General features: G+C 56.7%; 217 protein-coding genes, 6 tRNA genes, 1 rRNA gene, 2 other RNA genes and 1 pseudogene (1 of these 227 cut by a window edge). 103 read left to right on the top strand and 124 right to left on the bottom strand.

Annotated features, from left to right (window positions below):
* The 4 genes from tssK to ABU178_RS02225 form a co-directional block, all read right to left on the bottom strand.
* Nucleotides 1-1042, bottom strand: partial view of a type VI secretion system baseplate subunit TssK gene (gene tssK / locus ABU178_RS02240; RefSeq protein WP_397211547.1) — the 5' portion only. Its footprint begins 299 nt before the window's first position; only the first 1042 of its 1341 coding nucleotides appear in the window; its start codon is at nucleotides 1040-1042; its stop codon lies off the left edge, out of view.
* A 17-nt stretch (nucleotides 1043-1059) separates the two neighbouring features.
* Nucleotides 1060-2607: a type VI secretion system contractile sheath large subunit gene (gene tssC, locus ABU178_RS02235; RefSeq protein WP_397211545.1), complete on the bottom strand. Its 1548-nt coding sequence runs from the start codon at nucleotides 2605-2607 to the stop codon at nucleotides 1060-1062.
* Between the two features lie 32 nt (nucleotides 2608-2639).
* Nucleotides 2640-3137, bottom strand: a complete 498-nt coding sequence (tssB, locus tag ABU178_RS02230) for a type VI secretion system contractile sheath small subunit (protein ID WP_397211543.1) — start codon at nucleotides 3135-3137, stop codon at nucleotides 2640-2642.
* A 563-nt stretch (nucleotides 3138-3700) separates the two neighbouring features.
* Nucleotides 3701-4582, bottom strand: coding sequence for a helix-turn-helix domain-containing protein (locus tag ABU178_RS02225; protein ID WP_397211541.1), 882 nt, complete (start codon nucleotides 4580-4582; stop codon nucleotides 3701-3703).
* A gap of 179 nt (nucleotides 4583-4761) precedes the next feature.
* Between ABU178_RS02225 and ABU178_RS02220 the strand changes: the two genes are divergently transcribed.
* On the top strand, nucleotides 4762-5661 hold the full coding sequence (locus ABU178_RS02220) for a DMT family transporter (RefSeq protein ID WP_397211539.1): 900 nt from the start codon (nucleotides 4762-4764) through the stop codon (nucleotides 5659-5661).
* A gap of 39 nt (nucleotides 5662-5700) precedes the next feature.
* Here ABU178_RS02220 and ABU178_RS02215 read toward each other — a convergent pair whose 3' ends face one another.
* Nucleotides 5701-5940 (bottom strand): hypothetical protein, encoded by a 240-nt coding sequence (locus ABU178_RS02215; RefSeq protein WP_397211537.1) that lies wholly within the window; start codon nucleotides 5938-5940, stop codon nucleotides 5701-5703.
* Between the two features lie 268 nt (nucleotides 5941-6208).
* Here ABU178_RS02215 and ABU178_RS02210 point away from each other — a divergent pair, with 268 nt between their 5' ends.
* Nucleotides 6209-7429: an MFS transporter gene (locus ABU178_RS02210; RefSeq protein ID WP_397211535.1), complete on the top strand. Its 1221-nt coding sequence runs from the start codon at nucleotides 6209-6211 to the stop codon at nucleotides 7427-7429.
* A gap of 38 nt (nucleotides 7430-7467) precedes the next feature.
* Here the strand turns inward: ABU178_RS02210 and ABU178_RS02205 are convergent, their stop codons facing one another.
* Complete coding sequence (locus tag ABU178_RS02205; RefSeq protein ID WP_397211583.1) at nucleotides 7468-8349, bottom strand: SMP-30/gluconolactonase/LRE family protein; 882 nt, start codon at nucleotides 8347-8349, stop codon at nucleotides 7468-7470.
* Between the two features lie 267 nt (nucleotides 8350-8616).
* Here ABU178_RS02205 and ABU178_RS02200 point away from each other — a divergent pair, with 267 nt between their 5' ends.
* Nucleotides 8617-8763, top strand: coding sequence for a hypothetical protein (locus tag ABU178_RS02200; protein WP_397211533.1), 147 nt, complete (start codon nucleotides 8617-8619; stop codon nucleotides 8761-8763).
* 65 nt (nucleotides 8764-8828) lie between these two features.
* On the opposite strand, the gene ABU178_RS02195 is transcribed toward ABU178_RS02200, so the two are convergent.
* The 4 genes from ABU178_RS02195 to ABU178_RS02180 form a co-directional block, all read right to left on the bottom strand.
* A complete protein-coding gene (locus tag ABU178_RS02195; RefSeq protein WP_397211531.1) occupies nucleotides 8829-9110 on the bottom strand; it encodes a hypothetical protein in 282 nt (93 codons plus the stop codon).
* Between the two features lie 252 nt (nucleotides 9111-9362).
* Nucleotides 9363-10160: a hypothetical protein gene (locus ABU178_RS02190; RefSeq protein WP_397211529.1), complete on the bottom strand. Its 798-nt coding sequence runs from the start codon at nucleotides 10158-10160 to the stop codon at nucleotides 9363-9365.
* 10 nt (nucleotides 10161-10170) lie between these two features.
* The gene (locus tag ABU178_RS02185; protein ID WP_397211527.1) at nucleotides 10171-10623 is read right to left on the bottom strand and encodes a universal stress protein; all 453 of its coding nucleotides are present in this window, start codon (nucleotides 10621-10623) and stop codon (nucleotides 10171-10173) included.
* A gap of 6 nt (nucleotides 10624-10629) precedes the next feature.
* On the bottom strand, nucleotides 10630-11415 hold the full coding sequence (locus ABU178_RS02180) for an IclR family transcriptional regulator (RefSeq protein ID WP_397211525.1): 786 nt from the start codon (nucleotides 11413-11415) through the stop codon (nucleotides 10630-10632).
* A 151-nt stretch (nucleotides 11416-11566) separates the two neighbouring features.
* Between ABU178_RS02180 and ABU178_RS02175 the strand changes: the two genes are divergently transcribed.
* From ABU178_RS02175 to ypdK, 3 genes are all read left to right on the top strand, one after another.
* A complete protein-coding gene (locus ABU178_RS02175; RefSeq protein ID WP_397211523.1) occupies nucleotides 11567-13168 on the top strand; it encodes an MFS transporter in 1602 nt (533 codons plus the stop codon).
* Between the two features lie 7 nt (nucleotides 13169-13175).
* Complete coding sequence (locus ABU178_RS02170; protein ID WP_397211521.1) at nucleotides 13176-14204, top strand: HlyD family secretion protein; 1029 nt, start codon at nucleotides 13176-13178, stop codon at nucleotides 14202-14204.
* Between the two features lie 189 nt (nucleotides 14205-14393).
* Nucleotides 14394-14465: a membrane protein YpdK gene (gene ypdK / locus ABU178_RS02165; protein ID WP_397211581.1), complete on the top strand. Its 72-nt coding sequence runs from the start codon at nucleotides 14394-14396 to the stop codon at nucleotides 14463-14465.
* 35 nt (nucleotides 14466-14500) lie between these two features.
* Here the strand turns inward: ypdK and alaC are convergent, their stop codons facing one another.
* Both alaC and ABU178_RS02155 read right to left on the bottom strand, forming a co-directional pair.
* The gene (alaC, locus tag ABU178_RS02160) at nucleotides 14501-15736 is read right to left on the bottom strand and encodes an alanine transaminase (protein WP_397211519.1); all 1236 of its coding nucleotides are present in this window, start codon (nucleotides 15734-15736) and stop codon (nucleotides 14501-14503) included.
* A 118-nt stretch (nucleotides 15737-15854) separates the two neighbouring features.
* A complete protein-coding gene (locus ABU178_RS02155) occupies nucleotides 15855-16379 on the bottom strand; it encodes a GNAT family N-acetyltransferase (RefSeq protein ID WP_397211517.1) in 525 nt (174 codons plus the stop codon).
* A gap of 289 nt (nucleotides 16380-16668) precedes the next feature.
* On the opposite strand from ABU178_RS02155, the gene ABU178_RS02150 reads away from it, so the two are divergent.
* Complete coding sequence (locus ABU178_RS02150; protein ID WP_397211579.1) at nucleotides 16669-18351, top strand: ECF transporter S component; 1683 nt, start codon at nucleotides 16669-16671, stop codon at nucleotides 18349-18351.
* 14 nt (nucleotides 18352-18365) lie between these two features.
* Complete coding sequence (locus ABU178_RS02145) at nucleotides 18366-19094, top strand: LytR/AlgR family response regulator transcription factor (protein WP_397211515.1); 729 nt, start codon at nucleotides 18366-18368, stop codon at nucleotides 19092-19094.
* A gap of 36 nt (nucleotides 19095-19130) precedes the next feature.
* Here ABU178_RS02145 and glk read toward each other — a convergent pair whose 3' ends face one another.
* Both glk and ABU178_RS02135 read right to left on the bottom strand, forming a co-directional pair.
* The gene (gene glk / locus ABU178_RS02140; RefSeq protein WP_397211513.1) at nucleotides 19131-20096 is read right to left on the bottom strand and encodes a glucokinase; all 966 of its coding nucleotides are present in this window, start codon (nucleotides 20094-20096) and stop codon (nucleotides 19131-19133) included.
* Nucleotides 20097-20262: 166 nt separating this feature from the next.
* On the bottom strand, nucleotides 20263-21915 hold the full coding sequence (locus ABU178_RS02135) for a thiamine pyrophosphate-binding protein (RefSeq protein WP_397211511.1): 1653 nt from the start codon (nucleotides 21913-21915) through the stop codon (nucleotides 20263-20265).
* Between the two features lie 213 nt (nucleotides 21916-22128).
* On the opposite strand from ABU178_RS02135, the gene mgrA reads away from it, so the two are divergent.
* Complete coding sequence (gene mgrA / locus ABU178_RS02130) at nucleotides 22129-23118, top strand: L-glyceraldehyde 3-phosphate reductase (protein ID WP_397211509.1); 990 nt, start codon at nucleotides 22129-22131, stop codon at nucleotides 23116-23118.
* A 157-nt stretch (nucleotides 23119-23275) separates the two neighbouring features.
* Nucleotides 23276-23632: a DUF2502 domain-containing protein gene (locus ABU178_RS02125; protein WP_397211507.1), complete on the top strand. Its 357-nt coding sequence runs from the start codon at nucleotides 23276-23278 to the stop codon at nucleotides 23630-23632.
* Nucleotides 23633-23680: 48 nt separating this feature from the next.
* Here ABU178_RS02125 and ABU178_RS02120 read toward each other — a convergent pair whose 3' ends face one another.
* Complete coding sequence (locus ABU178_RS02120; RefSeq protein ID WP_397211505.1) at nucleotides 23681-24922, bottom strand: Nramp family divalent metal transporter; 1242 nt, start codon at nucleotides 24920-24922, stop codon at nucleotides 23681-23683.
* 370 nt (nucleotides 24923-25292) lie between these two features.
* On the opposite strand from ABU178_RS02120, the gene ABU178_RS02115 reads away from it, so the two are divergent.
* The 5 genes from ABU178_RS02115 (at nucleotide 25293) to ABU178_RS02095 (ending at nucleotide 30927) form a co-directional block, all read left to right on the top strand.
* The gene (locus tag ABU178_RS02115; protein WP_397211503.1) at nucleotides 25293-26480 is read left to right on the top strand and encodes a NupC/NupG family nucleoside CNT transporter; all 1188 of its coding nucleotides are present in this window, start codon (nucleotides 25293-25295) and stop codon (nucleotides 26478-26480) included.
* 194 nt (nucleotides 26481-26674) lie between these two features.
* Nucleotides 26675-27760 (top strand): LLM class flavin-dependent oxidoreductase, encoded by a 1086-nt coding sequence (locus tag ABU178_RS02110; protein WP_397211501.1) that lies wholly within the window; start codon nucleotides 26675-26677, stop codon nucleotides 27758-27760.
* A complete protein-coding gene (locus ABU178_RS02105) occupies nucleotides 27760-28740 on the top strand; it encodes an ABC transporter substrate-binding protein (RefSeq protein ID WP_397211500.1) in 981 nt (326 codons plus the stop codon). The genes ABU178_RS02110 and ABU178_RS02105 overlap by 1 nt, the downstream gene beginning before the upstream one ends.
* Nucleotides 28737-29327 (top strand): cysteine dioxygenase, encoded by a 591-nt coding sequence (locus ABU178_RS02100; protein WP_397211498.1) that lies wholly within the window; start codon nucleotides 28737-28739, stop codon nucleotides 29325-29327. The genes ABU178_RS02105 and ABU178_RS02100 overlap by 4 nt, the downstream gene beginning before the upstream one ends.
* Nucleotides 29320-30927: a rhodanese homology domain-containing protein gene (locus tag ABU178_RS02095; protein WP_397211496.1), complete on the top strand. Its 1608-nt coding sequence runs from the start codon at nucleotides 29320-29322 to the stop codon at nucleotides 30925-30927. Before ABU178_RS02100 ends, ABU178_RS02095 begins: the two co-directional genes overlap by 8 nt.
* A 54-nt stretch (nucleotides 30928-30981) precedes the next feature.
* Here the strand turns inward: ABU178_RS02095 and ABU178_RS02090 are convergent.
* Both ABU178_RS02090 and ABU178_RS02085 read right to left on the bottom strand, forming a co-directional pair.
* A tRNA-Ala gene (locus ABU178_RS02090) sits at nucleotides 30982-31057 on the bottom strand.
* A gap of 44 nt (nucleotides 31058-31101) precedes the next feature.
* Nucleotides 31102-31177: transfer RNA gene (locus ABU178_RS02085), tRNA-Ala, on the bottom strand.
* 398 nt (nucleotides 31178-31575) lie between these two features.
* On the opposite strand from ABU178_RS02085, the gene ABU178_RS02080 reads away from it, so the two are divergent.
* Nucleotides 31576-32364: a formate/nitrite transporter family protein gene (locus ABU178_RS02080; RefSeq protein WP_397211494.1), complete on the top strand. Its 789-nt coding sequence runs from the start codon at nucleotides 31576-31578 to the stop codon at nucleotides 32362-32364.
* 117 nt (nucleotides 32365-32481) lie between these two features.
* On the top strand, nucleotides 32482-32835 hold the full coding sequence (locus ABU178_RS02075) for a YfeC-like transcriptional regulator (RefSeq protein WP_397211577.1): 354 nt from the start codon (nucleotides 32482-32484) through the stop codon (nucleotides 32833-32835).
* Between the two features lie 39 nt (nucleotides 32836-32874).
* Here the strand turns inward: ABU178_RS02075 and gltX are convergent, their stop codons facing one another.
* Nucleotides 32875-34290, bottom strand: a complete 1416-nt coding sequence (gene gltX, locus ABU178_RS02070; protein WP_397211492.1) for a glutamate--tRNA ligase — start codon at nucleotides 34288-34290, stop codon at nucleotides 32875-32877.
* Between the two features lie 271 nt (nucleotides 34291-34561).
* Between gltX and ABU178_RS02065 the strand changes: the two genes are divergently transcribed.
* The 6 genes from ABU178_RS02065 to ABU178_RS02040 all read left to right on the top strand — a co-directional run bounded on the left by ABU178_RS02065 (nucleotide 34562) and on the right by ABU178_RS02040 (nucleotide 35601).
* Nucleotides 34562-34637 (top strand) — tRNA-Val (locus tag ABU178_RS02065).
* Nucleotides 34638-34674: 37 nt separating this feature from the next.
* Nucleotides 34675-34750: transfer RNA gene (locus tag ABU178_RS02060), tRNA-Val, on the top strand.
* A 30-nt stretch (nucleotides 34751-34780) separates the two neighbouring features.
* Nucleotides 34781-34856, top strand: a tRNA-Val gene (locus ABU178_RS02055).
* Between the two features lie 4 nt (nucleotides 34857-34860).
* A tRNA-Lys gene (locus tag ABU178_RS02050) sits at nucleotides 34861-34936 on the top strand.
* A 45-nt stretch (nucleotides 34937-34981) separates the two neighbouring features.
* Nucleotides 34982-35118, top strand: a non-coding RNA gene (locus ABU178_RS02045) — RtT sRNA.
* Between the two features lie 153 nt (nucleotides 35119-35271).
* Nucleotides 35272-35601 carry a FlxA-like family protein gene (locus tag ABU178_RS02040; protein WP_397211490.1) on the top strand — a complete coding sequence of 110 codons (330 nt, stop codon included), beginning with the start codon at nucleotides 35272-35274 and terminating at the stop codon, nucleotides 35599-35601.
* Here the strand turns inward: ABU178_RS02040 and ABU178_RS02035 are convergent.
* Nucleotides 35598-36518: a LysR family transcriptional regulator gene (locus tag ABU178_RS02035; RefSeq protein ID WP_397211488.1), complete on the bottom strand. Its 921-nt coding sequence runs from the start codon at nucleotides 36516-36518 to the stop codon at nucleotides 35598-35600. The two genes, ABU178_RS02040 and ABU178_RS02035, sit on opposite strands and share 4 nt — an antisense overlap.
* Before the next feature lie 95 nt (nucleotides 36519-36613).
* Here ABU178_RS02035 and ABU178_RS02030 point away from each other — a divergent pair, with 95 nt between their 5' ends.
* The gene (locus ABU178_RS02030; RefSeq protein WP_397211486.1) at nucleotides 36614-37636 is read left to right on the top strand and encodes a bile acid:sodium symporter family protein; all 1023 of its coding nucleotides are present in this window, start codon (nucleotides 36614-36616) and stop codon (nucleotides 37634-37636) included.
* 27 nt (nucleotides 37637-37663) lie between these two features.
* Here ABU178_RS02030 and ABU178_RS02025 read toward each other — a convergent pair whose 3' ends face one another.
* From ABU178_RS02025 to zipA, 3 genes are all read right to left on the bottom strand, one after another.
* Nucleotides 37664-37879 carry a DUF3820 family protein gene (locus tag ABU178_RS02025; protein ID WP_397211484.1) on the bottom strand — a complete coding sequence of 72 codons (216 nt, stop codon included), beginning with the start codon at nucleotides 37877-37879 and terminating at the stop codon, nucleotides 37664-37666.
* A 1-nt stretch (nucleotide 37880) separates the two neighbouring features.
* On the bottom strand, nucleotides 37881-39899 hold the full coding sequence (ligA, locus tag ABU178_RS02020; protein WP_397211482.1) for an NAD-dependent DNA ligase LigA: 2019 nt from the start codon (nucleotides 39897-39899) through the stop codon (nucleotides 37881-37883).
* A 76-nt stretch (nucleotides 39900-39975) separates the two neighbouring features.
* Entirely contained in the window at nucleotides 39976-40968 is a 993-nt protein-coding gene (gene zipA, locus ABU178_RS02015) for a cell division protein ZipA (protein ID WP_397211480.1), read from the bottom strand.
* A 218-nt stretch (nucleotides 40969-41186) separates the two neighbouring features.
* Between zipA and cysZ the strand changes: the two genes are divergently transcribed.
* The 5 genes from cysZ to crr all read left to right on the top strand — a co-directional run bounded on the left by cysZ (nucleotide 41187) and on the right by crr (nucleotide 46147).
* Nucleotides 41187-41945: a sulfate transporter CysZ gene (gene cysZ, locus ABU178_RS02010; protein ID WP_397211478.1), complete on the top strand. Its 759-nt coding sequence runs from the start codon at nucleotides 41187-41189 to the stop codon at nucleotides 41943-41945.
* 151 nt (nucleotides 41946-42096) lie between these two features.
* Entirely contained in the window at nucleotides 42097-43068 is a 972-nt protein-coding gene (gene cysK, locus ABU178_RS02005) for a cysteine synthase A (RefSeq protein ID WP_397211476.1), read from the top strand.
* Nucleotides 43069-43456: 388 nt separating this feature from the next.
* Nucleotides 43457-43714, top strand: coding sequence for a phosphocarrier protein Hpr (gene ptsH / locus ABU178_RS02000; protein WP_007889063.1), 258 nt, complete (start codon nucleotides 43457-43459; stop codon nucleotides 43712-43714).
* Between the two features lie 159 nt (nucleotides 43715-43873).
* Nucleotides 43874-45601 (top strand): phosphoenolpyruvate-protein phosphotransferase PtsI, encoded by a 1728-nt coding sequence (gene ptsI, locus ABU178_RS01995; RefSeq protein ID WP_397211472.1) that lies wholly within the window; start codon nucleotides 43874-43876, stop codon nucleotides 45599-45601.
* A 42-nt stretch (nucleotides 45602-45643) separates the two neighbouring features.
* The gene (gene crr, locus ABU178_RS01990) at nucleotides 45644-46147 is read left to right on the top strand and encodes a PTS glucose transporter subunit IIA (protein ID WP_397211470.1); all 504 of its coding nucleotides are present in this window, start codon (nucleotides 45644-45646) and stop codon (nucleotides 46145-46147) included.
* A 49-nt stretch (nucleotides 46148-46196) separates the two neighbouring features.
* Here the strand turns inward: crr and ABU178_RS01985 are convergent, their stop codons facing one another.
* The 10 genes from ABU178_RS01985 to ABU178_RS01940 form a co-directional block, all read right to left on the bottom strand.
* Nucleotides 46197-47555 (bottom strand): ATP-binding protein, encoded by a 1359-nt coding sequence (locus tag ABU178_RS01985; RefSeq protein WP_397211468.1) that lies wholly within the window; start codon nucleotides 47553-47555, stop codon nucleotides 46197-46199.
* Nucleotides 47552-48232, bottom strand: a complete 681-nt coding sequence (locus tag ABU178_RS01980; protein WP_397211466.1) for a response regulator transcription factor — start codon at nucleotides 48230-48232, stop codon at nucleotides 47552-47554. The genes ABU178_RS01985 and ABU178_RS01980 overlap by 4 nt, the downstream gene beginning before the upstream one ends.
* 175 nt (nucleotides 48233-48407) lie before the next feature.
* Nucleotides 48408-49289, bottom strand: coding sequence for a cysteine synthase CysM (gene cysM / locus ABU178_RS01975; protein ID WP_397211464.1), 882 nt, complete (start codon nucleotides 49287-49289; stop codon nucleotides 48408-48410).
* A gap of 86 nt (nucleotides 49290-49375) precedes the next feature.
* Nucleotides 49376-50464, bottom strand: coding sequence for a sulfate/thiosulfate ABC transporter ATP-binding protein CysA (cysA, locus tag ABU178_RS01970; protein ID WP_397211462.1), 1089 nt, complete (start codon nucleotides 50462-50464; stop codon nucleotides 49376-49378).
* Nucleotides 50454-51326 carry a sulfate/thiosulfate ABC transporter permease CysW gene (gene cysW / locus ABU178_RS01965; RefSeq protein ID WP_397211460.1) on the bottom strand — a complete coding sequence of 291 codons (873 nt, stop codon included), beginning with the start codon at nucleotides 51324-51326 and terminating at the stop codon, nucleotides 50454-50456. Before cysW ends, cysA begins: the two co-directional genes overlap by 11 nt.
* Nucleotides 51326-52159: a sulfate/thiosulfate ABC transporter permease CysT gene (gene cysT, locus ABU178_RS01960; RefSeq protein ID WP_397211458.1), complete on the bottom strand. Its 834-nt coding sequence runs from the start codon at nucleotides 52157-52159 to the stop codon at nucleotides 51326-51328. The genes cysW and cysT overlap by 1 nt, the downstream gene beginning before the upstream one ends.
* A complete protein-coding gene (locus ABU178_RS01955) occupies nucleotides 52159-53175 on the bottom strand; it encodes a sulfate ABC transporter substrate-binding protein (protein ID WP_397211456.1) in 1017 nt (338 codons plus the stop codon). The genes cysT and ABU178_RS01955 overlap by 1 nt, the downstream gene beginning before the upstream one ends.
* Before the next feature lie 285 nt (nucleotides 53176-53460).
* The gene (locus tag ABU178_RS01950) at nucleotides 53461-54075 is read right to left on the bottom strand and encodes an RpoE-regulated lipoprotein (RefSeq protein ID WP_397211454.1); all 615 of its coding nucleotides are present in this window, start codon (nucleotides 54073-54075) and stop codon (nucleotides 53461-53463) included.
* A 63-nt stretch (nucleotides 54076-54138) separates the two neighbouring features.
* Complete coding sequence (locus ABU178_RS01945; RefSeq protein WP_397211452.1) at nucleotides 54139-54594, bottom strand: DUF2919 family protein; 456 nt, start codon at nucleotides 54592-54594, stop codon at nucleotides 54139-54141.
* A 24-nt stretch (nucleotides 54595-54618) separates the two neighbouring features.
* Nucleotides 54619-55044 (bottom strand): GNAT family acetyltransferase, encoded by a 426-nt coding sequence (locus tag ABU178_RS01940; RefSeq protein WP_312242415.1) that lies wholly within the window; start codon nucleotides 55042-55044, stop codon nucleotides 54619-54621.
* A gap of 210 nt (nucleotides 55045-55254) precedes the next feature.
* Between ABU178_RS01940 and amiA the strand changes: the two genes are divergently transcribed.
* Both amiA and hemF read left to right on the top strand, forming a co-directional pair.
* Nucleotides 55255-56124, top strand: a complete 870-nt coding sequence (gene amiA / locus ABU178_RS01935) for an N-acetylmuramoyl-L-alanine amidase AmiA (RefSeq protein WP_397211450.1) — start codon at nucleotides 55255-55257, stop codon at nucleotides 56122-56124.
* 34 nt (nucleotides 56125-56158) lie between these two features.
* A complete protein-coding gene (hemF, locus tag ABU178_RS01930) occupies nucleotides 56159-57067 on the top strand; it encodes an oxygen-dependent coproporphyrinogen oxidase (RefSeq protein ID WP_397211448.1) in 909 nt (302 codons plus the stop codon).
* Nucleotides 57068-57079: 12 nt separating this feature from the next.
* On the opposite strand, the gene maeB is transcribed toward hemF, so the two are convergent.
* Nucleotides 57080-59359 (bottom strand): NADP-dependent oxaloacetate-decarboxylating malate dehydrogenase, encoded by a 2280-nt coding sequence (maeB, locus tag ABU178_RS01925; RefSeq protein WP_397211446.1) that lies wholly within the window; start codon nucleotides 59357-59359, stop codon nucleotides 57080-57082.
* Nucleotides 59360-59782: 423 nt separating this feature from the next.
* On the opposite strand from maeB, the gene tal reads away from it, so the two are divergent.
* From tal to ampH, 3 genes are all read left to right on the top strand, one after another.
* Complete coding sequence (tal, locus tag ABU178_RS01920; protein WP_397211444.1) at nucleotides 59783-60733, top strand: transaldolase; 951 nt, start codon at nucleotides 59783-59785, stop codon at nucleotides 60731-60733.
* A gap of 70 nt (nucleotides 60734-60803) precedes the next feature.
* On the top strand, nucleotides 60804-62804 hold the full coding sequence (gene tkt / locus ABU178_RS01915) for a transketolase (RefSeq protein ID WP_397211442.1): 2001 nt from the start codon (nucleotides 60804-60806) through the stop codon (nucleotides 62802-62804).
* A 146-nt stretch (nucleotides 62805-62950) separates the two neighbouring features.
* Nucleotides 62951-64129 (top strand): D-alanyl-D-alanine-carboxypeptidase/endopeptidase AmpH, encoded by a 1179-nt coding sequence (gene ampH / locus ABU178_RS01910; RefSeq protein WP_397211440.1) that lies wholly within the window; start codon nucleotides 62951-62953, stop codon nucleotides 64127-64129.
* Here the strand turns inward: ampH and ABU178_RS01905 are convergent.
* On the bottom strand, nucleotides 64126-65205 hold the full coding sequence (locus tag ABU178_RS01905; protein WP_397211438.1) for a DUF1176 domain-containing protein: 1080 nt from the start codon (nucleotides 65203-65205) through the stop codon (nucleotides 64126-64128). The two genes, ampH and ABU178_RS01905, sit on opposite strands and share 4 nt — an antisense overlap.
* 491 nt (nucleotides 65206-65696) lie before the next feature.
* Here ABU178_RS01905 and ABU178_RS01900 point away from each other — a divergent pair, with 491 nt between their 5' ends.
* The 8 genes from ABU178_RS01900 to ABU178_RS01865 are packed head-to-tail and all read left to right on the top strand — an operon-like array spanning nucleotide 65697 to nucleotide 73619.
* The gene (locus ABU178_RS01900) at nucleotides 65697-66527 is read left to right on the top strand and encodes a DeoR/GlpR family DNA-binding transcription regulator (protein ID WP_397211436.1); all 831 of its coding nucleotides are present in this window, start codon (nucleotides 65697-65699) and stop codon (nucleotides 66525-66527) included.
* Nucleotides 66528-66538: 11 nt separating this feature from the next.
* Nucleotides 66539-67522 (top strand): substrate-binding domain-containing protein, encoded by a 984-nt coding sequence (locus tag ABU178_RS01895; protein ID WP_397211434.1) that lies wholly within the window; start codon nucleotides 66539-66541, stop codon nucleotides 67520-67522.
* A 2-nt stretch (nucleotides 67523-67524) separates the two neighbouring features.
* Entirely contained in the window at nucleotides 67525-69030 is a 1506-nt protein-coding gene (locus ABU178_RS01890; protein ID WP_397211432.1) for a sugar ABC transporter ATP-binding protein, read from the top strand.
* The gene (locus ABU178_RS01885; protein WP_397211430.1) at nucleotides 69023-70012 is read left to right on the top strand and encodes an ABC transporter permease; all 990 of its coding nucleotides are present in this window, start codon (nucleotides 69023-69025) and stop codon (nucleotides 70010-70012) included. Before ABU178_RS01890 ends, ABU178_RS01885 begins: the two co-directional genes overlap by 8 nt.
* A gap of 16 nt (nucleotides 70013-70028) precedes the next feature.
* Nucleotides 70029-71078, top strand: a complete 1050-nt coding sequence (locus ABU178_RS01880) for an ABC transporter permease (RefSeq protein WP_397211428.1) — start codon at nucleotides 70029-70031, stop codon at nucleotides 71076-71078.
* Nucleotides 71078-71770, top strand: a complete 693-nt coding sequence (gene alsE / locus ABU178_RS01875) for a D-allulose 6-phosphate 3-epimerase (protein ID WP_397211426.1) — start codon at nucleotides 71078-71080, stop codon at nucleotides 71768-71770. Before ABU178_RS01880 ends, alsE begins: the two co-directional genes overlap by 1 nt.
* Nucleotides 71767-72663: an allose kinase gene (alsK, locus tag ABU178_RS01870; protein WP_397211424.1), complete on the top strand. Its 897-nt coding sequence runs from the start codon at nucleotides 71767-71769 to the stop codon at nucleotides 72661-72663. The genes alsE and alsK overlap by 4 nt, the downstream gene beginning before the upstream one ends.
* Entirely contained in the window at nucleotides 72660-73619 is a 960-nt protein-coding gene (locus ABU178_RS01865) for a ribokinase (protein ID WP_397211422.1), read from the top strand. The genes alsK and ABU178_RS01865 overlap by 4 nt, the downstream gene beginning before the upstream one ends.
* A 44-nt stretch (nucleotides 73620-73663) precedes the next feature.
* On the opposite strand, the gene nudK is transcribed toward ABU178_RS01865, so the two are convergent.
* The 3 genes from nudK to ABU178_RS01850 form a co-directional block, all read right to left on the bottom strand.
* Entirely contained in the window at nucleotides 73664-74242 is a 579-nt protein-coding gene (gene nudK, locus ABU178_RS01860; RefSeq protein ID WP_397211420.1) for a GDP-mannose pyrophosphatase NudK, read from the bottom strand.
* Nucleotides 74243-74356: 114 nt separating this feature from the next.
* Nucleotides 74357-75853, bottom strand: coding sequence for an L-asparagine permease (gene ansP / locus ABU178_RS01855; protein WP_397211418.1), 1497 nt, complete (start codon nucleotides 75851-75853; stop codon nucleotides 74357-74359).
* Nucleotides 75854-76117: 264 nt separating this feature from the next.
* Nucleotides 76118-76390 carry a YdgH/BhsA/McbA-like domain containing protein gene (locus tag ABU178_RS01850; protein WP_397211416.1) on the bottom strand — a complete coding sequence of 91 codons (273 nt, stop codon included), beginning with the start codon at nucleotides 76388-76390 and terminating at the stop codon, nucleotides 76118-76120.
* A gap of 245 nt (nucleotides 76391-76635) precedes the next feature.
* Between ABU178_RS01850 and narQ the strand changes: the two genes are divergently transcribed.
* The 3 genes from narQ (at nucleotide 76636) to acrD (ending at nucleotide 82344) form a co-directional block, all read left to right on the top strand.
* Nucleotides 76636-78327, top strand: a complete 1692-nt coding sequence (gene narQ, locus ABU178_RS01845) for a nitrate/nitrite two-component system sensor histidine kinase NarQ (RefSeq protein ID WP_397211414.1) — start codon at nucleotides 76636-76638, stop codon at nucleotides 78325-78327.
* A 72-nt stretch (nucleotides 78328-78399) separates the two neighbouring features.
* Nucleotides 78400-79032: a response regulator gene (locus tag ABU178_RS01840; RefSeq protein ID WP_397211412.1), complete on the top strand. Its 633-nt coding sequence runs from the start codon at nucleotides 78400-78402 to the stop codon at nucleotides 79030-79032.
* Nucleotides 79033-79230: 198 nt separating this feature from the next.
* On the top strand, nucleotides 79231-82344 hold the full coding sequence (acrD, locus tag ABU178_RS01835; protein WP_397211410.1) for a multidrug efflux RND transporter permease AcrD: 3114 nt from the start codon (nucleotides 79231-79233) through the stop codon (nucleotides 82342-82344).
* A gap of 108 nt (nucleotides 82345-82452) precedes the next feature.
* Here the strand turns inward: acrD and ypfM are convergent, their stop codons facing one another.
* Nucleotides 82453-82512 carry a protein YpfM gene (gene ypfM / locus ABU178_RS01830; RefSeq protein WP_397211574.1) on the bottom strand — a complete coding sequence of 20 codons (60 nt, stop codon included), beginning with the start codon at nucleotides 82510-82512 and terminating at the stop codon, nucleotides 82453-82455.
* A gap of 396 nt (nucleotides 82513-82908) precedes the next feature.
* Here ypfM and ABU178_RS01825 point away from each other — a divergent pair, with 396 nt between their 5' ends.
* Genes ABU178_RS01825 through ABU178_RS01815 form a run of 3 tightly spaced genes read left to right on the top strand, consistent with a single transcriptional unit; the run spans nucleotide 82909 to nucleotide 84618 of the window.
* On the top strand, nucleotides 82909-83277 hold the full coding sequence (locus ABU178_RS01825) for an ArsC family reductase (RefSeq protein ID WP_397211408.1): 369 nt from the start codon (nucleotides 82909-82911) through the stop codon (nucleotides 83275-83277).
* Nucleotide 83278: 1 nt separating this feature from the next.
* Entirely contained in the window at nucleotides 83279-84406 is a 1128-nt protein-coding gene (dapE, locus tag ABU178_RS01820) for a succinyl-diaminopimelate desuccinylase (RefSeq protein ID WP_397211406.1), read from the top strand.
* A gap of 23 nt (nucleotides 84407-84429) precedes the next feature.
* A complete protein-coding gene (locus tag ABU178_RS01815; RefSeq protein ID WP_397211404.1) occupies nucleotides 84430-84618 on the top strand; it encodes a YpfN family protein in 189 nt (62 codons plus the stop codon).
* A 42-nt stretch (nucleotides 84619-84660) separates the two neighbouring features.
* On the opposite strand, the gene ypfH is transcribed toward ABU178_RS01815, so the two are convergent.
* The 6 genes from ypfH to dapA form a co-directional block, all read right to left on the bottom strand.
* Nucleotides 84661-85356 (bottom strand): esterase, encoded by a 696-nt coding sequence (gene ypfH / locus ABU178_RS01810; protein ID WP_397211402.1) that lies wholly within the window; start codon nucleotides 85354-85356, stop codon nucleotides 84661-84663.
* 73 nt (nucleotides 85357-85429) lie between these two features.
* The gene (locus ABU178_RS01805; RefSeq protein WP_397211400.1) at nucleotides 85430-87421 is read right to left on the bottom strand and encodes a tRNA(Met) cytidine acetyltransferase TmcA; all 1992 of its coding nucleotides are present in this window, start codon (nucleotides 87419-87421) and stop codon (nucleotides 85430-85432) included.
* On the bottom strand, nucleotides 87421-88284 hold the full coding sequence (gene ypfJ, locus ABU178_RS01800; RefSeq protein ID WP_397211398.1) for a KPN_02809 family neutral zinc metallopeptidase: 864 nt from the start codon (nucleotides 88282-88284) through the stop codon (nucleotides 87421-87423). The genes ABU178_RS01805 and ypfJ overlap by 1 nt, the downstream gene beginning before the upstream one ends.
* Before the next feature lie 130 nt (nucleotides 88285-88414).
* A complete protein-coding gene (gene purC / locus ABU178_RS01795) occupies nucleotides 88415-89128 on the bottom strand; it encodes a phosphoribosylaminoimidazolesuccinocarboxamide synthase (RefSeq protein ID WP_397211396.1) in 714 nt (237 codons plus the stop codon).
* A gap of 146 nt (nucleotides 89129-89274) precedes the next feature.
* The gene (gene bamC, locus ABU178_RS01790) at nucleotides 89275-90306 is read right to left on the bottom strand and encodes an outer membrane protein assembly factor BamC (RefSeq protein ID WP_397211394.1); all 1032 of its coding nucleotides are present in this window, start codon (nucleotides 90304-90306) and stop codon (nucleotides 89275-89277) included.
* Between the two features lie 14 nt (nucleotides 90307-90320).
* The gene (gene dapA / locus ABU178_RS01785) at nucleotides 90321-91199 is read right to left on the bottom strand and encodes a 4-hydroxy-tetrahydrodipicolinate synthase (protein WP_397211392.1); all 879 of its coding nucleotides are present in this window, start codon (nucleotides 91197-91199) and stop codon (nucleotides 90321-90323) included.
* A gap of 143 nt (nucleotides 91200-91342) precedes the next feature.
* Here dapA and ABU178_RS01780 point away from each other — a divergent pair, with 143 nt between their 5' ends.
* Both ABU178_RS01780 and bcp read left to right on the top strand, forming a co-directional pair.
* Nucleotides 91343-91930, top strand: a complete 588-nt coding sequence (locus ABU178_RS01780; RefSeq protein ID WP_397211390.1) for a glycine cleavage system transcriptional repressor — start codon at nucleotides 91343-91345, stop codon at nucleotides 91928-91930.
* Between the two features lie 180 nt (nucleotides 91931-92110).
* Nucleotides 92111-92578 carry a thioredoxin-dependent thiol peroxidase gene (gene bcp / locus ABU178_RS01775; protein ID WP_397211388.1) on the top strand — a complete coding sequence of 156 codons (468 nt, stop codon included), beginning with the start codon at nucleotides 92111-92113 and terminating at the stop codon, nucleotides 92576-92578.
* A 48-nt stretch (nucleotides 92579-92626) separates the two neighbouring features.
* Here the strand turns inward: bcp and ABU178_RS01770 are convergent, their stop codons facing one another.
* The 10 genes from ABU178_RS01770 to ABU178_RS01725 form a co-directional block, all read right to left on the bottom strand.
* Nucleotides 92627-94213, bottom strand: coding sequence for a sensor domain-containing diguanylate cyclase (locus ABU178_RS01770; protein WP_397211386.1), 1587 nt, complete (start codon nucleotides 94211-94213; stop codon nucleotides 92627-92629).
* Between the two features lie 162 nt (nucleotides 94214-94375).
* A complete protein-coding gene (locus ABU178_RS01765) occupies nucleotides 94376-95248 on the bottom strand; it encodes a phosphodiesterase (protein ID WP_397211384.1) in 873 nt (290 codons plus the stop codon).
* Nucleotides 95217-96206 carry an ABC transporter ATP-binding protein gene (locus ABU178_RS01760; RefSeq protein ID WP_397211382.1) on the bottom strand — a complete coding sequence of 330 codons (990 nt, stop codon included), beginning with the start codon at nucleotides 96204-96206 and terminating at the stop codon, nucleotides 95217-95219. The genes ABU178_RS01765 and ABU178_RS01760 overlap by 32 nt, the downstream gene beginning before the upstream one ends.
* Entirely contained in the window at nucleotides 96206-97021 is an 816-nt protein-coding gene (locus tag ABU178_RS01755) for an ABC transporter permease (protein ID WP_397211380.1), read from the bottom strand. Before ABU178_RS01755 ends, ABU178_RS01760 begins: the two co-directional genes overlap by 1 nt.
* Entirely contained in the window at nucleotides 97018-97899 is an 882-nt protein-coding gene (locus ABU178_RS01750; protein WP_397211378.1) for an ABC transporter permease, read from the bottom strand. Before ABU178_RS01750 ends, ABU178_RS01755 begins: the two co-directional genes overlap by 4 nt.
* The gene (locus ABU178_RS01745) at nucleotides 97899-98921 is read right to left on the bottom strand and encodes an ABC transporter substrate-binding protein (protein ID WP_397211376.1); all 1023 of its coding nucleotides are present in this window, start codon (nucleotides 98919-98921) and stop codon (nucleotides 97899-97901) included. Before ABU178_RS01745 ends, ABU178_RS01750 begins: the two co-directional genes overlap by 1 nt.
* Nucleotides 98905-99942 carry a LacI family DNA-binding transcriptional regulator gene (locus tag ABU178_RS01740; protein ID WP_397211374.1) on the bottom strand — a complete coding sequence of 346 codons (1038 nt, stop codon included), beginning with the start codon at nucleotides 99940-99942 and terminating at the stop codon, nucleotides 98905-98907. The genes ABU178_RS01745 and ABU178_RS01740 overlap by 17 nt, the downstream gene beginning before the upstream one ends.
* Before the next feature lie 128 nt (nucleotides 99943-100070).
* On the bottom strand, nucleotides 100071-100679 hold the full coding sequence (locus ABU178_RS01735) for a DsrE family protein (protein WP_397211372.1): 609 nt from the start codon (nucleotides 100677-100679) through the stop codon (nucleotides 100071-100073).
* Nucleotides 100680-100719: 40 nt separating this feature from the next.
* Nucleotides 100720-101325: a DsrE family protein gene (locus ABU178_RS01730; RefSeq protein ID WP_397211370.1), complete on the bottom strand. Its 606-nt coding sequence runs from the start codon at nucleotides 101323-101325 to the stop codon at nucleotides 100720-100722.
* A gap of 385 nt (nucleotides 101326-101710) precedes the next feature.
* Nucleotides 101711-102073, bottom strand: a complete 363-nt coding sequence (locus ABU178_RS01725; RefSeq protein ID WP_397211368.1) for a hypothetical protein — start codon at nucleotides 102071-102073, stop codon at nucleotides 101711-101713.
* Between the two features lie 3 nt (nucleotides 102074-102076).
* On the opposite strand from ABU178_RS01725, the gene bepA reads away from it, so the two are divergent.
* On the top strand, nucleotides 102077-103540 hold the full coding sequence (gene bepA / locus ABU178_RS01720; protein ID WP_397211366.1) for a beta-barrel assembly-enhancing protease: 1464 nt from the start codon (nucleotides 102077-102079) through the stop codon (nucleotides 103538-103540).
* Between the two features lie 33 nt (nucleotides 103541-103573).
* Here the strand turns inward: bepA and hda are convergent, their stop codons facing one another.
* The 3 genes from hda to upp all read right to left on the bottom strand — a co-directional run bounded on the left by hda (nucleotide 103574) and on the right by upp (nucleotide 106332).
* Entirely contained in the window at nucleotides 103574-104275 is a 702-nt protein-coding gene (hda, locus tag ABU178_RS01715) for a DnaA inactivator Hda (protein WP_397211572.1), read from the bottom strand.
* An 84-nt stretch (nucleotides 104276-104359) separates the two neighbouring features.
* Nucleotides 104360-105643: a uracil permease gene (gene uraA, locus ABU178_RS01710; RefSeq protein WP_397211364.1), complete on the bottom strand. Its 1284-nt coding sequence runs from the start codon at nucleotides 105641-105643 to the stop codon at nucleotides 104360-104362.
* A 62-nt stretch (nucleotides 105644-105705) separates the two neighbouring features.
* A complete protein-coding gene (gene upp, locus ABU178_RS01705) occupies nucleotides 105706-106332 on the bottom strand; it encodes a uracil phosphoribosyltransferase (protein WP_397211362.1) in 627 nt (208 codons plus the stop codon).
* Nucleotides 106333-106572: 240 nt separating this feature from the next.
* Here upp and purM point away from each other — a divergent pair, with 240 nt between their 5' ends.
* The gene (gene purM / locus ABU178_RS01700) at nucleotides 106573-107613 is read left to right on the top strand and encodes a phosphoribosylformylglycinamidine cyclo-ligase (RefSeq protein WP_397211360.1); all 1041 of its coding nucleotides are present in this window, start codon (nucleotides 106573-106575) and stop codon (nucleotides 107611-107613) included.
* A complete protein-coding gene (gene purN / locus ABU178_RS01695; RefSeq protein WP_397211358.1) occupies nucleotides 107610-108248 on the top strand; it encodes a phosphoribosylglycinamide formyltransferase in 639 nt (212 codons plus the stop codon). Before purM ends, purN begins: the two co-directional genes overlap by 4 nt.
* A gap of 197 nt (nucleotides 108249-108445) precedes the next feature.
* On the opposite strand, the gene pstB is transcribed toward purN, so the two are convergent.
* The 3 genes from pstB to ABU178_RS01680 are packed head-to-tail and all read right to left on the bottom strand — an operon-like array spanning nucleotide 108446 to nucleotide 112951.
* Nucleotides 108446-109213 carry a phosphate ABC transporter ATP-binding protein PstB gene (gene pstB, locus ABU178_RS01690; protein WP_397211356.1) on the bottom strand — a complete coding sequence of 256 codons (768 nt, stop codon included), beginning with the start codon at nucleotides 109211-109213 and terminating at the stop codon, nucleotides 108446-108448.
* 10 nt (nucleotides 109214-109223) lie between these two features.
* On the bottom strand, nucleotides 109224-110858 hold the full coding sequence (pstA, locus tag ABU178_RS01685) for a phosphate ABC transporter permease PstA (protein WP_397211354.1): 1635 nt from the start codon (nucleotides 110856-110858) through the stop codon (nucleotides 109224-109226).
* Entirely contained in the window at nucleotides 110855-112951 is a 2097-nt protein-coding gene (locus ABU178_RS01680) for an ABC transporter permease subunit (RefSeq protein ID WP_397211352.1), read from the bottom strand. Before ABU178_RS01680 ends, pstA begins: the two co-directional genes overlap by 4 nt.
* A gap of 152 nt (nucleotides 112952-113103) precedes the next feature.
* On the opposite strand from ABU178_RS01680, the gene ppk1 reads away from it, so the two are divergent.
* The 6 genes from ppk1 to ABU178_RS01650 all read left to right on the top strand — a co-directional run bounded on the left by ppk1 (nucleotide 113104) and on the right by ABU178_RS01650 (nucleotide 119493).
* Complete coding sequence (ppk1, locus tag ABU178_RS01675) at nucleotides 113104-115164, top strand: polyphosphate kinase 1 (protein WP_397211349.1); 2061 nt, start codon at nucleotides 113104-113106, stop codon at nucleotides 115162-115164.
* A 5-nt stretch (nucleotides 115165-115169) separates the two neighbouring features.
* Nucleotides 115170-116696 (top strand): exopolyphosphatase, encoded by a 1527-nt coding sequence (gene ppx, locus ABU178_RS01670; RefSeq protein WP_397211347.1) that lies wholly within the window; start codon nucleotides 115170-115172, stop codon nucleotides 116694-116696.
* A gap of 39 nt (nucleotides 116697-116735) precedes the next feature.
* Nucleotides 116736-117335 carry a tellurite resistance methyltransferase TehB gene (gene tehB / locus ABU178_RS01665; RefSeq protein WP_397211570.1) on the top strand — a complete coding sequence of 200 codons (600 nt, stop codon included), beginning with the start codon at nucleotides 116736-116738 and terminating at the stop codon, nucleotides 117333-117335.
* 155 nt (nucleotides 117336-117490) lie between these two features.
* Complete coding sequence (locus ABU178_RS01660) at nucleotides 117491-117679, top strand: YfgG family protein (RefSeq protein WP_397211345.1); 189 nt, start codon at nucleotides 117491-117493, stop codon at nucleotides 117677-117679.
* 123 nt (nucleotides 117680-117802) lie between these two features.
* Nucleotides 117803-119242 (top strand): magnesium transporter, encoded by a 1440-nt coding sequence (gene mgtE, locus ABU178_RS01655; RefSeq protein ID WP_397211344.1) that lies wholly within the window; start codon nucleotides 117803-117805, stop codon nucleotides 119240-119242.
* A 71-nt stretch (nucleotides 119243-119313) separates the two neighbouring features.
* Complete coding sequence (locus ABU178_RS01650) at nucleotides 119314-119493, top strand: DUF2158 domain-containing protein (protein WP_397211342.1); 180 nt, start codon at nucleotides 119314-119316, stop codon at nucleotides 119491-119493.
* Nucleotides 119494-119539: 46 nt separating this feature from the next.
* On the opposite strand, the gene ABU178_RS01645 is transcribed toward ABU178_RS01650, so the two are convergent.
* The 4 genes from ABU178_RS01645 to guaB all read right to left on the bottom strand — a co-directional run bounded on the left by ABU178_RS01645 (nucleotide 119540) and on the right by guaB (nucleotide 123791).
* Nucleotides 119540-120331, bottom strand: a complete 792-nt coding sequence (locus ABU178_RS01645; protein WP_397211340.1) for a DUF3750 domain-containing protein — start codon at nucleotides 120329-120331, stop codon at nucleotides 119540-119542.
* A gap of 100 nt (nucleotides 120332-120431) precedes the next feature.
* Nucleotides 120432-120686: a hypothetical protein gene (locus tag ABU178_RS01640; protein WP_397211338.1), complete on the bottom strand. Its 255-nt coding sequence runs from the start codon at nucleotides 120684-120686 to the stop codon at nucleotides 120432-120434.
* Nucleotides 120673-122253: a glutamine-hydrolyzing GMP synthase gene (gene guaA, locus ABU178_RS01635; protein ID WP_397211336.1), complete on the bottom strand. Its 1581-nt coding sequence runs from the start codon at nucleotides 122251-122253 to the stop codon at nucleotides 120673-120675. The genes ABU178_RS01640 and guaA overlap by 14 nt, the downstream gene beginning before the upstream one ends.
* A gap of 71 nt (nucleotides 122254-122324) precedes the next feature.
* Entirely contained in the window at nucleotides 122325-123791 is a 1467-nt protein-coding gene (gene guaB / locus ABU178_RS01630) for an IMP dehydrogenase (protein ID WP_397211334.1), read from the bottom strand.
* A gap of 170 nt (nucleotides 123792-123961) precedes the next feature.
* On the opposite strand from guaB, the gene xseA reads away from it, so the two are divergent.
* Genes xseA through ABU178_RS01615 form a run of 3 tightly spaced genes read left to right on the top strand, consistent with a single transcriptional unit; the run spans nucleotide 123962 to nucleotide 126726 of the window.
* On the top strand, nucleotides 123962-125329 hold the full coding sequence (gene xseA, locus ABU178_RS01625) for an exodeoxyribonuclease VII large subunit (RefSeq protein ID WP_397211332.1): 1368 nt from the start codon (nucleotides 123962-123964) through the stop codon (nucleotides 125327-125329).
* Nucleotides 125330-125383: 54 nt separating this feature from the next.
* Complete coding sequence (locus ABU178_RS01620) at nucleotides 125384-126397, top strand: M4 family metallopeptidase (RefSeq protein ID WP_397211330.1); 1014 nt, start codon at nucleotides 125384-125386, stop codon at nucleotides 126395-126397.
* Nucleotides 126394-126726, top strand: a complete 333-nt coding sequence (locus ABU178_RS01615) for a protealysin inhibitor emfourin (RefSeq protein WP_397211328.1) — start codon at nucleotides 126394-126396, stop codon at nucleotides 126724-126726. The genes ABU178_RS01620 and ABU178_RS01615 overlap by 4 nt, the downstream gene beginning before the upstream one ends.
* Before the next feature lie 79 nt (nucleotides 126727-126805).
* Here the strand turns inward: ABU178_RS01615 and ABU178_RS01610 are convergent, their stop codons facing one another.
* From ABU178_RS01610 to ndk, 12 genes are all read right to left on the bottom strand, one after another.
* Entirely contained in the window at nucleotides 126806-129238 is a 2433-nt protein-coding gene (locus ABU178_RS01610) for a glucose/quinate/shikimate family membrane-bound PQQ-dependent dehydrogenase (RefSeq protein ID WP_397211326.1), read from the bottom strand.
* On the bottom strand, nucleotides 129231-129473 hold the full coding sequence (locus tag ABU178_RS01605; RefSeq protein ID WP_397211324.1) for a hypothetical protein: 243 nt from the start codon (nucleotides 129471-129473) through the stop codon (nucleotides 129231-129233). The genes ABU178_RS01610 and ABU178_RS01605 overlap by 8 nt, the downstream gene beginning before the upstream one ends.
* A gap of 142 nt (nucleotides 129474-129615) precedes the next feature.
* Nucleotides 129616-130572, bottom strand: a complete 957-nt coding sequence (locus ABU178_RS01600; protein ID WP_397211322.1) for an AEC family transporter — start codon at nucleotides 130570-130572, stop codon at nucleotides 129616-129618.
* Nucleotides 130573-130617: 45 nt separating this feature from the next.
* The gene (gene der, locus ABU178_RS01595) at nucleotides 130618-132111 is read right to left on the bottom strand and encodes a ribosome biogenesis GTPase Der (protein WP_397211320.1); all 1494 of its coding nucleotides are present in this window, start codon (nucleotides 132109-132111) and stop codon (nucleotides 130618-130620) included.
* A gap of 173 nt (nucleotides 132112-132284) precedes the next feature.
* The gene (gene bamB, locus ABU178_RS01590) at nucleotides 132285-133466 is read right to left on the bottom strand and encodes an outer membrane protein assembly factor BamB (protein WP_397211318.1); all 1182 of its coding nucleotides are present in this window, start codon (nucleotides 133464-133466) and stop codon (nucleotides 132285-132287) included.
* Between the two features lie 19 nt (nucleotides 133467-133485).
* Nucleotides 133486-134103, bottom strand: a complete 618-nt coding sequence (locus ABU178_RS01585; RefSeq protein WP_397211316.1) for a YfgM family protein — start codon at nucleotides 134101-134103, stop codon at nucleotides 133486-133488.
* Between the two features lie 39 nt (nucleotides 134104-134142).
* The gene (hisS, locus tag ABU178_RS01580; protein ID WP_397211314.1) at nucleotides 134143-135417 is read right to left on the bottom strand and encodes a histidine--tRNA ligase; all 1275 of its coding nucleotides are present in this window, start codon (nucleotides 135415-135417) and stop codon (nucleotides 134143-134145) included.
* Nucleotides 135418-135523: 106 nt separating this feature from the next.
* Nucleotides 135524-136645 carry a flavodoxin-dependent (E)-4-hydroxy-3-methylbut-2-enyl-diphosphate synthase gene (ispG, locus tag ABU178_RS01575; protein ID WP_397211312.1) on the bottom strand — a complete coding sequence of 374 codons (1122 nt, stop codon included), beginning with the start codon at nucleotides 136643-136645 and terminating at the stop codon, nucleotides 135524-135526.
* A 38-nt stretch (nucleotides 136646-136683) separates the two neighbouring features.
* A complete protein-coding gene (rodZ, locus tag ABU178_RS01570) occupies nucleotides 136684-137700 on the bottom strand; it encodes a cytoskeleton protein RodZ (protein ID WP_397211310.1) in 1017 nt (338 codons plus the stop codon).
* The gene (gene pilW, locus ABU178_RS01565; protein WP_397211308.1) at nucleotides 137690-138424 is read right to left on the bottom strand and encodes a type IV pilus biogenesis/stability protein PilW; all 735 of its coding nucleotides are present in this window, start codon (nucleotides 138422-138424) and stop codon (nucleotides 137690-137692) included. Before pilW ends, rodZ begins: the two co-directional genes overlap by 11 nt.
* 94 nt (nucleotides 138425-138518) lie before the next feature.
* Nucleotides 138519-139688 (bottom strand): bifunctional tRNA (adenosine(37)-C2)-methyltransferase TrmG/ribosomal RNA large subunit methyltransferase RlmN, encoded by a 1170-nt coding sequence (locus tag ABU178_RS01560; RefSeq protein WP_397211306.1) that lies wholly within the window; start codon nucleotides 139686-139688, stop codon nucleotides 138519-138521.
* A 187-nt stretch (nucleotides 139689-139875) separates the two neighbouring features.
* A complete protein-coding gene (ndk, locus tag ABU178_RS01555) occupies nucleotides 139876-140307 on the bottom strand; it encodes a nucleoside-diphosphate kinase (protein ID WP_397211304.1) in 432 nt (143 codons plus the stop codon).
* A gap of 71 nt (nucleotides 140308-140378) precedes the next feature.
* Here ndk and ABU178_RS01550 point away from each other — a divergent pair, with 71 nt between their 5' ends.
* The gene (locus tag ABU178_RS01550) at nucleotides 140379-140600 is read left to right on the top strand and encodes a hypothetical protein (RefSeq protein WP_397211302.1); all 222 of its coding nucleotides are present in this window, start codon (nucleotides 140379-140381) and stop codon (nucleotides 140598-140600) included.
* 54 nt (nucleotides 140601-140654) lie between these two features.
* Nucleotides 140655-141512 (top strand): 3-mercaptopyruvate sulfurtransferase, encoded by an 858-nt coding sequence (gene sseA, locus ABU178_RS01545; protein WP_397211300.1) that lies wholly within the window; start codon nucleotides 140655-140657, stop codon nucleotides 141510-141512.
* On the opposite strand, the gene sseB is transcribed toward sseA, so the two are convergent.
* The 5 genes from sseB to trmJ all read right to left on the bottom strand — a co-directional run bounded on the left by sseB (nucleotide 141513) and on the right by trmJ (nucleotide 146451).
* Complete coding sequence (gene sseB, locus ABU178_RS01540; RefSeq protein ID WP_397211298.1) at nucleotides 141513-142277, bottom strand: enhanced serine sensitivity protein SseB; 765 nt, start codon at nucleotides 142275-142277, stop codon at nucleotides 141513-141515.
* Nucleotides 142278-142335: 58 nt separating this feature from the next.
* A complete protein-coding gene (pepB, locus tag ABU178_RS01535) occupies nucleotides 142336-143622 on the bottom strand; it encodes an aminopeptidase PepB (protein WP_397211296.1) in 1287 nt (428 codons plus the stop codon).
* A 174-nt stretch (nucleotides 143623-143796) separates the two neighbouring features.
* The gene (locus tag ABU178_RS01530) at nucleotides 143797-144969 is read right to left on the bottom strand and encodes an IscS subfamily cysteine desulfurase (protein WP_397211294.1); all 1173 of its coding nucleotides are present in this window, start codon (nucleotides 144967-144969) and stop codon (nucleotides 143797-143799) included.
* 92 nt (nucleotides 144970-145061) lie between these two features.
* Nucleotides 145062-145559: a Fe-S cluster assembly transcriptional regulator IscR gene (gene iscR / locus ABU178_RS01525; RefSeq protein WP_397211292.1), complete on the bottom strand. Its 498-nt coding sequence runs from the start codon at nucleotides 145557-145559 to the stop codon at nucleotides 145062-145064.
* Between the two features lie 157 nt (nucleotides 145560-145716).
* Complete coding sequence (gene trmJ, locus ABU178_RS01520; RefSeq protein ID WP_397211290.1) at nucleotides 145717-146451, bottom strand: tRNA (cytosine(32)/uridine(32)-2'-O)-methyltransferase TrmJ; 735 nt, start codon at nucleotides 146449-146451, stop codon at nucleotides 145717-145719.
* Between the two features lie 121 nt (nucleotides 146452-146572).
* Here trmJ and suhB point away from each other — a divergent pair, with 121 nt between their 5' ends.
* The gene (gene suhB, locus ABU178_RS01515) at nucleotides 146573-147376 is read left to right on the top strand and encodes an inositol-1-monophosphatase (protein ID WP_397211288.1); all 804 of its coding nucleotides are present in this window, start codon (nucleotides 146573-146575) and stop codon (nucleotides 147374-147376) included.
* 57 nt (nucleotides 147377-147433) lie between these two features.
* Here the strand turns inward: suhB and ABU178_RS01510 are convergent, their stop codons facing one another.
* The 3 genes from ABU178_RS01510 to ABU178_RS01500 all read right to left on the bottom strand — a co-directional run bounded on the left by ABU178_RS01510 (nucleotide 147434) and on the right by ABU178_RS01500 (nucleotide 150271).
* A complete protein-coding gene (locus ABU178_RS01510; RefSeq protein ID WP_397211286.1) occupies nucleotides 147434-148450 on the bottom strand; it encodes a TIGR04086 family membrane protein in 1017 nt (338 codons plus the stop codon).
* 217 nt (nucleotides 148451-148667) lie between these two features.
* Nucleotides 148668-149651, bottom strand: a complete 984-nt coding sequence (locus ABU178_RS01505) for a nickel/cobalt transporter (RefSeq protein WP_397211284.1) — start codon at nucleotides 149649-149651, stop codon at nucleotides 148668-148670.
* Nucleotides 149642-150271: a DUF1007 family protein gene (locus tag ABU178_RS01500; protein ID WP_397211282.1), complete on the bottom strand. Its 630-nt coding sequence runs from the start codon at nucleotides 150269-150271 to the stop codon at nucleotides 149642-149644. The genes ABU178_RS01505 and ABU178_RS01500 overlap by 10 nt, the downstream gene beginning before the upstream one ends.
* A 157-nt stretch (nucleotides 150272-150428) precedes the next feature.
* Here ABU178_RS01500 and csiE point away from each other — a divergent pair, with 157 nt between their 5' ends.
* Nucleotides 150429-151697: a stationary phase inducible protein CsiE gene (gene csiE / locus ABU178_RS01495; protein WP_397211280.1), complete on the top strand. Its 1269-nt coding sequence runs from the start codon at nucleotides 150429-150431 to the stop codon at nucleotides 151695-151697.
* Here the strand turns inward: csiE and ABU178_RS01490 are convergent.
* Together ABU178_RS01490 and glyA are read right to left on the bottom strand one after the other, a co-directional pair.
* Entirely contained in the window at nucleotides 151694-152830 is a 1137-nt protein-coding gene (locus ABU178_RS01490; RefSeq protein WP_397211278.1) for a 3-phenylpropionate MFS transporter, read from the bottom strand. The two genes, csiE and ABU178_RS01490, sit on opposite strands and share 4 nt — an antisense overlap.
* A gap of 94 nt (nucleotides 152831-152924) precedes the next feature.
* Nucleotides 152925-154178 carry a serine hydroxymethyltransferase gene (gene glyA / locus ABU178_RS01485; protein ID WP_397211276.1) on the bottom strand — a complete coding sequence of 418 codons (1254 nt, stop codon included), beginning with the start codon at nucleotides 154176-154178 and terminating at the stop codon, nucleotides 152925-152927.
* 332 nt (nucleotides 154179-154510) lie between these two features.
* Here glyA and hmpA point away from each other — a divergent pair, with 332 nt between their 5' ends.
* The gene (hmpA, locus tag ABU178_RS01480) at nucleotides 154511-155695 is read left to right on the top strand and encodes an NO-inducible flavohemoprotein (protein WP_397211274.1); all 1185 of its coding nucleotides are present in this window, start codon (nucleotides 154511-154513) and stop codon (nucleotides 155693-155695) included.
* 64 nt (nucleotides 155696-155759) lie between these two features.
* Here hmpA and glnB read toward each other — a convergent pair whose 3' ends face one another.
* From glnB to purL, 9 genes and pseudogenes are all read right to left on the bottom strand, one after another.
* Nucleotides 155760-156098: a nitrogen regulatory protein P-II gene (gene glnB, locus ABU178_RS01475; RefSeq protein ID WP_397211272.1), complete on the bottom strand. Its 339-nt coding sequence runs from the start codon at nucleotides 156096-156098 to the stop codon at nucleotides 155760-155762.
* A 160-nt stretch (nucleotides 156099-156258) separates the two neighbouring features.
* Nucleotides 156259-157593: a two-component system response regulator GlrR gene (glrR, locus tag ABU178_RS01470; RefSeq protein ID WP_397211270.1), complete on the bottom strand. Its 1335-nt coding sequence runs from the start codon at nucleotides 157591-157593 to the stop codon at nucleotides 156259-156261.
* Nucleotides 157593-158291: a two-component system QseEF-associated lipoprotein QseG gene (gene qseG, locus ABU178_RS01465; RefSeq protein ID WP_397211269.1), complete on the bottom strand. Its 699-nt coding sequence runs from the start codon at nucleotides 158289-158291 to the stop codon at nucleotides 157593-157595. Before qseG ends, glrR begins: the two co-directional genes overlap by 1 nt.
* A 3-nt stretch (nucleotides 158292-158294) precedes the next feature.
* Nucleotides 158295-159722, bottom strand: a complete 1428-nt coding sequence (locus ABU178_RS01460) for a sensor histidine kinase (RefSeq protein WP_397211267.1) — start codon at nucleotides 159720-159722, stop codon at nucleotides 158295-158297.
* Nucleotides 159723-160335: 613 nt separating this feature from the next.
* A complete protein-coding gene (locus tag ABU178_RS01455; RefSeq protein ID WP_397211265.1) occupies nucleotides 160336-161046 on the bottom strand; it encodes a T6SS phospholipase effector Tle1-like catalytic domain-containing protein in 711 nt (236 codons plus the stop codon).
* A gap of 21 nt (nucleotides 161047-161067) precedes the next feature.
* Nucleotides 161068-161892: a T6SS phospholipase effector Tle1-like catalytic domain-containing protein gene (locus ABU178_RS01450; RefSeq protein WP_397211568.1), complete on the bottom strand. Its 825-nt coding sequence runs from the start codon at nucleotides 161890-161892 to the stop codon at nucleotides 161068-161070.
* A gap of 2 nt (nucleotides 161893-161894) precedes the next feature.
* Nucleotides 161895-162581: pseudogene (locus ABU178_RS01445) on the bottom strand (phospholipase effector Tle1 domain-containing protein); the annotation flags it as partial.
* Nucleotides 162566-163099 carry a DUF3304 domain-containing protein gene (locus tag ABU178_RS01440; protein ID WP_397211263.1) on the bottom strand — a complete coding sequence of 178 codons (534 nt, stop codon included), beginning with the start codon at nucleotides 163097-163099 and terminating at the stop codon, nucleotides 162566-162568. The gene ABU178_RS01440 and the pseudogene ABU178_RS01445, both read right to left, overlap by 16 nt.
* A gap of 318 nt (nucleotides 163100-163417) precedes the next feature.
* Nucleotides 163418-167308 (bottom strand): phosphoribosylformylglycinamidine synthase, encoded by a 3891-nt coding sequence (purL, locus tag ABU178_RS01435; RefSeq protein WP_397211261.1) that lies wholly within the window; start codon nucleotides 167306-167308, stop codon nucleotides 163418-163420.
* Nucleotides 167309-167575: 267 nt separating this feature from the next.
* Here purL and mltF point away from each other — a divergent pair, with 267 nt between their 5' ends.
* The gene (gene mltF / locus ABU178_RS01430) at nucleotides 167576-169033 is read left to right on the top strand and encodes a membrane-bound lytic murein transglycosylase MltF (RefSeq protein WP_397211259.1); all 1458 of its coding nucleotides are present in this window, start codon (nucleotides 167576-167578) and stop codon (nucleotides 169031-169033) included.
* On the opposite strand, the gene tadA is transcribed toward mltF, so the two are convergent.
* On the bottom strand, nucleotides 169030-169524 hold the full coding sequence (gene tadA / locus ABU178_RS01425) for a tRNA adenosine(34) deaminase TadA (RefSeq protein WP_397211257.1): 495 nt from the start codon (nucleotides 169522-169524) through the stop codon (nucleotides 169030-169032). The two genes, mltF and tadA, sit on opposite strands and share 4 nt — an antisense overlap.
* A 75-nt stretch (nucleotides 169525-169599) precedes the next feature.
* On the bottom strand, nucleotides 169600-170238 hold the full coding sequence (gene yfhb, locus ABU178_RS01420) for a phosphatidylglycerophosphatase C (protein WP_397211255.1): 639 nt from the start codon (nucleotides 170236-170238) through the stop codon (nucleotides 169600-169602).
* A gap of 213 nt (nucleotides 170239-170451) precedes the next feature.
* Between yfhb and ABU178_RS01415 the strand changes: the two genes are divergently transcribed.
* Nucleotides 170452-171291, top strand: coding sequence for a MurR/RpiR family transcriptional regulator (locus ABU178_RS01415; protein ID WP_397211253.1), 840 nt, complete (start codon nucleotides 170452-170454; stop codon nucleotides 171289-171291).
* A 55-nt stretch (nucleotides 171292-171346) separates the two neighbouring features.
* On the top strand, nucleotides 171347-171595 hold the full coding sequence (locus ABU178_RS01410) for a YfhL family 4Fe-4S dicluster ferredoxin (protein ID WP_397211251.1): 249 nt from the start codon (nucleotides 171347-171349) through the stop codon (nucleotides 171593-171595).
* A gap of 32 nt (nucleotides 171596-171627) precedes the next feature.
* Here ABU178_RS01410 and acpS read toward each other — a convergent pair whose 3' ends face one another.
* From acpS to rpoE, 11 genes are all read right to left on the bottom strand, one after another.
* Entirely contained in the window at nucleotides 171628-172008 is a 381-nt protein-coding gene (gene acpS / locus ABU178_RS01405; protein ID WP_397211250.1) for a holo-ACP synthase, read from the bottom strand.
* On the bottom strand, nucleotides 172008-172739 hold the full coding sequence (gene pdxJ / locus ABU178_RS01400) for a pyridoxine 5'-phosphate synthase (protein WP_397211248.1): 732 nt from the start codon (nucleotides 172737-172739) through the stop codon (nucleotides 172008-172010). The genes acpS and pdxJ overlap by 1 nt, the downstream gene beginning before the upstream one ends.
* 69 nt (nucleotides 172740-172808) lie before the next feature.
* Nucleotides 172809-173552: a DNA repair protein RecO gene (recO, locus tag ABU178_RS01395; RefSeq protein ID WP_397211246.1), complete on the bottom strand. Its 744-nt coding sequence runs from the start codon at nucleotides 173550-173552 to the stop codon at nucleotides 172809-172811.
* A 4-nt stretch (nucleotides 173553-173556) separates the two neighbouring features.
* On the bottom strand, nucleotides 173557-174462 hold the full coding sequence (era, locus tag ABU178_RS01390) for a GTPase Era (RefSeq protein ID WP_397211244.1): 906 nt from the start codon (nucleotides 174460-174462) through the stop codon (nucleotides 173557-173559).
* A gap of 46 nt (nucleotides 174463-174508) precedes the next feature.
* Nucleotides 174509-175189: a ribonuclease III gene (gene rnc / locus ABU178_RS01385; protein ID WP_397211242.1), complete on the bottom strand. Its 681-nt coding sequence runs from the start codon at nucleotides 175187-175189 to the stop codon at nucleotides 174509-174511.
* A gap of 129 nt (nucleotides 175190-175318) precedes the next feature.
* On the bottom strand, nucleotides 175319-176293 hold the full coding sequence (lepB, locus tag ABU178_RS01380) for a signal peptidase I (protein ID WP_397211240.1): 975 nt from the start codon (nucleotides 176291-176293) through the stop codon (nucleotides 175319-175321).
* A gap of 9 nt (nucleotides 176294-176302) precedes the next feature.
* Nucleotides 176303-178102 carry a translation elongation factor 4 gene (lepA, locus tag ABU178_RS01375; protein ID WP_397211238.1) on the bottom strand — a complete coding sequence of 600 codons (1800 nt, stop codon included), beginning with the start codon at nucleotides 178100-178102 and terminating at the stop codon, nucleotides 176303-176305.
* Nucleotides 178103-178320: 218 nt separating this feature from the next.
* Nucleotides 178321-178785 (bottom strand): SoxR-reducing system protein RseC, encoded by a 465-nt coding sequence (rseC, locus tag ABU178_RS01370; protein ID WP_397211236.1) that lies wholly within the window; start codon nucleotides 178783-178785, stop codon nucleotides 178321-178323.
* Entirely contained in the window at nucleotides 178782-179738 is a 957-nt protein-coding gene (gene rseB / locus ABU178_RS01365) for a sigma-E factor regulatory protein RseB (protein WP_397211234.1), read from the bottom strand. The genes rseC and rseB overlap by 4 nt, the downstream gene beginning before the upstream one ends.
* Entirely contained in the window at nucleotides 179738-180391 is a 654-nt protein-coding gene (gene rseA / locus ABU178_RS01360) for an anti-sigma-E factor RseA (RefSeq protein ID WP_397211232.1), read from the bottom strand. The genes rseB and rseA overlap by 1 nt, the downstream gene beginning before the upstream one ends.
* 27 nt (nucleotides 180392-180418) lie before the next feature.
* Nucleotides 180419-180997: an RNA polymerase sigma factor RpoE gene (gene rpoE, locus ABU178_RS01355; RefSeq protein WP_010617748.1), complete on the bottom strand. Its 579-nt coding sequence runs from the start codon at nucleotides 180995-180997 to the stop codon at nucleotides 180419-180421.
* 445 nt (nucleotides 180998-181442) lie between these two features.
* Between rpoE and nadB the strand changes: the two genes are divergently transcribed.
* Nucleotides 181443-183062 (top strand): L-aspartate oxidase, encoded by a 1620-nt coding sequence (gene nadB, locus ABU178_RS01350; protein ID WP_397211566.1) that lies wholly within the window; start codon nucleotides 181443-181445, stop codon nucleotides 183060-183062.
* Here the strand turns inward: nadB and trmN are convergent.
* Nucleotides 183047-183796, bottom strand: coding sequence for a tRNA(1)(Val) (adenine(37)-N(6))-methyltransferase TrmN (trmN, locus tag ABU178_RS01345; protein WP_397211229.1), 750 nt, complete (start codon nucleotides 183794-183796; stop codon nucleotides 183047-183049). The genes nadB and trmN overlap by 16 nt on opposite strands.
* Nucleotides 183797-183982: 186 nt before the next feature.
* On the opposite strand from trmN, the gene srmB reads away from it, so the two are divergent.
* The gene (gene srmB / locus ABU178_RS01340; protein ID WP_397211227.1) at nucleotides 183983-185311 is read left to right on the top strand and encodes an ATP-dependent RNA helicase SrmB; all 1329 of its coding nucleotides are present in this window, start codon (nucleotides 183983-183985) and stop codon (nucleotides 185309-185311) included.
* Between the two features lie 237 nt (nucleotides 185312-185548).
* Here srmB and grcA read toward each other — a convergent pair whose 3' ends face one another.
* Nucleotides 185549-185932, bottom strand: a complete 384-nt coding sequence (gene grcA / locus ABU178_RS01335; RefSeq protein ID WP_397211225.1) for an autonomous glycyl radical cofactor GrcA — start codon at nucleotides 185930-185932, stop codon at nucleotides 185549-185551.
* 266 nt (nucleotides 185933-186198) lie between these two features.
* Here grcA and ung point away from each other — a divergent pair, with 266 nt between their 5' ends.
* Entirely contained in the window at nucleotides 186199-186885 is a 687-nt protein-coding gene (gene ung / locus ABU178_RS01330; RefSeq protein ID WP_397211223.1) for a uracil-DNA glycosylase, read from the top strand.
* 66 nt (nucleotides 186886-186951) lie between these two features.
* Here the strand turns inward: ung and grpE are convergent, their stop codons facing one another.
* Nucleotides 186952-187533: a nucleotide exchange factor GrpE gene (grpE, locus tag ABU178_RS01325; RefSeq protein ID WP_397211221.1), complete on the bottom strand. Its 582-nt coding sequence runs from the start codon at nucleotides 187531-187533 to the stop codon at nucleotides 186952-186954.
* A 122-nt stretch (nucleotides 187534-187655) separates the two neighbouring features.
* Between grpE and nadK the strand changes: the two genes are divergently transcribed.
* From nadK to bamE, 3 genes are all read left to right on the top strand, one after another.
* Nucleotides 187656-188534 (top strand): NAD(+) kinase, encoded by an 879-nt coding sequence (gene nadK, locus ABU178_RS01320; RefSeq protein ID WP_397211219.1) that lies wholly within the window; start codon nucleotides 187656-187658, stop codon nucleotides 188532-188534.
* An 84-nt stretch (nucleotides 188535-188618) separates the two neighbouring features.
* Entirely contained in the window at nucleotides 188619-190280 is a 1662-nt protein-coding gene (recN, locus tag ABU178_RS01315) for a DNA repair protein RecN (RefSeq protein WP_397211218.1), read from the top strand.
* Between the two features lie 188 nt (nucleotides 190281-190468).
* The gene (gene bamE, locus ABU178_RS01310) at nucleotides 190469-190816 is read left to right on the top strand and encodes an outer membrane protein assembly factor BamE (protein WP_397211216.1); all 348 of its coding nucleotides are present in this window, start codon (nucleotides 190469-190471) and stop codon (nucleotides 190814-190816) included.
* Nucleotides 190817-190883: 67 nt separating this feature from the next.
* Here bamE and ABU178_RS01305 read toward each other — a convergent pair whose 3' ends face one another.
* Entirely contained in the window at nucleotides 190884-191174 is a 291-nt protein-coding gene (locus ABU178_RS01305) for an RnfH family protein (RefSeq protein ID WP_397211214.1), read from the bottom strand.
* Nucleotides 191167-191601 (bottom strand): type II toxin-antitoxin system RatA family toxin, encoded by a 435-nt coding sequence (locus tag ABU178_RS01300; protein WP_397211212.1) that lies wholly within the window; start codon nucleotides 191599-191601, stop codon nucleotides 191167-191169. The genes ABU178_RS01305 and ABU178_RS01300 overlap by 8 nt, the downstream gene beginning before the upstream one ends.
* 159 nt (nucleotides 191602-191760) lie before the next feature.
* Here ABU178_RS01300 and smpB point away from each other — a divergent pair, with 159 nt between their 5' ends.
* The 4 genes from smpB (at nucleotide 191761) to ABU178_RS01280 (ending at nucleotide 194455) form a co-directional block, all read left to right on the top strand.
* Complete coding sequence (gene smpB, locus ABU178_RS01295; RefSeq protein ID WP_397211210.1) at nucleotides 191761-192243, top strand: SsrA-binding protein SmpB; 483 nt, start codon at nucleotides 191761-191763, stop codon at nucleotides 192241-192243.
* A 44-nt stretch (nucleotides 192244-192287) separates the two neighbouring features.
* Nucleotides 192288-192652: a transfer-messenger RNA gene (gene ssrA, locus ABU178_RS01290) on the top strand.
* A 244-nt stretch (nucleotides 192653-192896) separates the two neighbouring features.
* Complete coding sequence (locus ABU178_RS01285; RefSeq protein WP_397211208.1) at nucleotides 192897-193253, top strand: hypothetical protein; 357 nt, start codon at nucleotides 192897-192899, stop codon at nucleotides 193251-193253.
* Between the two features lie 311 nt (nucleotides 193254-193564).
* Entirely contained in the window at nucleotides 193565-194455 is an 891-nt protein-coding gene (locus ABU178_RS01280; protein ID WP_397211206.1) for an ROK family protein, read from the top strand.
* A 248-nt stretch (nucleotides 194456-194703) separates the two neighbouring features.
* Here the strand turns inward: ABU178_RS01280 and ABU178_RS01275 are convergent, their stop codons facing one another.
* Together ABU178_RS01275 and ABU178_RS01270 are read right to left on the bottom strand one after the other, a co-directional pair.
* A complete protein-coding gene (locus ABU178_RS01275; RefSeq protein WP_397211204.1) occupies nucleotides 194704-195465 on the bottom strand; it encodes a hypothetical protein in 762 nt (253 codons plus the stop codon).
* 1 nt (nucleotide 195466) lies between these two features.
* Nucleotides 195467-195664, bottom strand: coding sequence for a hypothetical protein (locus ABU178_RS01270; protein WP_397211202.1), 198 nt, complete (start codon nucleotides 195662-195664; stop codon nucleotides 195467-195469).
* 312 nt (nucleotides 195665-195976) lie between these two features.
* Here ABU178_RS01270 and ABU178_RS01265 point away from each other — a divergent pair, with 312 nt between their 5' ends.
* The 6 genes from ABU178_RS01265 (at nucleotide 195977) to ABU178_RS01240 (ending at nucleotide 201558) form a co-directional block, all read left to right on the top strand.
* Nucleotides 195977-197545 carry an ABC transporter substrate-binding protein gene (locus ABU178_RS01265; RefSeq protein WP_397211200.1) on the top strand — a complete coding sequence of 523 codons (1569 nt, stop codon included), beginning with the start codon at nucleotides 195977-195979 and terminating at the stop codon, nucleotides 197543-197545.
* Nucleotides 197545-198597, top strand: coding sequence for an ABC transporter permease (locus ABU178_RS01260; protein WP_397211198.1), 1053 nt, complete (start codon nucleotides 197545-197547; stop codon nucleotides 198595-198597). The genes ABU178_RS01265 and ABU178_RS01260 overlap by 1 nt, the downstream gene beginning before the upstream one ends.
* The gene (locus ABU178_RS01255; RefSeq protein ID WP_397211196.1) at nucleotides 198594-199451 is read left to right on the top strand and encodes an ABC transporter permease; all 858 of its coding nucleotides are present in this window, start codon (nucleotides 198594-198596) and stop codon (nucleotides 199449-199451) included. The genes ABU178_RS01260 and ABU178_RS01255 overlap by 4 nt, the downstream gene beginning before the upstream one ends.
* Nucleotides 199441-200274, top strand: a complete 834-nt coding sequence (locus ABU178_RS01250; protein ID WP_397211194.1) for an ABC transporter ATP-binding protein — start codon at nucleotides 199441-199443, stop codon at nucleotides 200272-200274. The genes ABU178_RS01255 and ABU178_RS01250 overlap by 11 nt, the downstream gene beginning before the upstream one ends.
* Nucleotides 200267-200944, top strand: coding sequence for an ABC transporter ATP-binding protein (locus tag ABU178_RS01245; RefSeq protein ID WP_397211192.1), 678 nt, complete (start codon nucleotides 200267-200269; stop codon nucleotides 200942-200944). Before ABU178_RS01250 ends, ABU178_RS01245 begins: the two co-directional genes overlap by 8 nt.
* Nucleotides 200945-201057: 113 nt before the next feature.
* The gene (locus ABU178_RS01240; protein ID WP_397211190.1) at nucleotides 201058-201558 is read left to right on the top strand and encodes a GNAT family N-acetyltransferase; all 501 of its coding nucleotides are present in this window, start codon (nucleotides 201058-201060) and stop codon (nucleotides 201556-201558) included.
* On the opposite strand, the gene ABU178_RS01235 is transcribed toward ABU178_RS01240, so the two are convergent.
* Genes ABU178_RS01235 through ABU178_RS01225 form a run of 3 tightly spaced genes read right to left on the bottom strand, consistent with a single transcriptional unit; the run spans nucleotide 201512 to nucleotide 204122 of the window.
* Entirely contained in the window at nucleotides 201512-202297 is a 786-nt protein-coding gene (locus ABU178_RS01235; RefSeq protein ID WP_397211564.1) for an ABC transporter ATP-binding protein, read from the bottom strand. The genes ABU178_RS01240 and ABU178_RS01235 overlap by 47 nt on opposite strands.
* Nucleotides 202297-203142, bottom strand: a complete 846-nt coding sequence (locus ABU178_RS01230; RefSeq protein ID WP_397211562.1) for an ABC transporter permease — start codon at nucleotides 203140-203142, stop codon at nucleotides 202297-202299. The genes ABU178_RS01235 and ABU178_RS01230 overlap by 1 nt, the downstream gene beginning before the upstream one ends.
* A 17-nt stretch (nucleotides 203143-203159) precedes the next feature.
* The gene (locus ABU178_RS01225; protein WP_397211188.1) at nucleotides 203160-204122 is read right to left on the bottom strand and encodes an ABC transporter substrate-binding protein; all 963 of its coding nucleotides are present in this window, start codon (nucleotides 204120-204122) and stop codon (nucleotides 203160-203162) included.
* A 242-nt stretch (nucleotides 204123-204364) separates the two neighbouring features.
* Between ABU178_RS01225 and speG the strand changes: the two genes are divergently transcribed.
* Nucleotides 204365-204910, top strand: coding sequence for a spermidine N1-acetyltransferase (speG, locus tag ABU178_RS01220; RefSeq protein ID WP_397211186.1), 546 nt, complete (start codon nucleotides 204365-204367; stop codon nucleotides 204908-204910).
* A 24-nt stretch (nucleotides 204911-204934) separates the two neighbouring features.
* On the opposite strand, the gene ABU178_RS01215 is transcribed toward speG, so the two are convergent.
* From ABU178_RS01215 to ABU178_RS01205, 3 genes are all read right to left on the bottom strand, one after another.
* Entirely contained in the window at nucleotides 204935-205357 is a 423-nt protein-coding gene (locus ABU178_RS01215; protein ID WP_397211184.1) for a hypothetical protein, read from the bottom strand.
* A gap of 97 nt (nucleotides 205358-205454) precedes the next feature.
* Nucleotides 205455-206390, bottom strand: coding sequence for a homocysteine S-methyltransferase (gene mmuM / locus ABU178_RS01210; RefSeq protein WP_397211182.1), 936 nt, complete (start codon nucleotides 206388-206390; stop codon nucleotides 205455-205457).
* 69 nt (nucleotides 206391-206459) lie between these two features.
* The gene (locus ABU178_RS01205; RefSeq protein WP_397211180.1) at nucleotides 206460-206795 is read right to left on the bottom strand and encodes a DUF2002 family protein; all 336 of its coding nucleotides are present in this window, start codon (nucleotides 206793-206795) and stop codon (nucleotides 206460-206462) included.
* A gap of 153 nt (nucleotides 206796-206948) precedes the next feature.
* Here ABU178_RS01205 and ABU178_RS01200 point away from each other — a divergent pair, with 153 nt between their 5' ends.
* The 12 genes from ABU178_RS01200 to emrB all read left to right on the top strand — a co-directional run bounded on the left by ABU178_RS01200 (nucleotide 206949) and on the right by emrB (nucleotide 220205).
* On the top strand, nucleotides 206949-207260 hold the full coding sequence (locus ABU178_RS01200) for a DUF883 family protein (protein WP_397211178.1): 312 nt from the start codon (nucleotides 206949-206951) through the stop codon (nucleotides 207258-207260).
* Between the two features lie 310 nt (nucleotides 207261-207570).
* Complete coding sequence (locus tag ABU178_RS01195; protein WP_397211176.1) at nucleotides 207571-207813, top strand: redoxin NrdH; 243 nt, start codon at nucleotides 207571-207573, stop codon at nucleotides 207811-207813.
* Between the two features lie 3 nt (nucleotides 207814-207816).
* Entirely contained in the window at nucleotides 207817-208221 is a 405-nt protein-coding gene (gene nrdI, locus ABU178_RS01190; protein ID WP_397211175.1) for a class Ib ribonucleoside-diphosphate reductase assembly flavoprotein NrdI, read from the top strand.
* Nucleotides 208200-210338: a class 1b ribonucleoside-diphosphate reductase subunit alpha gene (gene nrdE / locus ABU178_RS01185; protein ID WP_397211173.1), complete on the top strand. Its 2139-nt coding sequence runs from the start codon at nucleotides 208200-208202 to the stop codon at nucleotides 210336-210338. Before nrdI ends, nrdE begins: the two co-directional genes overlap by 22 nt.
* A 16-nt stretch (nucleotides 210339-210354) precedes the next feature.
* Entirely contained in the window at nucleotides 210355-211317 is a 963-nt protein-coding gene (nrdF, locus tag ABU178_RS01180) for a class 1b ribonucleoside-diphosphate reductase subunit beta (protein ID WP_397211171.1), read from the top strand.
* Between the two features lie 394 nt (nucleotides 211318-211711).
* A complete protein-coding gene (gene proV, locus ABU178_RS01175) occupies nucleotides 211712-212911 on the top strand; it encodes a glycine betaine/L-proline ABC transporter ATP-binding protein ProV (protein ID WP_397211169.1) in 1200 nt (399 codons plus the stop codon).
* Nucleotides 212904-214061, top strand: coding sequence for a glycine betaine/L-proline ABC transporter permease ProW (proW, locus tag ABU178_RS01170; protein ID WP_397211167.1), 1158 nt, complete (start codon nucleotides 212904-212906; stop codon nucleotides 214059-214061). The genes proV and proW overlap by 8 nt, the downstream gene beginning before the upstream one ends.
* Nucleotides 214062-214121: 60 nt before the next feature.
* A complete protein-coding gene (gene proX, locus ABU178_RS01165) occupies nucleotides 214122-215117 on the top strand; it encodes a glycine betaine/L-proline ABC transporter substrate-binding protein ProX (RefSeq protein WP_397211166.1) in 996 nt (331 codons plus the stop codon).
* 171 nt (nucleotides 215118-215288) lie between these two features.
* Nucleotides 215289-216467 (top strand): MFS transporter, encoded by a 1179-nt coding sequence (locus ABU178_RS01160; protein ID WP_397211164.1) that lies wholly within the window; start codon nucleotides 215289-215291, stop codon nucleotides 216465-216467.
* A gap of 328 nt (nucleotides 216468-216795) precedes the next feature.
* The gene (gene mprA, locus ABU178_RS01155; protein WP_397211162.1) at nucleotides 216796-217326 is read left to right on the top strand and encodes a transcriptional repressor MprA; all 531 of its coding nucleotides are present in this window, start codon (nucleotides 216796-216798) and stop codon (nucleotides 217324-217326) included.
* A gap of 150 nt (nucleotides 217327-217476) precedes the next feature.
* Nucleotides 217477-218652, top strand: a complete 1176-nt coding sequence (gene emrA / locus ABU178_RS01150; protein ID WP_397211160.1) for a multidrug efflux MFS transporter periplasmic adaptor subunit EmrA — start codon at nucleotides 217477-217479, stop codon at nucleotides 218650-218652.
* 17 nt (nucleotides 218653-218669) lie between these two features.
* Complete coding sequence (emrB, locus tag ABU178_RS01145; protein ID WP_397211158.1) at nucleotides 218670-220205, top strand: multidrug efflux MFS transporter permease subunit EmrB; 1536 nt, start codon at nucleotides 218670-218672, stop codon at nucleotides 220203-220205.
* 68 nt (nucleotides 220206-220273) lie between these two features.
* Here the strand turns inward: emrB and ABU178_RS01140 are convergent, their stop codons facing one another.
* Nucleotides 220274-221302 carry a tRNA/rRNA methyltransferase gene (locus ABU178_RS01140; protein WP_397211156.1) on the bottom strand — a complete coding sequence of 343 codons (1029 nt, stop codon included), beginning with the start codon at nucleotides 221300-221302 and terminating at the stop codon, nucleotides 220274-220276.
* A 159-nt stretch (nucleotides 221303-221461) separates the two neighbouring features.
* Here ABU178_RS01140 and trxC point away from each other — a divergent pair, with 159 nt between their 5' ends.
* The 4 genes from trxC to pssA all read left to right on the top strand — a co-directional run bounded on the left by trxC (nucleotide 221462) and on the right by pssA (nucleotide 226831).
* Nucleotides 221462-221881, top strand: coding sequence for a thioredoxin TrxC (gene trxC, locus ABU178_RS01135; RefSeq protein WP_397211154.1), 420 nt, complete (start codon nucleotides 221462-221464; stop codon nucleotides 221879-221881).
* An 84-nt stretch (nucleotides 221882-221965) separates the two neighbouring features.
* The gene (locus tag ABU178_RS01130) at nucleotides 221966-222667 is read left to right on the top strand and encodes a tRNA-uridine aminocarboxypropyltransferase (protein WP_397211152.1); all 702 of its coding nucleotides are present in this window, start codon (nucleotides 221966-221968) and stop codon (nucleotides 222665-222667) included.
* A gap of 33 nt (nucleotides 222668-222700) precedes the next feature.
* Nucleotides 222701-225358 carry a bifunctional acetate--CoA ligase family protein/GNAT family N-acetyltransferase gene (locus ABU178_RS01125; RefSeq protein ID WP_397211151.1) on the top strand — a complete coding sequence of 886 codons (2658 nt, stop codon included), beginning with the start codon at nucleotides 222701-222703 and terminating at the stop codon, nucleotides 225356-225358.
* 117 nt (nucleotides 225359-225475) lie between these two features.
* Nucleotides 225476-226831 (top strand): CDP-diacylglycerol--serine O-phosphatidyltransferase, encoded by a 1356-nt coding sequence (gene pssA / locus ABU178_RS01120; RefSeq protein ID WP_397211560.1) that lies wholly within the window; start codon nucleotides 225476-225478, stop codon nucleotides 226829-226831.
* 38 nt (nucleotides 226832-226869) lie between these two features.
* Here pssA and ABU178_RS01115 read toward each other — a convergent pair whose 3' ends face one another.
* Both ABU178_RS01115 and rrf read right to left on the bottom strand, forming a co-directional pair.
* The gene (locus ABU178_RS01115) at nucleotides 226870-228177 is read right to left on the bottom strand and encodes an MFS family transporter (RefSeq protein WP_397211149.1); all 1308 of its coding nucleotides are present in this window, start codon (nucleotides 228175-228177) and stop codon (nucleotides 226870-226872) included.
* Nucleotides 228178-228416: 239 nt separating this feature from the next.
* Nucleotides 228417-228505, bottom strand: a 5S ribosomal RNA gene (gene rrf / locus ABU178_RS01110); the annotation flags it as partial.

Below are 228505 nucleotides of genomic sequence, written 5' to 3'. Positions count from 1 at the left end.
GATAGTAATCCGCCGCTTCGCGCAGACGAGGATCGTGCAGACGGGCCTGCCAGAAGTGAAGGCGCGGGTCATGCTCAAGCTCAATCGACACCACCCGTGATGGCAGGCTCGCTTCCAGCAGGTCGCCCAGTAAATCAAACAGAGGCGGGAACACGCTATTTAACTGCTCATGCTGCCAGGCCGGAATGGCACTGACCTGATGCTCCAGTGAGAACGTCAACAGGCTGCCAGCCAGACGGGCGAGTTCGGGATAGAGTCGTTCAGGTGGGCTTTGCAGGTTACGCTGAAACTGTCCGAGCACCGGCTCTGCGCTGTTCAGGGCATTCAGCAGCCAGAAGAGAGAAACGTCGGCGACGGCAAAATCCGCCATTCGCTCATTACTTTCACGGCGCATGGCCATCAGACGACTCAGACGGGCGCGCAGTTGGGTCATCAGTTGTTCCAGCTGGGTAACCAGCCAGCGGCTGCCCTGTAGCGCCAGTAATGGCGGCAGGAAGGTCTCATCCCGTGTCCAGGCGCCCTGCGAATCTTGCTGCAAACAGGCTACCGGGCAGGTGAGGTAATCACTGTTGTTCTGATGAGCAAAACGCAGGGTCAGCTCAGGCTGCATCACCGCAATCTGGCGGGTATCCTCGCCAAAGGTGTTACGCACATCCCGCCAGCGCTGGCGAAAGCGTACCGGACGTTCGGCGACTTCATCGGGCTTCAGGCAGTTGCCGCCATTAGCGCGCATCAGCGGCAAGGCCAGCAGCACCAACGCTTCATGCGATTCGCTCTCAAGTGAAAGGGCCGGCGGCAGCACATCGGCATTATTGGTATCTATCAGCGTGCCGTCCTGGAAGCGAACATGCAGATGACGGGCCTGTAAACGCCCCAGCTTTAGCGCATCCGGTTCAAACGAGGCCTCAATCACTCCCCAGGGGTGGTTGAGGCCCATCTGTGCAATACACTCAGCTGTCCAGGCCGCATACCCGGCCTGCTGTTGAAAATGCTGGGGGGAGACCATCTGGCCTCTTCCCCATAACGGTTGTTCCGTTTTCATTAGCTTCCTGCTTTATTTTATGATTTCGCCTTCGGCATCCGGGAAACCAGCGACAGGTTGACGTCCATGCCTTCCACCTGAAAATGCGGGACAGCGTAGAGCTTCACGCGGAAGAAGCCCGGGTTGTCTTCAATATCGTCCACCACCACTTTCGCATCGCGCAGCGGGTGTGACGCCTGCAACTCGTCGCCCGGATCGGTCATTTCCGTCACCAGGCCGCGAACCCAGGTATTCAGTTCCAGCTCCAGCAGGCGGCGGTCCTTGGTGGTGCCAATGTTTTCGCGCTGAATCAGCTTCAGGTAATGGGCGATACGGGAGAGCAGGAAGATATAGGGCAGACGCGCATTGATGCGGCTGTTGGCGGTGGCATCAGCCGTATCATACAGCGCCGGTTTCTGCGTGGAATTTGCCGAGAAAAAGCAGGCATAGTCGCGGTTTTTGTAGTACGACAGCGGAATAAAGCCGAGATTGGCGAACTCAAACTCGCGGGTTTCCGGGATCATTACCTCCGACGGAATTTTTACCTGATTACCGGTGCCGAGGTCATACAGATGAATCGGCAAATCCTGCACCGCCCCACCAGCCTGCGGTCCGCGGATTTGTACGCACCAGCCGTTGTTGATAAAGCTGCGTATCATGTTCGCAGCGAAAGCAAACGACGCATTGGTCCACAGATATTTCGCGTGGTCCGGGCCTCTTACTTCTTCAACATAGTTGAAACTGCGCACCGGCACGGTATCCGGGCCATAAGGCAAACGACCAAGCACGCGTGGCATCACCAGTCCGATATAGCGGCTATCATCCGTTTCGCGGAAACTCTTCCATTTGATGTACTCGGCGCGATCAAAGTAGGTGCCGATATCTTTAATGGCGGCAACCTCTTCCATCGACTCCTTGAGGAAAAACTTTTCCCCTGCAGAGCCGATAAACGGCATATGGGCGGCAGCGGAAACTTTGGAGATATTACGCAGCAATGCTACATCCTGCGCAGAGGCATCAAACTCGTAAGCAGAAATCAGCGCGGCAATCGGCTCTCCGCCCGGGCTGTCATACTCGGCTGTGTAGGTGTGTTGGTATAACCCGCTCTGAATAATTTCCGGCGCGTCTTCAAAATCATGACGCAAATCCTCTTTTGACAGGTCAAGCAGCTCGATTTTGACGTTCTGGCGGAAGTCGGTTTTATCGACCAACGACTTAACACCCCGCCATAACGCCTCAACCTGTTGAAATTTTTCATGATGCATCACCGCATCCAGCTGACGGCTAATCTGGTAATCAAGCTCCGCGATATGGTGATCAATCAGCGTCTTGTCCAGCTTTTCGACTTTCGAACCCGATTTTCGCAGGCACTCCAGAAAGACCTGCATACCGGCGGTCAAACGCTCATCAGCCGTGGCATCCGACATCGCCTGATTATCTTGCCAGATATCCAGCGCGCTCAGCTCAGTGACCGGGCTCAGGTTGATTTTCTCAAACAGAGAGGCATAGACGCTGCCCGCTTGCGCTCGTTCCAGTACGATACTTTCAGCGCCAGCGGCGTATTCATTTTTTACAGACATCAGCATTCCTTAATTAATCCGTTAAAATAACGCTGTTCTCAGGCCTGTTTCGCTGCCAGAGTAGCCAGCTCACTGCGCAGTTCTGCGCTGAGCGTTGGGTCAAGCAGGATTTTTTCCAGCTCTTTACGGAAGATACCGTTGTCCAACAGGTTCGCCTTCAGATCGCGAAGCAGATTACGCATGGCAAGCATGGCTTTCAGCTGAGGGATCTGGCGGGCTACCTGCTCCGGTTCGAAATCTTTTATTTCATGGAAGGAAAGGCTGACGTTCTCTTCGCTGCCGTCACCTGCCAGAGTGTTTGCAACGGAAAGATTTATGGAAGGAGAAAATGCGCGCAGCACGCTGTTGAAGTTGATTTTATTGATGCTGACAGGTTCACGCTCAGAGAGCGGACGATGCTCAGCGCCGTTACTGTAATCGCCCAATATCATCAGTTTGAGGGGCAATTCGATTTTTTTCTGCGCGCCGCCTGTATGCACACTTAATTGAATGTTTACGCGGGCTTTGGGGATCTCGGACTGATAGGAATTAGACATGACTGTCCCTTTTCTATGGAATAATAGAAATGGTCAATGCCAGTGAGAAATTAATTAAGAAAGGCTTCCCCTGCCAGAACAATTTTCCTGTTCACGTTATACGACGTAAATCAAAACACTGAGGTCACAAGCGAGCACATTCCATTCACCAGCAGGCTGACGCTGTATTTTAGGTATTTATCAAAAATTTAAAACTTCGGATTTCAACCTGTGGGCGGGAGTGTAAAAACAGCATCGATGTCATTGGAAATGAAAATTTGTAATAAATTATTACCAGAAAACCCTTAACAAAATCGGATCATAATATTGATTTATAAGAAATTTCCTTAGGAAGCCGTTGTACACCTTGTGAAATAAAGGTCTAAGCTAAGCGAGAATTCAATTGCGGCTTAAAATTGCACAAAGTATCACCAATTGTAAAAATATTGGGTTTAAATTATTTTTCTAAAAATGAGAGATGACGTATGTGAGAGAAAGTCATCGCTTTATTATGAACACCAAACAGAAGCAGTTATTTTATATAATTTTTTCATTATAAAAATAAATATAAATATTACAGGAAACTAACGCGAAGCCGCATACGCTTTACGATGTGCAGACGGCGCAATACCGTAAACCTGGCGAAATCGGTTACTGAAGTGGCTGGACGAATGGAAACCGCAGGCGAGCGCGATATCAGTCAGGGGTAGCGCCGAGTGATGCAACAACTGTTCCGCTCGCGCCATACGACGGCGCATCACATATTGATGCGGCGCTTCGCCGGTTGAATGGCGAAACATTCTCGCGAAGTGAAACTCGCTCAGCGCAGCCTCCGCCGCCAGCTGGGCCAGCGTCAGCGGCCGATCCAGATGCGCCTCGATATAATTTTTCAAACGACGCAGCACCGCTGGCGACAATCCGCCACGCACGCCCGGCGCGCGCCACCGCACTTCGCTGTAATGTTGCAGCAGATGCGTTATTAACAACGTCGAGGCGCTGCTCAGCGTCAGATGATTAGCCGGTTGCTGCCAGTCGCAGCTCAGCAAAAAAGCACGATAAAGCTGAGTGATACGATCGTCACCAGAAAAAATTTTTTCGTGCAGATTGAGCTGCGCCGGGCTGCGATCCCAGATCTGCTCCGCCAGCTGGCGCAGATGCGCCTCAGTGCAGTAAAGATGCGTAAAGGCCAGATCGGCGCGAATATCCCAGACGGATTCTTTTCCGGCTGGCATCAGGCAAAAGCGATCGGGTCCGCCGCCGTTGCGCCAGCCATGCGCCGTTTTGTGCCAGGTATCATAGCCCTCGGCGGTATAAAGGCTCAGCGTATGGTGATTGCTGAGATTGGTCACGCGATCGCCGCTGTTGAACCATGCCGCCAGCTGGATACCAGAGCTTAACCGTACGCTGTCGCACAGGCGGGCCTTATGGCGTTGCAGGATGGCGAAGGTTTCGTAAGTCGGCGTCATAAACATCAGCGGTTTAAAAAAGAGATCGCCAGTCTACGGCGCAACCGGGAGCGGCACCAGTGCGGCGAAGCGCGGGCATCAACAAAAGCGCAAGAATTTGCAACTATTGCGCAGGTTGCTGCAAGCGTCGCCGCACGCTCTGCCGCACACTTCACCCATTTCTGGCGTGGAGAACAATGATGAACCTGATGTTATATCTTGCGGTAGTGCTGATTTGGGGAACAACCTGGTTGGCGATTTTTATTCAGCAGCAGGCGGCAGTGACGGCAGTTACCGTTGCGGTATTCTGGCGCTTTCTGATCGCATCGCTGGTGATGCTGGCGGCGCTGCGCCTCTCCGGACGGCTGAAAACCCTGAACCGGAAAGACCATCTCTTTTGTATGCTGCAGGGTTGCTGCGTGTTTGGCTTTAACTTCGTCTGTTTTTATTATGCGGCGGCGTGGATCAGCAGCGGGCTGGAATCGGTCATCTTTTCGATGGCGGTGATTTATAACGCGCTCAATAGCTGGCTATTTTTCCGCCAGCGCCCCTCCCCACGTTTACTGCCCGCCGCCCTGCTCGGCCTCGGCGGCATCGTGGCGCTGTTCTGGCAGGATATCGCTGCCACGCGGCAGGCGCCGGAAATTCTGTGGGGCGTCGGCCTCAGCGCGCTCGGTACGCTCGGTTTTTCCTTTGGCAATATGATTGCCACAAGACATCAACGCCAGCAGTGCGATCTGTTGACCACTAACAGCTACGCCATGCTGTACGGCGCGCTGGTCATGGCGCTGCTGTCGCTGCTGGCGGGAGAAAAGCTTGCTCCGGCGTGGAATCTGACCTGGCTGGGCGCCGTCAGCTATCTGGCGCTGTTTGGCTCTGTGCTGGGCTTTGGCGCTTACTTTACGTTAGTGAGGCGGATTGGGGCCAGCCAGGCAGCTTACAGTACGCTGCTCTTTCCGTTGGTGGCGCTGACGCTCTCCACACTGTATGAAGGCTACGTATGGCACGCCAATGCGCTAATTGGTTTGATGATGATTCTGGCAGGAAATTTGGTGATGTTTGCGCGCCTGCCCGGCATCCGCCGGACGACCACGGCCTGATGAGGGTGGGCGAGCTTTCTGCCCGCCCGTTATCAGGACTTAACCCCAGCGCCGGGCGCTGTTATTCAGTTGATGCGGCTGATTGATCGCTTTCCTGGCGATCCAGTAAAGCAGTACACGTTCATCGTCGCGATCCCGATCGGCCATCGATAGCAGCTTGAGGGAGAGCGTCGATTTGTTCACGGGCTGATGCTCGTCGCTCAACTCAATAACAGCCTGACCGATGATGCAGCGGACCTCATCCTCGTTTGAAAGGGATTCATATGCTCGGTCTTTCATATTTCCTCCTGTTGTCTGGCTTTTAAGCCTGGCAAAAAATCTGTCAGGCTGCTCTCTCCTTTTGCCTGCGACATACTTATTTACCGAAGCTTTGCATTGTTCATCTATTTTCGTCCTTTGACACAGCTTCCGCCTGCAAACGCATTCATGCCTTTTTCAAGGCATTTCATGCCGCGCCGGATGCTGTTCATGCCGGAATTTTCTCCTGAAATAGTTGCCCGGTTTATCATCTCTCCAGTTTCCGGATTCCCACGCGGGAGAGAAAATCATGAACCAGTTAATGCAGCACTCTTATCAGCGTACGCGCTGGCTAACCCTCTTTGGCACCATCCTGACGCAGTTCGCATTGGGTTCGGTTTATACCTGGAGTTTGTTCAACGGCCAGCTTTCACACAAGCTGGATGCGCCAATTAGCCAGGTCGCCTTCTCATTTGGTTTGCTAAGTCTTGGCCTGGCGGTGGCGTCGTCGCTGGCGGGCAAATTGCAGGAGCGTTTTGGCGTGCGCAACGTCACCATTGGCGCGGGGATAATGATGGCGCTGGGCTTCTGGCTCACTTCTCATGCCGATAACCTGATGACGCTCTGGCTAAGCGCGGGCGTGCTGGTCGGGCTGGCCGACGGCGCGGGCTATTTGATGACTCTCTCCAACTGCGTCAAATGGTTTCCCGAACGCAAAGGGGTCATCTCCGCCTGCGCTATTGGCGCTTACGGTCTTGGCAGCCTCGGCTTTAAGTTCATCTGCGGCTGGCTGTTGTCGACGCAAGGTTTAGAAAATACCTTCATTATTTGGGGCGTGTTGGCGATGGCATTGATTATTGCCGGTGCGCTGCTGATGCGCGAAGCGCCGTTACAGAACGGCAGCGCAAGCAGTACGCTTCAGGCGCGTGATTATACGCTGGCGCAATCGATACGTATGCCGCAGTACTGGATGCTGGCGCTGATGTTTCTTACCGCCTGCATGAGCGGCCTTTATGTCATTGGCGTGGCAAAAGATATTGGCGAAGGGCTGGTGCATCTCAGCACGCAAACCGCTGCCAATGCCGTCACGGTGATTGCCATTGCAAACCTGAGCGGACGACTGGTGCTGGGCGTGCTCTCCGATAAAATGGCGCGTATCCGGGTTATCTCACTGGCGCAGATTGTTTCGCTGGCGGGGATGAGCATCCTGCTTTTCACCCGGATGAATGAAACCACCTTTTTCCTGTCGCTGGCCTGCGTTGCGTTCAGCTTCGGCGGCACCATCACCGTCTACCCTTCATTGGTCAGTGATTTCTTTGGCCTGAATAATCTGACAAAGAACTATGGCGTGCTCTATCTCGGCTTCGGCATCGGCAGCGTGCTGGGCTCGCTGGTGGCGTCGCTGTTTGGCGGTTTTACCGTGACCTTCAGCCTGATCATGACGCTGCTGGCCATCTCCCTGTTCCTGTCGCTGACGATTCGGTTGCCGCAGCGACGTGCTGAGCCGGAGCAGGTGCTACAAGGCAGTTAAACAAAACAAAGCCGTGTCATCACGACACGGCTTTAGCTTTATCCTCGCTCGATAAATCGCGGCTCCGGCACGCCAGCCACCTCAACCTCAACGGCGAAAATATCTCCCGACTGCGGATAACGCGCCAGCTCTTCTGCGCTGCGATCCTCACGCGAGCTGGTGATATAAAGCGTTTTCAGATCTTTACCGCCAAAGGCGACCATTGTCGGCCAGCGCACCGGTAATGCAATCTCGTCCACGATTTCCGCGCTGTGGGGATCGATGCGCACTACTCGTCCGCCGTCGAACTGGGCCGACCAGTAAAAACCTTCGCTGTCCACTGCCGCGCCGTCCGGCAATCCGCCTTTTGCATCGAAACGACGAAAAAGTTCGCGTTCGCCGGGTTCGCCAGCAGGGTTTAACGGATAACGCCAGAGCACCTTATTGGGCGTATCGCTGTGGTACATCCAGCGCCGATCGGGTGAAAAGGCCACGCCGTTGGAGATTTTGATATCGCGCGCCATGACCTTGATATTGAGATCGCTGTCGACGCGGCAAAGCAGAGCACCATCTTTATCCTGCGGCTCCCACAGGCTGCCGCACCAGAAATTGCCCCAGGGATCGACGCGACCGTCGTTGAAGCGGCTTTTGCTGGCGATGCCGGGGTTATCCGCGATCTTGCGTTCCGGCTTGCCCTGCGCATCCAGCAGCCAGACCCCGCCGCGCAGCGCGGCAATCACCCCCCCTTGCGCGCGCAGCCCGATACAGCCCACCTCTTCCGCTTGCGGAAAGGTCTGTAATTCGCCGCTCTGCGGATCAAAACGATGAATAGCAGGCGCCAGAATATCCACGCACCATAATACCTGCTCTTCCACTGACCAGAGCGGGCATTCCCCCAGCTCCGCCTGCAGCGATAAAACGTTTACTACTTTACGTGTCATCATGCTCTCTCCCTTTTTCACAGATGACATTAATGTAGCGGGTAATAGCGCCGTGACCAGCCTTTCTTTTTACTTGCTTTTCAGAGGATTCTCTCTACTATTTATTTGCTTTCAGCTCATTCCGATTGGTTTTGTTATATCTGCCTGTTGCCCTCGGGGTAAAAGAAATATTCTGTAATGCTTATATAAACAACTCTACATTCGCTGCATCTTCGCTTCACTTTTCCGGCGTAACGTTATACCCAACGGAAAAGAGGAGAGCTTTCTATGAAAAAGCTGATTAAAGTCGCATCGGTAGTTGCCATTATGAGCATGCTGAGCGGATGTATTATCGATCATGGTCACGGCGGGGGCTGGGGACATGGACACGGCTGGGGACATGGGCACGGCTACGGCCATCATCGCGGCGGATAACACCCGGGCAAAGATTACACACAGCAATTTATAAAAAAGAAAGGGCGGGATATTACCCGCCCTGTTTAACTTTTAATCGCATAATTACACTGGAACCAGGCCTTCTTTAAACCGGGAATATGGCTATCCTGCGCCGGTAAGGCTTCTACTTTATCAAATCCACGTTCACTGCAATATTGCGCTAAGTCTGTTAGCATCGCATCTTTATTTAAATTATGCGGATCGTAGCGGTATTGCACTGTATGTGAACTGGCATCTTCATCTACCCGTTCAAATCCACCCGGCTTGCTGGCGCTACAGCCTGCCAGCAGTAAAAGCGCCAACGCGCTGACTATCTTTTTATTCATCGTAATATCCTCATATCGCCGCGCAGTATATTCAGAGGCGTTCGCCCAGGCTATAGGAATGGGGCGCGATTTTAATTTCTAAAGTAAGATTTTGCCAATCGTATCAATTTATTTAAGCGGCTGGAGCTATCAGCCGAAAAGTGGGATGATCTTTCTATCAAGAACGACCCTGCACCACACCAGGTAATTGAGATAAAAAGAAGTAAATATAAAGACCTTTATGCCCGCGCTGAGCGGGCTTTTTTTCGTCTCTTAACCGGAAAGCGTCATCATTTTACGCAGCAGATTGGCGGCCTGTTTGTCAGGCAATGCAAGAATAGCGCTGTAGAGATCGATTGACATAGCGCACATGGCGTCGCGGTCCACCGCCGCATCGGCAGGCATATTAAGCTGCTTCAATTTATCGCCCCATTTAGCATAAAGCGGCGCGATCAGCTGCTGCAGGTTACGGCGTGCTTCCGTCATGTCGACCTTCCGCTCCGCGCCGCTACTGTCGAGCAGCAATTTTTCCATCGCGTCGGCATCCTGCTGATTCAGCTGCGGAGAAAGCGCTTCAGCCAGATTGACTCCCCCGCTTACATGAGGAAAAAGAAAGCGAAAACAACGTCGCGGATCCTGACGCTGCAGCGCCCGCATCTCTTGCACCGAGGTGGCGACATAATTAATGACGCTGGCGTCATCGGCGCGCGCCAGGCGCTGATTCACCACATCGGCAAGCAGGCCGCGCAGCTCGCCCAGCGCAACAGGCAGCTTTTTACCTTCCCGCAGTTTATGCGCCAGCTCCTGCTGAAGCAGCTGCCAGAGCGCGGGTTCCTGAGTTTTCAATACGCGATAGCCCGGCATTTCCGTCAGGCTTTTTTCCGCCTGCGCGGCGAAGGCAGCCCGTTGCTGTTTCGGCTGTAGCCAGCTAAACCAGAGCAGATTCGCCAGCAGCAGCGGCAACAGCAGCAAAATCACGCCTTGCCAGAGACGCAGACGCGTGGTGCGCACCAGCAGCATAATAATCAACGCCAGCAGCAAAAAGGCCACAAGCGTAAGCATCAGAATCATGACGGAACCATCACTCCTTGCGCACGTCAATCAGCACCGGACAGTGGGCGCGTTCAATCACTGCCGCGCTCACGGAGCCTTTCAGCAGACGATTAAAAGCGGAAAGATGACGTCGTCCCATGATGATCATGCTGGCGTTTAGCTGCTGCGACTGCGCCACGATAGTTTCCGCCGCATCGCCTGCCAGAATAATGCCGCGCGCATCAATACCGGCGCGCAGCAGCGGCGCCAGCGCATGACGCACCACCATTTCCGCCGTGTTCTGCTCATCCTGCGCCACGGTGAAATCCACCGGATCTTCTCCGGCATCAATCTCAATGGGCTGATTGCAGGAGGAGTAAGCGGGATCCACGCAGCAGAGCACCACCACGCTGGCTTTATGCGCCTGCGCTTCTTCGATGGTCAGAGCGATCACTTTTTCCGCGACCGGCGTATTATCCACGGCGATCAGTAGCGTTTTCATCACAGGTTATCCTTCTGGAGCGGCGATTTTGCCGATTTCGCGCGTCAGTGCCTCTTTACACTTCAGCATTTCCTCACGATAACGCGCTTCATTTTTGTGGAAACGTGCCGAAGGCACCAGCAGCGAGATGGAGAAACGGCCAAACAGCGTGTCGAGCGCTACTGCCATGGTCGATACCCCTTCCAGCGTTTCGCCCCGATCGTAAGAGATGCCGGTCTGGCGCACCTCGGCTATCAGATTCAGCAGTTCAGGCAGGGTTTTTACCGTGTTTTCCGTCAGCTCGCGATACGCCTCACCAACCATCACGCGTACATCCTCATCGCTCTCCAGCGCCAGTAAAGCCCGACCGCCGGAGGTGCTGTAGAGCGGTAAGTTAAGCCCGATACGGGGCACCACGCGCAGTTCACGCGAAGCGACAAGATAATGGATGATGGCGAGCTGTGTGCCGCTGGCGCGCGCCAGCGACACGGTTTCATTCGTGGCACTACAGAGCGCTTCCAGCCAGGGACGGGCAATCTCCACCACGTCGCTGTGTACGGCGGAGATCAGTTTCAGCAGAGCCGGTCCCAGGCGCAGCCCGCCAGCGCCAGCGCTGCGCACCAGCTGCGCGCTGTCCAGCGCCGCGATAATGCGCTGCACCGTAGAGCGGGGAAGATCCACCGTCTGTGCAATTTCGCCCAGGCTCATGCCGCCGGGATGTTCTCCCAACGCATTAAGTATTTTCGCCGCACGGGCAATCACCTGGATGCCACCCGTTTTTTCATCATCGCGGCAGGATGAGGATTCAGCCATAACGCATTCCTTTGTGTGCTGCCTTACTGTAGCGCGAAATGCGCCGCTTTCACAGTCTGTACCACATTGCAATACAGCATATCAGGATGTAAGATACGCTCCTGTATCACATTGCAATACACTGCATCATAAAATAATGAGAACTGCTGCTATGACCGTTCAGCCTGCCGCCGCGCCGGCGCCTCATCCTTTTACGCTTCGCCTGGCGCTGGGTTTGCTGGGCGTGCTGATCGCGGCGCTGACATCGGGATTAAACGATCGCGTTACTGACATTGCGCTGGCCGATATTCGCGCCGCGATTGGCGTCAGCTACGATCGGGGCAGCTGGATTATCTCCGCTTACCAGGCGGCGGAAGTTGCTGCCATGATGATTGCGCCCTGGTTCGCCGTGACCTTTTCTCTGCGTCGCTTTGCCATTGCGGTATCGCTCGGCTTTATGTTTTCCGGCATTCTGCTGCCGCTGCTGCATTCGCCAACCCTGTTTATTGCGCTGCGCGTATTGCAGGGCCTGTTTGGCGGCGCGCTGCCACCGCTGCTGATGACCGTTGCCCTGCGCTTTCTGCCGCCGCCGATCAAGCTGTTTGGCCTCAGCGCCTATGCCCTGACCGCCACCTTTGGGCCGAATATGGCGGCCTCGCTGGCCGCGTTCTGGACCGATGAGGTGAGCTGGCGCTTTGTGTTCTGGCAGGTGGTGCCACTGATGGCAATCGCCATGGCCCTGATTGGCTGGGGTCTGCCGCAGGATCCGCTGCGCCTCGAACGCTTTAAGCAGATCGATCTGTTTGGCATGCTGACCGGCTGTAGCGGCATTGCTTTGCTGATTCTGGCGCTGACACAGGGCGAACGTCTGGACTGGCTGGCCTCGCCGCTGTTCCTTGCCATGCTGCTGGCCGCGCTGGCGCTGCTGGTGGTTTTTCTGATTAACGAGTGGTTTCACCCGCTGCCGCTGTTCAAACTGCAAATGCTGGAGCGGCGCAATCTGACCCACGGCCTGCTGGCGCTGGCGGGGGTGCTGATCCTTTCTCTCTCCGGCTCCGCCCTGCCCTCGGCATATTTTGGTCAGGTCGAGGGGTTTCGCACTCTGCAATTCGCCCCGCTGGCGCTGGCGATCGGCCTGCCGCAGCTGCTGATAGCGCCGATGATAGCGGCGCTGCTGAATATTCGCCGAATCGACTGTCGCTGGATGCTGACCTGCGGCGTGGCGCTACTGGTTACCTCTTGCCTGCTCGGTTCACACATTACCAGCGACTGGGCGCGTGAGAATTTCTGGCTGATCCAGGCATTGCAGGCGTTTGGTCAGCCAATGGTGATTCTGCCGGTGTTGATGAGCGCCACCAGCGTCGTGGCGCCGCCAGAAGGCCCATTCGCCTCGGCGATGTTTAACACCGTGCGCGGCTTCTCCAGCGTGGCGGCCTCCACCCTGGTGGAGTGGTTCCTCAGCTATCGCGAACAGTTTCACTCCAACGTGCTGGTGAATAACGCCGCCAGCCGCCCGTGGCTGATGACTGCGCAGTCGGCCAGCGAGGCGAACAGCAGCCATCCGCTGCTGAGCGACGGCAGCGTCAGCGCCAGCGAAAACCTGAGCGGTTTCGCCACGCTGCTGAAACATCAGGCGACCGTGCTGAGCATCAGCGACACCTGGCTGATGCTGATCGGTTTCGCTGCCGTAATGTTGCTGTTAACCGCCTGGCTGCCGAAACGCGTCTGGCCGCCGCAAACCCTGATTCAATCTGTTACGCCCACTACGAGATAATAAGATTATGCGTGCTTTAATGATGAGAAAAACCGTGCTGCTGAGCGTTCTGCTGCTGGTTTTGCTGGCGATGGCTTTCTTCGTCTGGTCTGCGATGACCGGCAACGATCACCGTACGGACGATGCTTACGTTAATGCGGATTACACTTTGGTCGCCCCGAAAGTGTCGGGCTACGTGGCCAGCGTCAAGGTGGAGGATAACCAGCGTGTTAAGGCGGGCGACGTGCTGGCGACGCTGGACGATCGCGACTATCGCGTGGCGCTGGAGACTGCTGAGGCCAATTTACAGGTCAGCGAGGCGAAGCTGGTCAGCAGCCAGGCGCAGCTGGAGCAGCAGCAGTCGGTGATTGACGAGGCGAAAGCCACACTCGCGGCCAGCCAGGCCTCCGCGCAATATGCCGGTCAGAGCGCTGGCCGCTATGACCGTCTTTACAAGAGCGGCACGGTCGCCGCTGACGATCAGCAAAAAGCCAGCTCTACCCTGCGCTCTGCTGCCGCGCAGGTGCGTCAGAATCAGGCCGCCCTCGCCTCGTCGCAAAAAGAGATTGGGGTGTTACAAGCTGCGGTGCGTCAGGCGGAAGCGGATGTGGCGGCGGCCAAAGCCAGCGTCGATCAGGCGCGGCTCAATCTTTCCTACACGCATATTATCGCGCCGGTAGATGGCATGGTAGGTCAACGCTCGGTGCGTCTTGGCGCTTATGTCTCGGCGGGCACGCGTCTGCTGGCGGTAGTGCCGCTCCAGCAGACTTACATCACCGCGAACTATCTGGAAACCCAGTTGGCGGATGTGCGTCAGGGCCAGCGCGTCACGGTAAAAGTGGATGCCCTGCCCGGCAAGACTTTCACCGGCCATGTGGACAGCATCGCGCCAGCCACGGGTGCGACCTTTTCCGCTATTTCGCCTGATAACGCAACGGGCAACTACACCAAGGTGGTGCAGCGTTTGCCGGTAAAAATCATTCTGGATGCGCACCAGGCCGATCTGGCGCAGTTGCGTGTGGGTATGTCAGTAATCCCGGACATTGATGTGCAGTAAAATGAGAGAATGCACTAAGAGCAGACCTATTTATTTCACCCTCGATTACGCGTAAATTAGCACGCGATCCTGTTCTGAGTTCCTCAGAACGTCCTGAGCAGAAAGGGTGCGGCGCACCTTTTCTCTTATCTGTTCGCGTTGCGCTGGCCTGGGATCGCCATCGTCGTAACCGCTCAGAGGAGTTAACTGGTGAAATACGCCTTGATGGGAGTTTCTTTCTTCCTGTTGATCTGGCTCGGCACCTTTGTGCTGATGCTGTAATGCCGCAGGGGCGACGCCTGGTCGCCCCGTTAGTATCAGGCTTGCTCTTCCATATTTTTAACTGTTCCCGGCAGGATACCGTCGGCGCGGAACATCGCTTTAATGCCTCTTACCGCCTGTCGAATACGATCGCTGTTCTCAATCAGCGCGAAACGGACATGGGTGTCGCCATAGTCACCAAAGCCGATTCCCGGCGAAACGCAGACCTTCGCCTCCTGCAAAAGATGTTTAGCAAACTCCAGCGATCCCAGATGCGCGTAGTGGTCAGGAATTTTCGCCCAGACGTACATCGATGCCTTGGGCGTCTCCACCATCCAGCCCGCCTCATGCAGCCCTTTCACCAGCACATCGCGACGGCGTCTGTACTGCTCCGCGATATCGCGCACGCACTGCTGATCCCCTTCCAGCGCGGCGATGGCCGCCACCTGCAGCGGCGTAAAGGTGCCGTAATCGTGATAGCTTTTGATGCGCGCCAGCGCCGAGACCAGCTCTTTGTTGCCGACCATAAAACCGATGCGCCAGCCCGCCATGTTGTAGCTTTTCGACAGGGTGAAAAATTCCACCGCCACATCGCGCGCGCCCGGCACCTGCATAATTGATGGCGCTTTCCAGCCGTCATAGACGATATCGGCGTAGGCCAGATCGTGGATCACCAGCACGTTATACTGTTTCGCCAGCGCGATAACGCGCTCGAAAAAGTCCAGCTCCACGCACTGCGCCGTGGGGTTCGACGGGAAGCCGAGGATCATCATCTTCGGCTTGGGATAGCTTTCGCGAATCGCGCGCTCCAGCTCGTTAAAAAAGTCGACGCCCGCTACCAGCGGCACCGAGCGCACCTGGGCACCGGCAATCACCGCGCCGTAGATATGAATCGGATAGCTGGGATTCGGCACCAGCACGGTGTCGCCGTGATCCAGCGTGGCCAGCATCAGATGCGCCAGCCCCTCTTTCGAGCCGATAGTGACAATCGCTTCCGATTCCGCATCGATTTCCACCTGATAGCGATCGGCGTACCAGCGAGAAATCGCACGACGCAGGCGCGGGATCCCTTTTGAGGTGGAATAACCGTGCGTATCATCGCGCTGAGCGACCTGGCACAGCTTCTCAACAATGTGCGGCGGGGTAGCGCCGTCAGGATTCCCCATTGAAAAGTCGATGATATCTTCGCCGCGCCGACGCGCAGCCATCTTCAGTTCAGCGGTAATGTTAAAAACATAGGGGGGAAGGCGATCGATACGGGAAAAACGACGGGGTGTGCTGTTATCAGCCATAGCATCCTCTGGAGTACGTAAGCGCCCGGACCGTCCGAGCGACGTGGGTCACTGCTGTGACCGAAACATGAACATAACGTGGCGATAACAATCTTGTCGAGAGGCGGAGAAAATTTTTTTATTTTTTCGGATTCAGACGACCAAACATCCAATCGTTTACCCACTGACCGTTCAGCAGATAATTATCCCGCATGGTTCCTTCCAGCTGAAAACCATTTTTTTCCAGGATTCGCCGCGACGGCCAGTTACCCTCCACCACCAACGCCTTCAGCTTATGAAAATCGGCGTCGAGCAGAAATGCGCAGAGCGCCTCCAGCGCTTCGCTGCCGTAGCCCTGCCCGCAGTACTCATTCAGCAACATGTAACCCACTTCTGCCTGACGATAAGGCTGCCACTCGGCGGTACAGCCGAACAACCCTATCGCTTCGCCGCCGTCACGCAGACGCGCCACCAGACAGAGCATATGAAAACTGGTGACCTGCCAGGGCGCAAGGCGTCCGTTAAAGCGCTGGCGCAGATCTTCTTCATCCGGGATCTCGCTGACCCAGGTCATGCTGGTTCTGTCCTGATGCACGCGCTTAAACAACAGCCAGTCTTCCGGCTGAAGCTTGCTGATGATTAACCGCTCTGTTTTCAACTGCATATGACACCTCTGTCGGGCAGGAAGGCGGCCTGCAAGCGCTATACAGACCAAACCAGAACTCCGCAAAATAACAAACCCAATGCTGTGCAACCAGTGATATTGCGTGGGAAAGCGTGATCCCCTTTTTATAACCGGCATTTGCTATTTTCAGCGCCGGTGGGCGATAAAATTGATCTAAAGCCGCTTTCGTGTCTTCTGTGTGCCGCGCCGCTGGCGGATCGCGATCACATTTTTTATCATAGGCGTAACGCCTTCCCGACAAGAGAACTTTGTGCAATCCCATTTCAACATGCTGCTGGCGGTGTTTGACCGTGCCGCGCTGATGCTTATCTGCCTGTTCTTCCTGACCCGCACGCGTCCGTTTCGCCAGTTGCTGCAAAAAGATGAACATTCGGTGCAGGAGAAGCTGGTAGTGACCGCCATTTTTTCCCTGTTCGCCCTGTTCAGCACCTGGTCCGCAATCAACGTTGAGGGTTCTCTGCTCAACGTGCGCGTGATTGCCGTGATGGCGGGCGGTATTTTATTCGGCCCCTGGGTGGGCATTGCCACCGGCGTTATCGCCGGAGTGCACCGTTTTCTCATTGATATTCACGGCGTCACTTCGGTGCCCTGCCTGTTTACCAGCATCATTGCGGGCATGGTCGCCGGTGCGATTAATCGCCGCGTCAGTAAAGAGAAACGCTGGCGCGTCGGCATTGTGGGCGGCATGTTGTGCGAGTCGCTGACCATGCTGCTGATTGTGCTTTGGGCGCGACCGATGGCGCTTGGGCTGGAGATCGTTTCTGAGATCGCCCTGCCGATGATTCTCGGCGCCTCCAGCATCGGCCTGATTGTGCTGCTGGTGCAGAGCGTGGAGGGTGAAAAAGAGGCGATAGCGGCGCGCCAGGCCAAGCTGGCGCTGGAAATCGCCAACAAAACTCTGCCGCTGTTTCGTCAGGTAAACAGCGATTCGCTGCGTAAAGTGTGCGACATCATTCGCAGCGATATCCATGCCGATGCGGTGGCGATCACCAACAAAAATCAGATCCTCGCTTACGTGGGTTATGGCGAGCATAACTACCAGAACGGCGACGACGGCATCAGCCCCACCACCGCCCTGTCGATTTCAAGCGGAAAAATTATCATAAAAAATAACGACGAGGCGCACCGCACCCGGGATATCCACTCGATGATCGTGATTCCGCTGTGGGAGAAAGGAGAGGTGACCGGCACGCTGAAAATTTACTACCGGCGCGCCCATCGCATTACCGGATCGCTGAAGGAGATGGCGATCGGTCTGTCGCAGATCATCTCCACGCAGCTTGAAGTCTCGCGCGCAGAGCAGCTCAGGGAGATGGCGAACAAAGCGGAACTGCGGGCGCTGCAAAGCAAAATCAATCCTCATTTTCTGTTTAACGCGCTGAACGCCATCTCCTCCTCGATTCGTCTCAACCCCGATACTGCCCGCCAGCTGGTGATTAACCTGTCACGCTACCTGCGCTATAACCTGGAGCTGAACGATGACGAGCCTATCGACATCAAAAAAGAGCTGTGGCAGGTGAAAGATTACATCGCCATTGAGCAGGCGCGCTTTGGCGATAAGCTGTCAATGATCTATGACATCGACGAGGATTTGCACTTTACCCTCCCCAGCTTGCTGATCCAGCCACTGGTGGAGAATGCCATCGTACATGGCATTCAGCCCTGCCGGGGCAAAGGCGTGGTGACGTTAAGCGTGAAGGATCTTGGCGATCGGGTGCGTATTGCGGTGCGTGATACTGGCCAGGGGATCAGCGAGGATGTAATGGCGCGCGTGGCATGCAACGAAATGCCAGGCAATAAAATCGGCCTGCTGAATGTGCATCATCGGGTAAAACTGCTGTATGGTCACGGGCTGGAGATTACCCGCCATCAGCCCGGCACGGAAATCGCCTTTACCCTGACGAAAAACGGTCAGCGACTCACGGAGCAGCAGCGCTTACCAGCAATATAATCGGGGAACGCGTTTTGAAAGCCATTATCGTTGAAGATGAGTTTCTTGCTCAGCAGGAGCTGAGCTGGATGATTCAACAGCACAGCCAGATTCAGATCGAGGCGTGTTTTGATGACGGACTTGAGGTGCTGAAGTATCTGCAAAATCACCAGGTCGACGTGATATTTCTCGATATCAATATCCCCTCGCTGGATGGCATGTTGCTGGCACAGAACATCAGCAAGTTCGCCCATAAGCCCTTTATCGTGTTTATTACCGCCTGGAAAGAGCACGCGGTTGAGGCGTTTGAGCTGGAAGCGTTCGACTACATTCTCAAGCCTTACCATGAGGCGCGCATCGTCACCATGCTCAACAAGCTGGAAACGAGCTGGCAACAGCCGCAGCCGGGCAGCAGCATGCAGAGCCGCAGCGCGCCGCAGACCATTAATCTAACGAAAGATGAGCGCATCATTGTCACCGACATCAACGATATCTACTACATTGAAGCCCATGAAAAGCTGACGTTTGTTTATACGCGACGGGAAGCTTATGTGATGTCGATGGCGATTAGCGAATTTTGCAGCCGTTTACCGGAGGCGAACTTTTTTCGCTGCCACCGCTCTTACTGCGTCAATCTCAGCAAGATCCGCGAAATTGAGCCCTGGTTCAACAACACCTACATTCTTAAACTGCGCGATATGGATTTTCAGGTGCCGGTCAGCCGCAGCAAGGTTAAGGAGTTTCGTCAGCTGATGCGCCTGTGAAGCGAACGGCGCGCAGGCCGTTCGCAGAGGGGAAAATCAGAGAATACGGCCCAGCGTCTGACGCAGATGGGCACCAGCGCCCAGCAGGCCAGGCTGGTCATGGGTAATCATGTAGACCGGAATATCCACCAGATAATCGCGAAAGCGGCCTTTATCTTCAAAGGCGGCGCGGAAACCGGACGCCTTAAAGAAGTCCAGGAAGCGCGGCACGATACCGCCAGCAATATAGACGCCGCCAAAGGTGCCGAGATTCAGCGCCAGGTTGCCACCAAAACGACCCATAATGACGCAGAACAGCGACAGGGCGCGGCGGCAGTCGATGCAGCTGTCCGCCAACGCGCGCTCGGAAACATCTTTCGGCTTCAGGTTCTCCGGCACACGACTGTCCGATTTCACAATGGCGCGGTAGAGATTCACCAGACCAGCGCCGGAAAGCACGCGCTCGGCCGATACGTGACCCATCTCTGCGCGCAGCACTTCCAGAATCTGATCTTCCTCTTCGCTGTTCGGCGCGAAATCGACGTGCCCGCCTTCGCCCGGCAGGCTGACCCAGCGTTTATCCACATGCACCAGATGGCTGACGCCGAGGCCGGTACCGGCGCCATAAATCGCGATCGGCTTGTCTTTGATCGGCTCTTTGCCCCCAAACTGGATCATATCGCTCTCCGCCAGCATGGGGATCGCCATGGAAACGGCGGTGAAATCGTTGATGATTTCCAGATGCTCAAAGCCCAGATTGGCCTTTAACTGACGGGTGGAAAAGGCCCAGTCATGGTTGGTCATCTCAACCCAATCTTCGGTTATCGGACAGGCAATAGCGATACAGCCGTCCTTGATATCCTGTTTTGCTTCTTCCAGATAGCGGCGGATGACGGCTTCGAGGCCGTCGTATTCTGATGTTGAGAATGTTTTGGCCTGGGAGATGTTGCCGTTTTCCACCTCACACAGGGCGAGACGGGCATTGGTGCCGCCCACATCGCCGACCAAGGCATATTTTGTCATTCTTCTGCTGCTCCGCTTGGGGTCTTAAAGAGTTGGAGGACACTATAAAATCCTGCCAATAAAACAACAACGCTCACCGGTACGAAAGGTGAGCGTATCAGCTAAAATGCGAGGCATAACCTTAACCCTGATGCTGCCCTTCTGCCCAGCGGCAACTTTCCGAATCTCATCCGCCGTTACGCTGATGCAAGGCTGTAGCGACCTTTTCCAGCAGCGGCGGCAGATCTTCCTGCGGCATCACCACTTCAATAAGCGAAAGCCGACGGGTTTGGGCGACCACCTTCATCACTTCTTCCAGCTGTATCGTCTCGGTTACGCGCCAGCTCTGCGCTGGCGAGTGCAGGCTAAAGGCCTGCGGCAGCGCGGTCCAGTTCCACTGCGCGATATCATTGTAACGTTGTGTTGCGCCGTGAATGGCGCGCTCTACGCTATAACCCGCATTATTCAGAAGAAAAATGATTGGGTGCAAATCGTCGCGCATCATGGAACCCAGCTCCTGAATGGTCAGCTGGGCCGAGCCGTCGCCAATGATCAGGATAACGCGCCGCGTCGGATTGGCGGTTTGCGCACCAAAAGCTGCGGGAAGAGTATAGCCGATGGATCCCCACAGCGGCTGTACCAGAAGCTGCGCCTGCGCGGGCAGTCGCAGCGCCGCGGCACCAAAGGCTGCCGTGCCCTGATCGGCCAGAATCACATCGCCGGGCCGCAGAAAATCCTGCATCGCCTGCCAGAACGACTGTTGTGCGAGCGGCGCCGCTGCGTCGCTTTTGCGTTCCGCCCTGACCGGTGCGGCTTCCTGCCACTGCTCGCCATAACGCTGAAAAAGCAGGTCGAGAACCCCGAGGGCATCCGCCATGGTGAGCGGAGAAAACAGTTTGCCTGCGACCACAGCCCGATCGGGCTGAAGATCGATAAGCCGCTGGGCGTCAAACTGCTGGGTAAAACCCACGGTAATGGTATCGATGAAGCGCACGCCAACGCTTATCGTCGCCTCTGCCTGCTCAATCGCCGCGCGCGCCGCCTCTTCGCTGCCTTGACCGGCATAGGTACCCACATAGCCCGGCTGCTGCTCGTCCAGCACGCCCTTGCCCATCAGCAGAGTGGCACAGGGGATGGCGCGTCGCTGACGCAGCGCCTGTAGCGCAGGCTGCAATCGCCAGCGGTCAGCAAGAAAATCGGCCAGCAGCGATACGCGCCGGACATCCTGCAACAGCTTCTCTGCCGCCACTCTGAAGCCTTCCCGCGCCTGGTCAGATGAGCGTAACTCCCGCACCAGCGGCCGGGAAGGCGCCGGGATTCTCGCCTGCGCCACATCCACTGCCAGCAGCAGGTAGCCCGGTCGGCGCTGCTGCAACGCGCTTTCAATCACCCGATCAATCGCCTCCGCGCTGTTTTCCACCGTCAGCACCGCCTGCGCCACGCTTACCTCCTGCGAGATGCGCAGAAAATGTTGAAAATCGCCGTCGCCCAGCGAGTGATGCACACAGTCGCCCCGCTGCTGCGCTCGGGAATCGGGCGCGCCAACAATGTGAATCACCGGCACATATTCCGCATAGCTGCCGGCGATACCGTTCAACGCGCTCAGCTCGCCCACGCCAAAGGTGGTTAGCAGCGCCGCCGCGCCGCGACAGCGGCCATAGCCATCTGCGGCATAGGCGGCATTAAGTTCATTGGCGCAGCCCACCCACTGGATAGCGGGATGGCTGATAACGTTGTCGAGAAAGTGCAGATTGTAATCGCCGGGAACGCCGAACAGATGCTTCACGCCAATCTCGTCCAGACGCGCAAGCAGGTACTCACCAACCGTCAGGGTTTTCATCCGCCTCTCCTTTTTCGCAGGCATAGTTGCAGTATCGAAGATTCCGTCGCCTCGTCGACCTTTGCCGTGCCAGCGCAACCGCTGCCGCTGGCAAGCAATCGTTACGTGCCCGGAAAAATCCGCAAGTTGCGATCTGCCGCGCGTTGCCGCTGTGTGTAAACGTATACACTGCTATGATCTCGGCTTGCTTTCCCCTTTGAACAGGAACGCTGTATGACCTTTTTTCCGCATTCCGAACGTTACCAGCAGATGGAATATCGCCGCAGCGGACGCAGCGGCCTGAAGCTTCCCGCCATTTCGCTGGGGCTGTGGCATAACTTTGGCGACAGCACGCGCGTGGATAACAGCCGCGAACTGCTGCGTCACGCTTTTGATAAGGGCATCACCCATTTCGATTTGGCGAACAACTACGGACCGCCGCCCGGCTCGGCGGAGGAGAATTTTGGTCGCATTATGCGGGAGGATTTCCGTGGCTTGCGCGACGAGCTGATTATCTCCACTAAGGCGGGCTACACCATGTGGCAAGGCCCGTATGGCGACTGGGGCTCACGCAAATATTTGATTGCCAGCCTCGACCAGAGCCTGAAGCGCATGGGGCTGGAGTACGTGGATATTTTCTATCACCACCGCCCCGATCCCGATACGCCACTGGAAGAGACCATGCGCGCGCTGGATCAGGTGGTGCGCCAGGGGAAAGCGCTTTATGCCGCGATCTCTAACTACCCGGCCGAGCGGGCGGCAGAGGCGATAGCCATTCTGCGCGATCTCGGCACCCCCTGCCTGATCCATCAGCCGCGCTACTCGCTGTTTGAACGCACGCCGGAAATGGGGCTGCTGGACACGCTGGGAGAGAATGGCGTTGGCTGTATCGCCTTTTCGCCGCTGGCTGGCGGCGTGCTGACTGACCGTTATCTGCAGGGCATTCCGGAAGATTCCCGCGCCGCCAGCGGCAGCAAATTTTTGCAGCAGGAACAGTTGACCGACGAGAAGATGAATAAGGTGCGCAAACTCAACGCCATTGCGCAGCAGCGCGGGCAGAAGCTGGCACAAATGGCGCTCGCCTGGGTATTACGCGATCCGCGCGTTACCTCGGTGCTGATCGGCGCCAGTAAAACCGCGCAAATTAATGATGCGGTGCAGATGCTCACACAACGCGCCTTCTCCCCCGACGAGCTGGCCACCATTGAGGCTGCGTTGATGTAAACGCTTACCCGCCTTTACAAGAGGCGGGAACGTTAAGCAAAAAATGTCCGATTCAGATTTTCTTATCTTTTTCAGAGTGGTACTGAAGCTCGCGCATCCTGGCTGTGGCAGAATAGCGCCAGGGTAGCAGGTGATAAGCTACTGATAAGGAGAAAAGATGAAACGTGCGATTCTGTTTGCCGCCTTGCTGGCAACACTGGCGCCTTTGGCTATCAGCACAGCAGAAGCCTCAAGCGCAACCATTAACCTTGCACCCGGCGTTACGCTGCACCTGGGTGACCGCGATCGTCACGGCAACTACTGGGATGGTGGTCGCTGGCGTGCACCGCGCTGGTGGCACAGCCGCTATCAGTACAATAATCATCGCTGGTGGCGACATGAAGAGTGGCGTCGTCAGCAGGCCTGGGAACGCGAGCATCGCCGACATGAGATGCATCGTCGTCAGGAGTGGCGACACGACCGCCGCCACGAACAGCATCATGATCGTCATGGCCACGGTCACGATCGTCACTAATAAAAAGCCCCGGCCAACGCCGGGGCTTTTTTGTCAGCCCGGGCGCTGTTATAGCCCCAGCGCCTCGCCTACCAGCAGATAGAGATTCAGCGCCACAACCAGCAGCACAATCAGCCGCCCCGCATTTTGCATCAGCCTTGAGTTCACCATCTCATCGCCCATGAGTTCGCGATTGCCGGTAAACGACAGCAGCGGTATCAGCGCCAGCGCGATACCAAAGCTGAGCAGCACCTGGCTGAAAATCAGAATGCGCGTCGGATCCCAGCCTGCCCAGATCACAATAAATGAGGGCAGCATGGTTACGGTACGGCGCACCCAGAGCGGAATGTGAAAGCGGATAAAGCCCTGCATCACTACCTGACCGGCAAGCGTGCCGACCACGGTGGAAGATAAGCCCGCCGCCACCAGGCTCAGGCCAAACACCGTGGCCGCCGCGTGGCTAAGCAGCGGTTGCAGCGTCAGATAGGCCTGATCGAGATCCGCGATGCCGGTATGACCGCTGAAGTGAAACGCCGCCGCCGCAGTCGCCATCATCGCGAGGTTAACGAAACCGGCAATCGTCATGGCGATCGCCACATCCAACTTGGTGGAGGAGTAGCGTTCCGCCTGCGTGCCGTGCTTGCCCGCCTGGGTTAATGCCGAATGCAGATAGATCACATGCGGCATAATGGTGGCGCCAAGTACTCCGGCAGCAAGAAACACCGCATCAGCGCCAGGCAACGACGGCAAAGCCATGCCTTTAACCAGCTCGCTGACTTTCGGCTGCGAAAAGAAGAGTTCAACAATATAGGCGGCGGCAACAAACAGCAGCAGGCCGCCAATCACCAGCTCCAGCGGCTTCTGCCCGCGGCTTTGTAACATCAAAATCAGGAAGGTCGCGACGCCGGTCAGCACCGCACCCTGAAACAGCGATATGCCCAGCAGCAGCTTGAAACCGAGCGCCGCGCCGATAAACTCCGCCAGATCGGTGGCCATGGCGATAATCTCCGCCTGCACCCAATACAACCAGACGGTGGGACGCGGAAAGCGATCACGGATATGTTCGGCAAGATTTTTCCCGGTCGCGATGCCCAGTTTGGCGGACATCAGCTGGATCAGCATCGCCATGATGTTGGCCCAGACCACTACCCACAGCAGCTTGTAGCCGTAAGCGGCCCCTGCCTGAATATTGGTAGCGAAGTTGCCCGGATCGATATAACCAATCGCGGCAATAAAGGCGGGCCCCAGCAACGCGAGCTTGATTTTTCTGGCTCCGCGAGCGGCACGCTCGGCGGTGCGGCTTTCTAACATAGTGTCTTACCCTGTCTGAACGCTTGTTCGCCCTTAAAATTAGGGGGATACAGACGCGAGTGAAAGTCGGATGTTGTTATCAGTGTGATAGATAGTGCTATAAAGTATAGCCATTGCTATATATACCGGTACAGTAAACCATCACAAAAGTTCGGGCAATCGGTTTCACTCTACCCGCAGAGCAAATTATAGACAATCTCTTTGTGGTTATTGAATTTGTAATGCGATCGTGAAAGGGTTGTGATCGGTAAGAGTTTTCTGAGAAAAACACGATACTGAAAACTTATAATGTGCTTTAGATCTCGTTTTTAAGTAACGCGTTACATAGAATACGCAACAAAATACAACCCTCCTCAAATTTGGAGCACACATGTCCCATATTTTGCATTTTATTTTGGCATTGGTGGTGGTGGGCGTACTGGCCTTGCTGGTCAGTCACGATCGCAAAAGCATCCGCATCCGCTTTATCATACAGCTTCTGGTTATTGAAGTGCTGCTGGCCTGGTTCTTCCTTAACTCTGAAGCGGGTCTGGGCTTCGTAAAAGGTTTTGCCGGCCTGTTTGACTCGCTGCTGAAATATGCTGCTCAGGGAACCAATTTCGTGTTTGGCGGCATGAACGATAAAGGCCTCGCCTTCTTCTTCCTGAACGTGCTCTGCCCGATCGTCTTTATTTCCGCGCTGATCGGCATTCTGCAGCATTTCCGCATTCTGCCGTGGGTAATTCGCGGTATCGGAACCGTGCTGTCAAAAATCAACGGCATGGGCAAGCTGGAATCCTTTAACGCCGTAAGCTCTCTGATTCTGGGACAGTCAGAAAACTTCATCGCCTATAAGGATATTCTCGGCAAAATGTCGCAGCGCCGCATGTACACCATGGCCGCGACCGCGATGTCTACCGTGTCGATGTCCATCGTCGGCGCCTATATGACCATGCTGCAGCCTAAGTATGTGGTCGCCGCGCTGGTGCTTAACATGTTCAGCACCTTTATCGTGCTCTCGCTGGTGAACCCCTACCGCGTTGATAGCGAAGAAGATCTGCAATTGCAGGATATCCATAAAGGACAGAGCTTCTTTGAGATGCTGGGCGAATATATACTCGCCGGTTTCCGCGTAGCGATTATCGTGGCAGCGATGCTGATCGGATTTATCGCCCTGATTTCCGGCATTAACGCCCTGTTTGATTTCATCTTTGGCATCAGTTTCCAGGGCGTGCTGGGCTACGTCTTCTTCCCGTTTGCCTGGGTGATGGGCGTGCCATCGGGCGAAGCGCTGCAGGTCGGCAGTATTATGGCGACCAAGCTGGTGTCGAATGAGTTCGTGGCGATGATGGATCTGCAGAAAATTGCCGGTCAGCTTTCACCGCGCGCGGAAGGGATTCTCTCGGTGTTCCTGGTTTCTTTTGCCAACTTCTCCTCGATCGGTATCGTTGCCGGTGCGATTAAAGGTCTGCATGAAGAACAGGGCAATGTGGTTTCCCGTTTTGGTCTGAAATTGCTCTACGGCTCAACGCTGGTGAGCGTGCTCTCCGCCGCCATTGCCGGTCTGGTACTGGCCTGATAATCAAGGGCGAGCAATGATGCTCGCCCTTCTCTTCTATCTTATTTCCAATCCTTATATCTGTGTTTTCTGCCGCTTAAGCCCGCCTCGCCGTCTTTAGTCGCCTGTTGCAAATCCTCTGCACAATATGGCATTTCCTTTGTGCCGCCCTGCGCCCGTAGTTTTGATTCCTGACCTCACATCAGGAGAAAAGCATGAGCATTCAATTCCTCGGCATGATCGGCCATCGTCTGGCCTCGGAAATTATTCCCGCCAGCGGCCCGCTGTTTGATAAGCAGTATATCGCCAGTTTTGCCCGCGCCCACGAACAGGCCGGTTTTGACCGCATTCTGGTCGGCTACTGGTCCGATCAACCAGACGGCTTTCTGGTGACCGCGCACGCGGCGGCGCACACCTCAACGTTGAAATTCCTGCTGGCGCACCGCCCCGGATTTGTCTCGCCCACCCTCGCGGCCCGTAAGCTCGCTTCGCTCGATCACCTGACCGATGGCCGCCTGGCGGTGCATATTATCAGCGGCGGCAGCGACAGCGAGCAGCGCCGGGATGGCGACTATCTGGATAAGGCGCAGCGTTACGCGCGGACCGATGAGTTTCTCAGCGTTCTGAAGCGTAGCCTGGAGTCCGCCGCGCCTTACGATCATGAAGGCGATTTCTACCGCGCCGAACAGGCTTTCTCCGCGATTAAACCTCTTCAGAAAAAGCTGCCGGTCTATTTCGGCGGCTCGTCGCCGGAAGCGATTGATGTTGCCTCGCGTCATGCCGATGTGTTTGCACTGTGGGGCGAGCCGCTGGCAGGCGCGGCGGAAACCGTGCGTAACGTGCGCACGGCGGCGGCGAAGCAGGGACGCGATATCAAATTCAATATCTCTTTCCGGCCAATCCTGGGAAAAACGGAAAAAGAGGCGTGGGAGCGCGCAGAACATATCCGCGAGCTGGCCAGGCACCAGTTGAACGAGAGCGGTTATACCTTTGGCCTGCCAAAACCGCAAAGCGTGGGGGCGCAGCGTCTGCTGGAGGCCGCAAACCAGGGCGACCGGCTGGATAAGGTGCTGTGGACCGGCGTCGCCAAACTGGTACAGGGCGGCTATAACTCCACCGCGCTGGTCGGCACGCCAGATCAGGTTTCCGATGCGTTGCTGGAGTATTACCAGCTCGGCATCGACAGCGTGCTGATTCGCGGCTTCGACCCGCTCAATGATGCGGTGGAATATGGCGAGGAGCTTATCCCGCTGACGCGCGAGAAAGTCGCGGCGCTTAATGCTGGCAAAAGGAGCGCCTGATGCGTCTGGCTGCGCTATTTGCTGGTTTGACGCTGGCGCTCAGCCTGCATCCCGCGCTGGCAGCCGCAAAGGTAACGCTGCGTCTGGGCGATGTGAAAGGCGATCGTTTTGCCGCGCTGAAGGCGTCCGGCGAGCTGAAAGATTTGCCTTACGATCTCAGGCTGACCGCCTTTGACTCCGGCGCGCCGGTGCAGGAAGCGCTGAACGCCGGTGCGCTGGACGTGGGCTTTACCGGCGATCTGCCCTTCCTGTTTGTCTATGCCGCTGGCGCGCCGGTGAAAGCGGTAGGCGCGTGGCAGAACAACCCGGACAGCATCGCTCTGCTGACGCGGCCCGATGCCGGTATTCATTCGCTGCAGGATCTGAAGGGTAAACAGATTGCGGTGAATCGCGGCGGCTGGGGCCACTATCTGATCCTCGGACTGCTGGAGCGCGCCGGTCTGAAACCCACCGACGTGACGCTGCGTTTTCTTAACCCGGTGGATGGCCGCGCGGCGCTGACGTCGGGCGCGGTAGCCGCCTGGGCCCCCTGGGAACCCTATATCGCCACCTCAACCCAGGTTGACGGAACGGTACGGGTGCCGGATGGCGGCGGGCGCGATATTATGTCCGGCTACTCCTACGCGCTGGCGCGTAACGAGGCGTTGAAAGATCCCGCTAAGCGGCAGGCGATTGCCGATCTGCTGACGCGCCTCGCCAAAGCGCAGGTCTGGGCGCAGCAGCATCCACAGGAGTTTGCCCGCGTACTGGGTAAAACCCTGAATATGCCGACAACCATTACCGCCAGCTGGATCGACGACGCACGCATCCGCCCATTGGTTTTTAATGCCGATCTGATCCCGACCCTGCAACGGTCGGCGGACTTTTTCCATCGCTATCAGGTACTGCCGCAGAGTGTTGACGTCAGCAAGGCTTTTGACTTCAGCCTCGCCACCGGGGCGAACCAGATCGCACAGCAGCAGAAGGAGAACAAATCGTGAGTGAACTGCATCATCAACGACTGCGCGATTTTGTCGCCAGGCTGGCTGGCCTGCTCGACAGCCAGCCGCCGGAAAGCGACATTCTGGAAAAAGGCAGCGAATGGCTGCGCGCTCTGATTCAGCACGATGACTGGCTCGACGAGACCTTTGCCCAACCGCATCCTGAGCGCTACCAGCAATATTTGCTCTACGCCGATGCGCAACAGCGTTTCTCGGTGGTGAGCTTTGTCTGGGGACCTGGCCAGTCAACGCCCATTCACGACCATCGCGTATGGGGATTGATCGGCATGCTGCGCGGCGCGGAAATTTCCCAATCCTGGCGGCCCGGCGAGCGGGGCTTGCAGCCGGATGGCGCGCCCGTGCGGCTTGAGCCCGGCAGCGTGGAGGCGGTCTCGCCCACTGTCGGCGATATTCACCGCGTCAGCAATGCCTTCGACGACCGCGTTTCCCTGAGCATTCACGTTTACGGCGCGAATATCGGCGCGGTTAAGCGCGCGGTTTACCGCGAAGATGGCAGCGAAAAAACCTTTATCTCTGGCTACAGCAACCGCTATCTGCCAAATATTTGGGATCTCTCACATGGCTGAACTGAATTTTCCTCTGCGCCAGGCCGCAGATATTTTGCAGGCGCTACGCCAACAGCAGGAAGTGGCGCTGGTTGACGTGCGCGATGAAGCGCTTTACGCCAGCGGACATCCGCTGTTTGCCGTGAATATTCCGCTCTCCAGACTGGAGCTGGAGCTGCTGGATCGCATTCCGCGGCGCGCCACGCCGATCACGCTGTATGACAATGGCGAAGGGCTGGCGCAGAGTGCCGCCGCGCGTATTGTCGCGCTGGGTTATCAGGATGTCGCCTTGCTGGCAGGCGATCTCAACGGCTGGCAGGCAGCGGGCGGCGAGCTGTTTATTGACGTTAACTCGCCCGGCAAAGCCTTTGGCGAGCTGGTGGAGCATCATAATCGCACCCCGTCGCTGAGCGCCCGCGAGGTGGATGCGCTGATCCGCAGCGAGGCGGATGTGGTGGTGCTGGATGCGCGCCGCTTTGACGAATACCAGACGATGAGCATTCCGCGCGGCATCAGCGTGCCCGGTGCCGAGCTGGTGCTGCGGGTGCGCGACCTGGCGCCGTCGCCGGATACCACGGTGATCGTCAACTGCGCTGGCCGCACACGCAGCATTATCGGCACCCAGTCGCTGGTGAACGCCGGGATTCGCAATCCGGTTTATGCCTTGCGTAATGGCACTATCGGCTGGACGCTGGCCGGCCTGGCACTGGAGCAGGGGCAGTCGCGTCGCTACGGAGACACCAGCGAAACCGCGCGGCGTCACGCGGCTCAGCATGCGCGCCAGGTGGCCGATCGGGCCGGGGTGCAGCGTATCGACAAAAAGCAGCTGGCGCGCTGGCAGCAGGAAGCGCATACCACTTACCTGTTTGATGTGCGTGATGCGCAGGCGTTTGCGGCAGGCCATCTGCCCGCCAGTCGTCATGTGCCGGGCGGCCAGCTGGTGCAGGAAACCGATCACTATGCCAGCGTGCGCGGCGCGCGCATCGTGCTGGCGGATGATGATGGCGTTCGCGCCAACATGACGGCATCCTGGCTGGCGCAGATGGGCTGGCTGGTGGCGGTGCTGGATGGCCTGACGGAAGCGGATTTCAGCGAGCGCGGCGACTGGAGAGCGCAGACGCCGGAACTGCCTGCGCAGCAGACAGTTTCTCCGCAGCAGCTGGCGCAGTGGCTGCAGCAAGGCGGCACTCAGGTACTGGATTTCACTACGCGCGCCAACCATATCAAAAGCCATATCCCCGGCGCGGCCTGGCTGCTGCGATCGACGCTGCATCAACAGGGCAAGGCGCTGCTGCCCGAGGCTGAACGCTACGTAGTCACCTGCGGCAGCAGCCTGCTGGCGCGCTATGCGCTGGCGCAGGTGGCTGAGCTGAGCGGTAAGCCGGTGTTTGTGCTGGCGGGCGGCAATGCGGCCTGGCGCGAGGCAGGTCTGCCCGAGGAGTCGGGTGAACAGCAGTTACTGTCGCCGCCCATCGATCGTTACCGTCGTCCCTATGAAGGAACGGATATCGATCCGGCAACCATGCAGGCCTATCTGGAGTGGGAATATGGTCTGGTCGCGCAGCTGGATCGCGACGGCACGCACGGATTTAACGTATTGCGCGATAGCGTCACGGCATAAGGGTATCGGGCGAAGGGAGTCGCCTGAAAATCAATAAAAGGGAATCAGAGAATTTGGTGGAGATAAGCGGGATCGAACCGCTGACCTCTTGCATGCCATGCAAGCGCTCTCCCAGCTGAGCTATACCCCCACATCTGGAATCATTTTTCAGTGCCAAACTGTTGGGAAGCAGTTTGGTGGAGCTAAGCGGGATCGAACCGCTGACCTCTTGCATGCCATGCAAGCGCTCTCCCAGCTGAGCTATAGCCCCGAACTGAAAAACCGTCGTAACTAATCGACGGACGGCATAATATGAAACAGGCCTCAGGGTGTCAACGCCAATTTTGGATTCTGCGCTTAATCGCTGAAAAAGGCGGCAAACCGCCAACAGAGTGGATTTTTTTTCAGCAGCGCCGCAGCAGATTTCCCCCTTTCCCCTTCCTTTAGTACCCATCTCAATAAATTTGCCTTAAGGCTGCGGCAATGCCCGCAACCAGAATAAAAGCGCATAAACAGGTTAATCAGTCGTTAAGGATGTTATAGGAATTTTCTTGTTTTCGTTAAAGGTCCGTGCAAAACTTAGCGCGCTAATTAAGCAGACAACGCCGTGCTGTGCTGTTTGCTGGCGCTTTACTCCTCAACATTTCTACTGATAAAAACGAGATAATAATGTCGTTGCATACACCAAAAGAGATCGCACAACTGGCGATTCAGGCGGGCGTTGTTAAAAGTCAGGCCTCCATCTCAACACTGCTTATTCTCGGCTTTATGGCCGGGGCTTTTATCGCAACAGGGTTCCTGCTCGATCTGCATGTTATTAACCAGTTGCCGGCTGACTGGGGTTCATTCGGCGGCTTTCTGGGCGCGGCTGTTTTCCCGGTAGGTCTGATCCTGACCGTGCTGGCGGGCGGCGAGCTGCTGACCGGCAATATGATGACCATGCCTATCGCCTGGTTTGCGCGTCGCATCAGCGGTTACAGCCTGCTGCGCAACTGGTTCTGGGTCACCATCGCTAACTTTATCGGCAGCCTGGCCGTCGCCTGGTTCTTTGGTCATCTGCTCGGCATGACCGAAGGCGATTACCTGAAGAAAACCGTGGCGATCGCTACTGCGAAAGTTAACGCTGATTTCATGCACGCCTTTATTTCCGGCATCGGCTGTAACTGGCTGGTATGCCTCGCCGTCTGGCTGGCCTTCGCCAGTAAAGATGTGGTCGGCAAAATTTTCGGCATGTGGTTCCCGGTGATGGCATTCGTGGCAATCGGCTTCCAGCACGTCGTCGCCAATATGTTCATCGTTCCGGCTGCCATTTTTGCCGGTCAGCTGAGCTGGGCTGAATACCTGCCGAACTTTGTGGCCGTGTTCCTCGGCAACGGCGTCGGCGGCGCAGTGTTTGTTGGTCTCGCCTATTTCCTCGCCTTCCGCCCCGGCAACGAACGCGTCGGCACCGTTCAGTAATTGATAAGCCTTGCCTTTTGTCATCCGGCGAAAGGCAATTTCCCCCTTTCTCATTACTTTTTCCTGTTACGATTTGTTGTAAGATGTACAGCTAATGTATTCAACAGGGATAGCGACGTGAAAAAGGAATGGTTAACTCCCGAAGAGCTTGCTCAGGAAACCGGTTACAGCCGTCAGACCGTGAATAAATGGATTAAACGTGAGAACTGGACAACCGCGCCAAAACCGGGTGTACAGGGCGGCAAAGCGCGTTTGGTTCATATTGATGAACGCGTCAAAAGTTTTATTAAATCCACACGTCACGCCAGTGAGCCGGGCGCCAGCTATAACGTTCAGCAAAATACATTACCTGCCTTATTAATTAATTCTGTCCAGCAAATGACGTTCCACGAGCGGGAACAGTTGGCTGCGCTTTTGTTGCGGGAAGGGATAAAAGGCGTGCTGCAGCGACTGGGTATTCAGGAAGAGTAAAGCGAAAACCGGAAACGTCGCCGCCTCCGGTTTAAACGATTATGCCTGCGCTTCGCGCTCGCTGATAAAGGCCAGCGCTTTTTCAATGCGCGCCACGCTGCGGCTGCGGCCGATAGCCTGCACCGTAACATCCAGTGCCGGCGACTGCCCGGCGCCGGTTACCGCCACGCGCAGCGGCATGCCGACTTTACCCATTCCCAGCTCCAGCTCATCAGCAGTATTCTGAATCGCTTGATGCACGTTTTCTGCCGTCCAGTCGCTGATGGCCGCCAGCTTGTCGCGCACCACTTCCAGCGCCTGACGGGCGACCGGACGCAGATGTTTCTTCGCCGCATCGGCATCGAAAGCGTCAAAATCTTCATAGAAATAACGGCAGGATGCCGCAATTTCTTTCAGCGTTTTGCAGCGCTCGCCCAGCAGCTTAACCAGCTGCGCCAGTTCAGGGCCGGTGCGGGTATCAATATTCTGCTGCTCAATGTGCCATTGCAGGTGCGTCGCCACATACTCCGGCTCAAGGGTATTGATGTAATGATGATTCAGCCACAGCAGCTTTTCAGTATTAAAGGCGCTGGCGGATTTGCTGACGGCATCCAGCGTGAAGAGTTCAATCATCTCCGGCACGCTAAAGATCTCCTGGTCGCCGTGGGACCAGCCCAGACGCACCAGATAGTTGAGCAGCGCTTCCGGCAGATAACCATCATCACGATACTGCATCACCCCTACTGCGCCGTGACGTTTAGAGAGTTTTTTCCCGTCGTCGCCCAGAATCATCGAGACGTGCGCGTAGATCGGCACCTGCGCGCCAATCGCCTTCAGAATATTGATCTGACGCGGCGTGTTGTTGATATGGTCTTCACCACGAATCACATGGGTGATGCCCATATCCCAGTCGTCCACCACCACGCAGAAGTTGTAAGTCGGTGAACCGTCGGTACGGCGGATGATCAGATCGTCCAGCTCCTGGTTGCTGAATTCGATCGGGCCGCGAATCTGATCGTCAAAGATCACCGAACCTTCCTGCGGATTGCGAAAGCGCACCACGCAAGGCTCATCAGCGGCGTGATGCTCATGGCTGTCACGGCAGTGGCCGTCGTAACGCGGCTTTTCGCCGTTCGCCATCTGGGTTTCGCGCAGTTGCTCAAGGCGCTCTCTGGAGCAATAGCATTTATAGGCAGTGCCCGCTTCCAGCATCTCATCAATCACGGCGTTATAGCGATCAAAACGTTTAGTCTGGTAATACGGACCTTCATTCCAGTCGAGGCTCAGCCAGTTCATGCCATCCATAATGGCTTCAATGGCTTCCGGCGTGGAGCGTTCAAGATCGGTATCTTCGATACGCAGAACAAAGTCGCCCTGATTATGACGGGCATAAAGCCAGGAATAGAGCGCGGTACGAGCGCCGCCCACATGCAGATAGCCGGTGGGGCTTGGCGCGAAGCGAGTTTTCAGTTTCATTCAGCATTGCCTTAATGCGCGGGTTTTCTGTCCGGATGACAAAAAACGGGTTGGACGCGAAAAACAGTGCGCACATTCTAGCACCTGTCGATGAATCCTCAATGACCGGGACGGGGCAATGGAACAAGGATTTGCCGCGTTTCTGGTAATAAAACCAGCATATTGGCTAAATGCGAGCCATCCTGACTAAAATTACGGCGAACGCACATTTTAGTTTTAAAAAGCGTTGACTCACTTCCAACTATCCCTATAATGCGACTCCACACAGCGGGGGTGATTAGCTCAGTTGGTAGAGCATCTCCCTTACAAGGAGGGGGTCGGCGGTTCGAACCCGTCATCACCCACCACTCTTCAGGTGGCCCGCAGTGAACAAGAGATAAGATTGGGTGATTAGCTCAGTTGGTAGAGCACCTCCCTTACAAGGAGGGGGTCGGCGGTTCGAACCCGTCATCACCCACCATAATCTTCTCTTGTTAAGCAGTACCGGAATGGGTGATTAGCTCAGTTGGTAGAGCACCTCCCTTACAAGGAGGGGGTCGGCGGTTCGAACCCGTCATCACCCACCATTTCGGGTCGTTAGCTCAGTTGGTAGAGCAGTTGACTTTTAATCAATTGGTCGCAGGTTCGAATCCTGCACGACCCACCAGATTTCAAAAAAAAGCGCCCTCAGGGCGCTTTTTTCGTTTTGAGCGCCCGATGCCTGGCGTGCAGGATGAGAACCTGCGCAGGTTCGACTGAATCGCCGGGAGCGATTCAGGCTGATGCGCCAGCATCACCCGCAGGGCGAGGCCCAGGGATGGGCCGAGGCTTATCCTGCACGACCCACCAGATTTCAGAAAAAAGCGCCCTCAGGGCGCTTTTTTCGTTTTGAGCGCCCGATGCCTGGCGTGCCCATCTTTTCACAACCTTAACACTCCCTTCCCTCAAGCCAACAGCCGCCTTTTCCGATAACGATAGTGAACTATTGCAAGGGAGAAAATGATGTCCACCATTTCAGCTATCAGTAGTAACAGCGGCAGCAGCAGCGGCAGTACCGCTTCGCAGGTTGCCAGCATCAATAAACAGATTCAGAGCATCACCAAGCAGCTTGACGATCTGGCCAATAACGACGATCTCACCACCGAGGAGAAAAACGAACAGCAGCAGCTGCTGGAATCACAGATTCAGATGCTGGAAGCACAGCTGGCGCAAATTCAGCAGAAGCAGGCTGAAAAAAGCCAGCAAAATCAGGAAACCAGTCAGGTTAATGAGATAAAGGCCGACGGGATTAACCGCCCGACGGAGAGCAATCAGATAAACGTTTACGTCTAAAACGCCGGTTTGAGTAAACGCTGTTGCGTCAGCAGCTCCGCCTGCTGACGCACTTCCTGCCATATCGCCTCGGCCGCAGGCGTCAGCGACCGGTTTTTACGCTTGATCAGCATCAGGCTGCGGTTAATTTCCGGGCGCAGTCGCTGTACCGTCAAAGCGCGTCCGGCCGGTAAGGGCAGCGCCAGCGCCGGCAGGATACTGATGCCAATTCCCGCCTCAACCATGGGAAACAGCGTGGCGGGATGTCCAATTTCCTGCACGATATTGACCTTAATCCCCTGCTGGCGAAACGCAGCATCAATCAGCAGTCGGCTGCCCGAAGCGTAATCCTGTAGCACCATGGTGCGCCCGTTCAGCATCTGCCACTGCGGCGCCGCTTCACGGGCCAGCGGATCATCGTTACGGCACAGCAGTAAAAACGGCTCGTCGAGAATCGGCTGGTAATCAAAATCCGCATCGGCCAGGGGACCGATAACAATACCGAAATCCACCTCGCCGTTGCGCACGCTTTGCAGCACCCACTGCTGGACGCGATCGTGCAGGATAATCTTAATCTCAGGATAACTTTGCTGGCTGGCGGCCAGGCATTGCGGCATCAGATGAGCCGAGATGGTCTGGCTGGCGGCGACACGCACCGTACCGCTGCGCTGCTCGCCAAAACTGCGAATATCAAGCAGCGTGGTGTTCAGCTCTTCGAGCAATCTTTCCATGCGTGACGCCAGCTGTTGGCCCGCTTCGGTGAGTATCACTTCGCGCGTGGTGCGGTCCAGCAGGCGTACCCCCATCTCCGCTTCCAGCTCTTTGATACTGTGACTCACTGCCGACTGGCTCAGGCCGATTACCTGTCCCGCCTGGCTGAAACCGCCATGTTGCGCCACCGCCACAAAAATTTTCAGCTGCCGTAAGGTGTAATTCATCGATTGCGCTCATAGATTAATGCAATAAATCAATTTTATTTCTAAACCCATATCGCGCACAATCATCCGCATCTTTTTTTAACCGGATTGTAACAATGGGATTCTTACGACTCGATCCGATGATGATCAAGCTCATCATCACCGTACTGCTGGCGACCTTCCTGCCGGCACGAGGCGGCTTTGTAGATTTTTTTGAATGGCTGACCACGGCAGCGATTGCGCTGCTGTTTTTTATGCACGGCGCCAAACTGTCGCGTGAGAAGATCATTGCCGGCAGCAGCCACTGGCGTCTGCATCTGTGGATTATGTGCAGCACCTTTGTGGTGTTTCCGATTCTGGGCGTGCTGCTGGTCTGGTGGCATCCGGTGAACATCGGCACGGAAATCTATACCGGCTTTTTGTATCTCTGTATTTTGCCTGCGACTGTGCAGTCAGCTATCGCTTTTACCTCGATGGCGGGCGGCAACGTGGCGGCTGCGGTATGTAGCGCATCGGCCTCCAGCCTGCTCGGCGTCTTTATTTCTCCGCTGCTGGTCAATCTGGTGATGAATGTCCACAGCGATGCGCCGAGCAACGGCCTGGAGCAGATTGGTAAAATCATGCTGCAGCTGCTGGTGCCTTTCGTGCTTGGGCATATTTCCCGTCGCTGGATTGGCGGCTGGGTTGAAAAACATCGCAGCCTGATTGGTAAAACGGATCAGACCTCGATTCTGTTGGTGGTTTATTCTGCCTTCAGTGCGGCGGTAGTGAACGGCATCTGGCATCGCGTTGGGCTGGATACCCTGCTCTGGATCCTTGCCGGTACCCTGCTGCTGCTGTTTGTAGCGCTGGCGATTAACTTTGGCGCTGCCCGCCTGTTTGGTTTCAAACGCGCCGATGAGATCGTTGTGCTGTTCTGCGGCTCGAAAAAGAGCCTGGCGAACGGCGTGCCGATGGCGAACATTCTGTTCCCGGCCAGCAACGTGGGGATTATCGTGCTGCCGCTGATGGTGTTCCATCAGGTGCAGCTGATGGTCTGCTCCTTCATCGCCCAGCGCTACAAAAAGAGTAATGAGAAGGCGGAAGCGGAGAAGCAGCACCAGGCGACAGCGAAGCGCGTGGTGCAGTCACAGAAGTAAATCAGTCGCGGGCCTGAGCAGCCCGCGTCACCCCTGTTTAAGGGGCTTTACCAGCCCCTCTAATCCTTCGATTTTGATCGCCAGCGTCATTTGCATCAGCTCGCCCAGATGGCCGGATGGAAACTCGCCGCTGCGGGCGAACCAGAGCAGATAAGGCTCGGGAAGATCGATCAGCATCCGCCCCTTGTATTTGCCAAAGGGCATCGCGGTGTTGGCGATCTCAATCAGATGCTGTTTCTCCACCTTATTCTCCCAGCAGCCGGATCATTTCCGCTTCATCAATCACGTCGATGCCCAGCTCCTGCGCCTTCGCCAGCTTGGAACCGGCCGCTTCGCCAGCGATAACCAGATCGGTTTTCTTTGAAACGCTGCCGCTGACTTTCGCGCCCATCGCGGTGAGGCGATCTTTCGCATCGTCACGCGTCATAATGGTCAGCGAGCCGGTGAGTACCACGGTTTTACCTGCAAAGGGGTTATCCATCTCCTGCGCATTAACCACCTCAACCGCTGGCCAGTGGATGCCCGCTTCTTCGATCAGCTGGCGAATTACCTCGCGATTGCTCTCCTCTTCCATGAAGTTACGTACGTGCGCAGCAACCACTTTGCCGACATCCTGCACCGCCATCAGCGCCTCCAGGTCGGCCTCCATTACCTTGTTGATCGAGCCAAAATGGCTCGCCAGATTTGCCGCCGTGGCCTCGCCGACCTCACGAATCCCCAGCGCGTAGAGGAAACGCGCCAGCGTGGTCTCTTTGGCTTTGTTCAGCGCATCGACAACGTTCTGCGCCGATTTCGGCCCCATACGATCCAGGCCGGTGAGCTTGCCTGCCGTAAGACGGAACAGATCGGCCGGGGTTTTCACATACTCTTTTTCCACCAGCTGGTCGATAATCTTATCGCCCATCCCGTCAACATCCATCGCGCGCCGTGAGACGAAGTGTTTCAGCGCCTCTTTACGCTGCGCGCCACAAATCAGGCCGCCGGTGCAGCGCGCCACCGCTTCCCCCTCTACCCGCTCGACGTCAGAACCGCAGACGGGACAGTGGGTTGGGAAATGCACCTCTTGCGTCTCCGCCGGACGATCAGATTCCACCACGTTAACCACCTGCGGGATCACGTCGCCGGCACGGCGAATCACCACTTTGTCGCCGATGCGCAGTCCCAGACGCTCAATCTCATCGGCATTGTGCAGCGTGGCGTTGCTGACCATCACGCCGGCAACCAGCACCGGCTCGAGGCGCGCCACTGGCGTAATGGCGCCGGTTCGCCCCACCTGAAACTCCACGTCACGCACAAAAGTCATCTGCTCCTGCGCCGGGAATTTGAACGCAACGGCCCAGCGCGGCGCGCGCGCGACAAAACCGAGCTGGTCGCGCAGCGCCTGAGAATCGACCTTGATCACTACGCCATCGATGTCAAAGCCGAGCGTGGGGCGATCGTTTTCCACCTGGTGATAGAAATCGAGCACCTCTTCGGCAGAGTTCACCAGACGAAGGCGATCGCTGACCGGCAGGCCCCAGGCCTTGAGCTGCTGCAATCGTTCCCAGTGGCTGGCGGGCATCTCGCCCCCTTCCAGCAGGCCGAAACCGTAGCAGAAGAAGGTGAGCGGACGTTTCGCGGTAATGCGCGGATCGAGCTGACGCAGCGATCCCGCCGCCGCATTACGCGGGTTAGCAAATACCTTGCCGCCTGTTCTGCGCGCTTCCTCGTTGAGCTTTTCAAATCCGCTCTGCGTCATAAAGACTTCGCCGCGCACTTCCAGCCGGGCAGGAATGTTGTCGCCCTTGAGCCGCAGCGGAATGGCATAGATGGTACGTACGTTGCTGGTGATGTTTTCACCGGTGGTGCCGTCGCCGCGCGTCGCCGCGCGCACCAGCAGACCCTCTTCATACAGCAGGCTTACCGCGAGGCCATCGAGCTTCAGCTCGCAGCAGAAGGTAATCGCATCGCTGCTTTTCAGACGATCCTGCACGCGCTTGTTGAAAGCCAGATAACTCGTCTCGTCAAAGACGTTATCCAACGACAGCATCGGCACCTCATGGCGTACCTGCTCGAAAACGGTAAGCGGTGCGGCCCCCACGCGTTGCGTGGGCGAATCGGGAGTAATCAGCTCGGGATGCTGCTCTTCCAGCGCCCTCAGCTCGCGCATCAGACGATCATATTCCGCATCCGGGATCTCCGGCGCATCCATAACGTGATAAAGATATTCATGATGGCGCAGCGTGGTGCGCAACTCAGTTAACTGCTCCTGAACGGATTTCATATGGCCCCATCAGATAAAAAACCCCCGACAGGCGGGGGTTTGGTAAAACGTCATCATTAACTTGCCGCACGGCGCGTTAGCTTTTCGCCTCAACGACCTCGCGAATGCGGGCTTTGTAAGTTTCCAGCTTTTGCGGCGTCATCATACGACGCTCGTCATCCAGCACCACGCCGCCCACATCATCGGCAATACGCTGTGCGGATTGCAGCATCAACTTGAAGTTCTGGTTCGCATCGCCGTAGGAAGGCACCATCATAAAGATAGAGATCCCCGGCGTGGTGAAGTTAGACATCTCATCCGGGTTAAAGGATCCCGGTTTCACCATGTTAGCCAGGCTGAACAGCACCGGGCCGCTGCCTGCCGGGCTGAGATGACGATGAAAGATGTTCATTTCGCCAAACTGGAATCCCGCCTGCAAAATCCCCTGTAACAACGCTTCGCCGTTCAGAGCGCCGCCCGCATGAGCGGCAACGTGTAGCACCAGTACCGCCTCTTTATTGCCGGAGGGGGCTGATTCGCTGGGTTTCGGCTGCGGCTGCGTTTCCAGCGCATGCTGCGGCATGGGTTCCGGCTCCGCCTGAATTTCCGGCTGCGGCTGAACGGCGGTCAGCGGTTCCTGATCCAGCAGCGGATCGGCCTGGACCTGTTGCGGCTGCGCAACCGGTTTTACCTCCGGCTGCGGCGCAGGCTGCGCGCGTGGCGGCTGCGGACGCGGCTCTGTCGGCGCAGTAAACAGCGGATCGTTGTCAGGCTGCGGCTCACGACGCGGCGCAGGCTGACGCACAGGCTCAGGCTGTGACTGCGGCGCGTCATCAGCTTCACTGAAACCGTCAAATTTGGGTTCTTCATGTACGGGACGATCGCGGCGGACGCGTACTTCGCCTGTGCCCTCTTCTTCCTCGTCGTCGTCGCTCAGGGGTTCATCATCACGCTGTTTCAGACGTTTATGCGGGCGATCGCGGAACACCGACGAGCGTTCTTTACGGCTGGTCCACAGACCGTGAAGAAGAAGCGCTATAATGGCGATCGCGCCAACAACGATTAATATCAGACGCAAATCCTGCATCATTGTATTCTCTGTTGTTCCAATACCTTGCCACCGCGGCAAACTTTATCCTCTAACTGTATTTGCCCTGCTACACAAGTGCAAGTGTGCGCAGTATTTTCTGACAAATAAGATAGCTGCCCCACGCTTTTTTGCTGATTTTTCGTTCAAAACTCCCATGGTCAGGACAAAAAGCCAGGTTATGATAGTTGCGCCCTGACAATTGTGGAGATTCGCCGTTTATGGCCCGTGAGAATTCCGTCTCATCATTTAATGGAGTGCATTACTTTACGCAAGGATGGCGGCTGATTCGCCTGCCGGGCATCCGTCGCTTTGTGTTAATTCCGCTACTGGTCAACATCCTGCTGCTGGGCGGCGCCTTTATCTGGCTTTTTTATCGTCTTGGCGACTGGATTCCGCGCTTGTTGAGCCATATTCCGGACTGGCTGCAGTGGCTCAGCTATCTGATTTGGCCGCTCTCGGTGATCTCCATCGTGCTGGTGTTCAGCTACTTTTTTTCCACCATCGCCAACTGGATCGCGGCGCCCTTTTGCGGCCTGCTGGCGGAGCAGCTGGAAGGACGACTTACCGGCAAGCCCCTGCCGGACAGCGGCTGGGCCGCGATGGTGAAAGATGTGCCGCGTATTATGAAGCGCGAGCTGCAAAAGCTGGGCTATTACCTGCCGCGCGCGCTGGGCCTGCTACTGCTCTACTTTATTCCCGGCTTTGGCCAGACGGTGGCGCCGGTGCTCTGGTTTCTGTTCAGCGCCTGGATGCTTTCCGTGCAGTATTGCGACTACCCTTTCGATAACCATAAGGTCAGCTTTCGGCAGATGCGCAACGCCCTGCGCCAGCATAAAACCGCCAATATGCAGTTTGGCGCGCTGGTCAGCCTGTTTACCATGATTCCGATACTTAACCTGGCGATTATGCCGGTTGCGGTCTGCGGCGCGACGGCCATGTGGGTGGATCGTTATCGCGCGCAGTCAGGACGGCTGTAAGCGAAAAACGTGCGCCACATCGGCTTATGCATTTTTCTCAAAGGCTTATTGCCGTGCGACATATAGATATACGATTTCTTTACTTCCGTGCAGAGGCAGAAAGCGTATGCTCTGATGATTCACCCTATTTCATACAGTTTAAGGACGGGCTATGAGTAAGATCTATGAAGATAACTCTTTGACAATTGGTCATACGCCGCTGGTTCGACTGAACCGCATCGGCAATGGCCGTATCCTGGCAAAGGTTGAATCCCGTAACCCCAGTTTCAGCGTGAAATGCCGTATCGGCGCCAATATGATTTGGGACGCAGAGAAACGCGGCATTCTCAAGCCCGGCGTTGAACTGGTAGAACCCACCAGCGGCAATACCGGTATCGCATTAGCCTATGTCGCCGCCGCGCGCGGTTACAAGCTGACATTGACCATGCCGGAAACCATGTCCGTTGAGCGTCGCAAATTGCTGAAAGCCTTGGGCGCGAGTCTCGAACTCACCGAAGGCGCCAAAGGCATGAAAGGCGCCATCGCCAAAGCGGAAGAGATTGTTGCCAGCAACCCGGACAAATATGTTCTGCTGCAGCAGTTCAGTAATCCGGCGAATCCGGAAATCCACGAAAAAACCACCGGCCCGGAGATCTGGGAAGATACCGACGGCAGCGTTGACGTCTTCATTTCCGGCGTAGGTACCGGCGGCACGCTGACCGGCGTCAGTCGCTATATCAAGAATACCAAGGGCAAAAAAGATCTGCTCACCGTCGCGGTAGAACCGACCGATTCGCCGGTTATCGCTCAGGCGCTGGCAGGCGAAGAGCTTAAGCCAGGTCCGCACAAAATTCAGGGTATTGGCGCGGGCTTTATTCCGGGCAACCTGGATTTGAGCCTGGTCGATCGCGTGGTAGCGATCACTAACGAAGAAGCGATCGGCATGGCCCGCAAGCTGATGGAAGAAGAAGGCATCCTCGCCGGTATCTCTTCCGGCGCAGCCGTTGCCGCCGCGCTCAAGTTGCAGGAAGATGAAGCCTTCGCTAACAAAAATATCGTGGTGATTCTGCCCTCTTCCGGCGAACGCTACCTGAGTACCGCACTGTTTGCCGACCTGTTCACGGAAAAAGAGTTGCAGCAGTAATGCTGAAAGTCTGAAAAACGATGAAAAAGCACCCTGATGGGTGCTTTTTTGTGGGCTGGATCTCACTTTCACTCACCGGCAGATTGATTTCAGTGTTGAGGCTCTGGTATTTAAGCTGGCAATTATTTCACTGCCCGAAATTAATCATACCGTGAACTGGATCAAGCTGAATCGATTTAGGCATTTGGCGAGACGGCGAAACACGGCATAATGAACAGAGGAAAGGCGTCAGTCATGACCTGACCCGTTCCCTGGAATGAGTTATTCATTCAGGCGCATTTTTTGGTCAGCGACAGGCTATACCAGCGCACCTGGACAGGCTAAAGTGACGGCTCCAGGCTAGACTTTAGATCCATAAAACCAAACCTGATAAAGTTGGGGAAATAGAATGTTCCAGCAAGAAGTTACCATTACCGCACCTAACGGTCTGCATACCCGCCCTGCTGCGCAATTTGTGAAAGAAGCCAAAGCGTTTCAGTCTGAAATTACCGTTACCTCTAACGGCAAGTCCGCCAGCGCGAAAAGTCTGTTCAAGCTGCAGACGCTGGGTCTGACCCAGGGTACCGTTGTTACGCTGTCAGCAGAAGGCGAAGATGAGCAACAAGCCGTTGAGCATCTGGTTAAACTGATGGCTGAGCTGGAATAACGCCGCTCAGTTTTTAACTAAACCGTCTCATTTGCCCCATTGAGTGCAAACATCTTGATCGCGGACAATCTGTCCGCGTTATTGCATCCGTAGAGTACACTTTCCAGAAAAATGGCAACGCATCGGGTCAATGAGCCATCGTGATAAAAAGGTAGGGTTATGATTTCAGGCATTTTAGCGTCACCAGGTATCGCTTTCGGCAAGGCACTGCTGCTGAAAGAAGATGAAATCGTCATCAACCGCAAAAAGATTTCTGACGATCAGGTTGAGCAGGAAGTACAGCGCTTTCTGGATGGTCGCAGCAAAGCGGCTGCACAGCTTGAGGCCATCAGAGTCAAAGCCGGTGAGACCTTAGGTGAAGAAAAAGCAGCGATCTTCGAAGGCCACATTATGTTGCTGGAAGATGAAGAGCTGGAGCAGGAAATCATCGACCTGATCAAGAAAGAGCACGCTTCTGCGGATGCAGCGGCTAACTCAGTGATCGATGGCCAGGCAAAGGCGCTGGAAGAGCTGGACGACGAATATCTGAAAGAGCGCGCCGCTGACGTACGCGATATCGGTAAACGTCTGCTGCAGAACATTCTCGGCCTGCATATTGTCGACCTGAGCGCTATTCAGGATGAATCCATTCTGGTGGCGAAGGATCTGACGCCGTCGGAAACCGCACAGCTTAATCTGAAAAAAGTGCTGGGCTTTATCACCGATCTGGGCGGCCGCACCTCGCACACCTCGATCATGGCGCGTTCGCTGGAACTGCCTGCCATCGTCGGCACCGGCAACGTCACCACCAGCATTAAAAACGGCGATTTCCTGATCCTCGACGGCGTGAACAACCAGGTTTTCGTCAATCCTGGCACTGAAGTGGTGGAAGAGCTGAAAGCCGTGCAGACTCAGTATCTGTCAGACAAACATGAGCTGGCGAAGCTGAAAGATCTGCCGGCCGTGACGCTGGACGGCCATCAGGTTGAAGTCTGCGCCAACATCGGCACCGTGCGCGATATCGCCGGCGCGGAGCGTAACGGCGCAGAAGGCGTCGGCCTCTACCGTACAGAATTCCTGTTTATGGATCGCGACTCGCTGCCAACGGAAGAAGAGCAGTTCCTGGCCTATAAAGCTGTTGCGGAAGCGATGGGCTCGCAGGCGGTTATCGTGCGTACCATGGATATCGGCGGCGACAAAGACCTGCCGTACATGAACCTGCCGAAAGAAGAAAACCCGTTCCTCGGCTGGCGCGCCATCCGTATCGCTATGGATCGCAAAGAAATTCTGCACGCCCAGCTGCGCGCTATCCTGCGCGCCTCGGCGTTCGGCAAGCTGCGCATTATGTTCCCGATGATCATTTCTGTGGAAGAAGTACGCAGCCTGAAACACGAGCTGGAAATTCTGAAAGCTCAGCTGCGTGAAGAGGGCAAAGCCTTTGATGAGACCATTGAAGTGGGCATTATGGTGGAAACTCCAGCTTCCGCGGTTATCGCGCGCCATCTGGCGAAAGAAGTCGATTTCTTTAGTATTGGGACAAACGACCTGACGCAGTATACTCTGGCGGTGGATCGTGGTAATGATTTGATTTCGCACCTTTATAACCCGATGACGCCCTCTGTACTGGGTCTGATCAAGCAGGTTATCGATGCTTCTCACGCCGAAGGTAAGTGGACCGGCATGTGTGGTGAGCTGGCAGGTGACGAACGTGCTACACTACTGTTATTGGGAATGGGGCTGGACGAATTCAGCATGAGTGCGATTTCAATCCCGAGCATCAAGAAAATTATACGTAACACCAATTTTGAAGATGCGAAGGCATTGGCGGAGCAGGCTCTGGCTCAACCCACAGCGGAAGATTTAATGAATTTAGTCAATAAATTCATTAAAGAAAAAACACTCTGCTGATCCGCGAGACGCTGGCCCAAAATTACTGCTTAGGAGAAGATCATGGGTTTGTTTTCTAAACTTTTTGGCGACAAAACAGAGAGCGCGTCCGGAACAATTGACATCGTTGCGCCTCTGTCAGGCGAAATCGTGAATATTGAAGACGTACCAGATGTCGTGTTTGCAGAGAAAATCGTAGGTGACGGAATCGCCATCAAACCAAGCGGCAACAAAATGGTTGCACCGGTTGATGGCACCATCGGGAAAATTTTCGAAACCAATCATGCATTTTCAATCGAGTCCGATAACGGCATTGAGCTGTTTGTTCACTTCGGTATCGACACGGTTGAATTGAAAGGTGAAGGCTTCAAACGCATCGCTGAAGAGGGCCAGAAGGTCAAAAAAGGCGATGTGGTAATCGAATTTGATCTGCCGTTGCTGGAAGAGAAAGCAAAATCAACCTTAACCCCGGTTGTGATCTCAAACATGGATGAGATCAAAGATTTGATCAAATTAACGGGTCAGGTCACCGTTGGGGAAACGCCGGTTATTCGCATCAAGAAGTAATACCGGACAGTAAAAAAACGGCACCCACGGGTGCCGTTTTTGTTGGCGCTTATGTTGACTGCCAGTGTGGCAGCCGTATCGTCAACTCCAGCCCGCCTTCGGCGCGATTCACCGCCTGCACCTCGCCGTGATGCGCTAACACCACCTTGCGTACAATGGAAAGGCCGAGCCCGTAGCCTTTGCCCAGCAGCGGCGTATTGACGCGCACAAAGGGATCGAAAATGCTGGAAAGCTTATCCTCATCCACACCCGGCCCCTGATCGCAAATGCTTATCGCCAGCCAGCGGCTTTCATGTTTCAGGCGCACACGGATATGATGTCCCGGCAGCGAGAAACGCAGCGCGTTACGCAGCACATTTTCAACGCCGCGCCGGATCAGCTCCGCATTGCCGCGCACGGTGTAGTCTGTGTCGTCATCCGTCTCAAAATCGATCAGCACGCCAGGGATTTGTGCCTCATAGCGCACATCGGTGACTACCGCTTCCACCAGCCCGGTCAGATCGAAATATTGCTCATCCGGCATGCTTTCATGTTCCGCCCGCGACAGGGTCAGCAGCTCGCCAATCATCTTATCGAGCCGACGCGCCTCCTCATCGATGCGATCGAGCGAGGCCTCTACCGTTTCAGGCGTCTGCCTCGCCAGTCCGGTGGCAAGCTGCAAGCGCGCCAGCGGCGAGCGCAATTCATGAGAGATATCATGCAACAATTCTTCGCGTGCGCGAACCAGTACGCCCAGCCGCTCGACCATGGCGTCAAATTCCTGCGCCACGATCGACAATTCATCGTGTCGCCTGCGCATCACCGGGAAAAGCCGCACCGAGAGATCGCCATTGGAGACGCGGGCAAAGCCTTCACGCAGCTGGCGCATCGGCCGCGTCAGGTTCCAGGCGAGCAGCAGGCTGAACAGCAATCCTACCGAACCAGCGAAAACAAACATCGGTTCAGGAATATTAAGAAAATGGCGTCGCTCTTCCATGCCCATCGAGCTGTCTGCACGCAGGCCCTTCACGTCATAACGCAGCTCATAGGTTTTGCCATCGGCGCCTTTTACCCAGCGCACAATCACATCGGGAAATTTCCCCTGGAAAGGCGGGTTAAAATTCTGCGGCGGCGCGTTGACCTCTTTCAGCGGCTTGTCATGCTGGATCACAGAAAAGAACTGGCGATCGTTGGGTTCCCAGTCCGCCAGCATATCTTCCAGCGAAGCTGGACCGCCCCGCTCCAGCACCGATCCCGCGGAAGCCATTTGCAGATTGACGATGCGCCGTATCGCCACGATTTCCGGCGGTTCATGGCGATTTCCGATAAAGGAAAAGCCCAGCCACAGCAGCTGGCTGATAATCACAAATACCAGCCAGAACCCCAGCAGGATCTTCCAGAACATCCGTCCGCGATAGCTGTGTTTCATCGAATGCGATAGCCGATACTGCGCACGGTTTCGATATTTACGCTGTCAGCGGTCAGGGCGGCCAGCTTCTGGCGGATATTGCTGATATGCACATCCACGCTGCGGTCATAGGCTTCACGCGGGCGGCCAAGCCCCTTCTCCGACAGCTCATCTTTGGATACCACGCGATCGGGCGCGCGCATCAGCAGATCGAGCAGGTTAAACTCTGATGCAGTCAGGTCAAAGGCTTTACCCTGCCACTCGGTGATGCGCGTGGCGGGATTAAGCGTCAGCTCGCCCCAGCGCAGCAGCTCTTTTTTGTCCGGCAGCGGCGCCTGCTCTTCAAACCGGCGCAGCACCGCACGCAGGCGCGCCACCAGTTCGCGCGGGTAGCACGGCTTCGGCACATAATCATCCGCGCCCATCTCAAGACCAATGACGCGATCGATGTTATCGCCCTTCGCCGTCAGCATAATCACCGGGATGCGGCTGCTCTGGCGCACCTGGCGCAGCACGTCAATGCCGCTCATGTCCGGCAACATAATATCCAGAATCATGGCGGTATAATTGCCGGAAAGCGCGCCTTCCACGCCCGCCGTGCCGTTCAGTACCAGCTGTGCATCAAAGCCTTCCGTGATCAGGTACTGGCTCAGCATGGTGCCCAGCTCCAGATCGTCATCAACAAGCAGAATTTTCATCTTTATCTCTCATGTAAATTGTCGCTATTTTGTCCTGAGCGCGCGTTGCGTGCAGCAGGTTTTACGCGATCCTTACAGACCCGGCCTCAGACAATTATTCAGGTGACTATAAACAAAAATGGCCTGCGATCACCATAAAGGCGAGCACAGGCCAGATAATCTGTGGGAAAAAGGCTTAGCCGTAGACGCCGGTCGAGAGATAGCGATCGCCCCGGTCACAGACGATCGCAACCACTATGCTGCCGGGCTGGGCCTGCGCGACGCGTAACGCGCCCGCCACTGCCCCGCCGGAGCTGACGCCGCAGAAAATGCCTTCGCGCTGCGCCAGCGCACGCATGGTGTTTTCCGCTTCCTGCTGCGACATATCCATGATCTCATCTACCAGTTCGGGACGGAAAATGCCCGGCAGATAAGCCGCAGGCCAGCGACGAATGCCTGGAATGCTGCTGCCCTCGCTGGGCTGCAGCCCGATAATCCGTACCCGTGCATCCTGCTCTTTCAGATAGCGCCCCACGCCGGTAATGGTGCCGGTGGTGCCCATGCTGGAGACGAAGTGAGTTAAACGTCCGTGCGACTGCTGCCAGATTTCCGGCCCGGTAGTGCGATAATGGCCAAGAGGATTATCGGGATTATTGAACTGATCGAGAAGTTTGCCCTCGCCACGGGCAGCCATCGCCTGCGCCAGATCGCGTGCGCCTTCCATCCCCTGCTCGCGGCTGACCAGCACCAGCTCGGCGCCGTAGGCGCGCATCGCCGCCTGCCGCTCCTGGCTCATGTTCTCCGGCATCAGCAGCCTTAACGGATAGCCTTTCATCGCTGCGATCATCGCCAGCGCAATGCCGGTATTGCCGCTGGTTGCTTCGATCAGCAGATCGCCTGGCTGAATATCGCCACGCAGCTCCGCCTGCTGGATCATCGAATACGCGGCGCGATCCTTTACCGATCCGGCAGGATTATTTCCTTCCAGCTTCAGCCAGACTTCGCTGCCGTTGGCGGGTGTCAGGCGCTGCAGTTTAATCAGCGGAGTATTGCCGATGGTCTGTTCCAGAGTCGTCACGGTATCTGTTCCCGGTAAGAAAAGGCGCAAAAAAGTCGGGCGGGAAAAGTCCCGCCCGAAGAGATGCTTATCGCCTCGTCAAAATATCAGGCGCTTTCGGCAAAGGCAACCGCGCGCAGCGGCGTTGCGCCATGATAGAGACGCGCCTGTTGCAGGCCGACAAACAGCCGTTCGCCGCGAATCGGCGCCGTCTGGTCGCCTTCGAACACAATAGTAATCGGCTCACCCTGCCAGCCTGACGGCTGCGCCACCAGCTGCCAGAAATGGCCGCGCGGACTCACTTCCAGCACCTGCACCGGCAGCGGCGTTTCCAGACTGCTCTGGCGGCTGACGTCAACCTCCCACGGCCGCAGGAAAAGTTCCACTGCGCCCTGATGCGCCGGCGTATAGCCGAGCGGCCAGCGATGAGCGCCGACGTGGAACTGCGAGCCGTGCACTTCGCCGTCAAAGCGGTTAACTTCGCCGAGGAATTCCAGCACAAAGCGGGTAGCCGGATCGCGCCACACCTCGTCGGGTGCGCCAACCTGCTCGATATTGCCCTGACTCATCACCACCACACTGTCGGCGACTTCCATCGCCTCTTCCTGATCGTGAGTAACAAAGACGCTGGTGAATTTCAGCTCTTCATGTAGCTGACGCAGCCAGCGGCGCAGCTCTTTACGCACCTGCGCGTCCAGCGCGCCGAACGGCTCATCAAGCAGCAGAATCTGCGGTTCCACCGCCAGGGCACGCGCCAGCGCCACACGCTGTCTCTGACCGCCGGAGAGTTGTGCCGGATAGCGGTTGGCGAGATGCGCCAGCTGCACCATTTCCAGCAGGCGCGTCACGCGCTGTTGGATTTCCGCGGTAGAGGGACGTTCGCGACGCGGCAGCACCGTCAGGCCAAAAGCGATGTTGTCGAACACCGTCATATGGCGAAACAGCGCATAATGCTGGAACACAAAGCCGACCTGGCGATCGCGCGCATGCACGCGGCTGACATCCTTGCCGTTGAACAGGATCCGGCCGCTGTTCTGATGCTCCAGCCCGGCGATAATGCGCAGCAGCGTGGTTTTTCCTGAGCCGGATGGCCCAAGCAGCGCTACCATCTGCCCAGAAGAAATATCCAGAGAGATGTCGTTCAACACCCGGGTACGGCCAAAGGCTTTGTTGATCTGGTTAATCTCAATGCTCATGATTTTCCTCCTGTTGCAGACGTTTATGCTGATTCTCCAAACGCCACTGCACAATGCTTTTCAGAAACAGTGTGACAATCGCCATCAGGGTCAGCAGCGCGGCGGCGGTAAACGCGCCCACAGTGTTGTAATCCTGATGGAGTAATTCAACCTGAAGCGGCAAAGTATAGGTTTCGCCGCGGATCGATCCTGAAACCACCGACACCGCGCCAAACTCGCCGATGGCGCGGGCGTTGGTCAGTACTACGCCGTAGAGCAGCGCCCAGCGAATATTCGGCAGCGTCACGCGGCGGAACATCTGCCAGCCCGACGCGCCCAGCAGCACGGCGGCTTCATCTTCATTGCTGCCCTGACTGAGCATCACCGGCACCAGCTCGCGCACCACAAAGGGACAGGTGACGAAAATAGTCGCCAGCGTCATGCCGGGCCAGGAGAACATCAGCTGAATGTTATGCGCATCCAGCCAGCCGCCTGCCGGGCCGTTCACGCCCCAGAACAGCAGATACATCAGACCGGCAACCACCGGCGACACGGCGAACGGAATATCAAACAGCGTCAGCAGCAGCTGCCGTCCGGGAAAGGTGAAGCGCGTCACCAGCCAGGCAAGCAGCGTACCGAACACCAGGTTAACCGGTACGGTAATCAGCGCTACCAGAATCGTCAGCCAGATGGCGTGCAGCATATCGGGATCGATCAGGTTGCTGAAGGTGACGCCCAGGCCTTTATAGAGCGCTTCCCAGAAGATCGATATCATCGGCACCACCAGCAGCAGAATGGAGATCAGCGCACCGGTGCCGATCAGCAGCCATTTGCCCCAGTTGAACGGCTGACGCTCAACGTTGAGTTGCGATACCTCAGCCATCAGTGACCTCCCAGGCGGCGGCCAAAGCGGCTTTGCAGGGTATTAATCGCGAACAGCAGCAGCAGCGAGGCGGCAAGGATCACCGAGGCGATGGCGCTGGCGGCCGGGTAATCAAATTCCTGCAGACGGACAAAAATCATCAGCGACGTTACTTCCGTTTTCCAGGCGATATTGCCGGCGATAAAGATCACCGCGCCAAATTCGCCGAGGCTGCGGGTAAACGAGAGCGCGGTTCCGGCCAGCAGCGCCGGCGCCACTTCCGGCAGCACCACGCGGCGGAAGCTCTGCCAGGGTGTCGCGCCCAGGGTTTGCGCTGCCTCTTCATATTCAGGCCCTAACTCTTCCAGCACCGGTTGCACGGTACGCACCACAAACGGGATGCTGGTAAAGGCCATCGCCACCGCAATGCCGAGCCAGGTATAGGAAACTTTGATATCAAAATGCGCCAGCCACTGACCATACCAGCCGCTGACGGAAAACAGCCCGGCCAGCGTCAGGCCCGCCACGGCGGTAGGCAGCGCGAACGGCAAATCCATCAGGCCATCCAGCAGCACGCGGCCAGGAAAGCGATAGCGCGTCAAAATCCACGCCATCAGCATGCCGAACACCGCGTTAAACAGCGAGGCGACGCCCGCCGAGAGCAGCGTCACTTTATAGGCGGCAATCAGCTGCGGGTTGGTGATCACCTCCCAGTACTGCGTCAGGGTCATGTTGGACAACTGCATCAGCAACGCGCTGATCGGCAGCAGCAGGATCAGGCAGGTAAACAGCAGGCTGGTGCCGAGGCTCAGACCAAAGCCGGGCAGAACGCGTTTATGGCTTGCCGCAAACATTAACCACGCCCCGCTGCGAGTAATTTGTCCAGTTCACCGCCGCTGGCGAAATGCGTTTTCATCGCGTTATCCCAGCCGCCAAAAGCCTCTTCCACGCGGAACAGGTTGGTCTGCGGAAAACGCGCTTTTTGCTCTGTCATCAGCTGCGGGTTGTTCACACGATAGTAAAAATCCGTAATGATTTTCTGCGCGTCCGGCGTATAGAGATAGTTCAGATAAGCTTTGGCCGCGTCAGTGGTGCCGTTGTGCTCGACATTCTTGTCGACCCAGGCCACAGGGAACTCGGCAAGAATATTGGTTTTCGGCACAATCACTTCGTAATCGTCTTTACCGTACTGATTACGGATATTATTCACTTCCGATTCAAAGCTAATCAGCACGTCACCCAGACCGCGTTCCACAAAGGTGGTGGTGGCGCCGCGGCCGCCGGTATCAAACACCTCGACGTTTTTCAGGAACTGCGTCATAAAGGCCTCGGTTTTCGCCTTGTCGCCGCCGTCCGCTTTGTCCGCTGCGCCCCAGGCAGCCAGATAAGTGTAACGGGCGTTACCGGAGGTTTTCGGGTTGGGGAAAATCAGCTTGACGTCGCCGCGCGTTAAATCCGCCCAGTCATGAATCTTTTTCGGGTTACCTTTACGCACCAGAAACGCCATGGTGGAGTAAAACGGCGAGCTGTTGTTCGGCAGGCGCGCCTGCCAGTCGGCGGGGATCATATGTCCCTTGTCGTGCAGAACCTGCACGTCGGTCACCTGGTTATAGGTCACCACGTCGGCGCGCAGTCCCTGCAGGATCGCCAGCGCCTGTTTGGAGGAACCAGCATGTGACTGTTTGATGGTGAGCTTGTCGCCCGGATGGCTGGCATCCCACTGTTTTTCAAATGGCGCGTTCAGGGCAACGAACAGCTCGCGCGACACGTCATACGAGCTATTCAGCAGTTCAGTCGCCTGCGCCGCGCTCGCCAACGTCAGCGAGAGCGCCACACCGCTTACGATCTTTTTTATCGTTGGAAAGGTCATTCAGCACCCTGAAAATTGATCCGGCACACGCCAGCCGTACGACCAGTTTATTTATAACTCAGGGAAAAGCTGTAACGGTTTTATATATCGTTTGATGATTTCAAAGTCGAAAAAAGCATAAGCTTGCGGCAGAGGTTATGCGGAATACGGCATTAACGGAAAGCCCGCGCCACGGGCCGTCTGAGTGGGCAAACAGGCAGACATAAACCTGCCTGTCAGTGCTTACAGCGCCAGCGGTTTTTCCACTGACGGCGAGAGGGAAAAGCGTCGCAGCTTTTTTGGAGATTAACGCTGCCAGATAATTTTGCTGAGCGTCCAGCTTTTCAGCGTATCGTCCGACGGCATCAGGCCGTCCGGTCCATGCCATGCGCCGCTGTAGACGTAGCGGATATGCTGGCTGCCGGGCGCTTTACACTCCACGTCGCTGTTATCCATGCCTGTGGCTTTTTGACAGTGGTTAAAGGCTTTGCTGAAGGTATCGCTGAACTGGCTGCCGAGACGGGGACCGTTGGCGCTGGCGATGGCGCGGTCCATGACTTCGATGCGCTCCACGCTGCTCTGACCGTAAATCACCAGCTTGACCTGATCGTCATCCAGCGCCTGCCAGAAAGTGATCACCTGACCATTTTGCCCGCGCATGCCCTGGCGCAGCTTATAGTCGCCGTTCAGTCCGTCATCAATCGCCTGCTGCGTCATGGCGGTGCTGCTGCTCAGGCCGCCAACCCCCTGCTCCGTGACATCCAGCGAGGAGCCGAACCAGTTCCAGGGGGCCATCGCCGACCATGAAATCTTACTGAAGGGATTCCACCAGCTGCCCTGGTTTGCGGTGCCGGAACCGGAACTGGCGCAGCCAGCCAGCAACATGGCGGCGATAAGAATCGCGGGACGAACAGCTTTCATGGAAACTCCTGTTAACGAAGTGCAAATTGCGAATCAGGTTGGAGTCGCAAAGCAGCAAAAAGTTTAGCTGTGATTCTGATCCGGCAAAAAACAGTCACGCAGACGCGCATTAAGCTGTAACCAGATAAGCGCCAGCAGATCGAACAGGCTGAGCAGCAGCGGCAGCGGCGACGCCTGCATATCGCCCTGAAACAGCTGAACGCCCTGCCAGAGCAGATTAATCAGTAGCGACAGGCTCAGTACGCCGCGCCAGGCCTGCCAAAGGCGCGGCCAGCGCTGACGGTAGCCGGTGAGCAGCAGCCCGAGCGCCGCCGGGACGCCGAGCGCCAGCCCGAGCCAGAAGCTCTGCCGGTCGGGATAAAACAGCGCCAGCAGATCGTTGCCCTGCTGCCGGGAAGCGCCCGCCATCAGCAACAGCAGCCAGGTACGCGCCTGGAGCAGCAGGATAAGCCAAAAGAGCAGCGGCAAACGCAGCTGCCCTTTGGCATCGTAGTCGTCGGGGAGATATTTCAGGATCATGGGCGGAGGCAGACAGCTGAATAATTAATATTCACGATCTTCAATCAGCCGCTTGCCCATCACCACCGAATCGCCAATTTCATAATCGAGCTTTTCATAGAAGCCGAGCACAGCGTCATTCTCTTCACGTATCATCAGATTGATTTTCGGGCAGCCGCGCGCAATCAGCTTTTTCTCCAGCCGGTTCATCAGCGCATTCGCGAAGCCGCGTCCGCGATAGTCGGGATGCACGCCCAGGTAGTAGACCGAACCGCGATGGCCATCGTAACCGCCCATCAGCGTGCCGACGATTTCGCCGCCCACCACCGCAACCAGGAAGAGATCGGGATCGTGGTTCAGCTTACGTTCGATATCCATTTCCGGATCGTTCCATGGCCGTAGCAGATCGCAACGCTCCCAGAGCGTGATCACCTCTTCAAAATCTTCCTGGCGGAAAACACGAATTTCCATCATCGTTACCCAGCGGTTAAGCACAATTCGCTGATTATCACGCATTCTTTTCAGGGTGCAACCCTGGATTCGGCGTCTGAAAGAAAAAAGCGACGATTTTTCTGTTAGCGACCTGAAATAGAAAGTAAAGCTCTGAAATGGTTCCGGGGTCGCGGACGGCCAGGTGTTACGATATAACACTCGGCACGCTTCTCTGTTCGGGACCTGCATATGAAAAAAATCGCGTTACTCAAGCGGTTGACCAATCGTCGACAGCTTCTGCTCTCCGGCCTTGCCCTTGCCATTCTGTCGCCCCGCGCGATTCAGGCAAAAGAGGAGAATGCCGATCTGCGTCTCTCCTCAGGTCGCAGCCGCCCGGCGGCCCCGGCGAGCAACGGTAAAAAAATTGTGATGATCGATCCCGGCCACGGCGGCATCGATTCCGGCGCGGTAGGCGAAGAGGGATCGGAAGAGAAGCATATCGTTCTGGCGATTGCGGATAGCGTACGCCAGCTGTTGCAGGATCATCCGCGGATCGAAGTGCGTCTGACGCGCGACAGTGACCATTTTATTCCGCTTTATCAGCGCGTAGAGATCGCCCATCAGCATGGCGCAAACCTGTTTATGTCGATTCACGCCGACGGCTTTACCAGCCCGGAAGCCAACGGCGCCTCGGTGTTCGCCCTCTCCAATCGCGGCGCCAGCAGCACCATGGCGCGCTACCTCTCCGAGAGGGAGAACGCGGCGGACGAAGTAGGTGGCGTAAAGGTCGCTGAGAAAGATCACTACCTGCAGCAGATCCTGTTCGACCTGGTACAAACTGATACCATTAAAAACAGCCTGACGCTGGGCAAACATGTGCTCGATCAGATCCGCCCGGTGCATCATCTGCACAGCCAGCATACCGAACAGGCAGCGTTTGCCGTGCTGAAATCCCCCTCGATTCCGTCGGTGCTGGTGGAAACCTCTTTTATTACCAACCCGCGTGAAGAGCAGCTGCTGGGCACCAGCGCGTTTCGTCATAAAATCGCCTCCGCCATTGCTGACGGCATCGTCAACTATTTCGATGAGTACGATCGTCACAATCGGCGGCCAGGTTAGGTATAATCGCGGAAAATTCTTCGCAGGAGCAGTCATGAGCACTCCCGATATTTCCCGCGTCAAAGCGTTTTTGCTGGCGCTACAGGACACCATTTGTGAACAGCTGGCCGCCGCAGATGGCGGAGCGCGCTTTGCCGAGGATAGCTGGCAGCGTCCCGGCGGCGGCGGCGGACGCAGCCGCGTGCTGCGCAACGGCGCAATTTTTGAGCAGGCAGGCGTGAACTTCTCCCATGTGCATGGCGACCAGATGCCCGCCTCGGCTACCGCGCATCGTCCTGAGCTGGCGGGACGCAGCTTTGAAGCGATGGGCGTCTCGCTGGTGATCCATCCCGAAAATCCTTATGTGCCCACCAGCCACGCCAACGTACGCTTTTTTATTGCTGAAAAGCCAGGGGCCGATCCGGTTTGGTGGTTTGGCGGCGGTTTCGATATGACGCCCTACTACGGCTTCGAAGAGGATGCGGTGCACTGGCATCAGACGGCGTTCGATCTCTGCCAGTGCTTTGGCGACGATGTTTATCCGCGCTATAAAAAGTGGTGCGATGACTACTTCTACCTGAAGCATCGTGACGAACAGCGCGGCATCGGCGGACTGTTTTTTGACGATCTCAATACGCCTGATTTCGATCATTGCTTTGCCTTTATGCAGGCAGTGGGCAAAGGTTATCTCGACGCTTACCTGCCGATTGTGGCGCGCCGCAAAGACCATGCCTGGGGCGAGCGTGAGCGCCAGTTCCAGCTCTACCGTCGCGGGCGCTACGTGGAGTTCAATCTGGTGTGGGATCGCGGCACGCTGTTTGGCTTACAGACCGGCGGCCGCACCGAATCAATTTTGATGTCGATGCCGCCGCTGGTGCGCTGGGAATATGATTACCAGCCTGAGCCAGGCTCGCCGGAAGCGGCGCTTTACAGCGATTTCCTGCCGGTGAAAGCCTGGATTTGAGTGTGCAGCCGCTTATAGCGGCTGCGTCTGCGCTTCCACGACCGCCAGCGCCACCATGTTAACAATGCGTCGCACCGAGGCGACGCGCGTCAGCACATGCACCGGTTTGCTGATGCCCATCAGCACCGGCCCGACGGTAACGCCTTCGGAACAGGAGACGCGCAGCAGGTTATAGCTGATGCGCGCCGCCTCTACGTTCGGCATGATCAACAGGTTGGCCGTGCCTTTCAGCGGACTGTCGGGCATCAGTTCACGACGGATGCTCTCATGCAGCGCCGCATCGCCATGCATTTCGCCATCGATCTCCAGTTCCGGCGCCCGCTGCTGAATCAACGCCAGCGCGTCGCGCATTTTGCGCGCGCCGGGAGCGTTTGACGAGCCGAAGCTGGAGTGCGACAGCAGCGCCACCTTGGGTTCGATGCCGAAACGGCGCACGGTTTCCGCCGCCATCAGGGTGATATCCGCCAGCTGCTCTGGCGTGGGATCTTCATTTACATAGGTATCGGCGATAAAGGTGTTGCCGCTCGGCAGCAGCAGCGCGTTCATCGCCCCCGCCACCTTCATGTCGTCCCGGAAACCAAACACCTTTTCCACCACGTCATAATGCTCGCGGTAGTCGCCTACCGTCCCGCAAATCAGCGCATCGGCCTCGCCACGGTGAACCATAATGGCACCAATCAGCGTGGGGTTGCCGATCACCGCGCGCTGCGCCTGCTCCGGCGTGACGCCGCGCCGTTTGGTCAGCTGGTAATATTCGTTCCAGTAGGCTTTGAAGCGCGGATCGGACTCGTTGTTCACCACGTCGAAATCTTTTCCCGCCTCGATTTTCAGCCCCTGCTTCTTGAGACGCATCTCAATCACGCTCGGGCGGCCAATCAGAATCGGCTTCGCCAGCCCGAGCGAGATCAGCTCCTGGGTAGCGTGCAGCACGCGCGCCTCCTCCCCTTCCGCCAACACCACGCGCTTCGGCGCTTTGCGCGCCTGGGAGAAGATTGGCTTCATAAACAGATTGGTTTTGTAGACATATTCGGTCAGCCGCTCACGATAGGCGTCAAAATCCGTAATGGGCCGGGTGGCGACGCCCGATTCCATTGCCGCTCTCGCCACCGCCGGGGCAATCTGCACGATCAGCCTTGGATCGAAAGGTTTCGGAATAAGGTAATCCGGCCCGAAGCTCAGCTCCTGATCGTCATAGGCGGACGCCACCACATCGCTCTGCTCTGCCTGCGCCAGCGCGGCGATGGCTTCCACGGCGGCGAGCTTCATCGCCTCGTTAATCGCCGTCGCGCCGACATCCAACGCGCCGCGGAAAATAAAGGGAAAGCAGAGCACGTTGTTAACCTGATTGGGAAAGTCGGAGCGGCCGGTACAGATAATGGCGTCAGGCCGCACCGCTTTCGCCAGCGGCGGCATAATCTCCGGCTCCGGGTTCGCCAGCGCCAGAATCAGCGGATCCGGCGCCATTTCCTTCACCATCTCTGGCGTCAGCACGCCAGGACCGGAACAGCCGAGAAAAATATCGGCATCAGCGATCACCTCGCCCAGCGTGCGCTTGCCGTTATCCTCAATGGCATAGGCGGCCTTGGTTTCCGCCATCCGCTCTTCGCGACCACGGTAAATCACCCCCTTCGAGTCGCACACCACGATGTTGTGCTTCGCCATGCCGAGCGCCACTAACAGATTCATACAGGCAATGGCCGATGCGCCAGCCCCCGATACCACCAGCCGCACGTCAGAAATCGTCTTGTTCACCACGCGCAGGCCGTTCAGAACCGCAGCAGTACAGATAATGGCGGTGCCGTGCTGATCGTCATGGAACACCGGAATGTTCATGCGCTCGCGCAGTCGCTTCTCTATATAGAAGCACTCCGGCGCTTTGATATCTTCCAGGTTAATGCCGCCGAAGGTAGGTTCCAGCGCGGCGATCACCTCGATCAGCCGGTCCGGGTCCTGCTCATCGATTTCAATATCGAACACATCAATGCCAGCGAACTTCTTGAACAACACCCCTTTGCCTTCCATCACCGGCTTGCCCGCCAGCGCGCCGATATTGCCTAACCCCAACACCGCCGTGCCGTTGGAGATCACCGCCACCAGATTGCCGCGTGCGGTATATTTGTGCGCGGCCAGCGGATCCGCGGCAATCTCCAGACAGGGCGCGGCCACGCCCGGCGAGTAGGCCAGCGCCAGATCGCGCTGGGTTGCGAGAGGCTTGGTCGGCGAAACCTGAATCTTTCCGGGCGTGGGATACTGATGAAAGTCGAGCGCGCTCTGCTTGAGTTGATCGTCCATGGGGCTTCCTTTGTTGGCGTGGTAATCACGCCCCAGTATAAAACTCGCCCGGCATGACGGAGGTGAACAAGGTCAAAGAACGCCGTTTCAAAGGGGCACAGATTGCCACAGCGGCAGCTACGCCTTTTTGCTGAGCTGCTATGCTTAGTGATGGCACAAGGCGCATCTCAGGGTCGTTTACACCGCAACATTGGCTCTGCCGCTCTCTCGCCTTCTTCGCTTGCGCAAGGAGGCGGCACAGGCGCCGCAATCGACGGTCGCTCAAACATCTCCAGCGCAACAATCAGAGAAAACGCATTTTCATAGAGAAGCGGCTGTTGCAATGTGTTTGTCCTGTGTCTGACGCAAACGGCGTGAAATAACCCTACACGACTGAGGTGCAAGCCTTTTTGCCTTATCGATTGCTTATCAAGGAGTCCAGAGATGAACCAGCTAGACGCATTAAAACAGTTCACCACCGTGGTGGCGGACAGTGGCGATATCGAATCCATTCGCCATTATCACCCTGAAGACGCCACGACCAACCCCTCTCTTATCCTCAAAGCTGCCGGTCTCGACGCCTACAACCATCTGATTGATGACGCTATCGAATACGCGAAAAAACAGGGCGGCAGCAAAGAAACGCAGATTATCAACGCCAGCGACAAAGTGGCGATTAACCTCGGTATGGAAATTTTGAAAAGCGTGCCGGGTCGTGTTTCGACCGAAGTGGATGCTCGCCTCTCCTTCGATCGTGGCATGTGCGTGACCAAAGCGGAAAAGCTGGTGCGTCTGTATGAAGAGAACGGCATCGACCGCTCCCGTATTCTGATCAAGCTCGCCTCCACCTGGGAAGGCATTCGCGCAGCGGAAGAGCTGGAGAAAAACGGCATTAACTGCAACCTGACGCTGCTGTTCTCTTTTGCCCAGGCGCGCGCCTGCGCCGAAGCGGGCGTATTCCTGATTTCGCCGTTTGTGGGCCGTATCTACGACTGGTACAACAGCCGCAAACCGATGGAACCCTATGTGGCGGATGAAGATCCGGGCGTGAAGTCCGTGCGTCGCATCTATGACTACTACAAAAAGCACCGTTACGAAACCGTCATCATGGGCGCCAGCTTCCGTAAGGTTGAGCAGATTCTGGCGCTGGCTGGCTGCGATCGCCTGACGCTCTCGCCAAATCTGTTGGAAGAACTACAGTCCAGCGATGCGCCGGTAGAACGCAAACTGGAGCCGTCAACCGAGGGCTTCCACCAGCCGTCGCCGCTTAGCGAAGCGGAGTTCCGCTGGGAGCACAACCAGGATCCGATGGCGGTAGAGAAACTCGCCGACGGCATCCGCCAGTTCGCCGTTGACCAGCAGAAGCTGGAAGATGTGCTGGCTGCCAAACTGTAATTCACTCCACTTTTTTACGTCGGGCGGGCCTGTTCCCGCCCGCTTATCTCCAATATGAAGGGAGAAAACTATGTCTTCACGCAGAGAGTTGGCGAATGCGATACGTGCGCTGAGCATGGACGCAGTACAAAAAGCAAAATCAGGCCACCCCGGTGCGCCGATGGGCATGGCGGATATCGCCGAAGTGTTATGGCGTGATTTCCTGAAGCACAATCCAACCAATCCGGCCTGGGCCGACCGCGACCGCTTTATCCTCTCTAACGGTCACGGCTCGATGCTGCTCTACAGCCTGCTGCACCTTACCGGCTACGACCTGCCGATTGAAGAGATCAAAAATTTCCGTCAGCTGCACTCCAAAACACCGGGCCACCCGGAAATCGGCTATACCCCCGGCGTGGAAACCACCACCGGCCCGCTGGGCCAGGGTCTGGCGAACGCGGTGGGGCTGGCAATTGCCGAGCGCACGCTGGCGGCGCAGTTTAACCGTCCCGGCCACGATATCGTTGATCATCACACTTACGTCTTTATGGGCGACGGCTGTCTGATGGAGGGGATCTCCCATGAGGTCTGCTCGCTGGCGGGTACGCTGGGGCTGGGCAAGCTGATCGGCTTCTACGACCACAACGGAATCTCTATCGACGGTGAAACCGAAGGCTGGTTTACCGACGATACCCATAAACGCTTTGAAGCCTATAACTGGCATGTCGTCGGCGAAATCGACGGACACGATGCGCAGGCGGTGGCGAACGCCATCAAAGAAGCACAGAGCGTGACGGATAAACCTTCGCTGATTATCTGCCGGACGGTTATCGGCTTCGGCTCGCCGAACAAAGCGGGCAAAGAGGAAGCGCACGGCGCAGCCCTCGGCGAGGAAGAAGTGGCCCTGACGCGTAAGCAGCTGGGCTGGAACTATCCGCCGTTTGAAATTCCGGCTGATATCTATCAGCAGTGGGATGCGAAAGAGAGCGGTGCTGAGCGCGAGAAGGCCTGGAACGAGAAGCTGGCGGCCTATAAGGAAGCGTTCCCGGAGCTGGCGCAGGAGTATCTGCGTCGTATGAGCGGCGGAATGCCGACCAACTGGGAAGCGGAAACGCAGAAGTTTATCGAACAACTGCAGGCTAACCCGCAAAAGATCGCCAGCCGTAAGGCGTCGCAGAACTCACTGGAAGCCTACGGTAAGCTGCTGCCGGAGTTCCTTGGCGGCTCTGCTGACCTGGCGCCCAGTAACCTGACTATCTGGTCCGGTTCGAAGCCGATCAAAGAAGATCCTGCCGGTAACTACATTCACTACGGTGTACGCGAATTTGGTATGACTGCCATCGCCAACGGCATCGCGCATCACGGCGGCTTTGTGCCGTATACCGCCACCTTCCTGATGTTCGTGGAATATGCGCGTAACGCCGCGCGTATGGCAGCGCTGATGAAGGCGCGTCAGATCCTGGTCTATACCCATGACTCCATCGGTCTGGGCGAAGATGGTCCGACGCACCAGCCGGTTGAGCAGCTCGCCAGCCTGCGTATCACGCCGAACATGAGCGTCTGGCGTCCGTGCGATCAGGTTGAAACCGCCGTGGCCTGGAAAGCGGCGATTGAACGTCACCACGGTCCTACCGCGCTGATTCTGTCGCGTCAGAACCTGGCGCAGCCGGAGCGCAGCAAAGCGCAGATGGATAATATTGCCCGCGGCGGTTATGTGCTGAAGGATTGCGAAGGCACGCCGGAAGTGATTCTGATCGCGACCGGTTCAGAGATGGAGATTACCCTCGGCGCGGCGGAGAAACTGAGCCGCAACGGTCATCGCGTGCGCGTGGTCTCGCTGCCCTGTACCGACATCTTTGACAAGCAGGAAGTGGCGTACCGCGAGTCGGTGCTGCCCTCCACGGTAAAAGCGCGCGTCGCGGTCGAAGCGGGCATTGCCGAATACTGGTACAAATATGTCGGTCTGGACGGGGCGATCGTCGGCATGACCACCTTCGGCGAATCTGCGCCTGCGGATAAACTCTTCGCGGAATTTGGCTTCACGGTAGAAAATATCGTCAGCCATGCGGAAACCTTACTCAAGCCGCATTAATGTTTTTGACCCTTTCTGCTGTCGCAGAAAGGGTCTTGTTTCACCCTCAGCATAAAACAGAAAAAAATTCCTGCCGCCCTCTTCCCGTCTGACGCAAACTCATTACTATAGATTTTCTCACGTTTCAGATTGCGGACCCTCTTCTGTTGAAAAAGCATATATTCTGGCGACTGGCCTTAACGGTTGCGCTGTTGCCATTAACAAGCATGGCGCAGATCGCGCCTATCGCCCCCGATCCGCTGCTTGCGTCACAAATCGTTGATCGCTATGCCGAACATATTTTCTATGGCAGCGGCGCGGTCGGCATGGCGATGGTCGCTATCGACGGCAACCAGCGCGTCTTTACCAGCTTTGGCGAGACGCGACCCGGCAACAATGTGCGGCCCCAAAAAGATTCCCTGATCCGTATTGCCTCGCTCAGCAAGCTGATGACCAGCGAAGTGATGGTGAAAATGGCGGAAAAAGGCCAGATTAGTCTCAAGGATCCACTGAGCAAATATGCGCCGCCGGGCGTCACGGTGCCTGCTTACGGCGGACAACCCATTCGCCTGATTAATCTTTCTACCCATACCAGCGGACTGCCGCGTGAGCAGCCCGGCGGGCAGCCGCATCGTCCGGTGTTTGTCTGGCCCTCGCGCAACGAGCGTTGGCAATGGCTTGAGCGCGCCAGAATCACGGTGCCGCCAGGCGTGCGCGCCTCCTACTCGAACCTGGGTTATGACCTGCTGGCCGATGCGCTGTCGCGTGCGGCGGGCACGCCTTACCCCGCGCTGTTTCAGCAGTTAATCACCCGTCCGCTGGGAATGAAAGACACTACCTTCACTCCCTCGCCGGAACAGTGTGACCGCCTGATGGTGGCGGAAAAAGGGGCCAGTCCCTGTAACAACACCCTGGCCGCCATCGGCAGCGGCGGTGTCTATTCTACGCCGGATGATATGGGGCGCTGGATGCAGCAGTTTCTCAGCTCGGCGGTGAGTCCACGCAGCGCCCAGGCGGATCGTCTGCAAACTCTGATCTATCGTCGCGACCAGCTGACAAAATTAGAAGGAATGGATGTGCCGGGCAAAGCGGACGCACTCGGCATGGGCTGGGTCTATATGGCACCGAAAAACGGCCATCCCGGCATTATTCAGAAAACCGGCGGCGGCGGCGGCTTCATTACCTATATGGCGATGGTGCCGCAGCAGAATATCGGGGTATTTGTGGTGGTTACGCGTTCTGCACTGACTCGCTTCACGGCGATGAGCGACGGCGTTAACGATCTGCTGGCGGAGCTGGCGGGTAATGAAAGCGGTTCGCCAATGATGATTCAGGCGATGCGTTAATGTGACGCCGTCACAGCCGCTTTTACCGGCTGGCTCACCCACAGGGTGGGCCAGTCTTCGCTGCTGTGCCAGCCGTCGCAGGTCGATTCCTCGGCATACTCCGCCAGTTCAAACTGCGTGCCGTTAAACTGCCAGCGCGAAGCTGAACCGCAGTCGCCCAGCCCGCGTCCTTTATTAAAGGTATAGAGCTGACCGCTGGCGGCATCATAATCCGCATTAATCAACTCAAGCTGCCGGTCGCTGCGCGATGGCGGCGTGAAGGGCAACGTCAATGACATCCCGCGCGCCACATAGGGCTGGCTGCGCGTCACTTCGAACGCCAGGTCGATCACGTTATAAGCGCCCATTTCGCAGCCGATCAGCAGCAGCGCTTTGCTGTTGGTGAGCGGCGCCACGCTCACTTCGCGGCGCATCGGGTCCAGCGAACAGTTTTCCGCATTCACGCGCCAGGTACCAAAATCGATCAGGCCGCTGGTCTCGTCCCGCGTCAGCGGCGTCGGCGCGACGTCGGGCGGCGCCGGACGCGGCAAGGCTGGCGGCGGCGGCACATCCCAGACCGCGCGATCGCCGCGCTTCACCCAGGCGCTCATGCCATTCACCCTGCCCTGAAGTTCATCCATCAGCAGCAGCGCCGCTTTCAGGCCGTGCAGCGAAATCATCGCCTGCGGATGAAAGGTCAGCTGCAGGTTATCAGCATCCATCACCAGCGAGAGAAATTCGTCGATGGCGATGGCGTTACTGGTAGCAAGATGGTGGGGTTCAACCACCCAGTGTTTGAGATCGGGTTTCAGCCGTCGTTGATCGATCAGCAGATTATCCCGCAGCGCGCCGCCGGGCAGCTCTCCGCTCCAGGCGCTGCCGTAGTCGATACGCAGCAAGGGACGATCGTCGATGCCCGCATGTCGTGAAAGGGTCATTACCAGGCCGTTGTCGCCGGGAATGTTGCGTGCCACGCAGTAAGCTGCATTGTTGCAGGTCACCTGCCAGTCAGAAAATGACTTTTGCAGTGGCTCAGCATGGGCGCAGGCAACAGAGAGAAAAGGCATTAACAGCAGCGATTTCGTCCAGTACGACATTAAAAAACGGATCCTCAAATTTATAGAGCAGAAATGATAGCGCAATCGCAGCGGTAAGATCGGAATGAATCTGTGACCTTGGCTGAAAAGCGCATTTAACTGCTGAAAAAGCATACGGTGTTGAGGCATACCGTGAAGGATGAAGCATAGAGCATAATCATCACGCTCGCCTGTGAACCGCTCAATCGGATTTGTCGGACAAATTCAGGCCGATACAATTCAGTCAAATCCACACAAACGGGCAAAAACAGTCATGTTATAGTGATGTTACCCATGTTAGTAAAAGCGAAATATCATCGTGAATACTCGCGTTGAACCCCTTATTTTCGTGAATTCCATCACAAAATATTTGTACGCTCTGTTCTGAGTTACATAAAAAACCTGAAAAGCATCACCTTGTTATCGTCGTGAAAATATCGCCCTGCGGACTCCTGCTCAGGGCACACTTTTGTTACGCGTCATTCAGTACCTTATTTATACGGGAGGGCAGTATGTTGCCGATAGAACGTCAGCAGCGGATCATTGATGAATTAAATTTAAATGGCCGGGTTATCGTGACGGAATTAGTCACGCTCTGCCAGGTTTCACAGGAAACCATTCGACGTGATTTAAGCCAGCTGGAAAAACGCGGTTTATTACAGCGCAGTCATGGCGGCGCGGTTATGGCAAGAAGAGAGGCCGCCAGCACGCAGGGAAATACGCGTGGGGTAAATGAGTATGAATTATCGTTTCGCCAGCGGATGAATGAAAATGTCGCGGAAAAAATGGCGATTGCCAAACGGGCGCTCGATTTTATTAGCGTGGGTGATTGTTTATTACTCGACAGCAGTACCACCTGTTGGTATCTGGCGCGGCAGTTGCCGGACATTGAATTAACGGTATTAACCAATTCAATGCGTATCGTGCAAACCCTGGCGGCGCGCAGCAGTGTTCGCACCATCTGTCTTGGCGGGGAATATTCCGATCGCTATGAAGATTTCCACGGCATTATTGCCGAACAGCCGCTAAAAGAATTTCAGATTAATAAGATCTTTTTTTCCTGTAGTAGCCTGGGCAACGACGGCTATTTACGTGAAGGAAATGAACATAACGCCCATTTAAAACAACAGATGATCCTGGCCGCAGAAAGAAAACATCTGCTGATGGACGCCAGTAAATTTTTACGCCCCTCATTTGCGCGTATTTGTCATTACCGCGATGTGGATTTTCTGATTACCGACCAACTTAAAGATAAAGAGCTGGAACAAGAGTTGGCCTGGAGCGGCGTAAATATTATTGATTGTTCACAGCGCAACCAGGCAATGCAGTTAATAAAAAATTAAACGGAGTTTTTATGAAAAAACATCTTATCGCCTGTTCCTTACTCGCCCTGTTTGCCGCCGCGCACGCTCAGGCAGCAGAAAAATTGCGCATGGGTATCGTGGTCAAAATCGGCGGCATCCCCTGGTTTAATGCCATGGAAGCAGGCATCAAAAGCGAAGCGGCAAAACGCGGCATCGACGCCTGGCAGGTCGGGCCGACCGCCGCCGACCCCGCCCTGCAGGTGCGCGCCATCGAAGACCTTATCGCCCAGAAAGTGGACATCATCGGCGTGGTGCCCAATGACCCGAAAGTGCTGGAGCCGGTGCTGAAACGGGCGCGTGAGGCGGGCATCAAGGTGATTACCCACGAATCCCCCGGCCAGGCCAATGCCAACTGGGATTTCGAGCTGGTGGACGCCGCCACGCACGGCATCAACCACATGAAAGCGCTGGCACAGTGTATGCACGAGCAGGGCCAGTACGCCATGTATGTCGGCAGCCTGACGGTGCCTCTGCATCAGCAGTGGACCGATGCGGCGCTGGACTACCAGAAGCAGCACTACCCCAACATGCAGCTGGTGACCGACAAATTCGGCGTCGGCGAATCGCTGGATGACTCTATCCGCACCACCAATGAGCTGATGTCGAAATACCCCGATCTGAAAGGGATCATGGCCTTTGGCTCCCAGGGTCCTATCGGCGCCGGACGCGCGGTGATGAACCGCAATAAAACCAATCAGGTGTGCGTGATCGGCGCTTTCAGTCCGGGTCAGGGCGCGTCGCTGGTGAATCGTGGCGCCATCAAGGGCGGCTTTATCTGGAATCCCCAGACGGCGGGCGAAGTGTTTGTGCGCATCGCGGACATGATGCAGAAAAACCAACCGATCACCGATGGCATGACCATCGAAGGACTGGGCAAAGTCAAAGTGGATGAGCAGAACCACACCATCCTCGGCAACAACACCGAAAGCCTGGATAAAACCAACCTGCCAAAACTGGTGAAAATGGGACTGTAACTATGAAAGTTGTCGAACCACAGACGCTGATTGCCCTCGACAATCTGTCGAAGACCTTTGGCGGCAACCGCGCACTGAGCGATATCTCGCTGACACTGCTGGCTGGCGAAGTGCACTGCCTGGCCGGCACCAACGGCTGTGGCAAGAGCACCTTAATCAAAGTTATCGCCGGGGTGCACGCCCCGGATAGCGGCAGTCAAATCCGCCTGGGGGACGGCCAGACGTTTTCCCGCCTGACCACACGCCAGGCGCGGGACTTCGGCATCCAGGTGATTTATCAGGATCTCTCGCTGTTTCCCAATCTGAGCGTGGCGGAGAACATCGCTTTCGAGCACAACATGCAGAGTCTGCTCGGCTGGCATCGCGCCGGCAAACTGCGCGCCACCGCACAACGCATTATTGAGGAACTGCGCTTCGATCTGGATCTCGACGAAAAGGTCGCCGCGCTCTCCATCGCTCAGCGCCAGCAGGTCGCCATCTGCCGCGCGCTGGTGGCGGATGCCCGGCTGGTGATTATGGATGAGCCTACCGCGTCGCTGACCCGCACCGAGGTGAATCAACTGCTGCGCACCGTGCGCTACCTGAAAGAGAAAAACATCTGCGTGGTGTTTGTCAGCCATCGTCTGGATGAGGTGCTGGAGATCTCCGATCGCGTGACCGTGATCCGCGACGGCCGCAAGATGGGCTGCTGGCCGGCGAGCGATATGACGCCGCACCATCTCACCGAGCTGATGACCGGCCTGAAGCTGGATTATCAGCTCAAGTCACCGACGCGCAACCCGGATCGCGTGATGCTGGAGGTGGAAAACCTCTCCCGCGCCGGTCAATACCAGAACGTCAATTTTCGTCTGTTCGAGGGAGAAGTGCTGGGCCTCTGCGGCCTGCTCGGCTCCGGGCGCACCGAGCTGGCGCTTTCGCTGTTCGGCATGACCAAACCCGACAGCGGCAAAATCTGGCTCGACAGCAAGCCGGTGCGCTTTCGCAGCCATGAGGACGCCATCAAGGCGGGCATCGGCTATGTCTCGGAAGATCGCCTGACACTGGGCCTGGTGCAGCAGCAATCGGTGGCGGACAACATGGTGCTGCCGATTCTCGACAAGTTGCAGAACCGCTTTCATTTGATTGACGAATACCGCAAAAACAAGCTGATCCTGCAATGGATTCAGCAGCTCGGCGTACGCGTGGCCGATCCCAACCTGGCGATTTCTACCCTCTCCGGCGGCAACCAGCAGAAAATTGTGCTGGCGAAATGGGTGCTGACGCAGCCGCGCATCCTGATCCTCGACTCGCCGACGGTGGGCGTGGACGTCGGCGCCAAAGCCAGCATCTACCAGCTGATTCACGAGCTGGCGCGGGAAGGCTTATCCATCATCCTGATTTCCGACGAGGTGCCGGAGGTCTGGTACAACTGCGACCGCATCCTGCACTTCCGCGACGGCACTATCCATGCCGAATACCAACCCGATTCTGTAGAACAGCAGCAGCTGGCGGAGGTGATCAATGCCTGACTTTTCCCGTTTACGTCCGCACAGCAGTCAGGGCTGGCTCAGCTACGTGCTGCTGGCTTTTATCCTGTTCTTTTCGCTCGCCAGCGACCAGTTTTTTACCCTGCAAAACCTGCTGGATCTGGCGGAAAGCTACGCAGTAACCGGCATTTTCGCCCTCGGGCTGTTTGTGGTGCTGGTGACTGGCGGCATCGATATCTCCTTTGCCGCCGTGGCTTCGGTGGTGCAATACCTTATCGCCTCGCTGTTCGTTCAGTTTCAGTTCGACAACGCCCTGCTCAGCATTCTGCTGGCGATCGCCTGCGGCACGCTGTTCGGCGTGATCAACGCGCTGCTTATCACTTCGCTGCGTGTGGTCTCGATCATTATCACCATCAGCATGCAGTCGCTGCTGTTTGGCCTGCTGATGTGGGTCACCGGCGGGCGCAGCCTCTACGCCCTGCCCGACTGGTGGATCACCCTGCGCAACGTGCTGCCGTTTGAGCTGCACGGACAGAGCTTCCAGCTTGGCCTGCCGCTGCTCACCATGCTGGTTATCGCTGGCCTTACCGCTCTGCTGCTGAATAAAACTCATCTGGGACGTCAGCTCTACGCGGTGGGCGGCGATGCGGAATCGGCGCGGCGCATCGGCATCCGCGTCGGCCTGATCCATCTCTTCGCTTACGGCTGGCTCGGCGCGATGGCGGCCATTGGCGGGCTGGTGCAGGTCTACCGCATGGGCGAAGTGGTGCCCAACGCGCTGGTGGGCGGCGAGCTGGACGTGCTGGCGGCCACGGTGCTGGGCGGCGCCAGTTTGATGGGCGGCAAAGGCACGGTAAGCGGCACGCTGATGGGAGTCTTTCTGATCGCCATTCTGAAGAATGGCCTCAACCTGATTGGCGTCTCTAACTACTTCATGAACATCGTGGTGGGCAGCGTCATCATGGTGGCGATTGCCGTCACCCATTACAAAAAACGCAAAGAAACCGACGTCAGCTTTGTCTGACGCGAGGAGTGATTCGATGAAATCTCTATCTGCGCTGAAACCTGACGGCACCAATATCGGTCTGATGCTGCTGATCGCGCTGGCGCTGGCGCTGTTTACCCTGCTGCTGCCGGGACGCTTTCTCACCGACTCCACTTTTATGAGCATGGCGTTTCAGCTGCCGGAGCTGGGTCTGCTAACGCTGGCGATGTTTATCGCCATCCTCAGCGGCGGGCTTAACCTGGCGATTATCTCCACCGCCAATCTCACCAGCCTGTTTATCGCCTGGGTGCTGTTGCATGCGTTGCCTGTGGGCGCGGGCACCGGCCAGCAGCTGTTGTGGCTGGCGCTGGCGCTGCTGGGAGCGATGGCGATTGCCGCCGCGATCGGGCTGATAACCGGCGTGATGGTGACGCGTATCGGCGCGCACCCGATTCTGGTCACACTCGCCACCATGATGACCATCAATGGTCTGGGTATCTGGCTGACCAAAGGCGCGGCGGTAAGCGGCATGCCTGCGGTGGTGCAGGCGCTGGGGGCCAATACCCTGCTCGGCATTCCGCTGCCGCTTTGGGTGTTTCTGATTGCCGCTGCGCTGCTGGCGCTGTTCCTCGGTAAAACCCGCGCCGGTAAATGTATTTACATGGGCGGCAGCAACATCAACGCCACCTGGTTCAGCGGCGTGAACACCCATCGCATGGTGATTCTGGTTTACGTCATCTCCAGCCTGCTCTGCGTACTGGCCGGACTTATCATGATGGCCCGCTTCAACTCGGCGCGCATGGGCTATGGTGACGCCTACCTGCTGTTAACCGTACTGGCGATCATTCTGGGCGGCACCGATCCCAACGGCGGCTTTGGCCGCGTTACCGGCGTGGTGCTGGCGCTGATCGCGCTGCAGATCCTCTCGACCGGTTTCAATCTGATGAACATCAGCCAGCACATCAGTCTCGCCATGTGGGGCGCGGTGCTGATTGTGGTGCTGGCATTCAAACAGGGCAAAGCCCGCTTCAACGATCGTCGCGCAGTAAAGCTCAGCAGGCTGAGCGCGGCGCTTAACCCTCTGACTGAAAAAAAGGAAGTGTAATGCGTACTCAAATCTCCCCTTCGCTGATGTGCATGAATCTGATGGAGATCAAACAGCAGCTGGCCGTGCTGAACTCCCGCGCAGACTTCCTTCACGTTGACATCATGGATGGTCACTACGTGAAAAACATTACCCTGTCGCCTTTCTTTATTGAGCAGATCAGACCTCATACCGAGCTGGCGATTGATGTCCATTTGATGGTGGAGGAGCCGACCCATTTTATCGAGGCGGTCGCCAACGCCGGGGCGGATTACATCTGCCCGCACGCGGAAACCATTAATCGCGACGCCTTCCGCGTGATTAATCAGATCCGCAGCCTGGGGAAAAAGGTGGGCATCGTGCTGAACCCGGCTACCCCGGTTTCATTTATCCATCACTACATCCATCTGCTGGACAAAATCACCGTGATGACGGTGGATCCCGGCTACGCGGGCCAGCCGTTTATTCCGGAAATGGTGCAAAAAATCGTTGAGCTGAAGGCGCTGAAACAGGCGCACGGCCATCGCTACCTGATTGAGATCGACGGCTCCTGCAACCAGCGTACCTATAGTCAGTTGCTGAACGCCGGGGCGGAGGTGTTGATTGTCGGCACCTCCGGCCTGTTTAACGTACATGAGGATCTGGCTACCGCCTGGACGATGATGCGCGAGAGTATTGACGCGGCGCAGGGCTTACAACGGGAGTCGGCATGAAGAGAAGCTGGCTCGGTATCGACATTGGCGGCACCAGCACGCGTCTGCAATTAATGGAGGATGGCGGAGAGTGGTCCGGTTTTCGCAAGGTCGCCACCGCCAGCTGGGCGCAACAGCCCAATGCGCTGGCGGCGCTGAGCGCCCTGATTGCCGGGACCCTGGAGCAGCAGCAGGTCAGCGGCGTTATGCTCGGCCTGCCGGGCATTCTCAGCCGCGACCGGCAGCAGGTGATTTCGCTGCCCTTTATCCAGGCGCTGGATCATCAGCCGGTGGCGGCGCTGCTGGCCGAACGGCTCGGCGTGCCGGTGGCGATGGACAAAGACGTAAACCATCTGATGCTCTGGGATCTGCTCCAGCTTGAACGCCTGCCGCAGTACGCGGTGGGGCTTTATCCCGGCACCGGCATGGGCAACAGTTTGTGGATCGATGGCCGCTTTTATCATGGTCAACATGGCGGCGCGGGCGAGTTGGGACATATCCCGCTATTCGGCAATGCGCTGCCCTGCCCGTGCGGCAACGTCGGCTGTGCGGAGACCGTGACCTCCGGCCACTGGCTGAGCCGCTGGGCGCAGCAGCAGGCGCCAACCACGCCGCTGTCGCAGCTTTTTAGCCTGCATGGCGCGCACCCTGAGCTACAGGCATTTATTCAGCGGCTGGCGCAGCTGATCAGCTGTGAGATGAACATCCTCGACCCGGAGTATTTGATCCTTGGCGGCGGCGTATTGGCGATGGCGGATTTCCCCCTCGCCGCTCTGCGCAGCGCTATTCAGCAGCATTTGCGTCCTCCCGCGACGCGCGACGGACTGAAGATTATTTTCAGCCACGCCACTGACCACACCGGCTGCCGTGGCGCCTGCCTCGCCGCCGAACGGTTATTCAGGAGCGAATCATGAAAGGCAAAGTCTGTGTGTTTGGCTCGTTCAACCTGGATGTGGTTGCAGGAATGACGCGCTTTCCGCTGCCTGGCGAGTCGCTTATCGCCCAGCACAGCATGATGGGACCCGGCGGCAAAGGCGCGAATCAGGCGACCGCCGCGCTGCGTGCCGGCGCCAGGGTGCACTACATCGGGAAAGTAGGCAACGACGATTTCGGCACCTTTGCCCGGCGGCATCTGGAAAAGACCGGGTTTGACGCTATAACCCTGTTTACCTGCAAAGAGAAACCCACCGGCAACGCGCTGATCTATGTCGCCGGCAACGACGCGGAGAACATGATTTCGGTTTACCCCGGCGCCAATCTCACGGTAAGCGCCGCCGAAGTGGCACGCTGTCAGCCCACGGTCGCTGCCGCCGATATTCTGCTGTTGCAGCTGGAAAACAATCTTAGCGCCATTCAGCGCATGATCGATAACGCGCGCGCGGCGAACACCCTGGTGATTCTGAATCCTGCGCCCTGGCAGAAAATCAGCGATGCGCTGCTGGCGAAAGTGGATCTGCTGACGCCCAACAGCACGGAAGCGATGCTGCTCACCGGCGTGACGGTCACTGATATCAGCAGCGCCCAGCGCGCGGCCGAGGCGCTGCATCGCAAAGGGGCGCGTCAGGTGATTATTACCCTGGGTATGGCGGGCGCGCTGCTGTCGACGGAGACGCAGCAGCTGCACATCCCGCTGTTCCCGGCACAGCCGCAGGACACCACGGGCGCAGGGGATGCCTTTAACGGCGCGCTGGCGGCACGTCTGGCAGCGGGAGAAACGCTGCCGCAGGCGGCGCTGTTCGCCTCGGCCTACGCCTCCGTCTGCGTGGAGCACGCCGGGGCGGCGCACTCCATGCCCTCATACGCCGATGGGCTGGCGCGTCTCAAGGCCTTTGCCGATCTGGCGCCACAGCCGCTGGCCGAATGGGTGTGAGAAGCAGCGACGCGTGGCGGGTTCGCTGCGCGTCGGTCATTTGGTCAGGCTTTCAGCCAGCCCGCCAGCTGCGCATGTTGTAGCAGCATAATGGTTTTACCGTCGCGGATGCGGCCATCTTTGACCATCGCCAGCGCTTCGGTAAAAGGCATCTCCAGCACGTCGATAGCTTCATCATCGACGCCGCCGCCGGCGTTATCGCGCAGGGATTCATTATATTCTGCGGCAAAAAAGTGAATCAGCTCGGTGACGCCGCCCGGCGACATATAGGCTTCATACAGTTTTTCCACGGCGCCCACGGCGTAGCCGGTCTCCTCTATCGCCTCTTTGCGGATGCAATCTTCCGGCGAGTCATCATCCAGCAGACCGGCACAGGCCTCAATCAGCATACCGCTCTCGTTGCCGTTAACCCAGGTGGCGATACGAAACTGGCGCGTCAGCACCACACTGTTTTTTTCACGGTTATAGAGCAGAATCGTGGCGCCGTTGCCGCGATCGTAAACTTCGCGCTTGTGAAGCAGCGTTTCGCCGCTTTTGTTGGTGAGTTCGTAGGTGTAGTTGCGCAGAACAAACCAGTTCTCTGACAGCAACTTCTCTTTGATGAGATTGATTTTTAGGGACATGAAGGCTCCGCTGCGATTTGAGGGAGCCTGTGATAATAGGCTGAAGCGTGCAGGAAAACTATCCGAATTAAAAAGCCAGCACGCGGCTGGCTTGTTAATTTCAGCGGGAATCGATCACTCCGCCTGCTGTTGCGGCTTGAGCTCCTCATCCGTATCGCTGTGCAGATGATCGTGCTCGGTTTGCGCGATGGCATGGACGCGCTTGCGCACGCCAAACCAGCCCAGCACCAGCACCACGGCGATCAGCGGAATAGAGGCGATGGTCCAGGTGCCGTTCGGGTAATCAAACGCCATCAGCACCAGCACGCTGGCCAGGAACAGCAGCGTCAGCCAGGAAGTAAAAGGCGCGCCCGGCAGCTTGAAGCTGACATCTTCCGCCTTTCCTTCTTTGATCGCCTTGCGCAGGCGCATCTGGCATACCACGATAAAGCCCCAGGAAGAGATAATGCCCAGGGAGGCGATGTTCAGCACAATCTCAAACACCTGCGACGGCACATAATAGTTCAGCACCACGCCAATCACGTAGACGCCGATAGTCACCAGAATACCCGCCCAGGGCACCTTGTGACTGCTCATTTTTGACATGAACGCCGGTGCGGAACCGCCCATCGACATAGAGCGCAGAATACGTCCGGTGGAATAGAGGCCCGAATTAAGGCTGGAGAGCGCCGCGCTCAGCACCACGATATTCATCATGCTGCCGACATAAGGCACGCCCAGTTTTGAAAAGAAGGTCACGAACGGGCTTTCTCCCGCCTGGTAAGCATTCCACGGCAGCAGCATCACCAGCAGGACCACGGAGCCGACGTAGAACAGGCCGATACGCCAGATAACGCTGTTAATCGCCTTCGGCAGCATGGTTTTGGGATCTTTACACTCCCCTGCGGCGGTGCCGACCAGCTCAATCGAGGCGAAGGCGAACACGACCCCCTGCACCAGCACCAGCGCCGGCAGCAGGCCGTGCGGGAACAGGCCGCCGTTATCGGTGATCAAATGGAAGCCGGTGGCGTTGCCGTCCAGCGGCTTGCCGCTGCCCAAAAACACCACGCCGACGATCAGGAATACCACGATCGCCAATACCTTGATCAGCGCGAACCAGAACTCCATCTCGGCAAACCACTTCACACCGATCATGTTCATGGTGCCGACGATAGCCAGCGCCGCCAGAGCGAATACCCACTGCGGAACGTCGCCAAACGCCCCCCAGTAGTGCATATAGAGCGCTACCGCGGTGATATCGACGATACCGGTCATCGCCCAGTTGACGAAATACATCCAGCCAGCGACGTAAGAAGCCTTTTCGCCAAGAAATTCACGGGCATAGGAGACGAAACTGCCGCTGGAGGGACGGTGCAATACCAGCTCACCCAGCGCACGCAGAATAAAGAACGAGAAGATGCCACACACCAGATAGACCAGCGCCAGCGCAGGTCCGGCCGCCTGCAAACGTGCGCCAGCGCCCAGAAACAGACCGGTACCGATAGCGCCGCCGATGGCGATCATCTGTACCTGTCGGTTGCCCATCGCTTTGTTGTAGCCGCTGTCATGGGAGTTTAGCCAGCGTCTTTTTGCAGCACGCATTTCGGCCGGGGATTTCTTAATTGATTTCATAGTTTTCCTGTTTGTCCTGACCATCAATCACGGCAGAACCAAACGATTGCGTGCCACCGTGCGAAATGGAGTAAAACGCCTCAGCCTGAGAGTTGTAGTAGATCGGATGAGGAAAATTACGGCGGTGAATCCTACCTGTTCTGCGTGAACGAAGCAAAATATACCGCTTTGCTGCACAAGATGATTTGTAAGAGCGCATAAAAAAAGCCGGTCAACAGGGTTGGCCGGCAAAAGCTACAGGGATGGAAAGCATTGAATCGGGGGTTAGCGATAGATCTCTGCGGTGCCTGTCCACTTGCTGGAATCGCCGGGATTTTCAACGCCGATAACGCGATAGTGGCTGGCTCCCATATCGGCCGCTTTCTGGGAAAGCTGGCGGGTGGCGTCATCCATTGAGCCTGTGACGTTAGAGACGGAAACGTTACCTATACTCTGCATTCCCTGCGCTTGTTCATGATCAACAGGCATGGCGGCAAATGCAGCAGATGAAGCGGTGACTAACAGGGCACCGGCCAGAACAGCAGTCAGCTTTTTCATTGGATGCTCCTTTAATAAGGACATTGGTAAGAGTCCTGATTATTAGCCTTGCAATGAAAGCCAACGTGCTGCCAGGGTAAAGACGCTCAATCTTTAACCACTTTATGTTGTGAAAACCTGGGAAGTGTCAGTTCAGGTTATTTTGCGTGCAGCCTGTAAGCCAATATATGTATTTGCCGCTGCGTATCATTGGTTCAGACGCCATTCTTGCCTATAATTCCCCGACACAAAACAGGGTTTTTATTGTGATTGCAAAACGTTCCGTTACCATCAGTATTGCCCGCGCCCTGCTCTGCATCGTCCTGCTGTCGTTGCTGACCACCGGTCTGGCGCTGCTGACCCTTTCCGGCAGCCTGCGCGATGCGGAAGCGGTTAACGTCGCGGGTTCGCTGCGGATGCAGAGTTATCGCCTGGCCTGGGATGCCACCAGCCAACCTTCGCTGTTAAGCCAGCATCTTCAGGACTATCAGCAAACGCTGAACGCCCCTGCCCTGCAACATCTCAATCATCTTTGGGTGCCGAAAGAGGTGAGCAATCGCTATCATCATCTGCTTGCTGCCTGGCCCGACCTGCGGGACGAGTTGAATCACGGCGATAGCCAGGTTTACCAGCAGCAGGTCGCTAATTACGTCGGCGAAATCGATCGTTTCGTGCTTGGTCTGCAACGCTATGCGGAACTGAAGATGCATCTGGCGGCGGCGAGCAGCCTGGTGGGATTGGTCGCCATCGTCGTGCTCGCCCTCTGGACAATTCGCTTTACGCGTCGTCAGGTAGTGGTGCCGCTGAATGCGCTGGTCACCGCCAGTCGTTATGTAGAACAGGGCAACTTCGCCTTTCCGACGCTGAGCGTCAGGCTGGATAATGAACTGGGGGTGCTGGCGGCGGCTTTTAACGGCATGGCGACGCGATTGCAGGCGCAATATCAGCTGCTGGAAAGCCGGGTGCAGGAAAAAACCGAAGATTTAACCGAAGTGAACCGCACGCTTTCGCTGCTTTATGACGCCTCACAGGCGCTCGCCGTCAACACGCCCGGCCCGGCGGTTTTCCAGCATGTTCTGTCGCTGCTGCTGCAGCGCGAACGCCTGGAGGCGATTGCGCTGGATTGCGGCGATGAGATCTGTTTTAGCGCCGGAAAGGTTGATGAAAGCCTGCCCTGGCACAGCCTGCCGCTGTTGCAGGACGAGCAGCAGACCGGCGAGCTGCGCTGGCAAACGCGCCAGCCCAACTTACCGGCGCCTTTGATGCCAAGCCTCGCTAATATGCTGGGCCGAACGCTGTGGATCTGGCAGACGCAAAAACAGTATCAGCAGATGCTGTTGATTGAAGAGCGCGCCACCATTGCCCGCGAGCTGCACGATTCGCTGGCGCAGTCCCTGTCGTTCCTGCGTATTCAGCTGACCTTACTGCGGCGTACGGTAGATAAGCAGAACCTGGCGGCGCAGACGATCATTGCCGATTTTGATCGCGCGCTGGCAGATGCTTATCGCCAGCTGCGCGAGCTGCTGGCTACCTTTCGTCTGTCGATTGAGCAGGCGGATCTGGTGGCGGCGATGCAGGCGATGATCGCCTCGCTGCAGGAACAGACCTCCGCATCGATTCAATTCAGCTACCAGCCGGGCTTACAGAGTCTGGATGCGCGGCAGCAGGTGCATGTGCTGCAAATCGCGCGCGAAGCCGTGCTGAATGCCATTCGCCATGCCGGGGCGCAGGCTATCCGCGTGATTTATCAGCGCAGCGCGCAGGGGGATCATTTGCTGAGCATTGATGATGACGGCGTCGGCATCGCCTCTGCAGAAGAGCCATCCGGCCACTACGGCCTGAATATCATGAATGAGCGTGCTGCCAGGCTGGCCGGCACGCTGGTTATACAGCAGCAGGCACAGGGAACGCAGATTCTGCTGCGCTTTCCGCCGCGCCCGGCACATCAGCTGGAATAGCGCGACAAAACCGCCAGCAGCAAACATACTCATTTCAGGCGACGTTTCGCCTTTTTTACCGGGAGTTAACAGATGGAGCAGCACAAAATCACTCTGATGATCGTCGATGACCACCCGCTGATGCGGCGCGGCATTCGTCAGCTTCTGGCGCTGGAGCCGCGCATTGAGATCGTCGCCGAAGCGAATAACGGCACCGAAGCGCTGGCGGAAGCACGCCGACTGTCGCCAGAGGTGATCCTGCTGGATCTGAATATGAAAGGCATGTCGGGCCTGGATACGCTGAAAGCGCTGCGCAATGAGGGTATCGCCGCGCGCATTCTGATCCTTACCGTTTCCGATGCGCGCAGCGATATCTATGCTCTGGTGGATGCCGGGGCCGATGGCTATCTGCTGAAAGACAATGAGCCGGAGCTGCTGCTGTCGCAAATTTTACAGGGCGCAGCGGGTGAAAAGGTTTTCAGCGAGGTGGTGCATGATTATCTTGCTACCCGCCAGCACAGCGCCAATCCCTTTCGTCTGCTGACCGAACGCGAAATGGACGTGCTGCAAGAAGTGGCGCGCGGCCTGTCGAATAAAGAGGTCGCCAGCGAGTTGCATATCTCCGAGGAGACGGTAAAAGTGCATATTCGCAACCTGCTGCGCAAGCTGGATGTGCGTTCCCGCGTGGCAGCAACGGTAATGTGGCTGGAAAGTCGCAACAGCTGAGGGATGAACAGCTAGAAAAAACAGGACGTTTACACTTTCTCCATAATTTCTCCACGATTCTCTAATTTCTCCCGCGTAGAGTAAACTACGGCGGAATGCTGTCGACTACCGGGAATATTATCCTCCGCCAGCGTGACCGGGAACACTTTCCCGGCACGCTCTGAAAATAACAATACGCTGCTGAGGAGTGTCGTTTCGATGTCGAAATTTTTTATCGACCGTCCTATCTTTGCCTGGGTACTGGCGATTTTGCTTTGTCTTTGCGGCACGCTTTCCATTATTTCTCTTCCCATTGAACAATACCCGGACCTTGCGCCGCCGAACGTGCGCATCACGGCAAACTATCCCGGCGCGTCGGCAGAGACGCTGGAAAATACCGTGACCCAGGTTATCGAGCAGAATATGACCGGCATCGATAACCTGATGTATATGTCCTCTAACAGCAGCAATACCGGCCAGGCGCAGATTACCCTGACCTTTATCGCCGGGACCGACCCCGATGAGGCGCGCCAGCAGGTGCAAAATCAGTTGCAGAGCGCGCTGCGCAAGCTGCCGCAGGCGGTGCAATCCCAGGGCGTGACGGTGAATAAAACCGGTGACAGCAATATTCTGATGGTCGCTTTTGTCTCCACTGACGGCAGCATGGATAAGCAAGATATTTCCGACTATGTCGCCAGTAACATTCAGGATCCCCTGAGTCGAATCGATGGCGTCGGCCAGGTGGATGCGTACGGCTCGCAATATGCCATGCGCATCTGGCTCGATCCCAACAAGCTGATCGCCTATGCGCTCACCACTGACGACGTGGTAAGCGCCATCGAATCGCAAAACAGTCAGGTGGCGGTCGGCCAGGTGGGTGGCCTTCCCTCGGTGGATAAGCAGGCGCTGAACGCCACTGTGAACGCCCAGTCGATGTTGCAGACGCCAGAGCAGTTCAAAGCCATCACCCTGAAAACCAATCCGGATGGCTCGGTGGTGACCCTGGGAGATGTGGCCGAGGTGGCGTTAGGGGCCGAAAAGTATGATTACCTCAGCCGCTATAACGGGCAACCTGCCTCCGGGCTCGGCATCAAGCTCGCCTCCGGCGCAAACGAGATGAACACCGATAAGCTGGTGCGCGCCCGCATTGAAGAGCTGTCGCACTATTTTCCGCACGGGCTTGAGGCAAAAATCGCCTATGAAACCACGCCCTTCGTGAAGGCCTCGATTCAGGACGTGGTGAAAACCCTGCTGGAAGCGATTCTGCTGGTGTTTTTAGTGATGTACCTGTTCCTGCAAAACTTCCGCGCTACTCTGATCCCCACTATTGCGGTGCCGGTGGTGCTGCTCGGCACCTTCGCGGTGCTCTACGCCTGCGGTTTCAGCATCAATACCCTGACCATGTTCGCCATGGTGTTAGCCATTGGTCTGCTGGTGGATGACGCCATTGTGGTGGTGGAAAACGTTGAGCGCATCATGAGCGAAGAGGGACTATCGCCGCGCGCCGCCACGCGAAAATCGATGGGACAGATTCAGGGCGCGCTGGTGGGCATTGCGCTGGTGCTCTCGGCGGTTTTTGTGCCGATGGCGTTTTTTGGCGGCACCGTGGGGGCGATTTATCGCCAGTTCTCCATCACCATCGTCTCCGCTATGGTGCTTTCGGTGCTGGTGGCAATGATTCTGACGCCTGCGCTGTGCGCCACGCTGCTGAAGCCGCTGGACGCTACGCATCATGAGCGGCGCGGCTTTTTCGGCTGGTTTAACCGCCACTTTAACCGCAATGCCGAACGCTATGAGCGCGGCGTGGCGCGCATACTGGTGAAAACCGGGCGCTGGCTGCTGCTCTATCTGGCCATTATCGGCCTGATGGCGTTTCTCTTCCTGCGCCTGCCCACCTCTTTTCTGCCGCTGGAGGATCGTGGCGTGTTCCTGACTCAGGTCCAGCTGCCGCCCGGCTCTACGCTACAGCAAACCGCCAACGTGGTGGAGAAGGTAGAAAATTATTACCTGACCAAAGAGCCGGATAACGTGCTGTCGGTGTTCTCCACCATCGGCGCCGGGCCTGGGGGCAACGGGCAAAACGTGGCGCGCCTGTTTGTGCGCCTGAAAGACTGGGAACAGCGTCCGGGCGCCGATCGCACCTCCTTTGCCATTATCGAACGCGCCACTAAAGCGTTCCGCAACATCAAAGAGGGGCGCGTGATTGCCAGCAGCCCGCCAGCGATTACCGGCATGGGCAGCTCATCCGGCTTCGACCTTGAGCTGCAGGATCATGGCGGCATTGGTCATAGCCAGCTGATGGCGATGCGCAACCTGCTGCTGGGGATGGCGGACAGCGATCCGGCGCTGACGCGCGTGCGTCACAACGGCCTCGATGACAGCCCGCAGCTGCAAATCGACGTTGATCAGCGCAAGGCGCAGGCGCTGGGGGTTTCCATCGATACCATTAACGACACCCTGACCACCGCCTGGGGTTCCACCTACGTTAACGATTTCCTCGATCGTGGCCGCGTGAAGAAAGTCTATGTGCAGGCGGCGCCGGAGTACCGCATGTTGCCGGACGATATCAACAGATGGTACGTACGCAACAGCAGCGGCGGCATGGTGCCCTTCTCCGCCTTCGCGACCAGCCGCTGGGAAACCGGCTCGCCGCGTCTGGAGCGCTATAACGGCTACTCATCGCTGGAGATTGTCGGCGAAGCGGCCCCGGGCGTCAGCAGCGGAACAGCGATGACGGCGATGGAAAAGCTGGTGGGTCAGCTGCCGCTCGGCGTCGGCTTTCAGTGGACCGGCGCCTCTTATCAGGAACGGCTCTCCGGCTCGCAGGCGCCTGCGCTCTACGCGGTCTCCCTGCTGGTGGTGTTCCTCTGTCTGGCCGCACTCTATGAGAGCTGGTCGATTCCCTTTTCGGTGATGCTGGTGGTGCCGTTGGGCGTAGTGGGCGCGCTGGTTGCCACCTGGCTGCGTGGGCTGGAGAACGATGTTTATTTCCAGGTGGGCCTGCTCACGGTAATCGGTCTCTCGGCGAAAAACGCCATTCTGATTGTGGAATTTGCTAACGAGATCAACAGCAAAGGCGGCGAGCTGATTACCGCCACGCTGGAAGCTTCACGTCAGCGTTTGCGTCCGATTATCATGACGTCGCTGGCCTTTATTTTTGGCGTGCTGCCGATGGCGATCAGCGCTGGCGCAGGTTCCGGCAGCCAGCATGCGGTGGGAACCGGGGTCATGGGTGGGATGATCTCCGCCACCATCCTGGCGATCTTTTTTGTGCCGCTGTTCTTTGTGCTGGTACGCCGTCGTTTTCCCCTGCGGGAAATGCCGCCCGACTGATTTTTCGCGCCCCATAAATAAAGGCAGCCATTAAAAATGGCTGCCTTATTGTTGTGTGCGGTCAGAATTACAGCAAGTTGGGAATTGCCCTGCTTTTATCTTCACGAATTACTTGCGTAACATCGCTTCAATAAATTCTTTCCAGTTTCCCATTTCAACGTCAATCATACTGTCCTCTCTTATTGTGCTGCCTATACTACGTGTTTTTTTATCCGGGTGAATACGTTTTCACCTGTTAACACTATCGGCAGCGGCGTCAAAAACCTTATGCTTTTCAGATTTGCGTACTGACGCACACTTCAGCAATCCCGCGCCACGCCAGCAAAACAGCGATTTACCCATTTTACCCCACCAGGAATATCCTCAGGCCGCTGATGATAAGGCAAGTAACAATATCCATTGTTAATGAAAACGCTTTCCACGGACGCGACGGTTATTAACGCGCTGGCAATTATTTATTGATAAATATAAAGAAACGCAGCGGCAGGTTATTTTCCCCGGCAAAGCGCTCTGTGTTAGGATTACAATAAATTAATGACTTCGTATTGATTAAAGGAATTTATGATGACAGCAGAATGGGTGATGTACGGGATAAAGAATTGCGACACGATTAAAAAAGCGCGTCGTTATTTAGAGGCTGCCGGGATCGATTATCGTTTCCACGATTACCGCAGTAATGGCGTCACGGATGTGCTGCTGCAAGGCTTTATCGACCAGCTGGGCTGGCAGGATCTGCTGAATACGCGCGGCACCACCTGGCGCAAGCTGCCGCAGGAAGCGCGCGATACCGTCAATGACGCCGCCAGCGCGAAACAGGTTATGCTGGCACAGCCGTCGATGATCAAACGTCCATTGCTCTGCGCGCCGGACGGCTCTATGCTGCTGGGTTTCAGCGAAACCTCTTATCACGCTTTTATCCAGGAGAAGTCATAACATGTTCTGTCCGGTCATTGAGCTGACGCAGCAGCTTATTCGTCGCCCTTCACTCAGCCCCGATGATGCCGGATGTCAGGCGCTGTTGATTGCCCGTCTGGAGGCGATTGGTTTTCAGGTTGAGCCGATGCACATTGGCGACACGCAGAACTTCTGGGCCACGCGCGGTCAGGGCGAAACGCTGGCATTTGCCGGGCACACTGATGTGGTGCCTGCTGGCGACGTCAACCGCTGGATTAATCCGCCGTTTGAGCCAACCATCCGTGACGGCATGCTGTTTGGCCGCGGCGCGGCGGATATGAAAGGATCGCTGGCGGCGATGGTGGTTGCCGCAGAGCGTTTTGTTGCCGCTAATCCCCATCATAAAGGTCGTCTGGCGTTTCTTATTACCTCAGATGAAGAGGCGAGCGCCGCCAACGGTACGGTGAAGGTGGTGGAACGCCTGATGGCGCGCAATGAGCGTCTGGATTACTGCCTGGTGGGCGAGCCGTCCAGCACCGAAGTGGTAGGCGACGTGGTGAAGAACGGTCGTCGCGGCTCCATTACTGCCAACCTGACGATTCATGGCGTGCAGGGCCATGTGGCGTACCCGCATCTGGCAGACAATCCGGTGCATCGCTCCCTGCTGGCGCTCAATGAGCTGGTGACTACCGAGTGGGACCACGGCAATGAGTTTTTCCCACCCACCAGTATGCAGATCGCCAATGTACAGGCGGGTACCGGCAGCAATAATGTGATCCCCGGCGAATTTTTCGTGCAGTTTAACTTCCGCTTCAGCACCGAGCTGACCGATCTCATGATCCGTGAACGCGTGGAGGCGCTGCTTCATCGCCATGAATTACGTTATACCATCGAATGGAAACTCTCCGGCCAGCCTTTCCTGACTACGCGCGGCAAGCTGGTGGATGCCGTGGTGAATGCCGTTGCGCACTATAATGAAATTAAGCCCCAGCTGTTAACCACCGGCGGCACTTCAGATGGCCGCTTTATTGCGCGGATGGGTGCGCAGGTAGTGGAGCTGGGTCCGGTTAACGCCACGATTCACAAAATTAACGAGTGCGTAAAGGCTTCCGATTTGCAGATGCTGAGCCGTATGTACCAGCGCATCATGGAACAGCTGATCGCCTGAGAACGCACTTAAGGAGCAGGCAGATGGAATGGTTAAAAGAGTACTGGTGGATCATCGTGATCGTGCTGATGGTTGGCGTGCTGATGAATGTTTATAAAGATCTGAAGCGCATCGATCATAAAAAATATATGGATAACAAACCGGATCTGCCGCCGCATCGTGACTTCAACGATAAGTGGGACGATGACGACGACTGGCCAAAGAAAAAATAGCCTTCGCCGAAATTCTCCCTCGCTATCGCGAGGGAGAATTTCTCACATCATCATGACCACATCATCATCGCCCGGCTTAGAGCCGCTCAGCGCCTCATCAAAATAGCGACGCGGAACCGTATAACGCAGGTGATCGAGCGCCAGCTTCATGCTGCGATCGTCAATGGCGTGCGGCAGATCCTCAACGATATCGAGCGTCACGTCGCCACCCAACGCCAGGAGCCGACGCGCGGCCTCCTCGGCATAATGTAACGGTACTTTCTCGTCATACTCGCCGTGAATCAGATGAATGGTGGTGAGCGTCGTCGCCTGCTCCGGCAGCGTCATATAGCGACCGCTGAAGGCCACCACACGACCCGCCAGATCGGGATGCGCTTTTATTCCTTCCAGCACCATGGTGCTGCCCTGCGAAAATCCCACCAGCGCCGTGGCGTCCGGCTTCACTCCGCTCTGTTGCTGCCAGTGGCGCACCGACTCGACAAAGCCGGGCATCACCGCATCCACGCGCTGTTGCGGCGTCATGTCATGCGTTTCCGATTCGGCAAACCACTGGCGTCCCGGCGACGGACCGCTCGGCTGCGGCGCGCCGACAGAGATCACCAGCGCCTCAGGAAAAGCGCGCGCGAACCAGCTGCCAATTTCGCCCATGGAGTCAGGATTATCGCCCACGCCGTGGTAAAGCAGGAAAAGCTGTGCGGCGGTAGTGGGCTGCTGAACAATAACGTGTTGAGAAATCATAATAGCCTCCTGCATTCACTATACGCCCGACAACAAGCAGAGATAGCGGGAAAATTTGAATGACACCGTGGATTTATTGCAACGTAGCGATCTGTTTTTGCAACGATTCTGCCCGTCCGGCGTCGAGCGCCGTCAGCGCCTGCGCCGCTTCTTGCCGCAGCAGGCCGATGAGCGCCTTGCGCCCGCTCAGAGCAAAACGCGCCGCGACCTCGCTCGCCGTTTGTTTTTGAACAATGCGCGCCGCCAGCGCGCTCAAAGGCTGCGGGCTGCGTGCCAGCAGACGAGACAAAGCCGCATAGCTGACCTCAAATGGGCGCTGCGCCCAGGCAAACCCTGCTGCTTCCAGCCAGTCGTCACTGTTGAAGGTTTGATCCTCGGCCTGCGGAAAAGAGAGTTCCAAATCAACCTGGTGTCGCAGTAAAGGCCAGTCGCGCGCCAGCCGGTGCGCGGCGAGCTGCAATAGCGCTTCGCCTGCCGGACTCAGCGCGCGCATCGCCATGGCGGTATAACAGCCGCTGCTCGCTTCGCGCTGGTTACCAATGCGCACCAGAGAAAAGCCACAGGCGCGCCAGAAGGCCCAAAGCGTTTCAGTATAGCCAAAGCTGACCGAAAAATAGTCGCAGCCCTGCGTCGAGGCGATGGCCGCCGCCACCAGCGCTTGCCCCACGCCCTGTCGGCGCTGTTCCGCCGCTACCGCAATACGGCTGATGCGTCGCGACCGCAGCGTCGCCGCCGAAGGAAAGCCCGCATGCGCCGCCAGCGACTGCGCGACCAGATTGCCGCGCGGACGCCGCGTACCGGCCCATACCGCCTGCGCCAGTGCCCCAGGCAATCTTCCCTCTTCTACCAGCCACAGGGCGCCGCACAATCCGGGCGCTTGCCCTGCCAGCCAGAAATGCATGCCGGGCGCATCCATCATGCGCCGCAGATCCAGAGGCGAGGTGCGATAGTGCGCGCTCGCCAGCAGGCGATATGCCGCCGCCAGCGATTCAGGTTGCGATAGCCACGCCTGCTGCTCGCGACGGGCAATCTCCCTGCCGCTGGCGGCGGGTGGCAATGTCGCGTCCTCAAACAGCAGTGCCTGATTAACCAGGGCTTCCAGCGGATCCCGGCGCGACCAGCGTAGCGGTTCATCCAGCGTAAAAGTACGGACTCTGGCTAAGCTGGCGCAGAACTTCAGCATAAAGCCGCGACCGGTGCCTTCATACCCCTGCACCGTGGTGGTTAGCAGCACGCGCGGGAAACGCGCCACCAGCTGTTGCAGCAGCGGCGCAGGAATAGCGGCCGCCTCATCCACAATCAGCCAGTCAAACGGCAGAGTTTCTTTGCAGGCGAGAATCCCATCCGGCGCCATAAAGCGGAACGCTTCTCCGGCGAAGGCGGCGAGCACGGCGGTGGAGACCTTTGCCGGCGCAGTCACCAGACAGCGGCCCTGCTGTTTAGCCAGCATGCCCGCCAGCGCCGATTTGCCCCGGCCACGGGCGGCAGTGATCACCGCCACGCCCTGATTCATCGCCAACAGCTGTTGCAGAATCGCCTGCTGCTGTTGCGGCGCCTCGCAGCGCCATTCCGGGAGATCGGGTAAAGCCGCGGCGCGCAGCGGCTGATGTTGACGCTGCAACACGACCTGCGCGTCGGCAAGCAAAGTGGTTTGCAGATGATATACAAAACGAGGCGTGGCGATCGCCTGCGCTACGTCCGCCCAGCGCAGACTGTCATTATCAATCTGCTGTGGCCAGCGTTCCCATTTGGGCAACAGCAGCAGCAGCCAGCTGCCGGCACAGAGCGTACCGGCCAGCGCCGCAAAGGCTTCGGCGTGAAAAGCTGAGCGAGCATCAAAAATAGCGTGACGGAATTCTTGTCCCAGCAGATTGCGCAGCGCGGAGGGAGCGCAGTGCGGCGAGGAGAACAGCGAGGCGTCGTCGCTTACCGTGATCCAGTCGCCGCTGAGGCGTGCGCGCCAGGCTTCCGCCTGGGTCAGACACCACGCCGACTCGCCGCTGATGACGCAAAGCCGACGTAAGCCCGCGCGCTGCATGGCGCGGCTGACCTCAGGCACATCCATCAGTTGCTGGCGAAAGTATTACACTGGCCGGGATCGCCGCCGTCATAGCCGCGCTTGAACCAGCTATAGCGCTGCTGCGACGTGCCGTGGGTAAAGCTGTCCGGCACCACGCGGCCCTGACTCTGCTGTTGCAGCTTGTCGTCGCCGATCGCCTGAGCCGCATTCAGCGCCTCCTGCAGATCGCCCGCTTCCAGAATGTTTTGCTGCTCCATGTAATGTCCCCAGACGCCGGCGAAGCAGTCCGCCTGCAGCTCCATTTTCACTGACAGCTGGTTAACCTGCGCCTGGCTGGCGCCCTGCTGCATCTGGCGCACCTTGGGTTCAATGCCGAGCAGTTTCTGCACGTGGTGGCCCACTTCATGCGCCACTACGTAGCCCTGGGCAAAATCGCCGTCCGCGCCGAGCTTGGTTTTCATTTCATCATAGAACGAGAGATCGATATAAACCGTCTGGTCAGTGGGACAGTAAAACGGCCCCATCACCGACTGACCGGTCCCGCAGCCGGTACGGGTCGCGCCGCGATACATCACCAGTTTCGGCGGCTGATAAGTTTTGTTCATCTGCTTGAATATATTGCCCCAGGTATCTTCCGTGGTGGCGAGGATCACCGAGGTAAATTTGGCTGCTTCGTCATCCTGCGGGCTGATGCTGCGCGGTTGTGAAGAGGGTGCCGGGGTGCCGCCGCCGGTCAGTAATGGCGTGAGATCGTAGCCGTAATAGCCCGCAATGGCGACGATGACGAGCAAAATAATGCCGCCTTTGCCACGCGGAAGCGGGAAACGTCCGCCACCACCGCCCATACCGGAACTCTGGCCACGGCGATCTTCCACATTGTCGCTTTCGCGACGTCCTTGCCAACGCATCTGGCGCTCCTTCTCTTTATCTGCAATCTGATGATTTTAGTTGTGCGGCAGGCTAAGCACCAGCACGAAAAGAGAATGAAAAAAGGAGAGCCTCAGCTCTCCTTATAAAATGACGCGGGCAGAGTGGCAATCAGTCGAGCTTCACGCCCAGACGCTGCGCAACCGCTTCGTACGCTTCAATCACGCCGCCCAGGCTCTGGCGGAAGCGATCTTTGTCCATTTTGTCGAGCGTCTCTTTGTCCCAGAGACGCGCGCCGTCCGGCGAAAACTCATCGCCCAGCACCACTTCGCCGTTGAACAGGCCAAATTCCAGCTTGAAATCCACCAGAATCAAACCAGCGTCATCAAACAGCTTGCTCAGCACGTCGTTCGCTTTGTAGGTCAGCTCACGCATACGCGCCAAATTCTCTTTGCTCACCCAGCCGAAGGTTTCGCAGTAGGATTCGTTAACCATGGGATCATGTTTGGCGTCGTCTTTCAGGAACAGATCGAACAGCGGTGGATTGAGGATCATCCCCTCTTCCACGCCCAGACGCTTCACCAGCGAGCCAGCCGCACGGTTGCGCACCACGCACTCAACCGGCACCATCTCCAGCTTTTTCACCAGCGCTTCGTTATCAGAGAGCAGCGCCTCCATCTGGGTCGGAATGCCCGCTTCCTGCAGTTTGGTCATGATAAAGTGGTTAAACTTGTTGTTTACCATGCCTTTGCGGTCAAACTGCTCGATTCGTGCCCCGTCTCCTGCTGACGTATCGTTGCGGAATTCGAGTACCAGCAGATCCGGATTGTCGGTGCTGTATACGGTTTTCGCTTTACCGCGATACAACTCAGCTCGCTTTTGCATCTTGTTAACTCCAAACATGAAAGAACTATTCAACGGCCCTGCGCCGCTGCGGCAACGGCGTGACGCAATCGTTTACCTCGCCGCGCGCTATTATGCCAAATTCTTAAAAAAAAGGCCGGAGAATCTCCGGCCTGAGGCAATTTTTTTTATTTACTCAGCGCGCCCTGCAGCACCGCTACCAGCGCATCGTTCTGCGACTGGGTCAGCACGTGCCCCTTGGGATCGATAAACTGCAGGCTGCTGCGGTTATCGAGATCGCCGACCTGCAGCTTATAATCGCCATTCGGTAACTGCGGATCTTTGGCGCCGATTTCATCCCAGGCACTGTCGCCCGGTGCTTTGTAAGTGACGTTCAGGCTGCCCTGCGAGCGGTTGCTGTCGGTCACTTCCATGCCCACGCGTTTCAGTGCCGCAGGCAAACGCTGCCAGGCCACGTTAAACGGGGCGCGCAGAATCAGCAACGGCAGTCCGGTATCGTCAGCGCCGCTCTGTACATCAATCAGCGAACTGGCGCGACCTACGGCGGCATCCTGACTGGCGGTATCGATCTTATCCAAACCGGTACTGATGTCGTTCAGCATCTGCGCGGTATAACGCTGGATCTGCACCGGCGAGGTGACCGGCTTGCCTTCCTGCTGCAGCTCCAGCAGACGCACCGTCAGCGCCTGCTGATAGTTTTGCGACTGCACGCTGATCTGATAGCGTCCACGGTACTGATTATCTTCATCCGCACGGTTCCACTGCACCCAATCGGTGGTCAGCTGCTGACCGGCATCATCACGCTGCGCAATCGGGAACTTATAAGACTGAACCACGTTGGTCACCTGCGGCCAGATCGAGCCGCGGCTGCTGTCAATCATCAGTACGCCACTATTGCCGGTGAACTGGGTATGCGCGCCGTTCAGCAGCGCCAGCGGCTGGGCAGGCGGACGAATATCCAGCTGCTTGCCAACCTGCCCCGCTGCGCGTACGCGCGGCACATCGTAATCGCCGTTCTGCAACGGCAGTATGCTGCCCGCCGGCGCTTTCAGTTCCTGCAGTTCGCTGGCCTGCAGGTAAGATTCATCACCGCTGACCTGACGTTTGTAACGCTGATCGTTCGAGCATGCCGCCAGCAGCATAATGGTGGATAAGCCCACCACCTTCACTACCGTTGACTTCTTTACTGAGTAAGTCATTAAAACTCCCTTAATTATCGCAGACCCGCTTTGACCAGCGCCTGTTCCATTTTTGGACGCGCGGCTTCAGTGAGCGGCGTCATCGGCAGGCGCAGCGTGTCGTTCGCGATTAATCCTAGCTGTTTCGCGGCCCATTTAACCGGGATAGGATTGGGTTCACAGAAAAGCGTCTGGTGCAGATGCATCAGACGCTGATTCAGGCGGCGAGCCTGGGCAAAATCGCCCTGCTGCGCCAGCGCGCAGAGTTCAACCATTTCACGCGCGGCGATGTTCGCCGTTACGGAAATCACGCCTTTACCGCCCAGTTGCATAAAGTCCAGCGCGGTGCCGTCATCGCCGCTCACCAGGATGAACTCATCATCAACCAGCTCTTGGATCTGACTCACGCGCGATAAGTTCCCGGTCGCCTCTTTGATTCCGATAATATTTTTGATTTCGGACAGGCGCGCCACGGTCTCCGGCAACATGTCGCAGCCGGTACGCGAGGGAACGTTATAGAGCATTTGCGGCAGATGGGTGCTTTCGGCAATCGCTTTGAAGTGCTGATACAGCCCTTCCTGCGTGGGGCGGTTGTAGTAAGGCGTGACGGTAAGACAGCCGACGACGCCCGAATGTTCGAAACGTTTGGTGAGGGAGATCCCTTCCGCCGTGGCGTTCGCGCCGGTTCCGGCGATCACCGGGATACGGCCGTCAGCCAGTTCCAGGGTCATCATGACGACGTCGCCATGCTCATCATGGCTCAGGGTGGCGGATTCCCCGGTGGTGCCCACAGAAACAATCGCCGCGGTGCCGCTGGCGACATGGTAATCAATCAGTTTTTTCAGACTCGCACGGTCAACATTACCTTGGTCATCCATTGGCGTAACGAGTGCAACAATACTTCCTGTGAACATTGGCGATCCCCTCGGTAAACAAGTGCTTCATGGTACGTTTTACGTCTGGTGAAAAGCAAGCGAGCCACACCATAACCACGCTTGTCAGCAGTTTTTTTTATGTTTACCTTATAGTTATTAGCGAATACACAGGACACGCCACTTTGCCGCAATCACAGCCTCATCATCTGGTCATCACCGCACTCGGCGTTGACCGTCCGGGTATTGTTAACACCATTACCCGTCACGTCAGCAGCTGCGGTTGCAACATCGAAGACAGCCGTCTGGCGATGCTGGGGGATGAGTTCACCTTTATTATGCTACTTTCCGGCAGCTGGAACGCTATCACGCTGATCGAATCCACCCTGCCGCTAAAAGGGGCCGAGCTGGAGCTGCTGATCGTGATGAAGCGCACCAACGCCAAAGCGCGCCCGCCAATGCCCGCCACGGTGTTTGTACAGGTAGAAGTCGCGGATTCGCCGCATATCATCGAGCGTTTTACCGACCTGTTCGATAAGCATGAGATGAATATCGCCGAGCTGGTTTCCCGCATCAGGCCGGCAAAAGAGGCGCTGCCGCCCATGCTCTATATTCAGATCACGGCGCACAGTCCGGCCAGCGCGGAAGGTTTATTAATCGAACAGGCGTTCAATACGCTATGTACAGAACTCAATGCGCAGGGCACTATCAAACTCTACAGCGTGATGGATGCGGAAGGCGCGGCAACGGCCAGCCTCAGCCACGCGCGCTGACCGGCGCGACTTCCCTGTGGGACGTAACGGCCGGGGCTATTTCTCCACATATCTTTAGCAATAAGCGGTGCGAACGCGCCGGGCTATGTGGTGAAATACCCCTGAAGGTGATTATCCATCTGGCGCTTTTCCGCCCGATGGTGTATTACCCAAAGCATGATGAGAAAATGGAGAGTTGTGATGAATCCACTGAAAGCCGGTGATCTTGCACCGAAATTTAGCTTGCCCGATCAGGATGGCGAACAAGTAAATTTGACCGACTTCCAGGGACAGCGCGTACTGGTTTACTTCTATCCGAAGGCCATGACGCCAGGTTGCACCGTACAGGCTTGCGGCTTGCGTGACAACATGGACGAGCTGAAAAAAGCGGGCGTTGAAGTGCTGGGCATCAGCACCGATAAGCCGGAGAAACTCTCCCGTTTTGCGGAGAAAGAGCTACTGAACTTCACCTTGCTTTCCGATGAAAATCATCAGGTATGCGAGCAGTTTGGCGTCTGGGGTCAGAAATCCTTTATGGGTAAAAGCTATGACGGCATTCACCGCATCAGCTTTCTGATCGACGCCAACGGGAAAGTGGAAAAGGTGTTCGACGATTTTAAAACGGCAAACCATCACGATCTCGTGCTGGAGTATGTCACCACTGCCTGAGCCTGACGGGGTGCGGCGACCAGCCGGAAACCGCACCCTTCCCAGCTGTTACGGCACGGCGACTTGTGGCGCGCCCGCCATCACCACGCAGTTGCGACCTGCATGTTTCGCCTGATAAAGCGCCGCATCCGCCTGTTTCAGGCTCTGCTCCAGCGGAAGACCGTCTCCCTGCCACGCCGCCACGCCAATGGATATCGTAACCTGCCCCACCACCGGGATAGTGACGTCGGCGACGTTCTGACGAATACGTTCGGCAATCGCCTGCGCTTCTTCGCGTGAGGTATCGGGCAGCAGCATCAGGAACTCCTCGCCGCCGTTGCGGCAGACCACATCGCTCTGACGCGCGCGCTGATGCAGCGTCTGCGCCACCTGTTTGATCACCGTATCCCCCGTATCGTGCCCCCAGCTATCGTTGACCTTTTTGAAGTGATCGATATCCAGCGCCAGCACGGCGAACGGCTGCTGCGTCGCCTGATAATAGTCCAGCACCGCGCTCAGGCCGCGCCGGTTGAGCAGCTGGGTCAGCGGATCGGTCTGCACCTCCGAGTTGAGACGGCCGATTTTATCCTGCATCAGTCCGATACCGGTGAGCAGCGCCCGCTTCACCTGCGCCGCTTCGAAGTACCAGGCGTGGATAACCCCTATCTCCTTCGATACCCCAGGACTGTCCATCTGGCTTGCCCTGCGCGCCAGCTGCCACAGCGGCAGCGCAATCAGTCGCGCCAGGATAATCGCTACCAGCAGGGTCAACAGCGCAAAGGGAACGGCGTGACGGAGCACCTTCATTAACAGGCCGGTGAGCGGCTCCAGCGTGGTTTTGGTCGGTTTCAGCGCCACCACCATCCAGCCGGTAGTCGGGACGATGGCGTAGCCCAGCAGCTTATCGCTTTCGTTGGGTTGATTCAGTTCCAGAGAGCCGTTACTCGATTCCTGGCGCTGACGGTCGCTGATTATCGCTGGCAGCGTGCGCCCTATCCACTGACCATTCTGGTGATAAAGCACCTGATTATTGCGGTCCAGCACGTAAACCGTGGTGCCGTCACGATAGAACTGCTGGCCCAGCAGCGCGTTGAGGATGCTCTTTTTTCTCAGATAGAGCGTGCCGCCGATATAGCCCCGATAGCGCCCCTCCGCAGACCAGATAGGCCAGGAGATAAATACCATCAGGTTATTGGCCGCCGAGATAACCGGCTCGCTCACCAGCGGCTGGCGCTCGGCCAGCGCCTCGCGCGACGCGCTGCTGGTCAGCTGCATACCCTGCAGCATCAGCGATTCCGGCGAGATGGTTTTGACGTAGCCGTTGGCATCGACAATCGCCACCGAGTTAAAGCTGGCGGTCTGCTCCCGCAGCCGGTTAACCTCATTCTGGCGCAGCTCAGCATTATCAAAATCGTTTGCCAGCCGCGTAGCGCTGTAATGCAGCTGCGACTGCGCCAGCTGAAAAAACAGTTCCGTGGTGGCGGCCAGCTTGGTGGCATAGGCGCGGTTGGCTTCCAGCGTATTATCGATCAGGACCATACGCTGAACGCGCCAGGTGGCGTAAAGAGCATTGACAAGCGTGATCGCGATACTGGTAATAGCTAACAAAGCTATCAGCGTGCGCAGGTCATTTTTAGGGCGTAACAGCCTTAACATGGCATAAACGCCATGGTGAAATTTTTCATTATACGTGTGCCTGACTCTGTTGTTTTTGTGGTTGTCTCTTGCTGGTGTAGCAGGAATGATTCTACACATGCTACAGAGTTTAGAAACGATCCTTCAGGTCGGCACACCCATTTTTCAAAGATTTAGCTGGCGCTAATCGATCAGCCCGTTTTTATCGTAAAAGGGATAAGGGCCGCGATAGTCGCCGATGGCGCAGAGATGAGTGGTCATCCCCTGCTGCGGGTGCCAGCGATGCAGCAAAAAACCCGACGGCTCCATGACAAAATGCGCCGGTCCATTTTCGCTCAGGTCAAACGCCACCTGATGCGACAGGCCCGGCGCTGAGCAGGCCAGCGTTCCGGCAAAGCGCGCCTGCACGCTGCGGTGCAGATGGCCGCAGAGTACGCGCTCCACCTGGGGATGGCGCGCCACAATGGCTGCCAGCGCCTCCGGGTTACGCAACCGCTGACGATCCATATGGTCGATGCCACAGACAAACGGCGGATGATGCAGCATCACCAGGGCGGGCTGCTGCGGCTGGCGTGACAGCTCCGTATCCAGCCAGATCAGCTGCGCCTCATCCACATAGCCCCATGGCTGCTGCGGCACACTGGAGTCGAGCGCCAGCAGCGTAAGTCCATTGATCGTCGTACGCCAGTTCAGGGTTTCCCCCGTTTGCAGATAAACGTGGTCCGGAAACGCTTCGCGCAGCGCCTGTCGATTGTCGTGGTTGCCTGGCATCAGGCGAAACGGCAGTTCCAGCCGTTGCAGCGCGGCGCGTAAGCACTGGTACTCTTCCGGATGGCCGAAATCCACCAGATCGCCGGTCAGCACGACGAAATCGGGTCGCGGCTGCAAGGCGTTCAGGGTGTCGATGGCCTGCATCAATGCCGCCCCGGTATCCACCTTCTGATAAGAGAGGCGGCCATTCGCCTTGATATGTAAATCGCTGATTTGCGCTATCAGCGTCAGTTTCTCAGTCAAAATATTCTCCTTACAGCGGGGTAAAATGCAGCATGGCGGCATCGGCCAGCGTCCAACTGACGCACTGTCCGGCGGACCAGGACTCACGCGCCGGGCGCTCGACATGAATCGGTTTGCTCAGACCGATATCGATCAGCAAACGCTGCGAGGCGCCAAGAAAGGTGGTGCCAATCACAAAGCCCTGACGCGGATAGCGCGTATCGGCGGCCAGCACCACATCTTCCGGGCGACAAAAACTGATGGGATTGCCGCGTCTATCCACATCCACGCAGTTGATGGCACCGACAAAATCAGCGACGAAGCGCGAGGCGGGCCGCTGATAAATCTGTTTGGGCGTGTCGATCTGTACCAGTCTGCCCTGCTCCATCACCGCAATGCGATCGCCCAGCGCCATCGCTTCCTGCTGATCGTGCGTGACATAAACCGCGGTAATCGCCAGCTTTTTCAACAGCGCGCCAATCTCCTGACGCAGACGTTCACGCAGTTTGGCATCCAGCGCGGCGAGCGGCTCATCGAACAGCAGCACTTTTGGCCGCGCCGCCAGCGCGCGGGCCAGCGCCACGCGCTGTTTCTGTCCGCCGGAGAGTTTGTCGATGGCGCGATCGGCCAGATGAGTTAAATCCACCATTTGCAGCATCTCTGCTACCCGCGCCTCGCGCTCGGCGCGCGTCACGCCCTGCACCTTCAGGCCATAGGCGACGTTCTCCGCCACGTTCAAATTGGGAAACAGCGCATAGTTCTGGAACACCATGCCGACATTGCGTTTTTCAATCGGCAGATCGGTAACATTACGATCGTCAAACCAAACCTCGCCCCCGGCATCGGTGGTTTCCAGCCCGCTGATAATGCGCAGCGTGGTGGTTTTGCCGCAGCCGGAAGGGCCAAGCAGCACCAGCGTCTCGCCCGCCTGCACGGTGAGATCGAGGGGATGCAGCGCGATATGCTGCGGCTGAAAACGGCGCGAACAGCCGCGCAGCGTCACGGTTACGGCATCATTCATTATGCCTTCTCCTCAGGTTGCGTCCGCGCGGGCTGCCGGTTAAGCCAGTGGTTACAGGCGTTAAGCATCAGCAGTAGCGGTAAAATCATCATGATAAAAATCAGGGTATAGGCCGAGCCGACCTCCAGCCGCATCGAGGCATAGGCGTCCGCCAGCCCCACCGGCAGGGTTTTGGTCAGCGGCGTATGCAGCATCCAGGTAATATTGAATTCGCCCACCGACAGGGTGATCACCATAAAGGCGCCGGCGAGAATGCCGTTGCGGCAGTTGGGCACCACCACGGTAAAAAAACGATGCCAGAAACTGGCGCCGAGGCTGGCCGCCGCCTCTTCAAGACGCGACATCTGCACGCCGCGCATCACCGCCAGCACAGGCCGGATCATAAATGGCAGAGTAAAAAGCACATGGCCGATGAGAATAAACAGCCAGCTGTCGCGCAGGCCGCTGAACTGACCATAAAGCAGAATAATGCCCAGCGCGGTCGCCAGTCCCGGCAGCGCGACCGGCAGCATTAAACACTCTTCAATGCGGCCGGCCCAGCGCGCGGGCGATTTCAGCAATCCCCAGGCGGCGGGCACGCCCAACAGCAACGTCACCAACAGGCAGCTCAGCGCAACAATCAGCGAGAGCCAGAAGGTATCGGCGTACATCTCCCACACCTGGGCGACCCACTTCAGCGTCAGCCCGCTGCGCAGGCCGATAAAGTAGTTCTCCGTCACTCCCGCCAGCATAGAGAGCACCACCGGCACGATCATAAACAGCGCGGTCAGGATGGTAAGCCCTGCCTGTAGATAAAAGAGTCCGCGACGTTTCATTTTTCGTCTCCGGCAGAGGTTGTGGTCAGGCCGCGCGCCAGCATCAGCGCCAGCCAGGCGACCGCGCCCATCACCACCGATAGCGCTGCGGCGGTAGCAAAGTTGGCGTAGTTGGTGAATTCGCCGTAAATGGTAAGCGGCAGCACGTTGAGATCGGTGCCGAGGGTAAAGGCGGTGCCGAACGCGCCCATGCTGGTGGCGAAACAGATCGCCCCGGTGGAGAACAGCGCGGGCTTCAGACCGGGCACAATCACGTCGCAAACGATGCGCCACTGGCTGGCCCCTAACGAGCGCGCCGCCTCTTCCAGCGACAGGTCGAGCTTCTCGCTGGCAGCCACCAGCGTGACGATCGCACGCGGCAGCGAGAACCAGAGATAGCCGATAAACAGCCCGCTCAGCGAATAGGCGAGAATCCAGCGCTCATGAAACAGGCTAAGACTGAGCTGCGCCAGCAGACCCTGGCGCCCCACCAGCATCACCACCAGAAACCCCACCACCACGCCGGGAAAGGCCAGCGGAAAGGTCAGCAGCGCCAGTAGCGTGCCGCGACCCACAAAGCGCTGACGCGCCAGGAAGCAGCCCACTACGCCAGCGATCGCCAATGTCGCCAGCGTCACCGCCAGCGACAGAACAACGGTATTAATCAGGCTCAGCAGGTATTGCGGCTGGCTGAGCACCGTCCAGTAGCCGCTCTGCTGGCTGCTGCGATCCGGCGTCATGCCCATCTGTAACAGACGGGCGAAAGGCAGCAGCCAGAAGGCGGCGAAAAACAGCAGCGCGGGCAGCAGCATCCAGAGCCAGTGCCCCGCTTTGCCGCGGTTCGATAACCGACGGCGTAACGCCGTCGGCAAGGCGCTGCGTGATTCCAGCATCGACATCAATGCATCTCACTCAGGTAACGGGCGGAAAAGGTTTTCTGGGCAGCGGCCATCTGCGCGTAATCGACAGTTTGCGCGCGGGCATAATCGCTGTCCGGCAGAAAGTGCTGCTTCGCGTCTGCCGACATGGCGGAGGGACGTACCGGGCGCAAATAAGCATTCGCCCAAATCGCCTGCCCTTTATCTGAGAGCACGTAGTCGATCACTTTTTTGCCGTTCGCGCTGTGCGGTGCGTTTTTCACCAGGCTGATGACGTAGGGCACGGTAACGGTGCCTTCCTGCGGGATCACGAATTCGACGTTAGCGTGATCTTTATACTTCGCACGATAGGCGTTGAAGTCGTAGTCGAGCAAAATCGGGATTTCGCCGGAAATTACGCGGGCGTAGGCGGTCTGCTTCGGCACAATCGGCTGGTTGGCCTGTAGCTTTTTAAACCAGCTCAGCGCCGGAGTAAAATCGTGCATCGAGCCGCCTTTGGCCTGATTCACCGCCACCGCCGCCACATAGCCGACGAAAGCGCTGGCAGGATCGAGATAGCCCACCATGCCTTTATATTTCGGCTTCAGCAGGTCGTCCCAGGATTTTGGCACCGGCGCGCCGCCCAGCGCATCAACATTGACCATAAAACCCATGGTGCCAGAGTGCAACGCCACCCATTTGCCGTCCGGATCTTTCATTCCGGCGGGAATATCGTCCCAGTGGGCGGGTTTATAATCGGCGACAACCCCGGCTTCCGCCGCCTGAATGCCGAAGCTGACGCCGTAGTAGACCACATCCGCCACCGGATTGTTTTTCTCCGCTACCAGCTGCGCCAGCGACTGCCCGGAGTTTTTATTGTCCTGCGGCACCTGAATAGCGGTATCTTTGGCGATCGCTTTCAGCTGCGTGCCCCAGTCAGCCCACTCCGGCGGACAGTTGTAACAGATGGCGTTCTCCGCCGCCTGCGCCAGCTGGCTGGTGATGGTGCAGGCGGCAAAGATCGCGGCGGTCGTAACGTGCTTTATTTTATTTGGCGTTGACATGATGGTTCCCTGATGTTGACGAAAAAGAAGCGTGTCCGGGCGCGCGCGCAATGCTCTCGCCATGACGCAGGCGATGGGCCAGAACACGCGTGCCGCTGGTGGTCTGCTGTAAAAGCATTTCGATGGCGCAGGCACCCAGCAGATCGCTGGGCTGCGCCACGCTGGCCAACGACGGCGCCAGCTGTTCACCAATATCGGTGCCGTCAAACCCCATCACTGAAAGCTCGCCGGGCACCTGAACGCCGGCGCGCATCGCGGCACCCATCAGGCTGATCGCCAGCAGATCGTTGGTGCAGATAACGGCGGTGAGCGGTTCTGGTGCATTAAGCAGCGGCTTAAGCAGACGAAAATCGGAATGGGTGTGGCTGGGCATCTCAATGACCGGCTGCGGCGCCAGTCCCGCCTGCTGCATGGCGTCGCAGTAGCCTTGATAACGCAGGCGGGCGCGGTCAGACTGCAACATCGGTCCGGCCACCATGCCGATATGACGATGTCCCAGCGCGTGCAGATGGGCGGTAGCATCGGCCACCGCCTGACGGTTATCGACGCAGACCGCCGGATAGTCATGTCGCTGCGGAACGTTGTGGGTCAGCACAAAGGGCATCTGTTCTTCCGCCAGCGTCGCCAGCACCGTGCTGTTATCCGCGTCGGCGACCGTGAGCACCAGTCCCGCCACGCGCTGGCGCAGCATATGCTCAACGATGGCCGCCTCCCGCTGCGGCTGGTAGTCGCTGGTGGCGATCAGCAAACCGTAGCCTACGTTGCGTGCCTGACGCTCCATCGCCTGCAGCTGCTGGGCAAAAACCGGATTGAGGAGCGAAGGCAGCAGCACGCCGAGCGTACGCGAGGTCTGGGTACGCAGCTGCCGCGCAATATGGTTGGGACGAAAGCCGAGCTGTTCAGACGCTTCCAGTACGCGCTGGCGCGTACTCGCCTTGAGCAGCTGGGGATCGGAAAAGGCCCGTGCCGCCGTCGCGCGAGAAACACCGGCCAGTTTGGCCACGCTGAGTAAATCCGTCATTACGCCCTCGTTAAGTCCCGATGAGATCGATCTCATGGGCGCTTAACCTACCGCTGCGTTATGACAAAACCATCGCGCTTTGATGACAGAAGCATGACAGCGGCATCACGACGATGCCGCGTGGGGAATCAAAGCATCAGAAAGGCGTAACCTTCATTTTGCAGGGTGGCGACGGTGGTGCCGCTGGAAAGAGTATGGGTAATCATCGGGTCAATCCACTCCCGCTCAAGCTGGTGGAACGCCACGGACTGATCGCAAATCGATACTTCAACCCCCGCTTTTTTCAGCTCGCTAATCAGTTTTAAATTGGGGTTATCCACGCCGTAAGCTTTGCGGAACTGCTCGTTGCTTAATGCCGCCGGTACAGCATCGCTGTTAATGGAAACGACAAATTTCAGCTGATTCAGCGGCACGCCCGCCGCGTAATAAAGGTTAGTGACGCGCGCGACGCGTTCCAGTCCTAAATTGGGCTGACGAATATCCCCTTCGCTGCGGTTAATCTGGAAAACAATTTTATTGCTCAGTCCCGGCGTCGAGCCGGGATTAAAAGCGGGCGTATTAACGAAATGGATTTTTCCGTAACCAGCAATCGCAGGCGTGCTCCAGAAATCTGCCGGCTCACTTTTCTGCTCAGTTAATTTCCCGCCGAGTTTATTTACCATTTCCGGTAATTGTAATACGTTGCCGCCAATAAAACCGGCGACGGCTGCCACTACTATATACGCCGCTGGACGCATAGCCTGTTCTCCTGCTTGCCATTAAGAAATGAAATTTAAATTACATCTGTAGCCAGGCGTAGCCCTGATTTTGCAGGGTGGATACGGTGGTCGGACTCGAGAGCGCATGGACCACAGATTTATCAATCCACGCGGCGGGATAGTGATGAAAGGCTACCGACTGATCGCAGACGGAGACTTTTACCCCCACCTTATTCAGCGCCTGAATCAGTTTCAGGTTGGGATTGTCAAAGCCGTAAATCTGCTGAAAATGCGCATTATCCAGCATCGCTGGCGTGGCATCTCCGGTAACGGAAACCACAAAATTAAGCTGATCGGCAGGAATGCCGGAGGCGATGTAGAGATTAACCACTCGTGCGACGCGCTCCAGCCCCAGATTAGGATCTTTCATCGCGCCTTCACTTTTCGTGATTTGGAAAACGATTTTATTGCTCAGCCCCGGTTCAGGTTTAAACGCGGCGTCCGATTCATAATGAATTTTGCCATAGCCCGCTATTGCCGGCGTACTCCAGAACCCTGCCGGATCGCGGGGTTTCGCCGAAAAATGATCGATTACCCGGTGATAAATTTCACCGCTCTGGCTGGCGCTGGCACCAACAAATCCTCCCACAATCGCAATTAAGGCATACGAAACCACAGAACGCATATAAACGATCTCCGCAAAGCACTGTACGCTTATTCCACACATCACCAGAAAGGATATTATTATCTATACCACAGGGAAGCCTTGTCAGAAGATCGGCTTTATTTTCCTTCTTGTACAATTCATTTCTCAAGTAATTATTAGCAAGGTCAATCATTCGCGATAATTAATCATCACCGGAAACTAATTTTACTTTTCACTGGCGCTGTTTATTTACCAGGTTGCGTTTAGCATTCATCTGCTTAAAGAAAAAAATATCGCCATCCGCTGCTGGAGTATTTATCAGACCAGAACAAAGTTGATATAAATTTTTATTTGTCGCCTGCGTCAACTTTTAACAATTTGCGCTATTTTTTCAGAGTATGCCTGGTCAAAATACATGCCATGTTCAGTTTTTTTGAGCAAATTTACCTGACTTTGCATTTATGGAGATTAAAAAGCGGCGCTCAACGAAAAAAAACAGACTTTTTATTAACGTGCAAAGCTGGATTAACTCATGACCGGCAAAAAAGAGACGATTCGTTACGCCTGAAACAGCGCATTTTTTATCATTGAGGCCGTAAAAAAGTCTGTTCAATTTTTTGCGGCAAGGGTTGCCAGAAAGAGAGATTTCAGGCGGATAAAAGAAATTGGCGGCGTTTCTTTCCGCCGGGGCAGTCGCTAAGATAGGCTTTGCGCTAATCCCAAATAAAAAGAGCAGAACATTTGCTCCACTTTTTTGTCCAACTTCAGGTTTCTGTAACAGGATCAAGGCATGTTTAACCGGATGAAAAAAACGTTGCTGGCCGGGCTAATCACTACGCTGAGCCTCGCCGCCGTGCTGCCCGTCAATGCTGACGTCAGCGATTCGTTACCCGATATGGGCACCACTGCCGGCTCCACGCTCTCGATTAATCAGGAGCTGCAGATGGGCGACTTTTATGTGCGTCAGCTGCGCGCCAGCGCGCCGCTGATTAACGATCCGTTACTGAATCAATATATCAACCAACTGGGCCAGCGCCTGGTCGCGCACGCCGATTCGGTGCGTACGCCGTTCCACTTTTTTCTTATCCAGAACGACGAGCTGAACGCCTTCGCCTTTTTTGGCGGCAACGTGGTGTTGCATGCGGCGCTGTTCCGCTATGCCGATAACGAAAGCCAGCTCGCCTCGGTAATGGCGCACGAAATTTCCCACGTTACCCAGCGCCATCTGGCGCGCGCGATGGAAGATCAGAAGCGCAACGCGCCCCTGACCTGGGTCGGCGCGCTCGGCTCTATCCTGCTGGCGATGGCCAGTCCGCAGGCGGGCATGGCGGCATTGACCGGCACGCTGGCGGGCACCCAGCAGGGGATTATCAGCTTTACCCAGGGAAACGAGCAGGAAGCGGACCGCATCGGCATCCAGGTGCTGCAACGCGCCGGTTTCGATCCAGAGGCGATGCCCAACTTTTTACAGAAGCTGGCCGATCAGAGCCGGTTCTCCTCTAAACCGCCGGAAATCTTACTGACTCACCCGCTTCCTGACAGCCGCCTGGCCGACGCCCGCAACCGCGCTAACCAGATGCGTCCGGTGGTGGTGCAATCTTCCCAGGATTTCTATCTGGCGAAAGTGCGCGTGCTCGGCATGTACGCCACCGGGCAAAATCAGTTGACCGACGATTTATTGGATCAGTACAACAAAGGCAACAGCCGCGAACAGCTGGCGGCGCAGTATGGCAAGGCGGTGCAGTTTTTAGAGGCGAAAAGCTTTGCCAACGCGAAAAAAGTCATTGCGCCGCTGCTGGCGAAACAGCCCGACAACGTCTGGTTTCTCGATATCATGACCGATATCGATATCGGTCTGAACCAGCCGCAGCAGGCCATTGCGCGCCTGACTGCCGCACATGGCAGCAGCAACAATCCGGTGCTTCAACTGAACCTGGCGAATGCTTACGTTGAGGCCAAACAGCCTGACAACGCGGTGCGTATTCTTAATCGTTATACCTGGTCGCACCGGGACGATCCCAACGGCTGGGATCTGCTGGCGCAGGCGGCGGCTATGCAGGGGCTGCGCGATGAAGAGTTGTCGGCGCGTGCGGAAGGACTGGCGCTGACAGGCCAGCTCGATCAGGCGATCACCACGTTAAGCAGCGCCAGCGCGCAAGTGAAGCTCGGCAGCCTGAAGCAGGCGCGCTATGATGCACGTATCGACCAGCTACGCGGGCTGCAACAGCGTTTCCGCCAGTATCAGAAAGGGTGACGCGTCAAGCCCGCCTCTTCGCCGATGCGGGTTTTACAGTCCCAGCGTCTCTTTAACGAACGGAATGGTGAGCTTGCGCTGCGCGCTGATGGAGGCGCGATCGAGCCGATCCAGGGTATCAAACAGCGTGCGCATTTCCCGATCCAGCCGCTTGAGCATAAAGCGCCCGACGTCCTCCGGCAGCTCAAAGCCGCGTAGCCCGGCGCGCAGCTGCAAGGCCTGTAACTTATCTTCATCAGAGAGCGGTTGCAGACGATAAATCTGTCCCCAGTCGAGGCGCGAGGCGAGATCCGGCAGATGCAGATTGAGCTGACGTGGAGGACGATCGCCGCTGATCAGCAGGCGGGTTTTGCCGGTTTCCAGGATGCGGTTGTAGAGATCAAAGATCGCCATCTCCCAGGCTTCTTCCCCGGCGATGCACTCAATATTATCGATGCAGACCAGCGCCAGCTGCTCCATGCCTTCCAGCACGTCCGGCACAAACCAGGTGCGCTTATCCAGCGGCACATAGCCCACCGCTTCGTCGCGCGCCGACATTTCCGCACAGGCCGCATGCAGCAGGTGGCTGCGTCCGCCGCCTTCGCGTGACCAGAAATAGAGATAACTGCCGTGCTGCTGGGAGAGCGCGCCTTTGATCGCGGCTAACAGGGACGGATTATCCCCAGGCCAGAAGCTGGCGAAGGTTTCATCATCCGGTAAATAGAGTGGCAGTGAAAGTTGTGCCGGCGTGTTCAGAAGCACCTCAGCGTGTGAACGGGCAGAAAACCGGGGAAGTCTACCACAGTTTTCTGCCAGAGTTGAAACGGGCCGCCCCGCCCTTTAGCCTTGCGTTTTCTCTTCGGCGTCCAGCACCACTTCTTCCGGACGCAGCAGGCTGATAACGCGGAAAATCAGGCTGAGCGCAACGCCGACAATGGTGGCCAGCGCCATGCCTTTCAGCTCTGCCGCGCCGATATGCACCTTCGCCCCGCTGACGCCGATGATCAGGATCACCGAGGTGAGGATCAAGTTTTGCGCTTTGTTGTAATCCACTTTTGATTCAATCAGCACGCGGATACCCGACGCGCCGATTACGCCGTACAGCAGCAGCGACACGCCACCCATTACCGGCACCGGAATCGCCTGGATCGCCGCCGCCAGCTTGCCCACACAGGAGAGCAGAATGGCGAAAATCGCCGCGCCACCGATTACCCAGGTGCTGTAAACGCGGGTAATCGCCATCACGCCGATATTTTCGCCGTAGGTGGTATTCGGCGTGGAGCCAAAGAAGCCAGAAATAATGGTGGAAAGGCCGTTGGCGAACATCGAGCGATGCAGGCCGGGATCGCGCACCAGGTCGCGCTTCACGATATTCGCCGTGACCACCAGATGGCCGATATGCTCGGCGATCACCACCAGCGCTGCGGGCAGAATGGTGAGCATCGCTGCCCATTCGAAACGCGGCGTATAAAAGGTCGGCAGCGCAACCCAGGGGGCGTTGTAGACTGGCGTCCAGTCCACGATGCCCATCGCGAAAGAGAGCGCGTAGCCCACCACCACGCCGATAAGAATCGGGATAATGGCGAGAAAGCCGCGAAACAGTACCGAGCCGAACACCGTCACCCCCAGCGTCACCAGCGAAATGATCACGGTGGTGCTGTCGGCATTGCTGCCTTCCGCCGGCAGCAGACCCGCCATATTCGCCGCCACGCCAGCCAGCTCCAGACCAATTACCGCGACAATCGCCCCCATCGCCGCCGGAGGAAACATCACGTCCAGCCAGCCTGTACCGGCTTTTTTCACGATCAGCGCCACGATGCAGAACAGCACGCCGCAAAGAATAAAGCCGCCCAGCGCCACTTCATAGCCCAGCGGCAGCAACAGCAGCACCGGTGAAATAAAGGCAAAGCTTGAGCCGAGATAGGCCGGGATTTTACCTTTACAGATGAACAGATAGATTAAGGTGCCCACGCCGTTAAACAGCAATACCGTGGCCGGATTGATGTGAAACAGAATCGGCACCAGCACGGTAGCGCCAAACATGGCAAACAGGTGCTGCAGGCTGAGCGGAATCGTTTGCAGCAGCGGTGGTCGTTCGCTGACGCCGATGGCGCGACGAGTCATGATGTATCCCCTTGAGATGTTAACTTGCCAAAAAAAAGCCGACTCTCTGGTCGGCTGTATCGTTATTTGGTACCAAAAATCTTATCCCCGGCATCACCCAGGCCAGGAATAATGTAACCTTTCTCGTTCAGACCCTGATCCACCGCAGCGGTATACAGCTCCACATCCGGATGCGCCTTCTCCAGCGCGGCGATGCCTTCCGGCGCGGCCACCAGCACCAGCACCTTAATCGAGCTGCAACCCGCTTTTTTCAGCAGATCGATGGTCGCGATCATCGAGCCGCCGGTTGCCAGCATCGGATCCACCACCAGCGCCATACGTTCTTCGATGTTGGAAACCAGCTTCTGAAAATAGGGCACCGGCTCCAGCGTCTCTTCATCGCGGTAAATACCCACCACGCTGATGCGCGCGCTCGGCACATGCTCCAGCACGCCCTCCATCATCCCCAGACCCGCGCGCAGAATCGGCACCACGGTGATCTTCTTGCCTTTGATCTGGTCCACTTCTACCGGGCCGTTCCAGCCCTCAATTGTCACCTTCTCGGTTTCCATATCAGCGGTGGCTTCATAAGTCAGCAAACTGCCCACTTCTGACGCCAGCTCGCGGAAACGCTTGGTGCTGATATCATGCTCACGCATCAGGCCCAGTTTATGTTTGACCAGCGGGTGTTTGACTTCCACGATCTTCATTGGTGTTCTCCCGGAGTGAGTTGAGCTGAAAAAAAATCGCGGGATTATACCGCCTTTTCCTGCGTTCGCCATATGCTCGTGGTCAAATCAGCAGGCTGATGGCGCTCTGATTAAGAATTAGTGAAAAAAGCGCGGCGCGCAATACCGTGATGAGATGGGACTCGCAAACGTTTGCCTGCGCTGTTAGAATTGGCGCGCTTTATTTTAACCACCAACCGCAACTCGCGTGGGGATTCCGCAGTGACCGACAAGACCTCTCTCAGCTACAAAGACGCCGGTGTTGATATTGATGCCGGTAACGCTCTGGTTGACCGTATCAAAGGCGTAGTGAAAAAGACCCGCCGCCCGGAAGTAATGGGTGGACTGGGCGGTTTCGGCGCCCTTTGTGCGCTGCCGCAAAAATACCGTGAGCCAGTGCTGGTCTCCGGTACCGACGGCGTCGGCACCAAGCTGCGTCTGGCAATGGATCTCAAGCGCCATGACAGCATCGGCATCGATCTGGTGGCGATGTGCGTAAACGATCTGGTGGTACAGGGTGCGGAGCCGCTGTTCTTCCTCGATTACTATGCTACCGGCAAGCTGGATGTGGAAACCGCGTCAGCGGTGATCAGCGGCATCGCCGAAGGCTGTTTGCAGTCGGGCTGTGCGTTGGTGGGCGGCGAGACCGCGGAAATGCCGGGCATGTATCACGGCGAAGATTATGACGTGGCCGGTTTTTGCGTCGGGGTGGTAGAGAAGTCAGAAATCATCGACGGCAGCAAAGTGCAGGACGGCGACGTGCTGATCGCGCTGGGCTCCAGCGGCCCGCACTCCAACGGCTATTCGCTGGTGCGCAAGATCCTGGAAGTGAGCCAGACCGACCCGCTGACCAAACAGCTGGACGGCAAGCCGCTGGCGGATCACCTGCTGGCCCCGACGCGCATCTATGTGAAAAACATCCTCAGCCTGATTGAGCAGGTTGACGTGCACGCCGTGGCCCACCTGACCGGCGGCGGCTTCTGGGAAAATATTCCGCGCGTGCTGCCGGATAACACCCAGGCGGTGATCGATGAGAAAAGCTGGCAGTGGCCATCGGTATTCAACTGGATGCAGCAGGCTGGCAACGTCAGCCGCCATGAAATGTACCGCACCTTTAACTGCGGCGTCGGCATGATCATCGCCCTCAGCCCGCAAGATGCAGACAAAGCGGTACAGCTGATGCAGGACGCCGGTGAGCAGGCGTGGAAAATCGGCGAAATCAAAGCCTCTGACTCTGAAGAGCGAGTGGTTATTAACGCATGAAAAAGCTGGTTGTGCTGATCTCCGGTAACGGAAGCAATCTTCAGTCCATCCTCGACGCCTGCGCAAGCGGGCGTATCAACGGCAGCGTCGCTGCCGTTTTCAGTAATAAAGCTTCCGCTTATGGCTTAACCCGCGCCCGTGAGGCGCAGGTGCCTGCCCATGCCCTGGCCGCCTCTGACTTTGCCGATCGCGAAGCGTTCGATCGTCAGATGATGCAAGAGATCGACGCTTACGCGCCGGATCTGGTGGTGCTGGCGGGCTATATGCGCATTCTGAGCCCGGCATTTGTCGCGCGCTATCAGCATCGATTGCTGAACATCCACCCTTCCCTGCTGCCGAAATATCCCGGCCTGAATACCCATCGTCAGGCGCTGGAAAATGGCGATGCCGAACATGGCACCTCGGTGCATTTCGTTACCGACGAGTTGGACGGCGGCCCGATTGTTCTCCAGGCCAAAGTGCCGGTATTCGCTGGTGACAGCGAAGAGGAGATCGTGGCGCGCGTACAGCATCAGGAGCATGCGATCTATCCGCTGGCGATAGGCTGGTTTCTCACGGGTCGTCTGACGATGCGCGATAATCGCGCCTGGCTCGACGGCGAGCCGCTGCCGCCGCAGGGCTATGCGGCTGAGTAAACTGCCTTCACCTATTTTTTCTCACAGACGGCTAATAAACTCAAAGCGCGGGTAAACCAGGCAGAAGAGTAAAGCGTCCCGCGCCAGGGATGACGTTTTTTGCGTCTTTACGATCTGCCTGGGTTGCCCGCGCAGGCGCCTTATGAACACGCTCAGGGGAAAAGCAGAGGCTTTTCCCCTTTTTATTGCCGCCAGGATTAACCGTAGCGCCCGGTAATGTAATCTTCTGTGCGCCGCTGTTTCGGCGAGGTGAAGATATCATCCGTTTCGCCAAACTCAATCAGCGTGCCGTTGTGCATAAAGGCGGTGTAGTCAGAGACGCGCGCCGCCTGCTGCATGTTGTGCGTCACCAGCACCAGCGTGAAGTGCTGTTTCAGCGTGGTCATCAGCTCCTCAATCACCAGGGTTGAAATGGGATCGAGCGCCGAAGTCGGCTCATCCAGCAGCAACACCTCCGGCTCAATGGCGATCGCGCGGGCGATCACCAAACGCTGCTGCTGTCCGCTGGAGAGCTGCAGCGCGTTCTGCCCCAGCTGATCTTTGACCTCGCTCCAGAGCGCTGCCGCTCGCAGCGCGCGTTCACAGGCTTCATTGAGAATGCGCCTGTCGCGCACCCCCTGTAAGCGCAGGCCGTAAACCACATTTTCATAAATCGATTTGGGAAACGGATTGGGTCGCTGGAACACCATGCCGACCCGCCGCCGCAGCGCCGAAACGTCCTGGCCCGACTGGGTAATCGCGCGCTGATCCAGCAGAATTTCCCCCTCGACGCGACAGCTATCTATCACGTCATTCATGCGATTCAGGCAGCGCAGCAGCGTGGATTTGCCGCAGCCGGAGGGACCAATCAGCGCCGTAATGCGATTTTTCGGCACCTGCAACGAAACGTTGTGCAGCGCCTGCCGCTCGCCATACCAGAGCGAGAGCTGATTTATCGTGAGCGCGATGTCGGAATCAAAAGTCATAATGTCTCTGTTATTGGGTCAGGAGCCGGTAGCGTTCACGCAGGCGATGGCGCAATGCCATCGCGACCAGATTCAGCGAGAGAATGATCAGCACCAGCAGCAGCGCGGTAGCGTACACCAGCGGCCGATCCGCCTCCACGTTGGGACTCTGAAACGCCAGGTCGTAGATTTGAAAGCCCAGATGCATAAACTTTCGGTCAAGATGCAGATAAGGGTAAATCGCGTCAACCGGCAGTTCCGGCACCATTTTTACCACGCCGACCAGCATCAGCGGCGCGGTCTCGCCAGCGGCGCGCGCCACGGCAAGGATCAGGCCGGTGAGCATCGCCGGCAGCGCCAGCGGCAACACTACATGCCACAGCGTCTCTGCTTGGGTCGCTCCCAGCGCCAGCGAACCCTGACGCAGGCTGTCGGGAATGCGCGACAGCCCCTCCTCGGTGGCGACAATCACCACCGGCAAGGTGAGCAGCGCCAGGGTTAACGCCGCCCAGAGCAGGCCCGGCGTGCCAAAAGTGGGATTAGGCAGCGCGGGCGCGAAAAAGAGCTGATCAATCGTGCCGCCAATCAGCCAGACAAAAAAGCCGAGGCCAAACACGCCGTATACGATGGAGGGCACGCCCGCAAGGTTAACCACCGCGATGCGCACCAGTCGGGTTAAGGCGTTGCGCCCGGCATATTCATGCAGCCAGACGGCGGCAACCACCCCGAGCGGCATCACCACAACCGACATCAGCAGCACCATCAGCACCGTACCGAAAATCGCCGGGAACGCGCCGCTTTCGCTCTGCCCGGCGGCGGGCGTATCGCTGACAAAATGCCAGACCTGGCGCATAAAGTGATGCCATTTCTCGCTAAACGTCATGGCGTTGGGATACCAGGCTTCGACAATCTGCGCCAGAGGAATACGCAGATCGCGACCCTGCATATCGCGCAGGATCAGCACATCGCGATCGATCTCCTTTTGCAGCGCCGCCAGCTGCGCGCCTGAATCACTGAAACGACGCTGCAACGCCGCAAGGTTCGCCTGATATTGCGACTGCGTCTGCAGCGTGAACGCGCCTTTGCTACGCAGCGCATCTGCCTGCATCTCCAGCGCACGCATCTCGCTGTTAACGCGCGCCATATCGGTGCGGCGGATATCACTGGCCTGACGTAACAGCGTATGTACCTGGCTCAGCCGCTGCTGCAACAGCGCGTTGCGATCGCGGGCGGTGAGAATTTCATCGTTTTCGCGCAGCTCAACAAACCAGCCCAGCGCATCGCCGCCGCTGCGCCGCTGCAATACCATCGCCTGTTTCGGTCGGCTAACGGCGAGCGTATCCCGGCTCAAAATCACGTGAAAATCGGGCGCGGCGACGTCACGGTTGCCGGTTTTGATCAGATAGCGGGTTACCGTGCCGCTATCTTTGTTTTCTGCGGTTTGCCGATCGTGACGCAGGCGCGTTTTCTCTACCGTTTCGCCCAGCAGCGTCAAAACGGCGCCATCGGGCTGGCGCAATTGGTAGAGATCTACCGGCTGCGGCCAGAAGGCGCGCATTCCCTGCCATGCCAGCAATCCGGTCAGCAGCGCAAAAGCCAGCAGGCAGACCGCTACCGCGCCAGCGGTAAGCCAGCGCCAGCGGTCGTTTTGTTGTATCGCCTTCATCCCTGCGCCTCATTCTGGCCGTAACGCTGCCGCAGGCGCTGGCGAATCAGTTCCGCCAGCGTATTGATCACCAGCGTAAAGATCAGTAGCAGCAGCGCGCTTAAAAACAAAATGCGGTAATGAGCGCTGCCCGCCGCCGCTTCCGGCATTTCGATGGCGATGTTCGCCGAGAGCGCGCGCAGGCCGGAAAACAGCCCGCCTTCGCTCTCGGGCGTGTTGCCGGTTGCCATCAGCACAATCATGGTTTCGCCTACCGCCCGACCAAAGCCGATCATCAGCGCGGCGAAAATGCCCGCCGATGCCCCCGGCAACACCACGCGCGTCAGGGTTTGCCACGGCGTGGCGCCCAGCGCCAGCGATCCCTGCCCCAGCTCGGCCGGGACGCTGAACAGCGCATCTTCCGCCAGGGTAAAGATTAACGGCACCAGCGCAAAACCCATCGCCAGCCCCGCCACCAGCAGGTTGCGCTGCTCGTAATGATGAAGACGTTCGCTAAGGCCGCCATCCAGCAACGGCAGCAGCCAAAGGGTTAACAGGGTAACGATCAGCAGCAAAGGCAGCAGCAGCGCCACCTCGCGGCCCGGCTGCCGCCAGCGCGCTGGCAAACGCGCGCTGAGCGCTCCGCAAAGCAGCAGGGTGCCTGCCAGCATTAGCGGCAGCAACAGCACGCCGAGAAGCGCATCGCTGATGCGCGGCGCCAGCCAGAGTCCGGCAATTAATCCAATCACCACGCTGGGCAGCGCGCCCATCATCTCAATCGCGGGCTTCACCCAGCGCCGCAGTCCCGGCGCCATAAACCAGGCGGTGTACATGGCGGCCGCCAGCGCCAGCGGGGTGGCAAACAGCAGCGCCAGCGCGGCGGCCTTCAGGGTGCCGATGACCAGCGGTATCAGGCTGAATTTGGCCTGATAACTGTCACCAGCGGCGGTCGACTGCCAGACCCAGTCCGGCTTCGGGTAGTTTTCATACCACACCTTCTGCCAGAGGTTGCGCCAGCTAAAATCGGGCCAGGGGTTGTCGAGCGGGTAAAGTTGCCAGCTATTTTCGCGCTCCACCAGCAGCCGGTCGCCCCTGGCCGAAAACTGCGCGGTGCGGATACCCGGCGTCAGCTGTCGGCTGAGGATCGGCCCCGGCTGCTTACTGGCCCAGAGGCGCAGCAGGCCCTGCGGCGTCAGGGTGGCGAACACCCGACGGTTCGGTTCGGTAACAATCAGCCCGGCATCGCGGCTCTGTCTCCAGGTGTGGATTTTTTGCAGCCGCGCGCCGCGATCGCCCGCAATGGCGAACCACTGGCTGATGCCGCTCTTGTCCTGAATCAACAGCGATTGTCCGCCCGCCAGCAGATGAAGAGTGCGCGGCGGCTGCGCCAGCGCAACCGTCTCCCTGAGGCGCGCGCGCTCATTGCTGAGTTCCCAAACACGCAGCACGCTGCCTTCAGTGGTATAGAGCAGCTCGCCCTGCGGCGAGAGCAGCAGCAAATCGGCTGAGTGTTGATCGATGCGCAGATGCGTCACCTCCCGGCGCGCCGAGAGCGTGGTCACTGAGAGGCCGTCCGGCGTCAGCGCGGCGATGCGCCAGCGTGCGTTATCCAGCGCAGCCAGCGCCATGTTTTGCGTGACGCCGCCCGGCAAAACGAAAGGCTTATCGCCCAGCGGAAAACGCCACTGCGCTTCGCCATTGATAATTGTCGGCTGCATCAACAGCAGCGTGCCGTGGGACTCCACCAGAATCGATCGGCGATCGGCGCTGGTCGCCACGCTGTCAGGCGGTTGCGCCAGCGGCAGCGCGGGTTCCGGCGAGCCGTTATTCAGCGGGATAAAGCGCGCCGCGCCTGATGCGCTGATGCGCCAGCCGATATTGTCTTCCATCCCCAACGCCAGCGAGGGCGCCTTATCGCTCAGCGGCCGTACGGCTCCCGCCTGCATGCCGGGCGAGACGAAAAGCGGCAGTACCACCCAGATCAACCAGAAAAAAAGCAGTAACATCAGTACCAGAATGCCGACGCCACTGGCCGTGACGATACGCCGCGTCAGGCGGTCTGCCCAGCGTCTGCGACGGTCGCTAAATTGAACGGGAATACGGTTATCGGTCATGCAGGCCTGAAATTGCGCTCAGAAGTAAGCCGCTATGTTGCCCGTAGCTGATTGATAAGACAACCATTGAGGTTGGACAACGCTGCCATACTCTCGCCATAATGGTATTGGACACTGGATCTCCAGTCCTGCAACAGCAATACGGAGTCAGAATGGGCCAGGAAAAGCTGTACATTGAAAAAGAGTTAAGCTGGTTATCCTTTAACGAACGCGTTCTTCAGGAAGCGGCGGATAAAAGTAACCCGCTGATTGAGCGTATGCGGTTTTTGGGCATTTATTCGAATAATCTCGATGAGTTTTATAAAGTCCGCTTCGCCGATCTGAAACGTCGCATTTTGATTAGCGAAGAGCAAGGCCTGTCCAGTGCGCAGCGTCAGTTACTGAAACAGATTCAACAGCGGGTATTAAAATCTGAACAGGAATTCGACGGCCTGTATAACGATCTGCTGTTAGAAATGGCGCGCAATCAGATCTTCCTGATTAACGAGCGCCAGCTGTCGCCTAATCAGCAAAGCTGGCTGCGTCACTACTTTAAACATCAGTTACGCCAGCACGTCACCCCAATTCTGATTAATCACGACACCGACCTGACTGAGTTTTTAAAAGACGATTATACCTATCTGGCGGTAGAGATTATCCGCGGCAGCGCTACGCGCTACGCCCTGCTGGAAATTCCGTCTGATAAAGTGCCGCGCTTCGTCAACCTGCCGGCCGAATCGCCGCGACGCCGCAAGCCGATGATTTTGCTGGACAACATTCTGCGCTATTGTCTGGATGAAATTTTCAAAGGCTTCTTCGATTACGACGCGCTTAACGCCTACTCGATGAAGATGACGCGCGATGCCGATTACGATCTGGTTACCGAGATGGAGTCGAGCCTGCTGGAACTGATGTCCTCCAGCCTGAAGCAGCGACTTACTGCGCTGCCGGTGCGTTTCGTCTATCAGCGCGACATGCCCGATGCGATGGTGGAACTGCTGCTGCATAAGCTCTCCATTTCCAATTACGACTCGGTGGTGCCTGGCGGACGTTATCATAACTTCAAAGATTTCATCAGTTTCCCGAACGTCGGCAAGGCAAACCTGGTTAACAAGCCGTTGCCGCAAATCCGCCATATTGGCTTTGATGGTTTCCGTAATGGTTTCGACGCTATCCGCGATCGGGACGTGCTGCTTTATTATCCCTATCACACCTTTGAACATGTGCTGGAGCTGCTGCGTCAGGCCTCGTTTGATCCCAATGTGCTGGCGATTAAAATTAATATTTATCGCGTGGCGAAGAACTCGCGCATCATTGACGCCATGATCCACGCCGCTTACAACGGCAAAAAAGTCACGGTGGTGGTGGAGCTGCAGGCGCGCTTTGATGAAGAGGCGAATATTCGCTGGGCGAAACGTCTGACCGAAGCGGGCGTGCATGTGATCTTCTCCGCGCCGGGGCTGAAAATTCACGCCAAGCTGTTTCTTATTTCCCGTCGCGAAGGGGAAAACGTGGTGCGCTACGCCCATATCGGCACCGGCAACTTCAACGAAAAGACCGCGCGTATCTATACCGACTATTCGCTGCTGACCGCCGACGCGCGCATTACCAATGAGGTACGCCGCGTATTCAGCTTTATTGAAAACCCGTATCGTCCGGTTAGTTTCGATCATCTGATGGTGTCGCCGCAAAACTCGCGCCGCATGCTTTATCAATTGATTGATGAAGAGATCGCCAATGCGCAGCAGGGTTTACCGGCTGGCATTACGCTGAAAATTAACAACCTGGTGGATGAAGGCCTGGTGGATCGGCTTTATACTGCTTCCAGCGTTGGCGTGAAGGTCAATCTGCTGGTGCGCGGCATGTGTTCGCTGATTCCCGATCTGCCGGGGATCAGCGAAAATATCCGTGTCATCAGCATTGTTGACCGCTATCTGGAGCACGATCGCGTCTATATTTTCGAAAGTGGCGGCGATAAAAAAGTGTACCTTTCCTCGGCTGACTGGATGACGCGTAATATTGATTACCGTATTGAAGTCGCCGTGGCGATACTCGACCCACGTCTGAAACAGCGCATACTGGATATCATCGCCATTCTGTTCAGTGATACGGTAAAGGCTCGTGTCGTGGATAAAGAACTGAGCAATCGCTATGTGCAGCGCGGGAACCGCCGTAAGGTGCGTTCGCAGCTGGCCATTTACGATTACATCAAGCAACTGGAACAACCTGAATAATTCCTATGCCAATTTCTCATAAGAGTACGCCCAAACCGCAGGAATTTGCTGCTATTGACCTCGGTTCAAATAGTTTTCACATGGTGATTGCCAGGGTGGTCGATGGCGCAATGCAGGTGCTGGGGCGACTCAAGCAGCGGGTGCATCTGGCTGACGGTCTGGACGCCGGTAATCGCCTGAGCGAAGAGGCGATTCAGCGAGGTCTCAGTTGCCTGACGCTGTTTGCCGAGCGTCTGCAGGGCTTCAGCCCGACTAACGTCACCATTGTCGGCACCCACACGCTGCGTCAGGCCGTGAACGCTGAAGAGTTTTTGCAGCGCGCGGCGGATGTCATCCCCTACCCTATCGAAGTTATCTCCGGCCATGAAGAAGCGCGTCTGATCTTTATGGGCGTGGAACATACCCAGCCGGAAAAAGGCCGCAAGCTGGTGATCGATATTGGCGGCGGCTCAACCGAGCTGGTGATTGGCGAAGATTTCGAACCGCAGCTGGTGGAAAGTCGCCGCATGGGCTGCGTCAGCTTCGCTAACCTCTATTTTCCGGGCGGCGAGATCAACCGGGAAAACTTTCGGCGCGCCCGTCTTGCGGCGGCGCAAAAGCTGGAAACTCTGGCCTGGCAATACCGGCTGCACGGCTGGCAATATGCGTTAGGCGCTTCTGGCACCATCAAAGCCGCCTGCGAAGTGCTGCTGGCGATGGGCGAGAAAGAGAAGCTGATTACGCCGGAGCGGCTGGATAAGCTCTACGATGAGATGATTAAACACAAATCGTTCTCCGCGCTGAGCCTGCCTGGCCTGTCAGAAGAGCGCAAGGCGGTGTTTGTGCCGGGCCTGGCGATTCTGTGCGGCGTGTTTGACGCGCTGGCGATTCGCGAATTGCGTCTCTCTGACGGCGCGCTGCGTGAAGGCGTGCTCTATGAGATGGAGGGCCGTTTTCGCCATCAGGATATTCGCAGCCGCACGGCACAAAGCCTGGCAAACCACTACGCCATCGACAGCGACCAGGCGCGGCGCGTGCTGGAAACCACTGAGGAGCTTTATAATCAGTGGCGCGATCAAAACGCAAAGCAGGCTCATCCGCAGCTGGCCGCGCTGCTGAAATGGGCGGCGCTGCTGCATGAAGTTGGGCTGACCATCAACCACAGCGGCCTGCAACGTCACTCCTCCTATATCCTGCAAAATTCCAATATGCCGGGCTTTAACCAGGATCAGCAGACGCTGCTCGCTACCCTGGTGCGCTTTCACCGCAAAGCGATCAAGCTGGAAGAGATGCCGCGCTTTACGCTGTTTAAGAAAAAGCAGTTTCTGCCGCTGGTTTTCCTGCTGCGGCTCGGCACGCTGCTGAATAATCAACGCCAGGCCACCTCACGTCCGGAGTCGCTGCGCCTGGCCACCGATGACGGGCACTGGACGCTTACCTTTCCGGCGGGCTATTTAAGCCAGAACAATCTTGTGCAGCTCGACCTTGAGCGTGAACAGGGTTACTGGAGCGACGTGACCGGCTGGAAGCTAATGCTGGAAGAAGAGGAGTAAAGACGGGGCGGCGCGTGCCGCCCTGTTAAACAGGTTATGATGCAAACCAATACCGAAACTAACTTCAGTGAAAAATATGGGCTGACGCCAACGCACTCCGAAGTGCTGGCCGCCCTGCCGCTGCTGACGCCGGGCAAGGCGCTGGATCTCGGCTGCGGCAGCGGACGCAACAGCCTGTTCCTTAATCAGCGCGGTTTTGACGTTACCGCCTGGGATCATAATCCCGATAGCCTGGCGCGTCTGAATCAGATTATCGAACAGGAAGGCTTGCAGCATATTCGCACTGAACTGCGCGATCTCAACCAGACGCGCTTCAACGGCGCTTACGAGTTTGTGCTGTCGACGGTGGTGATGATGTTTTTGCAGCCGGAAACTATTCCGCAGCTGATCGCAGATATGCAGGCCTGCACGGCGAAATATGGCTATAACCTGATCGTCGCGGCCATGAGCACCGACGATTTCCCTGCGCCGATCAATTTCTCTTTTACCTTTAAGTCGGGCGAGCTGAGCCATTACTATCGCAACTGGCATATCGTTAAGTACAACGAGCATGTGGGACAGCTGCATAGAAAAGATGAGAATGGCAATCGCATCAACTGCCGGTTCGCCACGCTGCTGGCGCAAAAAGCCAGCTACTAACATCATAAGGCCGTTTTGATAAACGGCCTCTGCCATCCGGCGAAAAAACGCGCAAACAAAAGTTGCTCATTTTTTCATCCGGCGATTGATTTCATCCGCCGTCTGTGTCTAAATGTTGCTATCGCCCATTTGGGTTATTTCAGGAAAAAAATCGCGTGAACAGCGCCATGCCCGTCCGAAGACGTCAAAAAACCGGTACCATGACCCGTATCGTTTTACTGATCAGCTTCATCATTCTTTTAGGCCGACTGATTTTTACCATCCCCGGCGCCATTGAGCACCAACAGCAAAAGAAAACCGCCTCTGCACCCATAACCATCACCACCACAGCCGACATGCGTTAACGGCTGAGCAGCTGCGCTATGCTGATCAATAAGTTGCCTGCCTGAAGACGACCTCTTTTTCGCACCGCTTTTCAGCCGAACCGCTACACTTCCTCGTGTTGCTAACAGACACAAGGAACCGTTATGTCTGCGTCTCACGCTCAACGCTTAAGTGAAACTCGCCATCGTATCCTGACGCTGCTGCTCAGCGAGCCGCAGCTGGTGGATGAGCTGCTGGAAAAACCCGTAGAGCGCACGGCGGATCAACGGCAGAAAAACAGCGGTTATCGTGCCGCGCTGGAAGCAGATATCAGCCAGCTGCACGCCGCCGACCTGGCCGATATTCTGGAGGCGCTACCTGAAGAGGAGCGCCAGGCGCTGTGGCGGCTGATTCCTGGCGCACGACGCGGCCGTGTGCTGGTCGAGGCTTCAGGAACGGTCTGGGCGAGCCTGACGGAAGAGATGAGCGACCGGGATATCCTGCGCGCCATTGAACCGCTCGATATCGACGAGCAGGTCTGGCTGGCGCGCTATCTGCCGCGCGATCTGACCGGACGGCTGCTCTCCTCGCTCGATCCCAGCCAGCGCGCTCGCGTGCTGAGCGTGGTGCAGTTCGACCGCGATCGCGTCGGGCGCATCATGGATTTTAATATCCTCACCGTGCGCGCTGACGTCACACTGGCTACGGTGCAGCGCTTTCTGCGTCAGAAGAAAGCGATAACGGAAGGCACTGATAAGCTGTTTATTACCGATAAAAACAATCAGCTGCTGGGCGAGCTGATGCTGACCGATATCCTGATGAATCAGCCGGAAACGCGCGTGGAACAGATCATGAACACGCGCCCCACTACCTTTCAGCTCAACGACAAGGCGGAAGATGCCGCTGGCGCGTTTGAACGCTATAACCTGATCTCTGCGGCGGTGATCGACGCGCAGGGCAAGCTGATTGGCCGCGTCACCATTGAGGATGTGATCGATCTGGTTAACGAAGAGAACGAGAGCAACATCCGTAAAATGGGCGGCATCAGTCAGGAAGAGGATGTGTTCGCGCCGGTGCGTAAAGCGGTGCGTAAACGCTGGACGTGGCTGGCGGTAAATCTCTGTACCGCTTTTATCGCTTCCCGGGTTATCGGACTGTTTGAAGAGACGATTTCGCAGTTGGTGGCGCTCGCCACCCTGATGCCTATCGTAGCCGGTATCGGCGGCAATACCGGCAACCAGACCATCACCATGATCGTGCGCGCGCTGGCGCTGCATCAGGTCGAGCCAGGTAACTTCTCCTTTCTTATTTTTCGCGAGCTGGGCGTCGCTTTGCTGAACGGTCTGTTCTGGGGCGGCATTATGGGCCTGGTGACCTGGCTGATGTATCACAACCTGGCGCTGGGCGGCGTGATGATGCTGGCGATGGTAATGAATCTGCTGCTGGCGGCGTTGATGGGCGTGCTTATCCCGCTGGTGATGACTAAACTCAGGCGCGATCCCGCTGTGGGATCGAGCGTGCTGATTACCGCGATTACCGATACCGGCGGCTTTTTTATCTTCCTCGGCCTGGCAACGATTTTTTTGCGGCACCATTCAGGGTAGTCTCAGCAATGCCGCTCAGCGCTTTGCGAGCGAACTCTGGCCAATAATGGCCTGAAAACCAGGAGAAAAGCATGTTTAAACCTGATGATTTTGTACAGTTGAAAACCGGTGGGCCTAAAATGCTGGTGCTGCGAGTGGCAGGCGATACGCTTTGGTGCGCGCGCGTGGATGATGTGGCAAAGAAAGAGATAGAAGTCTCAGCCGACAGCGTCAATCTCTATCACGAAGATGGCGATTTCGGCGTCTGCTGAGATGTTTCAGCTGCCCCGCCGCGACGGGGCGCTTTTCGGTCAGCCGTTACTCTCCGCTCTGTCCGTCCGGATTATTGTTCTTTTGCAAGTTGTCGCCGCCAAGCCCGCCGATAAAAGGCAAACGCAAACGCAGCGGGGAAAAATCCACGCCGAGATTCAGCCCGAGCACATTAATTTCAATTCCCTCTTCTTTCGCCAGCGTCACGCCCAGCACGCCCAGAATCGACGCCTGAATGCCGCTGCCTGAGGGCGACAGACCAATCGGATGCCATAACGAGCGGTAATCTTTGCCAATGGCATTGGCGGGCAGATCCAGCTTCAGCGACGGCACTTCGCGCCCGATATGCGCCAGGAAAGTATTACTGTTCGGGCCAGGCCAGGCATGATAGGTCTGCGGCCAGGGATAGCTCTTAATCGCCGCCTCGATTTTTGGGATCATCGCCTGCGCCACTGCGCCGCGATGCTCGATCAACAGCCGTGGCTTCGCGCCGTACCAGTAGCCATCAGGCAGCGTATAGTTACGACGAATCACCTCTTTGCTGCCCCAGCTCACCACTTCATAGCGATTGTACTGAGTTTCTCCTGCCCGCTTGAAGATGATCCACGGATGCACCGCGACCACCCCTTTCCAGCCGTAGGTAGGTGCCACATAGACCTGAACAATGGCGAGATTGCTTAAGCGTACCGGATCGGGCGCGATGCCTGCCGAATCGCGGCGCGCCGACCACCAGCCCTGGCCGCTCAGCTCGCCGCTGCGGGTGGCCTGCGCCAGGCTTTGCCCCAGCGAGAGCAGCAGGATACAGAGAAAAGCGATACAGATTACTTTCAGAGAGATCATCTTTTTGCGGGTTCCCCCGTTGGTAACACAGAAAATCGCCAGTCAATCTCGCGATTTAACTGGCGATAAAGCATGTTGGATGATGGTTTAGCGACGATTTTCAGCCTTTGTGCGCCTGGGCAAGAAGGTCGTTATGCTTTTTTGCACAAGCCAACAACCGGCTTTCGCCGCTCTGCGGGCTGAAGCTGAGCGTTCCATCATCAACCCAGACGACATCCGGCGCAAGCGTACTTTTAAAAAAGAGGCGTTCCTGCCGTTGACGAGAAATTACCCATAAAAAAGCCACCAGCAAAAGCTGATGGCCTGATGCAGAGGCGTTGGGGATTAGCGAGGCTAAGGGATCATTCCCACTCAATCGTCGCCGGCGGCTTGCCGCTGATGTCATAAACCACGCGCGAAATGCCGTTCACTTCGTTGATAATGCGGTTTGAAACGCGGCCAAGGAAGTCATAGGGCAGATGCGCCCAGTGCGCGGTCATAAAGTCGATGGTTTCTACCGCACGCAGCGAAACCACCCAGTCATATTTACGACCGTCGCCCATCACGCCTACCGAACGCACCGGCAGGAACACGGTGAATGCCTGGCTGACCTTGTTGTAAAGATCCGCTTTACGCAGCTCTTCAATGAAGATCGCGTCAGCGCGGCGCAGCAGGTCGCAATACTCTTTCTTCACTTCGCCCAGCACGCGCACGCCCAGCCCCGGACCGGGGAACGGATGACGATAAAGCATGTCGTACGGCAGGCCCAGCTCCAGACCAATCTTGCGCACTTCATCTTTGAACAGCTCTTTCAGCGGTTCAACCAGCCCCAGCTTCATCTCTTTCGGCAGACCGCCCACGTTATGGTGCGATTTGATCACGTGCGCTTTGCCGGTCGCCGAGGCGGCAGACTCAATCACGTCCGGATAAATGGTGCCCTGCGCCAGCCATTTCACGTCGGTCAGCTTGCTGGCTTCTTCATCGAACACTTCGATAAAGACGCGGCCAATGGTTTTACGCTTGGCTTCTGGATCGTCAATGCCCGCCAGCGCGTTCAGGAAGCGCATCTCGGCCGCGACGTGGACGATATTCAGGCCGAAGTGATCGCCAAACATATCCATCACCTGCTCCGCTTCGTTCAGGCGCAGCAGGCCGTTATCGACGAATACGCAGGTCAGGCGATCGCCAATGGCGCGGTGCAGCAGCATGGCGGTAACGGATGAGTCCACGCCGCCGGAGAGGCCGAGGATCACTTTGTCATTGCCGACCTGCTCGCGCAGGCGTTTTACCGCATCCTCAATGATTTTTGCTGGCGTCCACAGCGCTTCACATTCGCAGATATCGCGAATAAAGCGCTCCAGCATGCGCAGGCCCTGACGGGTGTGCGTCACTTCCGGGTGGAACTGCACGCCGTAAAAACGCTTCTCTTCGTTTGCCATGATGGCGAAGGGACAGGTTTCGGTGCTGGCGACAGTGACGAAGCCCGCAGGAATGGCGGTGACTTTATCGCCGTGGCTCATCCAGACATCCAGCAGCGTCTTGCCGGAGTCGCTGATAGCATCTTCGATACCGCGGATCAGCGCGCTTTCGTTGGCGACTTCCACCTGCGCATAGCCAAACTCGCGCTCGCTGGAGCCTTCCACTTTGCCGCCCAGCTGAATCGCCATGGTCTGCATGCCGTAGCAGACGCCCAACACCGGCACGCCCGCGTTAAACACATATTCCGGCGCGCGTGGACTGTTCTGCTCGGTGGTGCTTTCCGGGCCGCCGGAGAGAATAATACCGTTCGGATTGAACTGGCGAATCTGCTCTTCGGTGACATCCCACGCCCATAGCTCGCAGTAAACGCCCAGCTCGCGCACGCGGCGCGCAACCAGCTGCGTATACTGAGAACCAAAATCGAGAATCAGAATGCGGTGTTTATGAATGTTTTCCGTCGTCATTAAGGCACTTCCAGGGCGGTAGACTGATAATGAAATCGCCCGGCGGCTGCCGGGCGGTAAATCTTACGGGATTACGATCCCATGCGGTAGTTCGGCGACTCTTTGGTGATGGTCACATCGTGAACGTGACTTTCAGAGATGCCGGCGCCGCTGATACGCACAAATTCCGCTTTGGTGCGCAGCTCATCGATAGTGGCGCAGCCGGTCAGGCCCATACAGGAGCGCAGGCCGCCCATTTGCTGATGCACGATCTCTTTCAGGCGGCCTTTATAGGCGACGCGGCCTTCGATACCTTCCGGCACCAGTTTGTCGGCGGCGTTATCGGTCTGGAAGTAGCGATCGGAGGAGCCTTTGGACATCGCGCCCAGCGAGCCCATGCCGCGATAGGATTTAAATGAGCGGCCCTGATAGAGTTCGATCTCGCCCGGCGACTCTTCCGTACCGGCCAGCATTGAGCCGACCATCACGCAGGATGCGCCCGCAGCGATCGCTTTGGCGATGTCGCCTGAGAAGCGGATGCCGCCGTCAGCGATAACCGGAATGCCGGTGCCTTCCAGCGCGGTAACCGCGTCAGAAACGGCGGTGATCTGCGGCACGCCCACGCCGGTAACGATACGGGTGGTACAGATGGAGCCAGGACCGATACCCACTTTCACTGCGCTCACGCCCGCCTCCATCAGCGCCAGCGCGCCTGCGCCGGTTGCCACGTTGCCGCCGATAATTTCGAGGTCAGGATATTTATCGCGAGTTGCGCGAATACGTTGCAGCACGCCTTCGGAATGACCGTGCGAGGAGTCGATCAGCAGCACGTCGACACCGGCAGCGACCAGCGCATCGACGCGCTCTTCATTACCGGCGCCTGCGCCTACCGCCGCGCCTACACGCAGACGGCCTTGCGCATCTTTACAGGCGTTAGGCTTACGTTCTGCTTTCTGGAAATCTTTTACGGTGATCATGCCAAGCAGATGGAAGCTGTCGTCCACCACCAGCGCTTTTTCCACGCGTTTTTCATGCATTTTTTGCAGCACGATTTCGCGGGCTTCGCCCTCTTTCACCGTGACCAGACGTTCTTTCGGCGTCATCACGGCAGAAACCGGCAGGCTTAGATCGGTGACGAAACGCACGTCACGACCGGTGATAATGCCTACCAGCGCGTTATCCGCATTCACCACCGGGTAACCGGCGAAACCGTTGCGTTCGGTCAGCGCTTTGACTTCACTCAGCGCGGTAGTCGGCAGAACGGTCTGCGGCTCGGTGACCACGCCGCTCTCATGTTTTTTCACCTTGCGAACTTCATCCGCCTGGCGCTCAATCGACATATTTTTGTGAATAAAGCCAAGGCCGCCTTCCTGCGCCAGCGCAATAGCCAGACCCGCTTCGGTCACGGTATCCATTGCAGCGGAGAGCATGGGAATGTTCAGACGGATGTTTTTCGTCAGTTGGGTGCTGAGATCGGCCGTGTTAGGCAGAACGGTGGAGTGAGCGGGAACGAGCAGAACGTCGTCGAATGTCAGGGCTTCTTTAGCGATTCTTAGCATGGCAATATCTCAACCTGGAGGTGAATGAGAACAGATAAAATATTGCCGCGGCATTATACAGGGCGTAATCGATTGCCTCCAGCTTTTTTTCAGGAAAAGTCTTGATCCCCTGTGCCAGCCATGTAGTATCGGTTAATTAACCCTCTGATTTATTATTTGATCCTCATCACATGTCGCTACCGCCAATCGCCAATATTTTTACCGTCAGCCGTCTTAACACCACGGTGCGCCAGCTGCTGGAAAAAGAGATGGGATCGGTCTGGCTGAGCGCGGAGATCTCTAACTTTACTCAGCCCGCGTCGGGCCACTGGTACTTCACGCTGAAGGATGACGGCGCGCAGGTGCGCTGCGCCATGTTCCGCAACAGCAACCGACGCGTCAGCTTTCGTCCGCAGCATGGACAGCAGGTGCTGGTGCGCGCCACCATTACCCTGTATGAGCCGCGCGGCGACTATCAGCTGATTGTTGAGAGTATGCATCCGGCGGGTGAAGGTTTGCTGCAACAGCAGTTCGAACTGCTGAAGGCGCGGCTGGCGACGGAAGGTCTGTTTGAGCAGCAGCACAAGCAGCCGCTGCCCGATCCGGCGCAGCAGGTCGGCGTGATCACCTCCGCCACCGGCGCGGCGCTGCATGATGTGCTGCGCGTGCTGCATCGCCGCGATCCTTCGCTGCCGGTGGTGATCTACCCCACCGCCGTACAGGGAGCCGACGCGCCAGCGGCGATCGTGCGCGCCATTGAGCTGGCGAATCTGCGTAAAGAGTGCGATGTGCTGATTGTCGGACGCGGCGGCGGCTCGCTGGAGGATCTCTCAAGCTTCAACGATGAGCGTGTGGCGCGGGCGATTTTCGCCAGCCGCATCCCGATCGTCAGCGCCGTGGGCCACGAGACTGACGTCACCATCGCCGATTTCGTGGCGGATCTACGCGCGCCGACGCCTTCTGCAGCGGCGGAGCTGGTAAGCCGCAACCAGGTTGAGCTGCTGCGCCAGCTACAGTCGCAACAGCAGCGGCTGGAGATGGCGATGGATTATTACCTTGCCCGCCAGCAGCGCAGCTTTACCCGACTGAATCATCGTTTGCAACAGCAGCATCCACAGCTGCGCCTGGCGCGTCAGCAGACCGCGCTGTTCCGCCTGCAGCGCAGGCTGGATGAGGCGATGGAAGAGCGTCTGCGCCGCGCCGCGCGTCAGCAAGAACGCCTGACGCAGCGTCTGGCGGCGCAGCAGCCTCAGGGGCGCATCTGGCAATCTCAGCAGCAGTTGCAGCAGCAGCGCTACCGTTTGCAGCAGGCGATGGACAAACAGCTCAACCAGGATAAGCAGCGTTTCGCCACGCTGGCGGCGCAGCTGGAAGGCGTAAGTCCGCTGGCCACGCTGGCGCGCGGCTTCAGCGTTACCACCGCCAGCGATGGTCAGGTAGTGAAGAAAACTGCTCAGCTGCATACCGGCGATCTGCTGCGCACACGGCTGGACGACGGCTGGGTCGAGAGCCAGGTCACCCAAATCACGCCGCAAAAAGCGCGCCGTCGCAAAGCATAACCCATAGAGGTTAACTATACTTTTTGGCACATTTATCGTGCCAAGGAGTCTGGTATGCCTTACAGCATTGTCCCCCCCTATATGCTGCGCAACATCATCACGAATGGCTCGGGTCATCAGCAGGATTATGCGCGACGCACTTTGACACACGTTCAGCATCTGATGGCGGAAAACTGGCAGAAACCTGTTGCGCCGCATACCGCGGCTGCGGGTCACGTTGAACGAGAAATTTATGATACGCAAAACACACAAAACCTGCCGGGCACGTTGATTCGTAAAGAGGGTCAGTCCGGCAATAGCGATGTGGCGGCGGAAGAAGCCTGGAATTACCTTGGCGTGACTTACGATTTTTTCTGGCAGATCTATCAGCGCAACTCAGTGGACAATCAGGGTCTGGCGCTGCTGGGAACGGTACATTACGGCAAGGAGTATCAGAACGCCTTCTGGAACGGTCAGCAGATGGTATTTGGCGACGGGGACGGCGAGATTTTTAATCGTTTTACCATCGCTATCGACGTGGTTGCTCATGAATTGTCTCATGGCGTGACGGAGACCGAAGTCGGGCTGATCTATTTTGAACAGGCAGGCGCGCTGAATGAATCGATCTCAGACGTCTTCGGCTCGCTGGTGAAACAGTACAATCTGAAGCAGAGCGCCGACAAGGCGGACTGGATTATTGGCGAAGGCTTGCTGGCGGAAGGCATCCATGGCGTTGGGCTGCGTTCGATGGCGGCGCCGGGCACCGCCTATGACGATCCGATGCTGGGAAAAGATCCGCAGCCGGCGCATATGGATAACTACATTGAAACCCGCGAAGATAATGGCGGCGTGCATCTGAATTCCGGCATTCCTAACCATGCCTTTTATCTTGCGGCGAAAGCGCTGGGCGGTTACGCCTGGGAGCTGGCCGGTCACGCCTGGTACGATACCGTCTGCGACAAAGAGTTGCCGCAGGATGCCGATTTCAAAACCTTTGCTCAGTTCACCATTCGTCACGGCCAGCAGCGATTTAATCAATCCGTTGGCCAGGCGATTGAGCAGGCCTGGAAAGAGGTAGGCGTGTTATGACCCCCATCCCTGAACTGACCGACGATGCTATCGTGGAAGTGGCGCGTGAAGGCGGTTTCGCCTGGATTCCGAAGCTGAATCCGGAGCGCCGTTTTACCCTCGCCCAGCTGCCGCAGCCGCAAAAACAGCGGGTGTGCGCCGTGCTGGAACAGGCGATGCCGCTCGGTGAGCCGCAGGGAAAAGGCAGCAGCGCCGGACGCGGCGACCAGCGCTATTTTCGTATTCAGATAACCTACGCCACGCACCAGGAAGCAGGCTCGATTGTGATTCTGATTCCGGAACAGGTAGCGCCGCCGGAGCTGGAGACGCTCTGGCGGGACGGAGAGTAGCAGAAAGCAGACAATAAAAAAGGGCCGAACGTTTCGGCCCTTTTAAACAAAGGCCGATTTTCATCGGCCTTTTCCTGGCTTAAGGCAAGGCGTAAGCAATCACATAATCACCGCGATCCGGCGACTGACGCGCGCCGCCTGCCGAGATCAGGATGTACTGCTTGCCGTTTTTCGGTGAGACATAGCTCATCGGTCCGCCCTGGCTGCCCACCGGCAGGCGCGCTTTCCACACTTCTTTACCGGTTGAAGAGTCAAAGGCGCGCAGATAGTAATCCTGTGTACCGGCGATAAACACCAGCCCGCCCTGGGTTGCCATGGTGCCGCCCAGCGAAGGCATCCCGATCGGCATCTGTACGTGCATCTTGATACCAAACGGACCGGTATCCTGCACCGTGCCTAACGGCACCTGCCAGACGATTTTGCGCGCTTTCATGTCGATGGCAGAGAGCGTGCCGAACGGCGGCTCCTGACACGGAATCCCCAGCGGCGACATAAAGCGGTTTTTGTTCACTGCGTACGGCGTGCCTTTCAGCGGAACCGCGCCCATACCGGTGTTGATCGCTTCACCGCCATTGCTGCCGCGTGAAATAGCGTCGGTATTGGCCGGAATCATCTGCACCCACAGGCCGAGACGCATATCGTTAACAAACATATACTGGTGGGTCGGATCGAACGAGATGCCGCCCCAGTTCATGCCACCGAGCGAGCCCGGAAAACTGAGCGACTTGTCGGTGCCGGGTACGGTGAACAGGCCGTCGTAACGCATAGATTTAAAGGCGATGCGGCATACCAGTTGATCAAACGGCGTGGCACCCCACATATCCGACTCTTTCAATGTCTGATTGCCAATCTGCGGCATCTCGGTAGAGTGCGGCTGCGTTTTAGTGTACTGCTCGTTCGGGATCTGGCCCTGTGGCATCGGCAGCTCTTCAACCTTGGTCAGCGGCTTACCGGTTGCGCGATCCAGCACAAAGATCATGCCGGTCTTACCACCAATAACGACGGCAGGTTTGGTCGTGCCATCCTTCATTGGGAAATCAACCAGGCTCGGCTGCATCGGCAGGTCGAAATCCCACAGATCGTTATGAACGGTCTGATATACCCACTTCTCTTTGCCGGTAGTGGCGTCGAGAGCGAGAATAGAAGCGCCATATTTATGATCCAGCGGCGTGCGGTTTGCGCCCCACAGGTCAACCGAGGAGCTGCCCATCGGCAGGAACACGGTGTTCATCGCCGGATCGTAGGACATCGGCGCCCATGAGTTCGGTGTACTGCGCGCAAAGCTCTGGCCCGGCTGAAGTTTCGCGTTCGGATCAGGATTGCCTGGGTCAAACGCCCAGCGCATGGCACCGGTAATCACATCGAAGCCACGCAGCACGCCGCCCGGCATATCGGTCTGAACGTTATCGGCCACACGGCCACCCACCACCACGGTAGTTCCCGCAAGAGTCGGCGCTGAGGTCAGCTGATATTTCGGATCCTGCGCGTCACCGAGGCCCGCTTTCAGATTCACCACGCCGTTGTCGCCAAAGTTCTGGCACAGCTCGCCATTGTCGGCGTTAATCGCGATCAGACGCGCATCAATGGTGTTCATCAACAGACGACGCTGGCAGGCATCATTGGCCGCCAGAGCCGGCGCCGGCACCGGCGTTGAACCCGGCTGGGTTGGCTGCGTCAGCGGCTTGGTGGCATCAAAGTAGGCGAGACCACGGCAACGGTTCCAGACTTCAGCCTGGGCATTCACTTCATGCTTCCACAGCTGCTTGCCGGTATCCGCTTCCACTGCAATCACGTTGTTATGCGGCGTACAGAGATAGAGGGTATTACCCACCTGCAGCGGCGTTTGCTGATCTTCAGCGCCATTGCCGGTCGGGCTTTCCGGGGTATCGCCGGTATGGAAAGTCCAGGCAACTTTTAGATCCCTCACGTTATCACGCGTAATCTGATCCAACGCCACGAAGCGGCTGCCACCCGGCGTGTTACCGTAGTTGTCCCAGTTTTTCTGCTCTTTCGCTTTGTCTACCGGCACCAGCGGCAACTCTTTGCCGTCAAAGGCGACGACAGGATGCGGCTGAAACATCTGTACAATGGTTGCCAGCATACCCACGGCGATAACCGCAGAGAGCACGTAAGAGATTTTCGCCAACGGCGCTTTGCCTTCGCGCTTGCGCAACGCAGGCCAGATGATGAAGGCCAGCAGCATCATTCCTGCCGGAACCATCAGGCGCGATACCAGCCCCCAGAAATCCAGACCGGTTTCCGCCAGCGCCCAAATCAGGGTGCCGACGAACATCAGAATGAACAGGACAACCGCTGAAGATTTGCGGCGGAAGAACTGAATCGCGGAAAGCACGGTAACAATACCGGCAATCAAGAAGTACCAGCTGCCGCCGAGGGAGGCTAACTTACCGCCGCCAATGACGAAAAACAGACCGATGGCGAGCAGCACCAGTCCCAGCAGTACAGACCCTATGCCTAACCCTTTTGAGGCGCGGGCTTTTGTTTCAGCCATAAAAACTCTCCTGAACGAATAAAGCGCCCATGACCGGAACCTCTGTCAAAGTCCGGTCATAGAAATGCCGCCACGCCTGAGCCGGGAACACTTCTGCTACAGCTTTATTCCAGAACACATTGGTACGGACAATGTCCGTGATGGACTCAATGCGGGAGAAGAAACCAGGAAAATTCGCACCTTCTGCCCGCAAAGCGGCGCGATTGTACCATTTGGTACATCCGGGTGTGAACATTTATAACGCATTTATTACTGAGTAATAGCATTTACGCTACAATTGTTGAAATAAGCGCTTATAAATCAATAAGTATTAACAAAAGTTTCCTTCGTCCGGGCGACAACTGACATTTCGCGCAGCAAGATGGCACAAAGATCGCCTAAATAATGCCTGCCGAGCGCAATACAAACAGGCCAATCGCCGTGGTGAAGAAGGAGCCAACGGTGGTCATGGCGATGATGTTCGCCGCCAGCGTGGCATTGCCTCCCATTGCGCGCGTCATTACGTAGCTGGCTGCCGCCGTCGGCGTGGCGGAGAACAAAAACATCACGCCCAGCGCCACACCACGAAAACCGCAGAGTGCACCGCCCAAGGTCAGCAGCACCGGCACCACCAGCACCCTTGCTACGGCAGCATAGATTGCCGTGTTGCTGGTCCGAAACATCATGCGCCAGTCGAGACTGGCCCCGGCGCAGAGCATCGCCAGCGGCAGGGCCATGCCGGAGAGAAAGCCGCCCGTTTTGATCACCGGTTGCGGAATGGACCAGCCGGAAAAATTCCAGGCGAGACCCACTACCAGCGCGATAATCAGCGGGTTGGTCACGATACCACGCAGGATGGCGCGCAAACCCGGCGCCGTCTGACGGCCACCGCTCAGGCTGCGCGTCAGAGTAATCACTGACAGCACATTAAACAGAATTACCGTTGCCGCCATAAATAGCGATCCTACCGCGACGCCTTCGTTACCGTAAGCCATGGACGCATAGGCGATACCCACAATCGCGCTATTGGCGCGAAAGCCGCCCTGCACAAAGATTCCGCGCTCGCGTGGATTTTTTACCAGCAGCGGCGCCGCCAGCTCCAGCAATAAAAACGTTAACAGCGTGCCCACGGCACCATAAAGCGCCAGCGGCAGATTACTCATTAGCGAGGTGTGGTCAGTGGCAACGCTGAAAAAAAGCAGGCAGGGTAAAGCCAGATTAAACACCAGCCGCGTGGCACCGTCGCAAAAGGAATCCTCGAGTAAACGGAAGCGGCGCAGAACAACGCCCAACATTAACAACAGCAGATTTGGCACAGTTACGCCAAAGGCGAAGCGCCAGGTTTCCCAATCCATAACTTCCCTTGTGCAAAAAAAGAGGGCCAAACTGGCCCTCACTGATTAACGTTTATTTTTCTTCAGATGTGACAGCAGGCGCTTACGCTTGCGCTGCTGGGTTGGCGTCAGCATGTTGCGTTTTCCGGCAAACGGATTCTCCCCCTCTTTGAACTGGATACGAATCGGCGTACCCATCACGTTCAGCGAGCGGCGGAAATAGTTCATCAGATAGCGCTTGTAGGAGTCCGGCAGATCTTTCACCTGGTTGCCGTGGATCACCACAATCGGCGGGTTATAACCACCGGCGTGCGCATATTTCAGCTTCACGCGGCGTCCGCGCACCAGCGGCGGCTGATGATCTTCTTCCGCCATATGCATAATACGGGTCAGCATTGAGGTGTTAACACGTTTGGTGGAGCAGTCGTACGCTTCGGTGACCGATTCAAACAGGTTGCCGACGCCGCTGCCATGCAGCGCGGAGATAAAGTGTACGCGGGCAAAGTCGATAAAGCCGAGGCGGAAGTCGAGGGTCTCTTTCACCTCATCCTTCACCTCCTGCGACAGGCCATCCCACTTGTTCACCACAATCACCAGGGAGCGTCCGCTGTTGAGGATAAAGCCGAGCAGCGACAGATCCTGATCGGAGATGCCTTCACGCGCATCGATCACCAGCATCACCACGTTAGCGTCTTCAATCGCCTGCAGGGTTTTGATGACGGAGAATTTTTCTACCGTATCGGTGATTTTGCCGCGCTTACGCACGCCCGCCGTATCGATCAGAATATATTCGCGCTCGTCACGCTCCATCGGAATGTAGATGCTGTCGCGCGTGGTGCCCGGCATGTCATACACCACCACACGATCTTCGCCGAGGATACGGTTAGTCAGCGTTGACTTACCTACGTTGGGACGTCCAACAATCGCCAGCTTGATCGGCAGGCCGGTAGGATCGAACTCTTCCTCTTCCTCTTCCTCTTCCAGCGTCTCGCCGTTCTCTTCCGCTGCCAGCGCCGCCCAGTAGGCTTCGTTTTCATCCTCTTCGCTCAGCGGCTGCGGATCGCGCTCGTCCATCCACGGCAGCAGCACGGTTTCCAGCAGGCTGGTTACGCCGCGGCCATGGGAAGCGGCGATAGAGTAGATGTCACCCAGGCCCAGCGCGTAAAACTCCACAACGGCGGAGTCAGCATCAAGGCCGTCGGTTTTGTTGGCAACCAGGAAGGTGGGTTTCTGACGGGAGCGAAGATGATGAGCGATCTGCTGATCCGCAGGCATCAGGCCGGCACGCGCATCCACCATAAACAGCACCACATCGGCTTCTTCAATCGCCAGCAGCGACTGCTCCGCCATGCGTGTTTCCACGCCCTCTTCGCCACCGTCAATGCCGCCGGTATCGATAACAATAAATTCGCGCCCTTCCACTTCGGCGCGACCATATTTGCGATCGCGAGTCAGTCCGGGAAAATCCGCCACCAGCGCATCACGTGTGCGCGTTAAACGGTTGAACAGCGTGGATTTCCCCACATTGGGACGCCCAACCAGCGCGACCACAGGTACCATAACACTTGCCTCAATTAATAATTAATCGCCCGAATGGCGTGATTATAACGGCTCAGGCCGCAGAGTTCAGGCTGAAGGCGCAAAGAATATCATGCCTGAATAAAAACGAAACGGCCCCTGAACATCAGGAGCCGTTGAAACGGTGTGGATATTCGCTAAAAAACGCTTACCCCTTAGCGGGTAATCGCATAGACCTCACCATCTTTTGTCTGGATCAGCAGCTTGTCGCCAGCCACCACCGGTTCCGTCTGGAAGCCTGAGCTGTCAACTTTCTGCTGAGCCACGAAACGGCCGTCGTCAGTATTGATCCAGTGCAGGTAACCTTCGCTGTCGCCGACGACCAGATAACCGTTGTAGAGCACCGGCGACGTCAGGTTGCGGTGCAGCAGATCGCTCTGACGCCAGATCGCCACGCCGCCGTCCACATTGAGGGCGATAACGCGGTCATCCTGATCGACAAGATAGATACGACCCGCATCGACAATCAGATCTTTCACGCCGCCAATTTCACGCTTCCACAAAATCTGACCGGAACGCAGATCCAGCGCCGTCAGGTTGCCGTTGTAGGCCAGCGCATACACTACGCCGTTAACGATCACCGGAGTGGTATCCACGTCGCTCAGACGGTCGATTTCCGTCGCGCCGCTCGGCTGAGAGATACGCTGCTGCCAAATCAGCTGGCCCTGATTGATAATCACGGCGCTGACGCGACCATTATCACCGCCGACAATGGCGCCGCCGAATGCAGTGGCCGGTGCGGATTCGCCGCGCAATGACAGCGCAGGCATATCCAGGTTAACGCTCCACTTCACCACGCCGCTGTTCTGATCCAGCCCCTGCAACATGCCGTTGCTGGTATGCACCAGCACCAGGCCGTCGCTGACAACCGGACGGGAAAGCGCTTCGCCCGCCACGCTGGTTTGCCAGGCGATGCTGCCATCGCTGCTGTTCAGGGCATAGACCTGACCGCGTTCGCTGCCGATATAGATACGATCGCCGCCGGCAGTCACGCCGCCGGAAAGCATTGCAGAACGGTTTTTCGAGAAAAAGCCGGTCTTCTCAGAGAGATCAACTTTCCATTTTTCTTTGCCGTCCGCCGCATCCAGCGCCTTTACGACGCCAAAACGATCGGCGGCAAACACGGTGCCTTCCTGCCAGGCGGGATGCAGATTCGAATAGAAATCGCCGACGCCATCGCCTACTGAGGTGCTCCACGCTTCCTTAGGAGTAAACTGATTTTCCACCTGAGGCAACGGGGCCATTTTTACCACATCTTCTTCGCCGCTAAACAGCGAACAACCACTGAGCAAAGTGACTGAAATCAGCCCCGGCAGCAGGTATTTACGTAATTCCATGCGCTCTCTCTTGACTGGCTTAGCTTAAGTTATTCATCTTCATCTGCATCATCTGTTTCAGCGCCGGAGAGGCGTCTGAAGCGACGCCTTTGCTCCACGCATCGCGTGCGCCCTGCTTGTCGCCTTTGCTCAGCAGCGCTTCGCCACGGATATCCGCCACAATGGCCGTCCAGCCTTCACCCTTGACAGCGTCAAGGGTTTTAAGCGCGGCATCCGCCTGATTCTGTTGCAGTTGAATGCGAGCCAGACGCAGGTTAAGTACCGCCTGCAGATTGGCATCTTTAGTATCTTTCAGGCCGCTTTGCAGCTGCACGGCCGCTTTATCCAGCTGATTTCCGTCAACATACTGTTTCGCTAAATCGAGCGCGGCCAGCGCACCATAAGTATTGCTGTTTTCGCTGGTAAACTGCGCCACTGCTTCCAGCGTCTGCGGCTTGTCAGCCTGCATCGCGCCGGTGAGCTGCTGGTAACGCGCTGAAACCTCTTTTGCCGAGTTCGCCTGATGGCTGGCCCAGTAGCGCCAGCCGCCCAGTGCGGCGATACCAATGACCAGGCCTACCGCCAGCGCCTTGCCATTATTGGCAAAGAAACGGCGCAGCACATCAACCTGTTCGTTTTCATTGCTGTAAACTTCCACGCAATCCTTCTCCTTTCAATGGTCGTAGCTGCGCGACGCTCAGTTCAGAAGCGTGCGCAACGCAGCAGCGGCGTCCGCCTGCGCCAGCGTTTGCTGATCGCCAGTGCGCAGATCTTTCACCACTACCTGGCCAGCGTTCACTTCATTTTCACCCAGCATCAGGGCGACGCGTGCGCCCCACTTATCCGCGCGGGCAAACTGCTTCTTGAAGTTACCGCCGCCGAAGTTGGTCATTAACTTCAGCTCCGGCGCGGCATCACGCAGTTTTTCCGCCAGTTGCATCGCGGCCGACTGAACGCCCTGGCCGGAAGCGATAACATAGACATCAACAATGCGCGTGGGTTCAAATTCCGGGTTAACCGCCTGAACCAGCAGCACCAGACGCTCCATTCCCATGGCAAAACCCACGGCGGGCGTGGCGCGACCGCCTAATTGTTCAACCAGACCATCGTAACGGCCACCGGCGCAAACGGTGCCCTGCGCGCCCAGGCTGTTGGTTACCCATTCAAATACGGTGCGGTTGTAGTAATCGAGGCCGCGTACCAGACGCTGGTTGACGCTATAGGCGATACCGGCATCGTCCAGCAGCGCGCAAAGGCCCGCGAAGTGCTCGCGCGAATCGTCATCCAGATAGTCGCCCAGAGTCGGCGCGTCATTCAGCAGCTGCTGAACGTCGGGATTTTTGCTGTCCAGCACCCGCAGCGGGTTGCTGTACATGCGACGTTTGCAATCTTCGTCCAGCTTCTCTTTATGCTGCTCAAGGAAAGCCACCAGCGCATCACGGTACCTGGCGCGGGCTTCCAGCGAGCCGATGGAGTTAAGCTCAAGACGAACGTGATCGGCGATACCCAGCGCTTTCCACCAGCGCGCGCTCAGCATAATCAGCTCGGCATCAACGTCCGGTCCCTGCAGGCCAAATACCTCGACGCCCATCTGATGGAACTGACGATAGCGGCCCTTTTGCGGACGTTCATAGCGGAACATCGGGCCGATATACCACAGGCGCTGTTCCTGGTTGTAAAGCAGACCGTGCTCAATACCGGCGCGCACGCAGCCCGCGGTGCCTTCCGGACGCAACGTCAGGCTTTCGCCGTTGCGATCGTCAAAGGTGTACATCTCTTTTTCGACCACATCGGTGACTTCACCAATGGCGCGTTTAAACAGCGGAGTCTGCTCGACGATAGGTAAACGAATTTCGCTGTAGCCGTAGCTGGCCAGAACCTGTTTGAGAGTGCCTTCAATCCGTTGCCAGATGGCCGTATCCGCAGGCAGGTAATCATTCATCCCGCGAATAGCTTGAATGTTCTTCGCCACGTTAAAATCTCTTAATACAAAAAAACCTGTCCGGCATCATACCTTATGAGGATGAAACCGCACAGGTTCAATCACAAAAGTGACGCGTGCTGCCACGCGCCGTCCATTAGTTTTCCAGCTGCTGCACGTTGATGCGGCGGCTTTCATCCAGCATTATGGCCTTAGCGCGAATACGCGCCTCCAGCTGGTCGATCATGTCGTCATTGTCGAGCCGATCGCGCTGACGCACGCCATCTTCGTAAAAGCCGCTCTTCTTGTTGCCGCCGGTCACGCCGAGCGTGGAGATGGTGGCTTCGCCCGGACCATTGACCACGCAGCCGATGATAGAGACATCCATCGGCGTGATGATATCTTCCAGACGCTGCTCTAACGCATTGACCGTGCCGATCACGTCAAACTCCTGGCGTGAACAGGTTGGACAGGCGATAAAGTTGATGCCGCGCGCGCGAATGCGCAGGGATTTCAGGATATCGAAGCCGACTTTCACTTCTTCCACCGGATCGGCCGCCAGCGAAATACGCAGCGTATCGCCAATGCCTTCAGAGAGCAGAAGACCCAGTCCGATAGCGGATTTCACCGCGCCGGCACGCGCGCCGCCCGCCTCGGTGATGCCGAGATGCAGCGGCTGATCGATCTGCTTCGCCAGCAGACGATAGGACTCCACCGCCAGAAACACGTCTGACGCCTTTACGCTGACCTTGAACTGATCAAAGTTGAGGCGATCAAGATGATCCACATGACGCATGGCCGATTCCAGCAGCGCCTGCGGCGTCGGCTCGCCATACTTTTCCTGCAGATCTTTTTCCAGCGAACCGGCGTTAACGCCGATACGGATCGGAATATTGTTGTCGCGCGCGCAATCCACCACCTGGCGGATACGTTCGTTATTGCCGATGTTGCCCGGATTGATACGTAAGCAATCGACGCCATATTCGGCGACTTTCAGTGCGATGCGGTAGTCAAAATGGATATCAGCAACCAGCGGGACGTTCACCTGCTGTTTAATCAGTTTGAACGCTTCCGCCGCATCCATGGTCGGCACCGAAACGCGGACGATATCAACGCCGACGCGCTCCAGCGCTTTGATTTGATTGACCGTCGCCTGCACGTCGGTGGTGCGGGTGTTGGTCATCGACTGAACGGCGATTGGCGCACCGTCGCCGACTGGCACCTTGCCGACGTAAATCCGGGTTGATTTGCGACGGATAATGGGTGCTTCGTTATGCATATTTTCTCTCCACAATTGCCCGGGGACGCGATACGGCGTTATTGCGCACCCAACGTCAGGCGAGCAACCTGGTTATTACGGATAAAACGACTTAAATCAACAGGCTGGTTCTGATATTGAATCTGAACCGCAGTGGGCGCGCCGATTTTCAGACGATAAGGCGCGGTACCGGCCAGGCTCAGTTTACCACCGCTGCGTTGCAATCCGCTGAAGAGTTTTTTACCCGTAGCATCGGTGACTTCCAGCCAGCAGTCAGCATTGAAGTTCATCACTACCGCGTTAGGATCGCTGGCTGGCTGAGTGGTCGCGGCATTGCCGACCGGCAGCTGCGTGTTGCCGTTGGCAACCGGCGCGGCAGCGTTGCTTGCGCCCGCATCAACCGGCGCCTGGCTGGGAGAGACCACTGCGTTGTTTACGGCGGAAGGCGCCGCAGCGCTGTTGGCCGCAGCAGCGTTGTTGGCGCTGGCTGTCGGCGCGCTGTTCGCCGCGGCGTTGTCAGCGGGAGCGACGGCACTGCTGTCATCGGGTGCAGGCGGCGCCGCGTTGTCGCTGGCCGGGTCGCTGCCGGTCAGCGGGATTGACTGGCTGTTATCGTCGCCGCTGCCGTTCTGGTCAGCCATCGATACCAGCTCATCCTGGGAGGCTTTATGGTTCTGCCACCACCAGGCGCCGGTTAAGCCGATCACGACAAAAATCACCAGCCAGGTAAAAATCATCAGCCAGCCGTCGCGTTTCTTGCGCCGCTTGCCCAGCGAAAAACTCTGCATTGGCTCAATTTTGGCGGCACGCACCGGAGCCTGTTTCGCCATCATCGGCAGCAGTTCATCTTCAGGAACGTGCACCAGACGGGCATAGGAGCGGATATAACCACGCAAGAAGGTCGATGCCAAATCGGCGGGCGACTTGTCTTCCTCAATATCCCGCACGGTGGAAAGTTTCAGGCACAGGCGTTCAGCAACGTTTTGCTGGGTTAACCCCATCTGCTCACGGGCCAGACGCAGGCGTTCACCTGTGGAATGTACTGCAGTTTTATCTTGAGTGGCTTCAGTATTCATTAGCTAAATAACGCTGGTACTGTATCGATTGTGGAAAACTTCGCGCCAACTGGTCGCCATAACGTATTACGTCAGCAACATGGTTCTGTTGGGCAGCGAAACGAATCTCTAACCACAGACTCTCTGCAGTGGCAGGAAGCCAGTGATGATATACCTCTAACAAAAGCTGCGTCGTTGCCAGCTCTCTCCTTTCATAGCGCCTTTCGGCCTCTTTCAACAAGGATGGTCCTTTATCCTGATCTGCTGCCAGCGCAGCAAGCAACTGTTGCCTCGCTGCCGCTAACGAGCCCGACTGTAAATAACAATAGCCTGACAGCTCAAGCGCATCGCTATCGGCTCCCGGCTCCGGCGTATCCGCCGCCCGGTTAAACTGTTGATGCGCTTCATCATACTGCCCTAAAGCACAGAGAAACGCACCGTAATTGTTAGCAACGTAGCCATTTGTCGGTGCCAGCGCCTGCGCCCGTTTATAGTAGCGCAGGGTTTCAGGGTCGTCTTTTTGCGCCTGAAACAGTCGTGCCAGCGCCAGCGCCACACGATAATCATGCGGCGCGGCCCGTTCAGCGCGCAGCAGGTTACGCTGTGCGGCCGGGTAATCCTGTCGGGCAAGGTAGTGCATTCCCAACTGCAAACGCACCTCCGCCATCTCCCGGCGCGGGGAATTGCTGACACACCCGGTTACAACAAATAAAGCCAGTAAAACGCACGGTAATCCTTTACCCATACTTCCTCCCTGAATGTCAGAATGCTCTCTCTTACTTGCTCAACGGCAAGCCTGACACGGGCACAGCCTGCGGAAAACCCGCAGGCTTCAGCTTTCAGAGCGCCTTCACAGATATTGGCTCACCTGCCATTTTTTTCCGCAGCGTACGCTTGGTGCGATCGATAACGTCACCAGCCAGCTGGCCGCAGGCGGCATCAATATCATCTCCGCGCGTTTTACGCACGATGGTGGTGAAACCGTAATCCATTAATACTTTTGAAAAACGATCCACACGGCTGTTTGAGCTGCGGCCATAAGGCGCGCCAGGGAAGGGGTTCCATGGGATCAGGTTGATTTTGCATGGCGTATCCTTCAGCAGTTCAGCCAGCTGATGCGCATCGTCGGTGCTGTCGTTGACATGATCCAGCATCACATACTCGATGGTTACACGGCCCTGGTTGGCGTTGGACTTGGCGATATAGCGCTTTACCGCACCGAGGAAAGTTTCGATATTGTATTTTTTGTTGATCGGCACAATGTCATCGCGCAGCGCGTCGTTAGGCGCATGCAGAGAGATCGCCAGCGCCACGTCAATCATATCGCCCAGCTTATCCAGCGCCGGCACCACGCCAGAAGTAGACAGCGTCACGCGACGTTTCGACAGGCCGAAACCGAAGTCGTCCAGCATGATCTCCATTGCCGGCACCACGTTGTTCAGGTTGAGCAGAGGTTCGCCCATGCCCATCATCACTACGTTGGTTATAGGACGCTGGCCGGTAACTTTTGCCGCGCCGATGATTTTCGCCGCGCGCCACACCTGGCCGATAATTTCGGATACGCGCAAGTTACGGTTAAAGCCTTGCTGCGCCGTCGAGCAGAATTTACACTCCAGCGCACAGCCTACCTGCGAGGAGACGCAAAGCGTGGCGCGGTCGTTTTCCGGGATATACACCGTTTCCACCAGCTGATCGCCGACACGGATCGCCCATTTAATGGTGCCGTCAGCGGAACGCATCTCTTCGGCCACTTCCGGCGCGCGGATCTCGGTGAGCTGCATTAGCTTGGCGCGCAACCCCTTGTTGATATCGGTCATCTGCTCGAAATCATCACAGCAGTAGTGATAGATCCATTTCATCACCTGATCGGCGCGGAACGGCTTCTCGCCCAGCGAGAGGAAGAATTCGCGCATCTGTTGGCGATTAAGATCCAGCAGGTTAATTTTTTCGCTTTTGGGGGAAACCATCACGGGGGATGCGGACGACGGCGTCACAATCTGTTCGGACATAATGTTCTCTGGCCTCGTTATTACACGTTATGGCTCTGGTTAAGAATAGAAAAAAACAACGCCCTCGCCGAGCAGACTCAACGAGGGCGCATAATTGTACAACATCTTCAGCCTGATGCCAGGGTGCAGCGCCGTGCAGACGTAATTAATGTGTAAACCTGCGCGGCCAGGCGGGCAACGCTGAAAATTAACGCGTACGCGGGCAGACTTCGTTTTCGCCGAAGAAGTAGGCGATTTCACGCGCCGCAGACTCCTGAGAGTCGGAACCGTGGGTCGCGTTCTCGGTGAAGCTGTCAGCGTAATCAGCACGCAGCGTACCGGCCAGCGCGTTGTCCGGGTTGGTCGCGCCCATCAGATCACGGTGACGCTGAACGGCGTTTTCGCCTTCCAGAACAGAAACCACAACCGGACCAGAGGTCATGAACTCAACCAGACCATCAAAGAACGGGCGGCCTTTGTGCTCCGCGTAGAAGCCTTCAGCCTGCTCTTTGGTCAGGTGCAGCATTTTAGCACCAACGATTTTGAAGCCAGCGCTTTCAAAACGGTTGTAGATAGCGCCAATTACATTTTTTGCGACTGCGTTCGGCTTAATAATGGAAAAAGTACGTTCAATAGTCATATTAACCTCTGTCTTGACTTCCGAATGAAGCCGGATGGTTATCACTGCCATGCTCACTTTTACAGCAACACATGACAATTCATCGTTATACCGGCCCTGAAACGGCGCCGATTATAGGGGGCCAGCGCGCCCTTGCCTATTGGCAATTCAGTAATTTATTAAAAAATTATGATCGTTCTCGCGTCAATGTCTTGCGTAAGGTCAACCGTCGCCAGAATAAATGCTGGCGGGAAAAATTGGCGGCGGCGCGCGTAAATCAGATTTTCACTTATGCCCGCCACGATTACGGTTGAGCTTGCAGCCAGAATCGCCCACACTCAGCGAAAACCCCTGATAATGAGGTCGATATGCCGTCTCCTTTTTTTGTCACTGCCGACTGGCTGGCAGAACACCAGTACGATGAGGATATCCAGATTCTTGATGCGCGCATGTTGCCGTCCGGTCAGGAAGCATCGCGTGACATCAACGCTGAATATCTGGCGGGTCACCTGCCCGACGCGCCCTTCTTCGATATCGAAGCCCTCTCCGATCATACCAGCCCTTATCCGCACATGATGCCGCGCGCTGAGACCTTTGCCGTCGCCATGCGCGAGCTGGGCGTCAGCAGCGATAAGCATTTAATCGTTTATGACGAAGGCAACCTGTTCTCCGCGCCGCGCGCCTGGTGGATGCTGCGCGCCTTTGGCGTTGAGCGGGTTTCGATTCTGGCGGGCGGGCTACAGGCGTGGAAAGCGGCGGAGCTGCCTGTTTCTACCGGTGCGGTCACGCTGCCGGAAGCGGAGTTTGAAGCGAGTTATGACAGCAGCCTGGTCAAAAGACTCACCGACGTGCTGCTTATCAGCCATGAGGGCGCGGAACAGATTGTTGATGCGCGCGCAGCCAATCGCTTTAATGCGGAAGTCGACGAGCCGCGTCCGGGTCTGCTGCGCGGGCATATTCCCGGCAGCCTGAATATGCCCTGGAACGCGCTGGTGGAGAAGGGTCAGTTGAAGCCGGAGGCGCAACTGCGCGCGCTCTTCGCGGATGCAGGTATAGATATCAGCAAGCCGGTGGTCGCCAGCTGCGGATCGGGCGTTACGGCGGCGGTGGTGATTCTGGCGCTGACGACGCTGGGTGCGCGCAACGTGACGCTGTATGACGGTTCCTGGAGCGAATGGGGCAGCCGTGACGATCTGCCCATCGAAAAGCCCGCAGTCAGCGAATAATTAAAGAATACGCTGGCTGCCTTTAAAATCGCGCAGGAAGCTGCCCCAGCGGCGTTCATAAAACGGCGTGATGTGCGCCGTAAAAAAGTGGCTGATACCACGATCTTCAGCCACCACTTCGCAAATATCGATCGGGGCATCGTCAGGTAAGGTATCGGTCGCAACGCTGCCCGCCGCCTGAATGATCGCCTCGATATCGCTATCCGCTTCGATGCCAATCAACAGATTCGGCTGCTCTTCCGCACGCTCTCTGATGCTGGCGACAAAGGCGCGGCGCACCTGCTTGTATTTACTGAACAGCTGCGTCAGCGAGTCGATCATCTGCGCGGGCGGTTCGGCCACTTCCGACAGCAGTAGCGCCTGACCGCCCTCCAGCACCGTCTGCTCGCTCAACGCGTTACCCGCGTCGCCCAGCAGATACACGATTTCGGCAGCGGAAAACTCTTTTCCCGTCGGCAGTTTGGGATTGAGAAACAGCGTTTCTCCCTGCGTCATTTCAAACAGCGTGCGCACCGGCATTCTGACATAAGATTGCTCATCGCCGGTGGCCTCCGCCATCGCCTGCTCAGAGCTGAAAAAAGGAATGACGCTGGTGCCATCCTCTTTTTCCCAGTGTTGCAAATCCACCGGCGTGCTGGCATCCAGCTGCCCGGCGGTGCTCTCGCCCGGAATCCAGACGTCAGCCTCTAACAGCAGTTGAAAAAACTCCGGACGGTGAGCCGGTTCGGTCGCCGCCAGCTTAAGTAACTCTTCAAGACGGTTCATATACTTTTTACATCCAAACCAGGGCAGGCGCCGCAGCCCCTGCCGTTGTAAGCGAGAATTATTTCAGCAGCATGTTCGCCAGGGTACGCACACCCAGCCCGGTTGCGCCCGCTGCCCACTGATCCACCGCGCTTTTGCGGTAGGTGGCGGAGCAGTCGATATGAAGCCAGCCCTGATGATATTTTTCCACAAAGTGCGACAGGAACGCCGCCGCGCTGCTGGCACCCGCCGCGTGCGCCGGGCTGGCGATGTTATTGAGATCGGCGAAGTTAGAGGGCAGATGGCTGCGATGAAACTCCGCCAGCGGCAGACGCCAGAACGGCTCGTTTTCGCTGGCCGCGCTACCCATCAGCGACTGCGCCAGCACATCGTCAAAGGTAAACAGCGCATGATAGTCGTTGCCCAGCGCGGTTTTCGCTGCGCCGGTCAGGGTTGCCGCGTCGATCAGCAATTCCGGCTGCTGCGCGCTGGCGTCAATCAGGCCGTCCGCCAGCACCAGACGCCCTTCCGCGTCGGTGTTCATTACCTCAACGCTTTTGCCGTTGCGGTAACGAATGATGTCGCCCAGCTTAAAGGCGTTGCCGCTGACCATGTTGTCGGCGCAGCAAAGATAGAGTTTCACGCGCTTTTGCAGCCCGCGGGAAATCGCCAGCGCCAGCGCGCCGGTCACGGTGGCCGCGCCGCCCATGTCGGACTTCATCGAGTCCATAAAGCTGCTCTGCTTCAGGCTATAGCCGCCGGTATCGAAGGTAATGCCTTTACCCACCAGACAGGCGTAAACCGGCGCGTTTTCGTCGCCGGAGGGATTGAAATCCAGCGCCAGCAGCACTGGCGCGCGCGTAGAGCCGCGGCCCACGGTATGTAGCCCCATGTAGCCCTGCTCACGCAGATCTTCGCCTTTAGTGATGCGGTAGCTTACCGCCTGGCCGCCTACGTCGCCGATCAGATCCACCGCGCTGTGCGCCAGCTGCTCCGGCCCCAGCTCTTCTGCCGGCAGGTTAATGGTGTTGCGCACCCAGTCGATAATTTTCAGACGGCGATCCAGCTCAGCCTGTTCGTTATCGCTGAGCGGCGCCCAGCTCACCTGACGTTTGCCTTTCGGGCCGCGATAGCCCTGCCAGAAAGCCCAGCTTTTCTCCAGATCCCAGCCTTCGCCGCTCAGGGCGACATGACGAATGCCCTGACCATCTATTTTACGCGCCGCACGTTGCAGCGTATTCAGCGGCTCGCTGCCGCTAAGGTGGATGGTCATGCCAGTATCATTGCTGGTCAGGATCGCTTTTTCGCCCCAGCGCGCATCGGCGGCCTGGGTACTGAGCGTAATATTCATCGTTTGTGTTGTCATCGCGTGGCTCCGTATGCGTTCTTGATATTTATCCAGCCAAACTAACAGAATTGCATCGGGAATTTTATCCGCTTCCCGATCTTTATCAGAGCATCGTACTTTATCAGATCGAAAACGGGCCAGAATAGCATTCTGGCCCGTGGGTAAAATCGGAATAACGCGTGCCGGTTAGCCTTAACGCTGGCCGCCCGCCGGCATCAGTTCACGCAAACGTTTTACGGATTTCTGCACCAGCGCGATAGCGTAATCAATCTCCTCTTCCGTGGTAAAACGGCCGAGAGAGAAACGCAGGGAGCTGTGCGCCAGCTCATCGCGGATGCCGAGCGCACGTAGCACGTAGGAGGGTTCCAGACTGGCGGAGGTGCAGGCGGAGCCGGAAGAAAGCGCCAGATCTTTCAGCGCCATAATCAACGATTCGCCCTCGACGTGATCAAAGCTGACGTTAAGGATATTGGCTGCGCCGTGCGCCAGACTGCCATTGAGATAAACATTATCCAGCTCGCTGATGCCCTGCCACAAACGGTCGCGCAGCGTGCGCAAGCGCGCCATCTCCTCTTCTCTTTCCGCTTTCGCAATGCGGTAAGCTTCACCCATGCCGACGATCTGATGAACCGGCAGCGTGCCGGAGCGCATGCCGCGCTCATGACCGCCGCCATGAATCTGCGCTTCCAGCTGAATGCGCGGCTTGCGACGCACATAAAGCGCGCCGATGCCTTTCGGGCCATAAAGCTTATGGGCGGAGAAGGACATCAGGTCAACTTTCAGCTGGCTGAGATCGATGGGCAGTTTGCCTACGCTTTGCGTGGCGTCAACATGGAACAGAATGTCGCGGGCATGGCACAGTTCGCCGATAGCGGCGATATCCTGCACCACGCCGATTTCATTGTTCACATGCATAATGGAGACCAGCACGGTATCGTCACGTAGCGCCGCTTCCAGCTCCTGCATATTGATAATGCCGTCAGCCTGCGGTGCCAGATAAGTGACCTCAAAGCCTTCCCGCTCCAGCTGAAGACAGCTGTCGAGAACCGCTTTATGCTCGGTCTGGCTGGTGATGATGTGTCTGCCCTTCTGCTGATGAAAGCGGGCAGCGCCTTTAATGGCGAGATTGTCAGATTCCGTCGCGCCGGAGGTAAAAACAATTTCACGCGGATCGGCGCCGACCAGCTCGGCAATCTGATTGCGCGCAACGTCCACCGCCTCTTCAGACTGCCAGCCAAAGCGGTGCGAGCGAGAAGCGGGGTTACCGAAGGTGCCATCCAGAGTAAGATACTGCATCATCTTCTGCGCCACACGCGGGTCGGCCGGCGTCGTGGCAGCATAATCCAGATAAATCGGTAATTTCATTGCGCTTAAGCTCCGTATAACAAACAAATATACGCGATTTTATATCATTTTCCCGCCCTGCCCGCTTAACAGGAAAGGCGAGAACGTCAGGCTCAGGCGCGCAGATTAACGTTGATGGTTTCCTGCACGCGGGTGTTCTGGAAGCGACGATTGTCGTTGCTGTTCTGACGGTCGGCGACATCCAGGATCTCCTGATTGTTCACCAACTCTGCGAGGGTGATATTGTTCAGGAAGTCGCTGATGCGCTCGCTGAGATCGCGCCAGAGCACATGAGTCAGGCAGCGCTCGCCGCCCTGACAGCCCTCTTTGCCCTGACATTTGGTGGCGTCAATCGACTCATCCACGGCGGTAATCACCGCGCCGACCGCGATGGCGGCGGCATCTTTACCCAGCAGATAGCCGCCGCCCGGACCGCGTACGCTGGCAACCAAGCCATTTTTACGCAGGCGAGAAAAGAGCTGTTCCAGATACGAGAGCGAAATGCCCTGACGCTCAGAAATATCAGCTAACGGCACAGGCCCCTGGTGGGAGTGAAGCGCAACGTCAAGCATGGCGGTAACGGCATAACGTCCTTTGGATGTCAGTCTCATAGCGTACGACCTCGGTGATCTTCCGGTTGTCGGAGGTTAACAAAAGATGGTCGCAAGTCTGACATTCCCGAGTGTTTTGGTCAACTATTTAACCTGGTAAAACACTCAACTATTTAACCAGGTAAAACAGTCAACTATAGCCGCCGTCAGCACGCGCTTATTTTTCGTCTTTGCGCTTCTCAAACGAGGCGAGCATGCCGCGCAGGATATTCAGCTCATCCCGCTCCGGACGGGCGCGCGTATAGAGACGACGCAGCTTGCTCATCACCTGGCCCGGATTGCCTTCGCGAATAAAGCCGCTGCGCAGCATCATCTGTTCCATATGCTGATAGAAGCGCTCCAGATCGTCCACCAGCGGATAAGGCGATTCGCCATACTGCGGTTTCGCCTGCTGCTGTTCCTGCGCCTCCAGCCAGGCCATACGCACTTCGTAAGCGATGATCTGCACCGCCATCGCCAGGTTGAGCGAGCTGTATTCAGGATTCGCCTGGATAGCGACGTGGTAGTGACATTTCTGTAATTCATCGTTGGTGAGACCGACGCGCTCGCGGCCAAATACCAGCGCCACCGGCGCCTGCTGGCCCTCTTCAACGCTTTTCACGCCGCATTCACGCGCGTCAAGCATCGGCCACGGCAACGAACGTGAACGGGCGCTGGTACCGACCACCAGACTACAGCCGGAGATCGCTTCGTCGAGGGTGTCGACAATCTTTGCGTCGCCAATCACATCGCTGGCGCCGGCAGCCAGCGAGATCGCCTGGGAATCGGGCTTCACCAGCGGATTGACCAGATAAAGGTTGGTTAAGCCCATGGTTTTCATAGCGCGGGCAACGGAGCCCATGTTGCCGGTGTGTGAGGTTTCCACCAGCACGATACGGATATTTTGCAGCATAATTGAGAGACGGCCAGATAAGGATTTTGCGCATGCTAACATAAAAGCAGGACATTTGGCGCGCGCGCTGCTATACTCCGCGCCGTTTTCCCCGTTCTTTAACATCCAGCGAGAGATACCGATGCATCCGATGCTCAACATTGCCGTGCGCGCCGCGCGCAAGGCCGGAAATTTAATTGCCAAAAACTACGAAACCCCGGACGCCGTCGAAGCGAGCCAGAAAGGCAGCAACGACTTCGTTACTAATGTTGACCGCGACGCAGAACGCCTGATTATCGAAGTAATTCGTAAATCTTACCCGCAGCACACGATTATCACCGAAGAAAGCGGTGAACTGCCGGGCGAAGATCAGGATATTCAATGGGTTATCGATCCGCTGGATGGCACCACCAACTTTATCAAACGTCTGCCCCATTTCGCCGTTTCTATCGCTGTGCGCATCAAAGGCCGCACCGAAGTGGCGGTGGTTTACGATCCTATGCGTAACGAACTCTTTACCGCCGCGCGCGGTCAGGGCGCACAGCTGAATGGTTATCGTCTGCGCGGCAGCAACGCCCGCGATCTTGATGGTACTGTTCTCGCCACCGGTTTCCCGTTCAAAGCCAAACAGCATTCCGCTGCCTATATCAACCTGGTCAGCAAGCTGTTCATCCAGTGCGCCGATTTCCGTCGTACCGGCTCTGCAGCGCTGGATCTCGCCTATGTGGCGGCGGGTCGCGTAGATGGCTACTTCGAGATCGGTCTGAAGCCGTGGGATTTTGCTGGCGGCGAACTGCTGGTGCGTGAGGCGGGCGGTCTGGTGACTGATTTTACCGGCGGCCACGGCTACATGCATTCAGGCAACCTGGTGGCAGGTAATCCGCGCGTGGTGAAAGCCATGCTGGCGAACATGCGTGATGAACTGAGCGAAGCGCTGAAGCGCTAAGTTGCAGGCAAAGAAAAAGGCGGATTGCTCCGCCTTTTTTTATTGCCGCAGTTTAACTTAACGGCGCTCGTTAGTGAGTACCTGACGCGGCTGAGTACGACGTCCCACCATACCCATCACACCGGCCAGAATCGCTTCGATAATCATCATAAAGAAGGCGAACCAGCTGGCTTTTGCGGTAGCCGCCGCAGCCTGATCGGCAGCTTCACGCGCTTTCTGCTCTGCCTGCTGTTTCAGCTGCTGATATTTTTGCATCGCCTGCTGATAGCTTTGCTCGGTCTGCGTTACGATCTGTTCCACTTCCTGATCGCTTTTTCCGGTACGCGCTTTGATGATATTTTTCAATGCGTCACGGTCAACCGCCTGTAAAGTATCGGCGTGACGATTCATTACGCCGCTGATCCATTTTGTTAAATCAGTATCAGCAGTTTGTGGATGACTGGCGGTATTTTGCGCCTGATTTTGCGCATTATTCGCTTCGTTATTTACATCATTCTGTAAATTCTGCGGCTGCAATTCCGGCTTGCCGGTTTGACGCAGCGTCGTTTCCAGTTCATTTTGTAAATCATCCAGATTAATATTATTTTCCTGCAGTTTATCTTTCGCCATTTGCGTTACGCTTGGCGCGGCTGCGGAAATACCACTGCCGATAGCCTGAAAGCCCGTGCCTAACACATTCATGGTGCCGCTGACCACACTGCTGATCAAAGATACCGCCAGCCAGATAGTAATCAGCGTACTGATACCAAACATTAACAGGCCGTGCAGCGCGCCTTCCCGCTGGGCCAAACGCCCGGCGATGTAGCTACCTGCCGCCATCGCGATCAGCATCTCAATGCCCGTCCAGACCAGCGCGCCGGTCCCCAGGTGCTGCAGCGGATTACCTTCCTCCATTGGGTCGATTGTTGTGGCACCAATCGCAGTACCTAACAAAGTCAGTAAAATGTGCACGACGAGTGCGCAAATTACACCAGCGAATACGGCGCTCCAGGAAATACGCTTAAGCGGCAATCCGTGTGATTCTCGGGAGACGACTGTTTCAGTTGCTCCGTTATTAGTCCAGGTTTCAGGCATATTATATTCTCCTTGCAATATTCGATGACGCGTTCTTATTTATTCACCCGGTAGAGATGATGTTTCATTGGGTTATTATCATCGTAGACAGAGAACAGGACTTTCTCCAGCAAAGCGGCAAAATAGAAAAGCAGTATTCACAAAAATAATTAAAAGCGCAGCGGAAAAATCGGGATATTTAATCGCAGCGGGAAATAAGTTTGCCGCTGCGATTAAATTAGCCAAAAGCGCGGAGGCCTCCGCTTATTATGGGTTGCGCGCTTTGCCAGAGCAGCAGACCAGCCGTCATCAATGCCAGGCTGCCGATCAGCATTAACAGCGGTTTCAGCATACGCAGCCATGCGCCACGCCCGCTCTTTTGGCTCAACCGCAGCGCCAGCGCGCGTGAACGCTGCACCAACAGGCCGATAGCGGAAACAGTCAGGGCCGTGCCCGACGCCATCGCCAGTGCTGACGCCACGCCCCACAGATAAACGTCGATTACCCTGGCAAACAGCAACATCATAATGGCGCCGGAACAGGGACGTAATCCCATCGATGCCACCACTAACGCCTGGGTTCTCCAGCTTACAGCCTGCGCAACCTGATGCGCTCCCGGCACATGCGTATGCCCGCAGCCGCATTGTTCATCGTGATGATGGTCGGGCCTGAGCGTATGAATGCGTGAACCTGGCGACGAACCGGCCATCTGCCGCAGCATTCGCAGCGCACGCCAGCCAATCCATGCCCCCAGCGCCATCACCAACAGATAGCTGCCTTTTTCCAGCCAGAAGCTGCTCAGATGAAGCTGGCGTGAAGAGGTTTGCAGAATCACCAGCATCAGGGTAACCAGCGCAATCGCCACGCCCCCCTGCAACAGCGACGCCAGCAGCGTCAGCTTCAGGCTGGTTTTCAAGCGGGCGGGATGGGTCGCCAGAAAAGTGGCGATCACCACTTTGCCATGTCCCGGCCCCAGCGCATGCAGCACGCCATACACCAGGCTGAACAACATCAGCGAAAAGCCCGCCTGACCAGGCTGTGCCGCCACCTGCTGCAGTAGCTGCGTCATCTGCTGATGAAGATCTTTCTGCCACAACACGCTTTGCAGCAAAATTTGCGGCCAGAATTGCCAGAGAAGCAGCGCGCTTCCGGCCATCATCAGCGCCATCAGCCAGAGCGGCCAGAGACGGCGTCCGCGATCGGGCAGAGTGATCAATGACATGTCAGCATCACCGTTTGGGCAAACTGGCGGCCTAAATCCATCTCTTCAGGCGGCGCATCGGCTTTATCCAGCGACAGCGCATACTGCTTCAGCGAGTCATTGGGTTTTGGCGTGTGAAGGTCGAGCTGACAACGCGACTGTTGTGAGGAGGATAAAGAGAGCGCCCCGGCGTTGTCATAATACATATCGACAAAGTACGTGGGATCGAAGGTCAGGAAGCGGTAACGTTGTCCGGCCAACGGCTGCGCCTCGGCAAGCGACAGGATAAATTCCAGCACCGCTTTCGGGCCGCTGCGTGAAAGGTGATACTCTTTCGGCAGATTGAGGAATTTAACCCGCTTATCCCCATGCCAGAATTCACTGAAGTAGTGCTGGCCCAGCACATTCGCCATCACTTCTGCGGCCAGTTTTTTCCAGACTTCTGATCCAGGTTTGGCATCGCCAGCGTCATAAAGCAGATCGGCAGAGGTTATCTCATCCATAGTCCAGGTCATTTTTAATCCGGTCAGCCTGTCGCCATTTGTTATCAGCTGCGTCTGCATAGCAATAAAACTATGAGGATGTGCCAAAACTTTTGTCGTCGTCAGCAGCAGTAAAAGTAGTAAAAAAGGACGTTTCATAATGTTATAAGGTAACAATTCTCAGTTCGTGAATCCACTGGCAGTAAAAATTCTGTGACCCGCTTTAAACCTCTGAGCAAAAGTGCCGCTGCGGCAAAGGAACTGAGAAAAGAATTAGCTATTCTTAGTTCAGAAATGACCTGACGGAATCACGACGATGAGTTCTGCTCCACTTACAGCACCACTCTTCAGCCGGTCTCAGCGTCGTTGCCATCTTTTACTGCTGCTGTTTCTGCCTGCTCCCGCGCTCACGCTCGATAAGCTCTGCCAGATTAATGGCGTTGAGCCTGCCGTTGCCCGACAGGATATCGCGGATGTGGGCGACGAGATACAGCGCTATCATCAGCTGGAGCTGCATCAAATGGTTGATGGCAGTTTCCGCATCCATGGCACCGAACTGGACAGACGGCTTTGCCTGTTGCATTGGCTGCGGCGCAGCCTGCGCCTGTCCGAAGATTTTGTCTGCCGACATTTCACGCCGGCGCTGCGCCAGCGTTTAAAAGTACTGAAAATTGAAAAAGCGCTTTATGACGAAACCAATTTGCAGGCGCTGATCATGCATTGCAGCCTGCGGCTGGAACGTAACTTTACCCCGCATGACCGGCTGTTTTTGCAAATTTTCATGAAGTATGGTCTGTGCCAGCGCCAGCCGGCGCTGTTCAATGAGAGGCAGCGGCAGTGGCTGCTACAGAAAGCTGAACGCGCTGCGGCGGAGGATGTGATCCAGCACTGGCGAAAGCGATGCCATCTGGCGCCCGACGCCAGCGAAACCGACTTCTGGACGCTACTGTTCAGCATCATTCATGCGCCTGCTGCGGCGACAATCCGTCATGCCTGTGAGCTGCGCCTGATGGAAGCCATCCGGCAGCTGATCGCCCGCTTCGAATTTTTATCCGGTATGAAGTTAAATGATAAAACGGGCCTGCAGCATCAGCTTTACACCCATCTGGCGCAGGCGTTGGACCGCTGCCATTTCAGCATCGGCATTGATAACAGCCTGACGCTGGAGGTGACGCGCCTCTATCCGCGCCTGCTGCGAACCACCCGTGAAGCGCTGGAAGATTTTGAACGCGATTTCGCCATCTGTTTTTCAGCGGAAGAAACGGGCCTGATTGCCGTGATCTTTGGCGCCTGGCTGATGCAGGAAAATGCGCTGCACGAAAAGCAGGTGCTGCTGCTGACCGGGGATAACGCCCAGCTGGAACAGGATATTGAGCAGCAGCTACGGGAAATGACGCTGATGCCGATCAATATCAAATATCAGGATATTCAGGCGTTTCAGACGCACGGGGCGCCACACGAGATAGCGCTGATTATCACCCCTTACGCCACCTTGCTTCCCCTCTACTCGCCACCGCTGATCCACGCCGAGCTGCCGCTCAGCGAAAATCAGCAACAGCGCATTCGTATTCTGCTGGAGTCTTAACTTGCACGCGGACGCAGAAACAGCGCAGGCAAAGCCACAATCGCCATCACCCAGAACAGGTGTCCGTGCAGCTGGGAAAACAGCAGGCCGCAAATCATCGTCATCAACGCAATGCCGCCTCCCATCGCCAGCGCAGAGTAAATGGACTGCAACCGGATCACCTCAGCTCCCTGGCGTGATGCAATAAAGCGCATTGCGGCAAGGTGGCAAACGGTAAAGCTGCCGCAGTGCAGAATCTGCGCGACGATCAACCACGGCAGCGCCGTGGTAGCGCCCAGCAGACCCCAGCGCACCAGGGCGCAGATGCCGGAAAGCAGCAGCAGATCCCGTGCGCGCCAGCGATGAAACAGCCGGTTGCTCAGCGCAAAAATGATGATTTCCGCCACCACGCCCAGCGACCAGAGATAGCCGACCACGCTGGCGGAATAGCCCGCATCCTGCCAGTAGATGGCACTGAAGCTGTAATAGGCGGCGTGCGCGCCCTGCAACAGCGTCACGCACAGCATAAAACGCCATACCGCATTCTCCCGCAACAGCGCGCTCCAGGCTTGCCAGCCGCCCGTCGCGCTTTGCCGGGCGTTGCCCTGCGGCAGCGTGGCGGGTTGTAGCAGCATACCGGCCAGCATCGTCAGCAAGCCCAGCGACAGCAGTGCCAGAATAGCCTGAGAAGAGAAAGCGCTCACCAGCATACCGGTTAATGCTGAACTGATGACAAACGCCAGCGATCCCCAGAGCCGCACCGGTCCGTAAACCAGGCCGATCTGCTGCGTCCAGGTCGCGGCCAACGCATCACTGAGCGGCACCAGCGGCGAGAAAAAGAGGTTAAATCCCACGATAACCAGCAGCAACCAGAGCCACTGTTGTTCGAGCCAGTAACCCGCGGCAAACACGCAGGTCATCAGCGCCAGCAAACGCAGCGCCGTCACCAGCTGCGAAGGATTCCTGACCTGAGCAGCGATCAGCAGGCTGCCTGCAAAACGGGCGACCATGCCGCAGCCCAGCAGCAAGCCGATCTTTTCCGCATCCAGACCGGCGCCCTTGAGCCAGACGCTCCAGAATGGCAGATAAATGCCGTAGCAAAAAAAATAGGTGAAGTAGCCCAGACCGAGCCAGTAAGCAGAACGTATTGCCATTATCCCTCCGACAATAGTCGCGACTTCGCACAGGCAAAAAAAAGAGTGGCCTTCGCCACTCTTCTTACATCATTTCGCCTGAGCAAAAATGCAATCAGGCATAAACCGGGAAACGTGCGCAGATATCGAGCACTTTCTGCTTGATGCGTTCACTGGTGCCTTCATCATTGATGTTATCCAGCACGTCGACAATCCAGCCGGCCAGCTCGCGCACTTCCGCTTCCTTGAAGCCACGACGCGTCACTGCTGGGGTACCGATGCGGATACCTGAGGTCACGAACGGGCTTTTTGGATCGTTCGGCACGCTGTTTTTGTTCACGGTAATGTTGGCGCGGCCCAGCGCGGCGTCAGCTTCTTTACCGGTGAGATTTTTGTCTACCAGATCCAGCAGGAACAGGTGGTTATGGGTGCCGCCGGAAACCACGTTGTAGCCGCGTTCCAGGAATACTTCAACCATTGCTTTGGCATTCTTCGCCACCTGCTGCTGGTAAACCTTGAACTCCGGCTCCATCGCTTCTTTCAGCGCTACCGCTTTACCGGCAATCACATGCATCAGCGGGCCGCCCTGGCCGCCAGGGAACACTGCCGAGTTCAGTTTTTTATACAGATCTTCATCGCCGCCCTTCGCCAGGATCAGGCCGCCGCGCGGACCTGCCAGGGTTTTATGGGTGGTGGTGGTCACGATATGAGCATGCGGCACCGGATTCGGATAGACGTCAGCGGCGACCAGACCCGCAACGTGCGCCATATCGACGAACAGCCAGGCATCAACGCTGTCGGCGATTTCACGCATTTTTGCCCAGTCGCACACGCCGGAGTAGGCAGAGAAGCCGCCGATGATCATCTTCGGCTTATGAGTCTGCGCCAGCTCAGCCAGCTCGTCGTAGTTGATTTTTCCGGTTTCATCAATGCCGTAAGGCACCACATTATACAGCTTGCCGGAGAGGTTGACCGGCGAACCGTGAGTCAGGTGACCGCCGTGCGCCAGGTTCATCCCCAGAATGGTATCGCCCGGCTGCAGCAGCGCAGTATAAACGGCAAAGTTAGCCTGAGAACCCGAGTGCGGCTGCACGTTGGCGTAATCGGCGCCGAACAGTTCTTTGGCGCGATCGATCGCCAGCTGCTCAACGATATCAACATATTCACAACCGCCGTAGTAGCGTTTGCCTGGATAGCCTTCGGCGTATTTATTGGTGAGCTGTGAACCTTGCGCCTGCATAACGCGTGGGCTGGTGTAGTTTTCAGAAGCAATCAGTTCAATGTGCTCTTCCTGACGCACTTTTTCTTGCTCCATCGCCTGCCACAACTCGGCATCATAATCGGCAATGTTCATATCACGCTTTAACATCCGCATCTCCTGACTCAGCTAACTTAAACGGCAGTTTTGGCCCCGGTAAGGGCGAAGGGCAACAGTGTAAACCGTTTTGTCAGGGGACGGTAGCCGGAAAACCCTCTTTTTACGCAAACGATTGGCACCGCGGCGGCAAGGGTTTTTTACGCTTTTTTGCAACCCTCAGACGCCCGGATTTTTCTTCAGCTTCAGCTTCAGATTATTTCATTATCGTTTCTTTTCTGAGCGTTTTTATTCTGTTAAAACATCAATCACATATTTACACGCCGCAACGGTGGATATAAGATGCATTTAAAATGCAACTTTGCGCAATCTTAAGGAGAGCAACTGTGCTCGACGCCCAAACCATCGCCATTGTGAAATCCACCCTGCCCGCCATTGCTCAGGTTGGACCTCAACTCACCGCCCATTTCTATGACCGTCTGCTCAGCCACCATCCGGAACTGAAAAACGTCTTTAACATGAATAACCAGCGCAACGGCAATCAGCGTGAAGCGCTGTTTAACGCCATTTGCGCCTACGGCAGCAATCTGGAGAACCTGGCGGTGCTGCTGCCAGCGGTAGAAAAAATCGCGCAGAAGCATACCAGCCTGAATATTCAGCCTGAACAATATGCCGTGGTCGGCGAGCATCTGCTGGCGACCATCAAAGAGCTGCTCAATCCGGGCGACGAGGTGCTGGCGGCATGGGGCCGGGCCTACGGCGTGCTGGCCGATGTGTTTATCAAGCGTGAAGAGGCGATTTATCAGTCATCGGAAGCGAAACAGGGCGGCTGGCGTGGCACACGCGCGTTCCGTATCAGCGCGATCGAGTTGCAGAGCAGCGTGATCAAAAGCATCACCTTCGAGCCGTCAGATGGCGAGCCGGTGGCTGACTTTCTGCCGGGACAGTACATTGCGGTCTATCTACAGCCAGAAGGCTTCGCTAACCGGCAGATACGTCAGTATTCACTGACTCAACTGCCTGACGGCCAGCGCTATCGCATCGCGGTGAAGCGCGATGCACAGGGCACCGTCTCTGGCTGGCTGCATGACCGCGCCAAAGTGGGCGATATCCTTGAGCTGGCGGCGCCCGCAGGCGACTTCTTCCTTGAGGTGCAGCCGGAGATGCCGGTAACGCTGATTTCCGCAGGCGTCGGCTTAACGCCCATGCTGGCGATGCTGCATGCGCTGGTCAAGACGCAGCATCCCGCGCAGGTAGACTGGCTGCACGCCACCGAAACCGGCGAACAGCACGCGTTTCGTGATGAGGTTACGCAGGCGGGAAGCCAGCTAAGCCACTTTGCGCAGCATATCTGGTATCGCGAGCCGGGCGCTCAGGATGCCGGGCGCTATGATGTGCAGGGTCTGATGGATTTGGCAGCGGTTTCCGCCCAACTGCAGGAAAAGAACCGCCAGTTTTATCTCTGCGGCCCGCTGGCCTTTATGCAATTTGTTACGCGCCAGCTGCTGGATGCGGGTATCGATGCCAGCAACATCCATTATGAAGTATTTGGCCCGCATAAGGGGCTGTAAATTTATCGCCTGAAATAAAAAAGCCCGCTGCGGTCATCGCAGCGGGCTTTTTTTCTCGCGATCCTCAGATCGCCTCTTCGTCTTCTTCGCCGGTACGGATACGCACCACGCGCGCAACGTCAAACACAAAGATTTTGCCGTCGCCAATTTTGCCGGTCTGCGCAGTGCGCATGATGGTTTCCACGCAGGTATCGACGATATCATCCCCGACCACCATTTCGATTTTTACTTTAGGCAGAAAATCGACCATATATTCGGCGCCGCGATAGAGTTCAGTATGCCCTTTCTGGCGACCAAAGCCTTTTACTTCTGTCACCGTCATCCCGGTGATGCCTACTTCCGCTAACGCCTCGCGCACATCGTCGAGTTTGAATGGTTTGATAATTGCATCGATCTTTTTCATGACAGATCCTTTTCTCATTCCCTCCGTGGCCGGATGGATAACTGATAGTATAAATGCTCCCGGCGGTGTCGCAGGCTGAAGGCGCATCTTAGCGGGAAAACAGGCAAATACCCTGCTTTACGCCATTTAAGCGACCAGAAAGCGCCGCTGCGGCAGAAAGCTACTCTTTAAAATCACTGGCGTCCAGTTCATGGCGCGCCAGCAGCTTATAAAACTCGGTGCGGTTGCGTCCAGCCAGACGCGCCGCATTTGTGACATTTCCTTTGGTCATCTGTAACAGCTTGCGCAAATAGTTCAGCTCAAAGGCGTTGCGCGCCTCGACGAAGGTCGGCAGCACGCTGCTTTCCCCCGCCAGCGCCTGCTCCACCAGCGCATCGCCAATCACCGGCGACGAGGTCAACGCCACGCACTGCTCAATCACGTTAACCAGTTGACGAACGTTGCCGGGCCAGCTGGCGGCCATCAGCCGCTTCATCGCATCCACGGAAAAGCTGCGCACAAAAGGTTTGTGGCGCGCCGCCGCCTGACGCAGCAGATGATTCGCCAGTAGCGGAATATCTTCCGCGCGTTCGCGCAGCGCCGGAATCTTCAGGTTGACGACATTGAGCCGGTAGTAGAGATCTTCACGAAACTCTTTCTTCTCCATCGCCTTAGGCAGGTCGCGATGGGTGGCGGAGATGATGCGCACGTTGATCGCCAAATCCTGGTTGCTGCCCAGCAGCCGCACCTTGCGCTCCTGCAAAACGCGCAGCAGTTTGATCTGCAACGTCGGCGGCATATCGCCGATCTCATCCAGAAACAGGGTACCGCCCTCCGCAGCCTGAAACAGCCCCTCGCGGGCGCTCACCGCGCCGGTAAAGGCGCCTTTGGCATGGCCGAACAGCTCCGACTCCAGCAGCTGTTCCGGCAGGGCGCCGCAGTTGATGGCGATAAAGGGTTTGCCCGCGCGCGGACTGGCGGCGTGAATCGCCTGCGCCAGCACCTCTTTTCCGCTGCCGCTCTGCCCGTTAATCAGCACGCTGACGTCCGACTGCGCCACCATATGCGCCTGCTCCAGCAGCCGCAGCATCTGCGGGCTGCGCGTGACGATAGCTTCGCGCCAGCGTTCATCGCTGGCCGGGGCGCGCTGCGCCAGCGCCTCGTCGATCGCCTTATAGAGCGCATCCCGATCCACGGGCTTGGTAAGAAAGCTGAATACCCCCTGCTGGGTAGCGGAAACGGCATCCGGTATCGAGCCGTGCGCGGTGAGGATGATCACCGGCAGGCCCGGATTGAATTTCTGAATTTCGCCATACAGCGCCAGACCATCCATCTCATCCATGCGCAGGTCGCTGATCACCAAATCGACCTTCTCTTTGTGCAGCTGGCGCAACGCCTCCGGGCCGCTGGCCGCGGTGATCACCTGAAAACCTTCGCTGCTAAGACGCATGCTCAACAGCTTGAGCAGGCCCGGATCGTCATCCACTAACAGCAGTCGGGCAGCCTGTTTTACCATTACCGATCCTCATCTTGTACGCTGTTACCGTCCGCTGCGCCAGAGGCATCCGACGGGGCGGCATGGGAGCTATCGGGAACATCCGGCGATTTACGCGACGAGAGCTGGCGTTCAATATCGGTCAGACGCTCCAACTTACGCTGCTTATCGGCCAGATCCTGCGTCAGCTGCTGCTGCTGTCGACGCAGCGTATCCAGTTCGCCATCGCTGGTTTGTTGCAGATGCGCATAGCGCGAACGTGACTCTGAGAGATCCAGCTGGGCCGCCTGATGGCTGCGCCAAAGCTGAATCAGCGGGCGTACCGCGCCCGGAAACTCGCTGCTGTAGCTGTCCAGCGTATCGACAAACCCCCGGCGCTCGGGCGGCGTAACGTTGCCGTTCGCCAGCAGGATGCCCTGCTTAAAGGCGCTCGCCCAGCCTTCCACCGGCCAGCGATGCGCTTCCGCCCGCGCCTGTGCCGGCGACAGACGCTCGGCGCAGTCGATGGCGCGCAGCCAGTACAGGGGATTGCTCATTGCCGTGGGATTGTCCACCTGCCAGACGTCGGCGCAGGCCACGGCCAGATAATCGGGCAGTTTTACCTCAGGTTCCGGCACCGCGCTGTCCGATAACACCGGCGTCGCCACAGAGGGCTGACTACAGGCGCTAAGCAGCAAGGCACAGGCGCTCAGCGCGACAGAGATTAACGGTAATTTCATGTATCAGGCGTTCCCGGCTGTGATATTCAGTTCAATACGAAAACAGACGTCGGCCTCTTTATGGCTGACCAGCTGCAAATCGCCCTGCATGCGACGGATACAATCTTTGGCGATACTCAGCCCCAGCCCGCTGCCTTTTACCGACCCTTTGCGCTGCTGACTACCCTGATAAAAAGGTTCAAAAATCATATCCTGCTCTTCTGGCGCAACAGGCGTGCCGGTATTTGCCACCTCAACCCATATCTTTTCGCCCTTCCGCTGGCTCTGCAGCCAGATGTTACCGGATTCGCTGCCGTAGTTCACGGCGTTGGAATAGAGGTTATCGATTACGCGCATCAGCAACGCGGGTTCCGCCAGGCAATGCTTCACCGGCAGATCGACATGAGTATGCATCATCTTGGCGCGCGCCGGTAAGGCGTGCGCGCTGACCACCATATCGATAATCACTTGCAGATCGACCGGCTCAAGCTGCGTCGGGCCATCCGCCAGCTTGCGGTTGTACTCCAGCAGCTGTTCGATCAGCCTTTGCAGATGACGACTGCTGCTGTCGAGAATGGCGACCACCTCTTGCTGATCGGCATTCAGCGGGCCAGCCACCTGGTCGGCGAGCAGTTCCGTTCCCTCGCGCAGGCTGGCGAGCGGCGTTTTCAGCTCGTGCGACAGATGACGTAAAAACTCATGGCGCTGCGTCTCCAGCCAGGCGAGACGTTCGCTGAGCCAGACGATGCGTTGTCCCAGTGAACGCAGCTCGCGCGGACCACGAAACGCCACGCTCTGCCCCAGCGCGCGCCCTTCGCCGAGGCGATTAATCATACGCTCCACGCTTTTCACCGGACCGATAATCATGCGGGTAAACAGCAGCACCAGCGCCAGGCTGATCAGAAACAGAATCAGCGCCTGCCAGCCGAAAAACTGCCCGCGTTCGGCTATCTCGCGCTGTAGCTGCAGGCCACGGGAGAAAACAAACTCACGGGTCTCCTGCACCATCTGGGTATTGGTGGCGGAGAAGCGTTCCAGCGCGTCAGAAACGCTGCTTATGGGATTGCCGTTGTCACACCTGATGGGATCAAGCTGGGGTAAAAGCATTTGCAACGTTCGAAAGGCGGCCAGCTCCGGCAGTCGCGCCGCGTGGGTGGCGAGCATCTGGCTGTAGCGCATGCGCTGGGTCTGATAGAGGCGCGCCAGGGTCGCATCGCCCAGCACGCAATATTGTCGGTAGCTCCGCTCCAGCTCCAGCGCCGTGCGCGCCATCGCTTCGCTGCGCCGCACGTCGGTAAAGGTATTGCGGTTGGTATTTGCCGCCTGCTCGCTCAGCGCTGAGAGGCTTTCCCATGCCTGCCAGGCGAGCACCAGCAGCGGAAGCAGCACCAGCAGAAAAGCCATCAGCACCAGCTGACGCAGCGAACGGGGGAATAAACGCCATCTTTTCACGCGGCCGGTTCCTGTTGTAAACGCAGGCTTGATGCTAGCGAACTCCATCGCGGGATGAAAGAGGCAGAAATGAAAACGGCAGGCCCTGTGGCCTGCCGTTAACGCGACGCCTGATGCCTCGCGCAGAAAAAGGTGGTGCCTAACTCAACGTTGCGCCCGATGCTTGATAACGTTGCGAAGCAAGCGATTATCGGTTGGTGGACGGCAGGCACCGTTTTGTGCGTCATTCAGTTTTTATGAGCTCTTGTCCGCTAATGCAGGGCAATCATAAACAGGAGAATGAGCAGCACTTTTCTATAAGCAACTTCTGTGCCATTTTTATATTAAGCTTGTTTTTCAAATGCTTACTCAGAAAAATGCCATACAGGCTTGCTTTTTTTACCCTTTGGTCAGGAAAATTGTCGCCATTTTGCAACACCATAAGTAGATAAAAATATAATCCTTAACTTTCAAACAGATAAGTGTCTCCATTCAGAGACACCAAAAACCGCACAGTGTCGGCAATTGATGACATGCTGCCAGCGGACAACGAGCACTAGCGACTGCTTGAGTGCCGCGACGACCAGGGCCAGATAGAGGCGGACATAACGGCCCACCATTAGGGTAACAAGGGTCAGGCCCAGCGTTCCGCGATCATCTGTTTGGCGTGTTCGAACATTTTATCCCTGATGACCTCTTTTTGAGATTCGGCCAGCGCGGGCGCATGGATTGACGGTGCCCATAGCGTCTGTGCGCCGGGTTCGGAAACCACTGGCGCGCCATTCATGGCAATAAACAGCCGTTCAGGGTGCGCCTCTCCGGTAGCAGTCTCGTCCCGCTGTTTTACCGTAACGCCGCCCTGTACCATACCGGTACCGACCAGCTGATGATTCACAGAGACCAGCGACAGCTCGCGGCTGGTCGTCTGGCCAAAATAAATCAGCCGGTAGAGGAAGTATCCGGCCCACATTTCGCGCTGTTTTACGCCGCTTTCGCGCATAAACCATGCACGGGAGTCATGCACCTGATCGTCGAACAACGCCATAATAAGCTTCCCGGTCGGGTCGTGGGTTTCCCACCCCATTTTATCCCGGTAGAGCCGAGAGAAGAGGCGCTCACCGTTGCGCTTCATCTCCTCATACTCGGTTTTACGGTCACGGTTGCGCATCAGATACACGGCGTGGCCGGGTATGGTGTCGAGCACCAACTGTTGCCAAGAATTATGATCCCGACTCCAGCCGAAATAGTCAGCCTGAAATTCTGCGGCGGCCTCGCGGGTCTGGCGTTGCTCGGTTTTGGGATCGTAGTCGGGCAGCCCCTGTATCTCCTCCCCACCTTTGTGCATCCGGGCGCGTCGCCGCTTTCGCTATTCATCATTCCAGGCATCCTGACTCGCTTTTAACACCTGCGGGTCTTCATCATCGTGCGCCTGATGCAGATAAAACGGCTGTGTGAGGTAGGTGTTCTTGCCGTAGCGGCCAATGCGCCACGCGGTCAGCCAGCCCATTTGTTCACGCACGAGGTGCTCAAGACCGGCGGCCAGCCTGACGGGGTGATAGCCGTCAGGCTGCACCGGTGGGGTTTCAGACGGCATTCCCAGCGTGGTGCGCCATGCGTTAAACCGGGCGATCAGTTCAGGGCTGAGCTTAAACTCTTCCTCAAATCCTGAGGGAAACGTCCGAAAAGAGAGCAGCGGGGCCAGCTGTTCGGGCATGTACTCCGGCAAAATGGCGAGCGGCGCCCCGGCCTCAAAGGCGGCGGCGTACATGTCATGCAGCGGGATTTGTGAGAGCAGCAGGCTGACGTCGCAAGAGGCTTTACCCTGCTCGCCGGGCGGGTAGCCGCCGCCGAGATCGGAGTGGACGCCGGGGTAAATAACTTCCGTGGCGTACGCGGGATAGCGTCCGTCGGCGCGGCGCACAGAGTCGAGCGGGAAGCACTGACGCTGTTCGTGGGCCGAAACCAGATGCACGCAGCGTTTAACAAAGCCCGGGAAAACAGCCTCGTCCGGCAGGTGCTGGCTATTGTCAGACCAGCCCTGATGGCCGTTAAAGCCCGGCACCAGATTGGGCAGGCCAACGGACGGCACGGTATCGATAATCCCCAGAAACTCGACGGTGACGGGAGCCCGAGCAGGGTGACGGGCGGGTACTGGCCATTTTCCTGCGGGGGCGGCAGCTGGGTGAGCCAGTTGACGAAGGTTCTCGCCTCGGCCGCGCCGCGTGAAAAACCATAAACAAACAGCTTAATGCCGAGCAGCGTGGGCTTGTGGTATTTAACTTTGCCGCTCAGCGGCGAAAGCAGGTGGTTGATGACGAGGCGGCGCGGCACCTCACCCGAGAACGGCAGGTGGGCGGTCATGCTGACCAGCTCTTTTTTTGCCACCTCGTCATCGAGCTTGCCACCGCTCAGGGTGTGTATAAGCGCGTCGACCAGACGCAGCAGCGCCCAGTTGATGCGGTTTTCTCCGCCGAGCGCATTTGCCAGCCCCATGCTGTCGTAATCAAGCTCGCCAATCTTGGGGAAGGGAGTGCCGACGCCGGGCATATAGTAATTATAATAACCTCTTTCTCTGTTCTGCGGTGTGGCGTGATAGAGCTTAGCAATATTGCTTGGGTGCGGCGGCATGGCGGTGTTGGTATCGTTCTCTTCGTTATTGCCGGTGCCGTCAAAGAACAGGCTGATATGAAGACATTTGCTGCATGTATAGACCCCACGAGACCGGGCTTCTACACACTTCTGAGTATGGTAGTCGCGCTCTTCCTGCGTAAGGCATCTGTAGTTTTTTATCACGGCTTCGGGCGTCAGTTTACGACGGTCGCCTGGTTCCGGAGGAAACGGCGGCGGAGCGCTGGCGGGCTGGGTTATGAGCGTGGGCATGTGGCGGGTTCCTTCATCTTGCGGGGATATTTTATCGGGCTGTCAGGGTGGCCGGGATCGAGGCACGACTGGGTGACCTCCACCCGATCGCAGGGTAAAAAGTGGACGGTGATACCACAGGTGCCTCCGGGGCCGGGGCGGGGAATGTCCACTATCCGGATAAAGCGCTGATATTTTGCCGCATGACGGGCGTAGGCTTCAGGTTCGAACCCTGCCCCTTGTTTTACCCTGGGGATTCTTTCATGAGGATTAGGATCTGCCTCCCATTCGACACGGGCCTTGAGTCCCGGCGTCCAGGTGGCGGGGTAGGCAATGCAGCATGCGCCTCCGGATTCGCCATAGGGGTTCATGCCGGGAGCCCCTGCCCCGTTCACGGTAAACCTGTTGATGCCTTTCGCGGTGTGGTTATAAGCGCCGACGTCACCGGCCAGCATGTCATCGGGCCTCATGGCCGCGCAGCCGGTGAGCGTCAGCGTGACCAGCACCAAAAGAAGGAGAAGCCAGTTTTTTCTCTGCATTACATCAATCCCTGATGGTTAATAAACCATGATGATAGTGTGGTTTTTCGGGAAAGGGAACGGCGAATTTTTTTAAAAATCTGGATTGTGATCCTTTTCATTCTGTGAGCAGTCTCGTGCCCGGAAACGAAAAACCCGCCGAGGCGGGTTCAGCGCCGAATCAATCAGGACAGGGCTTAAAAGAACAGTTACCTGAACGGGCGCGGTAGTCGGACTAAACGGGGAGTTCGTGCATATAGTCCAGCCTGGAGCGAACCCCTATCCCGTTAACAATAAAAAAGGAGGCATCGCTGCCTCCTTTTCATCGCCTGTTCAGGCTTAGCCCAGCTGTTTACGGGCGTTGCGGAAAATACGCATCCACGGGCTGTCTTCGCCCCACTCGGCCGGATGCCAGGAGTTGCTGACGGTACGGAAAACACGCTCCGGGTGCGGCATCATAATCGTTACGCGACCGCTCTCGTTGGTCACCGCCGTGATCCCGTTTGGCGAACCGTTCGGGTTGGCCGGATAGGTTTCAGTGACCTTGCCGTAGTTGTTCACGAAGCGCAGCGCGACCACGCCTTTCGCTTCCAGCGCGGCGAGATGCGCGCCGTCACGCACTTCTACAAAGCCTTCACCGTGCGACACGGCGATCGGCATACGTGAACCCGCCATGCCGTCCAGCAGCAGTGACGGGCTGGCCGTGACTTCCACCAGGCTAAAGCGCGCTTCAAAACGCTCAGACTGGTTACGCACGAAGCGTGGCCAGAGTTCGCTGCCCGGAATCAGCTCGCGCAAATTAGACATCATCTGGCAGCCGTTACAGACGCCCAGCGCCAGCGTCTGCGGACGATGGAAGAAGTTTTCAAACTCGTCGCGTACGCGGGTATTGAATAGAATTGATTTCGCCCAGCCTTCACCGGCGCCTAACACGTCGCCGTAGGAGAAGCCGCCGCAGGCGACCAGCGCATGGAAATCGTCCAGGCCGCGACGCCCCGCCAGCAGATCGCTCATATGCACGTCGACCGCGGTAAAGCCGGCACGGTGGAAGGCGGCAGCCATCTCAACGTGCGAGTTAACGCCCTGCTCACGCAGCACGGCAACCTGCGGACGCGCGCCGGTGGCGATCATCGGCGCAGCCACATCTTCTTCTGGTTTAAAGGTCAGATGCACGTTCAGGCCCGGATCCTTGTCATCCTTTTTCGCTTCATGTTCCTGATCGGCGCAGACCGGGTTATCACGCAGGCGCTGCATCTGCCAGGTGGTTTCCGCCCACCAGGTACGCAGCGTGGTGCGGCTTTCGCTATAGAGCGCTTTATCGCCGGAGCGAATCACAAAACGGTCGCCCTGCACCGCCTGACCAATCAGATGAACGCAATCCGCCAGACCATGCTCAGCAAACACGTTTTCAACCGCCGCGCGATCCGCCGCATTGATTTGGATCACTGCGCCCAGCTCTTCGGTAAAGAGCGCGGCCAGCGCATCGTTGCCCAGCGTCGCGATATCCGCTTCGATACCGCAATGACCGGTAAAGGCCATCTCTGCCAGGGTAACCAGCAAGCCGCCATCGGAACGGTCATGGTAGGCGAGCAGTTTGCCCTCGGCCACCAGCGCCTGGATGGCATTAAAGAAGCCCGCCAGCTGATGTGCGTCGCGCACGTCGGCCGGGCTGTCGCCAAGCTGACGGTAAACCTGCGCCAGCGCCGTTGCGCCCAGCGTGTTATGACCTTTGCCGAGATCGATTAGCAGCAGCGCATTCTCCTGCTGCGGTTGCAGTTGCGGCGTTACGGTGGCCCGCACATCCTCAACGCGTGCGAATGCGGTAATCACCAGCGAGAGCGGCGCGGTGATTTCACGCTGCTCATCACCCTGCTGCCAGCGGGTTTTCATTGACATAGAGTCTTTGCCCACCGGAATGGTGATGCCCAGCGCCGGGCAAAGCTCTTCGCCCACCGCCTTCACCGCAGCATAGAGACCCGCATCTTCGCCCGGATGACCGGCTGCCGCCATCCAGTTCGCCGAAAGCTTAACGTGCTTCAGCGAGCCGATCTGCGTGGCGGCCAGGTTGGTCAGCGCTTCGCCCACCGCCAGACGGCCTGAGGCGGCGAAGTCGAGCAGCGCCACCGGCGCGCGTTCGCCCAGGGCAAAGGCTTCGCCGTGATAGCTGTCCAGGCTGGCGGTAGTCACCGCACAGTTGGCTACCGGCACCTGCCACGGACCGACCATCTGGTCGCGCGCGACCATGCCGGTCACGGTACGGTCGCCAATCGTCACCAGGAAGGTTTTTTCCGCCACGGTCGGCAGATGCAGCACGCGCTTCACCGCTTCTTCCAGCTGGATGTCGTTACGCAGCAGCGCATCGCCTTTCGCCTGCAGCGTGGTGACGTCGCGGGTCATTTTCGGCGTTTTACCCAGCAGTACGTCGAGCGGCATATCGATCGGCTTGTTGTCGAAATGGCTGTCGGAGAGTGAGAGATGCTGCTCTTCAGTTGCTTCACCGATTACGGCATAAGGCGCGCGCTCGCGCTGGCACAGCTCAGCAAACAGCGCCAGTTTCTCCGGCGCGACCGCCAGCACATAGCGCTCCTGTGATTCGTTACACCAGACCTCCAGCGGACTCATACCCGGCTCGTCGCTGAGGATATCGCGCAGGTTGAAACGTCCGCCGCGACCGCCGTCGCTGACCAGCTCCGGCATGGCGTTTGACAGACCGCCCGCGCCCACGTCGTGGATAAACAGAATCGGGTTCTCTTCGCCCAGCTGCCAGCAGCGATCGATCACTTCCTGACAACGACGCTCCATTTCCGGGTTATCGCGCTGTACCGATGCGAAATCGAGATCGGCATCCGACTGGCCTGACGCCATAGAAGAGGCCGCTCCGCCGCCCAGGCCGATGTTCATCGCCGGGCCGCCCAGTACGATCAGCTTCGCACCTGGGGTGATCTCGCCTTTCTGCACATGATCGGCGCGGATATTACCGATGCCGCCCGCCAGCATGATCGGCTTGTGATAGCCGCGCAGCTCTACGCCGTTATGGCTGTTGACCTGCTCTTCATAGGTACGGAAATAGCCGTTCAGCGCCGGACGACCAAATTCGTTGTTGAACGCCGCGCCGCCTAACGGACCTTCAGTCATGATGTCCAGCGCGCTGACGATACGATCCGGCTTGCCGAAATCCTCTTCCCACGGCTGTTCGAAGCCAGGAATGCGCAGGTTGGACACCGAGAAGCCCACCAGGCCCGCTTTTGGCTTGGCGCCGCGTCCGGTCGCGCCTTCATCACGGATTTCGCCGCCGGAACCGGTAGCGGCCCCCGGCCAGGGTGAAATTGCGGTGGGATGGTTATGGGTTTCTACTTTCATCAGGATATGCGCCGCTTCCTGATGGAAGTCGTAGATGCCCTTTTCGCCGTCGGCGAAGAAACGCCCCACTTCAGAGCCTTCCATTACCGCCGCGTTATCTTTATAGGCGGAAAGCACATGATCCGGCGTCTGCTCGAAGGTGTTTTTGATCATTTTGAACAGCGACTTCGGCTGTTTTTCACCGTCGATGATCCAGTCGGCGTTGAAGATTTTATGACGGCAGTGCTCGGAGTTCGCCTGGGCGAACATATAGAGTTCAATGTCGTTCGGGTTGCGCCCCAGTTTTTTAAACGCGTCCAGCAGATAGTCGATTTCATCATCGGCCAGCGCCAGGCCCAGCGCGCTGTTTGCCTGCGCCAGCGCCTGACGTCCGCCACCCAGCACATCCACGCTTTTCAGCGGCTGCGGTTCATGATGAGCGAACAGCTGTTCAGCCTGCGCCAAGTCGCTGAATACGGTTTCCATCATGCGGTCATGCAGCAAGGCGGCCAGCGCGCTCCACTGCGTTTCATCCAGCTCTGGCGCCTGAACATAAAACGCCAGACCACGCTCCAGACGGCGTACCTGCGGCAGATCGCAGTTATGCGCAATATCGGTGGCTTTGGATGACCAGGGAGAGATAGTGCCGGGACGCGGCGTAACCAGCAGCAGGCGCCCTTGTGGCGCATGTTCCGCGAGAGAAGGACCGTATTTAAGAAGACGCTGCAGGCGGTTTTTTTCCTCAGCATTCAGCGCGGTGCTGACATCGGCGAAATGGACGTACTCGGCGTAAATATCACTCACCGGCAGATGAGCGTCCTGAAAGCGGGTCAGCAGTTTGTTAACACGAAATGCCGACAGAGCGGGCGAACCACGCAGAATTTCCATCATTAAAAATCTCTCGTCAGAGCGCCGGGCGACGCTTCTTTGGGCGCAACAGGGAAAACGGGCGGTATTATAGAGAAACAGCATCCGTTACGAAACCGTTTGCGCAGAATTTCTCAGCACAGGTATTAGCCTGAAAAACGCGCAGAAGCTGCTATATAAGTTGCTCTGGTCCAGTTTGTTGCGCAAAATGCCCCTCGCTCCGGGAATGAAAAAAAGATCAATACTGCCTTTATAAAGACAGACGCCTGAGAGCCAGAGAGAGATAACTATTTGAAACGCCTGAAACTTAATTATCTTTTTATCGGTCTTATTACTGCACTGCTCGCGCTGGCCCTGTGGCCATCGATTCCCTGGTATGGCGGTGCGCAAGATGCGATATCACAGATAAAATCACGGGGAGTGCTGCGTATCAGTACCATTAATTCCCCGTTGACTTACTACACCATCAATAAAAACCCGGCCGGTATGGATTATGAGCTGGCAAAGCGCTTCGCCGATTACCTGGGCGTGAAACTGCAGGTAACCGTGCGCCCTAATCTCAGCGATCTGTTCGATGATTTGGATGATGGCAAAGCAGATGTGCTGGCGGCGGGCCTGATTTATAACAATGAAAGGCTGGCGCGTTATCAAACCGGCCCGAGTTACTATTCCGTCTCGCAACAGCTGGTTTACCGCGTGGATAAGCCGCGCCCGAAAAATCTCGGCGATCTTAAAGGCCGTCTCACGGTCGCCTCCGGCTCGGCGTATCTCTCCTCGTTGCGCAGCATCAAGGTGAATCAGTATCCCGATCTCGACTGGGCGATCTCCACCGACCTCGCGCCGAAAGCGCTGCTGGAAGCGGTCGCCGACGGCAAGCTTGATTACACCGTTGGGGACTCCGTGACCATTGGTCTGCTGCAGCGTATCCATCCGCAGCTGGCGGTGGCGTTTGATATCACAGACGAAGAGCCGGTAACCTGGTATATGCCGCGCAGTGAAGATGACAGCATGAACGCCGCGATGCTCGATTTCTTCAATAGCATGGGGGAAGAAGGCGCCATGGCGCGGCTGGAAGAGAAATATCTCGGCCACGTCGGCACCTTTGACTATGTAGATACGCGCACCTTCCTGCACGCTATCGACAGCACGCTGCCCGACATCAAGCCGCTGTTTGAAAAATATGCCAGCCGCATCGACTGGCAGCTGCTGGCGGCGATCTCCTATCAGGAGTCGCACTGGAATCCGCAAGCAACCTCCCCCACCGGCGTACGTGGCATGATGATGCTGACGCGCAACACGGCCGACAGCCTGAACGTCAACGATCGCCTCGACCCCGAGCAGAGCATTCGCGGCGGCAGCGAATACCTGCAACGCATGATGGAGAAAGTGCCGTCCAGCGTGCCGGACGATGAACGTATCTGGTTCGCCCTCGCCGCCTACAATATGGGTTACGCCCATATGCTGGACGCGCGCAAGCTCACCGGAAAGCAGGGAGGCAATCCTGACAGCTGGGCAGACGTGAAGCTGCGCCTGCCGATGCTGAGCCAGAGGCGCTACTACAGCCAGACCACCTACGGCTACGCACGCGGCCACGAAGCCTATAACTACGTGGAGAATATCCGTAAGTATCAGGTGAGTCTGGTGGGCTATCTGCAGGAGCAGGAGAGAAAGATCGCCCAGCGCGCCGCATCAGAAGCGGAGCTGGGCAAAGGCTATCCGGCGGTCGAGCCGGAGATCGCCATGAATTAACTGCTGCGCTGCGCCTGGCGCAGCGACTTGATCTGCTCGCGGCGCATGCGGAAAAAGTCGCTGAGCATCGCCGCGCAGGTTTCGGCTAACACGCCCTCTTCTATGCTGATCTGATGATTCATCCCCGGGTGGCCCAGCACATCGATCAACGATCCCGCCGCCCCGGTTTTCTCATCGCGCGCGCCATACACCAGGCGCGTGATGCGGCTGTGCACCATGGCACCGGCACACATCACGCAAGGCTCCAGCGTCACGTAGAGCGTGGTAGCCAGCAGACGATAGTTTTCCAGCACTTTCCCTCCCTGGCGTAGCGCCATGATTTCCGCATGAGCGGTAGGATCGTGCTGGCCGATGGGACGGTTCCAGCCTTCGCCGATAACGCGATCGCCCTGGACCAGCACCGCACCCACCGGCACCTCGCCCTGCTCCCAGGCGACGCGGGCCAGCCTGAGCGCATGACGCATCCAGTATTCATCATTGAGTTCAACCACGTTAGCGACTCCGGTAAAAATCAAAGCCGCGCATTATAGCGGGCCAGTCGCCAGAATCGAAGGGGCATCAGCGCCTTATTCCAGCTGCTGCAGCTCTCCGCGCGGCGTAACGCGCCAGCGATGCTGGCAGAAAAAGAGCAGCGGGTTGTCCTGCTTGCTGTCGCTGTAGCCGCTGTAGAGCTGTAGCGGCGTGCCGATCCTCTCCTCCAGCTGCGCCACCTTTTCGTGTCCCAGACAGCGCATCGCCAGCACCCGGCCGCCAAAACCACGCCTCATCTGGCTGGCGATCAGTTTTACCCGCGGCAAAAAAGGCGAGTCGTAGTAGACCTGCTCCACCAGCGGCTGTGGCGAACCGGTAATCAGCCAGACATCGGCGTCGTTGCTGCTGAGATAATCGGTAAGACGCTGCTGCACCACCGGAAAGGCGGTGACGCGCTGGCGAAACCAGCTGGCGAAAGCCGCCTCGCGCTGTAGCAAACGGCGCTCGCTATGACCAAACGTGATCGACCAGAGCAGCAGACTCATCGGCCAACGCGCGGCGCGCCCCTTGATCAGCAGGCCCAGCCCGATAACCGGCAGCAGAGGCACGACCAGCAGCAGATTAAGCGGCTGGCGCCAGAGCAGGTAACGCATAAAAGTGCCAAACATATCCTGCTGATGCAGCGTGCCGTCGAGATCGAAAAATACTACCCGTCGTTGCGTACCCTTTGTCAAACAGCGCTCCTTGTTTTGTCATTACCCCTGTGCAGTACAAGTGTAGCCATCTCCGCGGCGGCGGCGCGTGTCATTTTTAATTCCAGTGACTACAATGCCAGATGAATTGTTTATTCTTCCTCAACCGGAGACGCCTGCTTCCTCTCAGTACGCCTTGCGTTCCGGATGGATCACTGTTTAGCCCACAAGAAGCTTATCGGAAAAGGACCTGGCATGAGTTCATTGCTGCGTATTCGCCAACTCTATCCTCGCCTGGCGCTCAACGAGCGTCGGCTGGCGGACTATTTGCTCTCTCAGCCGGATCGGGCGCGCCATCTCAGTTCACAAAAGCTGGCGGAAGAGTCTGGCGTCAGCCAGTCCAGCGTAGTGAAATTCGCCCAGAAGCTGGGCTATAAAGGCTTTCCTGCGCTGAAGCTGGCGCTGAGCGAATCGCTAACGGACAAAGATGCGATTACCGTACATAACCATATTCTCAGCGACGATTCGCTAAAGGTAGTGGGCGAAAAGCTGTTTACTGAGAAGCAGTCGGCGATTCGCGCCACGCTGGATATCAACAGCGAAGAGAAGCTGCGCGAGACGCTGCGCCTGCTGGAGAGCGCCCAGCGCATCCTGCTGGTGGGCATCGGCGCGTCGGGGCTGGTAGCGAAAGATTTTTCCTGGAAGCTGATGAAGATCGGCATTAACGCCGTAGCGGAACAGGATATGCACGCCCTGCTGGCCAGCGTGCAGGCGATGAAACCTGGCGATGTGCTGCTCGCCATCTCCTATACCGGCGAACGCCGTGAAATCAATCTGGCGGCGCAGGAAGCGGTGCGCGCTGGCGCCCATGTGGTGGCCTTTACCGGCTTTACCCCCAATACGCTGCAACAGTGCGCCAACCATTCGCTTTATACCGTGGCGGAAGAGCAAAGCACGCGCAGCGCGGCGATCTCCTCGACCACCGCGCAGTTGGCGCTCACGGACCTGCTGTTTATGGCGCTGGTACAGCAGGATCCGGAGCGCGCCTCCAGCCATATTCGTCACAGCGAGGCGCTGGTGAAAAAATTGGTCTGAGCAACAGAGCTGCGTATAATACCCGCGCCTTTTCTGATGTTATTGAGTGACCGCCATGGCGCTGCTGATTACCGCTAAATGCATTAACTGTGATATGTGTGAACCAGAATGCCCGAATCAGGCGATTTCGCTGGGCGCGGAGATCTACCAGATTGACGTCAGCCGCTGTACCGAGTGTGTGGGTCATTATGACGTCCCCACCTGCCAGAGCGTTTGCCCCATCGATAACACTATCATTATCGATCCGCAGCATCGCGAGAGCCGTGACGCGCTGTGGGAAAAGTTTGTGGTGCTGCATCACTAAAGCAGGCCGACAAAGATTGTCAGCCTGCACCTTCAGCTTTCGATAATCACCGTGGCGCAGGCGTAATGCCGTTCATCCGCCAGGGTAACGTGCACCGACTTCACCCCGAGCTTTTGCGCCACCTCAGCAGCGTGCTGGAAGAAGCGCAGGCCGGGTTTGCCCAGCGCGTCGTTATAGACCTCGAACTGGTTGAAGGCAAGTCCGCCGCGAATGCCGGTGCCAAAGGCCTTTGCCGCCGCTTCTTTCACCGCAAAGCGTTTTGCCAGAAAGCGCACCGGCTGCTGATGGACCTGATACTGTCGCCACTCTGCCTCGCTCAACACGCGACGCGCCAGACGGTCGCCGGAGCGCTCAATCACGCCGGCGATACGCTCAATTTCAACAATGTCGGTGCCCAGGCCAAGAATCGCCATTAGCGACGCGCTTCCCGCATCAGCAGCTTCATCTCTTTCACCGCGTCCGCCAGGCCGCTCATCACCGCACGACCAATAATGGCATGGCCAATATTCAGCTCATGCATCTCCGGCAGCGCCGCGATCGGCAGCACGTTGTGATAGGTGAGACCGTGACCGGCATTGACCTTCAGCCCGAGGCTGGCGGCAAAGGTTGCGGCTTTACGAATACGCGACAGCTCGGCCGCGCGTGGCCGCCCCTCTTCCGCCTCGGCATAGGCACCGGTGTGGATTTCAATATAGGGCGCGCCGCTGGCGACGGCGGCTTCAATCTGACGGTGATCGGCATCGATAAACAGCGAAACCAGAATGCCCGCTTCGCTCAGCTGCCTCACCGCCGCATTGATCTTCTCCTGCTGGCCCGCCACGTCGAGGCCGCCTTCGGTGGTCACTTCCTGACGCTTCTCCGGCACCAGGCAGCAGAAATGGGGCTTGATATCGCAGGCGATACCCACCATTTCGTCCGTCACCGCCATCTCCAGATTCATACGCGTCTGGATGGTATCACGCAGAATGCGGACATCACGGTCGGTAATATGACGGCGATCTTCGCGCAGGTGTACGGTAATGCCGTCGGCGCCCGCCTGCTCAGCGATAAACGCCGCCTGCACCGGATCGGGATAATTCGTGCCGCGTGCGTTACGCACGGTAGCAATGTGGTCAATGTTGACCCCTAACAGCAACTCAGCCATGACAATCCTCACCTCTTTTCCGTAGTAATGAGCAGTGTACATTCTCCGGCCCTGCATCCGGTACGACCACTATTCAGCGGACGTATCGTCAACGGGCGTATCGGCGCGTTTTTTCGGTACAAACTGACGAAACAGCTCCTGGCTTTTGAGCGGCTTGCCCCCCAGGTAGGGTTTAAGCGCTATGCGGGTAAAGCGTTTGGCGGCGCGCAGGGTGTCGGCATCCGGGAACTCGCGCTCCCATAGCGCGCGCAGCTGGCGTCCGGTAAAGCTGCGGTTATTGACCACCAGGCTGGCGATAAACCCTTTCTCTTCCCGGTAACTGTAGGTCATGGCATCGACAATCGGTTCGCCGCTGCCGGCGCAGGTCAGGAAATCGACGCCATACCCCAGATGTCCCAGCAGCGCCAGCTCGAAGCGCCGCAGCGCGGGTTCCGGCGTGCCGTTGCCGGCCGCCAGCGCCTGGATGCAGTTGAGGTAATCAAAGAAGAGTTCGGAGAAGGGAATTTCCTGCTCAAGCACGCGGGAGAGCAGCTCGTTGACGTAAAGCCCGCAGTAGAGCGTCAGGCCGCTCAGCGGCAGCGCCAGCGAAACCGCTTCGGCGCTGCGCAGGGTTTTCACTTCGCCACGTCCGCTCCAGCGCACCAGCAACGGGGTAAAAGGCTGCAAAGCGCCTTTCAGCTGTGAGCGTCGTGAGCGGGCGCCTTTCGCCAGTACCCGCACGCGGCCATGACTTTCGCTGAAAAAATCCAGCAGCAAACTGGTTTCGCTGTAAGGGCGACTATGCAGCACAAAGGCGCGTTGCCAGCCTTCCATGAAATCAGAGATCGTCTACATAGCCCAGACTGCGCAGCGCACGTTCATCATCTGCCCAGCCCGATTTCACTTTCACCCAAAGCTCCAGATGCACCTTGGCTTCGAACATCTCTTCCATGTCCTTACGCGCTTCAATGCCGATAGTTTTGATTTTGGCCCCTTTGTTGCCAATCACCATCTTCTTCTGCCCTTCGCGCTCCACGAGGATCAGGCCATTGATATCGTAGCCGCCGCGTTCGTTGGTAACGAACTGCTCGATCTCCACCGTCACGGAATAAGGCAGCTCGGCGCCGAGAAAACGCATCAGTTTTTCACGGATGATTTCGGAGGCCATAAAGCGCTGTGAACGATCGGTAATATAATCTTCCGGGAAATGGTGATCCGCCTGCGGCAGCCGCTTACGCACGATAGTGGCGATAGCATCAACGTTCTTGCCGTTTTCCGCCGAGATCGGCACCACATCAAGGAAATTCATCTGTTCGCTGAGGAACTGGATATGCGGCAGCAGGATGCTTTTATCCTGAATATTATCCACTTTGTTAATGGCAAGCAGCACCGGCACTTTGCCATCACGCAGCTTGTTCAATACCATCTCATCGTCGGCAGTCCAGCGGGTGCCTTCCACAACGAAAATAACCAGCTCAACGTCGCCGATAGAGCTGCTGGCCGCGCGGTTCATCAGGCGGTTAATGGCGCGCTTCTCTTCAATGTGCAAACCAGGGGTATCGACATAGATTGCCTGATATTCCCCTTCGGTATGAATGCCCATAATGCGATGACGCGTGGTCTGCGGCTTACGCGAGGTGATCGACACCTTCTGCCCCAGAAGCTGGTTCAGTAAGGTGGATTTGCCGACGTTGGGTCGGCCTACAATCGCGACGAAGCCGCAATAGGTAACGTGTTCGCTCATTCGAGTCCTGAATTAATCAGCGCCTGTTCAGGCGCTGCGGTTTTGCTTATTCGAGCCCAAGCTTGATCAGCGCCTGTTCGGCGGCTGCCTGTTCCGCCTTACGGCGGCTTGAGCCTACGCCCACTACCGGTTCAGCCATGCCGCTCACCTGACAGTGAATGGTGAACTCCTGGTCATGGGCTTCGCCACGTACCTGCACTACCAGATAGGAGGGCAGCGGCAGATGGCGTCCCTGCAGGTATTCCTGCAGTCGGGTTTTGGGATCTTTTTGTTTATCGCCGGGACTTATCTGCTCCAGGCGGGACTGATACCAGTCCAGAATCAATTTCTCTACCGTCTGGATATTGCTGTCGAGAAAAATCCCGCCAATCAATGCCTCCACGGTATCCGCGAGAATCGACTCGCGGCGAAAACCACCGCTTTTCAGCTCGCCCGGCCCAAGGCGCAAACATTCGCCAAGGTCGAACTCGCGCGCCATCTCCGCCAGGGTGTTGCCGCGCACCAGCGTGGCGCGCATCCGGCTCATATCGCCTTCGTCCACGCGGGGAAAACGATGATAGAGCGCATTGGCAATCACATAGCTGAGGATAGAATCGCCTAAAAATTCGAGACGCTCGTTGTGTTTACTGCTGGCGCTCCGGTGCGTCAGCGCCTGTTGCAACAATTCCGGATGAGTAAAAGTGTAGCCCAGTTTGCGCTGCAGCTTGGTGATGAGGATGGGGTTCATGCGATTCCAGTTTTTTTGCGTCTCTAACTCTGCATACGAAACAGGGCTGAGGATCCAACACGTTCTGTTTCGTGTGCAGTGGCTCCCCGCAGGAAGCCAACCGTGTTGCCCGCCGAAACGGGCGTTTTATCAGTGAATGCCGCCGATACGACTTAAGCGTACGCCGGTAGGCCACTGGCCTTCTTGTTTATCAAAACTCATCCAGATAGCGACCGCTTTACCGACCAGATTCTTCTCCGGGACAAAGCCCCAGTAGCGGCTGTCGGCGCTGTTATCGCGATTGTCGCCCATCATGAAGTACTGCCCTTGCGGCACAATCCAGGTGGCCTGCGGCTGTCCCGGCTGCTGATAATACATGCTGGCCTGACTTTGCGCTTCATTGACCAGCAAAATATTGTGGGTCACGCTGCCCAGCGTCTCTTTGCGTGCGCCTAAGCGCAGGCCGCCGCGCATCGTTTCGCCCTGAGCGACTTGATAGAAACCATTGCCGCTCTCATTGCCGTCAAAACCGCTAAAGGTCTGAATAAAGTCGCTCGGCTGCAGGTCGGAATAGGTCACCGCCAGCGCTTTATTACACGCCTGATCCTGCGCGCAATTCGGGATTATCGTCAGCGTTTTGCTGTAAGGATCGTAACTCACCTTATCGCCCGGCAGACCAATCACCCGCTTGATGTAGTCCAGACTGGGATCTTTCGGATATTTAAATACCGCAATGTCGCCGCGCTGCGGATGACCAGTAGGAATCAGCGTGGTTTGCGTAATGGGATCTTTAATGCCATAAGCAAACTTCTCCACCAGGATGAAATCGCCGATCAGCAGCGTCGGCATCATTGAACCTGAAGGGATCTGAAAAGGCTCGTAAACAAACGAGCGCACGATAAACACCACCGCCAGCACCGGAAACACCGATGCCGCCGTCTCAATCCAGCCCGGCTGCGCTGACACTTTCGCCAGGGTCTTGCTGTCCAGCGTGTTGCCGGTCTGCGCCTGTGCTTCCGCCTGCTTTGCCCGGCGCTCCGGCGCCCATTTAAAGCGATCGATGCACCAGAGAATGCCGGTAATCAGGGTTGCTATCGCCAGTATCAGGGCGAACATATTAGCCATTGGGTATCCTTATTTGCTGTCCTTGCCAACATGCAGAATGGCAAGGAACGCTTCCTGCGGCAGCTCAACGTTACCGACCTGCTTCATTCGCTTCTTACCTTCTTTCTGTTTCTGCAACAGTTTTTTCTTACGGCTGACGTCACCGCCATAGCACTTGGCAAGAACGTTTTTGCGCAGCTGTTTTACGGTTGAGCGAGCAATTATGTGGTTGCCGATCGCCGCCTGAATCGCAATGTCGAACTGCTGACGCGGGATCAGATCTTTCATCTTCTCCACCAGTTCGCGGCCACGATATTGCGAGTTGTCACGGTGAGTGATCAGCGCCAGCGCATCGACGCGTTCAGCGTTAATCAGTACGTCGACGCGCACCATGTCAGAGGTCTGAAAACGTTTGAAGTTATAATCCAGCGAGGCGTAACCGCGCGAGGTTGACTTCAGGCGGTCGAAGAAGTCGAGCACCACTTCCGCCATGGGAATCTCGTAAGTCAACGCCACCTGGTTGCCGTGGTAAACCATATTAGTCTGAACGCCGCGCTTCTCGATGCAAAGGGTGATGACGTTGCCCAGATACTCCTGCGGCAACAGCATATGACACTCAGCGATCGGCTCACGCAGCTCTTCAATATTATTCAGCGGCGGCAGCTTGGACGGACTGTCCACATACACCGTTTCACCGCTGGTGGTTTCCACTTCATACACCACGGTTGGCGCCGTGGTGATCAGATCAAGATCGTATTCGCGCTCCAGACGTTCCTGGATGATCTCCATATGCAGCAGGCCAAGGAAGCCGCAGCGGAAACCAAAGCCCAGCGCGGTAGAGCTTTCCGGCTCATAGAACAGCGATGCGTCGTTCAGGCTCAGCTTGCCAAGCGCGTCGCGGAAAGCTTCGTAATCGTCTGAGCTGACCGGGAACAAGCCGGCATACACCTGAGGCTTCACTTTTTTAAAGCCCGGCAGCGCTTTATCAGCGGAAAGTTTAGCGCCGGTCAGGGTATCGCCCACGGGCGCGCCGAGAATATCTTTGATGGCGCAGACCAGCCAGCCTACTTCGCCGCAGCGCAGTTCATTGCGATCCACCTGCTTCGGCGTAAAGATGCCGAGACGGTCAGCATTGTAGGTCTGACCGGTGCTCATCACCTTGATCTTTTCGCCTTTACGCATCGTGCCGTTTTTCACACGAACCAGCGAAACCACGCCGAGATAGTTGTCGAACCAGGAGTCGATAATCAGCGCCTGTAACGGACCTTCCGGATCGCCTTCCGGCGGCGGAATATCGCGCACCAGGCGTTCCAGCACGTCGGGAACGCCGACGCCGGTTTTCGCCGAGCAGCGCACCGCGTCGGCGGCATCGATACCAACGATATCTTCAATCTCCTGGGCAACGCGATCGGGATCGGCGGCCGGCAGGTCAATTTTGTTCAGAACCGGCACTACTTCCAGATCCATCTCCATCGCCGTATAGCAGTTCGCCAGGGTTTGCGCTTCCACTCCCTGACCGGCATCGACCACCAGCAGCGCGCCTTCACAGGCCGCCAGCGAGCGGGATACTTCATAAGAGAAGTCAACGTGTCCGGGCGTGTCGATAAAATTGAGCTGGTAAGTTTCGCCGTCTTTCGCGTGGTAATCGAGCGTCACGCTCTGTGCTTTAATAGTAATGCCGCGCTCACGCTCCAAATCCATAGAGTCAAGAACCTGCGCAGCCATTTCGCGGTCGCTCAGGCCGCCACACATCTGAATCAGGCGGTCAGAAAGCGTGGATTTGCCGTGGTCAATATGCGCGATAATGGAGAAATTTCTTATGTGCTTCATTTATATGGATATCTTCACGTAGAAAATCAGTTGAGAACCTGAGCACAGACACATTCAGGAAGATCGCTCTTTACCCACAATCCTGTCAGCCTCATTAATGACGACGCATATTACACTGTTAACGTCTTGCATAAAAGAATGGAACACCGCGTAATCGCAACAGAATTCAGCGGGTAAGAGAACGGACAGGACCGCAGTCGGTGCGGTCCAAAAGAGGATCAGGCTTCGGTTTCGACGCGCAAAAGGTCAGGCGGCAGCGCGACGTTCAGGATCACCGGCTGAAAAGCTTCGCGATCGCCGAACAGCGTGGATATCCCTTTGGCCAGAATAAAGCCGCCCACACCGCCCAGCAACGCGCCGCTGGCCGCAGCCAGATCGGTATGAAACAGCATCTGGAACAGTCCGGCAACCACAAACAGACCGAACAGCGGCGTCATATACACCAGCAAGGCCGAACCTAACAGGCTGCTCTCTCTGATGCCCAGCTCTACCCGCTGGCCCGGCTGCAACGGCTTCTCGCTGGGGATTTGCATCACATGCGCATCCTTTGGACCAAGTTTGTTCAGCATATGGCTGCCACAGCCTTTACGCGCTGAACAACTGCTGCAGGACGTTTTCGCTTCCGAATGTAAAGTGGCGATGCCATCTTGCCACGCCACCACTGTGGCCCATTCTCTCATCATTTTTGGCTACCTGAATCAATGCTGTCGGCGATGCGTTTCGCCGTGGAGGGAGGCAGTTCGCCTACCACGGTAATTTCCTTATTATCGCTGACTTTGATTTGCACCGTACGACGTCCTGTGCGCAATGTCTGGTTTACACTGCTTTTATCAGCCGTGGTGATATTAATGGCAAAGCTGAACAGCCCATCGCTGTACAGGCGCGACTCGACGGTTTTGTTCATCGCCGGTATCTGCCGACGGCTTTGCGATATCGCCTTCATGCCGGCAGGCAACCAGCCCGGCTTCCAGTCCAGCGAGACTTTGTCCCCTTCCGGCACGGAAAGCGAGGGCGGCAGATTGGCCTTTTGTATTCCCTGCATCAGGTTGCGCACTCCCTCATCGACAGCGAAACTGACAACGCGGAACTGCTCCAGCGTTTCTCCGTCGCGATCCAGCAGGTCAATACGCAGCGGCAATTTGGTATCCACATCGAGCCAGACCACGTAGCTATAGCGGGTACCGTCTCGCGACACAATGCGCAGCACTTCGCACATCTGATCGGCGATGCGCGCGCGGCCTACGGGAATGAAATCGTAATCATTGGCAAGGGAGGAAAAATCAGCGTAGATGACCGAAGGCAAGGCATCGATGATGTGATTGCCCGGCAATGAGAAAGGCTCAAGGCCCGGCTCAAAGTAGCTGATGTCGCCGCCGCGCTGGATCACTTCACGGCGCGGCCCGTCCATCTGCAACAGCTGCGCATAGATACGGTTATCGATTACCGCATGACGATAACGCAGTGATTCAATGCCGAGGCGAGAGACGTTGATATAGGCGAATTCGTAATTGAGAGACTGGCTGGCCTGCTCCATCTGCTGTAACAACGCCCCGGAGGCAGAAGTCTGAGCCGGGGCGGTAGATGACCAGAGCAGGCTGCCTGCCAACAGGCTGACAGCACACCAAAGTTGCTTCATTACTGCTGCTGAGTTCCTAACGACTGATTACCCGGAACCTGCACCTGCGCCTGCTGCGGCGCGTCCTGATCGAATTGTAAACGATCGGAATGCAGGCGACGTTGCAGCTCATAATCCTGCAGCATAGCGTTAACCCGGCGACGCTGCTCCTGCACCTGCTGATTGGCGCTGTTGGTATCAAACGCATCAGAAGGCACGCCAAGGCTGACCGGTGACGCTTTGCCCATCATCGGCAGCGTATTAAACACCGGCGCTTCTGACGCAGGCGCGTTACTGCCGACAGGCTGATTGTAATGCTGTACGCCCACAATCACCGCCAGTGAAACACAGGCCGCCACGCCAACCTGCGTGAGTTGTGCTGCCCAGGGACGCGCTTTGCGCCAGAACGGCATTTTCTCCCAGCGGGACGGCGCAGGCTGCGCTTCAGCGATCAGCTCAGTCACCTTACGTGCAGGTTCCTGTTCGATAGCAGCGGCAACCCGTGCGGAGATATCGAAATGCAGGAATTCACCCACATCGCCACGCATGGTATCGCGGATAAGATGGTAGCTTTCCCAGCTTTTTTGAAGATTTGCATCCTTTGATAACGCCGACAGCAGCGCGTTATCTAAAGTTTCACCATCCATTAAAGCGGAAAGTTTTTCTTTCTGCATGCCTCAGTACCCTTCCTGTAGCCGTTATCACTGACGTTGGATAAGCGGTTGAACTTTATTATCAATAGCCTCTCGTGCGCGGAAGATACGTGAGCGAACGGTACCTACCGGGCAATCCATAATAGCGGCGATCTCTTCATAGCTCAGACCATCCAGTTCTCTGAGGGTGATTGCCATACGTAAATCCTCAGGAAGCGCCTCAATGGTTCGAAAGACGATTTGTTTCAATTCATCAGACAACATTAAGTTCTCAGGGTTCGATATTTCTTTGAGTGCACCGGCACTTTCGAAATTTTCCGCATCAATCGCATCCACATCGCTGGATGGCGGTCGACGCCCCTGGGCAACCAGATAATTTTTTGCTGTATTCACAGCTATGCGATACAGCCAGGTATAGAAGGCGCTGTCGCCACGGAACGATTCCAGTGCGCGATACGCTTTAATAAATGATTCCTGAACTACATCAGGCACATCGCCTGAAGGGACATAACGCGAAACCAGGCTCGCCACTTTATGCTGGTATCGGATCACCAGTAAATTGAATGACTTCTGATCTCCTTTCTGCACCCGTTCAACGAGAACCTGATCCGTTAACTGCTCGCTCATCCGAGGTAATGTCTCCCCAAATTTTTCTCCACGCGTAAATTGAACCGCCAGAACATCTCAACTTTTTGAGCAAGTATGCGCTTAGAGTTGCATTGTTAACTGAAGTTCAGTTACGCCCTGATAATTCTTGCACCGGGGTGTTACACCCATTGTTGTTCATTCTGACTCTGTGTAACCGCTGCGCTCACTGCGGTGCGGCTGTGTTGAGCGCCCAATCGCAGGCAGAGTACCTTATGCCAGTGGCTTTTTCATCTTTAAATCCTGAACGTCGGATAAAGTTTCACATAGCAAACAGCGCTTTTGCATTACAGCGGCTAACACACTGATACTACTGCAAACAGCCACTTTTCGCTCAATCGGAAGCCGCAAATTTGTTCAAAATACTTCACACCGATGGGCTTAGCGCTTATGCTCAGCAGACCACTTGTTTAGTAAATTAAACATCATGACCTCATTTCCCGATTATCAGTGCGACGTATTGATCGTGGGCAGCGGCGCAGCGGGTTTATCGCTGGCGTTACGCCTGGCGCAGCATTATCAGGTCACCGTGCTCAGCAAAGGCCCGGTCAATGAAGGCTCGACTTTCTATGCTCAGGGCGGCATCGCCGCCGTGTTTGATGAAACGGACAGCATCGAATCTCATATTGAAGATACGCTGATAGCGGGCGCCGGACTCTGCGAGCGCGAGGCGGTGTCGTTTATCGCCAGCAACGCGCGTCACTGCGTGCAGTGGCTGATCGATCATGGCGTCGCCTTTGATAAAGAAACCCAGGCAGATGGCGAACAGCGCTACCATTTGACCCGGGAAGGGGGTCACAGCCATCGCCGCATTCTGCACAGCGCCGACGCCACCGGGCGGGAAGTGGAAACCACGCTGGTGAGCCAGGCGCTGAGCCATCCCAACATTCGTATCCTTGAGCGTACCAACGCCGTTGACCTGATTCTTTCCGATAAGCTGGGTCTGCCGGGCGCGCGGCGCGCGGTAGGCGCATGGATCTGGAACCGTAATAAAGAACAGGTGGAAACCTGTAGCGCCCGAGCCGTGGTGCTGGCGACCGGCGGCGCGGCGAAAGTGTACCAGTACACCACCAATCCTGACGTCGCTTCTGGCGACGGTATCGCCATGGCCTGGCGCGCTGGCTGTCGCGTCGCTAATCTGGAATTTAATCAGTTCCATCCCACCTGCCTGTTCCACCCTCAGGCGCGCAATTTCCTGCTGACGGAAGCCCTGCGCGGCGAAGGCGCCTGGCTGAAGCGTCCCGACGGCACGCGTTTTATGCCGGAGTTTGATGAGCGTGCCGAGCTGGCACCGCGCGATATCGTCGCCCGCGCTATCGATCATGAGATGAAGCGCCTGGGCGTGGAGTGCATGTATCTGGATATCAGTCATCAGCCCGCCGACTTTATTCGCGCGCATTTTCCGATGATTTACGAAAAGCTGCTGACCTTTGGTCTGGATCTGACCAAAGACGCGATTCCCGTGGTGCCCGCCGCCCATTACACCTGCGGCGGCGTGATGGTCGATCGGCATGGGCGCACCGATGTTGACGCTCTCTACGCCATTGGCGAAGTGAGCTACACCGGCCTGCACGGCGCAAACCGCATGGCCTCTAACTCGCTACTGGAGTGCCTGGTCTATGGCTGGTCCGCGTCAGAGGATATCCATCAGCGTCTGCCAGCAACCGAAGCGGTGCAATCTCTGCCCGCCTGGGATGAAAGCCGTGTGGATGATTCTGATGAATGCGTGGTGATTCAGCATAACTGGCATGAGCTGCGCCTGTTTATGTGGGACTACGTCGGGATTGTGCGTACGACGAAACGTCTGGAGCGCGCACTGCGGCGCATTACCCTGCTTCAGCAGGAAATCGATGAGTATTATGCCCATTTCCGCCTCTCCAATAATTTGCTGGAGCTACGAAATCTGGCGCAGGTGGCGGAGCTGATCGTGCGCAGCGCGCTGGCGCGCAAAGAGAGCCGCGGGCTGCACTTCACTCTTGATTATCCGCATCCGGCGCCGCAATCGCTGCCTACGGTGCTGACGCCCGACCACTACATAAAGAGATAGAAATCGCGGGTCAGGCCGCACCAGGCTTCAGAATAGTTTTTGTCTGGCCCGCGAATCGCCATACGCTCCAGTAAGGTTTCTCCTTCACGGGGCGAGAAACCGAGCAGTACCCGGTGCGGCAGGCGATGCGCATACTCTGCCACATCAGTGCGAAAACGCAGATGCCAGCCGTCGGCCAGCGCCAGAGCGATAAAATCGTTGCCGATCGCTTCCGGCAACACCACGCAAAAAAAGCCCTCTTCTTCAATCAGCATGCCTGCACAGCGCAGCAGCGTTTGATGATCCAGCGCGCCCGTGTAGCGCGCCGTTTCGCGCTCGGGCGTTGCACATTCGACGCCGGCGGCAAAATAGGGAGGATTGCTGACGATAAGCGAATAGCGTTTTTCGCACGTTTCCGTCCAGGCGACGATATCCTGCGGCCAGACCTGAATACGTTGCGCCCAGGGCGAAGCCTGTACATTCTCTTCTGCCTGAGCGGCGGCGGCGGGATCCAGCTCAATGGCGTCCAGACTCACCGATTCCGGCGTGCGCTGCGCCAGCATTAGCGCAATCAGCCCGCTGCCGGTGCCGATGTCCAGCACGCGTTTAACATTAGCGACCGGTGCCCAGGCCCCGAGCAGAATCGCGTCGGTGCCGACTTTCATGGCGCAGCGGTCATGCGCCACGAAAAAGCGCTTAAAAGTAAAACCGTTCTTTTTTAACGGAGGGCGTGGGGATAAATCAGCTTGCGTCATACTCTGCAACCATTACATATTCATCTGCCGGAAAGCGGCGACTCAGTGTAACGTGACACGATGAAGATTACACTGTCTGGTCAAATCGTCCTGGCGGAACGGGCTGCTAATCGCCAGGATAATGCACAAACAGATGAAGATTATGTTCGTTCTGTCTATAATCAGCGCCCCAAACTGAGGTAGACCATGACCGTAACCACATTTTCCGAACTTGAACTCGATGAAAGCCTGCTGGATGCTCTGCAGGATAAAGGCTTCACGCGCCCAACCGCCATTCAGGCCGCTGCGATTCCGCCCGCGCTGGAGGGGCGTGACGTGCTGGGTTCGGCACCTACCGGTACGGGGAAAACGGCCGCCTATCTGCTGCCGGTATTACAGCATCTGATCGATTTTCCGCGTAAAAAATCGGGGCCGCCGCGTATTTTGATTCTTACGCCTACCCGCGAGCTGGCGATGCAGGTAGCTGACCAGGCGCGTGAACTGGCCAGCCATACCCATCTCGACATCGCCACCATTACCGGCGGCGTCGCCTACATGAACCACGCGGAAGTGTTCAGTGAAAACCAGGATATCGTGGTTGCGACGACTGGCCGCCTGCTTCAGTACATCAAAGAAGAAAATTTTGACTGCCGCGCGGTGGAGACGCTGATCCTTGATGAAGCTGACCGCATGCTGGACATGGGTTTTGCTCAGGATATTGAAACCATCGCAGCGGAAACGCGCTGGCGCAAACAGACGTTGCTTTTCTCGGCAACGCTGGAAGGCGAAAACATCAAGGATTTCGCGGAGCGTTTGCTGAACGAACCGGTTGAGGTGGAAGCCACGCCCAGCAACCGCGAACGCAAAAAAATCCAGCAGTGGTATTACCGTGCCGACAACCTCGAGCATAAAACCCGGCTGCTGGTGCATCTGCTGAAACAGCCGGACGTGACGCGCTGCATCGTGTTTGTGCGTAAGCGTGAGCGCCTGCATGAGCTGGTTAGCTGGCTGCATGAAGCGGGTATTCGCTGCAGCTACCTTGAAGGCGAGATGGTGCAGGTAAAGCGCAACGAGGCGATTAAGCGTCTGGTTGAGGGCCGCGTTAATGTGCTGGTGGCGACAGACGTCGCGGCGCGCGGTATCGATATTGATGACGTGAGCCACGTATTTAACTTCGATATGCCCCGCACGGCCGATACCTATCTGCACCGTATCGGGCGTACGGCGCGCGCAGGCCGCAAAGGCACTGCGCTGTCGCTGGTAGAAGCGCACGATCATCTGCTGCTCGGCAAGATCAGCCGTTACATCAGCGAGCCGCTGAAGGCACGCGTCATTGAAGAGCTGCGTCCGTCCACGCGCGCACCAAGTGAGAAGGCCACCGGGAAACCGTCGAAAAAGGCCCTTGCGAAGCGGAAAGAGAAGAAAGAGAGCGAAACGGAAAAACCGCGTGTGAAGAAACGCCACCGGGATACCAAAAACATTGGTAAACGCCGCAAGCCAAGCGCCACGGACAGCGCAAAAGAGAATGCGGAATAATTCAGCGCCGTAACAAAAAAATCGCCTCAGACGGGGCGATTTTTTTTACTTTTGTTATGAAAAAGTAAAACAGCAGCCATAAAGCCTGTGAACTTCCGTTACGAGGCCATCTCACTCATCGCGCTGGTTTTATCTTTACTTAATCCATTGATTATTAATTGTTAAAATGCATTTTCAGGTTGTGCAGGATTTAAACCACACGGAAAAAAGGCGCCGCAGCGCCTGACAGGCAAATTGTTACAGCGTCTTTGTAAAGGTACGGCTAATCACATCACGCTGCTGTTCCGGCGTTAACGCATTGAAGCGTACCGCATAGCCGGAAACGCGAATGGTGAGCTGAGGATATTTCTCCGGATGATTCACCGCATCCTCCAGCGTTTCACGAGTCAGCACGTTGACGTTCAGGTGCTGTCCGCCCTCCACGCGTACCTGTGGTTTCACTTCCAGCGGCACGTCGCGATATTCAATCTCGCCCAAATCGCGCAGCGACACGACCTGATCTTCCTTAAAACCAGCTTTAGCGCATACGCAACGCGCTTCTGCATTCTCATCATCCAGCAGCCAGAATGAGTGGAGAAGATCCGCATTGCGTGCTTTGGTTATCTGGATACCGCTAATCATACATTACCTCCGGGGCGTGACGCTGCACGATCCATGCAGCGTTCTTGATGGATTCACATTGCCGCCTTGGTATAACAACCCTGTTCAGCAGGCGCTTTGACATATATCAACGAAAATTAATCGCTATCGGAGACGTCTCAACAAGCCTTTGATAAAACGCATCTTTCCTGTTAAAACTTTTATTTATTTATTCAACTATTTTTTAAATTTTTGCTCTGTCGCAGGAAACGCTAAGCTAGACAGGTTACCAACGCAGGGAGTTGAGCATGGCTGATAAGCTAACCTGGCACGATGTGCTGGCCGAAGAGAAAGAAAAACCCTACTTTATCGAAACGCTGAAGCTGGTTGCGGATGAACGCGCCTCCGGCGTCACGGTTTATCCGCCACAAAAGGATGTGTTTAATGCGTTTCGCTTAACCGAACTGAGTGATGTGAAGGTGGTAATACTCGGACAGGATCCCTATCACGGACCGAGACAGGCGCATGGTCTGGCTTTTTCAGTGCTGCCTGGCGTGCCGGTGCCCCCTTCTCTGCAAAATATGTATAAAGAGCTGGAGCAGGAATTTCCCGATTTTCAGCGCCCCGATCACGGCTTCCTCGAAAGCTGGGCAAAACAGGGGGTAATGCTGCTGAATACAGTGTTAACCGTGGAGGCAGGCAAAGCGCATTCTCATGCGCGCTTCGGCTGGGAAACCTTTACCGATAATGTGATTTCGGCCATCAATACGCACCGTGAAGGCGTGGTGTTCCTGCTCTGGGGATCGCATGCGCAGAAGAAAGGCAGCATTATCGATCGCCAGCGTCATCACGTCTTACAGGCGCCGCACCCTTCCCCACTTTCCGCGCATCGCGGCTTTTTTGGCTGTCAGCACTTCGCGCAGACCAATGCGATTTTAGAAAAGGCGGGAGAAAAGCCGATCGACTGGACGCCAACCCTGCCGCAACCCGCCTGACGGCAATATGCAAACGGCCACGTCTTCACGTGGCCGTTTGCATAAAAAAGTGTCGCCTGAAGGCAATCAGCCTTTCGCTTTTGCCACCGCAACCATGGCAGGACGCAGCAGACGGCCGTTCAGAGTATAACCGCGCTGCATAACCATCATCACGTGGTTCGGCGCAACATCTTCAGACTCCATCATCGACATCGCCTGATGAATTTCCGGGTTGAACGGGACGTTCGTCTCACCGACCACATCGACACCAAACTTACGCACGGCGCCCAGCAGCGACTTCAGCGTCAGCTCGATACCTTCAATCATTGCGGCCAGCTGAGGATCCTCTTTGTCAGCCACTTCCAGCGCGCGCTCCAGGCTATCGATCACCGGCAGCAGCTCGTTGGCGAACTTCTCCAGCGCAAATTTATGCGCCTTCTCCACATCCATTTCACTGCGGCGACGGATGTTTTCGATTTCTGCCTGAGCACGCAGCTGTGCATCGCGCACGCCGGTTTGCGCCTGGGCTAACTCCGCCTCCAGTTGGGCGATGCGTTCATCGCGCGGATCCACCTCAGCGACGGTCTCCGCATCATCATGTTGCTGCTGTTCCTGTTGAATTTCTTCTGAGACTTGCTCGTTAGGGGTGTTCTGTTCTTTACTACTCATGAATTTCTCCGCGTTTTGCACATTCATCTCGCTGGTTCGCTTATTATGGGGATCGGTTTGACGGTTTCAAGGGAACCCATCACATTGCCTGGCCATTTTGGCTTATGAGGAATACCCGCTAAATGAACAAACACTTTAACTGCATTGGCATTGTCGGTCATCCACGTCATCCCACTGCGTTAACCACGCATGAGATGCTTTACCGCTGGCTTACCGCCAAAGGCTATGAAGTGATTGTAGAGCAACAAATCGCCCATGAGCTGGCGCTGCAGCATGTTGAAACCGGCACGCTGGCGGAAATTGGTCAACGCGCCGATTTGGCGGTGGTGGTGGGCGGCGATGGCAATATGCTGGGAGCGGCGCGTGTTCTGGCGCGTTATGACATTAAAGTGATTGGCATTAACCGCGGCAACCTCGGCTTTCTGACCGATCTCGATCCCGATAACGCGCAGCAGCAGCTGGATGATGTACTGCAAGGCGAATACCTGGCGGAGAGTCGTTTTTTACTGGAAGCGCAGGTGTGTAAAGATACCTGCTCGCCGCGCATCGGCAGCGCCATTAACGAAGTGGTGCTGCATCCGGGCAAAGTCGCGCATATGATCGAGTTTGAAGTCTATATTGACGAGATTTTCGCTTTCTCGCAGCGCTCCGACGGCCTGATTATCTCGACGCCTACCGGCTCAACGGCCTACTCGCTTTCTGCCGGCGGGCCGATTTTAACCCCGTCGCTGGATGCTATCGTACTGGTTCCCATGTTCCCGCATACGCTCTCTGCGCGGCCGCTGGTGATAAATAGCAGCAGCACCATCCGTCTGCGTTTCTCCTCCCGCCGTAGCGATCTGGAGATCAGCTGCGACAGTCAAATTGCCCTGCCAATTCAGGAAGGAGAAGATGTGCTGATTCGGCGTAGCCAGGACCATTTGAACCTGATCCATCCTAAAAATTACAGTTACTTCAATACGCTAAGCTCGAAGCTCAGTTGGTCCAAAAAATTATTCTGAAAAGCTATCCAGCCTCTTTACTGGATAAAAAACCAGTTTATACTGTATGAAAAACCATATCTGTTTTTTCATACAGGTGAATAAATGCTGGCACAACTGACAATCAGTAACTTTGCTATCGTGCGCGAACTGGAAATCGATTTTCAACGCGGTATGACAGCGATTACCGGCGAAACCGGCGCAGGTAAATCGATCGCTATTGACGCGCTTGGCCTCTGTCTGGGCGGCCGCGCCGAGGCCGATATGGTGCGTCAGGGTGCCAGCCGCGCGGATATCTGCGCGCGCTTTCAGCTCAAAACCTCTCCTTCCGCTCAACGCTGGCTGGAAGAAAACCAGCTGGACGAAGGCAATGAGTGCCTGTTGCGTCGGGTTATCAGCGCTGATGGTCGTTCACGCGGCTTTATCAACGGCACTGCGGTCCCGCTCTCGCAGCTGCGCGAGTTGGGCCAGTTACTGATTCAGATTCATGGCCAGCACGCCCATCAGCTGTTGCTGAAAGCCGATCACCAAAAACATCTTCTGGACGCCTATGCCGGCAGGAACGATTTGACGCAGCTAATGCGCGATCGTTATCAGGCGTGGCATCAGAGTTGCCGTGCGCTTGCTCAACATCAGCAGCTTACCCAGGAGCGTGAAGCGCGCCGCGAGCTGCTGCAATACCAATTAAAAGAGCTGAACGACTTCGCCCCGCTGGCGGGCGAATATGAACAGATCGACGAAGAGTACAAACGACTGGCGAACAGCGGACAGCTGCTCTCCACCAGCCAACAGGCATTGCAGATTCTGGCCGATGGCGACGAGAGCAACCTGCAAAGCCTGCTCTACAGCGCGCGCCAGATGCTCTCTGAACTGATCTCTATGGATGATAAGCTCAGCGGCGTGTTCAACCTGCTGGAAGAAGCCTCGATTCAACTGAGTGAAGCGAGTGATGAGCTGCGCCACTACTGCGATCGACTGGATCTGGATCCGAATCGTCTGTATGAGCTGGAGCAACGCATTTCCCGCCAAATTGCGCTGGCCCGTAAACATCACGTCACGCCGGAAGGCTTGCCCGCTCTGCATCAGCAACTGCTGGCGGAAGCTGAACAGCTGACGCAGCATGAAAGCGATCTGGAAAGCTTGCAGGCGCAGGTTAACCTGCACTATCTGGCGGCGCTCGGCACGGCGGAACAGCTGCACCAGCAGCGTCTGCACTTCGCCCGCGAGCTGGAAACGCTGATTACGGAGAGCATGCGCACCCTCTCCATGCCGCATGGTCGTCTCACCATCGATGTGGCTTTCAATCCTGACCAGCTTACGGCAGATGGCGCGAACCGCATCGATTTCCGCGTTACCACCAACCCCGGCCAGCCGCTGCAGCCGTTGGGCAAAGTGGCGTCGGGCGGCGAGCTGTCGCGCATCGCTTTGGCGATTCAGGTTATCACGGCGCAAAAAATGGAAACGCCGGCAATGATCTTCGACGAAGTGGATGTGGGTATCAGCGGACCTACCGCGGCGGTGGTAGGAAAAATGCTGCGCCAGCTGGGCGAATCAACGCAGGTTATGTGCGTTACGCATCTGCCGCAGGTTGCTGGCTGCGGCCATCAGCACTTCTTCGTCAGTAAAGAGACAGATGGCGCCATGACTGAAACACATATGCAGCCGCTGGACAAACGGGCGCGCTTGCAGGAACTGGCGCGTCTGCTGGGCGGCAGCGAAGTGACGCGCAATACGCTGGCCAACGCCAAAGAACTTTTAGCGGCCTGATAACGCACTTTTTTCCCGCTTTGTGGTCATATGCATGCTCTGTAGAGGTTTCAAATAGCGAAAAGGTTTATTATCATCGGCACTTATATCGCCTGAATAATAAAGCCTGCCGCAGGCAGAGTTCAGAATTTGATGGCATAAAAACAGCCTGCCAACAGGCGTTTGGCCCCAAAAAAGGAATGTAATAGATGCGCTGTAAAACGCTGACTGCTGCGGCAGTGGTAATGCTGATGATGACCGCCGGATGTTCCACTCTTGAGCGTGTGGTTTATCGTCCGGATATCAATCAGGGAAATTATCTGGTTGCCAGTGATGTGTCGAAACTCTATACCGGTATGACGCAGCAACAGGTAGCTTACACGCTGGGCACGCCAATGATGCGTGATCCCTTTGGCAGCAACGTCTGGTACTACGTTTTCCGCGAAGAGCCGGGCCATGAGCGTGTAAAACAGCAGACGCTGACCCTGACGTTTGACAGCAACGGCGTGCTGACCCATATCGACAACAAAGCGAACTTATCCGGTTCTCAGGGCTGAGTTCAGGCTGCATATAAAAGGCGCCCGGACGGCGCCTTTTGTTTTTCTACAGTGAGCTAAGTGGCGATTATTTTTTACTGGCCGAGCGCTCAGCGCGTTGACGACGCATCTCTTTGGGATCGGCAATCAAAGGCCGGTAAATTTCCACTCTGTCGCCATCTGCGAGGGGGTCGTTTAATTTCACCGGACGGCTGTAGATGCCGATTTTATTGCTGGCGAGATCGATGTCGCGACGTAGCTCAAGCAAACCTGAAGCTCTTATCGCCTGCTCAACCGTACTACCCTCTTCCAGCTTTACGCTGCGCAGATACTGTTTTTCCGGTAGCGCATACACGACCTCAACAACAATCTCAGGCACGATAAACCTCTTTTGCGCGCTGGCTGAAGGCCTGCACCATGCTGTTAGCTAATTCCTTGAAGATGCGTCCGAATGCCATCTCAACCAGCATATTGGTAAATTCAAACTCAAGGCTCAGCTCAACTTTGCAGGCGTCATCTCCCAGGGAGACGAAATTCCAGCCACCCGTCAGCTTACGGAACGGACCATCCACTAACTGCATATGAATGCTCTGATTGTCAGTGAGGGTATTACGCGTAGTAAATGTTTTGCTGATACCGGCTTTAGAAACGTCGACGGATGCGGTCATCTGGTTATCGGAAGCATCAAGCACGCGGCTTCCGGTACAGCCTGGTAAAAATTCAGGATAAGCATCCACATCATTCACGAGCTGGTACATCTGTTCGGCACTGTAAGGGACAAGTGCAGAACGACTAATCTGGGCCATAATGGTTCCTGTTCGTCACAAAACCGCTGAATGATACCATTTTCAGCGATCAAACTAAAATTCCTTACCTTTACAGGCGTGTTAGAATAGCGAGTTTTTCATCGTCCCGCTGGACAGGGGATGCCATAACCGCCCAAGTGATGTAAAATAAACCGTACTATGACAAAGAATAAAGCTCACAAACCCGGTTCCGCCACCATTGCTCAGAACAAGCGTGCCCGTCATGAATACTTCATTGAAGAAGAGTTCGAAGCGGGGCTTGCGCTGCAAGGATGGGAAGTCAAATCACTCCGTGCCGGCAAAGCCAATATCAGCGACAGTTATATCCTGCTTCGTGATGGTGAGGCTTACCTTTTCGGCGCAACGTTTCAGCCGCTGGCGGTGGCGTCCTCCCATGTGGTGTGCGACCCCACGCGTAACCGCAAACTGCTGCTTAACCAGCGCGAACTCGATTCGCTCTATGGCCGCGTAAATCGTGAGGGTTATACCGTCGTGGCGCTTTCTCTCTACTGGAAAAACGCCTGGTGTAAGATCAAGATCGGCGTTGCGCAAGGTAAGAAGCAGCATGACAAGCGCGCTGACATTAAAGAGCGCGAATGGCAGGTTGATAAAGCGCGCATCATGAAGAAAGCCGGTCGTTAAACGCTGGATTCATTTATTGTTTTTTGTTATGCTTGATCGTTCTTGGGGCTGATTCTGGATTCGACGGGATTCGCGAAACCCAAGGTGCATGCCGAGGTGCGGTAGGCCTCGTTAAAAAGCCGCAAAAAAATAGTCGCAAACGACGAAAACTACGCTTTAGCAGCTTAATAACCTGCTAAGAGCCCTCTCTCCCTAGCCTCCGCTCTTAGGACGGGGATCAAGAGAGGTCAAACCCAAAAGAGATCGCGTGGATGCCCTGCCTGGGGTTGAAGCGTTAAAACTAATCAGGCTAGTTTGTCAGTGGCGTGTCCGTCCGCAGCTGGCCAGCGAATGTAAAGACTGGACTAAGCATGTAGTACCGAGGATGTAGGAATTTCGGACGCGGGTTCAACTCCCGCCAGCTCCACCAAAATTCTTCAAAGATGGTTCCAGTGCCATCCGCAGAAGTCCTGGAAGCCCGCACGGCACAAGCCCTGCGGGCTTTTTTGTGTCTTCCCCCATCCGCGTTCAGAAGAGCCACATGCTGCAAGACAAATCCCCATTCCCTACAAACCCCAACCCTCCATTTACGGTTTATTCCTAAGGCAGCATGCTCCAGGCCGTGCCATGCTTAAACTAAGTTCATAGCACTGATAAGGTTTGACGAGGATATTATGAAAAAAACAGTGATGGCATTATCTGCACTTCTGCTGGCATCTCCGGTTTTTGCCGCAACCACACACGCAACAGACGATACCGTTGCCACGGCGCATGAAGGAGCGAACACTGCAAAGGAAAAACTGCATCAGGCACAAAACCAGGGCGAGGAAATGAAACTCAAATCCAAACACGCCGCTGAAGGGAAAAGCAACAACCTGAGCAGTAAAGCCAGCGAAGGCACGCAAAAGACCTGGCACAAAACCAAAGAAGGTACTGAAAAAGGTTGGGATGCAACCAAAGAAGGTACTGAGAAAGGCTGGAATAAGACGAAAGAAGGTGCAGCTACTTTGAAAAAGAAAGTCACTGAGTAATTCGTCATCTTTATAAAAAAGGCCGCAATCGCGGCCTTTTTTATTTTATGATCAAAGTAAAAACTCACTGACAATAAAAGAAAGGCATCCATCACTTGTAATCTGCCTGCACTTAAAATCTTTATTTCCTCTGCTCTATTAATTACACGACCATTTCTTTACCTTTCTTTATCTTAATATTCTTTAACTCATTAAACTTCACAAATATCTATCCTGTTGACTGGCTGGAATTTATTTTTCACAACAAAAACCCCTATAAACACCCGCCGACTATACTCAAACCTTACGTTCAAACCATCAAGGGTAATCACATGAAGCTGGCAGCTTTCGATATTGGCGGCACATCGTTAAAAATGGGGGTTATCACCGATCAAGGCGAAATCCTGAAAAAAGAGAAGTCTGAAGTTCTACAAAGCTCAGGCTCAGAAATATTAGATAAAATTCTTCAATGGATTAATGACAATCCCGAGTGCGAAGGCATTGCCATCAGTGTTCCCGGCCATGTCGATCCCGGCAATGGCTCGATTTCCATGGGCGGGACGGTAAGAGATTTTGATCAATTCAATATTGTCGGGTGGCTCACAGAACGCGCTTCGCTTCCCGTCACGGTAGAAAATGACGCCCATTGCGCTTTACTGGCTGAACGCTGGCTCGGCAAAGCAAAAAATATGGCTGACTTTTTAATGATCACTATTGGTACAGGCGTAGGCGGCGCGGTTTTCTGTAATAATGCGCTGGTTCATGGTAAAAATTACAGCGCCGGAGAATTTGGTCGCCTGTTAACTTCTCGTCCCGCCAGCGACAGCATCAGTCATTACACCATGGACAGAACCTGCACCATGAGTTCTTTAAGAGAATATTACAGTCTGCAAAGCGGAATTCCTGAAGAAGAAATAACCGGCGAAGATGTTTTCGCAAAATACGATAACGGCGATCCTGTCTGCAGCCGACTGGTTATAACCTTTTATCAGGATATCTGCGCAGCCATTTATAACCTGGCGCATATTTTTGACCCGGAATGTATTTTCTTTGGCGGCGGAATTACCGCGCGGGAAAAATTCCTGGAAGAGATTAAATTCCATCTGGAATGGTTCGGCTTAGATATTGATTTAGATACGGCCACGTACGGTAATGATTCGGGTATGCTGGGCGCAGCTTACCATTTTTTACAGCAGAACCCTCAACACGACGAAAAGCGTTGAGTCATTCTGCAATTATTTTGCCGCTGCCGTCATTGGGGCAAGGCAGAACATCAACGGTATCTTTTGGCATCGCCGCCAGTTTAAGAATGTCTGCCCCCTTCCGCTTTGGCTAAACAGCGGTCTTTCCGCGCGGGAAGAGGACGACATTAACGTCAGGGCTAATATGGCGTTGCCCGTACCGATACACGCCCTGCGATGCATAACGGCTCTATCAGATAAAAAAGTAAGCGTAGCAAAAGCCCGTGGCGTTACTGCTTCTCCCGGCTCAGCGGCATTGCCATCTCGCTGGCCGGATCGAACAGCGACAGGCTTTCGATCTGATCGAGCATGATCACCTTGCGAAAGGCGAGCGCATTTACCTCATCCGAGCTCAGCGAGATGTTGTGATCGTGATACCAGGCGCTGTAATTATGCTCCACATGCAGATCCAGGGTGCTTTCATCGCGGTAGCCGCTCAGCATCGGAATCAGCACGATGTTACTGGTGTTGCCGCTGTCGAAGCTGGCGGTCTGGATCATGCCGATATAAATACGCTGTGACTTTAGCGTTACCCACGCCAGCTCACCCTCTTCCATACATTCATAAAGAATGCCTTCCACACCGTTGGCGCGCGTCAAATATTTATACAGCTCGCGGCGTTCAGCGCTGCCCAGCCGTGCGCTTTTCGCCCAGTTGGAACGGTAAAGACAGATCAGAATGGTAAAGCTCAGCATCGTCATCACCGGTCCCTGCACGCCAAGAAAGCTACCGGTCATAAAATCTATTTGATAGTTATGATAGTGGCCGTCGCCCAACGGGGTATGGTTCAGGATCGTGGAGATAAGCAGCAGCAGGCTCCAGAGCAAGCCGGTGGCAATAAGTCCCTGAAGAACAAAAATACAGCCGTAGAGCGCCACCAGAAAGTAAACGTCCCAGCCAAAGGTGCGTTTGAATTTTAAGCGCGTGGAAAGGTCACGGCTGGCATACCAGTACCCGCAAACCATCAGAACCATAAAGATGGCGGTTGCCATGTTATGCCCTCCTCAGTGCCGCAACGTGGCGGGCAAAATCCTCCTGCACGGCCTGATTATGCGTATTCACCATGGCATTGCCATCTTCATCAATAATGATGCGATCGCCGTCGGCAATGGCGTCCTGAATATCGCCATGACTGATGATATTTAAAAATCTTTCCGGGCTGGCAAAAAGAGAATGAATGATTTTGAACATAAGCGTCCTCCTGCTCTAAGTGTGGCTGAGAGGAGAAAAGTTTGGGCCAGGAATGCATATTAAGCCTGGTTTTCAGCATTATTCTGAACAGATTTCAATCAATAAACATAAAACTGCCCATAATGTCGTCGCAGTTCGCGACAAACTTCAGGTAAACCGTTAATAATTTGCTAAGGCCAGCCCTGCGATTAACAGCCTTATAACCGTAATCGGATGCTTATATCTTTTGAGCATATGCATAGCCGGAATTCGACTATTCTTAATTAAAGGCCTTCCGTAAACTCGCACCACTATTTAAGGCAAGGAAATTCCATGAAAAAAATAATTCCCTCCCTGCTGGCTCTATCGCTGGCAGCGGCGTTCTCTCTTCATGCCGCCACGCCGAAAGATACGCTGGTGATAGCCCAGTCTACCGATGACGCAGACAGTTTCGATCCGGCGAAAGGTTTCGAGCTGACCACAATGCAGGCCTTTACCAATATTTATCAGCGTCTGGTCCAGTCCGATCCGCAAAATCCGGTGGATCTCAAGCCGACGCTGGCGACCTCATGGCGCGCCGGTAGCGATAACCGCAGCCTGATTTTCGAGCTGCGTAAGGATGCGAAGTTTGCCTCCGGCAACCCGCTGCGCCCGGAAGATGTGATTTTCTCACTGGGACGCGTGGTGAAGCTGAACCTGGATCCCTCCTTTATCCTGACCCAGCTGGGCTGGAATAAAGATAATGTCGATACCTTTATGAAAAAGGTTGATGACAATCATGTGCAGATCGGCTGGAGCGCCGATCTCAGCCCGACCTTTGTACTCAGCCTGCTCTCTGCCCCCGTCTCCTCGATTCTCGATGAAAAAACGGTGATGGCGCATGAACAGAAAGGCGATCTGGGCAACCAGTGGCTGACGACCCATTCCGCCGGCAGCGGTCCGTACCAGATCCGTAAAGTGGTGCTGCATGAGGTCGTGCTGCTGAGCGCGAACCCCACCTCGCCGGGCGGCGCACCGAAGCTGAAAAATATTCTGATCAAAAACGTTCCGGAACCGGCGGCGCGTCGTCTGCTGCTGGAGCAGGGCGATGCCGATATCGCACGCAACCTTGGTGCGGACCAGATCGCCGCGCTGAAAGGCAAGGCGGGCGTCAAGACCGAAGCGATCCCGATGGCTTCGCTCTACTATATGCAGTTCAATGTCGATGCCAATCCTGTGCTGAAAAACCCGGCGCTGTGGGAAGCATCACGTTATCTGTTCGACTATAAAGGCATTGCGAACGATCTGCTGAAGGGCCAGTTTGATGTTCATCAGACCTTCCTGCCGAAAGGCTTCCTCGGCGCGCTGGACGAAACCCCTTACCAGTACGATCCGGAAAAAGCGAAAGCGATTCTGAAACAGGCCGGTCTGGAAAACGTTCACTTTACCCTTTCCACCAGCAATCAGCCGCCCTACCTCGATATTGCGCAGGCATTGCAGGCGAGCTTCGCCAAAGGCGGCGTCAAGGTGGATCTGATTCCTGGCCTCAGCTCGGAAATCTCCGCTAACGTGAAGTCGCATAAATATCAGGCGCATCTGAACGCCTGGGGCGCAGACTATTTCGATCCCAACACCAACGCCTCCACCTTTGCCTACAACCCGGAAAACGGCAACACCACTCTGGCCTGGCGCTCCAACTGGCATACGCCGGAGCTGAACAAGCAGGTGCTGGCGGCCACCGCCGAGAGCGACAGTAAAAAACGCGTAGAGATGTATCAGAATCTGCAGCGCGAAATCCTGAAAAGCTCGCCGTACGTGATTGGTTTGCAGGCGCGTAACCTGATCGCCCTGCGCGACAATCTGCAAGGCTACGTGCAGGGGATTAACCCGGACATGGTCTATTACGCGCAGGTCACAAAATAATGGCGGCTACTGCCACTGATGCCGGGCTTGCCCGGCAATTCTGGCGTCGCGCCGGGCGACTGGCGACCAGCCTGCTTTCGCTGCTGATCACGCTGCTCGGCCTGCTGGCGTTTACCTTTATGCTGTCGCACCTTTCGCCGGTGGATCCGGTGCAGCAGATCGCCGGCGATCACGCCAGTGCGGCGACCTATGCGCAGGTGCGCCACGATCTCGGCCTCGACCAGCCGGTAATCATGCAGTTCTGGCACTACATAGAGCATCTGGCGCGTGGCGATCTCGGCGTTTCGCGCCTGACCAATCAGCCGGTGAGCGGCGATCTGATGCGTACCTTCCCCGCCACCATCGAGCTGGCAAGCTGCGCCATGATTTTCGCCGCGCTGTTCGGCGTGACGCTGGCATTACTGGCGGCCTGGAAGCCGGGCAGCATTGTCGATAATCTGGCGCGCCTGATCTCCCTGCTCGGCTATTCAGTGCCGGTGTTCTGGTTAGGTCTGCTCGGGCTGCTGCTGTTTTATGCCGTGCTGCACTGGTCCGCCGGGCCGGGGCGGCTGGATGATATCTGGATCTATACCATGGAGCCGAAAACCGGCTTTGTGCTGATCGACAGCTGGCTGTCGGGCGATCCTGAGATGTTCCGCAACGCCATCGCCCACCTTTGGTTGCCGGTGTTGATCCTGGGCCTGCTGGCGATGGCGGGCATTACCCGTCTGCTGCGCGCCGCGCTGCTGGAAGAGAGCAGCAAAGAGTATGTCACCCTGGCGCGCGCCAAAGGCGCAGGTCGTGGCCGCATCCTGCTGCGTCATATCTTCCCCAACGTGCTTGGCACGCTGATTACCGTTATCGCCCTCTCCTACGCCACGCTGCTGGAAGGCTCGGTGCTGACGGAAACCGTGTTTGCCTGGCCGGGCGTGGGACGCTACATGACCAACGCGCTCTTCTCTGCCGACGTGCCCGCCATTCTTGGCGCCACGCTGCTGATTGGCGGCTGCTTCATTCTGCTGAATGCGGTGGCGGATGCCTTAACCTGGTTAACCGATCCGAGAACCCGATGACGCAACATCTTTCTGAACTCGAAACCGTACAGCCGCGCCGTCGTCGTCGTCGCGTCACCTCGCTGGCGGTGGGCCTGACGCTGGTTGGAATCCTGATCGTGTTGGCGCTGTTTGCTCCGCTGCTGGCCCCGTGGGATCCCAATGCACAGACCATGTCGAGCCGCCTGCTGCCGCCGTCAGCGCTGCACTGGTTCGGCACCGACGGCTTTGGTCGCGATCTGCTGTCGCGCGTGATCTACGGCGCGCGCCCGACGTTGCTGCTGGTGTCGCTGATCCTGATTCTGACCATCCCGGTGGGGCTGCTGATCGGCATCGCGGCGGGCTATCTCGGCGGCTGGACCGAACGCGTGCTGATGCGTATCACCGACATCTTTCTTTCGCTGCCCAATCTGGTGATTGCGCTGGCGCTGGTGGCGATCCTCGGTCCAGGACTGCTGAACGGCGCGCTGGCGCTGGCGCTCACCAGCTGGCCGCCGTTTGCCCGTCAGGCGCGGGCGGAAACCCTGGCGCTGCGCCGCAGCGACTATCTGGCCGCCGCGCGTATGCAGGGCATCACCGGGCTGCGCCTGATGTTTGGTCATATTCTGCCGCTCTGTATGCCGACCGCCGTGGTGCGCGCCGCACTCAGCCTCGGCGGTATTATTCTCTCCGCCGCCGGCCTCGGCTTTCTCGGCATGGGGGTACAACCCCCCACCGCTGAATGGGGATCCATGGTGGCGGAAGGCAGCAAGGTGATATTCGACCAGTGGTGGGTCGCCGCCGCGCCCGGCGGCGCGATTCTTTTTGCCAGCCTGGCGTTTAACCTCACAGGCGACGGCCTGCGCGATCGACTGGATACCCGACATGCAAAATAGTCCTCTGCTTCTTGCCGATGCCCTGAGCATCCGCAGCGATGATGCGCTGCTGGTGGATAGCATCAGCTTCTCTATCGACCGCCAGCGCGTGGCGCTGGTGGGCGAGTCCGGTTCCGGCAAATCTCTTACCGCCCGCTCGCTGATGGGCCTGCTCTCGCCCGCGCTGCATTTACAGGCAAACCGCTTACAGGTGGCGGGCCAGAATGCGCTCTCAATGCCTGAACGCGCCTGGAGTCAGCTGCGCGGCAATCGCGTGGCGATGGTGATGCAGGATCCGAAATATGCCCTGAACCCTACCCGTACCATTGGCTGGCAGGTGGAGGAACCGCTGATTCTGCACCGCAAGCTGAGCCGCGCCGAGCGGCGGGAAAAAGTATGCGAGATGCTTGATGCCGTGGGCCTGCCCGATCCAAAGCAGCTGATGAAGCGCTATCCTCATCAGCTCTCTGGCGGTATGGGTCAGCGCGTGATGCTGGCTATCGCCCTGATTACCGATCCCGATTTCCTGATAGCCGATGAGCCAACCTCCGCCCTCGATCACGCCATGCGCGATCAGGTACTGGCACTGATCCGTCATCTGGTGGAGGCGCGCAACATGGGCCTGCTGCTGATCAGCCACGATCTGCAACAGGTGGCCGAGCACTGCGAACGCGTGATGGTGATGTACAAAGGTCGTCTGCTTGATACGCTGCCTGCCGCCGAGCTGCCGCGTGCCACTCACCCTTATACGCGTACGCTCTGGGCCTGCCGTCCCAGCAAGGCCACGCACGGTGAGCCGTTGCCGGTACTGGATCGTGCCGCGCTGGAGGGGACGCGTGATTGAATTAAGCAAACTTAATGTCGCCCATAAACAGGGCTATGAGCTGCGTACCGTGGTGCATGATGTCTCGCTGAGCGTCGGAGCCGGGGAGTGCTTTGGTCTGGTGGGGCCTTCCGGCTGCGGTAAATCGTCGCTGCTGTGGGTGATGGCCGGGCTGAATCCACACTGGCAGGGCAACATGACGCTGGCCGGTACCCGTGTCGCGCCGGGCAAACCCTTCACCGGCCCACTGCGCCGCGATGTGCAAATGGTGTTTCAGGATCCCTACGCCTCGCTGCATCCGCGTCACCGCCTGCGCCGCACGCTGGCGGAGCCGCTGAAACTGCTGAAGGAAACGGATATCGATCGGCGTATTGATGAGGCGTTTCGTCATGTCGGGCTGGATCCCACAATGGCGGATCGTTATCCCCACCAGCTCTCCGGCGGTCAGCGCCAGCGCGTCGCTATTGTACGCGCCCTGCTGCTGCGGCCAAAGATCCTGCTGCTGGACGAGCCGACCTCGGCGCTCGATATGTCGGTACAGGCAGAGATCCTTAACCTGCTGAACGATCTCAAGCGCGAGGATGGTTTAACCATGGTGCTGGTGAGCCACGATCCCGACGTTATCGATCATATGTGCGATCGGGCGGTGCGTATGGCTCAGGGCCGCATTGTGGAGCAGCGACAGGCGTAACCCCGCAACGCCGGTGCGCGCTCGCTGCGCACCGGCGAAAGCAAAAAACAGGTTTTCAATGCCGTTTCGCTTCAGTAAGTTAATGGTTTCTTTCATTACTTACCGAGGCCGCTGTGTTTTCGATTCAACCCGAACCCTTTTCTCCCTGCGCCGCCACGTTGATCGAGGCGCTGGATAGCTGGCAAAATGCCCTTTATCCGGTTGAAAGCCAATACTGCACCGATCTCGCGGCGTTACAGGATGATGAGCTGATTTTACTGATGGCGCGCGATGCGCAGGGGCGTGCGGCAGGCTGTGTGTCGTTGCTGCTCCAGCCGCAGAACTGCGGCGAGCTGAAGCGGATGTTCGTCGCGCCGGAATATCGCGGGCAGGGGCTGGCGGAACAGCTGATCGCTGCCATTGAGCAACAGGCGCAGCAGGCGGAAATCACCCTGCTGCGCCTTGAAACCGGCGTGCATCACCACAGCGCTATCCGGCTCTACCAGCGCCTTGGCTATCAGCGCTGCGCCCCCTTTCCGCCCTACGGCAACGATCCGCTTGGCGTCTATATGGCAAAAAACCTGCGGCTTAGTGCGCCATTGTCAGCAGCGTCTCGCTGCGAATCGATTCGGTGATTTCCGCCTTCAGTGCCATAAATTCCGGCGAGGTTTTGATGGTGTAGTCGCGATGCAGGTTGAAGCTGACCGGCACCTCCTGCTTGATGCGCCCCGGCCGGGCGCTGAATATCGCCACCTTGTTGGCCATGAAAATCGCTTCATCAATATCATGGGTGACAAACAGCACGGTTTTGCGCGACTGCTCCCACACCGACAGCAACAGCTCCTGCATCATCACCCGCGTCTGGTTATCCAGCGCGCCGAAAGGTTCATCCATCAGCAGCACTTTGGGATCGTTAGCCAGCGCGCGGGCAATGGCGGTGCGCTGCTGCATGCCGCCGGAAAGCTGGCGCGGATAGTGCTGTTCAAAACCGCGCAGCCCTACCTGCTGAATATAGTAATCGCTGCGCTCTTTCTGCTGCGCCGCGCTGATACCGCGTTCGCGCAGGCCAAAGCGAATATTCTCCTCTATCGTCAGCCAGGGAAACAGCGTGTAGCTCTGGAATACCATGCCGCGGTCGGCGCCCGGCCCGTCAACCGGCGCGCCGTCCAGCCATACCTCGCCGCGAGTTGGCGCGTCGAGGCCGGCGATAATGCGCAGCAGCGTCGATTTGCCGCAGCCGGAGGGACCGAGGATAGTGATAAAATCGTTCTCCTCAACCTGATAGTGAATCGGTTGCAGCGCCTGGGTCTGCTCGCCTTTCGGCCCGGTAAAGACGCGCTCCACGCCGCGCACATTGAGTTTGCTCTGCTGCATTACAGGTTGCTCCATGCGAACAGACGCCGGTTGGCGACTTTGAACAAAAAATCGGAAATCAGGCCGATACAGCCGATCACGATGATGCCGAAGATAATCTGCCCGGTATTCAGCAGCGCCTGGCTGTCCACAATCATATGGCCGATGCCGCTTTCAGAACCGATCAGCTCCGCCACGATGACATAGGTCCAGGCCCAGCCGAGCACCAGACGCAGCAGCTCGGCGATCCCCGGCGCCGCGCCGGGGATCAGTACGCGCCGCACGATGGAACGATTGCTGCAGCCGAGCGTATAGGCTGCCTCCACCAGATCGCGCCGCGCGCTGCTGACCGTGACGGCAACCATCAGCACGATCTGGAAAAAGGAGCCGATAAAGATCACCAGGATCTTCTGCATCTCTCCGATGCCTGCCCAGAGGATCAGCAGCGGCACAAAGGCCGAGGCGGGCAGATAGCGACAGAAGGAGACGAAAGGTTCCAGAAACGCCTCCCACATTTTGTAAGCGCCCATCATAATGCCGAGCGGCACGCCGATGATCGCCGCCAGCACAAAGCCCGACAGCACGCGCATCACCGTCATGCCGATATCGTTAGCGAAGTTGTAATCGCTGAACAGCAGCATCCCCTCTTTGACCATGGTGACGGGATCGGCGAGGAAAGTGGGCGACACCATGCCGCCCAGCGTGACCACTGCCCATACCGCCACAAACAGCACAAAGAAAGCGACGCCGAGGCCGATACGCAAGCCGGTAGAGACGCTTTTCAGCGGCACCATCAGCGGATTATGCCAGCGTACCGGCGCGTCAGGCAGCGCCTTCGGGGGTGATGTGGGTTGGCTTTTACTCATTTCCATTGCGCCCTCCGTTATTGCACAAAGCTGGCGTCGTACAGGCTTTTCACGTCAGGCATTTTGCGAATCACACCGGCGCGCAGCAACAGCTTGCCCGCCTCATCGCTGAAGGTTTCAATCTCGCCGCTGAAAAACTTTTTGTTCTCTTCACGCCCCTGCCAGCGCAGATAGCTGGCGGATTCGGCAAACTCTTTGCCGCTCGACTTCACCGCCGCGCCCATGATCTCATTGGATTTATCCGGCTGCTGTTTGATCATCTCCAGCGCATCGAAATAGCTTTCCACTAACGCTTTCGCCGCCTGCGGATTCTCTTTCAGGAAAGTGGGCGTGCAGCCGAGAGTATCCATCACCATCGGGTAGTCGAGAGTGGTGGCGATGATTTTTCCCGCTTTCGGCTGGTTGCGGATCGCAGAGAGATAGGGTTCATAAGTCATGGCGGCATCGTTACGCCCGGCGGTAAACGCCTGGGCGGCAGCCTGCGGCGAAAGCGTCGCCAGCCGGACATCTTTCATTGACATGCCGTTTTTATCGAGGATCCAGGCGAGCGCGAAATAAGGCGAAGTGCCGGGCGCATCTACCCCCACGGTTTTGCCTTTCAGATCTTTCACGCTGGCAATGCCGCTGCGCGCCGCCAGCCCGTCGGCGCCGTAAGATTTGTCCAGCTGGACGATCTGCTTGATCGGTACGCCCGCTGCGTTCCAGGAGATATAGGTTTCAACCGTGGTGGCGGCACACTGCACCGTGCCGGAGGCGATCGCCAGATGGCGGCTGCTCTGCGGGATCATCTTCACATCCACATCCAGCCCGTGCTTTTTAAAAATGCCTGCTTTGTCCGCCAGCGTGAGCGGAGCAAAGCCGGTCCAGCCTGAGATGCCAATCGCGACTTTTGTCTCTTCCGCCTGTGCAGCAAACGCCGAACTTAATGCTGCCGCTACTGTTAACGCACATACCGTCTGCCTGATCTGCTGCTTACCCATCTTCCACTCCTGCTAAAAGGTGATGAAAAACACCGGTTGTATAGTCTTATCTATACAAGTTAAGCAATGGCTGTGCCAGATATCATTGTGAAGGGCGTGACGGCGTGCAAACAAACCGCAAGCCTGGTCTCGCACCAGCACGGGGCGCTGAAAGCGTGCGTTTCGCCAGACTGGTGCGCGCTACGCGCCGCTGCGTCAAACAGGCTATACTCGCGACACTGCCCGGTTACAAGGAATTATCTATGACGGTAAAACTGCGCCCGCTGGAGCGGGAAGATCTGCACTTTGTGCATCAGCTGGATAACAACGCCAGCGTGATGCGCTACTGGTTTGAAGAACCTTATGAAGCCTTCGTTGAACTCTCCGATCTCTATAACAAACATATCCATGACCAGAGCGAGCGGCGCTTCGTGGTGGAGCATAACGGCCAGAAAGCGGGCCTGGTGGAACTGGTGGAGATCAACCATGTGCACCGCCGCGCGGAGTTTCAGATCATTATCGATCCGACGCATCAGGGAAAGGGTCTGGCGAGCCAGGCGGCCAAGCTGGCGATGGATTATGGTTTTTCAGTGCTGAATCTCTATAAGCTCTACCTGATCGTCGATCAGGAAAACGAGAAAGCGATCCATATCTACAGCAAGCTGGGATTTGAAATTGAGGGTGTGCTGAAGCACGAATTTTTTATCAATGGCGAGTACCGTAACACCATTCGCATGTGCATTTTCCAGCATCAGTATCTGGATAAATACCGCACCACCGGCGGCATGGTAAAACCCACCGCGCAATGATATTACGGAATCAACGCTGGCTTATCAGCCGCCGCGCGCGCCTACCGGGTTCAGATGCGGCTGTGGGTGCTCCGGCTCGATGTTGTACATGCCGCCGTTAAAGGGATCGACCAGCAGCCAGCCGGGGAAACCGCCGAGCGGAATATTGCCCAGCAGATACCAGAGGTTGGCACGGGTCTCCAGCGGCAGCGTTAACGGCACGTAGCCGGGGCTTTCCAGCATCACCTGATACTGTTTTTTGCCGAAATAGCGACCGGTGGATTTATCCAGCTCTACCGTCTGCGGCGTATAGCCTTCCGCCACGGCACGTCCGCTCTCATCCTGCACGGTAAAACGCGCGCCCCTGGGAAGAGAGTCGATGCGCACCGACTGGCTTTCCGAGCCGACGATAGTGGCGCAGCCGCTGAGCAACATCATGGCAATCAGGGCCAGAACAGGCTTTTTCATCAGGAAATCCGCTTAAGGGTCAGAACGGATAGTGTAAACTGCCCCCGCCTGCTTTTCACTCGCCGCAATCGGGCTATGATCGCCCCTTTTCAGTGGCTTATTGCGGTTGACAATCACGGGCAAGTGCCGCGATCTCCTGCGGCGTGGTGCGACAGCAGCCGCCAATCAGGCGCGCGCCCGCCTGCTGCCAGGCAACAACCCGATCGTGCAGCGTGCAGCCTGAGGCGGCCGGACGCCAGGTTTTGCTCTGCGCATCGTAGATTTCGCCGGAATTCGGATAGGCCACCAGCGGTTTGCGGGTCAGCCTCTGGAGCTGTTGCAGCGCGGGCGTGACGCTCTCAAGCGCCACGCAGTTCACCCCGAGCGCCACCGCCTGCGCGCTGGCGTTAAGCAGCGCGGCGACTTCCGCCAGCGAGGTTCCGTCGCTGATATGTCGGGCGTCGCGCAGAGTAAAGGAGAACCAGGCGGTAAGGGCAGGAAATTCCGCCAACAGCTTAACCAATGCCTGCGTCTCAGCAAATGATGGCAGAGTTTCACAGGCCAGCAGATCGGCTCCGGCATCGACCAGCGCCTGGATGCGTGGCCGATGAAACGCCATCATCTCCGCTTCCGGCAGCGCGTAATCGCCGCGATACTCTGCACCATCGGCCAGGTATGCGCCGTAAGGACCTACTGAACCGGCTACCAGCAGCGGCTGCGCGCTGCCCTGCCGCGCCAGATAATCATCCCGCGCACGCTGCGCCAGCTGCACGCTCTGACGAATCAGCGCCAGCGATTGCGCCTCATTTACGCCACGCGCGGCAAATCCCTGCGGCGTCGCCTGATAGCTGGCGGTAATAGCACAGTGCGCGCCTGCGGCAAAATAGTCGTAATGCACCTGATAAATCAGCTCCGGCTGTTCCAGCAGGATTTTCGCTGACCAGAGCCTGTCGGCCAGATCGCAGCCGCGCGCTTCCAGCTCCGTCGCCAGAGCGCCATCGAGGATTAGCGTGCCGTAATGAGATAACGCATCGGCAACAGCATTATGCAGCACTCTTTATCTCCGGATAACAGACAGAAGGATTTTGCAGGCGGAGGGCCCCGCAAAACGGGGCGGATAAGGCTAGCCGAACAGGCCCTGTAGATAACGCTCGAGCGCGACGCGCGAGCTGAAGCCGTGCGGGATACCGTAATGCTCTTTCGAATCCCCGGCCAGATAAAGCGGAAACTGCGTGTAGTGATCGCAGGTTTTCATTTCTGAAGCAGGCTCAGCAAAGTTCAGGCTTCTCTCTTTCAGCGTTGGATGGATCACCAACGCGGTACGTCCCAAACGCGCCTCACGGTTGACGTAGACATAATTCTCCCCACGACGGTAGCCGTAGGTTTTAGACGTAATGGCATCCATTTCAAAACCCGCATTTTCCAGTACGCGCGCTACCTCATCCGGTCTTAAATACATGCTCGATCCTCTCAGTCTTCTAAAGCCCCGCAACCTTACAACAGCACGCTGGTCGGTACATTCGGAATTTTCCTCAAAGCCCCGCCCGCACCCGCGTTTCGTTTTTCCTCTACTACACTAAGTATTACGTTTAAAATTAAAAGGAAGCGAAAAATGTTTACCAGAACGCATAAAAACGATGACATTGATATGCAGCACAACGTAAATGAACTGGCTGATTCGCTCGAAGCATTGCTGAAAAACCTGGGTAGCGGAGCGAAGGATGAGACGAAAATGGCGCGCAGCCAGGCGGAAACGCTGCTGAAAAGCACTCGCGCTCGACTGAACGGACACAGCGTTACCAAAGCGGCGCGCGATGCAGGCCATCAGGTCGGCGCTTATGTGCAGGAAAAACCCTGGCAAGTGGTGGGTATTGGCGCTGCCGTCGGGATTGTGCTCGGTGCGCTGCTGATCTCTCGCCGCTAAGCTCCAGGCGACACTATACAGCCTCGCTTTTTGCGGGGCTTTTTTACGCTTTTCTTCCTGCCCCGGCTGTTTTTTCCATCTTTACAAAACTGCTTTTTCCCGTCAGCGCCCATGATAGCTGGCTTCCGCCGCTTGTGACGACTTATCAGATAAAAACCCTATATGTGGTATGCTTGAATTCCCGGAACACTACATCTAGTATTTAGCACATCACCACATCCCATTATGTGGGCAGGGACGAAGCCAGCAGCAAGGGCAAAACGCTTCGTATCGTGCAACCTTATCAGACAACCTAAGGTAAATACGAATCATGCGTATTATTATTTACACCAAAGATAATTGTGTCCAGTGCAACGCCACTAAAAACGCCATGGACCGTAACGGTATTGCTTATCAGCTGATCAATCTCGACGCCCAGCCGGAAGCGGTAGATCGCCTGAAATCATTGGGTTACCGCCAGGTACCAGTGGTGATGGCAGATGACGAGCACTGGAGCGGCTTTCGCCCCGACAAGATTGCCAGCCTGCGTCAGCTCGCCGCTGCCGGAGATTAACCCATGTTTCCACTGGTCTACTTTTCCAGCCAGTCGGAAAACACGCACCGATTTATCACCCGTCTGGGTCTGCCGGCGCGCCGCATTCCGCTGGATAGCAAGCAACGTTTGCAGATCGAAGAACCTTATATTCTGGTGGTTCCGAGTTATGGCGGCGGCGAAAGCCGCGGCGCGGTGCCCAAACAGGTGATCCAGTTTCTCAATGACGAAGCCAACCGACGCGGGATTCGCGGCGTTATCGCTGCGGGTAACCGTAATTTTGGCGAAGGCTTTTGCCTCGCCGGCAAGATCATTGCACAAAAATGTCAGGTTCCTTATCTCTACCGCTTTGAGCTGATGGGAACCGCCGACGATATCGCCAACGTAAAAGCGGGAGTGACCCAATTTTGGCAACGACAGAGACCCTGAGCAGCGCGACGCTCGACTATCACGCCCTGAACGCCATGCTGAACCTGTATGACGCCAGCGGGCGCATCCAGTTTGAAAAGGATCATGAAGCGACGCGCCAGTTTTTTCTGCAACATGTGCAGCCCAACAGCGTGCCTTTTTCCTCGGCGGCGGAGCGTCTGCGCTATCTGGTGGCGGAAGGCTATTACGAAGCGGAGGCGCTGAATCGCTATCCGTTCAGCTTCGTCTGCGAACTGCATGATGAAGCAGATGCCTTTGGCTTTCGCTTTCATACTTTCCTCGGCGCCTGGAAGTTTTACACCAGCTACACGCTGAAAACCTTTGACGGCAAGCGCTATCTGGAAACCTTTGAGCAGCGCGCCTGCATGGTGGCGCTGACGCTGGCTCAGGGCGATAAGGTGTTGGCGCGTGCGCTGTTACAGGAGATGCTCAGCGGACGCTTCCAGCCCGCCACACCTACCTTTCTGAACTGCGGCAAACAGCAGCGCGGCGAGCTGGTCTCCTGCTTCCTGCTGCGCATTGAAGATAATATGGAGTCGATTGGCCGGGCGGTGAACTCGGCGCTGCAGCTCTCCAAACGTGGCGGCGGCGTGGCGTTTCTGCTCTCTAACCTGCGTGAAGCGGGCGCGCCGATTAAGCGCATCGAAAATCAGTCCTCCGGCGTGATCCCGGTGATGAAGATGCTGGAAGATGCTTTCTCTTATGCGAACCAGCTCGGCGCGCGTCAGGGCGCGGGCGCGGTCTGGCTACATGCGCATCATCCCGATATTCTGCGCTTCCTTGATACCAAGCGGGAAAACGCTGACGAGAAGATTCGCATCAAAACCCTGTCGCTCGGCGTGGTGATCCCCGATATCACTTTCCAGCTGGCGAAACAGAATCGCGAGATGGCGCTGTTTTCACCCTATGACGTGGAGCGCATCTACGGTCAGGCGTTTGGCGATATCAGCATCAGTGAAAAATATGAAGAGATGCTGGTTGACGATCGTATCCGGAAAACTTTTATCCAGCCGCGTGACTTCTTCCAGACGCTGGCGGAAATTCAGTTTGAGTCCGGCTATCCCTACATCATGTATGAGGACAGCGTGAACCGCAGCAACCCGATTCAGGGTCGCATCAACATGAGCAATCTCTGTTCGGAGATTTTGCAGGTCAACAGCGCCAGCGAGTATTACGACGACCTCAGCTATCGCCGCGTGGGCAAAGATATTTCCTGCAATCTCGGCTCGCTGAACATCGCCCATGCGATGGATTCGCGCAATCTGGCGCAAACGGTAGAGGTAGCAGTGCGCGCCCTGACCTCGGTGTCCGACATGAGCGAAATCGTTTCGGTGCCTTCAGTAGCGGAAGGCAATCGCCGCTCGCACGCTATTGGTCTCGGCCAGATGAACCTGCATGGCTATCTGGCGCGGGAAGGTATTGTTTACGGATCGCCTGAGGCGCTCGACTTTACCAACCTCTATTTTTACTGCGTCACTTTCCACGCGCTGCGTACTTCTAACCTGATCGCCCAGGAGCGTCAGCAGCGCTTTGCGGGCTTTGAGCAGTCGCAGTACGCCAGCGGCAACTATTTCGCTAAGTATATCGATCGCCCCTGGCAGCCGCGCACCGCGCGCGTGGCGCAGCTGTTTAGCGATGCGGGCATTGCGCTGCCCACCCAGGACGAATGGCGTCAGCTGCGCGAGGCGGTGATGGTGCACGGTCTCTATAACCAGAACCTGCAGGCGATTCCGCCCACCGGCTCAATCTCCTATATCAACCATGCGACTTCCAGCATCCATCCCATCGTGTCGCCGATTGAGATTCGTAAAGAGGGGAAAACCGGTCGCGTCTACTATCCGGCGCCCTTTATGACCAATGAGAATCTCGAATTTTACCAGGATGCCTATCAGATTGGCCCGGAAGCGATTATCGATACCTACGCTGAAGCGACGCAGCATGTGGATCAGGGGCTGTCGCTGACGCTGTTCTTCCGCGATGACGTCACCACGCGCGACATCAACAAGGCGCAGATTTACGCCTGGAAAAAAGGGATCAAAACCCTTTATTACATCCGCCTGCGCCAGATGGCCTTGCAGGGAACCGAAGTGCAGGGCTGCGTCTCCTGCGCCTTATAACCACGAAGCGAAGATTATGATGCAGCTAAAACAGATTCAGGCGATTAACTGGAACCGTATCCAGGATGAAAAAGATCTGGAAGTGTGGAACCGTCTGACCACTAATTTCTGGCTTCCGGAAAAGGTGCCGCTCTCCAACGATCTGCCGGCGTGGCAGACGCTGGACCGCCAGCAGCAGCAGTTAACTATCCGCGTGTTTACCGGCCTGACGCTGCTCGATACCATCCAGAACGTGATTGGCGCGCCGGGCCTGATGAGCGACGCGCAAACCCCGCACGAAGAGGCGGTGCTGTCGAATATCAGTTTTATGGAGGCGGTACATGCGCGCTCCTACAGCTCGATCTTCTCCACGCTCTGCAACAGCAGCGATGTGGACGCGGCTTACCGCTGGAGCGAAGAGAACGCGCCGCTGCAAAACAAAGCCAATATTATCCTGGCGCACTACCGCGAAAACGATCCCCTGAAAAAGAAAATCGCCAGCGTGTTCCTTGAGTCATTCCTGTTCTATTCCGGCTTCTGGCTGCCGATGTACTGGTCGAGTCGTGGCAAGCTGACCAACACTGCCGATCTAATCCGCCTGATTATTCGCGACGAAGCGGTTCATGGCTATTACATCGGCTACAAATATCAGAAAGCACTGGAAAAAGTGGATAATGGCCGTCGCGAGGAGCTACAGCAGTTCGCTTACGATTTACTGATGGCGCTGTATGAAAACGAACTGGCCTATACCGAGGCGCTCTATGGCGATGTGGGCTGGGTGGAAGAGGTCACCGCCTTCCTGCACTACAACGCCAATAAAGCGCTGATGAACCTCGGCTATGAGGCGCTGTTCCCGGCAGAACTGACCACGGTGAATCCGGCGATCCTCGCTGCCCTCTCCCCCAATGCGGATGAAAATCATGATTTCTTCTCCGGTTCCGGCTCTTCCTATGTGATGGGGAAAGCGGTAGAAACCGAAGATGAAGACTGGGATTTTTAATCCTTTTATTTCGGGCCTGAACAGGCCCGTTATTTTATCCTGTTTATTCTGCTGTTCCGCGCCCAACTCCTGATTTCTCACTCTGCTATTTCCGCCATTAATCCGCTAGCGCCTGCGCTTTTTTTGCCGACAAAGCGTGATCTTTTCTGCGTGATTTCTTCGTAAAACGAGCGAAACGGCAGAAATTCCACCCTGGCGCGCAGCAAAATTTATTCCCGCTTATCCCTTGTGAGCACTGGAAATTCCCGTGATTCGGCGCCTACCCTGCCGGGTTAATATCCCTGTCAAGGGTTGTCAGATAATCTCAGTGTGGTACGGTATAGGCCGTTTAATTTCAACCGGAACGACAAATAAATATAAAGAGCCCCACCATTAACCAGGATTTAATTACTGCATGGCGATTAAACTTGAAGTAAAGAATTTATATAAAGTATTTGGAGATAATCCGGACCGCGCATTTAAATATATTGAGCGCGGCGAAAGCAAGGAAGCAATACTGGAGAAAACCGGGCTTTCGCTCGGGGTAAAGGACGCCAGTCTGGCCATTGAAGAAGGCGAGATATTTGTCATCATGGGATTATCCGGCTCAGGAAAATCAACCATGGTTCGCCTTCTCAATCGTCTGATAGAGCCGACACGCGGCCAGGTTATTATTGATGGCGTCGATATTGCCAAAATATCGGAAAGCGAACTGCGTGAAGTGCGGCGAAATAAGATCAGTATGGTATTTCAGTCATTTGCCCTGATGCCGCATATGACGGTATTGAATAATACCGCTTTCGGCATGGAATTAGCGGGCGTGCCGCTACAGGCGCGTCAGGAAAAAGCGCTGGATGCGCTGCGTCAGGTGGGACTGGAAAATTATGCTCACGCTTATCCAGATGAACTTTCGGGCGGTATGCGTCAGCGTGTGGGACTTGCCCGTGCGCTGGCCATTAATCCCGATATTTTACTGATGGACGAAGCTTTTTCCGCCCTCGATCCGCTTATTCGTACCGAAATGCAGGATGAGCTGGTAAAACTCCAGGCGAAACATCAGCGCACCATTGTATTTATTTCCCACGATCTCGATGAAGCGATGCGTATTGGCGATCGAATCGCCATTATGCAGGGCGGCGAAGTGGTACAGATCGGCACACCGGATGAAATTCTGAATAATCCGGCCAACGACTATGTGCGCACCTTTTTCCGCGGCGTGGATATCAGCCACGTTTTCAGCGCGAAAGATATTGCCCGCCGCAGCGCCGGCGCGTTGATCCGTAAGGCTTCCGGCTTCGGTCCGCGCTCCGCTATCAAGCTGTTGCAGGATGAAGATCGCGAGTTCGGCTACGTGCTGGAAAAACAGAAGTTTGTCGGCGTGGTCTCTACCGACTCGCTGAAGGCTGCCCTCGCCGCGGGCGAAGGTCTCGATGGCGCTCTGCTCGAGGCCCCTGCCGCGGTTGCCGCCGATACCTCACTGAACGATCTCCTTTCCCATGTGGCGCAGGCGCCCTGTGCGGTGCCGGTTGTCGGCGAAGAGAATCACTATATCGGCATCATTTCGAAAAGCATGTTGTTACGCGCTTTAGACCGTGAGGGGGCAAGCAATGAGTAAAGACGCAACCAATCCGTGGGATACCGCCTCTGCACCGGCGCAGCCCGCGACGACCCAACCCGCAGCCGATGCCACAGCCAGCAGCAGCGATCCCTGGTCCACCGGCGCGGCTACGCCCGCTGACAGCGGCAGCGCTGACGCATGGGGTTCAACTCCCACTGCCGCCGGTCATGATGCCGCCGCCAGCAGCAGCGACTGGTTAAACAGCGCGCCCGCTCCTGAGCCGCAGCACTTTAACCTGCTGGACCCGTTTCACAAAAAGCTGATCCCGCTCGACCACTGGGTTACTCAGGGTATCGACTGGGTAGTCAGCCATTTCCGTCCGCTTTTTCAGGGCATTCGCGTACCGGTGGATTACATTCTCAGCGCCTTCCAGCAATTACTGCTGGGTATGCCCGCGCCGGTAGCGATTCTGGTGTTCGCGCTAATTGCCTGGCAGCTCTCCAGCCTCGGCATGGGCGTCGCGACGCTGATCTCGCTGGTGCTGATTGGCGCGATCGGCGCCTGGTCGCAGGCGATGGTGACGCTGGCGCTGGTGCTGACCGCCCTGCTGTTCTGCATCATCATCGGGTTGCCGCTGGGCATCTGGCTGGCGCGCAGTGAACGCGCTGCGCGCATTATCCGTCCCCTGCTGGATGCGATGCAGACCACGCCCGCTTTTGTCTATCTGGTGCCGATTGTGATGCTTTTCGGCATCGGTAACGTGCCGGGTGTGGTAGTGACCATCATCTTCGCCCTGCCGCCGATTGTGCGTCTGACTATTCTGGGGATTAAGCAGGTGCCTGCCGATCTGATCGAGGCCAGCGAATCCTTTGGCGCCAGCCCGCGTCAGATGCTGTTTAAAGTGCAGCTGCCGCTGGCGATGCCCACCATCATGGCGGGCGTGAACCAGACGCTGATGCTGGCACTGTCGATGGTGGTGATCGCCTCGATGATCGCAGTCGGCGGTCTCGGCCAGATGGTGCTGCGCGGCATTGGCCGCCTGGATATGGGTCTGGCGACCGTCGGCGGCGTGGGCATTGTGATCCTCGCCATTATACTCGACCGCCTGACGCAGTCAGTGGGCCGGGACAGCCGCAGCCGCGGTAACCGCAACTGGTATCACAGCGGCCCGCTGGGCCTGCTGTTACGCCCCTTCAGCAACAAGTAATTTTTTCGGGCGGCTCCGGGCCGCCCGCTCCCGCCGCAACAGTAAAAATAAGGAATGACTATGCGCAAGACAGCTCTCATTGCCGCCGCCTTTACGACGCTCGCCGTAACGCAAGTTTCCGCCGCGGATCTGCCAGGAAAAGGCATTACGGTAAAACCGGTGCAAAGCACCATCTCCGAAGAGACCTTCCAGACGCTGCTGGTGAGCCGCGCGCTGGAGAAACTGGGCTATACCGTCGATAAGCCGAGCGAAGTTGACTACAACGTGGGCTACACCACCATTGCCGCTGGCGACGGTACTTTTATTGCCACCAACTGGAAGCCGCTGCATGACGATATGTATAACGCAGCTGGCGGCGATGAAAAATTCTATCGCAAAGGTGAATATGTCAGCGGCGCCGCGCAGGGTTACCTGATCGATAAGAAAACCGCCGAAAAATATCACATCACCAATATCGCCCAGCTGAAAGATCCCAAACTGGCGAAACTGTTCGACACCAACAACGACGGCAAAGCCGATCTCACCGGCTGTACCCCTGGCTGGGGCTGCGAAGCAGTGATTAATCATCAGATTCAGGCTTACGGTCTGAGCGACACCGTCGAGCATAATCAGGGCAACTATTCAGCGATGATCGCCGATACCATTGCCCGTTACAAACAGGGCAAGCCGATCCTCTATTATACCTGGACGCCTTATTGGGTGAGCGACGTGCTGAAGCCGGGCAAAGATGTGGTCTGGCTACAGGTGCCCTTCTCTTCCCTGCCGGGCAAGCAGAAAGGTATCGATACCAAACTGGCCAACGGCGCTAACTACGGCTTCCCGGTAAATTCCATGCATATCGTGGCGAACAAAGCCTGGGCAGAGAAAAACCCGGCGGCGGCGAAGCTGTTTTCTGAAATGAAGCTGCCGCTTGCGGATATCAATGCGCAAAACTCATTTATGCATTCCGGTCAGTCTTCTGAAGAAGATATCAACCGCCACGTTGACGGCTGGATCAAAGCGCATCAGGCTCAGTTTGATAAGTGGGTAAACGACGCGCTGGCTGCGGCGAAATAAATCTTTTTTACTAAAAGCAAGAGCGGCCGGGCCGCTCTTTTTTTTGGCCCTCCTGTTTAACCATAACTGTTAACAAACGCTTACTGGTTTGTCCTGTGAAGTAACGCAACAGAGAAATAGTTTTTTAGGTTATTATTACCGGATTATGACTATTCACGCCTGCACTCTCCTATGAACGCTTCCCGTCAGGGTCTGAATCCTGCCCTCGTCGCTTTAATGTCGGTCGCTACCGGCCTGGCCGTCGCCAGCAATTATTATGTGCAGCCTCTGCTGGCTACCATTGCCCATACTTTTCATCTTTCGGTCAATCAGGCTGGCTTTATCGTGACCACCGCTCAGCTCGGCTACGCCTGCGGTTTGCTGCTGCTGGTGCCGCTGGGCGATATGCTGGAGCGGCGCGGGCTGATCGTCTCAATGAGCCTGCTGGCGGCGGGCGGTATGGTGGTCACGGCAACCTCAACCTCGCTGTGGATGATGCTGGCGGGCACCATCGTAACCGGACTTTTTTCCGTAGTGGCGCAGATGCTGGTGCCGCTGGCAGCCACGCTCGCCGCGCCGGAAAGACGCGGCAAAGTTGTCGGTACCGTGATGAGCGGTCTGCTGCTGGGCATTTTGCTGGCGCGTACCGCGGCGGGCGCGCTGGCGCAGCTGGGCGGCTGGCGCACCGTTTATTGGGTCGCCAGCGTATTGATGGTGCTGATGGCGCTGGCGCTGTGGCGCTTTTTGCCGCGCTATAAGCAATCGATACCGCTGAATTATCCGCAGCTGCTTGGCTCGATTTTCCACCTCTATGCAGAAAATCCGGTGCTGCGTATGCGCGCGCTGATCGGCTGCCTGTCGTTTGCCAATTTCAGCATCCTCTGGACTTCAATGGCGTTTCTGCTGGCTGCGGCGCCCTATAACTTTTCAGAAGGTGAGATTGGCCTGCTGGGCCTGGTCGGCGCTGCCGGGGCCCTGGCCGCACGGCAGGCGGGCGCGCTGGCGGACAAGGGCAAAGCGAAACTCACTACCAGCCTTGGCCTGCTGATTATGCTGTTCTCCTGGATCGCCACTGCCGCCGGTGCGCACAGTTTGATTGCGCTGATTGCGGGTATTTTGCTGCTCGATCTGGCAGTTCAGGGTGTTCATATCACCAATCAAAGCGTGATCTATCGTCATATGCCCGAGGCGCGTAACCGTCTTACTGCCGGTTACATGACCAGCTATTTTATAGGCGGAGCCGTGGGTTCGCTGGCGTCGGCCAGCGCTTACCATTTCGCTGGCTGGTATGGCGTTTGCGCCACCGGCGCGGTGATGACGCTGTTGAATCTGCTGGCCTGGTGGCGCGGCTATCGGCGCGAAAGCGTTTAAAAAACGTAAAGAGACGTGTAATCAGGACCATCGGGCTGTTAACGATTGAATGAGTTTGTTATTGTTAGCAGAGCACTTATTCACTATCGTTATTTTTACCTGTGAAATAATCCAGAAAATGAAACGTTTCGCAGGCGGTAAATCATGAGGCGCCCTGCGCAGCCGTACCACGCAGCGAGCGCGGGTTTCACGCCCAGGGTTACGGAAAGACCTGGAACGCTCGATGATGACAATGTGACCGTCCAGACAACCTCCCGTTGGGAAAGCGTCTACGCTCATTACGTCAGCATCGTTATTATACCTGTAGCAACCAGTGAGGTTTTTTTAGATGGAAAGTTCGTTTACTCCCATTGAGCAGATGCTGAACATCCGTGCAAATCGTCATAAAGATTTCCCGTTGCAGGAGATCATGCTGACGCGTCTTTGCATGCATATGCAGGGTAAACTGCTGGATAACCGCAACAAGATGCTCAAGGCGCAGGGAATTAACGAAACCTTGTTTATGGCGCTGATCACCCTGGACGCGCAGGAAAACCAGAGCATTCAGCCTTCTGAACTGAGCGCGGCGCTCGGCTCGTCGCGCACCAATGCCACGCGTATTGCCGATGAGCTGGAGAAGCGCGGCTGGATTGAACGCCGTGAAAGCGATAACGATCGCCGCTGCCTGCATCTGCATCTGACCGAAAAGGGCAACGAATTCCTGCGCCAGCTGCTGCCGCCGCAGCATCAGAGCCTGCAGTATCTCTGGTCGTCGCTCTCCCATGATGAGAAGGCGCAGCTGGAAGGCTTGACGCGCAAGTTACTTAACCGTCTGGATAAAATGGACGAAGATCAACTTATCGCTTCTCTTTCTCGCTAATAGCAAGAACTGCGACACAATCACCCTGCGAAACCGTTATTTTTATCCCCCTTTTTATCAGGCCAGCGTTTACACGCTGGCTTTTTTCGACCCGGGTTCCGTGTCAATGGAGTGATGCAGCCCGACAAAATGGAAAACGTGGAGAAGAACATGAGTGCAACTGCGGAGGCGCAAAGCCCGCAACAGCCAGCCAACAACAAAAAGAAAAAGCGCAAAGTTATTCTGAGCGTGCTGGCGATTCTGTTTGTACTAATCGGTATTGCTTATCTGGCTTACTGGTTTTTGGTGTTGCGTCACTTCCAGGAAACGGATGACGCCTATATTGCCGGTAACCAGGTGCAGGTGATGGCGCAGGTGTCGGGCAGCGTTAATAAAGTGTGGTTTGACGATACCGACTATGTGAAAAAAGGGGATGTGTTGGTTTCGCTGGATAAAACCGATGCCGAACAGGCATTTGAGAAGGCGCAGACGGCGCTGGCCACCAGCGTGCGTCAGACCCATCAGCTGATGATCAACAACAAACAGTACCAGGCGACAATTGATTTACAGAAAACCGCCCTTGAGCAGGCGGAGGCGGATCTCAAGCGCCGCGAGCCGCTCGGCGCGGCGAACCTGATTGGGCGGGAAGAGTTGCAGCACGCGCGCGACGCGGTTGCCACCGCCAAAGCTCAGCTTGACGTGGCGGTGCAGCAATATAATGCCAATCAGGCGATGATCCTCAACACCTCGCTGGAAAACCAGCCTGCGGTCAAGCAGAGCGCGGCGGAGCTGCGTGACGCCTGGCTGGCATTGCAGCGTACCGATATTCGCAGCCCGATGGAGGGTTACGTGTCACGCCGCAGCGTGCAGGTCGGCGCGCAGATCGACACGACTACGCCGCTGATGGCGGTGGTGCCGGCGAAAGATCTCTGGATTGATGCCAACTTCAAAGAGACTCAGCTGGCGGGCGTGCGTATTGGTCAGTCCGCAACCGTGGTCAGCGATATCTATGGCGACGATGTGGTCTATCACGGCAAAGTGGTTGGCCTGGATATGGGCACCGGCAGCGCCTTCTCGCTGCTGCCCGCGCAAAACGCCACCGGTAACTGGATCAAAGTGGTTCAGCGTCTGCCGGTGCGTATCGAGCTGGACCCGCAGGATATCGCGCAGCATCCGCTGCGTATCGGCCTCTCGACGCTGGTGAAGATCGATACCACCAGCAAAGAGGGCAGCGTGCTGGCCACCACCGTGCGTCAACGGGCGGCCTATGAAAGCAATGCGCTGGCGATCGATCTGGCGCCGGTAAACCAGATGATTTCTGATATCGTCCGTGCCAACGCAGGCTGATAAGGCGGGAGGCTGTAATGGCACAAAAACCGCTTGAGGGCACCCAGCTGGTCCTGATGACCATCGCCCTGTCGCTGGCGACGTTCATGCAGGTGCTGGACTCAACAATCGCTAACGTGGCGATCCCGACCATTGCCGGTAACCTCGGCGCCTCGAATTCGCAGGGCACCTGGGTGATCACCTCCTTTGGCGTGGCGAACGCGATCTCCATCCCGATTACCGGCTGGCTGGCGAAGCGCGTCGGCGAAGTAAAGCTGTTTACCTGGGCGACCATTCTGTTTGCCATCGCCTCCTGGGCATGCGGCATGTCGGAAAACCTGACGATGCTGATCTTTTTCCGCATCATTCAGGGCGTGGTGGCCGGTCCGCTGATCCCGCTGTCGCAGAGTTTGCTGCTCAACAACTATCCGCCAGCTAAACGCAGCATTGCGCTGTCGCTCTGGGCGATGACGGTAATTGTCGCCCCGATCTGCGGCCCGATTCTGGGCGGCTGGATCAGCGACAATTACCACTGGGGCTGGATCTTCTTTATTAACGTTCCCATCGGCGCGTTGGTGGTGGCGTTAACGCTGCAAACCCTGCGAGGCCGGGAAACCCAGACAGAATCTCGCCCTATCGACGTGGTCGGGCTGGTGCTATTGGTGGCCGGTATCGGTTGCCTGCAGGTGATGCTGGATCGCGGGAAAGAGCTGGACTGGTTCAGCTCCACGGAGATTATCGTCCTGACGGTGATAGCCGTGGTGTCGCTGGTGGTATTGCTGGTGTGGGAGCTGACCGATGACCATCCGATCGTGGATCTGTCGCTGTTCAAATCGCGCAACTTCACCATCGGCTGCCTGTCGATAAGCCTGGCCTACATGCTCTACTTTGGCTCCATTGTACTGTTGCCGCAGCTGTTGCAGGAGGTGTATGGCTATACCGCCACCTGGGCCGGGCTGGCTTCGGCGCCGGTGGGCATCATTCCGGTGATCCTGTCGCCCATCATCGGTCGCTTTGCCCATAAGATCGATATGCGCCGTCTGGTAACGTTCAGCTTTATTATGTACGCCGTCTGCTTTTACTGGCGCGCTTACACCTTTGAACCGGGCATGGATTTTGGCGCTTCCGCCTGGCCACAGTTTATCCAGGGGTTCGCCATCGCCTGCTTCTTTATGCCACTCACCACCATTACGCTGTCCGGCCTGCCACCGCAGCGTCTGGCGGCGGCGTCAAGCCTGTCGAACTTTGTGCGTACGCTGGCAGGCTCGATTGGCACCTCGATCACTACCACACTCTGGACCAATCGGGAGTCGATGCACCATAGCTATCTCAGCGAATCGGTGACGCCGTTTAACCCTGATGCGCAGCAGATGTATAAGCAGCTGGAAGATATAGGAATGACGCACCAGCAGGCGTCGGCGTATATCGCGCAGCAGATTACCAATCAGGGGCTGATTATTTCCGCCAATGAGATTTTCTGGCTTTCTGCCGGGATATTTATTGTATTGCTGGTGATGATCTGGTTTGCCCGTCCACCTTTTGGTTCCGGCAGCGGCGGCGGCGGCGCGCACTGAGTGGCAATCCCAACGTAAGGGTAACTCAGGCGCTTTATCAATAAAAACGGGCCCACAGGCCCGTTTTTTTATGCGTTCTGACGCCACCATTCGGCAAGCAAAATGCCGGTCGCGACGGAAACGTTCAGGCTTTCGACATTGCCGGTACCGCCAATCGACAGGCTCATGTCGCCCTGCTGGAAGGTGGTGTCGGTCAGCCCTTCACTCTCCTGCCCCAGCACCAGCACCATTTTTTCCGGCAGTACCGCTTCAGCCAGCGGCGTGCCTTTGTGGCTGGAGGTGGTGACGATGGTGTAACCTGCTTTGCGGAACTCCGCCAGCCCCTCAGCAAAGCTGCTGCCGCTGATGGCATGAACGTGCTCGGCGCCGCCTTCTGCGGTACGCACTGCCGCGCCAGACTCCAGCAACGAAGCATCGTCAACCAGCAGCCCTTTCGCACCAAAGTGTGCGCAGCTGCGCATGATGCCGCCGAGATTGTGCGGGTTGCTGACATCTTCCAGCGCCAGCACGCAATCTTTGCTTCCGGCCTGCGCCAGCCACTCGCTGACCGCCATGCCCATGCGCTTTTTGATCAGGAAGCAGACGCCGCCATGGTGCTCGGTCCCGGACGCTTTCGCCAGCTCTGCGTCATCCACTACATGATAAGCTTTGCGGTTGGCCGCCAGCCAGCGCAGCGCATCACGGAAACGCGGCGTCACGCTCTGCACAAACCAGGCGCGAACAATTGCTTCCGGACGACTCTGGAACAGCGCCTGGCAGGCGTTTTCGCCATAGACGCGCGTCTCTTCCATACGCTGACGGCGAATCTGCGCCGGATCGATGACGCTTTTGCCGCTGATGCCGCCATGATCGGGCTTGTTTTCATCATCCGGCGCGCGCGAAACGGTGCGCCAGGGAGACTCGCTGGCGCCACGCGGGGGTTTGCGCGCGCTGTCGTCATTGCGGCGGCCACCAGAACGACGATTATCTTCCTGGCGCGCAGCTGGACGGCCTCCTTTCCCGGTACGAGGATTTTGTCCGCGCGAACGGTTTTCTTCCTCGCCACGTACATACATCACTTTTACCTTGCCGCTTTTGCCTTTAAATTCGTCGTTCATCTGTTCCTCCTGCATTGAGAGCGCGCAGATTACCTTATGTCCTGGCGCTAAGCTATCAACTATTGTACCTATCGGGTAATCCACATTGAGCCTGCCTGATCACCCTTTCATAATGGTCAACATTACTCTGTGTGACACAGTCTTATTTTAGAGGTGTATATGAATACGGTATGTGCCTCCTGTCAGGCAACCAACCGCGTTCCCGAAGCGCGCGTTGCCGACGGAGCGAAATGTGGCCGCTGCGGCAGCGAGCTGTTTGATGGCGAAGTAACCAGCGCTACCGCCCAGACACTGGATAAATACCTGCAGGACGATCTGCCGGTGGTGGTCGATTTCTGGGCGCCCTGGTGTGGCCCGTGCGTTAACTTCGCGCCGGTGTTTAAAGAGGTGGCGCAGGAACGTAAGGGCCAGATCCGTTTTATCAAGGTGAATACCGAAGCGGAACCTGCTCTGAGCGCCCGCTTCCGCATCCGCAGTATTCCCACCATTATGCTGTTTAAGAAAGGCGAACTGGCTGATATGCTGAACGGCGCGATGCCGAAAGCGCCATTTACCGAATGGCTGGATGAATCGCTCTGATGTTTGACGGCCAGCTCGCTGCTGGCCGTATTACCTTTCCCGCCCGATTCGATTACACTGGCGTTTTTTCGCGTACCGAGTGCTATGTCTGATAACGCCGTCCTGCGCCTGCGCGCGCAACGTCTCGCCCGTGCCACCCGTCCGTTTCTCGCCCGCGGCAATCGCGTCCTTCGCTGCCAGGGTTGTCTACTGCCGCAAAAGCTCTGTTTCTGTCCTACGATTCAGCCCCAGCTGGCGCGCAGTCGCTTTTGCCTGGTCATGTTTGATACCGAACCGATGAAGCCGAGCAACACCGGTCGTCTGATCGCCGATATCCTGCCGGATACGCTGGCGTTTGGCTGGTCGCGCACCGAGCCGGATCCCGCGCTGCTGCAAACGGTTCTGAACGCGGATTATCAGCCGGTGGTGGTGTTTCCTGCCGCCTACGCCGATGCCGATCGCCCGGTGCTGAACAGCCCGCCCACAACAGGCAAGCCGCCTCTGTTTATCATGCTGGACGGCACCTGGACCGAAGCGCGCAAAATGTTTCGTAAAAGCCCGTGGCTGGACGCGCTGCCGGTGATGTCGGTCAACGTCACCACGCCCTCGCGCTACACGCTGCGTGAAGCACACGGCGAAGGCCAGCACTGTACTGCCGAGGTCGCCGCTGCGCTGCTGGCGCAGGCTGGCGACACTGCCGCCTCGGAAGCGCTTTTCGCGCACTTTTTACTGTTCCGTCAGCGTTATCTGGCGGGCAAGCCCCATCATCCTGCGCATCTCACGGAAACAAGCGGCGAAAACAGGTAAACTCATCCTGATTTTATTGTGAGGGAGCGGGAAATGAGCCAACGCGGACTGGAAGCGCTGTTACGACCTAAATCCATTGCGGTGATTGGCGCCTCGGTAAAAACCGGGCGCGCCGGTTATTTGATGATGCGTAACCTGCTGGCTGGCGGCTTTAGCGGTCCCGTGCTGCCCGTCACGCCGAAATATAAAGCGGTAAGCGGCGTGCTCGCCTGGCCCACCGTCGCCAGTCTGCCCTTTGCTCCCGATCTGGCGGTGATCTGTACCCATGCGCGGCGTAACATCGAACTGTTGCAGCAGCTCGGGGAAAAAGGCTGTAAGGCCTGCATCATACTTTCCGCGCCCGCCAGCCAGCTTGAAGAGCTGAAAGCCTGCGCCAGCCGCTGGCAGATCCGTCTGCTGGGGCCTAACAGCCTTGGTTTGCTCGCGCCCTGGCAAGGGTTGAATGCCAGCTTCTCGCCGGTGCCGATTGAGAAAGGCCGACTAGCCTTTATCTCCCAGTCGGCGGCGGTATCGAATACCATTCTCGACTGGGCGCAGCAGCGCAATTTAGGGTTTTCATGGTTTATCTCGCTGGGCGACAGCCTGGATATCGATGTTGACGATCTGCTCGATTTCCTTGCCCGCGACGGCAAAACCAGCGCTATCCTGCTTTATCTTGAACAACTCAGCGACGCCCGGCGCTTTGTCTCCGCCTCGCGCAGCGCCTCGCGCAATAAGCCGATTCTGGTGATCAAGAGCGGACGCAGCAGTCAGGCGCAGGCGCTACTGGGTACTCATAACGGGCTGGATGCCGCCTGGGATGCGGCAATTCAGCGCGCCGGTCTGCTGCGCGTGCAGGACACCCATGAACTCTTTTCCGCCGTGGAATCCCTCAGCCATATGCGTCCGCTGCGCGGCGAACGGCTGATGATCGTCAGCAACGGCGCTGCGCCTGCCGCACTGGCGCTGGATGCGCTCTACGCCCGCAACGGGAAGCTGGCGACGCTCGGCGCGGAAACGCTCTCCGCGCTGGAAAGCCTGTTGCCAGCGGGCGTGGGCGGCGGCAATCCTATCGATCTAAAAGATGATGCCACGCCAGAGCGTTACGTGGCCTGCGTAGAGACGCTGCTTCACAGTCATGATCTCGATGCATTGATGATTATTCATGCACCCAGCGCCGTGGCGCCCGCCACCGAAACGGCGGAACAGCTTATCAGCGCCATCGCCCGCCATCCGCGCGCGAAGCAGGTTACGCTACTCACCAACTGGTGCGGCGAATTCTCCTCGCTAGCGGCGCGTCGGGCTTTTACTCAGGCGGGCATTCCTACCTGGCGCACGCCGGAAGGCACCGTTACGGCATTTATGCATCAGGTAGAGTATCGTCGTAACCAGAAGCAGCTCCGCGAAACTCCGGCGTTGCCCGCGAGCCTGACGCAGGACAGCGCGCAGGCGCACCAGCTGCTGCAACAGGCGCTGGCGGATGGCGTCCGCACGCTGGATACGCATGAGGTACAGCCAGTATTGCAGGCTTATGGTCTGGCAACGCTGCCAACCTGGATCGCTAACGACAGCGCGGAAGCGGTACATATCGCCGGACAAATTGGCTATCCGGTGGCGCTGAAGCTGCGCTCGCCGGACGTCGCGCATAAGTCGGATGTGCAGGGCGTGATGCTTTATCTGCGTACGCCAGCGGAGGTTCAGCAGGCCGCCGACGCCATTATCGATCGCGTCAGGCTGGCGCTGCCGCAGGCGCGTATTCAGGGTTTGCTGGTGCAGAGCATGGCGAACCGTGCCGGGGCGCAGGAACTGCGCGTGATAGTAGAACAGGATCCGCTGTTCGGCCCGGTAATTCTGCTGGGTGAAGGCGGCATAGAGTGGCAGGCCGATCAGCAGGCCGCCGTCGCGCTGCCGCCGCTGAATATGACGCTGGCGCGCTATCTGGTGATTCAGGCGATCAAGAGCGGCAAAATCCGCAGCCGCAGCGCGCTTTTCCCGCTTGATGTCGCCGCGCTCAGCCAGCTGCTGGTGCAGGTCTCTAACCTGATCGTTGACTGTCCCGAAATCCAGCGCCTCGATATTCATCCACTGCTGGCAACAGGCAACGAATTTACCCTGCTGGACGTCACCATGAGTCTTGCGCCTTTTGACGGCGATAACGAAGCGCGTCTGGCGATACGTCCTTATCCGCAGCGTCTTGAAGAGCAGGTAGAGCTGAAGGATGGGCAGCGCTGTCTGTTCCGCCCGATTCTACCGGAAGATGAGCCTCTGCTGCGTGCGTTTATTGCCTGTGTTACCAAAGAGGATCTTTACTATCGCTATTTCAGCGAAATCAGTGAGTTTACCCATGAGGATCTGGCGAATATGACGCAGATCGATTATGACCGGGAAATGGCGATCGTCGCGGTGCGCGATCTGGCGGGCGAGCCGGAGATCATTGGCGTGACGCGCGCTATCTCCGATGCTGATAACGTCGATGCGGAGTTTTCGGTACTGGTGCGCTCGGATCTCAAAGGCCTCGGCCTGGGGCGACGGTTGCTGGAAAAGATGATCCGCTATACGCGCGATCACGGTCTGCAACAATTAAACGGTATCACCATGCCAAATAATCGCGGCATGATAACCCTGGCGCGCAAGCTAAATTTTAACGTTGATATTCAAATGGATGAAGGAATCGTCAGCCTGAACTTACCTCTTCGTAACGACATCAGCTAACCTTGTAGAGAAAGGTAAAAAACGCCATGATTTGGCCGGTTGATGTTACTATTTAACGTTAGGACCATGATTTGATGGCAAAAGGCCATGCAATGAACAGAGAAGAAGCGCACTGTGATGTTGTCTAAATTTAAGCGCAATAAACACCAACAACACCTCGCGCAGCTGCCTAAACTGTCACAATCTGTGGCGGATATATCGACGCTTTATTCACCGGCTGAATTTCATCAGACCCTGCTGGAAAAGATTGCCGCAGCGGAAAAACGGATCTGCGTCGTGGCGCTCTATCTTGAGAACGATGAGGGTGGGCGCAGCATCATGAATGCGCTTTACGCGGCAAAGCAGGCGCGCCCTGAGCTGGACGTCAGCATTTTGGTGGATTGGCATCGCGCGCAGCGCGGGCGAATTGGCGCGGCCCGAGGCGTAACTAACGCCGACTGGTATTGTGAAATGGCGACCCAATATGCGGATATCGCTATCCCGGTTTATGGCATTCCGGTAAATACCCGCGAAGCGCTGGGCGTATTGCATCTGAAAGGATTTATCCTTGACGACACGCTGCTTTACAGCGGCGCCAGCCTCAATGATGTTTATCTGCATCAGCAAGATAAATATCGCTACGACCGTTATCATCTGATTCGTAACGCCAGGTTGACCGATACCATGTATGAGTGGATCAGCGCTAACCTGAAACAGGCCGAAGCGGTTAACCGTCTCGATCGCGCCGAGCGCCCTTCCAGCCCTGAGATCAAAAATGAGACGCGCCAGTTCCGTCAGGACCTGCGTGGTTTTAACTACCAGTTCGCTGGCGATGGTCACAATGAAGAACTGACAGTGACGCCGCTGGTGGGTTTGGGCAAGCGTAGCCTGCTGAATAAGACTATCTTCCACCTGATGCCCTGTGCCGAACGCAAGCTGACGCTCTGCACGCCTTACTTTAACCTGCCCGCCATTCTGGTGCGTAATATCATTCACCTGCTGCGCCAGGGGAAAGAGGTAGAGATTATCGTGGGCGATAAAACAGCCAACGACTTCTACATTCCACCCGATCAGCCTTTTAAAATTATCGGCGCCCTGCCCTACCTGTATGAGATTAACCTGCGTCGCTTTCTGAGCCGTCTGCAGTATTACGTCAATAACGGTCAGCTCGTGGTGCGCCTGTGGAAAGATGGCGATAACAGCTATCACCTGAAAGGGCTGTGGGTGGATGAGGAGTGGATGATGATTACCGGCAATAACCTTAATCCACGCGCATGGCGTCTCGATCTGGAAAATGCGGTGCTGATCCACGATCCGTTGCAGCAACTCGCTGAGCAGCGTGAAAAAGAGCTGGCTTTGATTCGTACCCATACCACGGTTGTGAAGCATTTTCGCGATTTGGAAAGTATCGCTGATTATCCCGCGAAGGTGCGTAAGCTGATTCGTCGGTTACGTCGCATTCGCATCGACAGGCTTATCAGCCGTATCCTTTAAAGAAAGCCCCGTAAGGGGCTTTTTACTTTTCGGGTTGTTTAAAGCTGTATGCCCTTGCCTTTCTTATGCAACATCAGCGAAACCAGAAACGCCACTGCGCCCATTGCTGAGACATACCAAAAGAAGCTGCTCTCCATTCCCAGCTTCTTCATTAACAGCGCGACATATTCTGCCGAGCCGCCAAAAATCGCATTCGCGACTGCATAAGAGAGTCCGACGCCCAGCGCCCGTACTTCCGGCGGGAACATTTCCGCTTTAAGGATGCCGCTGATTGCGGTATAGAAGCTGGTGATCAGCAACGCCAGCATAATCAGGAAAAAGGTGAGCCAGCCGCTTTCGGTATTTTGCAGCAGTGTCAGAATCGGCACCGTACAAAGCGCCGCGCCAGCGCCAAAAATTAACATCGATCCACGACGGCCAATTTTATCGGAAAGCGCCCCGATCAGCGGTTGAATCAGCATAAAGACAAACAAAGCTGCGGTCATCAGACCGCTTGCCGTCTTCGCATCCATTCCGGCGCTGTTCACCAAATATTTTTGCATATAGGTGGTAAAAGTGTAGAAGCTGAGCGAGCCGCCCGCGGTAAAGCCCAGCACCATCAGGAATGCACGGGAATGGTTGCGTAACAGACTGGAGATATTTCCCGCGTCCCGATGTTCGCGACTGCGTTTATCTGAGGTTTCATTCAGCGAGCGACGCAGCCAAAGCGCGACAATGGCCAATACTGCGCCGAGGAAGAAGGGTATACGCCAGCCCCAGCTACGGAGCGCTTCATCGCTAAGGACCTGTTGCAGAATAACTACCGTCAATACCGCCAGCAGTTGTCCGCCGATTAAGGTGACGTACTGGAAGGAGGCGTAAAAACCTTTGCGCCCCTCCAGCGCGACTTCGCTCATATAGGTTGCGCTGGTGCCATATTCTCCACCGACCGATAATCCCTGAAACATGCGTGCCAGTAGTAGCAGGATCGGTGCAGCGATGCCGATAGTGGCGTAACCGGGTAAGCAGGCAATCACCAGCGAGCCGAAACACATCATGCATACTGAGATAAGCATGGAGTTTTTCCGTCCATGCTTATCTGCAATATAGCCAAACAGCCAGCCGCCACAGGGACGCATCAGAAATCCGGCAGCAAATATGCCGGCGGTTTGTAACAGTTGGGTGGTGTTGTCGCCGCTGGGAAAAAAAACGTGTGCGAAGTAGAGGGAAAAGAAAGAGTAGACATAAAAATCGAACCATTCGACCAGGTTCCCGGACGAAGCGCCGACTATAGCCCAAATGCGTTTTTTACTTACTGCTGGCGTCTCTGGGGCGGGCTTATTTGCTGAATTGAGTGCATCTGACATATACCTGACCTCTTTTATCCATGCTGATAAGCAGCGTTAAAGAGTTGAGTAAAGCAGCTACAGGTGTGATGCGGGAAGCATGTTGAATTATCAGGCAGGTAAAATGTGAAGCGGACCGGCTTTTTGAAACAAAGAAAACAAATTGCTTTGCCTGTTTAACGCCTCGCTCAGGCATGATGAGCGATCCTCAGATACGAAAAAGCCCCGTACGTCAGTACGGGGCTTCGTCGCAATTTGATGCCTGGCAGTTCCCTACTCTCGCATGGGGAGACCCCACACTACCATCGGCGCTACGGCGTTTCACTTCTGAGTTCGGCATGGGGTCAGG

It is taken from the genome of Pantoea osteomyelitidis (genome assembly GCF_044342975.1).
GTDB lineage: Bacteria > Pseudomonadota > Gammaproteobacteria > Enterobacterales > Enterobacteriaceae > Pantoea > Pantoea osteomyelitidis.
The sequence above is the reverse complement of the archived record's forward strand: the minus strand, read 5'-3'. Positions and strand labels throughout refer to the sequence as shown.

Bases quoted from the DNA above. Each gene is read 5' to 3' on its own strand.
- rseC (WP_397211236.1), bottom strand. From the start codon at position 178,785: ATGATGAGAGAATGGGCCACAGTGGTGGCGTGGCAAGATGGCATCGCC.
- ABU178_RS01160 (WP_397211164.1), top strand. From the start codon at position 215,289: ATGAACGCTTCCCGTCAGGGTCTGAATCCTGCCCTCGTCGCTTTAATG.
- ABU178_RS02200 (WP_397211533.1), top strand. From the start codon at position 8,617: ATGAAAAAGCTGATTAAAGTCGCATCGGTAGTTGCCATTATGAGCATG.
- era (WP_397211244.1), bottom strand. From the start codon at position 174,462: ATGAGCGAACACGTTACCTATTGCGGCTTCGTCGCGATTGTAGGCCGA.
- ABU178_RS01985 (WP_397211468.1), bottom strand. From the start codon at position 47,555: ATGAAACACAGCTATCGCGGACGGATGTTCTGGAAGATCCTGCTGGGG.
- ABU178_RS02180 (WP_397211525.1), bottom strand. From the start codon at position 11,415: ATGGCTGAATCCTCATCCTGCCGCGATGATGAAAAAACGGGTGGCATC.
- pstA (WP_397211354.1), bottom strand. From the start codon at position 110,858: ATGAAGGCGATACAACAAAACGACCGCTGGCGCTGGCTTACCGCTGGC.
- sseA (WP_397211300.1), top strand. From the start codon at position 140,655: ATGCCGTCTCCTTTTTTTGTCACTGCCGACTGGCTGGCAGAACACCAG.
- dapA (WP_397211392.1), bottom strand. From the start codon at position 91,199: ATGTTCACAGGAAGTATTGTTGCACTCGTTACGCCAATGGATGACCAA.
- ABU178_RS01750 (WP_397211378.1), bottom strand. From the start codon at position 97,899: ATGTCGATGCTGGAATCACGCAGCGCCTTGCCGACGGCGTTACGCCGT.
- ABU178_RS01865 (WP_397211422.1), top strand. From the start codon at position 72,660: ATGAAAGGCAAAGTCTGTGTGTTTGGCTCGTTCAACCTGGATGTGGTT.
- nadK (WP_397211219.1), top strand. From the start codon at position 187,656: ATGAACAAACACTTTAACTGCATTGGCATTGTCGGTCATCCACGTCAT.
- grpE (WP_397211221.1), bottom strand. From the start codon at position 187,533: ATGAGTAGTAAAGAACAGAACACCCCTAACGAGCAAGTCTCAGAAGAA.
- ABU178_RS02105 (WP_397211500.1), top strand. From the start codon at position 27,760: ATGCGTCTGGCTGCGCTATTTGCTGGTTTGACGCTGGCGCTCAGCCTG.
- ABU178_RS02035 (WP_397211488.1), bottom strand. From the start codon at position 36,518: ATGAATTACACCTTACGGCAGCTGAAAATTTTTGTGGCGGTGGCGCAA.
- ABU178_RS01895 (WP_397211434.1), top strand. From the start codon at position 66,539: ATGAAAAAACATCTTATCGCCTGTTCCTTACTCGCCCTGTTTGCCGCC.
- nrdI (WP_397211175.1), top strand. From the start codon at position 207,817: ATGTTTCCACTGGTCTACTTTTCCAGCCAGTCGGAAAACACGCACCGA.
- lepA (WP_397211238.1), bottom strand. From the start codon at position 178,102: ATGAAGCACATAAGAAATTTCTCCATTATCGCGCATATTGACCACGGC.
- ABU178_RS02150 (WP_397211579.1), top strand. From the start codon at position 16,669: ATGCTGCTGGCGGTGTTTGACCGTGCCGCGCTGATGCTTATCTGCCTG.
- ABU178_RS01615 (WP_397211328.1), top strand. From the start codon at position 126,394: ATGACCCCCATCCCTGAACTGACCGACGATGCTATCGTGGAAGTGGCG.
- ABU178_RS01505 (WP_397211284.1), bottom strand. From the start codon at position 149,651: ATGTCATTGATCACTCTGCCCGATCGCGGACGCCGTCTCTGGCCGCTC.
- crr (WP_397211470.1), top strand. From the start codon at position 45,644: ATGGGTTTGTTTTCTAAACTTTTTGGCGACAAAACAGAGAGCGCGTCC.
- ABU178_RS02190 (WP_397211529.1), bottom strand. From the start codon at position 10,160: ATGATTCTGATGCTTACGCTTGTGGCCTTTTTGCTGCTGGCGTTGATT.
- suhB (WP_397211288.1), top strand. From the start codon at position 146,573: ATGCATCCGATGCTCAACATTGCCGTGCGCGCCGCGCGCAAGGCCGGA.
- ABU178_RS01815 (WP_397211404.1), top strand. From the start codon at position 84,430: ATGGAATGGTTAAAAGAGTACTGGTGGATCATCGTGATCGTGCTGATG.
- ABU178_RS01745 (WP_397211376.1), bottom strand. From the start codon at position 98,921: ATGTCAACGCCAAATAAAATAAAGCACGTTACGACCGCCGCGATCTTT.
- pilW (WP_397211308.1), bottom strand. From the start codon at position 138,424: ATGGGTAAAGGATTACCGTGCGTTTTACTGGCTTTATTTGTTGTAACC.
- ABU178_RS01265 (WP_397211200.1), top strand. From the start codon at position 195,977: ATGAAAAAAATAATTCCCTCCCTGCTGGCTCTATCGCTGGCAGCGGCG.
- ABU178_RS02095 (WP_397211496.1), top strand. From the start codon at position 29,320: ATGGCTGAACTGAATTTTCCTCTGCGCCAGGCCGCAGATATTTTGCAG.
- ABU178_RS01650 (WP_397211342.1), top strand. From the start codon at position 119,314: ATGTTTAAACCTGATGATTTTGTACAGTTGAAAACCGGTGGGCCTAAA.
- ABU178_RS02030 (WP_397211486.1), top strand. From the start codon at position 36,614: ATGGGATTCTTACGACTCGATCCGATGATGATCAAGCTCATCATCACC.
- guaA (WP_397211336.1), bottom strand. From the start codon at position 122,253: ATGACGACGGAAAACATTCATAAACACCGCATTCTGATTCTCGATTTT.
- ABU178_RS01250 (WP_397211194.1), top strand. From the start codon at position 199,441: ATGCAAAATAGTCCTCTGCTTCTTGCCGATGCCCTGAGCATCCGCAGC.
- ABU178_RS01230 (WP_397211562.1), bottom strand. From the start codon at position 203,142: ATGAGTAAAAGCCAACCCACATCACCCCCGAAGGCGCTGCCTGACGCG.
- ABU178_RS01500 (WP_397211282.1), bottom strand. From the start codon at position 150,271: ATGAAACGTCCTTTTTTACTACTTTTACTGCTGCTGACGACGACAAAA.
- ppk1 (WP_397211349.1), top strand. From the start codon at position 113,104: ATGGGCCAGGAAAAGCTGTACATTGAAAAAGAGTTAAGCTGGTTATCC.
- ABU178_RS01415 (WP_397211253.1), top strand. From the start codon at position 170,452: ATGAGTTCATTGCTGCGTATTCGCCAACTCTATCCTCGCCTGGCGCTC.
- ABU178_RS01125 (WP_397211151.1), top strand. From the start codon at position 222,701: ATGAGCCAACGCGGACTGGAAGCGCTGTTACGACCTAAATCCATTGCG.
- ABU178_RS01410 (WP_397211251.1), top strand. From the start codon at position 171,347: ATGGCGCTGCTGATTACCGCTAAATGCATTAACTGTGATATGTGTGAA.
- tkt (WP_397211442.1), top strand. From the start codon at position 60,804: ATGTCTTCACGCAGAGAGTTGGCGAATGCGATACGTGCGCTGAGCATG.
- acpS (WP_397211250.1), bottom strand. From the start codon at position 172,008: ATGGCGATTCTTGGCCTGGGCACCGACATTGTTGAAATTGAGCGTATC.
- ABU178_RS01600 (WP_397211322.1), bottom strand. From the start codon at position 130,572: ATGGATTGGGAAACCTGGCGCTTCGCCTTTGGCGTAACTGTGCCAAAT.
- ABU178_RS01680 (WP_397211352.1), bottom strand. From the start codon at position 112,951: ATGACCGATAACCGTATTCCCGTTCAATTTAGCGACCGTCGCAGACGC.
- alsK (WP_397211424.1), top strand. From the start codon at position 71,767: ATGAAGAGAAGCTGGCTCGGTATCGACATTGGCGGCACCAGCACGCGT.
- xseA (WP_397211332.1), top strand. From the start codon at position 123,962: ATGTCGCTACCGCCAATCGCCAATATTTTTACCGTCAGCCGTCTTAAC.
- recN (WP_397211218.1), top strand. From the start codon at position 188,619: ATGCTGGCACAACTGACAATCAGTAACTTTGCTATCGTGCGCGAACTG.
- pssA (WP_397211560.1), top strand. From the start codon at position 225,476: ATGTTGTCTAAATTTAAGCGCAATAAACACCAACAACACCTCGCGCAG.
- ABU178_RS01850 (WP_397211416.1), bottom strand. From the start codon at position 76,390: ATGAAAAAGCTGACTGCTGTTCTGGCCGGTGCCCTGTTAGTCACCGCT.
- ABU178_RS01840 (WP_397211412.1), top strand. From the start codon at position 78,400: ATGGAGCAGCACAAAATCACTCTGATGATCGTCGATGACCACCCGCTG.
- cysT (WP_397211458.1), bottom strand. From the start codon at position 52,159: ATGTTTGCGGCAAGCCATAAACGCGTTCTGCCCGGCTTTGGTCTGAGC.
- der (WP_397211320.1), bottom strand. From the start codon at position 132,111: ATGGTACCTGTGGTCGCGCTGGTTGGGCGTCCCAATGTGGGGAAATCC.
- csiE (WP_397211280.1), top strand. From the start codon at position 150,429: ATGAGTTCTGCTCCACTTACAGCACCACTCTTCAGCCGGTCTCAGCGT.
- smpB (WP_397211210.1), top strand. From the start codon at position 191,761: ATGACAAAGAATAAAGCTCACAAACCCGGTTCCGCCACCATTGCTCAG.
- hemF (WP_397211448.1), top strand. From the start codon at position 56,159: ATGAGCACTCCCGATATTTCCCGCGTCAAAGCGTTTTTGCTGGCGCTA.
- tehB (WP_397211570.1), top strand. From the start codon at position 116,736: ATGCAAACCAATACCGAAACTAACTTCAGTGAAAAATATGGGCTGACG.
- ABU178_RS01940 (WP_312242415.1), bottom strand. From the start codon at position 55,044: ATGGAAATTCGTGTTTTCCGCCAGGAAGATTTTGAAGAGGTGATCACG.
- purN (WP_397211358.1), top strand. From the start codon at position 107,610: ATGAAAAAGCTGGTTGTGCTGATCTCCGGTAACGGAAGCAATCTTCAG.
- rnc (WP_397211242.1), bottom strand. From the start codon at position 175,189: ATGAACCCCATCCTCATCACCAAGCTGCAGCGCAAACTGGGCTACACT.
- ABU178_RS01200 (WP_397211178.1), top strand. From the start codon at position 206,949: ATGTTTACCAGAACGCATAAAAACGATGACATTGATATGCAGCACAAC.
- ABU178_RS01645 (WP_397211340.1), bottom strand. From the start codon at position 120,331: ATGATCTCTCTGAAAGTAATCTGTATCGCTTTTCTCTGTATCCTGCTG.
- ndk (WP_397211304.1), bottom strand. From the start codon at position 140,307: ATGACTATTGAACGTACTTTTTCCATTATTAAGCCGAACGCAGTCGCA.
- ABU178_RS02220 (WP_397211539.1), top strand. From the start codon at position 4,762: ATGAACCTGATGTTATATCTTGCGGTAGTGCTGATTTGGGGAACAACC.
- ypfJ (WP_397211398.1), bottom strand. From the start codon at position 88,284: ATGCGTTGGCAAGGACGTCGCGAAAGCGACAATGTGGAAGATCGCCGT.
- ABU178_RS01205 (WP_397211180.1), bottom strand. From the start codon at position 206,795: ATGTATTTAAGACCGGATGAGGTAGCGCGCGTACTGGAAAATGCGGGT.
- speG (WP_397211186.1), top strand. From the start codon at position 204,365: ATGACGGTAAAACTGCGCCCGCTGGAGCGGGAAGATCTGCACTTTGTG.
- ispG (WP_397211312.1), bottom strand. From the start codon at position 136,645: ATGCATAACGAAGCACCCATTATCCGTCGCAAATCAACCCGGATTTAC.
- rodZ (WP_397211310.1), bottom strand. From the start codon at position 137,700: ATGAATACTGAAGCCACTCAAGATAAAACTGCAGTACATTCCACAGGT.
- ABU178_RS02170 (WP_397211521.1), top strand. From the start codon at position 13,176: ATGCGTGCTTTAATGATGAGAAAAACCGTGCTGCTGAGCGTTCTGCTG.
- ABU178_RS01490 (WP_397211278.1), bottom strand. From the start codon at position 152,830: ATGGCAATACGTTCTGCTTACTGGCTCGGTCTGGGCTACTTCACCTAT.
- bcp (WP_397211388.1), top strand. From the start codon at position 92,111: ATGAATCCACTGAAAGCCGGTGATCTTGCACCGAAATTTAGCTTGCCC.
- ABU178_RS01510 (WP_397211286.1), bottom strand. From the start codon at position 148,450: ATGCCTGAAACCTGGACTAATAACGGAGCAACTGAAACAGTCGTCTCC.
- ABU178_RS02120 (WP_397211505.1), bottom strand. From the start codon at position 24,922: ATGTTAGAAAGCCGCACCGCCGAGCGTGCCGCTCGCGGAGCCAGAAAA.
- ung (WP_397211223.1), top strand. From the start codon at position 186,199: ATGGCTGATAAGCTAACCTGGCACGATGTGCTGGCCGAAGAGAAAGAA.
- ABU178_RS01605 (WP_397211324.1), bottom strand. From the start codon at position 129,473: ATGTTCACACCCGGATGTACCAAATGGTACAATCGCGCCGCTTTGCGG.
- ABU178_RS01770 (WP_397211386.1), bottom strand. From the start codon at position 94,213: ATGTTAAGGCTGTTACGCCCTAAAAATGACCTGCGCACGCTGATAGCT.
- ABU178_RS02125 (WP_397211507.1), top strand. From the start codon at position 23,276: ATGAAACGTGCGATTCTGTTTGCCGCCTTGCTGGCAACACTGGCGCCT.
- glyA (WP_397211276.1), bottom strand. From the start codon at position 154,178: ATGTTAAAGCGTGATATGAACATTGCCGATTATGATGCCGAGTTGTGG.
- srmB (WP_397211227.1), top strand. From the start codon at position 183,983: ATGACCGTAACCACATTTTCCGAACTTGAACTCGATGAAAGCCTGCTG.
- tal (WP_397211444.1), top strand. From the start codon at position 59,783: ATGAACCAGCTAGACGCATTAAAACAGTTCACCACCGTGGTGGCGGAC.
- rseA (WP_397211232.1), bottom strand. From the start codon at position 180,391: ATGCAGAAAGAAAAACTTTCCGCTTTAATGGATGGTGAAACTTTAGAT.
- ABU178_RS01215 (WP_397211184.1), bottom strand. From the start codon at position 205,357: ATGAAAAAGCCTGTTCTGGCCCTGATTGCCATGATGTTGCTCAGCGGC.
- ABU178_RS01955 (WP_397211456.1), bottom strand. From the start codon at position 53,175: ATGACCTTTCCAACGATAAAAAAGATCGTAAGCGGTGTGGCGCTCTCG.
- ABU178_RS01195 (WP_397211176.1), top strand. From the start codon at position 207,571: ATGCGTATTATTATTTACACCAAAGATAATTGTGTCCAGTGCAACGCC.
- tssC (WP_397211545.1), bottom strand. From the start codon at position 2,607: ATGCTGATGTCTGTAAAAAATGAATACGCCGCTGGCGCTGAAAGTATC.
- amiA (WP_397211450.1), top strand. From the start codon at position 55,255: ATGAAAAAAATCGCGTTACTCAAGCGGTTGACCAATCGTCGACAGCTT.
- nudK (WP_397211420.1), bottom strand. From the start codon at position 74,242: ATGTCCCTAAAAATCAATCTCATCAAAGAGAAGTTGCTGTCAGAGAAC.
- ABU178_RS01620 (WP_397211330.1), top strand. From the start codon at position 125,384: ATGCCTTACAGCATTGTCCCCCCCTATATGCTGCGCAACATCATCACG.
- ABU178_RS01880 (WP_397211428.1), top strand. From the start codon at position 70,029: ATGAAATCTCTATCTGCGCTGAAACCTGACGGCACCAATATCGGTCTG.
- ABU178_RS01440 (WP_397211263.1), bottom strand. From the start codon at position 163,099: ATGCAGAGAAAAAACTGGCTTCTCCTTCTTTTGGTGCTGGTCACGCTG.
- ABU178_RS01280 (WP_397211206.1), top strand. From the start codon at position 193,565: ATGAAGCTGGCAGCTTTCGATATTGGCGGCACATCGTTAAAAATGGGG.
- lepB (WP_397211240.1), bottom strand. From the start codon at position 176,293: ATGGCTAATATGTTCGCCCTGATACTGGCGATAGCAACCCTGATTACC.
- trmJ (WP_397211290.1), bottom strand. From the start codon at position 146,451: ATGCTGCAAAATATCCGTATCGTGCTGGTGGAAACCTCACACACCGGC.
- bamE (WP_397211216.1), top strand. From the start codon at position 190,469: ATGCGCTGTAAAACGCTGACTGCTGCGGCAGTGGTAATGCTGATGATG.
- gltX (WP_397211492.1), bottom strand. From the start codon at position 34,290: ATGAAACTGAAAACTCGCTTCGCGCCAAGCCCCACCGGCTATCTGCAT.
- ABU178_RS01140 (WP_397211156.1), bottom strand. From the start codon at position 221,302: ATGAACGACGAATTTAAAGGCAAAAGCGGCAAGGTAAAAGTGATGTAT.
- dapE (WP_397211406.1), top strand. From the start codon at position 83,279: ATGTTCTGTCCGGTCATTGAGCTGACGCAGCAGCTTATTCGTCGCCCT.
- bepA (WP_397211366.1), top strand. From the start codon at position 102,077: ATGTTTAACCGGATGAAAAAAACGTTGCTGGCCGGGCTAATCACTACG.
- ABU178_RS02215 (WP_397211537.1), bottom strand. From the start codon at position 5,940: ATGAAAGACCGAGCATATGAATCCCTTTCAAACGAGGATGAGGTCCGC.
- ypfH (WP_397211402.1), bottom strand. From the start codon at position 85,356: ATGATTTCTCAACACGTTATTGTTCAGCAGCCCACTACCGCCGCACAG.
- ABU178_RS01945 (WP_397211452.1), bottom strand. From the start codon at position 54,594: ATGATCCTGAAATATCTCCCCGACGACTACGATGCCAAAGGGCAGCTG.
- ABU178_RS01905 (WP_397211438.1), bottom strand. From the start codon at position 65,205: ATGTCGTACTGGACGAAATCGCTGCTGTTAATGCCTTTTCTCTCTGTT.
- glrR (WP_397211270.1), bottom strand. From the start codon at position 157,593: ATGGTAAAACAGGCTGCCCGACTGCTGTTAGTGGATGACGATCCGGGC.
- grcA (WP_397211225.1), bottom strand. From the start codon at position 185,932: ATGATTAGCGGTATCCAGATAACCAAAGCACGCAATGCGGATCTTCTC.
- ABU178_RS01115 (WP_397211149.1), bottom strand. From the start codon at position 228,177: ATGTCAGATGCACTCAATTCAGCAAATAAGCCCGCCCCAGAGACGCCA.
- zipA (WP_397211480.1), bottom strand. From the start codon at position 40,968: ATGATGCAGGATTTGCGTCTGATATTAATCGTTGTTGGCGCGATCGCC.
- qseG (WP_397211269.1), bottom strand. From the start codon at position 158,291: ATGAAATTACCGTTAATCTCTGTCGCGCTGAGCGCCTGTGCCTTGCTG.
- ABU178_RS01260 (WP_397211198.1), top strand. From the start codon at position 197,545: ATGGCGGCTACTGCCACTGATGCCGGGCTTGCCCGGCAATTCTGGCGT.
- ABU178_RS01610 (WP_397211326.1), bottom strand. From the start codon at position 129,238: ATGGCTGAAACAAAAGCCCGCGCCTCAAAAGGGTTAGGCATAGGGTCT.
- cysZ (WP_397211478.1), top strand. From the start codon at position 41,187: ATGGCCCGTGAGAATTCCGTCTCATCATTTAATGGAGTGCATTACTTT.
- cysA (WP_397211462.1), bottom strand. From the start codon at position 50,464: ATGAGCATTGAGATTAACCAGATCAACAAAGCCTTTGGCCGTACCCGG.
- ABU178_RS02175 (WP_397211523.1), top strand. From the start codon at position 11,567: ATGACCGTTCAGCCTGCCGCCGCGCCGGCGCCTCATCCTTTTACGCTT.
- ABU178_RS02195 (WP_397211531.1), bottom strand. From the start codon at position 9,110: ATGAATAAAAAGATAGTCAGCGCGTTGGCGCTTTTACTGCTGGCAGGC.
- ABU178_RS02115 (WP_397211503.1), top strand. From the start codon at position 25,293: ATGTCCCATATTTTGCATTTTATTTTGGCATTGGTGGTGGTGGGCGTA.
- tssB (WP_397211543.1), bottom strand. From the start codon at position 3,137: ATGTCTAATTCCTATCAGTCCGAGATCCCCAAAGCCCGCGTAAACATT.
- ABU178_RS01270 (WP_397211202.1), bottom strand. From the start codon at position 195,664: ATGTTCAAAATCATTCATTCTCTTTTTGCCAGCCCGGAAAGATTTTTA.
- purL (WP_397211261.1), bottom strand. From the start codon at position 167,308: ATGATGGAAATTCTGCGTGGTTCGCCCGCTCTGTCGGCATTTCGTGTT.
- ptsH (WP_007889063.1), top strand. From the start codon at position 43,457: ATGTTCCAGCAAGAAGTTACCATTACCGCACCTAACGGTCTGCATACC.
- ABU178_RS01735 (WP_397211372.1), bottom strand. From the start codon at position 100,679: ATGCGTCCAGCGGCGTATATAGTAGTGGCAGCCGTCGCCGGTTTTATT.
- ABU178_RS02080 (WP_397211494.1), top strand. From the start codon at position 31,576: ATGTCGTTGCATACACCAAAAGAGATCGCACAACTGGCGATTCAGGCG.
- ABU178_RS02135 (WP_397211511.1), bottom strand. From the start codon at position 21,915: ATGAAAACCCTGACGGTTGGTGAGTACCTGCTTGCGCGTCTGGACGAG.
- proV (WP_397211169.1), top strand. From the start codon at position 211,712: ATGGCGATTAAACTTGAAGTAAAGAATTTATATAAAGTATTTGGAGAT.
- ABU178_RS01760 (WP_397211382.1), bottom strand. From the start codon at position 96,206: ATGAATGATGCCGTAACCGTGACGCTGCGCGGCTGTTCGCGCCGTTTT.
- mgtE (WP_397211344.1), top strand. From the start codon at position 117,803: ATGTCTGCGTCTCACGCTCAACGCTTAAGTGAAACTCGCCATCGTATC.
- ptsI (WP_397211472.1), top strand. From the start codon at position 43,874: ATGATTTCAGGCATTTTAGCGTCACCAGGTATCGCTTTCGGCAAGGCA.
- ABU178_RS01755 (WP_397211380.1), bottom strand. From the start codon at position 97,021: ATGAAACGTCGCGGACTCTTTTATCTACAGGCAGGGCTTACCATCCTG.
- ABU178_RS01765 (WP_397211384.1), bottom strand. From the start codon at position 95,248: ATGCCGCCATGCTGCATTTTACCCCGCTGTAAGGAGAATATTTTGACT.
- alaC (WP_397211519.1), bottom strand. From the start codon at position 15,736: ATGGCTGATAACAGCACACCCCGTCGTTTTTCCCGTATCGATCGCCTT.
- rpoE (WP_010617748.1), bottom strand. From the start codon at position 180,997: ATGAGCGAGCAGTTAACGGATCAGGTTCTCGTTGAACGGGTGCAGAAA.
- ABU178_RS02040 (WP_397211490.1), top strand. From the start codon at position 35,272: ATGTCCACCATTTCAGCTATCAGTAGTAACAGCGGCAGCAGCAGCGGC.
- proW (WP_397211167.1), top strand. From the start codon at position 212,904: ATGAGTAAAGACGCAACCAATCCGTGGGATACCGCCTCTGCACCGGCG.
- ppx (WP_397211347.1), top strand. From the start codon at position 115,170: ATGCCAATTTCTCATAAGAGTACGCCCAAACCGCAGGAATTTGCTGCT.
- mgrA (WP_397211509.1), top strand. From the start codon at position 22,129: ATGACCTTTTTTCCGCATTCCGAACGTTACCAGCAGATGGAATATCGC.
- bamB (WP_397211318.1), bottom strand. From the start codon at position 133,466: ATGGAATTACGTAAATACCTGCTGCCGGGGCTGATTTCAGTCACTTTG.
- iscR (WP_397211292.1), bottom strand. From the start codon at position 145,559: ATGAGACTGACATCCAAAGGACGTTATGCCGTTACCGCCATGCTTGAC.
- upp (WP_397211362.1), bottom strand. From the start codon at position 106,332: ATGAAGATCGTGGAAGTCAAACACCCGCTGGTCAAACATAAACTGGGC.
- ABU178_RS02155 (WP_397211517.1), bottom strand. From the start codon at position 16,379: ATGCAGTTGAAAACAGAGCGGTTAATCATCAGCAAGCTTCAGCCGGAA.
- ABU178_RS02110 (WP_397211501.1), top strand. From the start codon at position 26,675: ATGAGCATTCAATTCCTCGGCATGATCGGCCATCGTCTGGCCTCGGAA.
- ABU178_RS02205 (WP_397211583.1), bottom strand. From the start codon at position 8,349: ATGACACGTAAAGTAGTAAACGTTTTATCGCTGCAGGCGGAGCTGGGG.
- ABU178_RS01885 (WP_397211430.1), top strand. From the start codon at position 69,023: ATGCCTGACTTTTCCCGTTTACGTCCGCACAGCAGTCAGGGCTGGCTC.
- ABU178_RS01900 (WP_397211436.1), top strand. From the start codon at position 65,697: ATGTTGCCGATAGAACGTCAGCAGCGGATCATTGATGAATTAAATTTA.
- rseB (WP_397211234.1), bottom strand. From the start codon at position 179,738: ATGAAGCAACTTTGGTGTGCTGTCAGCCTGTTGGCAGGCAGCCTGCTC.
- trmN (WP_397211229.1), bottom strand. From the start codon at position 183,796: ATGACGCAAGCTGATTTATCCCCACGCCCTCCGTTAAAAAAGAACGGT.
- ABU178_RS01825 (WP_397211408.1), top strand. From the start codon at position 82,909: ATGACAGCAGAATGGGTGATGTACGGGATAAAGAATTGCGACACGATT.
- bamC (WP_397211394.1), bottom strand. From the start codon at position 90,306: ATGACTTACTCAGTAAAGAAGTCAACGGTAGTGAAGGTGGTGGGCTTA.
- cysK (WP_397211476.1), top strand. From the start codon at position 42,097: ATGAGTAAGATCTATGAAGATAACTCTTTGACAATTGGTCATACGCCG.
- maeB (WP_397211446.1), bottom strand. From the start codon at position 59,359: ATGGACGATCAACTCAAGCAGAGCGCGCTCGACTTTCATCAGTATCCC.
- ABU178_RS01235 (WP_397211564.1), bottom strand. From the start codon at position 202,297: ATGCAGCAGAGCAAACTCAATGTGCGCGGCGTGGAGCGCGTCTTTACC.
- proX (WP_397211166.1), top strand. From the start codon at position 214,122: ATGCGCAAGACAGCTCTCATTGCCGCCGCCTTTACGACGCTCGCCGTA.
- cysW (WP_397211460.1), bottom strand. From the start codon at position 51,326: ATGGCTGAGGTATCGCAACTCAACGTTGAGCGTCAGCCGTTCAACTGG.
- ABU178_RS02210 (WP_397211535.1), top strand. From the start codon at position 6,209: ATGAACCAGTTAATGCAGCACTCTTATCAGCGTACGCGCTGGCTAACC.
- guaB (WP_397211334.1), bottom strand. From the start codon at position 123,791: ATGCTAAGAATCGCTAAAGAAGCCCTGACATTCGACGACGTTCTGCTC.
- ABU178_RS01890 (WP_397211432.1), top strand. From the start codon at position 67,525: ATGAAAGTTGTCGAACCACAGACGCTGATTGCCCTCGACAATCTGTCG.
- pdxJ (WP_397211248.1), bottom strand. From the start codon at position 172,739: ATGGCTGAGTTGCTGTTAGGGGTCAACATTGACCACATTGCTACCGTG.
- glnB (WP_397211272.1), bottom strand. From the start codon at position 156,098: ATGAAAAAGATCGATGCAATTATCAAACCATTCAAACTCGACGATGTG.
- pepB (WP_397211296.1), bottom strand. From the start codon at position 143,622: ATGACAACACAAACGATGAATATTACGCTCAGTACCCAGGCCGCCGAT.
- ABU178_RS01285 (WP_397211208.1), top strand. From the start codon at position 192,897: ATGAAAAAAACAGTGATGGCATTATCTGCACTTCTGCTGGCATCTCCG.
- emrA (WP_397211160.1), top strand. From the start codon at position 217,477: ATGAGTGCAACTGCGGAGGCGCAAAGCCCGCAACAGCCAGCCAACAAC.
- purC (WP_397211396.1), bottom strand. From the start codon at position 89,128: ATGCAAAAGCGAGCTGAGTTGTATCGCGGTAAAGCGAAAACCGTATAC.
- ABU178_RS01130 (WP_397211152.1), top strand. From the start codon at position 221,966: ATGTCTGATAACGCCGTCCTGCGCCTGCGCGCGCAACGTCTCGCCCGT.
- ABU178_RS01455 (WP_397211265.1), bottom strand. From the start codon at position 161,046: ATGCACAAAGGTGGGGAGGAGATACAGGGGCTGCCCGACTACGATCCC.
- ABU178_RS01225 (WP_397211188.1), bottom strand. From the start codon at position 204,122: ATGGGTAAGCAGCAGATCAGGCAGACGGTATGTGCGTTAACAGTAGCG.
- trxC (WP_397211154.1), top strand. From the start codon at position 221,462: ATGAATACGGTATGTGCCTCCTGTCAGGCAACCAACCGCGTTCCCGAA.
- ABU178_RS01805 (WP_397211400.1), bottom strand. From the start codon at position 87,421: ATGGATGTGCCTGAGGTCAGCCGCGCCATGCAGCGCGCGGGCTTACGT.
- sseB (WP_397211298.1), bottom strand. From the start codon at position 142,277: ATGAACCGTCTTGAAGAGTTACTTAAGCTGGCGGCGACCGAACCGGCT.
- ABU178_RS02185 (WP_397211527.1), bottom strand. From the start codon at position 10,623: ATGAAAACGCTACTGATCGCCGTGGATAATACGCCGGTCGCGGAAAAA.
- ansP (WP_397211418.1), bottom strand. From the start codon at position 75,853: ATGAAATCAATTAAGAAATCCCCGGCCGAAATGCGTGCTGCAAAAAGA.
- ABU178_RS02225 (WP_397211541.1), bottom strand. From the start codon at position 4,582: ATGACGCCGACTTACGAAACCTTCGCCATCCTGCAACGCCATAAGGCC.
- recO (WP_397211246.1), bottom strand. From the start codon at position 173,552: ATGGAAGGCTGGCAACGCGCCTTTGTGCTGCATAGTCGCCCTTACAGC.
- ABU178_RS01300 (WP_397211212.1), bottom strand. From the start codon at position 191,601: ATGGCCCAGATTAGTCGTTCTGCACTTGTCCCTTACAGTGCCGAACAG.
- glk (WP_397211513.1), bottom strand. From the start codon at position 20,096: ATGACAAAATATGCCTTGGTCGGCGATGTGGGCGGCACCAATGCCCGT.
- ABU178_RS01950 (WP_397211454.1), bottom strand. From the start codon at position 54,075: ATGAAAGCTGTTCGTCCCGCGATTCTTATCGCCGCCATGTTGCTGGCT.
- ABU178_RS01255 (WP_397211196.1), top strand. From the start codon at position 198,594: ATGACGCAACATCTTTCTGAACTCGAAACCGTACAGCCGCGCCGTCGT.
- emrB (WP_397211158.1), top strand. From the start codon at position 218,670: ATGGCACAAAAACCGCTTGAGGGCACCCAGCTGGTCCTGATGACCATC.
- acrD (WP_397211410.1), top strand. From the start codon at position 79,231: ATGTCGAAATTTTTTATCGACCGTCCTATCTTTGCCTGGGTACTGGCG.
- ligA (WP_397211482.1), bottom strand. From the start codon at position 39,899: ATGAAATCCGTTCAGGAGCAGTTAACTGAGTTGCGCACCACGCTGCGC.
- alsE (WP_397211426.1), top strand. From the start codon at position 71,078: ATGCGTACTCAAATCTCCCCTTCGCTGATGTGCATGAATCTGATGGAG.
- ABU178_RS01980 (WP_397211466.1), bottom strand. From the start codon at position 48,232: ATGAAAATTCTGCTTGTTGATGACGATCTGGAGCTGGGCACCATGCTG.
- uraA (WP_397211364.1), bottom strand. From the start codon at position 105,643: ATGACTCGTCGCGCCATCGGCGTCAGCGAACGACCACCGCTGCTGCAA.
- ABU178_RS01740 (WP_397211374.1), bottom strand. From the start codon at position 99,942: ATGACGGATTTACTCAGCGTGGCCAAACTGGCCGGTGTTTCTCGCGCG.
- ABU178_RS01560 (WP_397211306.1), bottom strand. From the start codon at position 139,688: ATGTCCGAACAGATTGTGACGCCGTCGTCCGCATCCCCCGTGATGGTT.
- ABU178_RS01530 (WP_397211294.1), bottom strand. From the start codon at position 144,969: ATGAAATTACCGATTTATCTGGATTATGCTGCCACGACGCCGGCCGAC.
- nadB (WP_397211566.1), top strand. From the start codon at position 181,443: ATGACCTCATTTCCCGATTATCAGTGCGACGTATTGATCGTGGGCAGC.
- mprA (WP_397211162.1), top strand. From the start codon at position 216,796: ATGGAAAGTTCGTTTACTCCCATTGAGCAGATGCTGAACATCCGTGCA.
- ABU178_RS01550 (WP_397211302.1), top strand. From the start codon at position 140,379: ATGACAATTCATCGTTATACCGGCCCTGAAACGGCGCCGATTATAGGG.
- ABU178_RS01730 (WP_397211370.1), bottom strand. From the start codon at position 101,325: ATGCGTTCTGTGGTTTCGTATGCCTTAATTGCGATTGTGGGAGGATTT.
- nrdF (WP_397211171.1), top strand. From the start codon at position 210,355: ATGATGCAGCTAAAACAGATTCAGGCGATTAACTGGAACCGTATCCAG.
- ABU178_RS01275 (WP_397211204.1), bottom strand. From the start codon at position 195,465: ATGGCAACCGCCATCTTTATGGTTCTGATGGTTTGCGGGTACTGGTAT.
- pstB (WP_397211356.1), bottom strand. From the start codon at position 109,213: ATGACTTTTGATTCCGACATCGCGCTCACGATAAATCAGCTCTCGCTC.